This window comes from Microbacterium sp. STRO-2N (assembly GCF_057747775.1).
Map to the genome: position 1 here is coordinate 2598295 of NZ_CM173223.1, position 230686 is coordinate 2828980.

The 230686-nt window shown below is 70.8% G+C and carries 201 protein-coding genes, 1 tRNA gene and 2 riboswitches (2 of these 204 running past the window's edge); of the genes, 80 read left to right on the forward strand and 122 right to left on the reverse strand.

Features of this window, described 5'->3' with window-relative positions:
- The 7 genes from AC3ANN_RS12165 to AC3ANN_RS12195 form a co-directional block, all read left to right on the forward strand.
- A protein-coding gene (locus AC3ANN_RS12165) for a mannitol-1-phosphate 5-dehydrogenase (protein WP_488337657.1) crosses the window boundary here: on the forward strand, positions 1-546 show its 3' end. It extends 609 nt beyond the left edge of the window; only the last 546 of its 1155 coding nucleotides appear in the window; its start codon lies beyond the left edge, outside the window; its stop codon occupies positions 544-546.
- A gap of 27 nt (positions 547-573) precedes the next feature.
- Complete coding sequence (locus AC3ANN_RS12170; RefSeq protein ID WP_488337658.1) at positions 574-1296, forward strand: sulfite exporter TauE/SafE family protein; 723 nt, start codon at positions 574-576, stop codon at positions 1294-1296.
- A 103-nt stretch (positions 1297-1399) separates the two neighbouring features.
- Positions 1400-2782, forward strand: coding sequence for a flavin-containing monooxygenase (locus tag AC3ANN_RS12175; RefSeq protein ID WP_488337659.1), 1383 nt, complete (start codon positions 1400-1402; stop codon positions 2780-2782).
- The gene (locus AC3ANN_RS12180) at positions 2779-3762 is read left to right on the forward strand and encodes a bile acid:sodium symporter family protein (protein ID WP_488337660.1); all 984 of its coding nucleotides are present in this window, start codon (positions 2779-2781) and stop codon (positions 3760-3762) included. Before AC3ANN_RS12175 ends, AC3ANN_RS12180 begins: the two co-directional genes overlap by 4 nt.
- Positions 3759-4712 carry an SDR family oxidoreductase gene (locus AC3ANN_RS12185; RefSeq protein ID WP_488337661.1) on the forward strand — a complete coding sequence of 318 codons (954 nt, stop codon included), beginning with the start codon at positions 3759-3761 and terminating at the stop codon, positions 4710-4712. The genes AC3ANN_RS12180 and AC3ANN_RS12185 overlap by 4 nt, the downstream gene beginning before the upstream one ends.
- Positions 4713-4767: 55 nt before the next feature.
- Positions 4768-5967 (forward strand): sensor histidine kinase, encoded by a 1200-nt coding sequence (locus AC3ANN_RS12190; RefSeq protein ID WP_488337662.1) that lies wholly within the window; start codon positions 4768-4770, stop codon positions 5965-5967.
- A complete protein-coding gene (locus AC3ANN_RS12195) occupies positions 5964-6623 on the forward strand; it encodes a response regulator (protein WP_488337663.1) in 660 nt (219 codons plus the stop codon). The genes AC3ANN_RS12190 and AC3ANN_RS12195 overlap by 4 nt, the downstream gene beginning before the upstream one ends.
- Here the strand turns inward: AC3ANN_RS12195 and AC3ANN_RS12200 are convergent.
- The 9 genes from AC3ANN_RS12200 to AC3ANN_RS12240 all read right to left on the reverse strand — a co-directional run bounded on the left by AC3ANN_RS12200 (position 6604) and on the right by AC3ANN_RS12240 (position 17883).
- A complete protein-coding gene (locus tag AC3ANN_RS12200; RefSeq protein WP_488337664.1) occupies positions 6604-7956 on the reverse strand; it encodes an acyltransferase family protein in 1353 nt (450 codons plus the stop codon). The two genes, AC3ANN_RS12195 and AC3ANN_RS12200, sit on opposite strands and share 20 nt — an antisense overlap.
- A 247-nt stretch (positions 7957-8203) precedes the next feature.
- Positions 8204-9319, reverse strand: coding sequence for an adenosine deaminase (locus tag AC3ANN_RS12205; RefSeq protein WP_488337665.1), 1116 nt, complete (start codon positions 9317-9319; stop codon positions 8204-8206).
- Between the two features lie 59 nt (positions 9320-9378).
- Positions 9379-10689 (reverse strand): thymidine phosphorylase, encoded by a 1311-nt coding sequence (locus AC3ANN_RS12210; RefSeq protein WP_488337666.1) that lies wholly within the window; start codon positions 10687-10689, stop codon positions 9379-9381.
- Positions 10686-11087, reverse strand: a complete 402-nt coding sequence (locus tag AC3ANN_RS12215) for a cytidine deaminase (protein ID WP_488337667.1) — start codon at positions 11085-11087, stop codon at positions 10686-10688. The genes AC3ANN_RS12210 and AC3ANN_RS12215 overlap by 4 nt, the downstream gene beginning before the upstream one ends.
- A 132-nt stretch (positions 11088-11219) precedes the next feature.
- A complete protein-coding gene (locus tag AC3ANN_RS12220) occupies positions 11220-12500 on the reverse strand; it encodes an ABC transporter permease (protein ID WP_488337668.1) in 1281 nt (426 codons plus the stop codon).
- Positions 12497-13867: an ABC transporter permease gene (locus tag AC3ANN_RS12225; protein ID WP_488337669.1), complete on the reverse strand. Its 1371-nt coding sequence runs from the start codon at positions 13865-13867 to the stop codon at positions 12497-12499. Before AC3ANN_RS12225 ends, AC3ANN_RS12220 begins: the two co-directional genes overlap by 4 nt.
- On the reverse strand, positions 13864-15378 hold the full coding sequence (locus AC3ANN_RS12230; protein ID WP_488337670.1) for an ABC transporter ATP-binding protein: 1515 nt from the start codon (positions 15376-15378) through the stop codon (positions 13864-13866). The genes AC3ANN_RS12225 and AC3ANN_RS12230 overlap by 4 nt, the downstream gene beginning before the upstream one ends.
- A gap of 107 nt (positions 15379-15485) precedes the next feature.
- Positions 15486-16601 (reverse strand): BMP family lipoprotein, encoded by a 1116-nt coding sequence (locus tag AC3ANN_RS12235; RefSeq protein ID WP_488337671.1) that lies wholly within the window; start codon positions 16599-16601, stop codon positions 15486-15488.
- A gap of 166 nt (positions 16602-16767) precedes the next feature.
- Positions 16768-17883: a mannose-1-phosphate guanylyltransferase gene (locus AC3ANN_RS12240; protein ID WP_488337672.1), complete on the reverse strand. Its 1116-nt coding sequence runs from the start codon at positions 17881-17883 to the stop codon at positions 16768-16770.
- 236 nt (positions 17884-18119) lie between these two features.
- On the opposite strand from AC3ANN_RS12240, the gene sdhC reads away from it, so the two are divergent.
- The 9 genes from sdhC to trpS all read left to right on the forward strand — a co-directional run bounded on the left by sdhC (position 18120) and on the right by trpS (position 28140).
- Complete coding sequence (sdhC, locus tag AC3ANN_RS12245; protein WP_194409169.1) at positions 18120-18557, forward strand: succinate dehydrogenase, cytochrome b556 subunit; 438 nt, start codon at positions 18120-18122, stop codon at positions 18555-18557.
- Positions 18557-19009, forward strand: a complete 453-nt coding sequence (locus AC3ANN_RS12250) for a succinate dehydrogenase hydrophobic membrane anchor subunit (protein ID WP_488337673.1) — start codon at positions 18557-18559, stop codon at positions 19007-19009. Before sdhC ends, AC3ANN_RS12250 begins: the two co-directional genes overlap by 1 nt.
- A 40-nt stretch (positions 19010-19049) precedes the next feature.
- A complete protein-coding gene (gene sdhA / locus AC3ANN_RS12255; protein WP_488337674.1) occupies positions 19050-20855 on the forward strand; it encodes a succinate dehydrogenase flavoprotein subunit in 1806 nt (601 codons plus the stop codon).
- Positions 20855-21655 carry a succinate dehydrogenase iron-sulfur subunit gene (locus AC3ANN_RS12260; protein WP_488337675.1) on the forward strand — a complete coding sequence of 267 codons (801 nt, stop codon included), beginning with the start codon at positions 20855-20857 and terminating at the stop codon, positions 21653-21655. Before sdhA ends, AC3ANN_RS12260 begins: the two co-directional genes overlap by 1 nt.
- 10 nt (positions 21656-21665) lie before the next feature.
- The gene (locus AC3ANN_RS12265; RefSeq protein ID WP_488337676.1) at positions 21666-22895 is read left to right on the forward strand and encodes an MFS transporter; all 1230 of its coding nucleotides are present in this window, start codon (positions 21666-21668) and stop codon (positions 22893-22895) included.
- Positions 22896-22905: 10 nt separating this feature from the next.
- Positions 22906-24171: a YihY/virulence factor BrkB family protein gene (locus AC3ANN_RS12270; RefSeq protein ID WP_488337677.1), complete on the forward strand. Its 1266-nt coding sequence runs from the start codon at positions 22906-22908 to the stop codon at positions 24169-24171.
- A 30-nt stretch (positions 24172-24201) separates the two neighbouring features.
- On the forward strand, positions 24202-25050 hold the full coding sequence (locus AC3ANN_RS12275; protein WP_488337678.1) for an exodeoxyribonuclease III: 849 nt from the start codon (positions 24202-24204) through the stop codon (positions 25048-25050).
- Between the two features lie 91 nt (positions 25051-25141).
- Complete coding sequence (locus AC3ANN_RS12280; protein ID WP_488337679.1) at positions 25142-27028, forward strand: NHL repeat-containing protein; 1887 nt, start codon at positions 25142-25144, stop codon at positions 27026-27028.
- Positions 27029-27135: 107 nt separating this feature from the next.
- Positions 27136-28140 carry a tryptophan--tRNA ligase gene (gene trpS / locus AC3ANN_RS12285; protein ID WP_488337680.1) on the forward strand — a complete coding sequence of 335 codons (1005 nt, stop codon included), beginning with the start codon at positions 27136-27138 and terminating at the stop codon, positions 28138-28140.
- Between the two features lie 156 nt (positions 28141-28296).
- On the opposite strand, the gene AC3ANN_RS12290 is transcribed toward trpS, so the two are convergent.
- Complete coding sequence (locus AC3ANN_RS12290; RefSeq protein WP_488337681.1) at positions 28297-29157, reverse strand: endonuclease domain-containing protein; 861 nt, start codon at positions 29155-29157, stop codon at positions 28297-28299.
- 209 nt (positions 29158-29366) lie between these two features.
- Here AC3ANN_RS12290 and AC3ANN_RS12295 point away from each other — a divergent pair, with 209 nt between their 5' ends.
- Both AC3ANN_RS12295 and AC3ANN_RS12300 read left to right on the forward strand, forming a co-directional pair.
- Positions 29367-29930, forward strand: coding sequence for a GNAT family N-acetyltransferase (locus AC3ANN_RS12295; protein WP_488337682.1), 564 nt, complete (start codon positions 29367-29369; stop codon positions 29928-29930).
- A gap of 49 nt (positions 29931-29979) precedes the next feature.
- Positions 29980-30840 (forward strand): Fpg/Nei family DNA glycosylase, encoded by an 861-nt coding sequence (locus AC3ANN_RS12300; RefSeq protein WP_488337683.1) that lies wholly within the window; start codon positions 29980-29982, stop codon positions 30838-30840.
- Between the two features lie 7 nt (positions 30841-30847).
- Here AC3ANN_RS12300 and glpK read toward each other — a convergent pair whose 3' ends face one another.
- Together glpK and AC3ANN_RS12310 are read right to left on the reverse strand one after the other, a co-directional pair.
- Positions 30848-32383 (reverse strand): glycerol kinase GlpK, encoded by a 1536-nt coding sequence (gene glpK, locus AC3ANN_RS12305; protein WP_488337684.1) that lies wholly within the window; start codon positions 32381-32383, stop codon positions 30848-30850.
- Between the two features lie 80 nt (positions 32384-32463).
- On the reverse strand, positions 32464-34242 hold the full coding sequence (locus tag AC3ANN_RS12310; protein WP_488337685.1) for a glycerol-3-phosphate dehydrogenase/oxidase: 1779 nt from the start codon (positions 34240-34242) through the stop codon (positions 32464-32466).
- Between the two features lie 144 nt (positions 34243-34386).
- A riboswitch (FMN riboswitch) is annotated at positions 34387-34562 on the forward strand.
- 63 nt (positions 34563-34625) lie between these two features.
- Between AC3ANN_RS12310 and ribD the strand changes: the two genes are divergently transcribed.
- The 6 genes from ribD to AC3ANN_RS12340 all read left to right on the forward strand — a co-directional run bounded on the left by ribD (position 34626) and on the right by AC3ANN_RS12340 (position 40274).
- Positions 34626-35702: a bifunctional diaminohydroxyphosphoribosylaminopyrimidine deaminase/5-amino-6-(5-phosphoribosylamino)uracil reductase RibD gene (gene ribD / locus AC3ANN_RS12315; protein ID WP_488337686.1), complete on the forward strand. Its 1077-nt coding sequence runs from the start codon at positions 34626-34628 to the stop codon at positions 35700-35702.
- Positions 35702-36394 carry a riboflavin synthase gene (locus AC3ANN_RS12320; RefSeq protein WP_488337687.1) on the forward strand — a complete coding sequence of 231 codons (693 nt, stop codon included), beginning with the start codon at positions 35702-35704 and terminating at the stop codon, positions 36392-36394. Before ribD ends, AC3ANN_RS12320 begins: the two co-directional genes overlap by 1 nt.
- Positions 36391-37665, forward strand: coding sequence for a GTP cyclohydrolase II (ribA, locus tag AC3ANN_RS12325; RefSeq protein ID WP_488337688.1), 1275 nt, complete (start codon positions 36391-36393; stop codon positions 37663-37665). The genes AC3ANN_RS12320 and ribA overlap by 4 nt, the downstream gene beginning before the upstream one ends.
- The gene (gene ribH, locus AC3ANN_RS12330; RefSeq protein WP_488337689.1) at positions 37662-38138 is read left to right on the forward strand and encodes a 6,7-dimethyl-8-ribityllumazine synthase; all 477 of its coding nucleotides are present in this window, start codon (positions 37662-37664) and stop codon (positions 38136-38138) included. Before ribA ends, ribH begins: the two co-directional genes overlap by 4 nt.
- 77 nt (positions 38139-38215) lie before the next feature.
- The gene (locus AC3ANN_RS12335; protein ID WP_488337690.1) at positions 38216-38569 is read left to right on the forward strand and encodes a Fe-S protein; all 354 of its coding nucleotides are present in this window, start codon (positions 38216-38218) and stop codon (positions 38567-38569) included.
- Between the two features lie 229 nt (positions 38570-38798).
- Entirely contained in the window at positions 38799-40274 is a 1476-nt protein-coding gene (locus AC3ANN_RS12340) for an MFS transporter (protein ID WP_488337691.1), read from the forward strand.
- A 66-nt stretch (positions 40275-40340) separates the two neighbouring features.
- Here the strand turns inward: AC3ANN_RS12340 and AC3ANN_RS12345 are convergent, their stop codons facing one another.
- The 3 genes from AC3ANN_RS12345 to AC3ANN_RS12355 are packed head-to-tail and all read right to left on the reverse strand — an operon-like array spanning position 40341 to position 43014.
- Positions 40341-41147 (reverse strand): ABC transporter permease, encoded by an 807-nt coding sequence (locus AC3ANN_RS12345; protein WP_488340834.1) that lies wholly within the window; start codon positions 41145-41147, stop codon positions 40341-40343.
- 8 nt (positions 41148-41155) lie between these two features.
- Complete coding sequence (locus AC3ANN_RS12350) at positions 41156-42037, reverse strand: ABC transporter permease (RefSeq protein WP_488337692.1); 882 nt, start codon at positions 42035-42037, stop codon at positions 41156-41158.
- Positions 42038-42072: 35 nt separating this feature from the next.
- Positions 42073-43014: an ABC transporter ATP-binding protein gene (locus tag AC3ANN_RS12355; protein ID WP_488337693.1), complete on the reverse strand. Its 942-nt coding sequence runs from the start codon at positions 43012-43014 to the stop codon at positions 42073-42075.
- Positions 43015-43158: 144 nt separating this feature from the next.
- On the opposite strand from AC3ANN_RS12355, the gene AC3ANN_RS12360 reads away from it, so the two are divergent.
- Together AC3ANN_RS12360 and AC3ANN_RS12365 are read left to right on the forward strand one after the other, a co-directional pair.
- The gene (locus AC3ANN_RS12360) at positions 43159-43374 is read left to right on the forward strand and encodes an AsnC family protein (protein WP_488337694.1); all 216 of its coding nucleotides are present in this window, start codon (positions 43159-43161) and stop codon (positions 43372-43374) included.
- Between the two features lie 26 nt (positions 43375-43400).
- The gene (locus AC3ANN_RS12365) at positions 43401-45398 is read left to right on the forward strand and encodes an ABC transporter ATP-binding protein (protein WP_488337695.1); all 1998 of its coding nucleotides are present in this window, start codon (positions 43401-43403) and stop codon (positions 45396-45398) included.
- A 144-nt stretch (positions 45399-45542) separates the two neighbouring features.
- Here the strand turns inward: AC3ANN_RS12365 and AC3ANN_RS12370 are convergent, their stop codons facing one another.
- Complete coding sequence (locus AC3ANN_RS12370; protein ID WP_488337696.1) at positions 45543-47423, reverse strand: phosphoenolpyruvate carboxykinase (GTP); 1881 nt, start codon at positions 47421-47423, stop codon at positions 45543-45545.
- A 122-nt stretch (positions 47424-47545) separates the two neighbouring features.
- Here AC3ANN_RS12370 and AC3ANN_RS12375 point away from each other — a divergent pair, with 122 nt between their 5' ends.
- A complete protein-coding gene (locus tag AC3ANN_RS12375; RefSeq protein ID WP_488337697.1) occupies positions 47546-48982 on the forward strand; it encodes a helix-turn-helix domain-containing protein in 1437 nt (478 codons plus the stop codon).
- Between the two features lie 98 nt (positions 48983-49080).
- Here AC3ANN_RS12375 and AC3ANN_RS12380 read toward each other — a convergent pair whose 3' ends face one another.
- The 3 genes from AC3ANN_RS12380 to AC3ANN_RS12390 form a co-directional block, all read right to left on the reverse strand.
- On the reverse strand, positions 49081-50157 hold the full coding sequence (locus AC3ANN_RS12380) for a winged helix DNA-binding domain-containing protein (protein WP_488337698.1): 1077 nt from the start codon (positions 50155-50157) through the stop codon (positions 49081-49083).
- A 101-nt stretch (positions 50158-50258) separates the two neighbouring features.
- Positions 50259-50429, reverse strand: coding sequence for a hypothetical protein (locus AC3ANN_RS12385; RefSeq protein ID WP_488337699.1), 171 nt, complete (start codon positions 50427-50429; stop codon positions 50259-50261).
- 28 nt (positions 50430-50457) lie between these two features.
- Positions 50458-50619, reverse strand: a complete 162-nt coding sequence (locus AC3ANN_RS12390; RefSeq protein WP_488337700.1) for a hypothetical protein — start codon at positions 50617-50619, stop codon at positions 50458-50460.
- Positions 50620-50761: 142 nt separating this feature from the next.
- Here AC3ANN_RS12390 and AC3ANN_RS12395 point away from each other — a divergent pair, with 142 nt between their 5' ends.
- A complete protein-coding gene (locus AC3ANN_RS12395; protein ID WP_488337701.1) occupies positions 50762-51235 on the forward strand; it encodes a VOC family protein in 474 nt (157 codons plus the stop codon).
- A gap of 113 nt (positions 51236-51348) precedes the next feature.
- Here the strand turns inward: AC3ANN_RS12395 and AC3ANN_RS12400 are convergent, their stop codons facing one another.
- Both AC3ANN_RS12400 and AC3ANN_RS12405 read right to left on the reverse strand, forming a co-directional pair.
- Entirely contained in the window at positions 51349-52818 is a 1470-nt protein-coding gene (locus AC3ANN_RS12400; protein WP_488340835.1) for an NAD-dependent succinate-semialdehyde dehydrogenase, read from the reverse strand.
- Positions 52819-52975: 157 nt separating this feature from the next.
- On the reverse strand, positions 52976-54901 hold the full coding sequence (locus tag AC3ANN_RS12405; RefSeq protein ID WP_488337702.1) for an FAD-binding monooxygenase: 1926 nt from the start codon (positions 54899-54901) through the stop codon (positions 52976-52978).
- A gap of 197 nt (positions 54902-55098) precedes the next feature.
- Here AC3ANN_RS12405 and AC3ANN_RS12410 point away from each other — a divergent pair, with 197 nt between their 5' ends.
- Complete coding sequence (locus tag AC3ANN_RS12410) at positions 55099-55788, forward strand: IclR family transcriptional regulator (protein WP_488337703.1); 690 nt, start codon at positions 55099-55101, stop codon at positions 55786-55788.
- 104 nt (positions 55789-55892) lie between these two features.
- Here the strand turns inward: AC3ANN_RS12410 and AC3ANN_RS12415 are convergent, their stop codons facing one another.
- Positions 55893-56213, reverse strand: a complete 321-nt coding sequence (locus AC3ANN_RS12415; protein ID WP_488337704.1) for a hypothetical protein — start codon at positions 56211-56213, stop codon at positions 55893-55895.
- A 133-nt stretch (positions 56214-56346) separates the two neighbouring features.
- On the opposite strand from AC3ANN_RS12415, the gene AC3ANN_RS12420 reads away from it, so the two are divergent.
- Positions 56347-58008, forward strand: coding sequence for a thiamine pyrophosphate-binding protein (locus AC3ANN_RS12420; RefSeq protein ID WP_488337705.1), 1662 nt, complete (start codon positions 56347-56349; stop codon positions 58006-58008).
- A gap of 239 nt (positions 58009-58247) precedes the next feature.
- Positions 58248-58664 carry a hydroxyphenylacetyl-CoA thioesterase PaaI gene (paaI, locus tag AC3ANN_RS12425; protein ID WP_488337706.1) on the forward strand — a complete coding sequence of 139 codons (417 nt, stop codon included), beginning with the start codon at positions 58248-58250 and terminating at the stop codon, positions 58662-58664.
- Between the two features lie 159 nt (positions 58665-58823).
- Here paaI and AC3ANN_RS12430 read toward each other — a convergent pair whose 3' ends face one another.
- A complete protein-coding gene (locus AC3ANN_RS12430) occupies positions 58824-60200 on the reverse strand; it encodes an MFS transporter (protein WP_488337707.1) in 1377 nt (458 codons plus the stop codon).
- 116 nt (positions 60201-60316) lie between these two features.
- Here AC3ANN_RS12430 and AC3ANN_RS12435 point away from each other — a divergent pair, with 116 nt between their 5' ends.
- The 7 genes from AC3ANN_RS12435 (at position 60317) to AC3ANN_RS12465 (ending at position 67633) form a co-directional block, all read left to right on the forward strand.
- Entirely contained in the window at positions 60317-61849 is a 1533-nt protein-coding gene (locus AC3ANN_RS12435) for a fumarylacetoacetate hydrolase family protein (RefSeq protein ID WP_488337708.1), read from the forward strand.
- A complete protein-coding gene (locus AC3ANN_RS12440; RefSeq protein ID WP_488337709.1) occupies positions 61846-62547 on the forward strand; it encodes a GntR family transcriptional regulator in 702 nt (233 codons plus the stop codon). Before AC3ANN_RS12435 ends, AC3ANN_RS12440 begins: the two co-directional genes overlap by 4 nt.
- A gap of 62 nt (positions 62548-62609) precedes the next feature.
- Positions 62610-64133 carry a 5-carboxymethyl-2-hydroxymuconate semialdehyde dehydrogenase gene (gene hpaE / locus AC3ANN_RS12445; RefSeq protein ID WP_488337710.1) on the forward strand — a complete coding sequence of 508 codons (1524 nt, stop codon included), beginning with the start codon at positions 62610-62612 and terminating at the stop codon, positions 64131-64133.
- On the forward strand, positions 64130-65296 hold the full coding sequence (hpaD, locus tag AC3ANN_RS12450) for a 3,4-dihydroxyphenylacetate 2,3-dioxygenase (RefSeq protein WP_488337711.1): 1167 nt from the start codon (positions 64130-64132) through the stop codon (positions 65294-65296). The genes hpaE and hpaD overlap by 4 nt, the downstream gene beginning before the upstream one ends.
- Before the next feature lie 28 nt (positions 65297-65324).
- Positions 65325-66110 carry a 2-keto-4-pentenoate hydratase gene (locus AC3ANN_RS12455; RefSeq protein WP_488337712.1) on the forward strand — a complete coding sequence of 262 codons (786 nt, stop codon included), beginning with the start codon at positions 65325-65327 and terminating at the stop codon, positions 66108-66110.
- Positions 66095-66898 carry an HpcH/HpaI aldolase family protein gene (locus AC3ANN_RS12460; RefSeq protein ID WP_488337713.1) on the forward strand — a complete coding sequence of 268 codons (804 nt, stop codon included), beginning with the start codon at positions 66095-66097 and terminating at the stop codon, positions 66896-66898. Before AC3ANN_RS12455 ends, AC3ANN_RS12460 begins: the two co-directional genes overlap by 16 nt.
- A 177-nt stretch (positions 66899-67075) precedes the next feature.
- Positions 67076-67633 (forward strand): hypothetical protein, encoded by a 558-nt coding sequence (locus AC3ANN_RS12465; RefSeq protein WP_488337714.1) that lies wholly within the window; start codon positions 67076-67078, stop codon positions 67631-67633.
- Positions 67634-67921: 288 nt separating this feature from the next.
- Here the strand turns inward: AC3ANN_RS12465 and AC3ANN_RS12470 are convergent, their stop codons facing one another.
- The 4 genes from AC3ANN_RS12470 to glyA form a co-directional block, all read right to left on the reverse strand.
- Positions 67922-68767, reverse strand: a complete 846-nt coding sequence (locus tag AC3ANN_RS12470) for a class I SAM-dependent methyltransferase (RefSeq protein ID WP_488337715.1) — start codon at positions 68765-68767, stop codon at positions 67922-67924.
- A gap of 126 nt (positions 68768-68893) precedes the next feature.
- Positions 68894-69982, reverse strand: coding sequence for an alpha/beta fold hydrolase (locus AC3ANN_RS12475; protein WP_488337716.1), 1089 nt, complete (start codon positions 69980-69982; stop codon positions 68894-68896).
- A gap of 52 nt (positions 69983-70034) precedes the next feature.
- Complete coding sequence (locus AC3ANN_RS12480; protein WP_488337717.1) at positions 70035-70916, reverse strand: bifunctional methylenetetrahydrofolate dehydrogenase/methenyltetrahydrofolate cyclohydrolase; 882 nt, start codon at positions 70914-70916, stop codon at positions 70035-70037.
- Positions 70917-71055: 139 nt separating this feature from the next.
- Positions 71056-72330 carry a serine hydroxymethyltransferase gene (gene glyA / locus AC3ANN_RS12485; protein ID WP_488337718.1) on the reverse strand — a complete coding sequence of 425 codons (1275 nt, stop codon included), beginning with the start codon at positions 72328-72330 and terminating at the stop codon, positions 71056-71058.
- A 36-nt stretch (positions 72331-72366) separates the two neighbouring features.
- Positions 72367-72451: riboswitch (ZMP/ZTP riboswitch) on the reverse strand.
- A gap of 84 nt (positions 72452-72535) precedes the next feature.
- On the opposite strand from glyA, the gene AC3ANN_RS12490 reads away from it, so the two are divergent.
- From AC3ANN_RS12490 to AC3ANN_RS12515, 6 genes are all read left to right on the forward strand, one after another.
- Positions 72536-74143 (forward strand): beta-N-acetylhexosaminidase, encoded by a 1608-nt coding sequence (locus tag AC3ANN_RS12490; protein WP_488337719.1) that lies wholly within the window; start codon positions 72536-72538, stop codon positions 74141-74143.
- Positions 74140-75273, forward strand: a complete 1134-nt coding sequence (gene nagA, locus AC3ANN_RS12495) for an N-acetylglucosamine-6-phosphate deacetylase (protein ID WP_488337720.1) — start codon at positions 74140-74142, stop codon at positions 75271-75273. Before AC3ANN_RS12490 ends, nagA begins: the two co-directional genes overlap by 4 nt.
- 328 nt (positions 75274-75601) lie before the next feature.
- Complete coding sequence (locus AC3ANN_RS12500; protein ID WP_488337721.1) at positions 75602-77500, forward strand: sigma-70 family RNA polymerase sigma factor; 1899 nt, start codon at positions 75602-75604, stop codon at positions 77498-77500.
- 79 nt (positions 77501-77579) lie between these two features.
- Positions 77580-78017, forward strand: coding sequence for a YrdB family protein (locus AC3ANN_RS12505; protein ID WP_488337722.1), 438 nt, complete (start codon positions 77580-77582; stop codon positions 78015-78017).
- The gene (locus tag AC3ANN_RS12510; RefSeq protein ID WP_488337723.1) at positions 78014-79402 is read left to right on the forward strand and encodes an FAD-binding oxidoreductase; all 1389 of its coding nucleotides are present in this window, start codon (positions 78014-78016) and stop codon (positions 79400-79402) included. The genes AC3ANN_RS12505 and AC3ANN_RS12510 overlap by 4 nt, the downstream gene beginning before the upstream one ends.
- 26 nt (positions 79403-79428) lie before the next feature.
- On the forward strand, positions 79429-79809 hold the full coding sequence (locus tag AC3ANN_RS12515; RefSeq protein WP_488337724.1) for an NUDIX hydrolase: 381 nt from the start codon (positions 79429-79431) through the stop codon (positions 79807-79809).
- 15 nt (positions 79810-79824) lie between these two features.
- On the opposite strand, the gene AC3ANN_RS12520 is transcribed toward AC3ANN_RS12515, so the two are convergent.
- From AC3ANN_RS12520 to AC3ANN_RS12550, 7 genes are all read right to left on the reverse strand, one after another.
- Entirely contained in the window at positions 79825-80538 is a 714-nt protein-coding gene (locus tag AC3ANN_RS12520; protein WP_488337725.1) for a hypothetical protein, read from the reverse strand.
- Positions 80539-80554: 16 nt separating this feature from the next.
- Positions 80555-81334: a glucosamine-6-phosphate deaminase gene (locus tag AC3ANN_RS12525; RefSeq protein WP_488337726.1), complete on the reverse strand. Its 780-nt coding sequence runs from the start codon at positions 81332-81334 to the stop codon at positions 80555-80557.
- Positions 81327-82277 (reverse strand): ROK family protein, encoded by a 951-nt coding sequence (locus AC3ANN_RS12530; RefSeq protein WP_488337727.1) that lies wholly within the window; start codon positions 82275-82277, stop codon positions 81327-81329. The genes AC3ANN_RS12525 and AC3ANN_RS12530 overlap by 8 nt, the downstream gene beginning before the upstream one ends.
- 43 nt (positions 82278-82320) lie before the next feature.
- A complete protein-coding gene (locus tag AC3ANN_RS12535) occupies positions 82321-83160 on the reverse strand; it encodes a carbohydrate ABC transporter permease (RefSeq protein WP_488337728.1) in 840 nt (279 codons plus the stop codon).
- A complete protein-coding gene (locus AC3ANN_RS12540) occupies positions 83157-84125 on the reverse strand; it encodes a carbohydrate ABC transporter permease (protein WP_488337729.1) in 969 nt (322 codons plus the stop codon). Before AC3ANN_RS12540 ends, AC3ANN_RS12535 begins: the two co-directional genes overlap by 4 nt.
- An 88-nt stretch (positions 84126-84213) precedes the next feature.
- Positions 84214-85485 carry an extracellular solute-binding protein gene (locus AC3ANN_RS12545; protein WP_488337730.1) on the reverse strand — a complete coding sequence of 424 codons (1272 nt, stop codon included), beginning with the start codon at positions 85483-85485 and terminating at the stop codon, positions 84214-84216.
- A gap of 86 nt (positions 85486-85571) precedes the next feature.
- Positions 85572-86771: an ROK family transcriptional regulator gene (locus tag AC3ANN_RS12550; protein ID WP_488337731.1), complete on the reverse strand. Its 1200-nt coding sequence runs from the start codon at positions 86769-86771 to the stop codon at positions 85572-85574.
- Between the two features lie 225 nt (positions 86772-86996).
- On the opposite strand from AC3ANN_RS12550, the gene AC3ANN_RS12555 reads away from it, so the two are divergent.
- The gene (locus tag AC3ANN_RS12555; RefSeq protein ID WP_488337732.1) at positions 86997-89159 is read left to right on the forward strand and encodes a L,D-transpeptidase; all 2163 of its coding nucleotides are present in this window, start codon (positions 86997-86999) and stop codon (positions 89157-89159) included.
- 70 nt (positions 89160-89229) lie between these two features.
- Here AC3ANN_RS12555 and AC3ANN_RS12560 read toward each other — a convergent pair whose 3' ends face one another.
- A complete protein-coding gene (locus tag AC3ANN_RS12560; protein ID WP_488337733.1) occupies positions 89230-91446 on the reverse strand; it encodes an NADP-dependent isocitrate dehydrogenase in 2217 nt (738 codons plus the stop codon).
- A gap of 172 nt (positions 91447-91618) precedes the next feature.
- Here AC3ANN_RS12560 and AC3ANN_RS12565 point away from each other — a divergent pair, with 172 nt between their 5' ends.
- A complete protein-coding gene (locus AC3ANN_RS12565) occupies positions 91619-92071 on the forward strand; it encodes a GNAT family N-acetyltransferase (protein ID WP_488337734.1) in 453 nt (150 codons plus the stop codon).
- Positions 92072-92265: 194 nt separating this feature from the next.
- On the opposite strand, the gene AC3ANN_RS12570 is transcribed toward AC3ANN_RS12565, so the two are convergent.
- The 13 genes from AC3ANN_RS12570 to AC3ANN_RS12630 form a co-directional block, all read right to left on the reverse strand.
- Complete coding sequence (locus tag AC3ANN_RS12570) at positions 92266-94080, reverse strand: ABC transporter ATP-binding protein (RefSeq protein WP_488337735.1); 1815 nt, start codon at positions 94078-94080, stop codon at positions 92266-92268.
- Positions 94077-95900 carry an ABC transporter ATP-binding protein gene (locus tag AC3ANN_RS12575; RefSeq protein WP_488337736.1) on the reverse strand — a complete coding sequence of 608 codons (1824 nt, stop codon included), beginning with the start codon at positions 95898-95900 and terminating at the stop codon, positions 94077-94079. Before AC3ANN_RS12575 ends, AC3ANN_RS12570 begins: the two co-directional genes overlap by 4 nt.
- A 394-nt stretch (positions 95901-96294) precedes the next feature.
- Complete coding sequence (locus AC3ANN_RS12580) at positions 96295-98217, reverse strand: clostripain-related cysteine peptidase (RefSeq protein ID WP_488337737.1); 1923 nt, start codon at positions 98215-98217, stop codon at positions 96295-96297.
- A gap of 62 nt (positions 98218-98279) precedes the next feature.
- Positions 98280-98810, reverse strand: coding sequence for a methylated-DNA--[protein]-cysteine S-methyltransferase (locus AC3ANN_RS12585; protein WP_488337738.1), 531 nt, complete (start codon positions 98808-98810; stop codon positions 98280-98282).
- Positions 98807-100360, reverse strand: coding sequence for an AlkA N-terminal domain-containing protein (locus tag AC3ANN_RS12590; protein ID WP_488337739.1), 1554 nt, complete (start codon positions 100358-100360; stop codon positions 98807-98809). Before AC3ANN_RS12590 ends, AC3ANN_RS12585 begins: the two co-directional genes overlap by 4 nt.
- Before the next feature lie 259 nt (positions 100361-100619).
- On the reverse strand, positions 100620-101459 hold the full coding sequence (locus AC3ANN_RS12595) for an ADP-ribosyltransferase family protein (RefSeq protein ID WP_488337740.1): 840 nt from the start codon (positions 101457-101459) through the stop codon (positions 100620-100622).
- Entirely contained in the window at positions 101459-104137 is a 2679-nt protein-coding gene (locus AC3ANN_RS12600; protein ID WP_488337741.1) for an ADP-ribosyltransferase, read from the reverse strand. The genes AC3ANN_RS12595 and AC3ANN_RS12600 overlap by 1 nt, the downstream gene beginning before the upstream one ends.
- Before the next feature lie 13 nt (positions 104138-104150).
- A complete protein-coding gene (locus tag AC3ANN_RS12605) occupies positions 104151-104462 on the reverse strand; it encodes a hypothetical protein (RefSeq protein WP_488337742.1) in 312 nt (103 codons plus the stop codon).
- Positions 104455-104946, reverse strand: a complete 492-nt coding sequence (locus AC3ANN_RS12610; RefSeq protein ID WP_488337743.1) for a WXG100 family type VII secretion target — start codon at positions 104944-104946, stop codon at positions 104455-104457. Before AC3ANN_RS12610 ends, AC3ANN_RS12605 begins: the two co-directional genes overlap by 8 nt.
- A 52-nt stretch (positions 104947-104998) precedes the next feature.
- Positions 104999-105292 (reverse strand): WXG100 family type VII secretion target, encoded by a 294-nt coding sequence (locus AC3ANN_RS12615; protein ID WP_488337744.1) that lies wholly within the window; start codon positions 105290-105292, stop codon positions 104999-105001.
- Between the two features lie 138 nt (positions 105293-105430).
- On the reverse strand, positions 105431-105763 hold the full coding sequence (locus AC3ANN_RS12620) for a hypothetical protein (protein WP_488337745.1): 333 nt from the start codon (positions 105761-105763) through the stop codon (positions 105431-105433).
- Between the two features lie 9 nt (positions 105764-105772).
- Positions 105773-106531 (reverse strand): hypothetical protein, encoded by a 759-nt coding sequence (locus AC3ANN_RS12625; RefSeq protein ID WP_488337746.1) that lies wholly within the window; start codon positions 106529-106531, stop codon positions 105773-105775.
- A complete protein-coding gene (locus AC3ANN_RS12630) occupies positions 106528-107055 on the reverse strand; it encodes a hypothetical protein (protein WP_488337747.1) in 528 nt (175 codons plus the stop codon). Before AC3ANN_RS12630 ends, AC3ANN_RS12625 begins: the two co-directional genes overlap by 4 nt.
- 79 nt (positions 107056-107134) lie before the next feature.
- Between AC3ANN_RS12630 and AC3ANN_RS12635 the strand changes: the two genes are divergently transcribed.
- Genes AC3ANN_RS12635 through AC3ANN_RS12655 form a run of 5 tightly spaced genes read left to right on the forward strand, consistent with a single transcriptional unit; the run spans position 107135 to position 114582 of the window.
- The gene (locus AC3ANN_RS12635) at positions 107135-108226 is read left to right on the forward strand and encodes an Ig-like domain-containing protein (protein WP_488337748.1); all 1092 of its coding nucleotides are present in this window, start codon (positions 107135-107137) and stop codon (positions 108224-108226) included.
- Positions 108227-108254: 28 nt separating this feature from the next.
- Entirely contained in the window at positions 108255-112583 is a 4329-nt protein-coding gene (locus AC3ANN_RS12640; protein ID WP_488337749.1) for a type VII secretion EssC family protein, read from the forward strand.
- Between the two features lie 8 nt (positions 112584-112591).
- Positions 112592-113227: a double zinc ribbon and FHA domain-containing protein gene (locus AC3ANN_RS12645; RefSeq protein ID WP_488337750.1), complete on the forward strand. Its 636-nt coding sequence runs from the start codon at positions 112592-112594 to the stop codon at positions 113225-113227.
- 9 nt (positions 113228-113236) lie between these two features.
- A complete protein-coding gene (locus tag AC3ANN_RS12650; protein ID WP_488337751.1) occupies positions 113237-113836 on the forward strand; it encodes a hypothetical protein in 600 nt (199 codons plus the stop codon).
- Entirely contained in the window at positions 113833-114582 is a 750-nt protein-coding gene (locus AC3ANN_RS12655; protein WP_488337752.1) for a hypothetical protein, read from the forward strand. Before AC3ANN_RS12650 ends, AC3ANN_RS12655 begins: the two co-directional genes overlap by 4 nt.
- 45 nt (positions 114583-114627) lie before the next feature.
- Here the strand turns inward: AC3ANN_RS12655 and purH are convergent, their stop codons facing one another.
- From purH to AC3ANN_RS12670, 3 genes are all read right to left on the reverse strand, one after another.
- The gene (gene purH, locus AC3ANN_RS12660) at positions 114628-116232 is read right to left on the reverse strand and encodes a bifunctional phosphoribosylaminoimidazolecarboxamide formyltransferase/IMP cyclohydrolase (RefSeq protein WP_488337753.1); all 1605 of its coding nucleotides are present in this window, start codon (positions 116230-116232) and stop codon (positions 114628-114630) included.
- Positions 116233-116263: 31 nt separating this feature from the next.
- Positions 116264-116866, reverse strand: a complete 603-nt coding sequence (gene purN / locus AC3ANN_RS12665) for a phosphoribosylglycinamide formyltransferase (protein WP_488337754.1) — start codon at positions 116864-116866, stop codon at positions 116264-116266.
- 83 nt (positions 116867-116949) lie between these two features.
- A complete protein-coding gene (locus AC3ANN_RS12670) occupies positions 116950-118563 on the reverse strand; it encodes a cell division protein PerM (protein ID WP_488337755.1) in 1614 nt (537 codons plus the stop codon).
- 136 nt (positions 118564-118699) lie between these two features.
- On the opposite strand from AC3ANN_RS12670, the gene AC3ANN_RS12675 reads away from it, so the two are divergent.
- On the forward strand, positions 118700-120187 hold the full coding sequence (locus tag AC3ANN_RS12675; protein ID WP_488337756.1) for an NCS2 family permease: 1488 nt from the start codon (positions 118700-118702) through the stop codon (positions 120185-120187).
- A gap of 304 nt (positions 120188-120491) precedes the next feature.
- Here the strand turns inward: AC3ANN_RS12675 and AC3ANN_RS12680 are convergent, their stop codons facing one another.
- The 4 genes from AC3ANN_RS12680 to AC3ANN_RS12695 form a co-directional block, all read right to left on the reverse strand.
- A complete protein-coding gene (locus tag AC3ANN_RS12680) occupies positions 120492-121235 on the reverse strand; it encodes a formylglycine-generating enzyme family protein (protein WP_488337757.1) in 744 nt (247 codons plus the stop codon).
- A 30-nt stretch (positions 121236-121265) separates the two neighbouring features.
- Entirely contained in the window at positions 121266-122837 is a 1572-nt protein-coding gene (locus tag AC3ANN_RS12685) for a polysaccharide deacetylase family protein (RefSeq protein WP_488337758.1), read from the reverse strand.
- Complete coding sequence (locus tag AC3ANN_RS12690; protein ID WP_488337759.1) at positions 122834-123352, reverse strand: hypothetical protein; 519 nt, start codon at positions 123350-123352, stop codon at positions 122834-122836. Before AC3ANN_RS12690 ends, AC3ANN_RS12685 begins: the two co-directional genes overlap by 4 nt.
- Positions 123353-123424: 72 nt before the next feature.
- Entirely contained in the window at positions 123425-123865 is a 441-nt protein-coding gene (locus tag AC3ANN_RS12695) for a nitroreductase family deazaflavin-dependent oxidoreductase (protein WP_488337760.1), read from the reverse strand.
- Positions 123866-123921: 56 nt separating this feature from the next.
- Here AC3ANN_RS12695 and AC3ANN_RS12700 point away from each other — a divergent pair, with 56 nt between their 5' ends.
- Positions 123922-124146 (forward strand): tautomerase family protein, encoded by a 225-nt coding sequence (locus tag AC3ANN_RS12700; protein ID WP_488337761.1) that lies wholly within the window; start codon positions 123922-123924, stop codon positions 124144-124146.
- 139 nt (positions 124147-124285) lie between these two features.
- Here the strand turns inward: AC3ANN_RS12700 and sucD are convergent, their stop codons facing one another.
- The 4 genes from sucD to AC3ANN_RS12720 form a co-directional block, all read right to left on the reverse strand.
- Positions 124286-125188, reverse strand: a complete 903-nt coding sequence (gene sucD / locus AC3ANN_RS12705) for a succinate--CoA ligase subunit alpha (protein ID WP_488337762.1) — start codon at positions 125186-125188, stop codon at positions 124286-124288.
- A gap of 28 nt (positions 125189-125216) precedes the next feature.
- Positions 125217-126383 carry an ADP-forming succinate--CoA ligase subunit beta gene (sucC, locus tag AC3ANN_RS12710; RefSeq protein WP_488337763.1) on the reverse strand — a complete coding sequence of 389 codons (1167 nt, stop codon included), beginning with the start codon at positions 126381-126383 and terminating at the stop codon, positions 125217-125219.
- A gap of 86 nt (positions 126384-126469) precedes the next feature.
- Entirely contained in the window at positions 126470-127219 is a 750-nt protein-coding gene (locus AC3ANN_RS12715; protein WP_488337764.1) for a glycosyltransferase family 2 protein, read from the reverse strand.
- Positions 127220-127393: 174 nt separating this feature from the next.
- Positions 127394-128116, reverse strand: a complete 723-nt coding sequence (locus AC3ANN_RS12720) for a hypothetical protein (RefSeq protein ID WP_488337765.1) — start codon at positions 128114-128116, stop codon at positions 127394-127396.
- Between AC3ANN_RS12720 and AC3ANN_RS12725 the strand changes: the two genes are divergently transcribed.
- The gene (locus AC3ANN_RS12725) at positions 128115-128282 is read left to right on the forward strand and encodes a hypothetical protein (protein WP_488337766.1); all 168 of its coding nucleotides are present in this window, start codon (positions 128115-128117) and stop codon (positions 128280-128282) included. The genes AC3ANN_RS12720 and AC3ANN_RS12725 overlap by 2 nt on opposite strands.
- Positions 128283-128308: 26 nt before the next feature.
- A complete protein-coding gene (locus AC3ANN_RS12730; protein ID WP_488337767.1) occupies positions 128309-128995 on the forward strand; it encodes a TetR family transcriptional regulator in 687 nt (228 codons plus the stop codon).
- A 243-nt stretch (positions 128996-129238) separates the two neighbouring features.
- Here the strand turns inward: AC3ANN_RS12730 and AC3ANN_RS12735 are convergent, their stop codons facing one another.
- Positions 129239-129409 carry a hypothetical protein gene (locus tag AC3ANN_RS12735; RefSeq protein WP_488337768.1) on the reverse strand — a complete coding sequence of 57 codons (171 nt, stop codon included), beginning with the start codon at positions 129407-129409 and terminating at the stop codon, positions 129239-129241.
- A 132-nt stretch (positions 129410-129541) separates the two neighbouring features.
- Here AC3ANN_RS12735 and AC3ANN_RS12740 point away from each other — a divergent pair, with 132 nt between their 5' ends.
- From AC3ANN_RS12740 to AC3ANN_RS12755, 4 genes are all read left to right on the forward strand, one after another.
- Positions 129542-130807 carry an acyl-CoA dehydrogenase family protein gene (locus AC3ANN_RS12740; protein ID WP_488337769.1) on the forward strand — a complete coding sequence of 422 codons (1266 nt, stop codon included), beginning with the start codon at positions 129542-129544 and terminating at the stop codon, positions 130805-130807.
- A 62-nt stretch (positions 130808-130869) separates the two neighbouring features.
- Positions 130870-132021: an AI-2E family transporter gene (locus AC3ANN_RS12745; protein WP_488337770.1), complete on the forward strand. Its 1152-nt coding sequence runs from the start codon at positions 130870-130872 to the stop codon at positions 132019-132021.
- A gap of 130 nt (positions 132022-132151) precedes the next feature.
- Entirely contained in the window at positions 132152-132352 is a 201-nt protein-coding gene (locus tag AC3ANN_RS12750) for a hypothetical protein (protein ID WP_488337771.1), read from the forward strand.
- 52 nt (positions 132353-132404) lie between these two features.
- Complete coding sequence (locus tag AC3ANN_RS12755) at positions 132405-135353, forward strand: helix-turn-helix transcriptional regulator (RefSeq protein ID WP_488337772.1); 2949 nt, start codon at positions 132405-132407, stop codon at positions 135351-135353.
- Between the two features lie 69 nt (positions 135354-135422).
- Here AC3ANN_RS12755 and AC3ANN_RS12760 read toward each other — a convergent pair whose 3' ends face one another.
- Together AC3ANN_RS12760 and AC3ANN_RS12765 are read right to left on the reverse strand one after the other, a co-directional pair.
- The gene (locus AC3ANN_RS12760) at positions 135423-135575 is read right to left on the reverse strand and encodes a hypothetical protein (protein ID WP_194409268.1); all 153 of its coding nucleotides are present in this window, start codon (positions 135573-135575) and stop codon (positions 135423-135425) included.
- Between the two features lies 1 nt (position 135576).
- Complete coding sequence (locus AC3ANN_RS12765; protein WP_488337773.1) at positions 135577-136101, reverse strand: DUF6325 family protein; 525 nt, start codon at positions 136099-136101, stop codon at positions 135577-135579.
- Positions 136102-136281: 180 nt separating this feature from the next.
- Here AC3ANN_RS12765 and AC3ANN_RS12770 point away from each other — a divergent pair, with 180 nt between their 5' ends.
- Both AC3ANN_RS12770 and AC3ANN_RS12775 read left to right on the forward strand, forming a co-directional pair.
- Entirely contained in the window at positions 136282-137328 is a 1047-nt protein-coding gene (locus tag AC3ANN_RS12770) for an ATP-dependent DNA ligase (protein WP_488337774.1), read from the forward strand.
- Positions 137329-137337: 9 nt separating this feature from the next.
- Positions 137338-138084, forward strand: a complete 747-nt coding sequence (locus AC3ANN_RS12775) for an SDR family NAD(P)-dependent oxidoreductase (protein WP_488337775.1) — start codon at positions 137338-137340, stop codon at positions 138082-138084.
- On the opposite strand, the gene AC3ANN_RS12780 is transcribed toward AC3ANN_RS12775, so the two are convergent.
- The 4 genes from AC3ANN_RS12780 to AC3ANN_RS12795 all read right to left on the reverse strand — a co-directional run bounded on the left by AC3ANN_RS12780 (position 138081) and on the right by AC3ANN_RS12795 (position 149037).
- Positions 138081-145922 (reverse strand): DUF7507 domain-containing protein, encoded by a 7842-nt coding sequence (locus tag AC3ANN_RS12780; protein ID WP_488337776.1) that lies wholly within the window; start codon positions 145920-145922, stop codon positions 138081-138083. The genes AC3ANN_RS12775 and AC3ANN_RS12780 overlap by 4 nt on opposite strands.
- Before the next feature lie 201 nt (positions 145923-146123).
- A complete protein-coding gene (ligD, locus tag AC3ANN_RS12785) occupies positions 146124-147167 on the reverse strand; it encodes a non-homologous end-joining DNA ligase (protein ID WP_488337777.1) in 1044 nt (347 codons plus the stop codon).
- Between the two features lie 179 nt (positions 147168-147346).
- Entirely contained in the window at positions 147347-148483 is a 1137-nt protein-coding gene (locus AC3ANN_RS12790) for an SseB family protein (RefSeq protein WP_488337778.1), read from the reverse strand.
- Between the two features lie 137 nt (positions 148484-148620).
- The gene (locus AC3ANN_RS12795) at positions 148621-149037 is read right to left on the reverse strand and encodes a hypothetical protein (protein ID WP_488337779.1); all 417 of its coding nucleotides are present in this window, start codon (positions 149035-149037) and stop codon (positions 148621-148623) included.
- Between the two features lie 75 nt (positions 149038-149112).
- Here AC3ANN_RS12795 and AC3ANN_RS12800 point away from each other — a divergent pair, with 75 nt between their 5' ends.
- Positions 149113-149730 carry a MerR family transcriptional regulator gene (locus tag AC3ANN_RS12800; RefSeq protein ID WP_488337780.1) on the forward strand — a complete coding sequence of 206 codons (618 nt, stop codon included), beginning with the start codon at positions 149113-149115 and terminating at the stop codon, positions 149728-149730.
- Here AC3ANN_RS12800 and AC3ANN_RS12805 read toward each other — a convergent pair.
- The 4 genes from AC3ANN_RS12805 to AC3ANN_RS12820 form a co-directional block, all read right to left on the reverse strand.
- A complete protein-coding gene (locus AC3ANN_RS12805) occupies positions 149727-152147 on the reverse strand; it encodes a sunset domain-containing protein (protein ID WP_488337781.1) in 2421 nt (806 codons plus the stop codon). The two genes, AC3ANN_RS12800 and AC3ANN_RS12805, sit on opposite strands and share 4 nt — an antisense overlap.
- A gap of 178 nt (positions 152148-152325) precedes the next feature.
- Complete coding sequence (locus tag AC3ANN_RS12810) at positions 152326-154818, reverse strand: ATP-dependent helicase (protein WP_488337782.1); 2493 nt, start codon at positions 154816-154818, stop codon at positions 152326-152328.
- Between the two features lie 49 nt (positions 154819-154867).
- Positions 154868-155569, reverse strand: coding sequence for a LuxR C-terminal-related transcriptional regulator (locus tag AC3ANN_RS12815; RefSeq protein WP_488337783.1), 702 nt, complete (start codon positions 155567-155569; stop codon positions 154868-154870).
- Positions 155538-156830 carry an ATP-binding protein gene (locus AC3ANN_RS12820; protein ID WP_488337784.1) on the reverse strand — a complete coding sequence of 431 codons (1293 nt, stop codon included), beginning with the start codon at positions 156828-156830 and terminating at the stop codon, positions 155538-155540. Before AC3ANN_RS12820 ends, AC3ANN_RS12815 begins: the two co-directional genes overlap by 32 nt.
- Before the next feature lie 115 nt (positions 156831-156945).
- Between AC3ANN_RS12820 and AC3ANN_RS12825 the strand changes: the two genes are divergently transcribed.
- Positions 156946-158649: a PspC domain-containing protein gene (locus AC3ANN_RS12825; RefSeq protein WP_488337785.1), complete on the forward strand. Its 1704-nt coding sequence runs from the start codon at positions 156946-156948 to the stop codon at positions 158647-158649.
- The gene (locus AC3ANN_RS12830; protein ID WP_488337786.1) at positions 158646-159047 is read left to right on the forward strand and encodes a hypothetical protein; all 402 of its coding nucleotides are present in this window, start codon (positions 158646-158648) and stop codon (positions 159045-159047) included. Before AC3ANN_RS12825 ends, AC3ANN_RS12830 begins: the two co-directional genes overlap by 4 nt.
- 206 nt (positions 159048-159253) lie before the next feature.
- Here the strand turns inward: AC3ANN_RS12830 and AC3ANN_RS12835 are convergent, their stop codons facing one another.
- From AC3ANN_RS12835 to AC3ANN_RS12890, 12 genes are all read right to left on the reverse strand, one after another.
- On the reverse strand, positions 159254-159769 hold the full coding sequence (locus tag AC3ANN_RS12835) for a hypothetical protein (protein WP_488337787.1): 516 nt from the start codon (positions 159767-159769) through the stop codon (positions 159254-159256).
- Between the two features lie 98 nt (positions 159770-159867).
- Complete coding sequence (locus tag AC3ANN_RS12840) at positions 159868-160740, reverse strand: MurR/RpiR family transcriptional regulator (RefSeq protein ID WP_488337788.1); 873 nt, start codon at positions 160738-160740, stop codon at positions 159868-159870.
- Positions 160740-161672, reverse strand: a complete 933-nt coding sequence (gene murQ / locus AC3ANN_RS12845) for an N-acetylmuramic acid 6-phosphate etherase (RefSeq protein WP_488337789.1) — start codon at positions 161670-161672, stop codon at positions 160740-160742. The genes AC3ANN_RS12840 and murQ overlap by 1 nt, the downstream gene beginning before the upstream one ends.
- Positions 161665-162561, reverse strand: coding sequence for an N-acetylglucosamine kinase (locus tag AC3ANN_RS12850; RefSeq protein WP_488337790.1), 897 nt, complete (start codon positions 162559-162561; stop codon positions 161665-161667). The genes murQ and AC3ANN_RS12850 overlap by 8 nt, the downstream gene beginning before the upstream one ends.
- Complete coding sequence (locus AC3ANN_RS12855; RefSeq protein WP_488337791.1) at positions 162558-163745, reverse strand: anhydro-N-acetylmuramic acid kinase; 1188 nt, start codon at positions 163743-163745, stop codon at positions 162558-162560. The genes AC3ANN_RS12850 and AC3ANN_RS12855 overlap by 4 nt, the downstream gene beginning before the upstream one ends.
- Complete coding sequence (locus AC3ANN_RS12860) at positions 163742-165220, reverse strand: glycoside hydrolase family 3 N-terminal domain-containing protein (protein ID WP_488337792.1); 1479 nt, start codon at positions 165218-165220, stop codon at positions 163742-163744. The genes AC3ANN_RS12855 and AC3ANN_RS12860 overlap by 4 nt, the downstream gene beginning before the upstream one ends.
- A 1-nt stretch (position 165221) precedes the next feature.
- Positions 165222-166049 (reverse strand): carbohydrate ABC transporter permease, encoded by an 828-nt coding sequence (locus AC3ANN_RS12865; protein ID WP_488337793.1) that lies wholly within the window; start codon positions 166047-166049, stop codon positions 165222-165224.
- Positions 166046-167020, reverse strand: coding sequence for a carbohydrate ABC transporter permease (locus AC3ANN_RS12870; protein WP_488337794.1), 975 nt, complete (start codon positions 167018-167020; stop codon positions 166046-166048). The genes AC3ANN_RS12865 and AC3ANN_RS12870 overlap by 4 nt, the downstream gene beginning before the upstream one ends.
- A gap of 12 nt (positions 167021-167032) precedes the next feature.
- Positions 167033-168322 carry a sugar ABC transporter substrate-binding protein gene (locus tag AC3ANN_RS12875; protein WP_488337795.1) on the reverse strand — a complete coding sequence of 430 codons (1290 nt, stop codon included), beginning with the start codon at positions 168320-168322 and terminating at the stop codon, positions 167033-167035.
- Between the two features lie 214 nt (positions 168323-168536).
- Entirely contained in the window at positions 168537-171563 is a 3027-nt protein-coding gene (locus AC3ANN_RS12880; RefSeq protein WP_488337796.1) for a hypothetical protein, read from the reverse strand.
- 180 nt (positions 171564-171743) lie between these two features.
- Positions 171744-172538, reverse strand: coding sequence for an ABC transporter permease (locus AC3ANN_RS12885; protein ID WP_488337797.1), 795 nt, complete (start codon positions 172536-172538; stop codon positions 171744-171746).
- Positions 172535-173641 (reverse strand): ATP-binding cassette domain-containing protein, encoded by a 1107-nt coding sequence (locus AC3ANN_RS12890; RefSeq protein ID WP_488337798.1) that lies wholly within the window; start codon positions 173639-173641, stop codon positions 172535-172537. The genes AC3ANN_RS12885 and AC3ANN_RS12890 overlap by 4 nt, the downstream gene beginning before the upstream one ends.
- Before the next feature lie 61 nt (positions 173642-173702).
- Here AC3ANN_RS12890 and AC3ANN_RS12895 point away from each other — a divergent pair, with 61 nt between their 5' ends.
- Positions 173703-174719 (forward strand): helix-turn-helix transcriptional regulator, encoded by a 1017-nt coding sequence (locus AC3ANN_RS12895; protein WP_488337799.1) that lies wholly within the window; start codon positions 173703-173705, stop codon positions 174717-174719.
- A gap of 82 nt (positions 174720-174801) precedes the next feature.
- Here the strand turns inward: AC3ANN_RS12895 and AC3ANN_RS12900 are convergent, their stop codons facing one another.
- Positions 174802-175788 (reverse strand): diacylglycerol/lipid kinase family protein, encoded by a 987-nt coding sequence (locus AC3ANN_RS12900; protein WP_488337800.1) that lies wholly within the window; start codon positions 175786-175788, stop codon positions 174802-174804.
- A gap of 104 nt (positions 175789-175892) precedes the next feature.
- A complete protein-coding gene (locus AC3ANN_RS12905) occupies positions 175893-176453 on the reverse strand; it encodes a hypothetical protein (RefSeq protein WP_488337801.1) in 561 nt (186 codons plus the stop codon).
- Between the two features lie 196 nt (positions 176454-176649).
- Here AC3ANN_RS12905 and AC3ANN_RS12910 point away from each other — a divergent pair, with 196 nt between their 5' ends.
- Both AC3ANN_RS12910 and AC3ANN_RS12915 read left to right on the forward strand, forming a co-directional pair.
- Positions 176650-177588, forward strand: coding sequence for an SDR family oxidoreductase (locus AC3ANN_RS12910; RefSeq protein WP_488337802.1), 939 nt, complete (start codon positions 176650-176652; stop codon positions 177586-177588).
- Between the two features lie 65 nt (positions 177589-177653).
- On the forward strand, positions 177654-178499 hold the full coding sequence (locus AC3ANN_RS12915) for a helix-turn-helix transcriptional regulator (RefSeq protein ID WP_488337803.1): 846 nt from the start codon (positions 177654-177656) through the stop codon (positions 178497-178499).
- Between the two features lie 36 nt (positions 178500-178535).
- On the opposite strand, the gene AC3ANN_RS12920 is transcribed toward AC3ANN_RS12915, so the two are convergent.
- The 3 genes from AC3ANN_RS12920 to AC3ANN_RS12930 all read right to left on the reverse strand — a co-directional run bounded on the left by AC3ANN_RS12920 (position 178536) and on the right by AC3ANN_RS12930 (position 182292).
- The gene (locus tag AC3ANN_RS12920) at positions 178536-178676 is read right to left on the reverse strand and encodes a hypothetical protein (protein ID WP_488337804.1); all 141 of its coding nucleotides are present in this window, start codon (positions 178674-178676) and stop codon (positions 178536-178538) included.
- Positions 178677-178833: 157 nt separating this feature from the next.
- The gene (locus tag AC3ANN_RS12925) at positions 178834-180876 is read right to left on the reverse strand and encodes a vWA domain-containing protein (protein ID WP_488337805.1); all 2043 of its coding nucleotides are present in this window, start codon (positions 180874-180876) and stop codon (positions 178834-178836) included.
- A 24-nt stretch (positions 180877-180900) separates the two neighbouring features.
- Positions 180901-182292 (reverse strand): AAA family ATPase, encoded by a 1392-nt coding sequence (locus AC3ANN_RS12930; protein WP_488337806.1) that lies wholly within the window; start codon positions 182290-182292, stop codon positions 180901-180903.
- A gap of 164 nt (positions 182293-182456) precedes the next feature.
- Between AC3ANN_RS12930 and AC3ANN_RS12935 the strand changes: the two genes are divergently transcribed.
- Complete coding sequence (locus tag AC3ANN_RS12935; protein ID WP_488337807.1) at positions 182457-182951, forward strand: heme-degrading domain-containing protein; 495 nt, start codon at positions 182457-182459, stop codon at positions 182949-182951.
- Positions 182952-183031: 80 nt separating this feature from the next.
- Positions 183032-183104 (forward strand) — tRNA-Met (locus AC3ANN_RS12940).
- Between the two features lie 53 nt (positions 183105-183157).
- Here the strand turns inward: AC3ANN_RS12940 and AC3ANN_RS12945 are convergent.
- From AC3ANN_RS12945 to AC3ANN_RS12970, 6 genes are all read right to left on the reverse strand, one after another.
- Positions 183158-184087, reverse strand: coding sequence for an alpha/beta fold hydrolase (locus AC3ANN_RS12945; protein WP_488337808.1), 930 nt, complete (start codon positions 184085-184087; stop codon positions 183158-183160).
- Between the two features lie 14 nt (positions 184088-184101).
- The gene (locus AC3ANN_RS12950; RefSeq protein ID WP_488337809.1) at positions 184102-185052 is read right to left on the reverse strand and encodes an alpha/beta hydrolase; all 951 of its coding nucleotides are present in this window, start codon (positions 185050-185052) and stop codon (positions 184102-184104) included.
- A 117-nt stretch (positions 185053-185169) separates the two neighbouring features.
- Positions 185170-185928 (reverse strand): SDR family oxidoreductase, encoded by a 759-nt coding sequence (locus AC3ANN_RS12955; RefSeq protein ID WP_488337810.1) that lies wholly within the window; start codon positions 185926-185928, stop codon positions 185170-185172.
- Positions 185929-186036: 108 nt separating this feature from the next.
- Positions 186037-186306 carry a hypothetical protein gene (locus AC3ANN_RS12960; RefSeq protein ID WP_488337811.1) on the reverse strand — a complete coding sequence of 90 codons (270 nt, stop codon included), beginning with the start codon at positions 186304-186306 and terminating at the stop codon, positions 186037-186039.
- A gap of 143 nt (positions 186307-186449) precedes the next feature.
- The gene (locus AC3ANN_RS12965) at positions 186450-187355 is read right to left on the reverse strand and encodes an RNA polymerase sigma-70 factor (RefSeq protein WP_488337812.1); all 906 of its coding nucleotides are present in this window, start codon (positions 187353-187355) and stop codon (positions 186450-186452) included.
- 26 nt (positions 187356-187381) lie between these two features.
- On the reverse strand, positions 187382-188176 hold the full coding sequence (locus AC3ANN_RS12970; protein ID WP_488337813.1) for an SDR family oxidoreductase: 795 nt from the start codon (positions 188174-188176) through the stop codon (positions 187382-187384).
- 214 nt (positions 188177-188390) lie between these two features.
- Here AC3ANN_RS12970 and AC3ANN_RS12975 point away from each other — a divergent pair, with 214 nt between their 5' ends.
- Positions 188391-189131: an alpha/beta fold hydrolase gene (locus AC3ANN_RS12975; RefSeq protein WP_488337814.1), complete on the forward strand. Its 741-nt coding sequence runs from the start codon at positions 188391-188393 to the stop codon at positions 189129-189131.
- Positions 189132-189239: 108 nt separating this feature from the next.
- The gene (locus AC3ANN_RS12980) at positions 189240-189452 is read left to right on the forward strand and encodes a hypothetical protein (protein WP_488337815.1); all 213 of its coding nucleotides are present in this window, start codon (positions 189240-189242) and stop codon (positions 189450-189452) included.
- Positions 189453-189467: 15 nt separating this feature from the next.
- On the opposite strand, the gene AC3ANN_RS12985 is transcribed toward AC3ANN_RS12980, so the two are convergent.
- The 9 genes from AC3ANN_RS12985 to AC3ANN_RS13025 all read right to left on the reverse strand — a co-directional run bounded on the left by AC3ANN_RS12985 (position 189468) and on the right by AC3ANN_RS13025 (position 199361).
- Positions 189468-189947 carry a flavin reductase family protein gene (locus tag AC3ANN_RS12985; protein ID WP_488340836.1) on the reverse strand — a complete coding sequence of 160 codons (480 nt, stop codon included), beginning with the start codon at positions 189945-189947 and terminating at the stop codon, positions 189468-189470.
- Between the two features lie 143 nt (positions 189948-190090).
- Complete coding sequence (locus AC3ANN_RS12990) at positions 190091-190849, reverse strand: DUF1684 domain-containing protein (RefSeq protein WP_488337816.1); 759 nt, start codon at positions 190847-190849, stop codon at positions 190091-190093.
- A 28-nt stretch (positions 190850-190877) separates the two neighbouring features.
- The gene (locus AC3ANN_RS12995; protein WP_488337817.1) at positions 190878-192008 is read right to left on the reverse strand and encodes an LLM class flavin-dependent oxidoreductase; all 1131 of its coding nucleotides are present in this window, start codon (positions 192006-192008) and stop codon (positions 190878-190880) included.
- Positions 192009-192034: 26 nt separating this feature from the next.
- A complete protein-coding gene (locus AC3ANN_RS13000) occupies positions 192035-193069 on the reverse strand; it encodes an LLM class flavin-dependent oxidoreductase (protein WP_488337818.1) in 1035 nt (344 codons plus the stop codon).
- On the reverse strand, positions 193069-194826 hold the full coding sequence (locus AC3ANN_RS13005; RefSeq protein WP_488337819.1) for a dipeptide ABC transporter ATP-binding protein: 1758 nt from the start codon (positions 194824-194826) through the stop codon (positions 193069-193071). The genes AC3ANN_RS13000 and AC3ANN_RS13005 overlap by 1 nt, the downstream gene beginning before the upstream one ends.
- Complete coding sequence (locus tag AC3ANN_RS13010) at positions 194823-195689, reverse strand: ABC transporter permease (protein WP_488337820.1); 867 nt, start codon at positions 195687-195689, stop codon at positions 194823-194825. Before AC3ANN_RS13010 ends, AC3ANN_RS13005 begins: the two co-directional genes overlap by 4 nt.
- A gap of 1 nt (position 195690) precedes the next feature.
- A complete protein-coding gene (locus AC3ANN_RS13015; protein ID WP_488337821.1) occupies positions 195691-196713 on the reverse strand; it encodes an ABC transporter permease in 1023 nt (340 codons plus the stop codon).
- 53 nt (positions 196714-196766) lie between these two features.
- The gene (locus tag AC3ANN_RS13020; RefSeq protein ID WP_488337822.1) at positions 196767-198389 is read right to left on the reverse strand and encodes an ABC transporter substrate-binding protein; all 1623 of its coding nucleotides are present in this window, start codon (positions 198387-198389) and stop codon (positions 196767-196769) included.
- A 60-nt stretch (positions 198390-198449) separates the two neighbouring features.
- Complete coding sequence (locus tag AC3ANN_RS13025; protein WP_488337823.1) at positions 198450-199361, reverse strand: aldo/keto reductase; 912 nt, start codon at positions 199359-199361, stop codon at positions 198450-198452.
- 221 nt (positions 199362-199582) lie between these two features.
- Between AC3ANN_RS13025 and AC3ANN_RS13030 the strand changes: the two genes are divergently transcribed.
- The 3 genes from AC3ANN_RS13030 to AC3ANN_RS13040 are packed head-to-tail and all read left to right on the forward strand — an operon-like array spanning position 199583 to position 202081.
- Positions 199583-200440 (forward strand): ABC transporter substrate-binding protein, encoded by an 858-nt coding sequence (locus tag AC3ANN_RS13030; RefSeq protein WP_488337824.1) that lies wholly within the window; start codon positions 199583-199585, stop codon positions 200438-200440.
- 25 nt (positions 200441-200465) lie between these two features.
- Complete coding sequence (locus tag AC3ANN_RS13035) at positions 200466-201347, forward strand: amino acid ABC transporter permease (protein ID WP_488337825.1); 882 nt, start codon at positions 200466-200468, stop codon at positions 201345-201347.
- Positions 201344-202081, forward strand: a complete 738-nt coding sequence (locus AC3ANN_RS13040; protein ID WP_488337826.1) for an amino acid ABC transporter ATP-binding protein — start codon at positions 201344-201346, stop codon at positions 202079-202081. Before AC3ANN_RS13035 ends, AC3ANN_RS13040 begins: the two co-directional genes overlap by 4 nt.
- A gap of 38 nt (positions 202082-202119) precedes the next feature.
- On the opposite strand, the gene AC3ANN_RS13045 is transcribed toward AC3ANN_RS13040, so the two are convergent.
- The 8 genes from AC3ANN_RS13045 to AC3ANN_RS13080 all read right to left on the reverse strand — a co-directional run bounded on the left by AC3ANN_RS13045 (position 202120) and on the right by AC3ANN_RS13080 (position 209925).
- Positions 202120-202980 (reverse strand): sulfurtransferase, encoded by an 861-nt coding sequence (locus tag AC3ANN_RS13045; RefSeq protein WP_488337827.1) that lies wholly within the window; start codon positions 202978-202980, stop codon positions 202120-202122.
- 225 nt (positions 202981-203205) lie between these two features.
- Positions 203206-203454 carry an LPXTG cell wall anchor domain-containing protein gene (locus AC3ANN_RS13050; RefSeq protein ID WP_488337828.1) on the reverse strand — a complete coding sequence of 83 codons (249 nt, stop codon included), beginning with the start codon at positions 203452-203454 and terminating at the stop codon, positions 203206-203208.
- Between the two features lie 24 nt (positions 203455-203478).
- Positions 203479-204015, reverse strand: a complete 537-nt coding sequence (locus AC3ANN_RS13055; protein WP_488337829.1) for a hypothetical protein — start codon at positions 204013-204015, stop codon at positions 203479-203481.
- A 103-nt stretch (positions 204016-204118) separates the two neighbouring features.
- Positions 204119-205216 (reverse strand): ABC transporter permease, encoded by a 1098-nt coding sequence (locus AC3ANN_RS13060; RefSeq protein WP_488337830.1) that lies wholly within the window; start codon positions 205214-205216, stop codon positions 204119-204121.
- The gene (locus tag AC3ANN_RS13065) at positions 205213-206214 is read right to left on the reverse strand and encodes an ABC transporter ATP-binding protein (RefSeq protein WP_488337831.1); all 1002 of its coding nucleotides are present in this window, start codon (positions 206212-206214) and stop codon (positions 205213-205215) included. The genes AC3ANN_RS13060 and AC3ANN_RS13065 overlap by 4 nt, the downstream gene beginning before the upstream one ends.
- A gap of 104 nt (positions 206215-206318) precedes the next feature.
- Positions 206319-208079, reverse strand: a complete 1761-nt coding sequence (gene ctaD / locus AC3ANN_RS13070; protein WP_488337832.1) for an aa3-type cytochrome oxidase subunit I — start codon at positions 208077-208079, stop codon at positions 206319-206321.
- Positions 208080-208194: 115 nt separating this feature from the next.
- Positions 208195-208512 (reverse strand): hypothetical protein, encoded by a 318-nt coding sequence (locus AC3ANN_RS13075; protein WP_488337833.1) that lies wholly within the window; start codon positions 208510-208512, stop codon positions 208195-208197.
- Between the two features lie 144 nt (positions 208513-208656).
- Positions 208657-209925, reverse strand: a complete 1269-nt coding sequence (locus AC3ANN_RS13080) for a cytochrome P450 (RefSeq protein ID WP_488337834.1) — start codon at positions 209923-209925, stop codon at positions 208657-208659.
- 132 nt (positions 209926-210057) lie between these two features.
- On the opposite strand from AC3ANN_RS13080, the gene AC3ANN_RS13085 reads away from it, so the two are divergent.
- Positions 210058-210837, forward strand: a complete 780-nt coding sequence (locus AC3ANN_RS13085; protein ID WP_488337835.1) for an alpha/beta fold hydrolase — start codon at positions 210058-210060, stop codon at positions 210835-210837.
- Between the two features lies 1 nt (position 210838).
- Positions 210839-211258 (forward strand): VOC family protein, encoded by a 420-nt coding sequence (locus AC3ANN_RS13090; protein WP_488337836.1) that lies wholly within the window; start codon positions 210839-210841, stop codon positions 211256-211258.
- A 14-nt stretch (positions 211259-211272) separates the two neighbouring features.
- On the opposite strand, the gene AC3ANN_RS13095 is transcribed toward AC3ANN_RS13090, so the two are convergent.
- Positions 211273-212283, reverse strand: coding sequence for a glycerophosphodiester phosphodiesterase family protein (locus tag AC3ANN_RS13095; RefSeq protein WP_488337837.1), 1011 nt, complete (start codon positions 212281-212283; stop codon positions 211273-211275).
- A gap of 131 nt (positions 212284-212414) precedes the next feature.
- Between AC3ANN_RS13095 and AC3ANN_RS13100 the strand changes: the two genes are divergently transcribed.
- From AC3ANN_RS13100 to ligD (AC3ANN_RS13115), 4 genes are all read left to right on the forward strand, one after another.
- The gene (locus tag AC3ANN_RS13100; RefSeq protein ID WP_488340837.1) at positions 212415-213338 is read left to right on the forward strand and encodes a Bax inhibitor-1/YccA family protein; all 924 of its coding nucleotides are present in this window, start codon (positions 212415-212417) and stop codon (positions 213336-213338) included.
- Positions 213339-213423: 85 nt separating this feature from the next.
- On the forward strand, positions 213424-213822 hold the full coding sequence (locus tag AC3ANN_RS13105; RefSeq protein WP_488337838.1) for a hypothetical protein: 399 nt from the start codon (positions 213424-213426) through the stop codon (positions 213820-213822).
- Between the two features lie 65 nt (positions 213823-213887).
- Complete coding sequence (locus AC3ANN_RS13110) at positions 213888-214253, forward strand: helix-turn-helix domain-containing protein (protein WP_488337839.1); 366 nt, start codon at positions 213888-213890, stop codon at positions 214251-214253.
- A 49-nt stretch (positions 214254-214302) separates the two neighbouring features.
- On the forward strand, positions 214303-215547 hold the full coding sequence (gene ligD, locus AC3ANN_RS13115) for a non-homologous end-joining DNA ligase (protein ID WP_488337840.1): 1245 nt from the start codon (positions 214303-214305) through the stop codon (positions 215545-215547).
- A 408-nt stretch (positions 215548-215955) separates the two neighbouring features.
- Here the strand turns inward: ligD (AC3ANN_RS13115) and AC3ANN_RS13120 are convergent, their stop codons facing one another.
- The 11 genes from AC3ANN_RS13120 to AC3ANN_RS13170 all read right to left on the reverse strand — a co-directional run.
- Positions 215956-216546 (reverse strand): ClpP family protease, encoded by a 591-nt coding sequence (locus AC3ANN_RS13120; RefSeq protein ID WP_488337841.1) that lies wholly within the window; start codon positions 216544-216546, stop codon positions 215956-215958.
- Positions 216543-217181 carry a ClpP family protease gene (locus AC3ANN_RS13125; protein WP_488337842.1) on the reverse strand — a complete coding sequence of 213 codons (639 nt, stop codon included), beginning with the start codon at positions 217179-217181 and terminating at the stop codon, positions 216543-216545. The genes AC3ANN_RS13120 and AC3ANN_RS13125 overlap by 4 nt, the downstream gene beginning before the upstream one ends.
- A 249-nt stretch (positions 217182-217430) precedes the next feature.
- Positions 217431-218870, reverse strand: a complete 1440-nt coding sequence (locus tag AC3ANN_RS13130) for a glycosyltransferase (protein ID WP_488337843.1) — start codon at positions 218868-218870, stop codon at positions 217431-217433.
- A 133-nt stretch (positions 218871-219003) separates the two neighbouring features.
- Positions 219004-220587, reverse strand: coding sequence for a glutamine-hydrolyzing GMP synthase (gene guaA, locus AC3ANN_RS13135; protein WP_488337844.1), 1584 nt, complete (start codon positions 220585-220587; stop codon positions 219004-219006).
- Complete coding sequence (locus AC3ANN_RS13140; protein WP_488337845.1) at positions 220584-221129, reverse strand: DUF3817 domain-containing protein; 546 nt, start codon at positions 221127-221129, stop codon at positions 220584-220586. Before AC3ANN_RS13140 ends, guaA begins: the two co-directional genes overlap by 4 nt.
- A 98-nt stretch (positions 221130-221227) precedes the next feature.
- Positions 221228-224536 (reverse strand): metallophosphoesterase, encoded by a 3309-nt coding sequence (locus AC3ANN_RS13145; protein ID WP_488337846.1) that lies wholly within the window; start codon positions 224534-224536, stop codon positions 221228-221230.
- Between the two features lie 2 nt (positions 224537-224538).
- Positions 224539-226473 carry a purple acid phosphatase family protein gene (locus AC3ANN_RS13150; protein ID WP_488337847.1) on the reverse strand — a complete coding sequence of 645 codons (1935 nt, stop codon included), beginning with the start codon at positions 226471-226473 and terminating at the stop codon, positions 224539-224541.
- Positions 226474-226769: 296 nt separating this feature from the next.
- Positions 226770-227552: an SURF1 family protein gene (locus AC3ANN_RS13155; RefSeq protein ID WP_488340838.1), complete on the reverse strand. Its 783-nt coding sequence runs from the start codon at positions 227550-227552 to the stop codon at positions 226770-226772.
- Positions 227553-227626: 74 nt separating this feature from the next.
- Positions 227627-228745, reverse strand: coding sequence for a GuaB3 family IMP dehydrogenase-related protein (locus AC3ANN_RS13160; RefSeq protein ID WP_488340839.1), 1119 nt, complete (start codon positions 228743-228745; stop codon positions 227627-227629).
- A 47-nt stretch (positions 228746-228792) separates the two neighbouring features.
- Complete coding sequence (locus AC3ANN_RS13165; protein ID WP_488337848.1) at positions 228793-230481, reverse strand: ABC-F family ATP-binding cassette domain-containing protein; 1689 nt, start codon at positions 230479-230481, stop codon at positions 228793-228795.
- 104 nt (positions 230482-230585) lie between these two features.
- Positions 230586-230686: the end of a DUF2277 domain-containing protein gene (locus AC3ANN_RS13170; protein WP_488337849.1), read on the reverse strand. The gene runs 184 nt beyond the window's last position; the window shows 101 of its 285 coding nt (coding positions 185-285); its start codon lies beyond the right edge, outside the window; it ends in the stop codon at positions 230586-230588.

Here is a 230686-nt window from a genome sequence, read left to right on the forward strand (position 1 = left end):
CCCTACATCGAGCGCAAGCTCTTCACCGTCAACACCGGGCACGCGGCGACCGCGTACTTCGGCGCCAGGGCGGGCGTCGAGACGATCGCCGCAGCGCTGGCCGACCCGGAGCTCGCGGCACGCGTCGAAGCGGCGCTCGAAGAGACCTCCGCGCTCCTCGAGGCCAAGCACGGGCTCGATGCGGGCGACCTCGCGGTGTACCGCGCGACGATCCTGAACCGGTTCCAGAACGACGCGCTCCCCGACACGGTGTGGCGGGTCGGACGGCAGCCGCTGCGCAAGCTCTCGCGACACGAGCGGTTCGTCGGACCCGCTGCCGAGGCGGCAGGGCTCGGGCTCGGCGTCGACGGGCTCGTCGACGCGATGGGCGCGGCGCTGGAGTTCGACGACTCCGAGGACCCGCAGTCGGTCGACCTGCAGCGCATGCTGCGCGAGCAGGACGCGGCCTCGTTCACGGCGTCCGTCACCGGCCTGGAACCCGACCACCCGCTCTTCGCGCGCGTGGAGGCGGTGGTCGCCGCGCGGCAGGCGGACCTCCGGCCGTGACCCGCCTGGCCGTTAGGCTGGAGACCCGTGACGGTCATCCTCGCGGGCGCCGCGGCGTTCGTCGCCGCGATCATCCAGCGCATCACCGGCCTCGGGTTCGTCCTCGTTCTGGTCGGCCCCATCGTGCTGCTGTACGGTCCCGTCGACGGCATCACGATCGCGGTGATCCTCGCCCTCATCGCCTCGCTCGTCGCGATCCCCCTGGTGTGGCGGCGCATCGACTGGCGACGCACGTGGTGGCTCGTCTGGCCGGGCCTGCTGGCAGCGCCGCTCGGTGTGCTCGTGGTGCGCCTGCTCCCCGAAGCGGCCCTGCTCATCCTCATCGCCGCGATGGCGTACTTCGCACTGGTCGCCGGCCACGTGCCCGCACTCTCCGCCTCGCTCACCGGCCGGACGGGCGCCGTCGTCGCAGGCTCCGCTGCGGGCTTCATGAATGCCGCGAGCGGCCTGGGCGGTCCGCCGCTCGCGGCGTACGCGGTCGGCGACAGATGGGCGCAGGTGCGGTTCGCCGCGAGCGCCCAGGTCATCTTCGTCGCACTCGACCTCGCCTCGATCGCCCTCCGCGGGCTGCCCGTCATGCCCCTCGAAGACCTCGGCGCGCTCGCGCTCGCCACCGTCGCGGGAATCGCGATCGGCTCGATCCTGGCGCGCAACCTGGCGCCGCGCATCGCCCGCATCGCGATGCTCGCGATCGCGTGGGCCGGGGCGACGGTCGTCCTCGCGCGCGGGATCCTGGCCCTGTTCGCCTGACGGGCGCCGAAGCGATCGGCCCGATTTCGGTTCGCGCCCGCGCACGCCTAGGGTCTTGGCTGGGGCCAGCACGAGGATGTGTGGAAACGGACATGAGGGACGCATGAGCGAGCGGCGGTACGCCATCATCGGCGCCGGGCCGTCGGGACTGTCGGCGGCGCGCGCGCTGCAGAAGGCGGGCATCGAGTTCGACGGGTTCGAGGCCTCGCGGGGCGTCGGCGGCCTCTGGGACATCGAGAATCCGCGCTCGACGATGTACGAGTCGGCCCACCTCATCTCGTCGCGCACGACGACCGAGTTCGCCGAGTTCCCGATGCGGTCCGCCGCCGACTATCCGAGCCATCGCGAGCTCATCGCGTACTTCCGCGAGTTCGCCGATCGCTTCGGCCTGACCGAGCGGTTCCGCTTCGACACGACCGTCACCTCGCTCGAGCGCGACGGCGAGGGATGGATGCTGCGCGCCGAGGGCCCCGCCGAGGCCGGTGCGATCGCACAACGGTACGACGGTGTGATCCTGGCCAACGGCACGCTCGCCGAGCCGAACGTGCCGGCCTTCCGCGGCGAGTTCACGGGCGAGCTGCTGCACACGAGCGCCTACAAGTCCGCTTCACAGCTGGCGGGCAGGCGCGTGCTCATCATCGGGGCGGGCAACTCCGGCTGCGACATCGCCGTCGATGCCGTCCACCACGCCGAGTCGGTCGAGATGAGCGTGCGGCGCGGGTACTACTTCGTGCCGCGGTACCTGTTCGGCAGGCCCTCCGACACGCTCAACCAGGGCCGCCCCCTTCCTGCGCCCGTCAAGCAGTTCGTCGACAAGCGCGTGCTGCGCGCGTTCACCGGCGACCCGGTGCGGTTCGGCTTCCCGAAGCCCGACTACAAGCTGTACGAGTCGCACCCGATCGTGAACACCATGGTGCTGAACCACCTCGGCCAGGGCGATTTGCGCATCCGCCCCGACATCGACCGGTTCGACGGCCGCACCGTGCGCTTCCGCGACGGCTCGTCCGGCGAGTATGACCTGGTGCTCCTCGCGACCGGCTACACGCTGGACTACCCGTTCGTGGCGCGCGACGACCTCAACTGGACGGGCTGGTCGCCGCGCCTGTATCTCAACGTCTTCCCTCCGTCGTTCAACGGGCTGTTCGTCTCGGGCATGATCGAGGCGTCGGGCATCGGCTGGCAGGGCCGTTACGAGCAGGCCGAGCTCGTCGCCGCCTACCTCGCGGCGCTCGAGCGGCACCCCGGCCGCGCCGCCGCCTTCCGCGCCAAGGTGGCGGACGAGCCGTGGCCCGATCTCACCGGCGGGTACAGGTACCTCGGCCTCGAGCGCATGTCGTACTACGTCAACAAGGACGCCTATCGCCGGGCGGTCCGCGCGGCGACCGAGAGTCTGCGGACGGATGCCTCGGCGCGGACGCCGCGCCGAGGCATCCGTTCTCTCGTGCCGACGCCGGCGCGGCGTCGCACCAGAAAGGCCTCCGCGTGAATCCCGACGACGTCGTGCTGAACTTCACCCCGGGCACGCTGGTGATCCTCAACGTCGTGCTCGGACTCATCATGTTCGGCATCGCGCTCGACACCACCGTCGAGGACTTCAAGGTGGTCGCGCGCAAGCCGAAGCCGTTCGTCATCGCGATCCTCGCGCAGCTGGTCGTGCTCCCCGCCGTGACGTTCGGGCTCACCTTGATCCTGCCGGTCACGCCGTCCATGGCCCTGGGCATGATCCTCGTGGCGTGCTGCCCACCGGGCAACATCTCGCAGGTGCTCACGCACCGCTCTGGCGGCAACGTCGCGCTGTCGGTGTCGATGACGGCGGTCTCGAACCTGATCTACATCGTGGTGCTGCCGCTGTCCGTCGCGTTCTGGGGCTCCCTGCACCCGACCGCGCGGACGCTGCTGGAGGCTGTGAGGCTCGACGCCTGGGCGATGCTGCTCGACATCCTCCTCATCATCGGCCTGCCGTTCGTCCTCGGCCTGTTCATCCGGCACCGCTTCGCAGCGTTCGCCGCGAAGGTGCAGCCGTACGTCAAGTGGTTCTCGCTGCTCGCCCTCGTCGGGTTCATCGTCGCGGCGCTCGCCGGCAACTGGGAGTACTTCGTCGCGTTCCTCGGCGTCATCGTGCTCGTAGTGACCGTCCACGACGCCGTCGCGCTCACGATCGGGTACGGCACGGCGGTCGTCGGAGGCCTCGGCACGCGCGAGCGCAAGGCGATGACCTTCGAGGTGGGCATCCGCAACGCCGGCCTCGGGCTCGGGCTCGTCTTCACGTTCTTCGGCGGGCTCGGGGGCATGGCGATCGTGGCCGGCTGGTGGGGCATCTGGGACATCATCGCGGGGCTCATCGTCGCCGCGCTGTGGGCCCGCCACACGCGCCGGCGCACCGGGTCGATCAAGGGCGACGCCTCGCGGCACGCGGCACGGCCGGCGGGCGACGCGGTCTCGGGCGCCCCGGAGCCGAGCCCGTGACCCGCGTCCTCGTGACGGGCGGCGCAGGCTTCCTCGGCTCGCACGTCACCGCGGCGCTCGTCGCCCACCCCGACGTCCGTCTCGTGGTCTCCGGTGACGTGCGCCCGCCGGAGCATCCCCTCGAGGGGGTCGTGTACGACGAGTGCGACGTCACCCGCCCTTCGGGACTCGTGCCCCTCCTCCAGCGCCACGAGATCGACGTCGTCGTGCACCTCGCGGCGATCGTGAACCCCGGCCGCGACCACGAGCTCGAGTACCGCGTCGACGTCGACGGCTCGCACCACGTGCTCGAGGCGTGCGTGGCGGCGGGCGTGCGTCGCATCGTGGTGTCGTCGTCCGGCGCCGCCTACGGCTACCATGCCGACAGCCCGGAGTGGCTGCGCGAGTCCGACCCGCTGCGCGGGAACGAGGAGTTCCCGTACGCCAAGCACAAGCGCCTCGTCGAAGAGCTGCTCGCCGAGTACCGGACCGAGCACCCCGGGCTCGAGCAGGTGGTCTTCCGCATCGGCACGATCCTCGGCCCGACCGTGCGCAACCAGATCACCGCGCTGTGGGACGGCCCGGCGATCCTCGGCGTCCGCGGCTCGGACTCCCCGTTCGTGTTCGTGTGGGTCGACGATGTCGCCGCGGCGATGGTCCGCGCGGCGACCGACGGCCCAGCCGGCGTCTACAACGTCGCCGGCGACGGCCGCGTGACCGTCCGCGAGATCGCCCGGCGCCTCGGCAAGCCGGTCATCGCCGTGCCCGCGGGCCTGCTCGCCCTCGGCCTGCGGGTGGGACGGATGCTGCGCCTCACCGTCCACGGACCGGAACAGGTCGGCTTCCTCCGCCATCGACCGGTGCTCGCGAACGACGCACTCAAGCGAGACTTCGGCTACACGCCGGCGAAGACTTCGCTGGAGGCGTTCGAGGCCTACCTCGCAACGCATCCGGGGATCGCGCGGCGCTGACGCCGGGCCCCGGCCGACCTGGAAGACTGGTGCGCGGAGAAGGGGGCGACACGTGATGACCAGCCAGCCCTCCGACACGACCGGACGCGCCGAGACCTGGCTGTGGATCGTGGTGTCGGCGATCGCCGTCGCGATGGTCGCGGTGCAGACCCCCATCGCCACGGCGCTGTACGGTGTGCCGATCGCCCCGGCGTTCACGCTGGCCGTGCTGCATGCCGGCGCACTCCCCCTGGCCCTGCGCTGGCCGGTCGCCGCCGCCGTGCTCTCGGTGGCTGCCTCGTTCGGCCTGCAATGGCTGACCGCGCCGATTCCGAGTGCCCCGTGGCCGTGGATGGTGCCGGCCGAGATCACGCAGTTCATCGTCGTGCTGCTGCTGGCCCTGCGGACCGTGTGGCAGGTCGCGACCGCCACGCTCCTCGCCGCCGTCGCAGGTTCGACGATCGTCGCCTTCGCGCACGGCGCCGGCCTGGCGGATGCGGCGGCGGTCGACAACATCGTCTTCGTGTCGATCGGCGCCGGCGTGCTCGGCATCGGCATCACTCTGCGTCAATGGCGCCGGATCCGCGCCCAGCTCGTGCGGGAGCAGCGGATCAGCGCCGACGAGCTCTCTCGGCGCGTCGTGGCGGAGGAGCGCACGCGCCTCGCTCGGGACCTCCACGACGTCATCGCCCACAGCATGTCGGTGATCAGCGTGCAGGCCGCGAGCGCTCCCGCCCGCCTCGGCGGCGTGGATGCCCGCACCGCCGAGGAGTTCGACGACATCGCGGCACAGGCGCGGACGGCGCTGCGCGAGATGCGGGTGCTGCTGGGCGCGTTGCGCGACGACGAAGCGGCGCCCGTCGAGCCGCAGCGCGGCATCGCCGACATCGCGGTGCTCGTGCGCCAGACCGCGCAGGCGGGGGCCGACGTCCGCCTGGACTGGCAGGGTCCTCGCTCGCCGCGGCTCTCGGCCGTGGCCGACCTCGCCGCCTACCGCGTGGTGCAGGAAGCCGTGAGCAACGCGCTCCGCCATGCCCCCGGCGCGCCGATCACGGTCGGCGTGGACGTCGGCGAACGTGGCCTCGGCATCCGCGTCAGGAATGCGCCGGGGTCGTCGCCCGCGACCGAAGTGCCCGGCGGCGGGCACGGGCTCGTCGCGATGGGCGAGCGCGTCCGCAGCGCGGGCGGCGTGGTGCACGCGCACCCCACCCCCGACGGCGGCTTCGAGGTCGCCGTGGAGTTCGAGTTCACCGGCGAAGAGGAGCCCCCCGCATGATCCGCGTCGTGATCGCCGACGACCAGGCGATGGTGCGCGCCGGATTCTCGGCGCTCCTGAACGCGCAGCCCGACATCGAGGTGGTGGGACTGGCCGCGGACGGCGAGGAGTGCCTGCGCGTGGTCGCCGAGCTCCTGCCGGACGTCGTGCTGATGGACGTGCGGATGCCGGTGCTCGACGGCATCTCGGCCACCCGTGAGCTGTCCGCGTCAGCGCCCGCGACGCGGATCCTGATGCTCACCACCTTCGATGTGGACGACTACGTCTTCGACGCGCTGTCGGCCGGAGCCGCCGGGTTCCTGCTGAAGGATGCCTCACCCGAGGAGCTCGCGCGCGCCGTGCGCGTCGTGGCGGAGGGCGAGTCCCTCCTCGCCCCGAGCGCCACGCGAGCGCTCATCGAGCGGTTCGCGGCGACCCGTGGACCCCGGCGCACCGATCGCGTCGTGCTGGGCGAGCTGACCGAGCGGGAGCGCGAGATCCTCGTGGGGGTCGCTCAGGGCGAATCGAACACCGAGATCGCCGCACGCCTGTTCATCGCCGAGCAGACCGTGAAGACGCACGTCTCGCGGATCCTGTCGAAGCTCGGCGCCCGCGATCGCGCGCAGCTCGTGATCGCGGCCTACGAGGCCGGGCTCGTCACACCGGGAGCCGGGTAGCACGGCGCAGCGCGGGACGCCCGCGGCTCAAGCGGAGCGACACGACGAGGCATGCCACCGCGATCGCCGCCGTGAGCGGCGTGAACCCGCCGACCAGCACCGCGACGACTCCGGCCATCCCGAGCACCACCGCGAGAGCGGTGCGGCGGCCGCTGACGGGCACCGGGGCCGAAGCGGCCTTCGCCGCGGCGCGAGCTGCGCCTGCCCCGGTCGACGCGGACGCGCCGGGTGCCGGCATCCGTCGCCGTTCGAAACGGTCGGTGAGGAGCACCAGGAGCGCCGTCGCGACGCCGACGCCGATGAGCCATGCCGGTCGTGTGAGCCACCAGCCGAGGCTCAGCGGATCGGCGAAGGGAACGCCCACCCCAACCAGGATCGCCGCGAACAGCACGAGCGCGGGCATGTGCCACAGGTAGATCGTCATGGACCGCGAGCCGACGGCATCGACGGCCGCCGCCACGCGCGGCCGAGCGGCCACGCGCCGCAGGCGGGGCGCCGCAAGCGCGAACGCGAACAGCTGCGCGGCACCGAGCACCACGAGGCACACGGTGGGAGGGTTCAAGTTCTCGTACATGTCGGGCGAGTACGCACCTGACGCGAAAAGCCCGGCGAGCGTCACGAGCGAGGCCACGAGGCCGGCGACGAGGCGTCCGCGAGGCAGCGCGCCGACGCGCCCATCCGCCCACCAGAATCCGAGCTGCTGCACCGCGAGCCACACGAACGCGAGGTTGAGATAGCCGAGCGCCTCGATGCCGGTGCTGAGCCGCATCGCGTCGACCGCGACCACCCCGAGCACCATCGCACTCAGGGTCGCCCACGGCGCCCGCTCATGCGCCCAGGTGAGCAGGGGCACGAGGGCGGTCGCACCGACGTACACGCCGAGGAACCACATCGGCTGCGCCATGCGGAAGCCGAGCTCCGCCACGAGATCGGGCGACACGCCGGCGACGAGCGCGATGGCGAGGCCTGCGCCGATGACGCCGAAGGCGGCGATCGCGGGGACCGCGAGCCGCTGCAGCCGTCCGGTCACGAACGTCACCGGGGAGTCCCCGCGCGAGCGCATGCGGCGCCACTGCGTGATGCCTGCGAACCCGCCGACGATGAAGAACAGCGGCATCATCTGCACGATCCACGACATCGGCGCGAACCACGCCTGCCCGATCACGACGTTCGTGACGCCGATCTCGCCGCCGGTGACCGTGATGCCGGCCATGAACGCGTGCAGCGCGACCACGACGACGAGGCACGCGGCGCGCACGAGGTCCATCGCCGCGTCCCGCGGTGCGGGCGCGGAGCGGACGGGGTCCAGGCGAGGACGGTCCAGAAGCGTCACAACGGCTCCTTCGTTTCGGTGGTCCCCCCACCGTACGAATCCGCCTCCGTCGTGCGCGTCCCCCTCCAGAGCCGACCTCGCACCCCCTACCCCGGTATGGGGTCAGGTGCGTGCCGCAGCCCGGCCGCAGTTCCGTGCGATCACGGCTCCCCAGCACGGATTCTCAGAAGTTGTGTCCCGCGAGGCGCCGAACAGGGAGACGACGGATGCCGCAGGCCAGGGCATCCGTCGTGTCGAGGCGTCGCGGCTAGCTGCCGAAGCCGTCCGAGATCAGGTCGATGAGCTCCTCGCGCTCCTCGATCGCGAGGAAGGCGCCCGCGGCGGCGTTGAGCTGGAACACCTCCAGGTCGTCGAGGCCGTAGTCGAAGGTCTCGACGAGGAGGGCCAGCTCGCGCGTGAGCGACGTGCGGCTCATGGTGCGGTTGTCGACGTTCACGGTCACCGAGAAGCCCAGCTGGTACAGCAGATCGAACGGGTGGTCCTCCATCGTCGTGCCCCACCGCTCGATCGCGCCGGTCTGCAGGTTCGACGACGGCGAGAGCTCGAGCGGGATCTCACGGTCGCGCACCCAGCGCGCGAGATCGCCGAACTGCACGAGCACCTCTTCGCCGGCGCGCGAGACGACCTCGAGGTCCTCCGCGATGCGCACCCCGTGCCCGAGCCGCAGCGCGCGCCCGTCGATGAGCGCCGAGCGGATCGAGTCGAGACCGGCCGCTTCGCCGGCGTGCACAGTCGCGGGGAAGAACTCCGAGGCGAGGTAGTCGAACGCCTCACGGTGGTTCGAGGGCGGGAAGCCGTCCTCGGGTCCGGCGATGTCGAAGCCCGCCGCGCCGCGCCCGCGCCAGTCGACCGCGAGCTTCGCGATCTCGAGCGATCGGTCGGTGTGACGCATCGCGGTGATGAGCTGGCCGACGCGGATGTCGTGGCCGCGGCGCTCGGCCGCGTCCTCGCCCTCCTCGATGCCCTCCTGCACCGCGGCGACGGCCTCGTCGAGCGACAGGCCGCGCGCCAGGTGCTGCTCGGGCGCCCACCGCACCTCGCCGTAGATCACACCGTCCGCGGCGAGGTCCTCGACGAACTCGCGCGCGACGCGCGTGAGCCCCTCGCGGGTCTGCATGACGGCCGTCGTCAAGTCGAACGTCTTCAGGTACTCGACGAGCGAGCCGGAGTCGCTCTTCTCTGCGAACCAGTCCGCGAGCGCGTCGGCGTCGGTCTCGGGCACTTCGAGGTCGATCGCGTCGGCGAGCTCGATGATCGTCGCCGGGCGCACGCCACCGTCGAGATGGTCGTGCAGCGACACCTTCGGCAGGCCGCGGATCGACACGCCGTCGAGGATCGCGTCACCGTGCTGGTCGATGGGCATGGGTTCTCCTGAGCGTTGCGGGTCGTGGATCCGAGATGAGGGCGGACGAATGCCTCAGCCTAGGCGCTGATGCGTTCGAGGACGAGCGGGACGGCGGCCGGGGCTTCAGCCCCGATCGACCACGAACCCTCCAGGGCTTCGAGCGCGCGGTCGAACCTCGACGCATCCTCGCCGAGCAGGGTGAACAGCGGCTGACCGGGCGAGACCGCGTCACCGGGCTTGACGTGCAGGTCGATGCCGGCGGCGTGCAGCACGGGGTCCTGCGCTCGGGCGCGCCCCGCCCCCAGACGCCATGCCGCGATGCCGAACGGCAGCGCTTCCAGGCGGGTGACGTACCCGGCCTCGGTTGCGGTCACGGTGTGGGTCTCGCGTGGCGCCGGGAGTGCGGCATCCGGATCCCCGTCCTGCGCGCGGATCATGGCGCGCCATGCGTCCATCGCGCGGCCGTCCTTCAGCGCCGCCTCGACGTCGGCGTCGGGCCGACCCGCGAGCGCGAGCATCTCGCGCGCGAGCGCGACGGTCAGCTCGACCACGTCGGCTGGGCCGCCGCCGGCGAGCACCTCGACCGACTCGCGGACCTCGTTGGCGTTGCCGATCGCGAGGCCGAGCGGCGTGTTCATGTCGGTCAGGAGCGCCGTCGTCGAGACGCCCGAGTCGGTGCCGAGCTCCACCATGGTGCGGGCGAGCTCGCGCGCGCGGTCGACGTCGCGCATGAACGCGCCCGATCCGAACTTCACGTCGAGGACGAGCGAGTCGGTGCCTTCGGCGATCTTCTTCGACATGATGCTCGAGGCGATGAGCGGGATCGCCTCGACCGTGCCGGTGACGTCGCGCAGCGCGTAGAGCTTCTTGTCGGCCGGGGCGAGACCCGAGCCCGCCGCGCAGATGACGGCGCCGACGTCGCGCAGCTGCGCGAACATCTCGTCATTCGACAGTGCGGCCCGCCAGCCCGGGATCGACTCCAGCTTGTCGAGCGTGCCACCGGTGTGGCCCAGACCACGACCCGACAGCTGAGGCACCGCGACTCCGAATGAGGCCACGAGCGGCGCGAGGGGAAGCGTGATCTTGTCGCCGACGCCCCCGGTGGAGTGCTTGTCGACGGTCGGCTTGCCGAGGCCCGCGAAGCCCATGCGCTCACCGGACGCGATCATCGCATCCGTCATGACGCGGATCTCGTCGCGCGTCATGCCGTTCAGGAGCACCGCCATCGCGAACGCCGCCATCTGCGAGTCGGCCACGTAGCCGCGCGTGTACGCGTCGACCATCCAGCGGAGCGCGTCCTCGGGGACCGCTCCCCCGTCGCGCTTCGCGCGGATCACGTCGACGGCGTCGAACGGCTCCACCGCGGCATCCGTGTTGTGCTCGGTCATCGCGCCGCCTCCTCGAGATCGCGGGGGCCGAAGGCGTCGGGCAGAACCTCGTCGATCGTGCGGATGCCGGACACCGTCTCGAGCAGCATGCCGGGGATAGCGAATTCGTAGAGCAACTGCCGGCAGCGCCCGCACGGCATGATCGTGTCGCCGTGGCCGTTGACGCACACGAAGGCGACGAGACCGCCGCCGCCCGACATCTGCAGCTCGCTGACGAGTCCGCACTCGGCGCACAGCCCGACGCCGTACGAGGCGTTCTCGACGTTGCAGCCCGTGACGATCCGCCCGTCGGTCACCAGCGCCGCGGCGCCCACCTTGTAACGCGAGTACGGCGCGTACGCGCGCTGCATGGCCTCCGTCGCGGCCGCTCGCAGCTCATCCCAGTCGATATCGGTCACGAACGCACTCCATTCGCGTCAGTCAGGGTCCGAGCCCGCTGACGCGTGCTGGGACTGCAGGGTTCGGGAGATGCCGATCCGGATGACTCGGTAGGGCACCTGTCGGTCGTCACAGGCGTGTCGGGCACGGCGTCATCCCTTGATATACGGCTTGCCGGCTGCTGCCGGCCCGCGGATCTGGCCGGCGAAGCCGGCCACGGCGATGATCGTCACCAGGTACGGCAGCATCAGCATGAACTCGCTGGGGATCGGCGTACCCAGCACGGTGAGCAGGTTCTGCAGGTTCGTGGCGAAGCCGAACAGCAGCGCCGCGAGCGTCGCGCGGATCGGATCCCAGCGCCCGAAGATGACGGCGGCGAGGGCGATGAAGCCCAGGCCCGCGGTCATCTCCTTCGTGAACTGGCCGACCGAGACGAGCGTGAAGTACGCACCGCCGATTCCAGCGATCGCGCCGGCGAGCGAGACGTTCCAGAACCGGCTCGTGTTGACCTTGATGCCGACGGTGTCGGCCGCCTGCGGGTGCTCGCCGACCGCGCGCAGGCGCAGGCCCCAGCGGGTGCGGTACAGGCCCCAGGCGACGAGTGCGACGGTCGCGTACATGAGGTAGACGATGAACGTCTGGTTGAACAGCACCGGGCCGATGATCGGGATGTCGCCGAGGAGCGGGATCTCCCAGCGCGTGAAGCGGACCGGGCGGTTCAGCTCGGTCTCGTTCGGCACCAGCAGCGCGCCGTAGAGGAACCCGGTCAGGCCCGTCACGAGCACGTTGAGCACGACACCGACGATCACCTGGTCGACGAGGTACTTGATCGAGAACGCCGCCAGGACGAACGCGACCAGCACGCCGCCGATCATCGCTCCCACGAGACCGACGAACGGGTTGTGGGTGATGCTCGCGAGCAGCGCCGCGCTGAACGCGCCGAACAGGAACTGGCCCTCGATCGCGACGTTCACGACGCCGACCCGCTCGCCGATCACGCCGCCGAGGGCACCGAAGATGAGCGGCACCGACAGCGACAGCGCGCCGAAGAGGAGTCCGGTCACGGGCACCAGTCCACCCGCCGACGCCCACACGAGGAACGCGAAGACCCCGAGGACGCCGAACACGATCGACAGCCAGACTCCGGTGCGGCGGTACGCATAGGCGTCGAAGAACGCCCACGCCGTGAGCAGCACCATCAGCGCGAGGACGATCCAGCAGGTGGCCGCCGTCCGCACGCCGACGTTCGGCAGCGCGATCGACGCGGCGGGGTCGCCGAGGCGGAACGTGCTGACGCCGTCTCGCGGCACCAGGAGGAACAAGAGCCCAAGGAGGACGGTCGCGATGGCGAGCGTGATCGGCAGTTTCCAGTGACGGACCTTCACCGTCGCGAGCTGGATCACGTCGGCGGGCGCCGGAGCGAGCGCGGTCATGCGGCCACCGCCTTCTTCGCGGCCTTGGCTCTCGCCTTCGCGGCCTTCTCGGCATCCGTCTTCGGGAGGAAGAAGATGGTGCGGATGAGGGGCGGCGCCGCGATGAAGAGAACGATGAGCGACTGCACCACGAGGACGATGTCGACCGGGATGTCCTGCGACGCCTGCATCGTGAACGAGCCCGCCTTGAGCGCGCCGAACAGGATGCCCGCCGCGAACACGCCCCATGCGCGGCTGCGGCCGAGCAGCGCGACCGTGATGGCGTCGAACCCGATGCCCGCGTCGATCAGTCCGTCGAAGCCGCTCGTGACGGACCCCTGGATCTGGTTCATGCCCGCGAGGCCTGCGAGGCCGCCGGCGAACAGCATCGCGTAGATGTACATGCGCTGCACCGAGATGCCCGCGGCGCGCGCGGCGTGCGGGTTCTCTCCGACCGCCCGCAGGCGGAAGCCGAGGCTCGAGCGCTCGACCAGCCACCACACGAAGACCGTCGCCGCGATGACGATGATGAATCCCCAGTCCAGCAGCGGGAACCGCGGGCCCAGCAGCTCGGGGAACTGCGCGTTCGCCGGCGTGGGCGCCGAGATCGGCTGGTCCTCGGCGGGACGCTGCAGGATTCCCGGGGTGCGCACCATCCACGTCACGAGGTAGAACGCGACGTAGTTCAGCATGATCGTAAGGATCACCTCGTGCGCACCGGTGCGGGCCTTCAGGAGTCCGACGATGCCGCCCCAGATCGCACCGCCCGCGATGCCTGCCGCGAGGGTGAGCGGAATCTGCAGGAACATCGGAAGGTTCAGGTTGAACGTGAGCAGCGCCGCGACCGCGCAGGCGATCAGGATCTGACCGCGACCGCCGATGTTGAACAGGCCCACCCGGAACGCCAGTGCGACGCCGAGGCCGGCCGCGATGAGCGGCGCGGCGAACCCGAGCGTGTTGGTCAGGGGGCGGATCTGCGTCATGAAGTCGTTCGCGCGCGGGTTGAAGACCGCGCCGCGGAACATGGCCTCGTAGCCGCCGTACACGGCGCTCCAGATCGCCGCGAAGGTGTCACCGGGCCGGGCGAAGAAGTACCCCGCGGCCTCCTGCACGTCCTCGTTCGTGATCGCCATGAGGATGCCGCCGACGACCATCGCGACGACGATCGCGAGGATGGTGGTCACCCAGTTGCTGCGCAGCAGCTCTCTGATGAAGACGTTCTGCCGCGGCGGCGGCAGAACCTCGCCGGAGGGTCCCTCCGCGGACGGCGTGAGCACCGGCGCGGTGGCGTCGGGCGAGCCCGTGAGGGGCCCGGAGACCTGGGGCAGCTGCTCGGGCGGAAGGCCCTTGAGCGGCTCGCCGCCTCCGATGGGGGTCTGACCGCTCACGCGACGGCCTCCTCTGGCTTCTCGCCGGCCATCATGAGGCCGAGCACGTCACGGGGGGTGTCTCCGGGCACGATGCCCACGATCGCACCGCGGTACATGACGGCGATGCGGTCGGCGAGCGCGGCGACCTCGTCGAGCTCGGTCGAGACGACGACGACGGGGATGCCCGCGTCCCGGGTCTCGACGATGCGCTTGTGGATGAACTCGATCGATCCGACGTCGACGCCGCGCGTGGGCTGCGCCGCGACGAGGAGCTTGAGCTCGCGACTCATCTCGCGCGCGATGACGACCTTCTGCTGGTTTCCGCCCGACAGGGTGCCTGCGGGGATGCCTGGGCCCTGCGTGCGGATGTCGTACTCCGCGATGCGCTCCTTCGCGAAATCCTCGAGGACACCGCGACGGATCGTGCCGGCGGAGATGAATGCCGCGTCGGCGGACCGGTCGAGGATGAGGTTCTCGGCGACGGTGAATCCGCCGACCAGGCCATCCTCGGTGCGGTCCTCGGGCACGAAGCCGACGCCCTCGTCGAGGATGCCGCGGACGCTCTTGCCGACGAGCTCGACGCCGTCGAGCCGGATGGAGCCGCGGACGCCCGTCGCGAGCCCCACGATCGCCTCGACGAGCTCGGTCTGCCCGTTCCCCTGCACCCCGGCGACCGCGACGATCTCGCCGGGACGGACGTCGAGGCTGACGTCGTCGACCACCACGGCGCCCGTCGGCGTCACGACCTTCAGGTCGCGGATCTCGAGTCCGCCCTCCCGCACGCGGGGCTCGTCCTTGTGGACGGTGAGCTCGACGGCGCGGCCGACCATGAGCGACGCGAGCTCGGCGTTGGACGCGGTCGGCGATGCCTCGCCGACGACCTTGCCGAGACGGATGACGGTGATGCGGTCGGCGACTTCGCGCACCTCGCGCAGCTTGTGGGTGATGAAGACGATCGAGGTGCCCTCGTCGCGCAGCTGGCGCATGATCGCCATGAGCTCGTCGGTCTCCTGCGGGGTGAGAACCGCGGTGGGCTCGTCGAACACGAGGACCTTTGCGTCGCGCGAGAGGGCCTTGATGATCTCGACGCGCTGCTGCACGCCGACGGGGAGATCGCCGACGATCGCGTCGGGGTCGACCTCGAAGCCGAAGCGCTGCGCGACGTCGCGGACGTGCTGGCGCGCCTTCGGCAGATCGAGCGCGCCGAGCGCCTTGGTGTCCTCGTGGCCGAGCATGACGTTCTCGGCGACGGTGAAGACGGGGATGAGCATGAAGTGCTGGTGCACCATGCCGATGCCGGCGGCCATGGCGTCGCCCGGGCCGCGGAAGTGCTGGACGACGTCGTCCAGGAGGATCTCGCCCTCGTCGGCCTGGTACAGGCCGTAGAGCACGTTCATGAGCGTGGACTTGCCGGCGCCGTTCTCCCCCAGGAGAGCGTGGATCTCACCCGGCTCGACCACGAGATCGATGTGGTCGTTCGCGACGAGGGACCCGAACCGCTTCGTGATTCCACGGAGCTCGAGCTTCATATGTGCACCTTATATATCTCTCTGGCCGCGGCGCCATCGCAGCGGCCCCGGAAGAACGCGGCCGGGTGGAGAACCACCCGGCCGCGTCGCGAGCTTTCGCCTTCGCCTTACGGCGAGCTGGGCGAGGTCACCTCGAGCTCACCCGAGATGATCTGCTCCTGCAGGGCGGCGAGCTCCTCGGTCAGGCCCTCGGGCAGCTGCGACTCGAAGGCACCGAAGCCCGACAGTCCGACGCCCTCGTTCTCGAGCGTGCCGACGTACGGCGTCACGTCGAACTCACCCGTGGACGCCTCCATCGTGGCCTGGTACACGGCCTCGTCGATGCGCTTCATGATCGACACCAGCACGAGGTCGGCGACCGAGTCGTCGGCCACGGCCAGGTCGGAGTCGACACCGAGCATGACGGCGTTCGAGCCGCCGTCGACGATGGCGTCGCGCGCGCTCTGGTAGATCGGTCCGCCGACGGGGAGGATGACGTCGGCACCCTGGTCGAGGATGCCCTGCATCGCCTGCTTGGCGGTGTCGTTGGCCTGGAAGCCACCCGTCATCGAGCCCTGCTGCGACGCGACGTCCCAGCCGAAGGTCTCGACGGCGGCGCCCTTGTCCTCGTTGTACTTGGCGACGCCGTCGACGAAGCCGTCCATGAAGATGGTCACCGGCGGGATCGGGATGCCGCCCACCGTGCCGACCTTGTTGACGCCCGACTGCGCCGACCACGCGGCGGCGGCGTAGCCGCCGAGGTACGCGGCCTGGACCGTGTCGAACATGAGCGGCTTGATGTTGGGCGCGTCGGTCTCGCCGTCGGCCTCCGCATCGGCCCAGTCGTCGATGATCGCGTAGTTCACCTCGGGGTTCGCGGTCGCCGAGGCGATCGTGTCGGCCGACAGCTTGAAGCCGACCGAGACGATGAACGTGCAGCCCTCGGCGATGAGGTTCTCCAGGTTCGGCGCGTAGTCGTTCGCGGACGCGGACTCGACCTCGATCATCTCGACGCCGAGCTCGTCGGCGGCGCGCTCCATGCCTTCGAGCGCCGACTGGTTGAACGACTTGTCGTTGAAGCCGCCGTCGTCCGAGACGAGGCAGGGCTGGAAGCCTTCGACGACGTCCCCGGCGTCGCCGGTCGGGTCGGTCTCCTCCGGGGCGGAGCCGCAGCCCGCGAGGGCCAGAGCGATGCTCGCCGCGGCGGCGACGCCGGCGAGCTTCTTGGTGCGTGAGATGGTCAACTCAGCCTCCACTAGATCGCCCCGCGTCCTTCACGGGGACTGCACAAAGTTACACACTGTGACGAAGCAGTTGCATACCCGCAGAACGCGTCGAGCCGAAAGGTTACAAAGACGCAATACAGCCGTCATCGGGCGGACGGATGCCTCGGCACCCGGCATCCGTCTCTCAGAGGACTTCGCCGCGCCCGCTGAGCTTGAGCGCGTCGACGACGCCCTTCACCCGCTGAGCGTGCTCGCTGGTGGTCACCAGCAGCGCGTCCTCGGTGTCGACGACCACGATGTCGCGCACGCCGATGAGGCTGATCACGCGGCGCGTCTGGCTCACGACGATGCCGCTCGCGGCGTCGGAGAGGATGCGCGCGTTCTCTCCGAGGATCGCGAGCTCGTTCTTGCGCCCGCCCGAGTTGAGCTTGGCGAGGCTCGCGAAGTCGCCGACGTCGTCCCAGTCGAAGTGGCCGGGGATCACGGCGAGCCTGCCCTTCGCGGCGGCGGGCTCCGCGACGGCGTAGTCGATGGCGATCTTCGTGAGTGTGGGCCACACCCGGTCCACGACGGGGCCGCGCGCGTCGCGGTCGTCCCATACCTCCGCGAGATCCATGAGCCCCGCGTACAGCTGCGGCTCGTTCTCGGCGATCTCGCCGAGCAGCACGTCGGCGCGCGAGATGAACATGCTCGCGTTCCACAGGTAGTTGCGGTCGGCGACGTACGCCTTGGCGGTGTCGAGGTCGGGCTTCTCGACGAAGCTCTCGACGCGAGCCGCCTCGGGCGCCCCTTCGACGGTGAGCGCGTCGCCCTTGCGGATGTAGCCGAATCCGACGGACGGCTCGGACGGCTGGATGCCGATCGTGCAGATGTACCCGTCGCGCGCGGTCGCCACCGCCTGGCGCACCGCCCAGTCGAACAGCTGGGGCACGCGGATGACGTGGTCCGCGGCGAACGACCCGATGATGACATCGGGCTCGCGGCGGACGAGGATCGCGGCGGCCAGGCCGATCGCGGCGGTCGAGTCGCGCGGCTCGGACTCGAGGAAGACGTTCTTGTCGGCGATGCCGGGAAGCTCCTTCTCGACGGCGGCACGGTGCGCGCGGCCCGTCACGACCGAGATCCGGTCGGGGCCGGCGAGCGGCTCGAGCCGATCCCACGTGTCGCGCAGCAGCGTCCGTCCCGAACCGGTGAGGTCGTGGAGGAACTTCGGCGCATCGGCGCGCGAGAGCGGCCACAGCCGGCTCCCGATCCCGCCGGCGGGGATGACCGCGTAGAAGTCCTCGATAGGTCCTGACATGCCGACAGGCTATCCCGGCCGCGAAACAAACGCGGTTCTTGCCGGGTGCGAAGATCCCTCCGGAAGGTGATGGGGTAAGGGTGGCCTACGTCGCCGCCCCCCGAGAAGCGGGAATAGGATGGTCGCAGCGCCCGCGTGACGCCGATGGCTCGAGATCTCGGTCCCGGGCCACCTTCAGGGGCCCTGTCTCTCAGGCAGCGATCCGCCCCGCCATGTTCGATCCAGGGAGGACGGCCGTGTCTGCACCAGCACGCGTCACACCGTCGGTATCCGAGACCACTTCCCGAGTTCCCCGCGGCACCCTGTACCGCGGGAACGAGGGCATGTGGTCGTGGGTGCTGCACCGCATCACCGGCATCGCGATCTTCTTCTTCCTGCTGGTCCACGTGCTCGACACGGCGCTGATCCGGGTCGCGCCCGAGGCGTACGACGCGGTCATGAGCACGTACAAGAACCCGATCATGGGTCTCGGCGAGGTGGTCCTCGTCGGCGCGATCGCGTACCACGCGTACAACGGGCTGCGCATCATCCTGGTCGACTTCTGGCCGTGGGCCACGCGCCACCAGCGTCAGTTGTGGTGGGGCGTCATCGGCCTCTTCCTCGTGACGATGATCCCGTTCACCGTCCGCCACCTCTCGAACGTCTTCGCGTACGGCTGGGGAGGGGAGCACTGATGGCCACCATCGCCGATCCGCGAGCTCCGCGCACCGCCGTCCGCCGCAAGGGACCCAACCTCGAGAAGTGGGGCTGGATCTACATGCGTGCCTCGGGCGTGCTGCTGGTGGTCCTGATCTTCGGCCACCTCTTCGTCAACCTCATGGTCGGCGACGGCATCCACGCCCTCGACTTCGCGTTCGTCGCGGGCAAGTTCGCGTCGCCGTTCTGGCAGTGGTGGGACGTGCTGATGCTGTGGCTCGCACTGATCCACGGCGCCAACGGCATGCGCACGATCGTCAACGACTACGTGACGCACGAGGGCACCCGCCGCGTGCTGGTGTGGGCGCTCTGGCTCGCCGCCGGGTTCCTCATCCTGCTCGGCACGCTCGTGGTCTTCACGTTCGACCCGTGCATCCCCAACCTGAGCGACGGCAGCGTGCTCTCCGAGTTCTGCAGCGCGCAGGGCTGAGCGCACCGACGAGGCAAGAGACAACCGAGGCATTCCACACGTGACCACTCAGACCGCGGACTCCTACGTCAAGGACGGCGTCCACTACCACCAGTTCGACATCGTCATCGTGGGCGCCGGCGGCGCCGGCATGCGGGCGGCCATCGAGGCGGGCCCGGGCGCGAAGACGGCCGTCATCTCGAAGCTCTACCCCACCCGCTCGCACACCGGTGCGGCGCAGGGCGGCATGGCGGCGGCACTGGCCAACGTCGAAGAGGACTCGTGGGAGTGGCACACGTTCGACACCGTCAAGGGCGGCGACTACCTCGTCGACCAGGACGCGGCCGAGATCCTCGCCAAGGAGGCCATCGACGCGGTCATCGACCTCGAGAACATGGGCCTGCCGTTCAACCGCACGCCCGAGGGCAAGATCGACCAGCGCCGCTTCGGCGGCCACACCGCCGACCACGGCAAGACGCCCGTGCGCCGCGCGTGCTACGCCGCGGACCGCACCGGGCACATGATCCTGCAGACGCTGTTCCAGAACTGCGTCAAGCTCGGCATCAACTTCTTCAACGAGTTCTACGTCCTCGACCTCATCACGGTGAAGGACGACGCCGGCAAGACCGAGATCGCGGGGGTCGTCGCGTACGAGCTCGCCACCGGCGACCTGCACGTCTTCCACTCCAAGGCCGTCATCTTCGCCACCGGCGGCTTCGGCAAGATCTTCAAGACGACCTCGAACGCGCACACCCTCACCGGTGACGGCGTCGGCATCATCTGGCGCAAGGGCCTGCCGCTGGAGGACATGGAGTTCTTCCAGTTCCACCCGACCGGCCTCGCCGGGCTCGGCATCCTGCTCACCGAAGGCGCGCGCGGTGAGGGCGCGATCCTCCGCAACGCGTCGGGCGAGCGGTTCATGGAGCGCTACGCGCCGACGATCAAAGACCTGGCGCCTCGCGACATCGTGAGCCGCTGCATGGTCCAGGAGGTCGCAGAGGGGCGGGGTGCCGGCCCCCACCGCGACTACGTGCTGCTGGACTGCACGCACCTTGGCGCCGAGGTGCTCGAGACGAAGCTCCCCGACATCACCGAGTTCGCGCGCACCTACCTCGGCGTCGACCCCGTTGTCGAGCCGGTGCCGGTCATGCCGACGGCGCACTACGCGATGGGCGGCATCCCGACCAACAACGACGCGCAGGTGCTCAGCGACAACACCACGGTCGTCCCCGGCCTCTACGCCGCCGGCGAGTGCGCGTGCGTGTCGGTGCACGGCTCGAACCGCCTCGGCACCAACTCGCTGCTCGACATCAACGTGTTCGGCAAGCGCGCCGGCCGCAACGCCGTGGAGTACGTGAAGACCGCCGACTTCGTGCCGCTGCCGGAGGACCCGGCCGCCGAGGTCCGGAACCTCATCGAGGGTCTGCGCAGCAACCAGGGCACCGAGCGCATCGCCGTGCTCCGCAAGACGCTGCAGGACGAGATGGACCGCAAGGCCCAGGTCTTCCGCACCGAGGAGTCGCTCGGCGAGGTGCTCGACGTCATCGAGGAGCTGCGCGAGCGCTACAAGAACGTCCACGTCGACGACAAGGGCAAGCGCTACAACACCGACCTGCTCGAGGCGGTCGAGCTCGGCTTCCTCCTCGACATCGCGGAGGTCGTCGTCGTCACCGCCCGCAATCGCAAGGAGAGCCGCGGCGGCCACATGCGCGACGACTTCCCGAAGCGAGACGACGAGAACTACATGCAGCACACGATGGCGTACCTCTCCGGCGACGCCGGATCGTCGAAGTCCGACGACCACATCCGACTCGACTGGAAACCGGTCGTCATCACCCGCTACCAGCCGATGGAGAGGAAGTACTGATGGCGGCTTCAGTCACCGACGTCATCGAGCGCACCGACGCCGACGCCCCCGAGCGCGCCGCGGAGGCCGCGAACGACAGCGGCATCCAGTCGTTCCTCGTGACGTTCATCATCCGCCGCTTCGACCCCGAGGTCGACGAGGAGCCGCGCTGGGTCGACTACGACGTCGAGCTCTACTCGACCGACCGTGTGCTCGACGCGCTCCACAAGATCAAGTGGGAGGTCGACGGGTCGCTGACGTTCCGCCGCTCGTGCGCCCACGGCATCTGCGGGTCCGACGCGATGCGCATCAACGGCCGCAACCGGCTCGCGTGCAAGACGCTCATCAAGGATCTCGACATCTCGCAGCCGATCTACGTCGAGGCGATCAAGGGACTCCCCCTCGAGAAGGACCTCGTCGTCGACATGGAGCCGTTCTTCGCGTCGTACCGCGAGGTGCAGCCGTTCCTCATCGCGAACTCGAAGCCCGAGCCCGGCAAGGAGCGCATCCAGTCGATCGTCGACCGCGAGGTCTTCGACGACACCACGAAGTGCATCCTCTGCGCGGCGTGCACCTCGTCGTGCCCGGTGTTCTGGACCGACGGCCAATACTTCGGCCCCGCCGCGATCGTCAACGCGCACCGGTTCATCTTCGACTCCCGCGACGACGCCGGCGATGTGCGCCTCGACATCCTCAACGACAAGGAGGGCGTGTGGCGCTGCCGCACGACCTTCAACTGCACCGAGGCATGCCCCCGCGGCATCGAGGTGACCAAGGCGATCGCCGAGGTCAAGCAGGCCGTTCTGCGCGGACGCCCGTAGGGCACCGCGGGTGAGCGAGTCGCAACGGAGCGATGAGCGGATGCCGCAGCCCGCGCCCCTCGACGGCGCGCGCGCCGCGCGCCTCGCCGTCACCGGCGCCTATGTCGCGCAGGGACTCGGCTACGCCGTCATCGTCACGTCGCTGCCCGCACTCAAAGCCCGCCAGGACGTGGACGACACCGTCGTGTCGCTGCTCGTGCTCGGCGTCGCGCTCATGGCCGCGGTCGGCTCGGTCGTGGCGAACGCGGTCGCCGTCCGCTTCGGCAGCCGTGCGGCGCTGACCCTCGGGCTCGTCGTCCAGGCGGCAGCCCTTCCGCTGATCGCCGTGCCGACGCCGCTCCCGATGTTCGCCGCCGCGTTCGGGCTGTTCGGCATCGGCCTCGGCTGCGTCGACGCGGCGGCCGCGATGCAGGGCGTCGCGGTCCAGCGCGCGTACGGACGGCACCTGCTGGGCGGGCTGTTCGCCGCGGCGACGGCAGCCGCGATCGCCGGAGCCCTCCTCGTGTCGCTGGTCGCGGCATCCGCCCTCGCCGCCGGCGTCGCGCTCGTCTGCGCGGCGGCGATCGCGCTGGCGGCGGGAGTCGTCGTCGCCCGGCTGGGGGCACGCGAGGTTCCCGTGGACGAGGCGCTTCCGCCTGCCGAGCGGACGCGACTGCCCCGCGCCGGCATCTGGGTGTTCGGTCTGGTGATCCTCGCCGTATTCGTCGCGGACTCGGCGGTGAGCACGTGGGGCACGGTGTATCTGCAGGACGACCTCCACGCGCTGGCGTGGGTCGCGCCGCTCGGCTACGCCGTGTACCAGGGCGTGGTGCTGGTGACACGGCTCGTGACCGACCGCCTCATCCCCGCGATCGGCCGGCGCCGGCTCGTCGCGATCGCGGCCGTCGCGTCGGCCATCGGGTGCGGCGTCGTCGCACTCGTGCCCCATCCCGCCGCGGCCATCGCCGGCTTCGCGCTCGCCGGCGTGTCGGCCGGCGCGCTGATCCCGGTGACGTTCGGTGCGGCGGGCGAGCTCGACCCGCCGCACAGCGACCAGGTGATCGCGCGTGTCAATCTCTTCAACTACGCCGGAGCGATCCTCGGCGCCGTCGTCATCGGGCTCCTCGCCGACGGCCCCGGGCTCGGCCCGGCGTTCCTGCTGCCGGCGGTCGCGCTCGCGGCGGTGCTGTTCGCGGTGCCCCGGTTCCGGAGACGGCCGGATGCCGCGCCCACGCGCGAGCCGATCGCCGAAGGTCGCTAGTCTTTCTCCCGTGACCGACGAGCGCCGCCCGCATGCTCGCGATCGCGCGTATGCCGCGGAACGCGAGGAGCAGAAGCTCCGCGCCAAGTGGGAGGCCGAGGAGGAGCACCTTCACGAGCGGTTCGAGGCGCCCCTCAGCGCGGCCACGGCCCTGACGCGGCGGACCCTCGCCTGGTTCCCCGTGCGCGTGTGGCGTCACTTCCTGCGGCACAACGGCTTCCTCCTCGCCGCCGGCGTCAGCTACCAGGCGCTGTTCGCGACGTTCGCGGGCATCTACGTGGCCTTCGCGATCGCGGGCCTCTGGCTCGGCGGCAGTCAGCAGGCCATCGAGGGGATGATCGAGCTCATCAACAGCTACATCCCCGGCCTCATCAGCGACAACGGGCTCTTCACACCCGCGCAGGTCACTGAGATCGCCACGAGCAACGCCGGTGTGCTCGGGATCACCGGCATCGTCGCCCTCGGAACCCTCGTCTGGACTGCGATCGGCTTCGTCACGTACACCCGCCGCGCGGTGCGCGACATCTTCGGACTGCCGCCCGACCTGCGCAGCTACTTCTATCTGAAGGCCCGTGACTTCGTCGGCGCCGTCCTCTTCGCCGCAGGACTGCTCCTCGGGTTCGTCGCGACCTCGATCGGCACGTGGGCGCTCACGCTGGTCTTCTCGCTGTTCGGATGGACCGACACCTCCGGCGCGTACGCGATCGCGACCCGCATCGGCACGATCATCATCTCGTTCGTCATCTTCTCCGGGGCACTCGGCGCCCTCATCCGCTTCCTCACCGGCACGCGACTGCCGTGGCGGCGCATCTGGCCGGGCGCCCTCCTCGGCGGCGGCGCGATCACGGTGCTGCAGCTGTTCACCGGCTGGCTCTTCGTGTACACGCCGTCCAATGTGCTGCTCGCGACCTTCGCGATCTTCGTGGGGCTGCTGCTGTGGTTCCGCATCATCGGCATCATCATGCTCGTGGCGGCCGCGTGGATCGCCGTCGCAGCCAACGACGACGACATCCCGCTCCTCCCTCAGACGGAGGCCGAGCGGCTCGCGAAGGAGCACGAGGCACTCCTGATCGCCGCGCGCGTCCGTCTGCGCACCGCGCAGCAGGTTCGCGCCGAAGCGCCCTGGTATCGCACCTGGAACGCCGACCGGGCCGTGCGGGCAGCGCAGCAGGAGCTGGCACAGGTCGAGGCATCCGCCCCGCCACCGGCCGCTCCTGCGCTCGTGCCGCCGGCGGCGAAGGCGAAGGTCCACACGAACGGTTTCCGGCGCCGCTGAGTGTCGGCGGCGCCGGATAGTCTGACGGGCGTGTCTCGTCGTGTTCGCATCGCCTCTGTCAACGTCAACGGAATCCGCGCGGCGACGCGCAAGGGCATGCTCGAATGGCTCGACGCGGCAGACATCGACGTGATGGCGCTGCAGGAGGTGCGCGCGACCGAGGAGGAGCTGCGCACCGCCCTGCCCGGGTGGGATGTCGTCAACGACGAGGCCCTGTCGAAGGGTCGCGCCGGTGTGGCGGTCGCCAGCCGCCTGCCGTTCGTCGACGTGCGGCGGGTGCTGGGGCCCGAACCGCTCGATTCCGCAGGTCGCTGGATCGAGGCCGACTTCGACATCGACGGCGAGCGGCTGATCGTGGTGAGCGCCTACGTGCACACCGGCGAGGCCGACACTCCGAAACAGGACGCCAAGTGGGCCTTCCTCGACGCGATGGAGAGACGGATGCCGCAGCTCGCGGCCGCGTCGCCGCTCGCGCTCGTGATGGGCGACCTCAACGTCGGCCACCGCGAGCTCGACATCCGCAATTGGAAGGGCAACGTCAAGAAGGCCGGGTTCCTCCCCCGCGAGCGCGCGTACTTCGACCGGTTCTTCGGCGAGGCGGGCGCCCAGGTCACGGGAGTCGACGGCTCGGTGGGGATGGGACTCGGGTGGGTCGACGTCGGCCGGCGGTTCCACGGCGACGTCGACGGCCCGTACACGTGGTGGTCGATGCGCGGGCGCGCGTTCGACAACGACGCCGGGTGGCGCATCGACTACCACCTGGCCACGCCCGCTCTCGGAGAACGCGTCACCGACTACCGCGTCGTCCGCGCCCCCTCGTGGGACACCCGCTGGAGCGACCACTCCCCCGTCGTCGCGGACTACACGATCGGCCGCTGACGGTCGCCCTCGTCGAGCTGCGCGCCGAGTCGACGCGACGCCACCCGCTGTGGCTAGACTCCGCGAGGGGGTCGGCGATGAGGGGGACGACGTGGCAGGCGCAAGAAGGACGATCACGAGCGGACTCGCTGCGGCGACGGCGGCATTGACCCTCGCGCTGAGCGGCTGCGGAGGCGGTGCCGACGCGCAGCCGACTCTCGCCGGGTCGATCGACATAGTCGCGAAGGGCGTCGACCCGGGCGGATGGACGGTCACCGCGTGGGACGTCGGCCCCGACGGTCCGACACCCGGCGCCACGGCGTCGACCGACGACGACGGCGCGTTCGAGATCGACGCCGACGGTAATGCGGTGGTGTACCTCGACGCGCGGCCGCCCTCTTCCGACACAGCCCTTCTGGCCGCAGTGGCGAGCACGAACACGTCGATCATCACGCTCAACGAGCGGACCACCGTGGCCGCCGGGTACGGCCTCGCGCAGTTCTACGACGGTGCGGCGCCCTCAGGTGATGCACGCTGGCTGAGCAACGCCGCCGGAATGGCCGCGAACCTGGCGGATCCCGAGACCGGTGACTACGGCGACGTGCTCACGACGTCGCCGAACGGGTCCGAGACCAGCACCCTGGCGACCTTCACGTCGCTGTCCGATGTCCTGAGCGTGTGCCTCGCCGACGGGGCCGCGTGCGACGTGCTGTTCGACGCCGCGGCGAGCACCGACCGTCCCGAGTCCGCGGCGGCTGCCTTCGCGGCTATCGCACGCGACCCCTCCGCCGGTGCGGAGGCGCTGTTCGCGGTGGCCTCCGAGGCGAACGGCGAGCAGCCGGGGTTGTCCGACGCTCCCGCCGCCTGGACCCTCGCGCTCCGATTCGACGGAGACGGCCAGTCGCTCGCGGGACCGGGCAACTTCGCCATCGACCCCGAGGGCAACATCTGGATCAACAACAACTACCAGTACAACGCCGACCCTTCGGTTCCGGTGTGCGGGAGCGACCAGGCGTTCGGATTCGCGCCGAACGGCGAGCTGATCGCCACGCTGCAGGGCGGCGGTCTGAGCGGTTCGGGCTTCGGCATCGAGTTCGACCGGACCGGGCGCCTGTGGTTCAGCAACTTCGGGTTCGCCGCCGCCGCTCCGGGCTGTCCTGAGGCGGATCAGCCACCGCACAACAGCATGTCGCTCTTCGACGGCGACGAGGCGGTCTCGCCGTCCACGGGGTACACCCAGGGCGAGCTGAGCTGGCCGCAGGGCATCGAGTTCGACACGGATGGCAACCTCTGGATCGCGAACTGCGGCAACGACACGGTGGCCGTGTACCCCGATGGCGACCCCGACCAGGCGCGCAACCTGGGATCCTTCGGGCTCGAGCAGCCGTTCGCGATTGTCGACAACGGCCAGAGCGTGTTCGTCACCGGCACCGTGAACAGTGCCGTCGCGGTGCTCGAACGCGACGGATCCGCCGCGCCGTTCTCACCCCTCACACAGGGGTTCGACCGGCCGATGGGAATCGCGGCCGACGCGGCGGGCAACGTCTGGGTCGCGAACTCGGGCGGCATCACGCTGCCGTGCCCCGACCGGGTCGCCGAGGGGAAGGGCACGCCGTCTGTGACGATGATCTCACCCGACGGCACCGTCTCGACGCCGTACACCGGTGGCGGGGTCACCCTGCCGTGGGGCATCGCGACGGACGGCGACGGAAACGTGTGGGTGGCCGACTTCACCGGTCAGCGCGTGGCGGCGTTCTGCGGCGCCTATGCCGCGACGTGCCCGCGCGGCCTGACCACCGGACAGGCCATCTCGCCCGACGACACCGGCTACGGCTTCGACGGTCTCACCCGGAGCACCGGCATCGCCGTCGACCCGTCGGGCAACGTGTGGGTCACGAACAACTGGCTCACTGTCTCGGAGCAGACCAATCCCGGTGGCCACCAGATCGTCGCCTTCGTCGGCGCCGCGGAGCCCGTGACGGTGGAGCCGTTCGAGTAGCGGCGCGCACGGCCGCCTCAGCGGTGTCGCGGGCCGAGTGATCGAGCCGGACGGCTGCGGGCGGGCGCCGGGCCGAGGCATCCGTCGTTCCCGAATAGGATCGTCGGGTGAGCAAATCGCGTCTCTACTCCGGCATGCAGCCCTCGGCCGACTCGCTTCAGATCGGCAACTACATCGGGGCCCTCATGCAGTGGCGCGATCTGCAGGAGGCGTACGACGCGTTCTTCTCGGTCGTCGACCTCCACGCCCTGACGCAACCGAACGACCCCGCCGAGCTGCGGGAGAAGACCCGGCGCACCGCCGCGCAGTACATCGCCGCGGGGATCGAGCCGGCGAAGTCGACCCTTTATGTGCAGTCGCACGTGCCCGCGCACGCCGAGCTCGCGTGGATCCTCTCGACCGTCACGGGTTTCGGCGAGGCCGGTCGCATGACGCAGTTCAAGGACAAGTCGCAGCGCTACGGCACCGAAGCGACATCGGTGGGCCTGTTCACCTACCCGGTGCTGATGGCCGCCGACATCCTGCTCTACCAGACCGACATCGTGCCCGTCGGCGACGACCAGAAGCAGCACGTCGAGCTGACCCGTGACCTCGCCGAGCGCTTCAACAGCCGGTACGGCCAGACGTTCACGGTGCCGACGCCGGTCATCCAGAAGGAGACCGCGCGCATCTACGACCTGCAGAACCCGACGGCCAAGATGTCGAAGTCGGCGGAGTCGGATGCCGGTGTGCTGTGGCTGCTCGACGACCCGGCGGTCTCGGCGAAGAAGATCATGCGAGCGGTGACCGACTCCGAGGGCTCGGTGCGCTACGACCGCGAGGCGAAGCCCGGCGTCTCGAACCTCCTCGTGATCTACGCCGCGCTGAGCGGACGCCAGATCCCGGCGATCGAGGACGAGTACGCGGGCCGCGGCTACGGCGACTTCAAGAAGGGCCTCGCCGAGGTCGTGGTGAACGAGTTCGGTCCGGTGCGCGAGCGCGTCCTCGAGCTGCTCTCCGACCCGGCCGAGCTCGACCGCGTGCTCGCCGCGAACGCCGCGCGCGCCGAGACGGTCGCGAACCGCACGCTCGCCGACGTCTACGACAAGGTCGGCCTCCTCCGCCGCGTCTGACCCGGCGCGTCAAGCCGGCCCGCCGTCCGGCAGGGCCACCTCGACCCGTCCACGTCGCATAACTCAGGCAGATCCGCCCGCTCGAGCGAGGGCAGCGCCCGTGCACACCGTTCTGCCTGAGTTACGCGCACGTCGTCCGCGGCGAGGCCCCACCGGTCAGCGGCGGGGCCGCCGTCCCGCCAGCAGCCCACGGATCGCATCCCTGACGAGATGCGGACGGAACATGATGTCTTCGGCCAGCGGTCGCAGTGTCGTATAACCCAGCGCGGCGGCCATCAAGTCGCGACGCCGGTCGCGTTGCTGCTTCTCCCAGCCCTCGTGGTGCGCGCGACTATCGCATTCGATGATGAGCCAACCGTTGACGACGAAGTCCACGCGTCCGACGCCCGCGATCTCGACTTGCGCTTCGATGCGGACACCCAGCTGCCGAAGAATGAGGCGCATGAGGCTCTCGGGTCCGGACTCGGCAATGCCGTCGACGAGCCGCAGAACGATCTGGTATCGCGCAGGGAGGCTCGCGAAGACCTCTCGCACTTGCGCCCACGAGAGAATGCCGAGGTGGAGCACACTGTCGATCGTCGCCACCGCGGCCCGCGGCGCCTGACAGCGCACGGCCTGCGCGACCGCATCGATGAGCCCGACGACGCCGAGTGTCGCATCCGTCTCGTCCTGCAACGGCCACCAGTGCATCGACAGGGACCGCCTGCCTCGCGTATCCAGCGGCACACCCCGGTTCCCCGGATCCCGGAGGCGCGACATGGTCCTCGGCAAGTGAACGTGGAGGGTCGACGACTCCAGCACGAACACGCCGAGCAGAGCGAGTAGCGAGACGCAGGCCAGGCGCCCGCCGACCCGAACCGCTCGCTCGACGCGATTGTCCGGCATCCGCATGTATCGGTCGCGGCGCACGCGGATGAGGCGACCGTGTCGGACCTCCCGGGTGATCTGCCGAGGGCGCAATCCCACTGCCAAGAGGTCGGCACGCGTGAGGACCTCGCCGATGTCGGCATCGAGCACAGTCACCGTGCCACTCTCAACCACCCCGCCGCGGACAGCCCCGGCATATGTGGAAGCTGTGGACGGCCACCGCTGGGCGCCGTCCTGTGGAGGAATCGAAGGTGCGCATAACTCAGGCCGAACCGGGTGCGGGGTGAGATCTCGCATGCCTGCAGTCGATTCAGCCTGAGTTGCGCGCGCGAGCGGGAGGCGCCGGTAGCGTGGGCGACGTGGAACCGGTCACGCTGCACACCGAGCGCCTCGAGCTGTCGCTCCCGATGGACAGCGATGTCGACGCGATCTACGAGGCGTGCCAGGATGCCGAGACCCAGCGATACACGACGGTTCCGTCGCCCTACGAGCGCAAGCACGCCGAGGAGTTCGTGCCGAAGGTCGCCGCCGATTGGGAGAGCGGCGCGCACCTCACGTGGGCCATGCGCGAGGGCGACGTGCTGGCGGGGATGATCGGGCTGTACCGCCTCGACGGCCGCGGCGGCGGAGAGCTCGGATACTGGGTCTCTCCGTGGTCGCGCCGCCGGGGACTCCTGGTCGAGGCCGCCGGTGCCGTGATCGACTGGGGCTTCGCCGCCGAGGGGCTCGGGCTCGAGCGCGTCGAGTGGCGCGCCGTGGTCGGCAACACCGGGTCGGCTCGCGCGGCGCGCGCGCTCGGCTTCCGATACGAGGGCACCCTGCGTAGGGCGCTCGTCGGCTCGCACGGCCGCGATGACGGCTGGATCGCAGCGCTCCTCTCGACGGATGACCGCTCCCCGCAGCCCTGGCCCGTCCTCGACTGACCGCGCGGGCGGCTGTCGCGGCGTCGGCGGCGCATGCGAGGATGAGCGCATGCCAGAGATGCCCGAGGTGCAGGGGCTCGTCGACTTCCTGGGCGGCCGCATCACCGGACTCCGCATCGTTCGCGCGACGGTGGCGAACATCGCGGCGCTGAAGACGTACGACCCGCCGATCGACGCGTTGAAGGACGCCGAGATCACGGGCGCCGCGCGCCACGGCAAGTTCATCGATCTCGCGACGACGGGCCCGCACCTGGTGTTCCATCTCGCGAAGGCCGGCTGGCTGCGGTGGTACGACGAGCTGCCGCAGACGGTCATCCGCCCCGGCAAGACGCCGATCGCGCTGCGCGTGGCACTCAGCGACGGCTCCGGGTTCGACCTCACGGAGGCCGGCACGAAGAAGTCCCTCGCGGTGTACGTGGTCCGCGATCCCGCCGACGTCCCGGGCGTCGCGCGGCTCGGCCCGGACCCGCTCGATCCTGCCTTCTCTCAGGAGACCTTCGCCGAGCTCCTCGCGGGCCGCCGCACGCAGATCAAGGGTGTGCTGCGCGATCAGATGATCATCGCGGGGGTCGGCAACGCGTACTCCGACGAGATCCTGCACGCCGCGAAGATGTCGCCCTACGCTCTCGCGTCGTCGCTCTCGCCCGACGATGTCGGCCGCCTGTACGACGCCATGACCGAGACGTTGACGGATGCCGTCGCCGAGGCATCCGGCAAGCCACCGGCCGAGTTGAAAGACGCCAAGCGGCGCGGCATGCAGGTGCACGGCCGCCGCGGCGAGAAATGCCCGGTGTGCGGCGACGAGGTGCACAGCGTGTTCTTCGCCGACAACTCGCTGGAGTACTGCCCCACGTGCCAGACCGGCGGGAAGATCCTCGCCGACCGCCGGCTCTCGCGGCTGCTGAAGTAGCCGCGGATCAGCCCGGCGTATCCATGAGGATGCGGGCGTCCTCGTCGACCCAGTCGAGGGACTTCGACACGGCCTTGCGCCACATGCGGCACCGGCGTTCGCGCTCCTCCTGTGGCATGCGCGGCTCGAACCGCACGTCCTCCCGCCAGTGCGAACGCAGCTCGTCGCAGTCGCGCCACACGCCGGTCGCGAGCCCGGCGGCGTACGCGGCGCCGAGCGCGGTCGTCTCGACGACCTTCGGCCGCACCACCGGGATGCCGAGGATGTCGGCCTGGAACTGCATGAGGAGGTCGTCGCGCGTCATGCCGCCGTCGACGCGCAGCTCGGCGAGCGCGCGGCCGGTGTCGGCGACGACGGCGTCGATGACGTCGCGCGTCTGGAATGCGGTCGACTCGAGGGCCGCGCGGGCGATGTGCGCCTTGTTGACGTAGCGCGTGAGCCCGACGAGCGCGCCGCGCGCGTCGGGACGCCAGTACGGGGCGAACAGCCCCGAGAAGGCGGGCACGAAGTACGCACCGCCGTTGTCGTCGACGGAGGCGGCGAGGGTCTCGACGTCTTCGGAGCGCTGGATGATCCCGAGGTTGTCGCGCAGCCACTGCACGAGAGATCCGGTCACGGCGATCGAGCCCTCGAGAGCGTACCGCGCCGGCTCGTCGCCGATCCGGTACGCGAGCGTCGTGATGAGGCCGCTCCCCGAGCGCACGATCTCGGTGCCCGTGTTGACCAGCAGGAAGTTGCCGGTGCCGTAGGTGTTCTTCGACTCGCCGGCGTCGAACGCCGCCTGCCCGAAGGTCGCGGCCTGCTGGTCGCCGAGGATCCCGGCGATGGGCACGCCGTCGAGCACCGACGGCAGCTGCGAACGCCCGACGACCTCCGACGAGGATCGGATCTCGGGCATCATCGCGCGCGGGATGCCCCACACCGCGAGCAGTTCGTCGGACCAGTCGAGGGTCCGCAGGTCCATCAGCAGCGTGCGCGACGCGTTCGTGACGTCCGTGACGTGGATGCCGCCACGGGCGCCACCGGTGAGGTTCCACACGACCCAGGTGTCAGGCGTGCCGAAGAGCAGCTCGCCGGCCTCGGCCGCTGCGCGCGCCCCCGGGACGTTGTCGAGGATCCACGCGATCTTCGACGCCGAGAAGTACGTCGCAAGCGGCAGGCCGGTGGTCTCCGCGAAGCGGTCCGTTCCTCCCTCGGCACCGAGCTCGTCGATGCGTGGCTGCGTGCGGGTGTCCTGCCACACGAGGGCGTTGTGCACCGGTCGTCCCGTGCGCTTCTCCCACACGATCGCGGTTTCGCGCTGGTTCGTCACGCCGATCGCGGCGACGTCGGATGCCGTGACCCTGGCCCGCGTGAGGCACGACGCGATGACCCATTCGGTGTTGGTCCAGATCTCGACCGGATCGTGCTCGACCCACCCGGCGCGGGGGAAGATCTGCTCGTGCTCGCGCTGCGAGACGGCGACCACCGCGCCGTCGGCGTCGAACACGATCGCCCGCGTCGAGGTCGTCCCCTGGTCGATGGCCAGCACGTGGTCGGGCATCGGCGTCTCCTTCCTCGGCGGGCGACATCGCCCGCGCGTTTCACCGCGCGACCCTCTCGCGCCGGGCGCGTGGGGTCAGGCTACCGTGCGGACGCTTCGTCCCGTTGGTCGTCCCGCACGCCCGAACCTGCCCGCGCCGGGTCCGCCGCGTGCACGGCGGCGAGCCCGCGCTCGACCTCGGCCGTCACGCGCGCCGCGTCCCAGCCGAGCACCGGAGCGATCGCCTCGGCGACCTCGGTGGCGGCATCCGTCGTCGCCCCGCCTGTGAACGCGATGCTCGTGCGCCGCATCAGCACATCGTCGAGGTGCACGACGTCTTCGGTGGCCGCGAGGTGGCGCAGCTCGCCGCTGCTGTACGTGGGCGCGTGGTCGAGCGCGGCGTCGGCGTCGTCGTCGGCGATCGCGTCGATGACGGATGCCGCGACCGTGCCGTAGCGGTCGAGCAGGGTCGCGACACGCGACGCCGGCAGGTCGATCGCGTGGGCGGCGACCCATTGCTGCCGCGCGCGCTCCGTCGTCGGAAAGCCCCTGCCGCCGCCGATCGGCACTCCCCGCGTCGACCTCCGCCGCGGCTGCGCCAGCGACGCCAGCGCGCGATCGGCGAGATGCTCTGCCGACGCCCGGAAGGTCGTCCACTTGCCTCCGACGAGGCTCAGCACCTCGGCATCCCCGCCGACGAGCGGTGCTGATTCGATGCGGTAGTCCCGTGAGACGAAACCCGGCGCGAGGTCGCCGTGGCCCGGCAGCGGACGCACGCCGGAGAAGCGATAGACGATCTGGCTGCGATCGACGGGGATCGACGGCAGCACCTGTGCGACGAGGTCGACGAAGTAGTCGACCTCGTCCTCGGTGCACACGATCGGGTCGCGCATGTCGTGCTCGAGGTCGGTGGTGCCCACCAGCACGCGCCCCTTGAGCGGGTAGATGAGGACGATGCGGCCGTCCTCGTTCTCGAAGAACAGCTCGCGTCCGCCGGTCGCCGCCAGCAGCTCGGGGTGGTCGAGCACGATGTGCGAGCCCTTCGTGCCGCCCATGTAGCCGGTGGGGTCTCCGAGCGCGAGGTTGGTCAGGTCGGTCCACGGGCCGCTCGCGTTGACGACGACGGATGCCGCGAACGGCATCTCGTCGCCGGTGACGGCATCCCGGATCACGACACGGCCGTCCTGCACGCCGACCGCCGCCGTGTAGTTCGCGGCACGCGCCCTGTCGCCTCCCGCGGCCACCCCATCGCGCAGCACGTCGAGCGCGAGGCGCTCGGGGTCGTGCAGCGACGCGTCCCAGTAGGTGGCGGTGTATTTCACCTCGGGGTTGAGCCGCGGCAGCTGCGCGAGGGACCGCTTGCGGCCGTGGAACGCGTGGCGAGGCACCGTGCCCTTGCCGAACAGGCCGCCGCCCCGCGAGAACGAGTCGTAGATGACGAGCCCGATCTTGATGAGCACCGCTCCCCGCTCGCGAGGCTTACCCGCGCCGTGGCGGAGGAACCGCAGCGGCGCCGAGAGCACGCCCGAGAACGTCGCGAAGATCGGGATCGTCGTCTGCAGGGGGCGGACGTAGTGAGGTGCCATGCGCAGCAGCGCGTTGCGCTCGGTCACGGCCTCATGGACGAGCCGGAACTCGCCGTTCTCGAGGTAGCGGATGCCGCCGTGGATCATGTGCGACGACGCGGCCGACGCGCCGCTCACGAAGTCGCCGCGCTCGACGAGCGCCACATCGACACCCTGCATCGCCAGGTCGCGGAACGTCGCGAGCCCGTTGATGCCGCCGCCGACGATCAGCACGTCGGCGTACGGCCGTTCCGTCAGTCGATCGAACCCGCGCCTCGGCTGGGCCGATCCGCGTTGTGCGCGTGCCGTGGTCATCGCCTCACCGTCCCCTCCTCCAGGCTACGTGGCCACGCCGACATCCGGACGCGCGCCGCGCGTTCGCGGGCACCTCGGCGGTGATTTCATGCGACGACATGGAATGAATCGGCGGACACTGTGTTGATTAGACTCGTGAGCATCAACGTGCTCCGGGGTCGGTGAGAATCCGAACCGGCGGTGACAGTCCGCGAGCCAAGGCATCAGCATCCGTTTCGGATGCCGCCGCGGCCGATCCGGTGGAATTCCGGAACCGACGGTGATGCGACAGAGGTCCGAACAGGAGCTCTGCCGCTAGTCCGGATGGGAGGCAGCACGGGCGGCGTCGATCGCGCCGCCTGCTTCCCCTGCCCCGGAGCGTCGAGACGAGACGAGGGGCAGGAATGGCGAGCACGGCCGAGCACGACGCGATGCGTCGCGCGCTGGCGATCGCCCGCAAGGGTCCGCGCGGGGTCAACCCGCAGGTCGGCGCGGTGCTGATCGCGCCGGACGGTCGCGTGCTCGCCGAGGGCTGGCACCGCGGGGCCGGCACGCCACACGCCGAAGTCGACGCGCTGTCGAAGATCGCCCCCGCCGATGCACGCGGTGCGACCGCGGTCGTGACGCTCGAGCCGTGCAACCACACCGGACGCACCGGGCCCTGCTCCGAAGCCCTCATCGCGGCGGGCGTCGCCCGCGTCGTGTACTCCATCTCCGATCCCGGCGACCGCTCGTCCGGCGGCGGAGAACGTCTGCGCGCCGCCGGGGTTCAGGTCGAGGCCGGCCTGCTCGCCGAGGAGGCGGAAGACCTCCTGGAGTCGTGGCTGACCGTGCAGCGACTCGGCCGCCCGCACGTGACCGTCAAGTGGGCGCAGAGTCTCGATGGCCGCGCAGCCGCAGCTGACGGGACCAGCCAGTGGATCACCGGGCCCGCCGCGCGAGCCGACGTGCACCGCCGCCGCGCCGCGTCCGACGCGATCGTCGCGGGCATCGGCACGGTGCTCGCCGACGACCCCGCCCTCACGGCTCGCGCCGCCGACGGGTCGCTGCTGCCGGGCCAGCCGATTCCCGTCGTGCTCGGAGCGCGCAACGTGCCCGGCACCGCCGCGCTGCGACGTCACCCTCACCCGTTCCTGCAGTATTCGGGCGACGACCTGCGCGCGGTGCTGGAGGACCTCAAGGGACGCGGCGTGCAGCGCGTCTTCGTCGAGGGCGGACCGGCCGTCGCGGCCTCGTTCGTGCGCGAGGAGCTCGCCGATGAGCTGCTGGTCTACATCGCGCCGATGCTGCTCGGCGGCGATCTGCTCGCGCTGCGCGACATCGGCGTCGAGACGATCGCCCAGGCGCGACGACTGTCGGTCTCGCGCACCGAGACCCTCGGAGACGACCTGCTCGTCATCGCCACGCCCGTGGCAGCGGAGGCGACCGCGGTCGATCGTCGATCCTCCGCCGCGCACGGACTTCGAGAAGGAGAGAGCTGATGTTCACCGGAATCGTGGAAGAGATCGGCGAGATCACCGCGGTCGAGCCATCGGGCGACGGCGTGCGGGTGACCGTGCGCGGGCCGAAGGCGGTGGCGGATGCCGCGCACGGCGACTCCATCTCGGTGAGCGGCGTGTGCCTCACGGTCGTCGACCAGGGCACGGACTGGTTCACCGCTGACGTGATGAAGCAGACGCTCGACATGTCCACCCTCGCGGGCGTGACGCCGGGTCGCCTGATCAACCTCGAGCGCGCCACCGCCGCGCACGGACGCCTCGGCGGGCACATCGTCCAGGGGCACATCGACGGCACCGGCGAAGTGGTCGAGGTCCGCCCGGGCGCGCAGTGGCGCGTGCTGCGCATCTCGCTGCCCGCTGAGCTCGCCCCGCTCGTCGTCGACAAGGGCTCGATCGCCGTCGACGGTGTCTCCCTCACCGTGAGTGCGGCGAGCCCGGCACCGTCGACCGGCTCGGGGGCCGAGAGCGAGGCGTGGTTCGAGGTGTCGCTCATCCCCGAGACGCTCACCGCCACGACCCTCGGCGAGCGGTCCCCCGGCGACCGCGTCAACCTCGAGACCGACATCCTCGCCCGCCACGTGCAGCGACTGCTGGCCTTCGCACCCTCGGCCGCGACGGCAGCCCCGAGACTCCCCGCGGCTGCGGCCGCTCCGACGGAAGGAGGCTCCGAATGAGCCTTGCCACGATTCCCGAGGCCCTCGACGCCCTGCGCGCCGGCCGGCCCGTCATCGTCGCCGACGATGAGAACCGCGAGAACGAAGGCGACGTCGTGCTGTCGGCACAGCTGGCCACCCCCGAGTGGATCGCGTGGACGGTGCGCTGGACGAGCGGGTTCCTGTGCGCGCCGATGCCCGCCGACTGGGCGGACCGTCTCGACCTCCCGCCGATGGTGGAGAACAACGAAGACGCCCGCGGCACCGCCTACACGGTGAGCGTCGACGCGGCCGACCGGATGTCGACGGGCATCAGCGCGGTCGATCGCGCGCACACGCTCAACGTGCTCGCCGACCCGGCCTCGACGCCCGCTTCGGTGATCCGCCCCGGACACGTGCTGCCTCTGCGCGCGGTCGACGGCGGCGTGCGGGAGCGGGCCGGCCACACCGAGGCCGCCGTCGAGCTCATGCGGCTCGCCGAGCTCGCGCCGGTCGGCGTCATCGGCGAGGTCGTCGCCGAGGACGGCAGCATGATGCGCCTTCCCGGGCTCCAGGAGCTCGGCGCCGAGTACGAGATCCCGGTCATCACGATCGAGCAGCTGATCGCATACCTCGACGAGCACCAGCCCTGCGACCCTGCGGTGCGCAGCGGTCACAAGCGTCGCGTGAGCCTCCGGGCCGAGTCGCGCGTGCCCACGTCGCACGGCGAGTTCCGCTTCCTGGCGTACAAGGACCGCGTCACGGGCACCGACCACATCGCGGTCGTCTCGGGCGAGCTCAGCTCGGCGCCGCTCGTGCGCGTCCACTCGGAGTGCCTGACGGGCGAGGCGTTCGGCTCGCTCAAGTGCGAGTGCGGGCCGCAGCTGGATGCCGCTCTCGACGCGATCGAGCAGGACGGCGGCGTCGTGATCTACATGCGCGGTCACGAGGGCCGCGGCATCGGTCTCATCAACAAGCTGCGCGCGTACTCGCTGCAGGAGCGCGGCCTCGACACCGTCGACGCCAACCTGGCGCTGGGTCTGCCCGCCGATGCTCGTGACTACGCGGCGGCCGCCGGCATCCTCGCCGACCTCGGCATCGAGAAGGTGCGCCTGCTGACGAACAACTCCGACAAGGTCAACCAGCTCCGCGAACTCGGCCTCGACATCGTCGAGCAGGTTCCGCTCCTGGTGGGCGTGGGCCCGAACAACCACCAGTACCTGGCGACCAAGCGCGACCGCATGGGCCACATCATCGCCGAGGAAGACCTCGCCGACGCGCTCGCCCAGATGCACGAAGGAGCCGAGCGATGAGCGGCAAGGGAGCACCCCAGGTCACCGGTCCTGTCGACGGCAGCGGGCTCGACATCGTCGTGATCGCGGGCGAATGGCACGAGCAGATCACCGACGGGCTCATCGCGGGTGCGCAGCGCGCGCTCGACGCGGCCGGTGCGACATGGCGGCTCGTCCGGGTGCCAGGGTCGTTCGAGCTGCCCGTCACGGCGAAGGCGGCGCTCGACGCGGGCGCTGATGCGGTGGTGGCGCTCGGCGTGATCATCCGCGGCGGCACACCGCACTTCGAGTTCGTGTCGTCGGCCGCGACGGACGGACTCACGCGCGTCGCGCTCGACACCGGAAAGCCCATCGGGTTCGGCGTGCTGACGCTGGACGACGAAGCGCAGGGCATCGCGCGTGCCGGCCTGCCCGGGTCCGAGGAGGACAAGGGCCACGAGGCGGCGGATGCCGCGATCCGCACGGCTCTCGTGCTGCGGGCGCTCCGCGCCTGACGCGAGGGCGGGAGCATCACGTCGGGTGAGGCCCGCCTTCCTGGCGCCCCGACACTGATGGGCCTAGCGTGACGGCTATGGAAATCCTCCGCCACATCGTCGTGCTCATTCACCTCGTCGGGTTCGCGGTGCTCTTCGGAGCCTGGGTGGTCGAAGCAGTGAACGGAAAGCGCCAGATCACGCGTCTCATGAACTGGGGACTCGCGATCGCCGGTCTCGCCGGCCTCATCCTCGCAGCCCCGTGGGGCATCGAAGGCGAACTCAACTACGTCAAGATCGGTGTGAAGCTCGTCATCCTCGTCATCATCGGCGCTCTGCTCGGCATCGGCGCCGGCCGCCAGCGCAAGACCGGCGCCGTCCCCCCGGCGATCTTCTGGTCGATCGGCGTGCTCACGCTCGCGAACGCGGCGATCGCCGTGCTCTGGCGCTGACGCACGGAACATCGACAAACGGATGCCGCGGCCCGAAGGCCGCGGCATCCGTCGTCTCCGGCCGTCAGCGTGCCCGCTCGGACTAGACTCGATACTCGTGCCCGGGCGACTCCGCCCGGAGCCACGGTGACCCAGCGCAGTGCCGCCTGACGCGTCACCCCCGCGCCGAGCGGATGCGCCACCTCGCCATCCCACGAGGGTGCCCCGCTCCGCTCCACACAGGTTTTCTATGACTTCCCCCACTGCCGTGACCACCGCGGCCCCCGCGAATCCCCGGTCCCGCGTCATCACCGCGAGCCTCGTCGGCACCACGATCGAGTTCTACGACTTCTACGTCTATGCGACCGCCGCGGTGCTCGTGTTTCCCATCCTCTTCTTCCCCACCGGCAACGACACCACGGCACTGCTCGCCTCGTTCGGCGTCTTCGGCGCAGCGATGGTCGCGCGCCCGCTCGGCGCGATCGTGTTCGGCCATTTCGGCGACCGCTTCGGCCGCAAGGCCACCCTCGTGGGTTCGCTCCTCACGATGGGCATCGCGACCTTCCTCATCGGCTGCCTTCCCACGTTCAACGAGATCGGATGGTGGGCGGCCCTGCTGCTGCTGATCCTGCGCCTCGCGCAAGGCTTCGCGCTCGGCGGCGAATGGTCGGGCGCGGCGCTGGTCGCGACCGAGAACGCACCGACCGGCAAGCGGGCCTGGTACGGGACCTTCCCGCAGCTCGGTGCGCCGCTGGGCTTCATCATCGCGAACTCGGTGTTCCTCGGGATCAACTACCTGCTCCCCCACCCCGACGGTGCCGCGCAGCGCTCGGCGGACTTCCTCGCGTGGGGCTGGCGCGTGCCGTTCCTCTTCTCCGCCGTCATGGTGATCATCGGCCTCTGGGTGCGTCTGCGACTGGTCGAGTCCGAGACGTTCGTCAAAGCCGAGGAGAAGGGCGCGATCCGGAAGTTCCCGCTCGGGACCGTCATCCGACATCACTGGTGGCACCTCATCCTCGGCACGTTCATCATGCTGGCGACGTACGTGCTGTTCTACCTGATGACGAATTTCACGCTGTCGTACGGCACCAAGGCGGCCGACCTCGAGACCGCGTCGGCGGCGGCGCAGAAGGCGGCCGAAGCCGCCGGCACGCCGTTCGATCCGGCGGCGTTCGCCGCGCAGTTCTATCCGGGCCTCGGCTTCGGCTACACCGATTTCGTGCTGATGCAGATCATCGGCGTGGTGTTCTTCGGCATCTTCACGCTGCTGTCGGGTCCCATCGCCGACGCGATCGGCCGTCGCCGGCTGCTGCTGTGGGTGACGGGACTCATCGTCGTCTTCGGTCTCACCTTCAACCTGTTCCTGTCGCCGCAGCTCGACCCGAAGTTCACGGGGGCTCTCACGCAGGCGTTCCTGATCTTCGGGTTCATGCTCATGGGGTCGACGTTCGGACCGATGGGTGCCGTGCTCCCCGAGCTCTTCCCGACGAACGTGCGGTACTCGGGCTCGGCCATCTCCTACAACGTGTCGTCGATCCTGGGTGCCGCGCTGGCCCCCATCGTCGCGGTCGCCCTCTGGGCTGCCGCCGACGGAAGCCCGTGGCTCGTGGGCGTCTACCTCTCGGCGATGAGCGTCCTGACCTTCATCGCGCTGCTGCTGTCGCCCGAGACGAAGGACATCGACTACAACGCCGACCTCGGCGTCGGAGCGACCGGCTCGCTCTGACGGACCGCAGAATCGCGGATGTCGCAGCCCGCGTGGGCTGCGGCGTCCGCGATTCCGTGAACATGCTCAGTCGAGGAAGAGCGCGCGCAGCCGCTTCGTCGTGAATACGAGGCCGATCGCGATCATCACGGCGAAGTACAGCACGTGCAGCCACATCGCGGGCGTGAGGATGCCGGTCGTGAGGCCCCGCACGAGCTCGACGCCGTGCCACAGCGGGAACGCCATGATGATGCTCTGCACCCACTCGGGGTAGATCGAGATCGGGTACAGCGTGGCCGAGAACAGGAACATCGGCAACAGGACGAAGTTGATCCAGTCCATGTGCTGGAAGGTCTTCATGTAGCTCGTGACCGCCATGCCGAGGCTCGCGAAGCCGAAGGCGATCAGCAGCACCGCCGGGATCGCGAGGATCGCCGTCCACGCGAGGTTCAGCCCGAGGATCTGCATGATGACCATGAACCCGGTCGCATACAGCAGGCCGCGCAGCAGCGCGTAGAGGATCTCGCCGAGCGCGACGTCGAGCGGCCCGAGCGAGGTGGCGAGCATGCCCTCGTAGAGCTTGCCGTAGTTGAGCTTGAAGAACACGTTCCACGTCGAGTCGTAGATCGCGCCGTTCATGGCCGAGACAGCGAGGAGTGCGGGCGCGATGAACGCCGCGTACGGCACCTCGACGCCCGCCGAGGTCTCGACGTCGCCGATGATGGAGCCGAGGCCGATGCCCATCGAGGCGAGGTAGAACACCGGTTCGAAGAATCCGGAGAGCACGACGACCCAGCTCGACGAGCGCGCCGCGATGAGGCCGCGCTGCACGACCGCCTGCGGGTTGCCCGCCCACAGGGCCCGCACGCCGCCGGTGCGCGTCGGCATGTCCATCGTGGTGGTCACTTCGCGAGCCTCCGCTCGAACAGACGACGCGCGACGATGAGGCCGCCGATCGTGAGGACGAGCAGGTAGACGAGGTGCACCGCGATCATGAGCGGGGCGACGTCCTTGCCGTAGGTGACGACGCGGCCGAGCTCGGTGGCGTGCCACAGCGGCGAGATCCAGCCGATCCACTCGAGCCAGATCGGAAGGCTGGACAGCGGATAGAAGGTGCCGGAGAACAGGAACATCGGCATGAAGACGAACCGCTGCACCAGCGCGAACTGGCCCTTGTCGTCCTCGATCGTCGCGGCGTATGCCATGAGTGGAATGCCGAACGACAACCCCGCCAGGAGGCCGATGGGCATCGAGAGCCACGCGGTCGCCGGCGTGAGCGCCTCGGGCTGGAGCCACGCGAAGAACAGCGCGATGAAGACGAAGTACAGCGCGACGGTGAGACCCATGCGGGCGCCGGCACCGGCGACGACGCCGTTCGCGATCTGGCTCGACGACAGCGGAGACGCATTGAAGCCGTAGAAGTAGCGCCGCCATTTGAAGCCCGACATCACGGGATACGTGAACTCCTCCGACGCGACCGCGATCGCCGAGGTCATGAGCAGCGCCGGAGCGACGAACACGAGGTACGGCACGGTCTGCCCGCCGTCGTCGATGGGCTGGCCGATGAGCGCGGCGAGCCCGACGGCGAGTCCGAGGAGGTAGAGCACCGGCTGGCCGAGCGCACCGATGATGATCGTCCATCCGTACGCGCGCATGGCGCGCACCATGTGCTCGGTGACGTACCACGAGCCGCGGGCGCGCGGCTTGCGCCCCCACTCCATCGCCTCGGCGCGCAGCTCGTCCAGCGCGGCGTCGGTCGTGGCGGATGCCGCGGGCCGCGGCATCCGTGATCCGACAGGCTCTTCCATGGGAGAGTCGCTCATTCGATCAGCGACCTTCCGGTCAGACGCAGGAACACGTCTTCGAGGCTCGAGCGACGCACCAGGCTCGTGAGCGGGTGCAGGCCGCGGTGCGTCAGTTCTTCGAGCGCCGCCTCGCCGTTGTGCGCGTACACCAGGACGCGGTCGGGCAGCACCTCGACGCGATCGCCGATGCCCTGCAGCTGCGCGGCGACGGCGGCGTTGCGGTCGGAGCCGAACCGCACCTCGAGCACCTCACGGCTGGAGTGCTCCCGGATGAGCGACGCCGGAGTGCCTTCGGCCATGATCCTGCCCTTGTCGACCACGATGAGCCGGTCGCACAGCTGCTCGGCCTCGTCCATGTAGTGGGTCGTCAGCACGAGCGTCGTGCCGCGCTCCTTGAGGCGGAAGAGGCGGTCCCACAGCACGTGGCGGGCCTGCGGGTCGAGGCCAGTGGTCGGCTCGTCGAGCAACAGGATGCGGGGGTCGTTGATCAGGCCGCGCGCGATCGTCAGGCGCCGCTTCATGCCGCCGGAGAGCTGATCGACCTTGCTCTTGGCCTTGTCTTCGAGCTGAGCGAACGCGAGCAGCTCGTCCGCCTTCTCAGCGCACACCTTGCCGGGCAGGCCGAAGTACCGGCCGTAGATGTAGAGGTTCTCGCGCGCGTTGAGCTCGCCGTCCAGGTTGTCCTGCTGCGGCACGACGCCCAGCCGCGAACGGATCTCGGGTCCGTACCGATCGGGGTCGAGGCCGAGGATCGAGAGGTCTCCCCCGGTGCGCGTCGAGACCGCGCCGATCATCTTCATGGTCGTGGACTTGCCGGCGCCGTTGGGTCCGAGCAGGCCGAACGACTCGCCCGGTGCGACCTCGAACGAGAGTCCGTCGACCGCGACGAAGTCGGGCTTCCCCTTCACCTGGTAGGCCTTGATGAGGTTCTTGGCATCGATCACGGGGGCGGGCACCGGACTACCCTAACGCCCGCCCGCGACACCCGGAGTCCGCCGAACATGCGTCAACACAAGTTGACAGCATCGGGCCGTGTCAACTATGGTTGACGGCGACGGATGCCGAGACCGCGGCATCCGGATCCAGCCCAGGAGCGAGCCATGAGCGGGGACGAGATCCTCACCCTGATCGGCGCGGCGGGCGAGCGCGAGCCGCTCGCCGAGCTGCATCGTCTCGCCGACGTCCGGCGCGAGCTCGCCCGTGCCGAAGAGGTGCAGGTGCGCAGGGCGCGCAACCTCGGATTCTCATGGCAGGCCATCGCGAGCGCCCTGGGCGTGAGCAAGCAGGCCGTCCACAAGAAGTACGGTCGAAGGTAAGCCCCTTTCACGAACGAGGTACACCCATGCCCTCCGCCGAACTCGACCAGGCCGCCGCCACCGGGCCCGGCACCGAGCCGTCCACGACCGAGGCGCCGGCACGCGCCAGGGGCCGCGGCGTCCGGAACCGCGCCGACAAGACCGACGGACCCCGTGCGACCTTCGGGCAGCTGCTGCCCTACCTTTTCGAGCACAAGCGCACGCTCGTCGTGGTCTCGGGACTGAGCGTCCTGGGTGCGATCGCGACGCTGGTGCAGCCGCTGCTGGTCGGCCAGGTCATCGAACGCGTTCAGCAGGAGCTGCCGCTCGGGTGGCTGCTGTGGGCGCTGGTCGGCTTCGTCATCGCGTCGTCCCTCATCACGGCGTGGCAGCACTATCTGCTGCAGCGCACCGGCACCGCGGTCGTGTACTCGAGCCGACGGCGGCTGATCGCCCGGATCCTGCACCTGCCGATCAGCGAGTTCGACGCGCGCCGCACCGGCGACCTCGTCTCGCGGGTCGGGAGCGACACGACGCTGCTCTACGCCGCGCTCACCCAGGGCCTCGCCGACGCGATCGGCAACGCGCTGCTCTTCGCCGGCGCGCTCATCGCGATGGCGCTCATCGACTGGGTCCTGCTGGCAATCATCGTCGTGGTGATCGGCGTCTCGGTGCTCGGCGTCACGGCCCTCAGCGGTCGCATCCGCACCGCCTCCACCGAGCAGCAGGAGAAGGTGGGGGAGCTCGCGTCGGGCGTCGAACGCGCGGTCGGCTCGATCCGCACCGTCCGCGCCGCGGGTGCCACCGAGCGGGAGGTGGCGTCCGTGACCGAACGCGCGAGCGACGCGTATCGCGTCGGCGTGCGCATCGCCAAGGTCTCGGCGCTCGTCGTGCCGATCGCCGGCGTCGCACTCCAGGTGTCGCTGCTCGTCGTGATCGGGTTCGGCGGCTTCCGCGTCGCGACGGGCGCGATCACGATCGCGAGCCTCGTGATGTTCATCATGTTCCTCTTCATGCTCATCGCGCCGCTCGGCTCGTTCTTCGGCGCGATCACCTCCGTCAATCAGGCGCTCGGCGCGCTCGGACGGATCCAGGAGGTCCTCGACCTCCCCACCGAGTCGCACGACGACGCCGCGATCGCCGCGAGCCTTCGCGAGGCTCGGGAACCGGCCGCGGAAGGCGTCGAGGCGCCGGCGATCGAGTTCCGAGACGTGCGCTTCCGCTATCCCGAGAACGTGGTCGCCGCGCGCCGCAAGGCCGAGGTCGAAGCTCGCGCCGTGCTCGAGAGCGCGCACGTCGACACCTCGGCGATCGCCCTCGACGCCGACGGCGAGACGGATGCCGCGACCGCCGCCTCCCCGGACGGCGAGGTGCTGCGCGGCGTGTCGTTCGAGGTGCCGCGGGGTGCGCGCGTCGCGCTCGTCGGGCCGTCGGGCGCCGGCAAGAGCACGACGCTCGCGCTCATCGAGCGCTTCTACGACCCGACCGGCGGCTCGATCCTCCTCGACGGCGCCGATGTGCGCACGCTCGACCGCGCCGGGCTGCGCGCTCAGCTCGGGTACGTCGAGCAGGATGCGCCCACCTTGGCCGGCACGCTCGGCGACAATCTGCGACTCGCCTCCCCCGAGGCATCCGACGCCGAATGCGAAGCCGTGCTGCGCGCGGTCAACCTGGGAGAGGTGCTCGACCGCAATCCGCTGGGGCTCGACGCGCCCGTCGGCGAGAGCGGCGTCATGCTGTCGGGCGGTGAGCGCCAGCGGCTCGCGATCGCCCGGGCGCTGCTCGCCGCTCCCCCGATCCTGCTGCTCGACGAGTCGACGTCGTCGCTCGACGGATTGAACGAGCAGCGCATGCGCGACGCGATCGACGCCGTCGCCGCGGGCCGCACCCTCATCGTGATCGCGCACCGGCTCTCGACCGTCGTCGACAGCGACCACATCGTCGTGATGGACCACGGCCGGGTCGTCGGCCAGGGCACGCACTCCGAGCTCGTCGAGTCGACGCCCCTGTACCGCGACCTCGCGAGGCACCAGCTGCTGGTGTGACCCGGCCCCTCACGGCCCGCCCGTCCACGACGTGCCGGCCCCGGCGGCGCGTCGTGACAGGCGGGTCGCCCAAGAGCAGGCGCCCGGCCCCTCTGCCAAGAAGAGGGCCGGGCGCCGGTCGGGGGGCTCGCAGAGCGAGCCGGGTCAGGAGCGCTGCAGGCGGTAGCGCAGCGCGGCGAGCTCGGCCCACAGCGGAGCGGGCACGCGGCCCTCGAACGTGCGGTAGAACTCCTCGGTGAGGTCGGCCTCGCGCAGCCACGAGTCGCGGTCGATCGCGAACAGCTCGTCGAGGTCGTCCGGGGTGACGTCCAGGCCCGTGAGGTCGAGGTCCTCGGTGCGGGGCAGGCGTCCGATGGGGCTGTCGACCGCGGGCACCTCGCCCTCGATGCGGCGGATGATCCAGTCGATGACGCGCGAGTTGTCGCCGAAGCCGGGCCACAGGAAGCGCCCGTCGGCGCCCTTGCGGAACCAATTCACCTGGAACACGCGCGGCGCGCGGTCGAAGCGCAGCTTCTGCCCGACCTTGAGCCAGTGCGCGAAGTAGTCGGCCATGTTGTAGCCGCAGAAGGGCAGCATCGCGAACGGGTCGCGGCGCAGCTCACCCACCGTGCCCTCCTGCGCGGCGGTCTTCTCGGACGAGATGTTCGAGCCCATGAAGACCCCGTGCGTCCAGTCGGTCGCCTCGACCACGAGCGGCACGTTCGTGGCGCGGCGCCCGCCGAACAGGATCGCGTCGAGCGGCACGCCCTGCGGGGCGTCCCAGTCCTCCGCGATCTGCGGGCACTGGGCGGCCGCAACGGTGAAGCGCGAGTTCGGGTGGGCGGCGGGGCGACCGGATGCCGGGGTCCACGGCTTGCCCTCCCAGTCGGTGAGCTCTGCCGGGGGCTCCTCGGTGAGACCCTCCCACCAGACGTCACCGTCGGGGCGCAGCGCGACGTTCGTGAAGATCGTGTTGCCCCACAGCGTCTCGACGGCCGTGACGTTGGTCGACTGCCCGGTGCCCGGGGCCACCCCGAAGAAGCCGGCCTCGGGGTTGATCGCCCACAGGCGGCCGTCCTCGCCGGGCCGCAGCCACGCGATGTCGTCGCCGAGGGTCTCGACTCGCCAGCCCGGGATCGTCGGCCGCAGCATCGCGAGGTTCGTCTTGCCGCACGCCGACGGGAACGCCGCAGCGAGGTGGTAGGCCCGGCCCGCCGGATCGATCACGCGGATCAGCAGCATGTGCTCGGCGAGCCACCCCTCGTTGCGGCCGATGACCGAGGCGATGCGCAGTGCGAAGCACTTCTTGGCGAGGATGGCGTTGCCGCCGTAGCCCGAGCCGAACGACCAGACCTCGAGGGTCTCGGGGAAGTGCACGATGTACTTCTCGTCGTTGCACGGCCACGGCACATCCTGCTGGCCGGGCTCGAGGGGCGCGCCGACCGAGTGGACCGTCTTCACCCACGGAGCGCCGGCCGCGATCTCACGCACCACCTCGGTGCCGACGCGCGTCATGATGCCGATCGACGCGACGGCGTAGGCGCTGTCGGTGACCTGCACGCCGATGTGCGACAGCGGGCCGCCGACCGCACCCATCGAGAACGGCACGACGTACATCGTGCGCCCCTTCATCGATCCTTCGAAGAGCGGCGTGATGGTGGCGCGGATCTCATCGGGGGCGATCCAGTTGTTCGTGGGTCCCGCGTCCTCCTCGCGCTCCGAGGCGATGAACGTGCGCGCCTCGGTGCGCGCGACGTCGCTCGGGTGCGAGCGGGCCAGGTACGAGCCGGGGCGCCACTCCGGGTTGAGCTTGATGAGCTTGCCCTCGTCGACCATCTCGCGCAGCAGCGCGTCGTTCTCGGCGCGCGTGCCGTCCACCCAGTGGATGCGGGCGGGCTTGGTGAGTGCAGCGATCTCGCCGACCCACGCCATGAGATCGGCCATGCCCTCGCCCTGGATCGTCGGCACGTCTCCATACGTCCGCGTCGAGGCGGGGCGGGCGGGTGCGGAACCCTCGGTCCGGGTGAAGATGTCGGCAAGAGCCATGTGTCGCTCCCCTTCGATTCGACGTGCAGATTCGTGCTCTGAATCCACTTTCGCGCGATTCGGACGCCTCTTCCCGACATACTCGGCGTCAAGAGTTGCGATTCTTTCGCTACCATCAAAGAATGCCGCCCACATCGCTCGAACTGTCGACCCTCGGTCACCGCATCCGTCATCAGCGTCTGGCGCACGGGTACACGCTCGACGAGCTCGGGGCCCTGGTCGGCGTGGCGGGAAGCCAGCTGAGCCTCATCGAGAACGGCAAGCGCGAGCCCAAGCTGTCGCTGCTGCAGGCCATCGCATCGGCGACCGGCGTCGAGGTGACCGAGCTGCTCTCGGCCGAGCCGCCGAACCGGCGCGCCGCGCTCGAGATCGAACTCGAGAGGGCGCAGTCGAGCTCGATCTTCCGTCAGCTGGGCATCGCCCCGGTCAAGGTCACCAAGGGCATGAGCGACGAGACCATCGAATCGATCCTGGGCCTTCACCGCGAGCTTCAGCGCCGCGAGCGCGAGGCGATCGCGACGCCCGAGGAGGCGCGCCGCGCCAACACCGAGCTGCGGCTGAAGATGCGCGAGCTCGACAACTACCTGCCCGACATCGAGAAGCTCGCCGAGAAGCAGCTGAAGGCCGCGGGCCACGTCTCAGGAGCCCTGACGCACCGCACCGTCAGCATCATGGCCGAGAAGCTGGGGTTCGAGCTGATCTACGTCAACGACCTGCCGCATTCGACGCGGTCGGTCACCGACCTCGAGCACGGCCGGATCTATCTGCCCCCGGCATCCATCCCCGGCGGTCACGGCCTGCGGTCGATGGCTCTGCAGGCCATGGCGCACCGGCTGCTGGGGCACAAGCGTCCCACCGATTACGCCGACTTCCTGCAGCAGCGGCTCGAGATCAACTACTACGCCGCGTGCTGCCTGATGCCCGAGACGGCGTCGGTGGCGTTCCTGCAGCAGGCGAAGAAGGATCGCAACCTCGCCGTCGAGGACTTCCGCGATGCGTTCGGCGTCACCCACGAAGCGGCGGGGATGCGCCTGACCAACCTCGCGACCAGGCATCTCGGCATCCGTCTGCACTTCCTGCGGGTCGACGGGTCGGGCGCCATCACGCGCGTCTACGAGAACGACGACCTACCTCTGCCGATGGATGTCACCGGGGCGGTGGACGGCCAGATCGCGTGCCGCAAGTTCTCGGCGCGCGCCGCGTTCTCGGAGCAGAACCGCACCACCGAGCACTACCAGTACACCGACACCCCCGCCGGCACGTACTGGTGCTCGACGCAGACGGGGTCGACATCGGCGGGTGAGTTCTCGATCACGGTCGGGGTGCCCTTCGACGACGCGCGATGGTTCCGCGGGCGCGAGACCCAGGAGCGCGCGACCTCGACGTGCCCCGACGAGTCGTGCTGCCGCCGGCCTCCCGCCGACGTGGCCGAGCGCTGGTCCGGCAAGGCCTGGCCGAGCGCCCGCGTGCATATGCAGATGTTCTCACCGCTCCCTCGCGGCGCGTTCCCCGGCGTCGACGACAACGAGGTCTACGACTTCCTCGACCGCCACGCCTGACGCCGTTCGCTCCGCAGGAGAAGTGCTCTTCGACAGGAGGGATCCGGCGCGGACGTCCTGTGCAACGACGTTCCTGCAGCCGAGCTGCGGCCGCGGGGCTAGGCCGTGATGAAGTCGCGGTAGCGGTCGAGGGCGGCGCCGATCTCGGCATCCGTCGCCGCTTCCGGCGAGAACAGCTCGGGCACCGGGTCGTCGGCGTGGCGGCCGACCGCGACGGAGTGCGTCCACACGCCGACCACCACACCGCGCGCGACGAGGATGGGTCGCACGATGCCGTTCATGCTCGGCCCGATCGCCTTCAGGAACTCCGGCGCGCACGGCACCGTCCGGTCGATGTACGAGAGGTAGTACTCCTCGAACGGCGGCAGCGCGACGACCTCGGGAGCGGCGGCATCGAACGCCGGCACGGACTCCGCGATGTACTGCGGCTCGGGTTCCTCGGACACGAGGGTGAGGCGATCGGATGCCGCTTCCGCCGCGGTGCGCGCGACCCCGAGTGGCAGAGCCGACCACCACGCGAAGTCCCGCGGTCCGGCGGGCCCATGCGAGGCGATGTAGCGGACGAACATCTCGGCGTGCGGATCGGCCGGGGTCGCCGCATCCGTGATCCACTCCTCCGTCAGCACGAGGTACTGCTCGCGCGTAGGACCGTTGTCGCGCGGGACCACCGGCCCCTGGCACACGAGACCTCGCAGCGACAGGTGCACGAGCACGTGATAGCCGCGCTGGCCGGCCGTCGAGACGCCGCCCGCCTCGAGCACCTCGAACAGCTCTTTGCGGGTCAGCCGGTTGCCACCGCTGAGCGCCGCGCGCACCGCCGAGGCCGCGCGCGCGACCTCGTCGGCGTCGATGCCTTCGCGTCGGTGGATGCTCGCCGCCTGCCGCTGCTGCCGCTCGCCGGTGATCGACAGGACCCACGCGAGGTCTCGCGCGGGGATGGCGTGGATGGTTCCGCGCATGGTCCACGAGCGCACGACCTCGCCGCGGTCGAACGCGGCATCGACGTCGCGGATCGTCGCGCGGCCGCGCGTGCGCGCGGCGAGCGCCCAGCGTCCGCCCCAGAACTCCTGCGCCTGCGTGGCGAGCATGTGCGACGCGGCGTCGGCCACGGTGGATGCGGGGGCGCTCAGCCGGTGGGACCGGAGCCGCGTGGCGCGCAGGGTGGCGGGAACCATGCGCCCATCATGGCCCACGACCGCGACACCTCAGGCTCTGGGCGCGTGCGCCGCATCGTATGCGTCGCGTGCCCGACCCGCGGCATCCGTCATGCGTGGAATCAGGACTCGTCGTCCTCCGCCGAATCGTCAGGCATCTCGTCGCTGCGGGGACCGACGAAATCGCCGGTGATCGTGTGCTCGCGTTCGACGTCCTTGATCACGTCGGTCTTGAGGTCGCTGGCAGGGTTGGTGTCCTCCGGCGACAGGCGTGGAATGGGTGTGTCGGTCATGATGCTCCCCTTCTGCTCGTCTGCGGGCTCATGCCTGCTCGTCCTCCTCCGGCTCGAACGTCGACGCCTCCCCGGTGTACCCGGCCGCCACCCCGTCCGGCTCGTCGGGGATCGTCTCGTCCGGCCCGAGTCCGCCCGGCTTCGCGGTGCCTTCGTCGCCCGATTGCCGCTGATTCGCGTCGCGATCCATGTGCGCCTCCGTTCGTCGGGCTCGAACGTACGTGGCGCCTTCGCGTGCGCGCATCCCGCTTGACAAGCGGTCGTCGCTTGTTCTCGAGCGCGCCGCCGGCGCGCTTGACCTTGACGTAGCGTCAACACCGAGACTTGGGCACATGACTGCTTCACCTGAACTCGAGACGGGAATCACCCGCGACATCTACGGCATGCCGGCCTTCGTCTCGCTGGAGGTCTCCGACGTGCGGGCCGCCGCCGCATGGTTCACCGGCGCCCTGGACTTCATCGAGCTGTTCGCGATGCCGCCGGGCGATCAGCCGATGCTGCTCCACCTGCGGCGGTGGCGCTACCAGGACATCCTGCTGCGCCGGAGCGAGGCCGATGCCGCCGTGGGTCGGGGACTGCAGCTCTCGTTCGCCGCGACGTACGAAGAGCTCGACGGGCTGGCCGATCGAGCGCGCAGCTTCGGCGGCACCGACGTCGAGGGCCCGTTCGACACCCACTGGAACACGCGCGATCTCGTGCTGACGAGTCCGCAGGGACTCCGCATCGTCCTGACCGCGCGGCGGCCCGAGCCCCTGCGCGACGCCGCGTTCACCGCCGACATGCAGCGCTGGTCACGCGAGCAGTGAGATGAGCGGATGCTCCCCACGCCCCCTCCACGCATCGCTTCGCGCTGCGCGGAGCCTCGGGGCGCGTGGGCCCACGATCCGAGGCATCCGCTCATTCCATCCGTTCGCGCCGATCAGAACGGGTTCGGCGTGAGGGTGTACTTCGTCTGCAGGTACTCGTGGATGCCCTCGGCGCCGCCCTCGCGACCGAGCCCTGACATCTTCCAGCCGCCGAACGGGGCCGCGGCGTTGGAGACGACGCCGACGTTGAGGCCCATCATGCCGGTCTCGAGCCGCTCGATCATGCGCTGGCCGCGCGCGAGGTTCTCGGTGAAGACGTACGAGACGAGGCCGTACTCGGTGTCGTTGGCGAGGCGCACGGCGTCGTCCTCGGTGTCGAACGGGATGATCGCGAGCACCGGGCCGAAGATCTCCTCGCGCAGGATGTCGCTGCCGGGCTGCACGTCGGTGACGACCGTGGGCTCGTAGAACGTGCCGGGGCCGTCGATCGCGTTGCCGCCGGTGGCGACGGACGCGCCACGGGCGACGGCATCCTGAACCAGGGACGACGCCTTGTCGACCGCACGGTCGTCGATGAGCGGGCCGATCGCGACGCCCTCCTCGGTGCCGCGGCCGATCTTCATGCCCTGCACGCGCTCGGTGACCCGGCGTGCGAACTCGTCGGCCACGGAGCGCTGCACGATGAAGCGGTTCGCCGCGGTGCAGGCCTGGCCGATGTTGCGGAACTTCGCGAGCATCGCACCGTCGACCGCCTTGTCGAGGTCGGCGTCGTCGAAGACCACGAACGGCGCGTTGCCGCCGAGCTCCATCGACGTGCGCAGCACGCCCTGCGCCGCCTGCTCGAGGAGGCGCTGGCCGACTTGCGTCGACCCGGTGAACGAGAGCTTGCGCAGCCGCGGGTCGCGGATGATCGGCTCCGAGACGGCGCCCGACGTCGAGGTCGTGAAGACGTTGACGACCCCGGCGGGCAGGCCCGCGTCCTCGAGCAGCTTCGCGAAGAACAGCGTGGTGAGCGGCGTGAGCTCGGCGGGCTTGATGACCACGGTGCAGCCCGCGGCGAGCGCCGGCGCGATCTTGCGGGTGGCCATGGCGAGCGGGAAGTTCCACGGCGTGATGAGGAAGCACGGCCCGACGGGGTGCTGCGACACGATCATGCGGCCGGTGCCCTCGGGGTTGGGTCCGTACCGGCCCTGGATCCGCGCGGTCTCCTCGCTGAACCACCGGATGAACTCGCCGCCGTACGCGACCTCGCCGCGGGCCTCGGCGAGCGGCTTGCCCATCTCGATCGTCATCAGCAGCGCGAACTCCTCCTTGCGCTCCTGCAGCAGGTCGAACGCGCGACGCAGGATCTCGGCGCGCTCGCGTGCCGGGGTCGCCGCCCAGGCCGGGAAGGCATCGACGGCGGCGTCGAGGGCGGCCTTGCCGTCCTCGGGCGACGCATTCGCGATCTCCTTGACGACCTGCCCGTTCGACGGGTCGTACACCTTCAGCGTCTTCCCGCCGGATGCCGCACGCCACTGTCCGCCGATGAACAGGCCGTCCGGGACGGACTCCAGCAGCTGGGTCTCACGGGTGTGGGTGATCGTCGTGGTCACGGGGACTCCCTCGTCGGTTCCGGATGCCACGCCTCGCGGCATCCCGTCGATCGCTGTCTTTCGGCCAATTCTGCCGTTCGGTGCGGCACTGTCACATGTACGTCGCGTACACCGAAGGGCTCTGCTTCGCCCGGATGTATCTGCCTCAGCCCGCCACCGTGGCGGGTGCGTGCTGAGGCAGGAACGTCTGGGCGAGGAAGGCCGACAGCTCGTCGGTCGCGTCGAGCGGGAAGATCCCCGCGACGTACTGGTCGGGGCGCACCACGACCACGACGCCGTCGCGCGACAGGCCGCGCTCGGCGAAGATGTCGGCGTCGCTCCAGGCGCTGGGTGCCGCGGCGTAGACCTTCTCCCAGTCGGTCAGCCCCAACGGGCCGGTCTTCGGCAGGAACAGCTCGGGGACGCGCGAGAGGTCGACCTCCTCGAATCGCTGCTGGTACACGACCTTCACGTCGAACACCGCGTCGACGTCCGCGCCGGCCGGCGTGAACGTCGCCACCGGCGACTCGGGCGACGCCATGAACCCGGCCCACGAGGCGAGAGCGGATGCCTCACCCGCCGCGGGCGCGTCGGCGAACGCGTAGATCCGCCAGCGGCCGTCGGCTCTGGCATGGTGACCGAGGTGCACGACGTTGCCGTCGCACACGCGCACGACCTCGACCGACTTGAAGCGCTTGCCGAGCGGGAAGCCCTCGGCGAGCGCCTGATGACCGGCGAGGTGGGCAGAATCCGTCACGATCATCGACGGGCCGTACTGGGTCATGAAGCCCGACGGGAACTCGGCCGTGGCCAGGTAGTAGGTGGCGAGATCCTGCGGGTCGGTGATCTCTTCGGGCTTGCGGGCCATCAGCGACGACCATTCGCGGTCGAAGTCGATGAGCTGCTGCGCGACCGGCTGCCGCTCGGCGGAGTACGTCGACAGCAGCGACGCGGGACTGAGGCCCGTGAGCACGTGCCCGAGCTTCCAGCCGAGGTTGAACCCGTCCTGCATCGACACGTTCATGCCCTGGCCGGCCTTCGCGCTGTGCGTGTGGCACGCGTCGCCGGCGAGGAACACGCGCGGGTCGTGGCCCTGGTCGACGTCGACGTCGTCGAACTTGTCGGTCACGCGGTGCCCGACCTCGTACACGCTGTGCCACGCGACCTGCTTCACGTCGATCGAGTACGGATGAAGGATCTCGTTCGCCCGGCGGATGATCTCTTCGACCGGTGTCTGGCGCACGCGGTGGTCGTCGTCCTTCGCGACCTCGCCCAGGTCGATGTACATGCGACTGAGGTATCCGCCTTCGCGGGGGATGTGCAGGATGTTGCCGGCGGCCGAATTGATGGCGCACTTGGTGCGCCAGTCCGGGAAGTCGGTGTTGACGAGCACGTCCATGACGCCCCACGCGTGCGACGCGAACTCGCCGACGTGCTTGCGCCCGATCGCCTCGCGCACGCCGCTGCGCGCGCCGTCGCAGCCGACGACGTACTTCGCGCGGACGGTTCGCTCCTCCCCCGCGCGCTCGCCCGCGGTGTACCGCACGCGGACCTCGACCGGATACCGGCCCTCCTCGTCGACGGTGAGTCCCGCGAACTCGATGCCGTAATCGGGCACGATGCGGCCAGGGCCGTGCGCGGCCGCCTCGGCGAAGTAGTCGAGCACGCGCGCCTGATTCACGATGAGGTGCGGGAACTCGCTGATCTTGAACGCGTAGTCCTCGGTGCGCGCGGTGCGCACGATGTTCCGCGGGTTCTCGGGATCGGGCGCCCAGAAGTTCATGTACGCGATGTTGTACGCCTCGGCCGTGATGCGCTCGGCGAACCCGAAGGCCTGGAACGTCTCGACGCTGCGCGGCTGGATGCCGTCGGCCTGGCCCAGCACGAGCCGGCCGTCGCGGCGCTCGATCAGGCGGGTCGCGACTCCGGGGAACTGAGACATCTGCGCCGCGAGCAGCATTCCGGCAGGACCCGAGCCCACGATGAGCACGTCCATCTCGTCGGGAAGCTCGGTCGGCCGGTCGATGCCGGTCCCGGCGGCCGGCTGCACGCGCGGCTCACCCGAGACGTATCCGTGGTGGTGGAACTGCATTTCTCTCCTCGCCGCGCCGATGCTTGCGATGGGACCGGACCCGTTCTATATTCGAACACGCCGTTCTACTAACGAACAGATCGTATACGACCCCCGTCGCCAGGGCAATGCTCCTCGTGCGCGAGACTTCGCCTTTGTCATCGAAAGGACGCCAGCACGTGACAGAAGTGACGTCTCGCGCAGATGCAGGGACGAGGGTGCCCGCATCGCAGACGCTGAGCCGCGGCATCCGGGTTCTCGAAGTGCTCGCCGATGCGCGGGAGCCGCTGACCATCGACGCTCTCTCGGGCCGCCTCGACCTGCACCGGTCGGTCGTCTACCGCCTGCTGCGGACTCTCGAGGACCACGGCCTCGTGACCCGCGACTCGATGGGACGGGCGCAGCTCGGTCCGCGGCTGGCGGCCCTCGCCGCCGGCGTCGCGCACGATCTGCAGGCTGAGGCGCTCCCCGAGCTCACCGCGGTCGCGAACGAGCTCGGCATGACGACGTTCCTGGCCGTGCTCGACCACGACGAGTGCGTCACGCTCGCCTCGATCGAGCCGCGGCACGCGGTGGCGTCGGTTGCGCAGCGGCCGGGAACGCGCCACCCCGTCACGCGCGGCGCGCCGGGCAAGGCGATCATGTCGCTCCTGCCTCCGGCATCCTGGCCGGCCGAGGTGTCGTCCGCCCTCGCGGCGGAGGTGACGGATGCCGCGACCCGCGGCTTCGCGACGAGCCACGACGAGGTCATCCCGACGCTGCGCGCGGTCGCGGTGCCCCTCGCCCTGCGGGGGCGCGAGCCGGCCTCGATCGCGGTCGTGTACGTCGCGAGCACGCACGACGACGCCGAGATCGCGGCGCGTCTGGCCCGCTCGGCCGCGGCGATCCGCGAAGCCCTCGGCGGCTGATCCTCGCCCCACCGGCGTGCGCGACGCCTGAGTTCCGGTCACGACGCGCTCAGTGAGGCGCCGGCGGCGGGGCGGCGACCCCGAAGCTCAGGAGTCGTGCACGATCACCCTGAGGCGGGGAACTCGTTCACGAAGCGGATGTTGTATTCGGCGACCCGCTGCGGGACGCCCGCGAAAGCCTCGGCCCGCGCATCAGACGCCATGTAGGTCTTCTCGGTCTCGAGGAAAGCCGCCTCGTCGCCGGACGCACTCACCGCCCACACGAACTCGTTCGTCTCGGGCAGGCCGTAGGCGAACTCGATCTCGAACCCCGCGGCCGGTCGCACCTTCGGCATCCACTGCTGCCACCAGGCGACGAACGCGTCGTATTCTCCGTCGACGAGGGTGTAGCGGCGCAGCTGGATCGTCTTCATACGCTCCATCATGGCGGAAGTCCTATACTCGACTCGTCCGGCGGGGACGATCCCGCCGGTGCTCGAAAAAGGGGCACGCAGCCCGGCAGCCGCCGTCGCGAGACACATACGGACTTCGAACCTCCGTCTCGCGAAAGGCTTCGCCATGCCCACCGTCTCCGCACACGTCGCCCTCACGCTCGCCCGCCACGTCGACCACGTGTTCGGCGTGATGGGCAACGGCAACGCGTACTTCCTCGACGCCCTCGAACGCTCGACGGAGGTCGAGTTCACTGCCGTGCGGCACGAGGCCGGCGCCGTCGTGGCCGCCGACGCGTTCCACCGCGCGTCCGGCCGACTGGCCGCCGCGACCACCACCTACGGCGCCGGGTTCACCAACACGATCACGGCGCTGGCCGAGGCGGTGCAGGCGCACGTGCCGCTCGTGCTCGTCGTCGGCGACGAGCCCACGTCGGGCCCCCGTCCGTGGGACGTGGATCAGATCGCCCTCGCGTCGGCCGTCGGTGCGCGCACCTATACCGTCGGGCGAACGGATGCCGCGGCCACGACTGTGATCGCGATCGAGCACGCGCTCACCTACCGCGTGCCCACCGTGCTGGCGATCCCGTACGACGTCGCGGCGCGCGGCGCCGGGCCGGTGCCGGAGGCTCCCGAGCCCCGGATCCCCGACCCGCTCGCCCTGCGCGAGGAGTTCGCGCAGGCGACAGTGCGCGAGATCGCTCGCGCGCTGGCCGACGCGCGCCGCCCGTTCCTCCTGGCGGGACGCGGGGCGTGGATCTCGCATGCGGGCGAGGCGCTCGGCGCGCTCGCCGACGCCACGGGCGCGCTCACCGCGTCGACTGCACTCGGCCGGGGGGTCTTCCCCCGCGCCGAGTTCGACCTCGGCGTCACCGGCGGCTTCGGCGCGGAGCGCGCGATGGAGCTGGTCCACGAGGCCGATGTCGCCGTCGTGTTCGGGGCGTCGCTCAATCAGTTCACGATGCGCTTCGGCGACCTCTTCGCTCCCGGCACGCGCGTGTTCCAGGTCGACGTCGCGCCGACCGCGACCCATCCGTACGTCAGCGGCTATGTGCGCGGCGATGCCCGCGTCGTAGCCGAGGCACTCACGCACGAGGTGCGCCGGACCGCCGCCGAGCCGAGCGACTGGCGCGAATCGGTCGACGTCGCCGCCGCGCGGCGGTATGACGCGGGCGAGGGCGTTTCCGCGGACGGAAGGCTCGATCCGCGATCGGTCGCCGCGCGACTCGGCGAGCTGCTTCCGCAGGACCGGGTCGTCGTCTCGGACGGCGGTCACTTCATCGGCTGGGCGAACATGTTCTGGCCCGTCGCATCGCCCGACCGCATGATGATGGTCGGCACCGCGTTCCAGTCCATCGGCCAGGGCTGGCCATCGGTCGCGGGGGCCGCGCTGGCGAAGCCGGCATCGGCGGTGGTGCTGACGACAGGCGACGGCGGCGGGCTCATGGCCCTCGCCGACCTCGAGACCGCGGTGCGGGTCGCCGGAGGCCGCGGCGTCGCGGTCGTCTGGAACGACGCCGCCTACGGCGCCGAGATCAACCTCTACGGGCTCAAGGGCCTCGCCAAGGAGCCCATGCTCATCCCCGAGGTCGACTTCGCCGCGCTCGGCGAGGGCGTCGGCGCAGAGGGCGTCGTGGTGCGGCGCCTGGAGGATCTCGAGCGCGTCGCATCGTGGACGACCGAGCCCGAGGCGTCCCGCCGCTTCCTCGTGCTCGACTGCCGCATCTCGGGCACGGTCGTCGCGCCGTACCAGCACGAGATCATCCGCGTGAACTCGCAGCCCGTGTGAAGCAGGCTCCGCAGTCGTCGCTGCGCCGTGACCGCTGCGACACGCGACGGCGGAGTCCCGCAGCGGCAAGACGCGGCCCGGTCATCGCTTCGCGACCAGCCACGACGGCCCAGCACCGTCGACGGACGCCTCGCGGGCGCACCGCGCCGACGCGCGAGCGCCGTGGATTACTGAACGCTCGGTCTGTACGATGGTCGCGCAGCGCGCGAGCGGCTCGCCGCCGAGCGGAAGGATCCGGCATGGATGACGTCTACGCGACCGGCCACACGCGCCGCATGATCGCGAACGACCCGGCCTCGGCGGCGCTCGGCATGCGCGTGATGCGCGCCGAGCCCGGGAGGGCCGTGGTGCGCATGACCGTGCGCGCCGACATGCTCAACGGGTTCGCGGTGGCGCACGGCGGGCTGGTGTTCGCCCTCGCCGACACCGCGCTCGCGCTGGCCTGCAACGAGACGGATGCCGTGACCCTGGTCGCGGGCGCCGACATCGCGTTCCTCTCCCCCGCGCGCGAAGGCGACGAGCTCGAGGCGGTGGCCGAGCGCCGCACGCTCGAGGGCCGCTCGGGCATCTACGACGTGCGGGTGTCCACCGGCGACGGACGGATCGTCGCCGAGCTTCGTGGCCGCACACGCGTCACCGGGATGCCGCAGCCCTGACTCCGCAATCAGGCCGCCAGGCCGTCGGTCCGTTCACGCCCCCGACCCGCGACCCCTCTCTGCGAAAACACCAGTCCGCGAGCCGACACGCCGGGGCGAGGCATCCGCCGCCGGCGTGTCGCCGTCACTCACTGGTGTTTCGCAACCGCGGACTGAGGCTCAGGCCTTCGACAAGCCGTAGATCGGGCTGACCGACTGCTCGGCCTCGTGCTCGGGACCGAGCGGGATGCCGCTGCGGTCGCGCAGCAGCAGCGTGCCGATGAGGCCGATCACGGTCATGCCGGCGAGGTACCACGTGACCGAGATCGTCGAGCCGGTCTGCTGCACGAGCCACGTCGCGATGGTGGGGGCGAACGCGCCGCCGAGGATCGCGCCGATCGCGTACGAGATCGACACACCCGAGAACCGGATCGACGCCGGGAACAGCTCGGAGTAGAGGGCGGCCTGCGGTCCGTACGTGAACCCGAGGCCGATCGTGAGGATCGCGAGGCCCAGGAACAGCAGCCAGATGTTGCCGGTGTTCACGAGCGGGAAGAGCGTGAAGACGCCGACGAGCTGCAGGATCCAGCCGAAGATGTAGGTCGTACGGCGCCCGATGCGGTCCGACACGAACCCCGCCGCAAGCGTCGAGAGCAGCCACGTCACGGCGGAGCCCGCGACGGCCCACAGCACGGGTCCGCGCTCGAGCGCGAGAGGGCCTTCGGGGTTGGTCGAATAGCCCTGGATGTAGCCGCCCGTGGTCATGTAGCCGACCGCGTTGTTGCCGGCGAACACCAGCGCGGCGATGAAGACGAGGAGGGAGTGCTTGCGGAAGAGCGTGATGATCGGCATCCGCGCCTTCTCCTTGCGCTCGGCGAGCTCGGCGAACACCGGGCTCTCCTCCACGCGACGTCGGACGTAGTAGCCGACGAGGATCAGCACGACGCTGAGGAGGAACGGGATGCGCCAGCCCCACGCGAGGAACGCATCGCCCGGCGCGATCATCGCCATGAGCGCCATGACCCCCGAGGCCAGCAGCAGGCCGAGCGGCACGCCGATCTGCGGCGAGGCGCCGAACGCGCCGCGGCGCTGCCTCGGCGCGTGCTCGACGGCCATGAGCACCGCGCCGCCCCACTCGCCGCCGGCCGAGATGCCCTGCAGGATGCGCAGCAGCACCAGGAGGATGGGCGCCGCGATGCCGATCGCCTCGTACGTGGGAAGCACTCCGATGAGCGCGGTGGCGGCACCCATCAGGATGAGCGTCCACATCAGCACGACCTTGCGGCCGTACTTGTCGCCGAAGTGCCCGGCGAGGAATGCGCCGAGCGGGCGGAACAGGAAGCTCACGCCGACCGTCGCGAACGCGATGAGCGCACTGTTGGCGCCGAGGGGGGCGAAGAACAGCTCGCCGAACACGAGGCCGACGGCCGTGGCGTAGATGAAGAAGTCGTACCACTCGACGGTCGTGCCGACGACCGTCGCGAAGACGACGCGGCGGCGGTCGACCGCCGATGCGATCGTGCCGGTGGGCGTGAAGCCGGGCTGGGAGGTGCTCATTTCGGGTGACTCCTGTGTCTGGGTGACGTCGTCGTCGCGGCATCTGCATGTGATGGTTGCCGCTGGTTCGACCGATGATATACGATTTCGGATACGACGCAAGAGTGAGGATGCTCATGGACGAGAAATCGGATGCCGCGGCCCCGGGCCGTGCGACCGATGCACGATTCGCCGCGCTGCCCGCACGGCCGGGCAAGGTCATCGCGATCCACCTCAGCTACGCGTCGCGTGCGGATCAGCGCGGACGCCGGCCGCAGCATCCGTCGTACTTCTTCAAGCCCTCGAGCTCGATCGCGGCCTCCGGCAGCACGATCGAGCGGCCCGCCGGCACCGAGCTGCTCGCGTTCGAAGGCGAGATCGCACTCGTCATCGGCGCTCCCGCCCGCCGCGTCACCCTCGACGACGCGTGGGCGCACGTCGCCGCGGTCACCGCCGCGAACGACTTCGGCCTCTACGACCTCCGCGCGAACGACAAGGGGTCGAATGTGCGGTCCAAGGGCGGCGACGGGTACACGCCGATCGGCCCGTCCCTCATCGAGGCGCGCGCCGTCGATCCGCGGATTCTGCGGATCCGCACGTGGCTCAACGGATCGCTCGTCCAGGACGACACGTCGGCCGGCATGATCTTCCCGCTCGAGCAGCTGGTCGCCGACCTGTCGCAGCACTTCACGCTCGAGCCGGGCGACGTGATCCTCACCGGGACCCCGGCGGGATCCTCCGTCGCGGCGCCCGGCGATGTCGTCGAGGTGGAGGTCGACGTGCCGGGCGGCCCGAGCACGGGGCGCCTCGTGACCACCGTGGTGCAAGGCGACGTCGCGTTCGATCCCGGGCTCGGCTCGCTGCCCGCTGCGGACGACCTGCAGCGCGCCGAGGCCTGGGGTTCGCGCGAGGCTGCGGGTCTGCCCGCGGAGGAATCGATCGCCCCGGGAGGGAGCGCGGCGACGGAGGCCTCCCTCTCCCCCGGCCTCCGTGCGAAGCTCGAGGCCGCGCCCGTCGCGGGCCTCTCGGCGCAGCTGCGCAAGCGCGGGCTGAACAACGTTCACATCGACGGCGTCAAGCCGCTGCATCCGGAATCCAAGCTCGTCGGCACCGCTCGCACGCTGCGCTTCGTACCCAACCGCGAGGACCTCTTCGCGTCGCACGGCGGCGGCTACAACGCGCAGAAGCGCGCGTTCGACGCTGTCGGCGAGGGCGACGTGATCGTGATCGAGGCGCGCGGCGAGGCCGGGTCGGGCACGCTCGGCGACATCCTCGCGATCCGTGCGCACGCGCGGGGCGCCGCGGGCATCGTGACCGACGGAGGCGTGCGGGATGCCGCGGCCGTCGCCGCGGTCGGCATCCCGGTGTACTCGTCGGGGGCACACCCCGCCGTCCTCGGACGCAAGCACGTGCCGTGGGACACCGACGTCGCGGTGGCGTGCGGCGGCGCGACGGTCGAGCCCGGCGACGTCATCGTGGGCGACGCCGACGGCGTCATCGTGATCCCCCGCGCGCTCGTCGAGGAGGTCGTCGACGCCACCCTCGCCCAGGAGGACGAGGACGCGTGGATCGCGCAGCGCGTCGCGGAGGGGCATCCCGTCGACGGGCTCTTCCCGATGGACGCCGAGTGGCGCGCCCGCTTCGAGGCTGCGAGGGAGGGCCACCGATGACCGATCTCGACACGGCGCACGAGGCGCCCAGCCAGAGCAAGTCGCAGCGCGCGTACCACTGGATCAAGGAGCGCATCGCGAACCAGGAGTTCACTCCCGGCTACCGCCTCGTGCTCGGCTCGATCGCCGGCGATCTCGACATGAGCGTCGTGCCGGTGCGCGAGGCGATCCGCCAGCTCGAGGCCGAGGGACTCGTGACCTTCGAGCGCAACGTCGGAGCTCGCGTGTCGATGGTCGACGACTCGCAGTACCGCTTCAGCATGCAGGCGCTGTCGATCCTCGAAGGCACGGCGACCGCGCTCGCGGCCCGCCGGCTCACGGCCGACGACCTCCGCAACGCCCGCCGCATCAACGAGCTCATGATCGAGACGCTCGAGCACTTCGACCCGCGGGCGTTCACCGCGCTCAACCAGGAGTTCCACGCCGCGCTGTTCTCGAAGTGCGCGAACCCCCGCATGCTCGAGCTCGTCAACGCCGAGTGGGCGCGCCTCGGGCACCTGCGCGACTCGACCTTCAGCTTCGTCCCCGGCCGCGCGGCCGAGTCCGTCCGCGAGCACGAGAACATCATCCAGCTCATCGAGACGGGCGCCCCGCTCGGCGAGATCGAGAAGGCGGCCCGGCGGCACCGGTCCGCGACGCTCGACGCGTACATGATCCACGAGCATCCCGACGAGGCCCTCGGCCTGCCGGCGTTCTGAACCTCCGCGGATGCCGGGGCACCGGCATCCGTCACCGTCCCCTCCCCACGAAGGAGCACCCCATGACCGACACCACCACCGCACTGGATGCCCGGCACGTGCCCGACGGGCTGCCCGAGCGCATCCAGCACTACATCGACGGCCAGTTCGTCGACTCGGTCGACGGCGACACGTTCGACGTGCTCGACCCGGTCACGAACGAGACCTACGTCCAGGCAGCCGCGGGCAAGAAGGCCGATGTCGACCGCGCCGTCGCCGCTGCGCGTCGTGCGTTCACCGAGGGGCCTTGGCCGCGCATGCTGCCTCGCGAGCGCTCGCGGGTGCTGCACCGCATCGCCGACATCGTCGAGTCCCGCGACGCCCGACTCGCCGAGCTGGAGTCGTTCGACTCGGGGCTGCCGATCACGCAGGCACTCGGCCAGGCGCGGCGGGCGGCCGAGAACTTCCGCTTCTTCGCCGATCTGATCGTGGCGCAGGCCGACGACGCCTACAAGGTTCCCGGACGCCAGATGAACTACGTCAACCGCAAGCCGATCGGCGTCGCGGGACTCATCACGCCATGGAACACGCCGTTCATGCTCGAGTCGTGGAAGCTCGGCCCCGCCCTCGCCACCGGCAACACCGTCGTGCTCAAGCCCGCGGAGTTCACGCCGCTGTCGGCCTCGCTGTGGGCGGGCATCTTCGAGGAGGCGGGGCTCCCCCAGGGTGTCTTCAACCTCGTCAACGGACTGGGTGAGGATGCCGGTGACGCTCTTGTGAAGCACCCCGAGGTGCCGCTCATCTCGTTCACCGGCGAGAGCCGCACCGGGCAGATCATCTTCGGCAACGCGGCGCCGTTCCTCAAGGGGCTGTCGATGGAGCTCGGCGGCAAGAGCCCGGCGGTCGTATTCGCCGACGCCGACCTCGAGTCGGCGATCGACGCGACGATCTTCGGCGTCTTCTCCCTCAACGGCGAGCGCTGCACCGCGGGATCCCGCATCCTCGTGGAGCGCTCGATCTACGACGAGTTCGTCGCGCGCTACGCCGCGCAGGCCGACCGTGTGATCGTGGGCTACCCGCACGACCCCAAGACCGAGGTCGGAGCGCTCGTGCACCCCGAGCACTACGACAAGGTCATGTCGTACATCGAGATCGGCAAGAGCGAGGCGCGGCTGGTCGCGGGCGGCGCACGGCCGGACGGCTTCGACGAGGGCAACTTCGTGCGTCCGACGGTGTTCGCGGACGTCGCGCCCGACGCCCGGATCTTCCAGGAGGAGATCTTCGGACCCGTGGTCGCGATCACCCCGTTCGACACCGACGAGGAGGCGCTCGAACTCGCCAACGGCGTCAAGTACGGCCTCGCCGCCTACGTCTGGACGAACGACCTCAAGCGCGCGCACAACTTCTCGCAGGCGATCGAGGCGGGCATGGTGTGGCTCAACTCCAACAACGTCCGCGACCTGCGCACCCCGTTCGGCGGCGTCAAGGCCTCGGGTCTCGGCCACGAGGGCGGCTACCGCTCGATCGACTTCTACACCGACCAGCAGGCCGTGCACATCACGCTCGGCCCGGCGCACAACCCCACTTTCGGCAAGGACGCGAAATGACCCACCGCGACGACATGACCCTCACCTCCTCCGGCTTCTACGTGAGCCAGGAGGCGCCGATCCACACCGACAACCCGATCCCGACGCCGACGAGCCCGGCGCCCGACATCCTGCGGTGCGCGTACATGGAGCTCGTCGTCACCGACCTGGCCGCGTCGCGCACGTTCTACGTCGACGTCCTCGGGCTGTACGTCACCGAGGAGGACGACGAGAGCATCTACCTGCGCTCGACGGAGGAGTTCATCCACCACAACCTCGTGCTGCGGCGCGGCGACGTCGCAGCGGTCGCCGCGTTCTCGTACCGGGTGCGCACCCCCGAGGACCTCGACAGGGCGGAGGCCTTCTACCGCGAGCTCGGCTGCGAGGTGCGGCGGCAGGCCTCGGGCTTCACGAAGGGCATCGGCGAGTCGGTGCGCGTGATCGACCCGCTCGGGTTCCCGTACGAGTTCTTCCACGACGTACAGCACGTCGAGCGGCTGTCGTGGCGCTACGACCTGCACACCCCCGGCGAGCTGGTGCGACTCGACCACTTCAACCAGGTCACGCCCGACGTGCCGCGGGCGGTCAACTTCATGCAGAGCCTCGGCTTCCGCGTCACGGAGGACATCCAGGACGAGCAGGGAACCGTCTACGCCGCGTGGATGCGCCGCAAGCCCACCGTCCACGACACCGCGATGACCGGCGGCGACGGTCCCCGCATGCATCACGTCGCGTTCTCGACGCACGAGAAGCACAACATCCTGGCGATCTGCGACAAGCTGGGCGCCCTGCGCCGTTCCGACGCGATCGAGCGCGGCCCCGGCCGCCACGGTGTGTCGAACGCGTTCTACCTGTACCTGCGCGACCCCGACGGCCACCGCGTCGAGATCTATACGCAGGACTACTACACCGGCGACCCCGACAACCCGGTCGTCACGTGGGACGTGCACGACAACCAGCGCCGCGACTGGTGGGGAAACCCCGTGGTCCCGTCGTGGTACACCGAGGCATCGCTCGTGCTCGACCTCGACGGCAACCCCCAGCCCGTCGTCGCGCGCACCGACGAGTCCGAGATGGCCGTGACGATCGGCGCCGACGGCTTCTCGTACACGCGCCCCGACGACAAGGACGAGGAGCTTCCCAGCTGGAAGCAGGGCGAGTACAAGCTCGGCCACCAGCTGTAGCCGAGGCATCCTCAGAAGGAGAGAACGGATGCTGCACCCCGAGGTCATCCAGCAGCTCGCGGAGGAGCTGGCCGAGGCCGACCGCACGCACGGCGTGATCCCCCGCATCACCGCACGGCACCCGGACGCGACGGTCGAGGACTCGTACGCGATCCAGGGCGTGTGGCGCGACCGCATGATCGCGGACGGCCGCCCGCTCGTCGGCCGCAAGATCGGGCTCACCTCCAAGGCGATGCAGCAGGCGACGGGTATCACCGAGCCGGACTACGGCGTGATGTTCGACGACACCGTGTACGAGTCCGGGGCCGAGATCCCCGTCGAGAGGTTCTCGAACGTGCGCATCGAGGTCGAGCTCGCGTTCGTGCTGAAGCAGCCGCTCGAGGGTCCGGACTGCACGCTCGACGACGCCCTCGCCGCGATCGACTACGCCGTGCCGGCGCTCGAGATCCTCAACTCGCACATCGAGCTGGAGGGCCGCACCATCGTCGACACGATCGCCGACAACGCCGCCTACGGCGCGATGGTGCTCGGCACGACCCGCAGGCGTCCCGGCGAGATAGACCTGCGCTGGGTTCCAGGGGTGCTCTCCCGCAACGGCGAGATCGAAGAGACCGGCGTGGCCGCGGGCGTGCTCGGACACCCCGCGACCGGCGTCGCCTGGCTCGCGAACAAGTTCCACCAGCACGGCGCACGGCTCGAGGCGGGCGAGATCATCCTCGCCGGGTCGTTCACGCGTCCCCTGTGGGTGTCGCGGGGCGATAGCGTCAGATGCGACTACGGACCCATGGGGGTGATCGAGTGTCGCTTCGTCTGACTCCGACCTTCCGCGATGCGCTGGCCGACGGCATCCGTCCTCTCGCGGGAATGTGGGTGTGCTCCGGCTCGCCGCTCGTCGCCGAGATCTGCGCGGGCTCCGGCCTGGACTGGCTGCTCATCGACATGGAGCATTCCCCGAACGGTCTCGAGTCAGTGCTGGCGCAGCTGCAGGCGGTCGCGGCGTACCCGGTGACCCCGGTGGTGCGCGTGCCGATCGGCGACGTCGTGACGATCAAGCAGGTGCTCGACCTCGGAGCGCAGAACCTGCTCGTGCCGATGGTCTCGTCGAGGACGGATGCCGAGGCCGCCGTCGCGGCCGTGCGCTATCCCCCGCGCGGCACGAGGGGCGTCGGTTCGGCGCTCGCGAGGTCTGCGCGGTGGAACCGCGTCGACGGCTACCTCCAGGACGCCGACGCGCACGTGTCGCTGTTCGTCCAGATCGAGACGGTCGCGGGCGTCGAGGCCGCGGCGGAGATCGCCGCGGTCGACGGCGTCGACGGCGTGTTCGTCGGGCCGAGCGACCTCGCGGCGTCGATGGGGCTCCTGGGTCAGCAGACGCACGCGGATGTCGTCGCGGCGGCCCTCCGCACGTTCGAGGCCGTGCGCGCGGCGGGCAAGCCCGTGGGCGTCAACGCCTTCGACCCGGCGGCTGCCGACGCGTACCTCGAGGCCGGCGCATCGTTCGTGCTCGTCGGCGCCGACACCGCGATGCTCGCCCGCGGCTCGGAGTCCCTCGCGGCCCGCTTCATCCCGGCCGGCCCGGGCCCCGATCGCGCCTCGTACTGACCCCGCGCATCACGACCGAGGCACCCGCTCGCGCCGGCGTCGTGTTCGCAATTCAGGAAGAACGCCGGCTGCTGCCGCGCTCTGCCGCGGGATTCCGCGGTCGGCCGATGCGCGCTCGCGGTTCTTCCTGAGTTATGCGCAGTCCCGACCGCCCGCGCGACATGGCACAGTGATTCCATGAAGAAGTGGGTCGTCCGGTTCGTGTCGCTGCTCGTGTTCAACGTCCTCGTGCTGCTCGTGGTCGGCTGGCTCACGCCCGCTCGCGTGGGATGGGCGGCATTGTGGGCGGGCATCGTCCTGACCGCGCTCGTGATCTGGATCAAGCCGCTCGTCGAGAAGTGGTTCCGCTCGATCGCCGCGAAGCGCGGGCGGGCGGGTGAGAAGCTCGTCGAGCTGCTGATCGCGTTCGCCGTCGCGCTCGTGGTCTGGATCGCGACGGTGCTGTTCACCGGCGTCTCGATCGGCGGAGGCTTGTTCGGGGCCTTCTGGGGCTACGTGCTGCCGCCGGTGATCCTCCTCATCGGCTGGGCGGTCTATGACGCGATCGACGACCGCGTCGAGTCGCACGCCGGCGCGCTGTACGACCGGGCGACGGGCGGCCGGGCGGCGGATGCCTCGGCAACCGGCTCCGCTGCACCCGCGGCTCCGCCGAGTTCGGAGACTGCGGCAGGCCGCCGCGAGCTGAACGACGGACTCACCGACGAGCAGCGCCGCATGCTCGACGAGCTCGGCTGAGCGCTCACGCGCCCACCGCGGGTGCGCTCGCCGGCGGGTGCGTTACCACTTCGGGTGCTGTCGCCGAGCCGAAGGTCGGGTGCGCGGATGACGCGTGCTCTCGGCAAGAGCGCACGGAGCGGACGGGATGCCTCGGCCCGCGGCGCGGTGCTCGATGCGACGCGCGTGCCGCGTGCCGCAGCACGCGAGAGCCCCGTCTCTCCGGAAGGGTCCGGAGAGACGGGGCGGGTGGCACGAGCGCCGAGCAGCCGGCGGCGACAGTCGGAGCACTCGGAGCCGAGGACGCCGCTACCGGCGCTTGGCGGTGACGATGAGGTACTCCCACGGCATGACGCCGTCCTGCGAGAACCGGTCGCCCAGCGCCGCCATCTCGGCATCGAGGGCCGCGACCTTCTCGTCGTCGTCGGCGATGAAGCGGTACACCGCGATCGTCGGGCCGTAGTGCGCCTTGAAGAAGTCGCGGAACTCCGCCCCGTCGGCGAATCGGTCGACCCGGAGCGCCTGCTGGTGCGCAGAGATCTCGTCGACGCGGTCGCCGAACAGCTCGCGGACATGCTCGACGCTCCCCCAGAGCGGAGCCGGCGAGGCGCCAGGAGGGGGCGGCGGTGCGAACGGCTTCATCGTTGCGAAGAGCTGCCCGATGAACCCGTCCGGGGTCCAGCTGAGGACGCCGATCGTCCCGCCCGGCCGGCACACCCGAAGGAGCTCGTCGGCGGCCAGCTGATGATGCGGGGCGAACATCACTCCGATGCTCGACATGACCACGTCGAAGTCGGCGTCGGCGAAGGGAAGGGCCTCCGCGTCGGCCGTCTGCCACGTCAGTTCGACGCCCTCCGCCTCCGCCGCGGCGCGCCCGACCGCGAGGAGCTCGGGGGTGAGGTCGGTCGCAACGACCTCGGCGCCACGCCGTGCCGACGGGATCGCCGAAGTGCCGGTGCCGGCGGCCACGTCGAGGACGCGCTGCCCTGCCCGGACATCGATCGCCTCGACGAGGATTCCGCCGAGGGCGTGGACGACCTCGTCGACGACGGTGGGGTAGCTACCGCTCGCCCACATCGCAGCGTGCTTCGCCTTGAGGGCGCGGTCCTCTTCTGTCGCGGTGACGACCCCGGTGGTGCTGGTGAATGATGACATCCGTTCCTCCCGTGGTGGTGGTTGTTGATGTCACCACGCTAGGAATCGGGCACCCCTGCTCACATCGGCGCCGACGCGCAATCGGGCGCACGCCATGGGCGCCCGATGACGGCTGACGCGTAGTCGTCAGCGGCCCGAGAGCAGCCGGGCGACAGCCGCCGTGCGCGCCGTCCGGCCGCTCAGCCCGAGCTTCGCATACGCATTCTGCAGGTGGCGCTCGACGGTGCGCACCGAGAGGAACAGGTGCGCCGCGATCGCGTCGTTGTCGTATCCCGCCGCAGCGAGCCGGAGGATGTCGAGCTCGCGGGGCGAGACCAAAGCGGCGACGTCCTCGGGGATCCCCGCTGCGGCGAGCTCTCGATCCGGTCGGAGGAACTCCGTGACCTCGTGCAGGAAGACCTGCCAGGCGGGTTCGTCAGCGAGGACGATGTGGTTGTTGCTGTCGAGTGCGATCAGGCGCGCGCCCTTGATGTTCGCGGCGAGGTGCCGCGCGTGGTGGAACTCGTTCATCTGATCGCCCCGGCTGTGGATGACGAGCGTCGGCAGGTCGAGCTCGGGCAGTCGCCACGTCGAGTCGGTGACCTGCCGCTGTGTGCGCGCGAGGACGGCCGTCTCGGTGTCGCACGCGCGCCGCTGCAGGTCATCCAGCCACTGCATCTGCTCTTCTGTGCCACCGGGGATCATCATGCTGCTGAACACCCGGCGGAACTCCGACGTCGGTCGCGCCCACCCCACCTTGATCAGCGCCTCGAACGCGGCGAGCAACTCGAGCTCTTCAGGGGTCGCGGCCGCCTGCGCGCCGGAGTAGCTTCCGTAGAACACGAGGCGCGTGAGGCGCTCGGGGTGCCGGGCTGCGAACTCGATGGCCACCGGCCCGCCCTGCGCCATCGCCAGGAGCGCGAAGCGGTCGAGACCTGCATCGGCCACGACCGCCTCCAGGTCGGCGACACGCGCCTCCAGGCTGTGGTCCGTGACGCCCCGATCAGAGAGCCCGTGGCCGCGCTCGTCGTACCGGATGACGGTCGCGATCCTGCCGAGCTCGACGAGGTAGTGGCGCCAGACCGGGCTCTCCCAGTCGAACTGCAGATGGCTGAGCCAGCAGGCGTCGATCAGCAGGGGCGGCCCGGACCCGTGCACGGCGTAGGCGATCCCGACCCCGTCGGCCGAGCGCGCGAAGTGGATGTCCTGCACCACGTCGGCTCTGATCGCCTCCACGGCGACATCATAGGAGCCCCGGGCCGCGCGCACACCCGGGTCGGCGGCACGATCAGCCCGCGGCGCGCTCGGCGGCCTCGACGACGTTCGTCATCAGCAGCGCCACCGTCATCGGGCCGACGCCTCCCGGGTTCGGTGACAGGTACCCGGCGACCTCGGCCACATCGGGGTGCACATCGCCGTGGACCTTCGACTTGCCGGTCTCGGGATCGCTCTCTCGCGTGACTCCGACGTCGAGCACCGCTGCGCCGGGCTTGACGTCCTCGGCGCGCACGATGTGCTTGACCCCTGCTGCCGCCACGATGACGTCGGCCTGGCGCAGGTGATGCGGCAGGTCCGCGGTGCCGGTGTGGGTGAGGGTCACGGTCGCGTTGATCTCGCGGCGCGTCAGCAGCAGCCCGATCGAGCGGCCGATGGTGACGCCGCGGCCCACGACGACGACATCCTTGCCCTTCAGGTCGTAGTCGTTGCGCAGCAGCAGCTCGATGACGCCTCGGGGCGTGCACGGAAGCGGCGTCGTGATCGGCGCGTTGACGTTCAGCACGAGGCGGCCCAGGTTGGTCGGGTGCAGGCCGTCCGCGTCCTTCGCGGGGTCGATGCGCTCGAGGATCGCATCGGTGTCGAGGTGCTTCGGCAGCGGCAGCTGCACGATGTACCCGTGGCACGCGGGGTCGGCGTTGAGCTCGTCGATCAGCGCCTCCACCTCGGCCTGGGTGGCGTCGGCCGGCAGCTCGCGCTGGATCGAGTTCATGCCGATGGCCTCGGATTCGCGGTGCTTCATTCCGACGTACAGCTGGGACGCCGGGTCGGCGCCGACGAGCACCGTCGCGATACCGGGCACGATCCCCTTTTCGCGGAGGGCGGCGACGCGCTCCCGCAGCTCCTCCTTGATCTCGGCTGCCGCGGCGCGTCCGTCGAGCGTGTGTGCGGTCATGCGTGTCTCCTCTTCACTGACTCGATGCGCCTCATCGGCGAGACATCGTCCGGGGGCCCAGACGGCAGTCGCGGACGGCGGACTCGACGTCCCGTTGCAGTCTCGCGGATATGCCGCTGCGGTGGGGCGGGGTTTCCGCTCAGTGGCGGAGCCCGGGGTACAGCGGGAACGCGGCGGTCAGCGCGGCCACGCGCGTGCGCAGTGCCGCCACGTCGGCGCCGGGCTGCAGCGCGAGCGCGATGACGTCGGCGACCTCCGTGAACTCGGCGTCGCCGAAGCCGCGCGTTGCGAGGGCGGGCGTGCCGATGCGCAGGCCGGAGGTCACCATCGGCGGACGCGGGTCGTTCGGCACCGCGTTGCGGTTGACCGTGATGTGGATCTCGTGCAGGAGGTCTTCGGCCTGCTTGCCGTCGATCTCGGCGTTGCGGAGGTCGACCAGCACGAGGTGCACATCGGTGCCGCCCGAGCGGACCGAGATTCCGGCATCCGTCACGTCCTGCTGCGACAGCCGCTCGGCGATGATGTGCGCGCCGCGGAGCACGCGCTCCTGGCGCTCCTTGAACTCGGGCGTGCCGGCGAGCTTGAAGGCGGTCGCCTTCGCGGCGATCACGTGCATGAGCGGACCGCCCTGCTGGCCGGGGAACACCGCGGTGTTGATCTTCTTGGCGATGTCGGCGTCGTTGGTGAGGATGAAGCCCGAGCGCGGACCGCCGATCGTCTTGTGCACGGTCGACGAGACGACGTGCGCGTGCGGGACCGGGTTCGGGTGCAGGCCGGCCGCCACGAGCCCGGCGAAGTGGGCCATGTCGACCCACAGGTATGCGCCCACCTCGTCGGCGATCGCGCGGAAGCGCGCGAAGTCGAGCTGGCGCGGGTAGGCCGACCAGCCGGCGATGATGACCTTCGGCTGGTGCTCGCGCGCGAGCCGCGCCACTTCGTCCATGTCGATCGTCGAGGTCTCGGGGTCGACCCCGTACGCCACGATGTCGTAAAGGCGGCCCGAGAAGTTGATCTTCATGCCGTGGGTGAGGTGGCCGCCCTGGTCGAGGGACAGGCCGAGCAGCGTGTCGCCCGGGCGCGCGATCGCGTGCAGCACCGCCGCGTTCGCGGTGGCGCCGGAGTGCGGCTGCACGTTCGCGAACTCGGCGCCGAACAGCGCCTTGGCGCGCAGGATGGCGAGCTCCTCGGCGACGTCGACCTCTTCGCACCCGCCGTAGTAGCGACGGCCGGGGTAGCCCTCGGCGTACTTGTTGGTGAGGACCGAGCCCTGCGACTGCAGCACCGAGACGGGCACGAAGTTCTCGGAGGCGATCATCTCGAGATAGCCGCGCTGGCGCTCGAGCTCACGGTCGAGGACCTGGGCGATCTCGGGATCGACCTCGGAGAGAGGGGCATTGAAGTACTGATCGGTCATGGCGATCTCCTTGACGACGGCTTCGGTTGGTTGTCCCGCATCGGCCCAGGCGCGCGGTCGAATGCCGTTGTCGGTCGCTCCCCGGTGGTGACCCACCTCAACGCCAGTCGCGACATTCCCGAGCATAACCGATGCCGCGGCCCTCTCGCAGCGCGCGATCGCGCCCTGCTAGGCTGAGCCGAACCCTTTTGTTAGGACTCTTTACATGATCCGTCGCCGAGGACGGGCTGCTGCGACAGCCATCGTCATCGCCGCGCTGCTCGCCGGCTGCACTCCGACGGCCCAGAATGGAGACACTGTGTCGCTCCCCGCCATCGTCCCCGCCCCCGCCTCGATCGAGTACGGGCAGGGCGAGCCGTTCCGACTGAGCGGCGACATCGCCGTGACGGGTGAACCGGATGCCGCCGCCGCGCTCGTCGCGCTGCTCGAGGCACGCACCGGCCTGAGTCCGGCCGAGGGCGACGCCGCGGCGATCCGGCTGCGTCTCGACCCGGCTGCGGGCGGAGCGGAGTCGTATCGCGTCGCGGTGGACGCGGCATCCGTCGTCGTCACCGGCGCCGACGAAGCGGGCCTGTTCTACGGCGTGCACACGCTGGGTCAGCTCGTCACCCGCGACGGCGGCGAGTGGATCGTCCCCGCTGTCACCGTCGCCGACGCCCCGAGGTTCGCGTACCGCGGCGTGATGCTCGACGTCGCGCGCCACTTCCATTCCGTCGACACCGTCAAGGGCTACATCGACCGCGCAGCGACATTGAAGCTCAATGCGCTGCACCTGCACCTCACCGACGACCAGGGATGGCGCATCCAGCTCGATTCGCGACCGGAACTCACGGAGCTCGCGAGCGGCACTTCGATCGGCGGCGATCCCGGCGGGTTCTACACGAAGGAGGACTACCGCGAGATCGTCGCGTACGCGGCGGCGCACCACATGATCGTCGTGCCCGAGATCGACATGCCCGGACACACGCACGCCGTCGGGCTGGCCTACCCGGAGCTGGCCGAGCCGCCGAGCATCGACGACCACATGCGCGAGATCATCCGCGCCTACGGCGGCGGTGAACCGGCGCCCGGAGTGCCGTACCAGGGGCTCGCCGTGGGGTTCTCGTCGCTGAAGATCGACGATGAGGCGACCTACGACTTCATCGCCGACGTGTTCGGCGAGCTCGCGGCGATGACCCCCGGCCCGTACCTGCACCTCGGCGGCGACGAGTCGCTCAGCACGACCGACGAGGACTTCGCGGCGTTCATCGCCCGCGCGAGCGCCATCATCGCCGATCTCGGCAAGACGCCGGTGGCCTGGCACGAGGCGGGCGCGGCGCCGGACATCGCCGACACCACCGTCGGGCAGTACTGGGGCTTCGTCACTCCCACCGGCGGCATGGACGACCGGGCCCGCGCGTTCGTCGCCAACGGCTCGCAACTGATCCTCTCCCCCGCGGACGCGGTCTACCTCGACATGCAGTATCCGTCGGGTCCTGAGCTCGGTCTCACGTGGGCGAACGGCCCGACGAGCGTCGAGCGCGCGTACTCGTGGGAGCCGTCGGACGTGATCGGCGGCATCGACGACAGCGACATCCTCGGCGTCGAAGCGCCGCTGTGGACCGAGACGGTCCGCACCGCGGCCGACATCGACCTCATGGCGTTCCCGCGCATCGCCGCGGCCGCCGAGGCGGCCTGGTCGCCGGCGACGGGCGCGAGCGAGCTGCGCACGTGGGACTCGTTCCGCTCGCGCGTCGGCGCGCTCGGCCCGCTGTGGACGAGTCTCGGCATCGGCTTCCACCCTTCCGACGAGATCCCGTGGGCCACCGAGTGAGCACGCTCGTCCACTCCGTCCGCGTCATCGGCGCTCCGGTCCCTCCGGACCGCTCCGATGCGTGGGTGCTGTTCGACGCCGGACGAGTGGCCGCAGCAGGCGCGGGTGCCGACCGCCCGGCGGCCGACGACCTCGTCGACGGCGGCGGCGGATGCCTCGTCCCCGGCTTCGTCGACATCCACGGGCACGGCGGAGGTGGCGCCAGCTTCGACGACGGCCCTGATGCCGTGCGGGCCGGCCGGGCTCTGCATCTCGCCCACGGCACGACGCGCGCCGTCATCTCGCTCGTGACGGCGTCGCTGGACGCCATGGCGGCACGGGCGGCGATGGTTGCGGAGGCCTGCGCGTCGGACCCGACCATCCTCGGCTCGCACCTCGAGGGGCCGTTCCTCGACCCGGGCCACAAGGGTGCGCACACCGCGGGCCTCCTGCGCGCGCCGGACGCGGCATCGGTCGACCGCCTGCTCGAAGCCGGGCGCGGCACGATCCGCCAAGTGACCCTCGCCCCCGAACTGCCAGGGGCGGACGACGCGATCCGCCGCTTCATCGACGCCGGAGTGGTCGTCGCGGTCGGCCATACCGACGCCGATGCGGCGGTCGCGCGCCGGGCGTTCGACGCCGGCGCGACCGTCCTCACGCACGCGTTCAACGGGATGCGCGGCATCCATCACCGCGCCCCCGGGCCCGTGGTCGCCGCGCTCCGCGACGAGCGCGTCACCCTCGAGGTGATCGCCGACGGCGTCCACGTCGACATGGGGCTCATCGCGACGCTGTTCGCCGCCGCCGGCGGGCGCATCGCCCTCATCACCGATGCGATGGCCGCCGCCGGTGCACCCGACGGCCGGTACGAGCTCGGCGGGCTGGCGGTCACCGTGTCGGACGGCGTCGCGCGCCTCGATGACGGCGGCTCGATCGCGGGGTCCACTCTCACGCAGGACGCCGCCGTGCGAAGTGTCGTCTCGGCCGGGGTGCCGCTCACGGCCGCGATCGCCGCAGCGACGTCGATTCCGGCCGCCGCGATCGGTCGCCCCGGTCTCGGCCGGCTCGACGTGGGCGGCGTCGCCGACGCCGTGCTGCTGAACGAGAGGCTCGAGGTGCGCCGCGTGTGGGTCGCCGGCACGCCGGCCTGACACGCCGGAAACAAGAGAAGGCGGGGCCGGAGATCCCTCCCCCGAGATACCTCCGGGCCCCGCCATGACCCGCGGATCGGGACCGCGGGCGGCTGTCGATCGCCCGTGCCCCAAACGAGAGCGACATGCCTTTCTGACTGAGAGACCACGATCTGCTCCAACTATTACGCGAGTTCGCGAAACGGATTCGCCGGCGGCCCGGCGCTCGTCACGAGACCCCTGGTCAAACCGCGCTCCGGCGACGACAATGGACGCGTGCGACGCTGGGACGTCGTGCCAGGGGGCGGTCACCAGCCGCCCGAGCCCACCGCCGACACCTGGGGGCGCGATGGACCACGACGAGGCGTGCGAGCCGATCGGACTCGGCGATGCCGATCTGGTCCTGCGGTCGAGATCCGGCGATCGCGGCGCGTTCGGGGAGCTGTGGCGGCGCCACTATCGCGCAGGCGTGACCGTCGCGCGCAACGTCACCTCGAGTCTCGACGCCGAAGACCTGGTGCAGGAGGCCTACACCCGCATCTACCAGTCGATCCTCACCGGCCGCGGGCCGACCGGGTCGTTCCGCGCCTACCTGTTCGCGAGCATCCGCAACACCGCCGCGACCTGGGGCCGCGCGCAGCGCGATGCCGCGTACGACGAACTCGAAGACGTGGCGGACCCGGCCGCACAGGAGCACGCGAGTGAGGCGGCCCTCGACCGCGGGCTCACCCACCAGGCGTTCCGCAGCTTGCCGACGCGCTGGCAGGAGGTGCTCTGGTACTCCGAGATCGAGCACATGAAGCCGGCAGAGATCGCTCCCCTGCTCGGCATGAAGGCCACCGCGGTCGCCCAGCTCACCTTCCGCGCGCGAGAAGGGCTGCGCGAGGCCTGGATCCAGGCGCATCTGCGCACGGTGGCCGACGGCTCGGACTGCCAGTGGACCATCGAGCGGCTCGGAGCCCACACACGCCGCAACCTCGGCCGCCGCGACCATGCCAAGGTCGACCGCCATCTCGCCGAGTGCGTGCGCTGCGCGATCGTCGCCAGTGAGGCCAAGGAGGTCTCGAGCCGGCTCGCGCTGGTGCTGCTCCCCCTCGCGCTCGGCGCGACCGGCGCCGCCGGGTACCTCGCGACCGTGCAGGGCGGGAGCGCGCCGCTCGTGGCTCTCGCGGCGATGCCGTCGGGCGTCGTGCAGGGAGCCGTCACCGTGCTCCCGACCGTCACCGAGGGCGCTGCCGGCGGTGCGAGCGCGGGCGCGACCGGCGCCGGTGCGGCCGGCGCCGCGACCACGACCTCTGGAGCCGTCGGAGCCGCGTCCAGCGCCGGAGGGGCGAGCCTGGGCGCTGCCGGAGCCTCGGCGGCCACCGCGTCGGCCGGCGCCGCAACCGGTACGCTTGCGACCTCTGCCGCGACCATCGCTGCCCTGGGCGGCTCGGCTATCGCCAGCGCGGGCGCCGCCTCGGGCATCGCCGCGAGTCTCGTCGTCGTGGGCGGCGTCGTGGCGGCGGCCGTCGTCCTGCCCGAAACCGCACCGGGGCCCGTGCAACTCGAGCGCACGAGCGTGTCCCATACGGTCCCCGCGACCCCGGGACCGCTGTCACCCGCAGAAGACTCCGCCGGCGTGCTGCCGGATGTCGGGCCCGGCCCGGCCGACATCCCCGCGATACCGGCCGCGGTCGACGGCACGACGGGCGGCGGGAGAGGCCCGGAGGCGGGCGGCGAGGGCATCACGACGGGCGGTGCCGAAGGGGGCGCCGAGACAACGACCGGCAGCGGCGCAGCAAGTCCCGCGGCGGGCGCCGTCGCCGGGAACGGCGGCACCGACAACAGCGGCACCGGCAACCGCGGCACCGAGAACGGAATCACCGGGAACGGGAACGGGCGCGGGACCGACGGCACGCCGGGCAACGGCGGCGTGACCGGAAACGGCAGTCCGACCAACGGCACCGCGAACGGCAACGGCGGCGGCACCGCCGACGGCGGCGCGAACGGCAACGGCACGCCGGGCAACGGCACGGGGAACGGGAACGGCGGCGTTCACGGCAACGGCAACGAGAACAACGGCAAGGGCACGGGCGCAGCGCCCGGCGACGCGGGCGAGGCTCCGACGAGCCCCGGCCCCCGCGGGGTTCCGGCCGCCGAAGCCGCTGCCGCCGGCGCGGCCGGGATCAGGCACGGCCACCCGCACGGCGTCCCGTCCGGGGCGGGCGGCGCTCCCGTCGAAGGCTCCGACGGCGACGGCACCTGACACCTCCGCGCGCGCCCGCCGGCGGCCGACCCCCGCGCAGGCCCCGACTCCACGGGAGGTCCCGCCGTAGACTTGGGGTATGTCCGACACGCCGAACGTCACGCCCTCGCAGTCGAGCAGCACCTCGTCCGGCGCGACGGGCGGGGCCTCGTCGCAGGCTGCGGCACCGGTCCCCGGCACCCGCGCACCGCTGACCGCGATCGACGTCCTCGCGTTCCTGTGTGAGATCTTCGCGTTCGCCACGCTCGCCCTGTGGGGGTTCACGATGTGGCCGTTCCCGTGGAACATCGCGGCCGGCATCGCCGCGCCGGTCGCGGCGATCCTCGCGTGGGCCCTGTTCGTCTCGCCGCGCGCGGTGTTCGCGGTGCACCCCTTCGTCCGCGCGATCGTCGAGCTCCTCGTGTACGCGTCGGCGAGCGTGGCGTGGTGGAACATGGGCAACGTCTGGATCGGACTCGCCTTCGGTGTGGTCGCGGTCACGGTGGGGGCGGTCGCCGGTCGCCGGCGCCTCTCGTGAGAGAGGACGACGTCCTCGCGCGCCTGCGCGCGATCCTCGGCGACCGGGTCGACACCACACCGGAGTCACTCGCGGCGGCACGAGCCGACAAGTCGGGGCACGCTGCGGCCGGAGCGCCGATCGTCGTGGTGCATGCCCGCTCCGTCGAAGACGTGCAGCAGACGCTCCGGATCGCGAGCGAGACCGGCACGCCCGTCGTGACCCGGGGCGCCGGCACCGGGCTCGCGGGTGGAGCCAACGCCGGTCGCGGAGAGATCGCCCTCTCGCTGCGCGCGATGGACCGCGTCCTCGAGGTGAGCCCGGAAGACCTGACGGCCGTCGTCGAGCCCGGCATCCTGAACGCCGACCTCAACGCGGCGCTCGCCCCCCACGGGCTGTGGTGGGCCCCCGACCCCGCGAGCCGTGCGATCTCGACCGTCGGCGGCAACATCGCCACCGGCGCCGGCGGATTGCTGTGCGCGAAGTACGGGGTCGTGCGCGACGCCGTGCTGGGCGTCGATCTCGTGCTCGCCGACGGCAGGCTCCTTCGGCTCGGCCACCGCACCGTCAAGGGCGTCACCGGGCTCGACCTGACGTCGCTCGTGATCGGGTCGGAGGGGACACTCGGGGTGATCGTCGGAGCGACGCTGAAGCTGCGCCGGCTGGTCCCCGGCGAGGTGTGCACGATCGCCGCGACCTTCCGCGACGTGCGCGCAGCGGCCGAAGCATCCGCCGCCGTCACCGCGTCGGGGGCGCAGCCTGCGATCATGGAGCTGATGGATGCCGCGTCCCTCGCGGCCGTCCACGTGCTTCTGGCCCTGGAGCCGCCGACGCCGGGTGCCGCACAGCTGACGATCCAGACCGACGGTCCGGCCGCGGCCGACGAGGCGGACGCGATCGCTGCGGTGCTGCGCGCCGCCGGCGGCACCGTCGCCGTATCGCGCGACCGCGAAGAGGGCGAGCGCCTGCTGGCGATCCGGCGTTCGATGCATCCCGCGATGGAGTCGCTCGGCACGGCACTCATCGAGGATGTCTCGGTGCCGCGCAGCGCGCTTCCGGCGATGTTCGACGAGATCGCCCGCGTCGAACGAGAGCACGGCATCGTGATCCCGACGGTGGCTCACGCCGGCGACGGCAACCTGCACCCGAATTTCATCTTCCACGCCGAGCCGGACGAGTTCGGCGTGATCGAGGCCCCGGACGAGGTGTGGGCAGCCGCCGACGACCTCTTCCGCGCGGCGCTGCGCCTGGGCGGAACCCTCACCGGCGAACACGGCGTCGGCGTGCTCAAGCGCCGCTGGCTCGTCGACGAGCTCGGTGAGGACCAGTGGGAGCTGCAGCGGCAGATCACGCGGGTCTTCGACCCGCAGGGCATCCTCAACCCTGGCAAGGTCTTCGCGCGATGAGCGAGGCCGGGGTGAAGGAGGTGCGGGTGAGTGCGGCAGTCGTGGTCGACGGATCCGGCCGCGCGCTCGTGGTGCGCAAGCACGGCGCCGAGGTGTTCCAGCAGCCCGGCGGCAAGCCGGATCCCGGTGAGACGCCCCTCGACGCCGTGGTGCGCGAGGTCGCCGAAGAGACCGGCATCGTCGCGGCCCCGTCGGACTTCGAACCGCTGGGGCGATTCACGGATGCGGCCGCGAACGAGCCGGGCCACGTCGTAGTCGCCGACGCCTACCTGCTGCGCGTCGCGATGGGCGCGGCATCAGCGGCCGCTGAGATCGCCGAGCTCCGGTGGATCGGCCAGGACGACGTCGACAGCACTCCCCTCGCGCCGCTCAGCCGCAATCACCTCATCCGGCACGCCTGGCGCTGACCCCGCGGTCGGCGATCAGGCGGCCGGCGGATAGACCTGAACCGTCTCGTCGGCCCTGGGCTGTTCGCGAGGGGCGAGGACTATCGCGAGGATGCCGAGCAGCAGGACCAGGAACGTGCCGAGCTGCCTGAACCACTGGCCGGCGAGCACCCAGCCCATCTGGCCGTAGGGATCGGTGGCCGAGACCGCGATGGCCAGCACGAGAATCTGCGGCACGGCCCCGACGGCGACCACGATGAGCGGAACCCACCGCCAGCGGTGCGGGACGGCGCCCGCACGGCCGATGACGAGTGCCCCCACCACGAGCGCCGCCAGCGACACGACCGCGAGCGTCTGCCCGAGCATGACGGACGGGACCGGGTCGGACGTGTCGAAGGGAAGGACGGCGAACAGGACCTGCGTGAGCAGGGGAACCGCAGCGGCGACGAGGAGCGCGACGACTCCGAGCGGATGCCTCGCCACCACGCTCCCCGAGCGGCGGAACCCCACCGCGAAGACGACGAGCGCCACAGCCCAGATCGCGTCGAGCACCAGGTCGCTGCCGACGGGCGCGGATCCGGGGAGGCCGTTGAGCGTGAGGATGAGCACGGCGTAGGCGGTCAGCAGCGATCCGCCGATGATCCACGCCAGCCGGGCGTCACGGGCAGCGGTGGACGAGACGGGGCCCACGCCTCCGGAGGCTCCCGGCGATGAGCCGGCGGCGTCTGGAAGGGGCGTGGGGACCGTCATGGCGTCAGCCTACGGCTCAGATGCCCTGCCAGTCCGGCTTGTTCTCGTACGCATAGCGGTAGTAGTCGGCGCGGGCGAGCTTCGACGCGGCGGCCTCGTCGACGACCACCGTGGCGCGCACGTGGAGCTGGATCGCCGATCCCGGCAGAGACGCTGTCACCGGGCCTTCGACCGCGCCGGCGACCGCCGCCGCCTTGCCCTCGCCGAACGCGAGCAGCACGAGATGGCGGGCGCGCAGGATCGTGCCGAGACCCTGCGTGATGCAGTGCATCGGCACGTCGTCGATCGAGTCGAAGAACCGGGCGTTGTCGCGGCGGGTCTGCTCGGTCAGCGTCTTCACGCGAGTCTGCGACGCGAACGACGAGCCCGGCTCGTTGAAGCCGATGTGACCGTCGGTGCCGATCCCGAGGATCTGCAGGTCGATGCCGCCGGCGTCGAGGATCGCCGCCTCGTACTCCTCGCCGTGGTGCTCGATGCCCTCGGCCGAGCCGTCCGGCGTGCGGATGAGCTCGGGGTTCAGCCCGAGCGGCTCGACCACCTCGCGCGTGATCACCGAACGGTAGCTCTCGGGGTGCGCCGGGTCGATGCCGACGTACTCGTCGAGCGCGAAGCCGCGGACGCGCGACACGTCGACACCCTCGAGACGCGGGCGCAGCGCCTCGTACACCGGCAGCGGCGTGGACCCGGTCGCCAGGCCGAGCACCGTCTCGGGGTTCTCGCGCACGAGTGCCGCGATGTGATCGGCGACGAGTGCGCCCGCAGCCTCCTTGTCACGGACGATGACGATCTCAGCCATGAATGAGGGCCTCCTCGGTGTCGTGCCTGGCATCGCCCGCCGCACCGACGAGGGCGGCGCCGAGAGCCGCCGCCGGCGAACCCGGCGGCAACAGCTCGACCCGCTCGCGCAGGCGCAGCGAGCGCATGAACGGGGATGCCTCGGCACTGGCCGTCAGCTCGGCGGCGACATCCGTCATCAGCCGATCTCCCAGAGCCGTCACACCCCCTCCGAGCACCACGATATCGACGTCGGCGGTGAGCACCAGCACCCGGACCGCCGCGGCCACGCCCCGGGCGAGACCCACGCGCAGCTGGATCGCCGAGGCGTCGCCCGCATCGGCGGCATCGAACACGTCACGCACCGGCAGCGCGCTGCGGCGCGCCCAGCGCTCGGCGATCGCGCCGCCGCCCGCGAAGGCCTCGATGCAGCCCCGCTGACCGCAGCGGCACAGCGGACCGTTCGGGTCGACCGAGATGTGCCCAACCTCGCCCGCCGTACCGCGTGCGCCGCGCCACAGCACACCCTCCGACACGATGCCGGCTGCGATGCCCGTGCCGAGGTTGAGGAACGCCATCGAGCGGGGGCGGCGGGTCGCGTCGCTCAGCAGAGCGTAAGCACCGAGGGCCGCCGCCTTGACGTCGTTCTCGATCCGCACCGGCACGCCGAGTCGCGGCTCGACCGCGGCGACGAGGTCGAGTTCCTCGACCCCGAGGTTCACCGCGTGCACGACCCGGCCGCTGCCGGCCTCGATCTGACCCGGGATGCCGACTCCGACCGAGCGGACGGTGGCCAGATCGATGCCCGCGTCTGTGCCGAGCGCACGGACCGCCTCGACGATGGTGCGAGTCACGGCATCCGGCCCCCACCCGGTGGGGATGCGCACGCGACCGCGCACGCGCAGGTCGCCGTCGATCGCGACGGCCTCGATCTTCGTACCGCCGACGTCGAGCCCGACCTTCATCGGCCGACCTCCCTACGAGAGGCGGCATCGTGGGACGCGCGCATCAGCCCTTGACCGCCCCGGCCACCATACCGCTCGTCATGCGGTGCTGGACGATCAGGAAGAACGCGATGACGGGGATCGCCATGATGGTCGACGCGGCCATCACGACGGCCCAGTCCGTGGCGCTCGTGGCCTGCACGAACGCGCGCAGCCAGATCGGCAGCGTGAGCGACTCCGGCCGCGTCATGATGACCAGGGCGAAGACGAACTCGTTCCACGCCTGGATGAACGCGAACACGCCTGTGGCAATGAGACCCGGCGCCAGCAGCGGGAAGGTGATGCGCCAGAAGGCCCCGGCCCGGCTGCATCCGTCGATCATCGCCGCTTCCTCGAGATCGGCCGGCACACCGTTGACGAAGCCGCGCAGCGACCACATCGCGAATGGCAGGACGAGTGCGATGTTCACGAAGCTCAGGCCGATGATCGTGTTGAGCAGGTGCCACCCGTCGAGCACGCGGAACACCGAGACGATCATCGCCTCGGCGGGGATCATCTGGAGCACGAGGATCGCGACGATGAGAGCCTTGCGCGACCGGAAGCGGTAGCGCGAGACCGCCACCGCACCCAGGAACCCGAAGCAGAGCCCGGCCACCAGAGTGATCCCGGTGACGGCCAGCGAGTTGAGCAGCGCGGTCGCCAGCCCGTCGTTGAGGGCGTCGCCGTAGTTGCTCAGCGTGAACTCGTCGGGCCACCAGTGCGGCGTGGGCGTCTGCACCGCCGACGCGGGAAGCAGCGACGTGTTCACCATCCAGTAGACGGGGAAGAGGGATGCCACGATCACGATGAGCGCGGCGACGTTGAGGAGGATCCTCGAGACAAGGCGGCGAGGACGCGCGTTCATGATTCCTCCTGCTTGAGCATGGCGCGGATCCAGTACCCCGACACGGCGAGGAGGATCACCACGAGGATGACCGAGATCGCGCCACCGGCGCCCAGATCACCCGACGCCATCGAGACGGAGTAGATGTAGACGCCGATCGTGTTCGTGTCGGCGCGGATCCCGCCGATCGACTGCAGCGCGAAGATCTGCGCGAAGACCTTGAGATCCCAGATGACCTGGAGGATGAGCAGCACCAGCAGGATCGAACGGAGATAGGGCATGACGATGAGCCGGAAGCGCGCGAACCCGCCGGCGCCGTCGAGCGACGCCGCCTCCAGCACCTCGTCGGGCACCTGGGTGAGCGCCGCGTACGTGCTGAACGCCACGAACGGCACGGCGCCCCACGTGATGATGATCGCGGCGACCGCGTAGAAGCTCACCGGGTCGATGAGCCAGCTCTTGCCCATCCAGTTCTCGCCCGTGAGCTGGGTGAGCACCCAGTTGACCAGGCCGTAGTCGGAGTCGAAGATCCAGCCCCACACGATCGTCGCGGTCAGGGCGGGCATCGCCCACGCCAGCAGCAGGGCGCTGGACAGTGCGGTGCGCATGACCTTGCCGAGCTTGGTCATCATGACGGCGATCGCGACACCCAGGAGCATCGTGGCGATGACGCTCACGACGCACAGCGCGATGCTGCGCACCAGGACAGCCCAGAACTCGGGGTCGGTGAGCACGTCGATGTAGTTGCCGAGTCCGATGAACTCTGGCGGTGCTCCGAAGATCTGCGCGCGGCCGAACTCCTGGAACGACATGATCACCAGCTGCACGAGCGGCCAGCCGATGAAGACCACGAGCATGATGAGCGCGGGCGCGAGGAGCGCCAGCGGCGCCCACGAGAAGCGGCGCTTGGCGCGCGGGCCCTCCGGCGCGGGCTCGGGGGCCGGTGGCGAGGGTGTCGCGGACGCCTGGGCGGGAATCGTCGTCATCGCACGCCTCCTTACAAGATTGTGTGTCGAATGCGGTCGGGCATGGAACGGGGTGCCCCGCGGTCGCGAGGCACCCCGTCGTACGGCATCAGCCGTTGAGGATCGACTCGATCTGCTCGTCCGCAGCCGCGGCGAGCTCGGCGATGTCGCCGCCGTTCGCGATGTTGACGAACAGGTCCTGCATGATGCCCTGCGCCTCGACGTCGGCCCAGTTGGGTGACGCGGGGGTCAGCTTGGCGTTGGCAGCCGCCTCAGCGATGACGGTCGCGAGCTCGGGCGTCGCCGCGGCCACCTCGCCGCCGAGCGACACGAGTGCGGGCACGAGGCCGTTCTCGGCGAGGATCGTCTGGTACTCGTCGCTCAGCATGATCTCGAGAGCGCTCTTGGCGAGGTCGGGGTTCGCCGACTTCGCCGCGATGCCGATGTTCGAGCCCCCGGCGAACACCTGGGCGGCGCCGCCGTCCATGCCCGGGAGGGCGAAGTAGCCGGTCGTCTCGGCGACGGCCGTCGGCTGCTGGTCCTCATCGGCCACGATCGACCAGTAGGCCCAGCTCGGCGCCGAATACGTCGCGGACTGCTCGGTGCGGAAGGGCACCCAGCCGTCGGCCTCGTCGCCGTCCTTCGCGGCGAGGGACGCCTTGGTCATGAGCTCCTGCACCTGCGCGAGGCCCGCGAGCGACTCGTCGCTCGACAGCTGCGCGTCCCACTCCTCGCCGTCCTGGACGGCGATCTCGCCGCCGTTCTCCCAGATGAAGGGGAGGGCGTTGTACCAGTCCTTGCCCGGGAAGTACACGCCCGAGACACCCGGCAGCGCACCCGCGAGCGCGACGCCGTTCGAGACGTATTCGTCGAGCGTCGTCGGCACCGAGACGCCGGCCTGCTCGTACATCGCGGTGTTGTAGAACACGACACGCGCGCCCGAGTAGTACGGCGCGGCGTACAGGGTGTCATCCCACGTGCCCGCCTGCACGAAGCCCGGAAGCAGGTCGTCGCCGCCGAGGTCCTCGTAGATGTCCTGAAGGCTCAGCAGCGCGCCGCTCGACGTGAACGCCGGGGCCTGCGTGTTGCCCATCTCGACGATGTCGGGGCTGTCGTTGGACGACAGGCTCGTCGTGAGCTTGTCGACGAGGCCGGTCCACTGCTGCTCCTCGATGACGAGGGTCGAGCCGGGGTTCTCCTCCTCGAACGTCTCCTTGAGATACGTGCGGGCATCCTCGGGCGTGTCGGTGCCGACCAGCCAGACGCGGATCTCCGCGCCCTCGGCGTCGGTCGAGCCCGAGCCTTCGCCGCTGCCGCCGCAGCCGGCGAGGAGAAGCGCCGATGCGCCCAGGAGCGCCACAGCTCCAAGCGTCTTCTTCATTTGTCTTCCTCTGTGTTCTCTCGGTGTCGGGTGGACCGGGTGGCCCATCCGGGGGGTGGTGATTGAGGTGCGCGCCGCCGGAGACGTCACGACACCCCGAGTTGTCCCGACAGGACCATGACGGCCGCGCCGCGCAGGACGATGTCCTGGCCTTGCGCCGTCATCCGCACGCGCACGCCGTCGTCATGGGACGGGGCGAGTGTGCGTGCGCGGAGCGTCTCGACGGTCTGATCCGCGAGGGAGCCGCCGAGAAGTTCGGTGGGGCCGGAGAGCACGATCTCCGACACGTCGAGGGCGCCTACGACGGGCGCGAGGGCGATGCCGAGGCGCTCCCCCGCGTCCCGTAGCACGCCTTCGCGTGCGGCGGGATCGGATGCCTCGGCGAGGCGCGACGTCAGCGAGGGCACCGACAGCCAGGCCTCGAGGCATCCCACCTTCCCGCAGGCGCAGCGCGGGCCGCCATCGGTGCCGACGGTGACGTGGCCGATCTCGCCCGCGGCGAACCGGCTGCCGCGCATCGGCTGGCCCGCCAGGAGGAGGCCCGAGCCGACGCCGCGGCCGACTTTGACGAGCAGGACGTCGTCGGCGGCACGGCCGAACGTGTACTCGGCGAGGACGGCCGCGTTGGCGTCGTTGGCGACGAGGACGGGAAGGTCCAGCGCGCGGCGGAGCGCCGTCTCGAGGTCGAAGCCGGCCCACCCGAAGTTCGGTGCGGTGACGATGACGCCGTGGTCGTCGACGACGCCGGGCGTGCCGACGCCGATGCCGAGCACGGGTGCGTGCGAGTCGGCCACGAGGGCGCGCGCCAGTTCGACGACCGTCTCGACGAGCTCGTCGGCACCGGGCACCACGACTTCGCGTCGCGCGACGATGTCGCCGTCGAGGGTCAGCACGGCGCCGATGAACGTGTCGCTGCCCGACAGGTCGAGTCCGACGATGCGATGGCCACCGCGATCGAGGTCGACGAGGATCGCGGGCTTGCCCGGCCCCGACGACTCGCGCATGCCGATCTCGGCGACGAATCCGTCGGCCATGAGCTCCGCGACGAGGTCCGAGATCGTGACGCGGGTCAGCCCGGTCTCGCGTGAGAGATCGGCTCGGCTCATCGCGCCCTGGTGGAACAGGGTCTGCAGCACGAGCGCGCGGTTGTGCCCTCGAGCATGCTCGGGCAGAACCTTGGCGCCTTGACGCAGCGCGCGGCCGGGGGCGAACGCTCGAACGTTCGCCGTGGGTCGCTGCGTCACGTCGACGGCGGAGGTGCCTCGTCGCGCTTCCGGGGTGGTCATGTTTGTTAGTAGACCTTACGAACAAACAATTCGCAACCCGTTCGCCGCCCATCGCGCCAGAAGTTTACGAACCCGTGATAAATCCCCCGCGCCGGCGTCGGGCAGCGGGAATGCGTGGAATCCGTCCGTGACCGGCGCTTCATCGTGTGATGAGCCTGTGACCCAACCCTCAGCGAGTGTCCTCTACCATGGTCTGAGCGTTGATTCACAGTCGGGGGTGAAGGCGTGACGGATCTGGCGATCGAGCCACAGGCCGGCAAGGGTTCTGATGACGAGCCGGCCGAGTCTGTCCTTGTCGACGATTCCGTCGACCCCATCGAGGTCGACGCCGCGGCGGAAGCCGACGCCGAACCCGCAGGCACGGGCCCGGCGGAAGACGCCGAACCGGCGGATGCAGGCGACGTCCCCACCGACGAAGACGCCGACGTCGAGGATCAGCCCGAGCCGGAGCCGACCGACGTCGTCCTCGACGAAGACGCGGTGTCCGAGTCCGCCGCCGCGGACGTCGAGGGCGCCGAGGATCAGCCCGACGGCGCCGCTGACGACTCCGAGACCGCCGGGATCGATGACCTCGCCGAGATCGAGGACGCCGACGACGAGGAGGCCGAGGCCGAAGAGCCGGAGCCGACCGAGCCCGAAGACGCCGAGCCCGCAGCCGCCGACGACGAGGACGTCGAGAACCAGTCGGAAGCTTCTGCCGGCACGGAGCCCGCTGAGGCCGAGGCACTCACCGTCATCGAGGACGAGGTCGTCGAAGACGAGCCGTCCGATGATCTCGCCGCCGAGGATGACGCGGAATCTGCCGTCGCGCCGGACGCGCAGCCCGAGGACGCCGAAGCGGTCGACGCCGACGCCCCCGCCGCGATCGTCACTTCGGTCGACGGCGCGACGACGGCCCTCCTCGCCTCCACCGGTGGCGCCGCACCGACGTCCGTCGTCGCCACGACCGCGACCGCGACGCTCGCCCCCGACACGGAGACGACTCCGGGGACGGATGCCGTCCCCCCGGTCTACGCGTGGGCCCCTGCCGAACCTGAGCCGAAGAAGAAGCGCACCGCCTTGTGGATCAGCGCCGCGGCCGCCGTCGCGGTGGTCGGCCTCGTCGCGACGTCGCTCGTCCTGATCGCGCCCGGGACGTCGGTCGCCGGCGTGCCGGTCGGGTGGCTCACCCCGGGCGCTGCCGCCGACGCGATCGAACAGCGCCTCGCCGAGACGACGGTCGTCATCGTCGGCGAGGAGGGCGAGGTCACAGTCACGGGCGCCGACCTCGGTGCGACGGTCGACGCCCGCGCGCTCGCCGACGCGGCTTTCGCCGAGCACCCGATGTGGAACCCGACGGCGTGGTTCGCTCCGCCCGTGGACGCGGAGGTCGAACTCGACCCCGCCGCTGCAACCGAGGCGCTGCGCGCCGCGATGCCCGAGGTGTACACGGATCCCGTCGACGCCGAGGTCACGTTCGACGCCGCGTCGGCCTCGTACGTCACGACCCCCGCGACGCTCGGCACCGGCATCGACGTGGCGACCGTCCAGTCCGCACTCCAGGACGCCTTCGAAGCGGGGCAGACCAGCGTCGAGATCGATCCTGTCGTCGCCGACGTTCCGGCGGACATCCCGACCGAGGTCGCGGACGCGACCGTCGCGCAGCTGAACGGCATGCTCGAAACCGTCGGCTTCTACGTCGGCGAAGAGCGGACCGTTCCGGTGGACCGCGCGGTCGCGGCATCCTGGCTCACCGTCACCCCGGGCGACGGCGAGTTCGTGATCGCCGCCGACGCCGCCGCCATCCAGCCGGTCGTCGACACACTCGCCGCTGCGGTCAACCGCGCTCCCGAGAACGCACTCGTGATCACCGACAGCGCAGGAAAGGTGCTGCGCGAGGAATCCGCGGGCCAGAGCGGGCGCGAGGTGGGCGACACGTCGGACGTCGCGTCCGACTTCGCAGCCCAGCTCGCCGATGGCAACGCGGCGTACACGCTGCCGGTCACCGAGGTGCCCGTGACGACCGTCTCGATCGCGCGCCGCATCGAGGTCGACCTCGGCGCCCAGCGCACGTACCTGTTCGAGAACGGCAACGTCGTGCAGTCGTACGCGATCTCGTCAGGGCTTCCGGGCACGCCGACGCCCACGGGGAGCTTCCGCGTGTACGCACACACTGCCGAGCAGGACCTGGGTGCGCTCTGCTACGACCCCACTCGCACTGACAGCTACTGCACCAAGGACGTGAAGTGGCTCACGTGGTTCGCCCCCGACATCGCTTTCCACGGCACGTACTGGCACAACAACTTCGGCAACCGCATGAGCCACGGCTGCGTCAACATGCCCACCGACATCGCCGAGTTCGTCTACCGCTGGGCCCCCGTCGGAACCGAGGTGTGGGTCCACGGCTGACGCGTGTCGCGCAGACGAAGAGCGGATGCCCCGGCCTGGGGCATCCGCTCTTCTCGTTCTTGCGGGCTGATCAGCCGATCGCGTCGACGATCTCGTTGAACGTCGCCGAGGGGCGCATGACGTTCGTCACGAGCTCGGCGTCGGGACGGTAGTAGCCGCCGATGTCGACCGGCGAGCCCTGCACCGCGATCAGTTCGTCGACGATCCGCTGCTCGTTCGCCGCGAGCGCCTCCGCCACGGGCGCGAACGCCGCTGCGAGCTCAGGGTCGGCCTCCTGCTTCGCGAGTTCCTGCGTCCAGTACAGCGCGAGGTAGAAGTGGCTGCCGCGGTTGTCGATCGTGCCGAGCGCGCGCCCCGGGGACTTGTCGTTCTCGAGGAACGTGCCGGTCGCGGCATCCAGCGTGTCGGCCAGCACCTGCGCCTTGACGTTGCCGGTGAAGTCGGCGAGGTGCTCGAGCGACGCGGCGAGCGCGAAGAACTCGCCGAGCGAGTCCCAGCGCAGGTAGTCCTCGGCGAGGAGCTGCTGCACGTGCTTGGGGGCCGAGCCGCCCGCGCCGGTCTCGAAGAGGCCGCCGCCGGCCAGCAGCGGCACGATCGAGAGCATCTTCGCCGACGTTCCGACCTCGAGGATCGGGAACAGGTCGGTGAGGTAGTCGCGCAGCACGTTCCCGGTGACCGAGATCGTGTCTTCACCCTTGCGCAGACGGTCGAGCGAGTACTGGGTCGCTGCGGCCGGCGCGAGGATCTCGATGGTGAGGCCGTCGGTGTCGTGGTCGGCGAGGTACGTCTTGACCTTCGCGATGAGGGCGGCATCGTGCGAGCGGTTCTCGTCGAGCCAGAAGACCGCGGGGGCACCGGTCGCGCGGGCGCGCGTGACGGCGAGCTTCACCCAGTCGCGGATCGCGATGTCCTTCGTCTGGGTCGCGCGCCAGATGTCGCCCGGCTGCACCGCGTGCTCGAGCAGCACGTCGCCGGCCGAGTTCAGCACCTGAACGGTGCCGGGCGCGGCGATCTCGAAGGTCTTGTCATGGCTGCCGTACTCCTCGGCGGCCTGTGCCATGAGTCCGACGTTCGGGACGGTTCCGATGGTCGCCGGGTCGAGCGGACCATGCGCGATCACGTCGTCGATGACCGTCTGGTAGACCCCGGCATACGAGGAGTCCGGGATGACCGCGAGCGTGTCGGCCTCGCCGCCGTCGGCGCCCCACAGCTTGCCGCCGTTGCGGATGAGCGCCGGCATCGACGCGTCGACGATGACGTCGGAGGGCACATGCAGGTTGGTGATGCCCTTGTCGGAGTTGACGTACGACAGGCGCGGGGTGTCGGTCGCAGCGGCGAAGGCCGCGGCGATCTCGGCGCCGCCCTCGATCTCGGCCAGGCCCGCGAGGATCGCGCCCAGCCCGTCGTTCGGAGTCAGGCCGGCCTCGGCGATCTTGTCGCCGTACCGGTCGAACACGTCCGCGTAGTACGCCTTCACGACGTGGCCGAAGATGATCGGGTCGCTGACCTTCATCATCGTGGCCTTGAGGTGCACCGAGTACAGCACGTCCTCGGCCCGGGCCTGCTCGATGGTGTCGGCGAGGAACGCGTCGAGCGCCTGCGCCGACAGGAAGGTGCCGTCGACGATCTCGCCGGGAAGCACCTTGACGCCGGTCTTGAGCTGCGTCGTGGTGCCGTCCGCGGCGACGTGCTGGATGGAGAGCACGTCGTCCCCGTCGATGACAGTGGTCTGCTCGTTCGACTTGAAGTCGTCGTGACCGAGCGTCGCGACCCGCGTCTTCGAACCCTCGGCGAACGGCTTGTTGCGGTGCGGGTGCTTGCGCGCGTAGTTCTTGACCGACAGCGGAGCACGGCGGTCGCTGTTGCCCTCGCGCAGGACGGGGTTGACGGCCGAGCCCTTGATGCGGTCGTAGCGCGCGCGCACGTCCTTCTCTTCGAGGGTCTCGGCCTCGTCCGGGTAGTCGGGGATGTCGTAGCCCTGCGACTGCAGCTCGGCGATCGCGGCCTTCAGCTGCGGGATCGAGGCCGAGATGTTCGGCAGCTTGATGATGTTGGCCTCGGGCAGCGTCGCGAGGCCGCCGAGCTCGGCGAGGGCGTCCGACACCTGCTGCTCGGGCGTCAGCTTCTGCGGGAACGCCGCGAGGATGCGGCCGGCGAGCGAGATGTCGCGGGTCTCCACGTCCACACCCGCCTGTCGGGTCACAGCCTGCACGATCGGCAGGAACGATGCGGTCGCGAGAGCCGGAGCCTCGTCGGTGTAGGTGTAGATGATGGTCGAGTCGGTCACCAGTTGCGTCCTTCGTACGGGTCGGCCCTCAGCCTATCGCACCGGCGTCCCGAGATATCTCGACGTCAAGATAACTTCCGCCCCCGCTGCGCGCGGTGGCGCGTGTGAACGCGGTGTTAATCCCGCAGACCGAACGATGCCCGATGCCGTCATCCCGGCTAGCCTGGGGCGTATGGCCGACCTGCGACTTGTCGAACTGTCCGCCGCGACGATCGTGGCGGTCAACAATCTGTCGCTCAAACCGGGGCAGGAGGAGTACCTCTCCCCGGTGAGCTACGGAATCGCCGCGACGGTGGTGAATCCCCAGACGACCTGGCAGCGCGTCGTCCTCGACGGCGAGGAGGTCGTCGGATTCGTGAGCGGCAACTTCGACCCGGACGCCCCCCAGGAGCACTTCCGCTCCGTCCTGTGGCGCATCAACGTCGACGCCGACGACCAGGGACGCGGCATCGGCCGGTTCGCCGTCGCCGGCCTCCTCGAAGAGGCCCGCAACCGCGGCATGGACCACGTCAACGTCCTCTACGAAGCAGGCGAAGGAGGTCCGCAGGCATTCTTCGAGCGCGTGGGCTTCACGCCGGTCGGTGAGACCGAGTACGGTGAAGTCATTGCGGAGATCCGCCTGTAGTCCCTGACACACGCGACCCCCCACCATCCACTCCGCGAGACGCTCCTGCCGGGATTTCCGAGACCGGCGGCGGGGCCTCGAATACCCCTCCCCCATCGAGGCCTCGTCGCCCTGCTGCGCGCCGCCCTCGCCGGGAATGACGGATGCCCCGGCCACCGCGCGAACGCGGGGCCGGGGCATCCGTCGGTCCAGTGTCAGACGAGGGACTCGCGCCAGGCCGCATGGAGCTGGGCGAACTTGCCGTCACCGCCGATGAGCGCCTCGGGGGCGTCGTCCTCGATGATGCGGCCGTGCTCCATGACCAGCACGCGGTCGGCGATCGCGACCGTCGACAGACGGTGGGCGATGATGATCGCGGTGCGATCGGCGAGCAGCGTCTGCAGGGCATCCTGGATCTGACGCTCGCTCGGGATGTCGAGCGACGCCGTCGCCTCGTCGAGGATCAGCACCGCCGGGTCGGCGAGGAAGGCCCGCGCGAACGAGATCAGCTGACGCTGCCCCGCCGACACGCGTCCACCGCGCTTGTTGACGTCGGTGTGATAGCCGTCGGGGAGCGCCTCGATGAAGGCATCCGCCCCCACCGCGCGAGCAGCCGCCTTGATCTCGTCGAGCGTCGCGTCCGGCTTGCCCAGCGCGATGTTATCCGCGACGGTCCCGCTGAACAGGTACGCCTCCTGCGTGACCATGACGATCGCGCGCCGCAGGTCCTTCGGGTGCAGGCGCCGCAGGTCGACACCGTCGAGGGTCACCGCGCCGCGCGTCGGGTCGTAGAACCGCGACACGAGCTTGGCGAGCGTCGACTTGCCGGCACCCGTCGTTCCCACGAGCGCGATCGTCTGACCGGCGGGGATGTCGAGCGAGAAGTCCGGCAGGATGACGCGGTCCTTCGAGTACCCGAAGAGCACGTCGTCGAACCGGATGTGACCTTTCGCGCTCCACAGGTCGACCGGATCGATCGGGTCTGGAACCGTCGGCTCCTCTTCCAGCACGCCCGACACCTTCTCGAGCGCGGCCGTCGCGGACTGGTACGAGTTCAGGAAGAACGCGACCTCCTGCAGCGGCGAGAAGAAGTTGCGCACGTACAGCACGGCCGCCAGCAGCACGCCGATCTCGAGCACGCCGTCGGAGACGCGGATGCCGCCCCACGCGATCACCAGCGCGAGAGTGACGGAGGCCACGGCCATGAGTCCGGGCTCGAACGTGCCGAACAGGCGGATCGAGCGCATGTTGACGTCGCGATAGTCGAGCGCGAGCCCGCCGAACTCGTCGTCGTTGCGCTGCTCCTTGCGGAACGCCTTGACGGCCCGAATGCCGGTCATCGTCTCGACGAACTTGACGATCACCTTCGCGCTGACCACGCGCGACTCGCGGTACACCAGCTGCGACCGGGTGTAGAACCAGCGCATCAGCAGGAACAGCGGGAGCCCCATCACGATGAGGATCACACCCGACTGCCAATCCACGATCAGCAGCGCGACGAGCGTGAACCCGCCGTAGAGGATGCCCGAGACGAGCTCGTTGAGCCCGCCGTCGAGGAGCTCGCGAATCGTGTCGAGGTCGCTCGTCTGGCGCGAGATGATGCGGCCCGATGTGTACGACTCGTGGAACTCCAGGCTCAGCCGCTGCGTGTGCACGAAGATGCGCTTGCGGAGATCGAGCATGATCGCCTGCGTGAGGCGCGCGGCCACGACGACATACCACCCGATCAGGGCGGCACCGCCGATCGCGGTCACCAGGTACACGGCGACGACGCCGATCGTCGGCATCCAGTCCATGCGATCCACCACTGCAGGCAGGGCATTGTCGATGCCGTACGCGATCAGCGCGGGTCCTGCGACTCGCAGGATGGTCGACACGATCAGCACGACCCCCGCGAGGATCAGCTGGCCGCGCACCGGCGAGACGAGCGAGCCCAGCAGGCGCAACGAGCGCTGGCGGATCGCCTTGCTCTCGGCGCGCGTGTAGTCGGAGCGGTCTTCGCCGCTGGTTCCGGTGACGGTCGTGGTCACAGGTTCACCTCCCTCTCCCGCAGGCGGGCTTCTTCGACCTCGAGGCTCGAGATCACGTGGCGGTAGTGCTCGCTCTGTCGGAGGAGCTCGGAATGCGTGCCGACCGCCGTGACGCGCCCGGCCTCGAGCAGCGCGACGCGGTCGGCGAGCATGACCGTCGACGGGCGGTGCGCGACGACGAGGGCCGTGGTCTCGTGCAGCACCTCGCGCAGCGCGTCCTCGACGAGGGCCTCGGTGTCGACGTCGAGGGCCGACAGCGGGTCGTCCAGCACGAGCACGGCGGGGCGCGCCGCGACCGCGCGCGCGAGCGCGAGACGCTGGCGCTGCCCGCCCGACAGCGACAGGCCCTCTTCGCCGATGACCGTGTCGACGCCATCGGGCAGGTCGTCGACGAACCCGGCCTGGGCGACCGACAGCGCTTCGCGCAGCACGGCCTCGGCCTCGGGGCTGCCGGGCACCAGGTCCTCGCGGCCGAGCAGCACGTTGTCGCGGACGCTCTGCGAGAACAGCGTCGCGTCCTCGAACGCCATGCCGATGTGGCGGCGCAGCTCGGTGAGCGTCAGGTCGCGCACATCGACGCCGTCGAGCGTCACGCGGCCGCCGGTCACGTCGTACAGGCGCGTCGGCAGGGTCGTGAGCGTCGTCTTGCCCGACCCCGTGAGTCCCACGAGCGCCATGGTCTCGCCCGGGCGAAGCACGAGATCCACACCGTCCAGCAGGTCGCGCTCCCGGGTCGCGGCATCCTGATACCGGAAGTGCACGCCCTCGAACGCCAGCTCGCCGCGTGCGCGCTCGATCGTCTTCGGCTGGGCCGGATCCACGATGGTGTTCTCCTCGTCGAACACCTCGAAGATGCGGTCGGTCGCGGTGCGCGCGTCCAGCATGAACGAGAACAGGAACCCGATCGACTCCATCGGCCAGCGCAGGACGGTCGCCATCGCGAAGAACGCGAGAAGCTCGGCGCTGTCCACCTGACCGAGGGCGGCGAGGTAGATGCCGGCGCCGAGGCACAGCGCGAACGCGATGTCGGGAAGCAGCACGAGCCAGAACCAGATCCAGCCCACGGCGCGGGCCTTGCTCAGCTCGGTCTCACGCAGAGTCTCGGCCTGGCGCGTGAACTTCTGCAGCGCGTGCTTGCCGCGGCCGAACGCCTTCAGCACGCGGATGCCGTGGACGCTCTCTTCGACGGCGGTGGCGAGGTCGCCCGCCTGGTCCTGCGACTGCCGTGCGAGCGTGCCGTAGGTCTTCTCGAACCGGTAGCCCGCGTACCACAGCGGTGCGGACGTGACGAGGAAGATGGCGCCGAGCAGCCAGTGCCAGCGGAACAGCAGCACGGTACCGACGGCGATCGTGATCACGTTGACCACCAGCAGCACCAGACCGAAGGCGAGCCAGCGGCGCAGCATGCTGATGTCCTGCATCATGCGACTCAGCAGCTGACCGGACTGCCAGCGGTCGTGGAACGCGACCGGCAGACGCTGGAGCCGCGAGTAGAAGCCCTGACGCAGGTCGTACTCGACCATCGTCGCGGGTCCGAGCACGAACCAGCGGCGCAGCCACACCATGGTGGCCTCCGCGAGACCGAGCGCCAGGATGGCGGCGGCGCCCCATCCGATCAGTGCGATGTCGCCCGTTGCGATCGGGCCGCGGACGACGGCCTCGAGGACGAGCGGGATGGAGAGCGCCAGCAGGCTGGCCGCGAGCGCGCTGACGGCGCCGAGGGTGAGCCGCGGCAGCACCGGCTTCGCGAAGGGGAGGAGCCTCGCGAGGGCTCTGAAAGTGGACAGTTCGGACCGTGGCGAGTCGGCAGTGGTGGTCATGATCCTTGTGGGGAGGTGATGCGGATGACCCGGCACGGGTCGTGTTCGGACGAGCCGGCGGCCGGGTCGAGCGGGGCGGGACGAGAGCGTGGCGGCGAAGCGGCCTCAGAGAGAGGAACGCTCCGCGCGATGGCGGTATGCCGATGCCGGCGAATGCCGGCGCGGGAGGAAGGCGGTTATCCCTGAATGCACGGACGCGGCAGCCCCGTGATGGGGAGCGGCGCAGCGGCGCGGAGGACGAATGCGGTCTTCGCGGCGACGGCGGCCTGATACATTGCTTCCTCCTTGGGCTGAGCGGATAGGGCTGCACGCGCCGCCTGCGTGATGCGGCGCGACAGCCCTCCAGCCTATACCTGGGAGTTCGCTGAGCGCAACAGAGAGTTCAGGACCCCGCTCAGGGGATCACGACCTCGACGCTCACGGTGTCGGTCTGCTGCCCGTAATCCTGGATGTCGGCGTCGAGCACGAGCGTCGTTCCCGGCTCGAGGTACTCGATCGCGAACTGGATCGCCGGCAGGTCGGCGGCGATCCCGTCGTCGTCGGTGCGCTCGTACTGCCAGCCGTCCTCGTCGTCGAAGACCAGGACGACGGGGTACAGCATCGCATCCGCGTCGGGGGTCATCGCGCCGTACGTGCCGGACTCGTCGTCGAGGAGGTAGAAGTCCTCCTCCACGATGCTGCCCTCGGCATCGACAACGATCGACAGCAGCGCGTCCTGGTACTCGTCGTCATCGGCATCGGGTGCGACGTACTCCAGGGGCACGTCGATCGTCCGGTAGCCGGTGTCGGGGTCGGTGGTGATGTCCTGGTGCGCGAGCACCTCGCGCTCGCCGTCGCTCAGCATCAGATACGACAGGTCGTACCAGCCCGACACCGAGGCGCTGTCCGCGCCGACCGTCAGATCTGCCGGCAGCTCGGCGATGTAGATCGTCTCGTCGCCGTCCCGGTATGCCGCCGACACCGTCGCGTCGACGATCGCGGAAGCCGCGGCCGGCGGCAGCGCGGCGGTGAGCGTGACGCCTTCGCCGTCGAAGACGACCTCCGTGGTGTTCTCGCCGCTTTCGAAGCGCGCCCGGAGCTCCTCGGAGAGCTGGTCTCCGCTCGAGAAGAACGCCGAGAGCGCAGCCGGCCACGCGGGCACGTCGTCGAGGGAGAGGTAGTCCTGCAGGAAGTACTCCTCCACCTCGGGGAAGTAGATCGACACCCCGGAGGCCGCGTCGGTCGCGGGCCCGGCCGTCTGGTCGAGGACGAGAGCCTGCAGGGCGGAGATCACCTGCTCCGCGGCGGCCGCGACATCCTCACCACCGGTCTCGGCGAGATTCTCGACGTAGCCGCCGAGATCGATCTGGTTCGTGGCGAGTTCGGGATCGGGACTGCGGCCGAACTCGAGCACATCCGCCTGAGCGGTGGCCATCTCGGGTCCGAGCGCATGGGGATCGGCTCCGTAGACCTCGGCGAGGGCGGTCACGGCCTCCTGCAGTCCTGCGACCTGGGCGAGGTCCAGCATCGCGAGCGTGATGTCGGCCTCCGTCCCCCACTCCTCGGCCTGCTCGGCGTACCCCTCGATGAACGCCGAGCCGAGGTCGGTGGGACCCGCTGCCGGGTCCTCGGCGATCGTGGCGAGCTCGGCGTAGTTCCATCCGTGGCCGGGCTCGACCTCCTGCGAGGCGATCAGATAGTCCGCGTGGGCCGACATCACGCTCGCCACCTCGTACGTGCCCATCAGGCACGCGTCGAACCCCATGAAGTCGAGCTTCTCGATGCCGGCGCGGTCCAGCCCCTCGGTGAGCGCCTGGTCGATCTCGGCGAGCTCGAGCACGTCGTAGTCGTCCGTCTCGTCGGGACCGACGCCAGGCCAGCCCGCGCCGTGATCCCACAGCACCAGGCCGTAGTTGTCGGCCGGATACGCCGTCGCCGTCTCGGCGACGAAGTCGGCGAGCGTCTCGGGTGCGCCCATGTTGAGCTCGCCCGGCTCGCCGATCACCTCGAGGTGGTCCTGCTGCACCTCGACGGCGACGGTGTCCTCCCAGTCGGCGAGGTCGACCGCGGGGTCGGTCGAGTAGTCCGGGCTGCGGTCCACGAGCGCGACGATGTTGACCTCGTCGTCCGACCCCACCGACGCCATCTCGGCGATGTCGTCGAGCGCGTACGGCTCGAGGTTCGTGTCGCCGATCATATAGACCATGAACGTCCACGACGCGGGATCGGCGTCCTCGCCGCCGGCTGTGGACGACGACCGCGTGGTGAAAAGCGCGCCGACGAGCACGATCGCGACGAACACACCTGCGAGGATCCACCAGGACGGCTTCGGCTTCATGCGCTCATGGTGGCGGTCAGCCTGTCCCGCACGCCAGAGCGGCGCCCCTCAAGGGGCGGATTTCACGCGAACTGCATGACGCCGGCCTCGCGGGCGAGCAGACTCTGCTTGACCTCGAGTCCCCACGCGAACCCGCCCAGCGCTCCCCCTGTGCGCAGCACCCGATGGCACGGGACGAAAAGTGCCGGCGCGTTGCGGGCGCAGATCGATGCCGCGGCGCGCACTGCGTTCGGAGAGCCGAGCTCGGCTGCGAACTCCGCGTAGGTGAGCGGGCGTCCCGGGGGGATCCGCCGCAGCGCGTCCCATCCGGCCCGCTGCATCGCCGTGCCGTGCTGAACCACCGGGATCTCGTCGATGGCCGCCGACTCGCCTTGGTAGTACGCGATGACCGCGGCCGCGGCATCCGTGGTCGTGCCGGCGGGAACGCGACGCACCGTCGCCGGCCGGTCGGCCGCGCGCAGCCGGTCCAGGATGCGATCGGCGTCGTCGGTCCAGCCCGACGCGAGCACGCGGCCGGCGTCGTCGGCGAGGAGTGTGAACGCGCCGTCCGGTGTGTCGACGGTCTGGATGGTGGCAGTGGTGGTGGTCATCATGAGGTCTCTCCTCCATCGGTTCGAGAGCGGCGACGGGATGCCGGCTGCTTGGGTGGCACCGCACGCCACAGGTGTGCGGTGAGATAGCTGCGCCACGGCGCGGTGCGTGCGGCCCAGTCGGTGAGGGGCCGAGGCTCGGACGGCATGCCGACCGCGGCCGCACCCGCCCGCACGGCGACATCGCCGGGGAGGAACACATCGGGGTCGGCGAGCACGCGCATGCGGACGTAGTCGGCGGTCCATGGGCCGATGCCGGGCATCGCGAGAAGCGCGTCGCGCTGCTCGGCGGCGTCGTCGCCGGTTGTGAGTGTCAGCGCGCCGTCGGCGAGTGCGGCCGCGGCGCCGGTGATCGCACGGATGCGCGCGGCCGGGCCTCGGAGGACCTCGTGGCCGCGTTCCGCGATCGCCGCCATCGTCGGGAAGAGCAGGGGCGGAGCGGATGCCGGGTCCCCGAGCTCGGGCACCGGTTCACCGAGCGCCGCCGTCAGGGACGTGAGCGCGGTACGCGCGGCGACGACGGTGATCTGCTGGCCGACCATGGCGCGGATGAGCATCTCGTGGGGGTCGGCTGCGCCCGGCACGCGGATGCCGGGGATCAGGACCACGCGCGGCGCGAGTTCCGGATGCCGCGACAGCGCCTCGTCGATCGCGTACGGGTCGGCGTCGAGGTCGAACAACCGACGCGCACGCGTCACGAGAGTGGACAGGTCTGCGAGGTGCGTCAGCCGCGCGCGCAGGCGCACGCGCCCCGCCCCATCGACGCGCAGTTCGAACCACGCCGGGCCGTGCGGCAGTTGAAGCGTGCGGGCGAATGTCGACGCCGTCGCTTCTTCGGCGCCGGCGACCGCGCGGGCCGCCATCCACGCGAACAGTCCCTCCGCGTCGAGCGGACCCCGGTGCGGAAGCACCAGGTCGATCGAGGTGCCCGGCCCGGCCATGGCCTCGATCGGCGAAACGCTCGAACCGGCGAGTTGCCGGATGACCCTGCGGCGCGCGCGGAGCTCGAGCGGCGGCATCCCGAACACCTCGCGAATGGTGTCGTTGAACTGGCGGACGCTCGCGAACCCCGCCGAGAACGCGACGTCGGCGGCGGGCAGGTCGGTGCCCACGAGCAGCATTCGTGCGGTCTGCGCACGGTGCGCACGGCTCAGTGCGAGGGGCCCGGCGCCGAGCTCCGCGGTGAGCAGCCGAGTGAGATGGCGCGGCGAGTAACCGAGGCGTCGTGCCAGCCCGGGCACGCCCTCGCGCTCGATCACGCCATCCGCGATGAGCCGCATCGCGCGGCCGGCGGTGTCGCCGCGGAGGTTCCACTGCGGCGACCCGGGAGCGGCCTCGGGCAGGCACCGCTTGCAGGCCCGGTAGCCCGCTTCGTGCGCCGCCGCGCTCGTCGGGTAGAAGGTGACGTTCGATGGCTTGGGAGTGCGAGCGGGACAGCTCGGGCGGCAGTAGATGCCGGTGGAGCGCACCGCGGTGACGAACTGCCCGTCGAAGCGGGTGTCGCGCGAGTCGATTGCGCGATACCGCTCATCGAACGTCATGGCCAGGCTCATGCCCCTAGCCTGACATGCTCCTCCGACATCGGCTCGCGGAAATCGGACATGGCGATGGTGGCGCGCCTATCCCCCGCTGACATCGCGCGCCCGCAGGTAGGGGCGCCACTTCGAAAGATCGCCGAGGGCGAGATCACGCGAGACTCGGACGCTGAAAGCGGCTACGCACCGGGCGGCGTCAGACATCTCGCGTCTCCTCTCGCTCCGCCAGCCAGGTCAGCCACGAGCGCACGGTCGGGTCGCCGGTCGGTCGGCCGTGTCAGGGCTGCGCGGGGCGCCGGTCCACGACGTGCGCGGTGACGACCTTCTGGCCCTCCATGTCCACCACGCGGTCGACCTGCCACTCCAGCCCACGGCCGAGTATCAACAGCCCCGGGTCGCCGGCGACCGACGGCTCGCGGAAGAGCGCCGGTGTGCCCGCGGGCACCCGGAGCCACACGACGAGATCCACGCCCGGAAACCGCTGACCCGTCTTTGCCAGGTACGAGGTCAGGAAGCTCGGTTCGAAAACCCGCGACCCGGTCGCCAGATCGTCTGGGATGAGCGCCGATGCGCGCGTGAGCGCGACCACGACCGCCTCGGGAGTCGGCTTGGCAGACAGCGCGGTGTCAAGTTTCGCTACTCGAGCCCAGATCTCGGGCGTCACCGGACGTTCGCCACGCAGTGCCGCATCGATGACCTGTCGCGACGAGGCAGGTGCATCGCGGCGGGTGCCTCTGGTGGCCTTGTGCGGATTCAGCTCGACATCGAGGACGGACTTGCCGTCGTACCGGCGCAATTCGGTGCCCACCGCGCCCGCGCCTTCAGGGCCGACGGTACCCAACAGCGAACGTACCGCCTCCGCTGCCGGAACGTCGGCCTCACGCAGCCGCTGAAGCGCAGCGGACCAATGACCCGACCCCTTGGGCTGGAAATCACCCGACGTCGTGGCGATCAGGCCCGCGGCGTCAGGCTCGTTCTCGGCACCGTGGAAAAGGTAGCCGACAGTCTCCCCACCTCGGACGACTGGGACCGCATACACCGGACCCTGCGCGCCGAAATTGTAATGAGGGCGACCGCTCACCACCCGCGGATGCAGGTCCTCATCGAATCGCGACATCACCTGACGACCTCTCCGAATACGTGCCACTGGCTGTCGATGAACACGGACCGGGTGGCCTCCCACTGCAACCCGCGCCCGAGCAGGAGCTCACGCTCGCCCGCTCCGAACGCCGAGACCTCTTCCACCCACATTGCAGGCGTGCCCTCCGGCACACGGAGGTGGAGAATGACGTCCTTGCCGTCGAACGCGTCCGCTGGTCCGCCGAGGGATGTCGACAGGTAGGAGGCCTCGTCGAAAACGACACCGGGTGCCTGGTCGGCGGTGACCGACCAATGCCCGATGTTGGTGCCGCGCGTGATGATGACGTCTTCCGACAGTGGGTGCGCCGCCATTGCCCGATCGATGCGGTCGATGTGCGGGGCGACATCTGTCGGATACGGCGGACCCGCGCGCAGCGCCCCGTTGATCTCGCGGTACGTGATCCCGCTCGGCCCCGGCAGCTCACGCGTGTAATCGAGTGTGGCGTCGCGAACGTCGGGCGAGAGCCCGCCCGCCACGCCACCCCATTCGTCGCGTCCGTACTGAATCGCGTCGGCATTGTCGCTGAACGTCGTCGCCCCGCCCGAGATCTCCGACATCGCCTGGTCGTATTGCTCCGCGGCAGTAAGCTGTGCGAAGTCGTCGTCGCTCATCCGGTCCGGCCCATCAGCGGCCTCGGCCGCATCAGCGTCGCCCTCGGCAACGCCCCCGTCCCCGGCGGCATCGGACGCGATGTCGTCGACGTGCTGGTCGATGTCGGTCTCCGGCTCATCGAGCTGACGATCGATGTCCGACTCCAGCTCGTCGAACTGACGATCGATGTCCGACTCCAGCTCGTCGAACTGACGATCGATGTCCGACTCCAGCTCGTCGAACTGACGATCGATATCGGCCTCCAGCTCGTCGAACTGACGATCGATGTCGGCCTCCAGCTCGTCGAACTGGCGGTCGATGTCGGCAGCGGACGGTGCGTCGGTGTCGGGAGTGATCGGCGGCACGTCTGCGTCGCTGGACGGGGTGCTGTCGGCCGTGGGGGTCGTCGATCCACCCCCGGGGGTGGTCGAGGGCTCGTCGATGTCGAGGCTCGCGGGGACGTCGACGCTGGAATCGACGATCGGCACCGGGCTCGCGGTGCTGGTCGATCCGGACCCGCCCGAGGCGCCACCGACGCCGGCTGGGGCCGTGCTCGACGGTGCACCCGATCCGCCGGGACCGCCGGCGCCACCCGTACCGGGCGTCGCCGCGCCGCCGCCGCTCGTGGCCACCGGGGTCGGGGCTCCACTGGACGGACCATCCGAAGACGTCGTGGTCGTGTTCGACGCGGCCGATGTACCGCCCGCGCCCACGTTCGCCGTCGCCGGAGTGGTGTTCGGAGCGCTCACCTCGACGCCCGGCGCGGTGCTCGAGCCCGGCCTCGCGATGTTGCCCAACGAGCCGCCCGCCGCACCGCCTCCGGCACCCACCAGCGCCGACACGAGCAGGTTGAACTCCTGGCCGGTCACCTGCGAGGCCGCCCATTCGCCGGCGATACCGCCGCCGGCGCCTGTGACGGCTCCGACCGAGCCTGTCACCACCATCCGCGGTCCGCGCGACGTGATCGTCGAGCCGATGTGGGAGAACGGGCCGGACACGACGCCGCCGATGCCCGACGAGAGCGCGGCACCGCCGAGCCCCGACCACGAGAAGTTGCCGAACGCCAGCGACGCGCCCGCGTTGGCGATCGTGCCCGACACGGTCGACTCGATGGCCTCGATCGCCGCCCGACGCATGAGCGCCATGAGCCGCTTCGACGACTGGATCAGGGTCTTGAGCCGGTTGATCACCGAGAGCAGCTTGGGGATCCAGCGGGCGACCGTCGCGGCGGCCTTCGCGATGCCGGCGAGCGCGCCGGCGCCGAACGAGAAGAACGACAGGGCGACCCCGATGCCGATGTCGATGGCGACCTCGAGGGCGAGCTGACCGAGCATCGCCCTCAGCTCACCGCGGATCGTCTCGACGTTGGTGGCGTAGTCCGTGCATCCCTGCGAGATCGCATCCGCATCGGCCGAGAACCCGTCGAGCAGCTCCACGAGCTTGCTCTTGACGGCCGAGACGTCGCCGCTCTGCGGGAACTCCGACGCGAGCGTCGCCGGGAGCGCCGCGGAAAGTGTCGAAGAGGCCGAGGTGATGTCGCCGGAGAACGTCGACCACGCGCTCGCGGCGTTCGAGACCTTGCCCGTGTCCGCCGTCGGGATGACGATCCCGGCGGTGTCCTTCAGGAAGTTCTCGATCCACTCCATGATCTCGCCCTGAGGCGTGCCGCGCTGCTCGTCGCCGAGCGCCGACGCGGCGTGGGGCACGGAACCGCTGATCGTGGTGGCCGACATGCCCAGGTACGGATTCGCACCGCCGTCGGCACCGGCGAGCTCCATCGCGCGGTACGCGGCCGCCAGGCCGATCACCTGCGCCTCCAAGGAAGCCACGGCCTGCGCGAGGGTCTTCCCGCCCTTGAGCATCGCGGTCGTCGACGCGTCGTATCCGCCCTGCTCGGGGGTTCCGTTGGCGAACTCCTCGGCCATCGGATCGATGCCGGCCATGCCGGAACAGCCGTTCAGGGAGCTCGCGAGAGACGTCGTGGCCTGCGAGACCTTCCGTGCCGCCGCGCCCACCTGCGACGCCTCGGAGGCGAAGGTCGCGGCATCCATCCGCACCAGCATCAGATCTTCCCCCTCATGCGCCCAGCTGGCCTCGGTACGACGACCAGATCGAGTCGAGCTCGCCGATGCCCGTCTCGTACGAGGCGAGCACGTGCGCGGCGTGCGCCTGGAGCTGCGCCGTCTCCTCGGTCAAGGCGGCCGCAGAAGCGGCCCAGGTCTCGAATGCGACCAGGAAGCGCGAAAACGCCGGCCCCTGCCACTCGGCGGGAAGCATGTACGCGAACGCCGCGGAACCCGCGCGCAGCGCGTCGCAGTATCCGATCATGCTCGTCAGCGACTCGTTCAGGCTCCGCAGTGCGTCGGTGTCGGCCACCTGCTCAGTCATCGTCGTCTCCTGCCTGCGCCGCGCGACCGGGACCCGACTGCGACTCGCCGCGACCCGTCCGCACCGTCATGGCTCCCGCCATCTGCACCGTGGGCGCGTCCTCGCGGGCGGTGCGAGCACGGTCGAGGCCGGTGTCGACGGACTCGTCGACCTCTTCCACCTGCTCGACGACGGCTTCGTTCGCCTGCCGGCGCTGCACGAGACCCGACTGCACGCCCGACTCCGTCGTCGTGTACGCGCCCTCGGCGGCGACCAGCTGCGCCGCGAGCGTGGTCAGCGACATCCGCACGAGGTCGGCCGTCTGCTGCCAGTGCTCCCACTTGGCCTGGAACGCCGTCTGGTCGTCACCGACCCAGGTCGCACCCGCGACGGATGCCACGTTGGACGTGACCGACGAGACGTGCCCGTCGAAGACGGCGACCGCGCTGTTCAACTGCGCGGCGACCTCGCCGAGGCTCGACGCGCGTACCCGGAACGTGGACATGGATCGCACTCCCTCCTGACGAGGCGGCGCTGTGCGCCGGCCTCACCGAACCTCAGCCCTGGAAGGTCGACGCGATCTGGTTCTCGGAGTCCTCGTACGACAGCGATGCCTGGTTCAGCAGGTCGCTGATGCCCTGGAGGGATTCCTTCAGCTGGAGAGCCGCCTGGTCCCACTGGGAGTAAAGCTCGCTGAACGACTGCGAGGCGCTGCCCGACCAGTCGCCGCCGACGAGGCCGTCGACGAGCGCCTTGAGGTTCGACAGCTGGGACTCGATCGACTGCGAGCCGCTCGAGAGCTGGCCGGCGACGCCGGAGAGGGACTCGGAAGTGACGCGGATCTCTGCCATGAGAGTGACTCCTGTTCAGCGATGTCTCGTTGATCGGCGGATGATCGACCGCCGGTTCGAGCGTCGAATCCCCCGAGGACAGAATGCCATGGCTCCCGGCTGTGCCCTAATCCCGCACCGCGGGCACCCTGGACGGCGTCACCAGCCTCGGCAGCCCGCGCACCCGGTGGTCAGCAGGTGCATGCCTTCGGCGGGGTCGCGGAACGCCGTGAACGCGGCGTCCGCATCCCCCGCGATGAGCGCGGACTCGAGGCGCGTGAGATTGCCCGGCGCCGCCTCGAGCCACGCGCGGAACGCGGGATCGGAGATGCCGTCGGACCCCGCGTCGGCGACGCGCCGGATGCGCCTGGTCGCCGCGAGCGCGTCCTGCAGGCGTCCCGGATCCGACCGGCCTTCGAGGATCGCGGGCATGAGCTCGAGCAGTGCGGCCGCGATCTCGGCGCAGCGCTCCTCGCGGATGTCATCGTTCACGGGGCGATCCTAACGGCACGACTCCGGCGCACCCTCGGGCGCCTCGACGGCGGGCGTCTCGCCCCAGGCGAACTCCGCCCGGACCGTGCCGGTCGGGTCCGCGCTCATGAGCGTCGACGGCAGCGGAGCGCCCTGCGCCGCGACGACGAGCTCGCCGACCGGCGCACCACCGGTGCCGATCGCCAGGGAGAGGTCGGTGTCGCCCTCTTCGGGCGGAAGCACGCCGATCTCCATGCCGATGAGCGCCGAGCGCACGACGTCGGCCGGGTTCACGAGCTTCTCGAGCTCGGCGAACCCCGCCGACTGGCGCGAGACGCACGCGAACCCGTCGCCCTCGAGGGCGAAGCGCGCACGGAGGGCCTCGTTGCCGCGCATCCACGCATCGGCCCCGATGACGACGAGCTCTCCGGTCTGGTCGCCCACCGTGAACGAGGCTCGATAGCGATCGGGCGACCCGGACCGGTCCACGCTGATGGCGCGGCCGTCGACGATGTCGCCGCCCTCGACGGGGATCGTCTCGTGGACGGCGAGCGTCATCGTGACGTCGCCGCCGGCCCGCGTCGCGTTGACCACCTCGCCCGCCGCGGTCGGCCCGTCGAGCAGCCACAGCCCGTTGCCGCTGTCGCGCACGCCGGCCGCGGCATCCAGGTCGACCCAGGTCGGTGAGAGCGTCGGCGCCGGCGTCGGCGCGGCGCCCGCCTGCGCGGCGCACCCGGCCAGGAGGACGACCGCGGCGACGGCAGCCGGTGCGGCGAGCAGGCGCCTCATCCGCCGGCCGCGTCGCGGACGCACGCGCTGGCGCCGCGCTGGGCGGCGAGCGCATCGCTGTCGAGGGTGACGTCCTGAGCCGACTCCGACGCGGGACGGATGACGAAGCACGAGGTCGACTCGTAGAATCCGAGGGCTGCAGGCACCCAGGCCTCGTCCCCGACGATCAGCTGCGACACGTCGAGGACGTCGTCGCCGGTCACGACGTAGAGGTCGACCGGTCCGTCCGCCGCCCAGGACACGTGCGCGTTCCCGCCCTCGACCGAGATCTCGGGGTTCGAGACGGCGCCGCCACCGCCCGCGAGCAGGGACCAGACGATGAGCACGCCCGCTGCGATCAGCGCCAGCACCGTGAGGATCATCGAGACGAGGAACGCGGGGTGCCGCCAGATGGAGCGGGGCTTCTCGGCGGATGCCTCCAGCTCGGGGATCGCGTTGCTCGCCGGCGCGAGGGCGACGCCGGGACCGGAGGCTCGCAGCTGCGGCTGACCCGGCGCGCCGCCGAGGACGTTCCGCTGGCTCATCGGGCCCTCCGCTCGCTTCCGTGTTGCATGCGCCTACCATTATGAGCGACCGGGACGACGACATCGGCGAGGGGGACCGTTGCGAGATACGACGCGCGCCGCCCTGCTCGCCGCCCTTCTCCTCACCGGTGCCGTGGGGGCGCTGGGCGCTCCATCCGCCGCAGGAGCTGCTCCCGACCCCTCCCCGGCTCCCCCGTCGCCGGGCGCGGCGGTGATCGGCCCGACCGTCGTCGAGGTGCCGTTCGAGGGCCCGCTGGACGTGAAGCCCGCTCCGGGCTGGTCGTTCGCGGACTGCGGCGCCCTCCGCGCGGCGACGCCCCTCGTGACCGCGTGCGCGCCGGACGGGTTCACCGTCCTCTCGCCCGGATTCGACCCCGAACTCGAACCCGTGCGGGTGGCGGTTCCGCTGACCAGCGACGCCGCGTCGCTCACGATCGACTACATCATCCGGCTCGCCGCGCCCGAACCGCCGGACGCGCCCGACACCGACGTCGCTATCCCCGTTCCCGCCGGAGCACGTCTGGTCATCCCGCTGTCCGATCTCGGCCTGACGTGCGGCCGGTGCACGCCCGGCACAGCGCGCATCGAGGTGACCGGGGTCGACCCGGCCTCCGCCGGCTCCGCCCGCGTCACGGGTGCGCATCTGACATTCGCGGCGGCGCCCGACGCGCGGGGACCGGCCGAGATCGGCGTGCGGGTGACCGACGACATCGGCGACTCGTCCAACATCTTCCTCGTCACCGTCCACATCGTCGAGTCCACCCCCGACGCACTCGTCGGCCTTCATCTGCTCCGGCCGATGGAGGCGACGACGATCGAGATCGCCGACCTGGCCTTCGCCGTCGGGACGGACGACGAGCCGCGGGTGGTCGGCTGCGGAAGCGCGTTCGCCGGCACCGTCACATGCAATCCCGACGCCGCGGTGACGTACACGCCCGCCGCCGGCGCGACGAGCGATCAATTCTCGGTTCGCCTGGCGACCGCGAGCGGACGCCAGGCGCTCGCGAGTGTGACACTCGGGACGACGGATGCCGCGGCCCTCGCGCCCGCGGCGGGAGAGGCATCCGCTCGACTCGACGTGGCGCTGCCGCGCGGCGCCGAGACCGCCGAGGAACAGGCCGGCGCGACGACCGGCTTCACCCGACTGATGGACGGGCTCGGCGCCCGATGACCCTGCCCCACCGCCCTGAGGAGGCCTCGTGCGATTGACCGTCCAGACACCAGGTGCCGAGCGTTCGGTGCTGGTGCCGGTCGACGACGACACCACCGTCGACCAGCTGGCGACCGCGCTGCAGGTCGACCCGGCGGCGCTCTCGGGACAGTCGCGCGAGCTCTCTCGCGTCGCCCCGCTGTCGAGCGCCGGTGTGTTCAGCGGCATGGTCGTGCCGCCTCGCCGTCGCGCCGACCGCCCCGCCGGCAGCCCTCGCCTGGAGGTGGTGGGAGGACCGTTCGCGGGACGCTCGTACGATCTCGCCGACGGCGCGGATCACGTCATCGGCTCGGGACCCGAGGCGACGCTCGCGATGGCGGATCCGCATGTCGCCTCCGCTCACGCGCGTCTGACCTTCCACCTCGGCGGGGCCAGCGCGCCCGGGCGGCCGCAGCCGCTGCTCGCGCGGCTGGAGGCCGCGCACGGCACCGAAGTGCTCGTCAACGGCGAGGTGATCACGGAGCCCGTCGAGATCGCCCCGATCGACATCGTGCAGATCGGCTCGAGCCTGCTGCGGATCGGACTGGAGCCCGGTCCGGATGCCGACATCTCCCCCGATCCCAAGGGCATGCGCGCGTTCAATCGCCCGTCGCGCATCCGCCCGAGCGCGGCGGCGCCCACCGTGACGCTGCCCGGCTCGAAGCCCGACGACAGCGACAAGTCGCCGCTGCCGTGGCTGTCGGCCGTCATCCCGGTGATCCTCGGCATCACGATGGCCTCGGTGTTCAACCGGCCGATCATGCTGCTCATGGCCGCCGCGTCGCCGGTCATGGTGCTCGGCTCGTACTTCGTGAACCGTCGTCTCGCGCAGCGCAAGGGCGAGCGCACGGAGTCGCAGTGGATCGAGGAGGTGAAGACGGCCAAGCGCCGCATCGCCGAGCTCGTGCGTCTGCAGCGCGTGGAGGGGTGGCACGACAACCCGGACCCGCTGCGGATCCGCGACATCGCCGTGCGTCCGCTCGCGCGGCTGTGGGAGCGGCGGATGAGCGATCCCGACGCGCTCACGTTCCGCGTGGGCGCGGGTGAGGTGCCGCTGAACGCCCAGCTGCAGGGCGGCGAGCGCAGCGACGAGGCGCACCGCGTCGGCGTGTCGCCCGCCCCGATCACGGTCGATCTCGCGGCGGGGCCGGTCGGCATCGCCGGAGAGGGCGCGGCGGCGCGCTCGGTCGCACGAGCCCTCCTCGCGTCGATCGCGACCCTCCGTTCCCCGCGCGACCTGCAGCTGGTGGTCGTGTGCGGCGACGAGACGGAATCCGAGTGGGGCTGGACGCAGTGGCTGCCCCACAACGACCCCGCGACCGGCCCGATCTCGCTCATCGGCAACACCGACGACACGCGGCGCGACCGCATCCGCGAGCTCTCGACGCTCGTCGAGCACCGCCGTCGCCTCAACGCGCCGCCGCCGAGCCAGATCGTGCTGCTCGTCGACGGCGCGCGCGACGTCCGCCGTCTCCCGGGCATGGTCGACATCCTCGAAGCCGGCCGCGCCGTCGGCGTCCACGTCATCGCGCTCGACACCGATCGCACGCGCCTGCCCGAGGAGTGCACGAGCGTGCTCGTGCTCGACGACGCCGATCCCTCCATGGCGCGACTCGAGTCCGCGGCATCCTTCGTGCCGCACGTGCTGGTCGATGGCCTCGCACTCGACGACGCCACCGAGATCGCGCGCTCCCTCTGCTCGATCGAACACGTGTCGGGCGCCGGCGACGAGGGGATGCTGCCCACGTCGGTGCGCTTCGTCGATGTGACGGGCACCGACCTCGACGCGCCGGGCGAGCTGCTCCAGCGCTGGACGAACCAGCCCCGCCGCTCGTTCGTCACGATCGGCGCGACGGCCGAGAGCGAATTCGCGGTCGACATCGCCGCCGACGGCCCCCACGCGCTCGTGGCGGGCACGACAGGCTCGGGCAAGTCCGAGTTCCTGCAGACGCTCGTCGTGTCGCTCGCACTGGCGAACCGCCCGGACGCCGTCAACTTCGTGCTCATCGACTACAAGGGCGGATCGGCGTTCGCCGATTGCGAGCGCCTGCCGCACACGGTCGGCATGGTGACCAACCTCGATGCACGTGAGACCGAGCGGGCGCTCGTGAGTCTCGACGCCGAGCTCAAGCGCCGCGAGCGCGTGCTCGGCGACATGGGCGCGAAGGACCTCGATGCCGCGTGGGCACGCGATGCCGACGCCGCCTCGCGCAACCGCCTGGCGCGGCTCATCATCGTCATCGACGAGTTCGCCGAGCTGAAGACAGAGCTTCCGGAGTTCATCAACGGCATCGTGCGGATCGCGCGCGTCGGCCGCTCGCTGGGCGTGCATCTCGTGCTCGCGACGCAGCGCCCGTCCGGCGTGGTGACCCCCGAGATGCAGTCGAACATCAACATGCGCGTGGCGTTGCGCGTCACCGACAAGTCGGACTCGACCGACGTCCTCGGCACCGCAGATGCCGCGCTCATCCCACCGTCGCTCCCCGGCCGCGGGTTCCTGCGGTCGAGTTCCGGCGGCATTCCGACGGCGTTCCAGACGGCCCGCGTCGCGGGTCACCGCCGTGGCGTCCAGCGCGGCAGCCGCAGCGCGCCGCCGGTGGCCGAGATCACGTGGGACGGCGTCGGGAACCCGCCGTCGTTCCCGCGCAAGCGCGTCGACTCCTCGCCGCTCGACCACGACGACACCGATCTGCGGGCGCTGGTGAATCTCGCGGTCGACGCGGCCCGGGCCGGCGGGATCGAGCGCAACCCGTCGCCGTGGCTCCTGCCGCTGCCCCCGGTGCTCACCATCGACCGCTTCGCGTCCGAGCCCATCGAACAGGGCGACCTCGTCCTGGGCCTGCAGGACCTGCCGTCGCTGCAGACCCAGCGTCCGCTGCTGTGGAACCCCGAGAAGGACGGGCACCTGCTGTTCATCGGCGGGGCGCGCTCCGGCCGCACGACCGCCCTGCGCACGACCCTCGCGCAGGCGATCATCCGCTACACGCCCGCCGACCTGCACCTGTACGTCGTCGACTACGGCAACGGCGCGCTGCTCCCCCTCGCCGACGCCCCGCACACCGGCGCCGTCATCACCCAGATGGACGGCGAGCGGCTGCCGCGTCTCCTCAACCGTCTGCTCGAGGACCTCGAGAGGCGGCAGGCCGCACTGTCGGCCGCGGGCGTCGGCTCCATCGTCGAGCAGCGCCGCAAGGTCGACCCGCGCCAGGCCCTTCCCTTCGCGATCGTGGCGATCGACGGGTGGGAGCGCCTGGTGGCCACCCTCGGCGCCGATCAGCTGCTCGGCTTCCGCGAGCAGATCATGCGGATCCTGCGGGAGGGACCGGCCGCCGGCATCCGTCTGGTCATGAGCGCCGACCGCACGTTCACGGGCGACAAGATCGCGAGCGCGATCGACACCGTCTACCTGCTGCCGATGCGCGACCCCAACGACTACCGGGCCGCGGGGGTGATGGTGCGGGAGCTGCCGGCCCACATGACCGCCGGACGCGCCCTGTTCGGCGCCGACATCCACGAAGCGCAGCTCGCCGTGCTCGGTCGCGACACGAGCGGCGAGGGGCAGGCGGCATCGCTGCGTGCGATGGTCGAGCAGTCGCGCGACCACTACAGCCGCTTCCCGCAGCTGGCCCACCTGCCCACGCCGTTCCGCGTCGACCCGCTGCCGAGCTACATCGGGCTGCGCTCGGCCGTCGAGCTCCCCACCTACGCGGGTCTGCCCGAGGACGGCCTGGTGTACGCCGTCGGCGGCGACGACCTCGCCCGCTTCACGACCGCGTGGCGCGACCAGAGCGGCTTCGTGGTCGCGGGCGGACGCGGCAGCGGGCGCTCCACCGTGCTCGCCTCGCTGCTGCACCAGCTGCACGCGGCGGGGCGCCGCGCCGTCGTGGTCGCACCGCGCGAGTCCGTGCTCACCGAGGTCGCGCGCGGCCAAGGCGTGCCGATCGTCTCGGATACGGCGACGGATGCCGCGACCTTCACCGCGACCGTCGACGCCGTCGCCGCCTCGGACGGGCAGCACCCGGTCACGCTGGTCGTGGACGACGCCGACCTCATGAAGCAGTCCCCCGTCGAGTTCGGGATCACCGGCGTCGCCCCGCGCGTCTCGATCGCCGTGGCGGTCGAGACCGAGGCCGCGTCGGGCCTCTTCGGCGGCGCGCTCGCGGCGGCGAAGCGGCACCGCGCCGGTGTGGTGCTCTCCCCCTCGAACCCGATGGCGGGAACGACGCTGTTCGGGGCGCAGATCCCCAAGTCGATGCTCGGCGGCCGGTCGGGCGGAATCGGAGTGGCGTTCGTCGACGGGGCCTGGATCCCCGTCCGCGCCGCGGATGTGAGGCAATGATGGATGCCGTGCTCAGCCGGGCCGCGTGCCCCTACTGCGGCGCGAACACGCGTCCGAACTCGCTGTACTGCCTGGAGTGCGGCCAGGTCGCGGCGATCGCGGCGCCGAAGACGGCCCCCGCTCGTTCGACCCTGTGGGATCCTCCCCCGCTCCTGATGCCGGCTGCGGCCGCCGCTGCTCCGAGCATCGGCAGCGGAAACGGATTCGCAATCCCCGCCTCGGTCGAGGCATCCGCACCGCCCCCGGTCCGGCGACGCCGGTCCGCGGCCGCCGCGCCCGCCCTGCCCGAGCTGAGTCTCGCCGACGGCGACCGGCCCGTCGTCCTGGTGTTCAGCACCGGCGACACCGCCCGCGTGCGCGGGGCCGCGGTGATCGGCCGCAACCCCGACGACGTCGCGCGCAACTCCGGACGCCAGCCGGTCGCGGTCGACGACCAGACCCGCTCGATGTCGCGGGCCCACGCCATGATCGACCTCGCAACCGACGGCGCGTACGTGTACGACGCGGGATCGGCGAACGGCAGCCAGCTGGAACGAGCCGGAGTCCGCCGCGCGCTGACGAGCGAACCGCGACGCCTGGCGCACGGCGACCGGCTCTGGTTCGGCGACATCTACGCGGACGTCGCCCTGAGCGTGGCTCGGTAGGCTCGAGGGATGGCCAAAGCCCCCGGCATTCCCGACCGCCTCCGCGCTCATCCCGACATCGTGACGCGCCGGAGCGCGCCGCTCGTGTGGACGGGAGTCGCGATCGCGGCGGCCCTCCTCCTCGGCTGGGTGCTGCTGCTCGTGAACTCGGCTGCGATCGGTGCGGAGTTCACGGAGCTGCAGGACTCCGCGGTGACGATCAACCAGCGCATCGGCTCGAACTTCGGCGTCCTCATCGGCGCCGTCGCGCTCCCGATCCTCGCGCTGATGGCCTTCGGCTCGTTCTTCTTCTTCTCGCGGCGGTACGCGCGTCGTGCGACGGGCACGCCGGTGCGCCGCACGTACCGCGCCGTGTTCGCGTCCCCCGTCGGCGCGGGCGCGGTGTTCCACGAGCAGCTCAGCACGCGCGACCCGCACGTCATCGGGACGATGAAGGAGGGGACCGACCGCGGGAACCTCGTCATCGAGGGATGGTCGGCCGACGAGGACCGCGTCGCGTACGTCGGCGTCTTCGAGTTCTCGCACCGGGGGCCCGGCTGGGACTTCGTGGAGTTCGCCGGTGACGACTTCGACGCCTACCAGCAGATCTTCCGCGCGGGGCGTGCATGACCCTCGGCGACGACCCGGCCGACCCGGGCGCCCTCGTGCGCTTCGTCGTGTCGCCGGAGCGCCGAGCCGATGCGCGGCGCGCGCGCCGCACGGTGTACCTGGTCGCCGCGGTGCTCGCGCTGCTGGCCGTTGCGGGCCTGGTCGTCTTCCCGCCCGGGGCGGGGACGCGCCTGACCCTGACCGGCGCCGCGATGGTGCTGCTGATCCTCGCCGCGCTCCTCGCCGTGCGCGTGCTGCGCGTGGCGGCCAAGGCCGACCGGCTCGTCGCCGCGGACGGCAGCATGCTCACCATCGCCCCGACCGAGGTCACCGTCGCCGGCGACACGCGGATCCCCTGGGCCGCCGTCAGCGGCGTGTGGGCGATCGACCGCGCCGCCGAACTCCGGCGGCGCGCCGGGCGCAGCGTCTTCGGCCTGCCGGGGCGCCTCATGCTCCGCGCCGGCGTCGACACCGCGGACATCACCATCGGCATCGCCGACACCGCCGTCATCCACGATCCGGCCTCACGCGTCCGCCGCTTCCGCGCGCTGCCCTCGGGACTCGCCCCCGGCCGGATCGAGGTGGCCTTCGGCTCCCAGTTCGGCACCGAGGAGCTGTCGCAGGCCCTCGCCGCCTTCCGCCGCGCACTGCCCGCCGACGTCCCCGTGCGTCTCGCGTCGGGCGAGTTCGACTACGCCGGGGCCTGGGCCGCCACCGCCGACGACGTCACGACGATCCGGGCGAACGAGGCCTCCCGCACCGACTGAGCCTGGCCGCTGCGACGACCTGCTCGGCTGCCCGGGGCAGCCGGATCAGTGGAAGAAGTGGCGCTCGCCGGTGAAGAACATCGTGACGCCTGCCTCCGTGGCCGCCGCGATCACCTCGTCGTCGCGCACGGAGCCGCCGGGCTGGATGATCGCCCGGATGCCCGCGTCGATCAGGATCTGCGGTCCGTCGGCGAACGGGAAGAACGCGTCGGATGCCGCGACCGAGCCTGCGGCGCGGTCTCCGGCGCGCTCGACCGCGAGCCGGCATGAGTCGACGCGGTTGACCTGGCCCATGCCGATGCCGACGGTGGCGGAGTTCTTCGCGAGCACGATGGCGTTCGACTTGACGGCGCGGCACGCCTTCCACGCGAAGATGAGGTTCGTCATGTCCTCGTCGGCCGGACGCTCGCCCGACACGAGCTGCCAGTCGCGCGCGACCGATTCGATGTCGTCGGGGAACCGGTCGGCATCCTGCAGCAGCAGCCCGCCCGACACCAGGCGCACGTCCATGCGCTCCTGCTGCCAGTCGGCGGGAAGCTGCAGGAGGCGCAGGTTCTTCTTGGCCTTGAACACCTCGAGCGCGGCGGGCTCGAAGTCGGGCGCGACGATCACCTCGGTGAAGATGTCCTTGAGGTTCTCGGCCATCTTCAGCGTCACGGTGCCGTTCGCGGCGATGACTCCTCCGTACGCCGACACCGGGTCGCACTCGTGCGCGCGCAGGTGCGCGCTGGCGATCGGGTCGAGGGCGTTCGGCGCGGTGACGGCGATGCCGCAGGGGTTGGCGTGCTTGATGATCGCGACAGCGGGCTTGACCATGTCGAACGCAGCCCGCAGCGCCGCGTCGGCGTCGACGTAGTTGTTGTACGACATCTCCTTGCCCTGCAGCTGGGTCGCCTGGGCGATGCCGTGGCCGCCGCTGCGGGTGTAGATCGCGGCGCGCTGGTGCGAGTTCTCGCCGTAGCGGAGGGTCGCGAGGCGCTCCGCCTTGATCGTGAGGTGCGCCGGAAGGTCCTCCTCGGTGAGCGTGCCCTCCGAGAACCACGTCGCCACCGCACGGTCGTACTCGGCGGTGTGCGCGAATGCGCGCGCCGCGAGCTCGCGCCGCTGGACGAGGCTCGTGCCACCGTTCTCGAGCGCCTCGATGACGGCGGGGTAGGACGACGGCGACACCACGATCGCGACGTTGGCGTAGTTCTTCGCGGACGCCCGCACCATGGCGGGCCCGCCGATGTCGATCTGCTCGACGACGTCGTCGCCCTCGGCCCCCGAGCGCACGGTCTCGACGAACGGGTACAGGTTCACCACCACGAGCTCGAACGGAGCGATGTCGAGCTCGCTGAGCTGGCGCTCGTGGTCGGCGAGGCGGAGGTCGGCCAGGAGCCCGGCGTGCACGCTCGGGTGCAGGGTCTTCACGCGGCCGTCGAGCGACTCGGGGAACCCGGTCACGCTCGCGACGTCGGTGACCTCGTACCCGGCGTCGCGCAGCATGCTCGCCGACCCGCCCGTCGACACGATCTCGACGCCCGCCGCCGTGAGAGCCTCGGCGAGGCGGAGGAGGTCGGTCTTGTCGCTGACCGACACCAGGGCACGGCGGATGGGCACGACGTCGCGGGGACGGTACAGGGCGGGGTCGTGGCTCGGGCCGGCCATGGCGGATCTCCTCGGGTGGGATGGGTGACGGTCAGGGGGTCGCGGGGGCGGCGACCTCGGCGAGGTCGAGCTCGCCGGTCGCGACCCGGCGCACCACGTCGATCAGCAGACGGCGCTCGACGGGCTTGATGCGTTCGTGGAGGGTGTGCTCGTCGTCGCCCGGAAGCACCGGCACGCGCTCCTGCGCGAGGATCGGCCCCGAGTCCACGCCGTTGTCGACGATGATGACGCTCGCACCGGTCTGCGCGACGCCGGCGGCGAGCGCGTCGCGCACGCCGTGCGCACCCGGGAACTCGGGCAGGTACGCCGGGTGCGTGTTGACGATCCGCGGCGACCACTCGTCGACGAGATTCGCGGGCAGCAGCCGCATCAGCCCGCTCAGCACGACGAGGTCGGGCCGCCAGACGCTCAGCTGCGCGCCGAGCTCGGCGCCCCACTCCTCGCGACTGTCGAACTGCGCGAAGGGGACCATGAAGGTCGGGATGCCGAACTCCTCGGCGTGGGCGAAGCCCTCCGCCTCGCGATCGGCGCCGACGACGACGATGCGTGCCGGGAATCCAGGGTCGGACGCCGCCTCGAGCAGGGCGCGCAGGTTCGACCCTGTGCCCGAGATGAGAACGGCGACCGTGAGCACCCACTCAGCTTACTGATCTCGAGCGGGACCATCCCTCGCGCCGAGCGCGCGAACTCGGTCGCCGGGCGGTGTCGGCGCAGCGCTCAGTCGAGCCTTGGAAGGTCGATCGGCTCCGTGCGGGCCTCGCTCGCGGCCGTGATCGGCGGCTCGTCCCGCGGCGAGGCGGACGGCTCCGGAAGCCACGGCGCGCGGTCTTCGCCCGCTTCCGCGCGTGCCGGCTCGTGGTCGGTCACCGATGCTCCGGTCGTCGCGCTGCGCGTGGTGGCGCCGTCGGTCGATCCGGCGCCGGTCACGGATCGGCCGCGTCGGAGCTCCTCCTCCGCGTGTGCGCGCCGAGAGCGCGGCGACATCAGCAGGATCGCGGCCCCGAGCAGCACCTCGGCTCCGACGGCCAACGCCACCGGTCCGGGCTCCGGACCGACCGCCGCCAGGCGTCCGGGTCCGAGAGCTCCCGAAGCGACGACCGCGAGTAGGGCCGCGCCGGCCGCCGAGACCACGGCGATCCCCACTGCGATCACGAGCCGCGGCGCCACGGGGTCGTGGGCGGGCGAGACCGCGTCATCCTCCCCTGCGACCGCCGTCGCCGTGGATCCCGGTCCCGAACCCGCGAGCAGCCCTTCGAGGGCGGCGGTGTGCGACGAGTCGAGCCGGCCCGACTCGTCGCGAGCCGCGGGCCGCGGCATCCGGCCGCCGTCATCGCGTCGCGACGAGCGCACGCCGACCACCCGCGAGCGCGCGATCCAGCCCGCGAAGGCCCCGAGCGCGACCGGCGCGAGCGCCAGCAGCAGCAGCCACGGCGTCGTGGACTCCGGGACCGCGCCCAGCGCCGGAATGCCCGGGATGACGCCGACCTGCGTGGCCGCGGGCGACACCGATGCTCCCTCGCCGACCAGGAATCCGGGGCCGGCGGCGAAGGCCCCGCCCCATACCGCGAGCGTCGGCGCATACGCCAGCTGCGCCAACGTGAGCACGACGGCTCCGATCACGTCCACGTTGCCCGCCTGGTACAGCGCCACGATCTGGCCGGCACGGGCGAACACGGCGACGGCCGCGACCGCGGCGCCGACTCCCACGAGGCCTACAACGACGACCGCCGCGCCGCGCGCGACGAGCGCCGGAACCTCGGCCCAGCCGTTCCGGGCGGCTTCGACGCGGTCCCGCACGCCCGCGATCACGCCTCCGCCCGCTTCGCGCCACTCCGTGACCGCCGCGGCGACGAGCGCCGGGAGCGCGAAGACGAGGATCGGGAACAGGATGGCCTGCCACAGCACCGGTGCGACGATGTCGTTCCGGGACGTCAGCGCCGCACCCGCGGTGAGCGCCGCGAACACCACCGTCCCGGTCACGACGCCGGTGATCCACGCGTCCGCGCGCGAGGCGCGCACGCCGGAGCGCGCGGCGAAGATCGCCGTGAACGCCGCGAACGCGAGCGGCGCCAGCGAGAGGGTGAAGGATGCCGCGGCCGCGTCGATGCCCGCCGCGGCGAGGTAGTCCGCCGGGAGCGCCACCTCGAGCGGCACGAGATTGCCGAGCTGCCACACCGCGACGCCCGCGGGCCACAGGACGCCCCAGTCGGCGGTGCCGCCGAGCCCGAACACCCACAGGAGCGTCAGCGGCGCGAGGGTCGCGGCGAGGCCGACGGCGACCGCGATGGCGGCGTCGACGGCTGCGAGGAAGGCGACGATGAGGCGGTGCATGGCCTCATCGACCCTACTTCGCCCGACCGCGCTCCCCCGGCCGCCTCGCCCGCCCGCCGCGAAGGCGCGAGGCTTCCGTTCAGCGAATTCCCAGGTGGGCCGCGATGCGACTAACGTCGTCGTCGGAGGTCCCCACATGAGCACAGCCCCGTCCACCACGCCCGAAACCCCCGACGCCGCCGAGCCGAACGAGAACGCTCAGCCGAAGAACGGCTTCGACCGGTTCTTCGAGATCACACGGCGCGGTTCGACGGTCGGCACCGAAGTGCGCGGCGGTGTCGTGACGTTCGTGACGATGGCGTACATCGTCATCCTGAATCCGATCATCCTGTCGGGCGGGGTCGACGTCGACGGCAACAGCCTCGGCTTCACGCAGGTCGCGGCGGCCACGGCGCTCACTGCGGGCGTGATGACGGTGCTCTTCGGTCTCGTGACGCGCCTGCCGTTCGCGTTCGCGGCGGGCCTGGGCATCAACTCGTTCCTCGCGGTCGCCGTCGTCGGTCAGGTGACGTGGCCGGAGGCGATGGGCCTCGTCGTCATCAACGGCCTCATCATCGTGCTGCTCGCGGCGACGGGTCTGCGGCGCATGATCTTCGACGCCGTCCCGATCCAGCTGAAGCTCGCGATCACCGTCGGCATCGGCCTGTTCATCGCCTTCATCGGCTTCGTCGACGCCGGCTTCGTGACCGCGACCGACACGTCGTCGCCGCCGGTGGGACTCGGCGTGAACGGCTCGGTCGCGACCGTTCCGACGCTCATCTTCGTCTTCACGCTCCTGCTCACCGGCATCCTGGTCGCGCGCAAGGTCAAGGGCGGCATCCTCATCGGCCTGGTCTCTGGCACCGTCGTCGCGGTGGTCGTCGAGGCGATCTGGAACCTGGGACCGAAGTTCGCCGGCGACGAGTTCAATCCCGGCGGCTGGGGGCTGTCGGTGCCCGAGCTTCCGTCGTCTCTCGTGAGCGTTCCCGACCTGTCGCTCGTCGGCCAGATCTCGTTCGGCGCGTTCGAGCGGATCGGCATCCTCGCGGCGCTCATGCTCGTCTTCACTCTCGTGTTCACGAACTTCTTCGACGCGATGGGAACCATGACGGGCCTCTCGAAGGAAGCGGGCCTCGCCGACGCGAAGGGCGATTTCCCGCGCATCAAGTCGGCGCTGATCGTCGAGGGCGTCGGCGCGGTGGCCGGTGGTCTCACGTCGAGCTCGTCGAACACCGTGTTCATCGAGTCGGGCTCCGGCATCGGCGAAGGGGCGCGGACCGGCTTCGCCAACGTCGTCACCGGCGCGATGTTCCTCATCGCGATGTTCTTCACGCCGCTCGTGTCGATCGTGCCGAGCGAGGTGGCGGCCGCGGCCCTGGTCATCGTCGGCGCCCTGATGATGTCGCAGATCAAGTACATCGACTTCTCGGACTTCTCGATCCTGCTGCCGGTGTTCCTCGCGATCACCGTGATGCCGCTCACGTACTCGATCGCGAACGGCATCGGCGCGGGCTTCGTCGCGTGGGTCGTGGTGCGGTCGCTGTCGGGCAAGGCCCGTGAGATCAGCCCGCTGCTGTGGATCGTCGCGGCCGGTTTCGTGCTCTACTTCGCGCGCGGACCCATCGAGGCCCTGCTCGCCGGCTGAGCTTCGAGAGGGTGGCGGATGCCGCGGCTCGCGGCATCCGTCCCGCCCGCCCGTTCAGGTGGCACAACACGCGGGATCAGCGCCGCGACGCCGCGTGTCGCGACACCCCAACGGCCCCGACTTCGAAGCACCCGCGCTTCAAGTGGCACAACACGCGGGATCAGCGCCGCGATGCCGCGTGTCGTGACACCCCAACGGCCCCGACTTCCAAGCACCCGCGCTTCAAGTGGCACAACACGCGGGATCAGCGCCGCGATGCCGCGTGTCGTGACACCCGACGCGCGCGCTCGACGCGCGCTCTCGCTCAGCGCAGCGGCGTCCAGCCGGGCGGCGTCGGACCGTCGTGGGCGGCGCGCTCCTCGTCGGCCCTGCGCGACCAACCCTGCGCGGCGTCGACCGTATCGAACCCGCCGCGGGCCACGCGGAATCCGACGTCGTCATGATGCATGCGCGGACCTCCGCCCCGGCGCACCGAGGCCCGCACGCTCCAGGCGTCGTCGGCGAACCCGCCGCCGCGGAACACGCGATAGTCGCCGTAGCGCGCGGGGTCGAGCAGATCCCAGCACCACTCCCAGGCGTTTCCGAGGGTGTCGAAGAGCCCGTTGAGGTTCGGGAGCCTGCCACCCACGTCCTGCGGCGAGCCGACGCCGTCCGCGCTCGTCCATGCGATCTCGGCGAGAGGCCCGTAGTGCGGCCCCGTCGACCCCGCACGGCACGCGTGCTCCCACTCCGCCTCGGTGGGCAGCCGATAGCCGTCGGCATCGACGTGCCACGTGACGTCCTCGCCCTCGAACGTGTACGCGGGGTCGAGGCCCTCCCACTCCGACGCGGCGTTGCAGAACCGGATGGCGCGCAGCCAGGTCACGTCCGTCGCCGGCCGACGCGGGTGCCGGGCCGGCTCCCCCAGCAGCTCGGCGAGCTGCTCCTGCGTCACCGCGTACACGCCGATCTCGAAGGGCTGGAGTTCGACGGTCCAGGTCGCCTTGCGCCGCGCGTCGTGCAGGGCGACGACTCCGCCGTCGATGCGCTTCAGCTCGATATCGGTCACCCGGGGAAGTATGGCAGGTCGACAGGCGGCTCAGCGCGCGCTGCGCCAGGCGCCGGAGGCGGGCAGCTCACCCCCGAAGAGCTGCTTCACCGTGACCAGGGAGAACCCGCGGTCGCGCAGTCCGTCGATGACGGCGCCGGCCGTGCGCGCGGTGCCCGCGTGGATGTCGTGGAGCAGCACGATCGACCCCGGCTTCGGCGCCTCGACGGCGCGCGCGATGAGCGTTTCGTCGGCGGGCCGCTGCCAGTCGTGCGTGTCGACGTCCCACAGGATCGCCGGCATGCCGGCGGCCGCGAGCACCTGCGTGTTGAACTCGCCGTACGGCGGGCGGAACGCCGTGATCCGCTGACCGGAAGCGGATTCGAGCGCTCGCGTCGACTCGACGATCTGCGACCGCACCTCCGCGGCGGACAGGCCCGGAAGGCTCGGGTGGCTCCACGTGTGCCCTTCGACCTCGTGCCCCTCGCGCGTCATGCGTGCGAGGGTGTCGGCGTAGGCGCGGGCATTCGAGCCCAGGGCGAAGAAGGTGGCCGCGGAGTCCCGTTCGGCGAGTGCGTCGAGGATCGCGGGCGTATGCGAGGACGGACCGTCGTCGTAGGTGAGCGCCACGCACGGGACGAGGGCGCAGTCGACGGCGCGCGAGCCCGCGGCCGCGACCTCCGGCCCCGCGTACGGCTGTCCGATCGCCGCGAGCACCCTCGCCCCGAACGGGGTCACGAGGGCTGCCGCGACGCCCGACGGCACGGCGTACGAGACAGGCTCCGTGGTGGCCGGTACACCCAGCGCGGCGAGATCCGGCGCCACGAACCCGGCCGGCACGGTGATCACGAAGCCGTCCCGCGCCGGCACGGTCGTCGCCAGGGCCGCGCGGATCGCGGCCGTCTGGGCCTCGTCCGTCGTCGACGCGCTCCGCCGGCTGAGTGCGCCGGCATCGCGTCGGAGCGCCTCGACGATGTCGGCGCTGAGCGCCTCGGCCGCCCCCTCCGCCCAGAGCCCCTCGGCGGTGGCGATCTCTCCGGTGTTCAGGTCGGCGTAGACGATCGTGGTGACGTCCGACTCGACGGCCTCGGGCGTGCCGCTGACCGCCCGCACCCGCTGGCCGAAGATCGCGCCCGACGCCGCGACGATCCCGCACAGCACTGTCGTCCCGGCGCCCGAGCCGGGGTCGAACGACGGATCGGCGAGGATGTCGGCGGCGGCGAGGAGTGTGCTGTCGCGCACGCACGAGCGATCCGCCATGCCTGAGCGGAGCGCCGCCGCCAGCGGCGAATAGGGCGCTCCGGATGCCGCCACTCTCGCGTCGATCGCCGTGCGCACGACCTGCAAGACCGCCGCGTTGAACGCCGCGGTCGCCGCCCCGTCGGGCAGCTGCGCCACTCGCGCCTGGATGCCGACGACGTCGTTGCGGAGCCGCAGCGGCACCAGCCGGTCCGCCAGCGAGCCCGTGGCACGTGCGTCGAGCTCGGCTTCGGGTGAGACGGCGTGCACGCTGCCGTGCTCCCACGTCGGGGGCCTCCAGTCCGCGCGCGAGGCCGGCGCGCACGCGGTGAGCACCACCGCAACCGCCGCGAGCACGACGGCGAGCGAGCGGCGGCCCCTCACGGACGGATCCCTTCCAGCAGGTCGCCGATGGCAGCCCGGTATGCGTCGGCGTCGGCCCCCTCCACCTCCACGGTCACCCGCATGCCCGGGGCCGCCTCCCCCGACCCGATGCCCGCGATCAGGCCGCCCTCGATGTCGGCATGGACGGCGGTGAGACCCGATGCGAGGAGCTCGGTCCGCTGCGGACTCGCCGGGGCGGCGGTCGCCACGATCTCACCCGCCGACGCGTCGACCGCCTCGAGGCGTGCACGCAGCACTCCATCGGGGGTGCGGACGGTGACGGCATCCGACGACTCCCGCGTCACGATCCAGTCCGCCGGCGCCACCACGGCAGCCTCGCCCACCGGGGTTTCGGCGCGGCCGTCCGACACCTCGCTGGCGAGGTTCGCCATCGAAGGCGGCACGGCGACATACGCCGCGAAGGCGACCGCGGCCAGGGCGATCACCCCCGCGACGCTTGCGAGCGCGATCTCCCAGCGGCGCTGGGGGAGGTCGCCGCGTGAAACCCCCGTCACGCTGCCCTTGATGCGGCGAGTCTAGGGGCAGACCTGCCGCAGCCCCCTCAGCCTCGGTCGGGTTTCGTCCGATCAGCCGTCGAGCGGCTCGAGCACGAAGACCGCGATGCGGCGGTCGGTGCGGGTCTGATACCGGTCGTAGTCGGGCCAGACGGCGGTGGCACGCGCCCACCACTCGTCGCGCTCGGCTCCCGACAGCTCGCGCGCGGTGTAGTCCCGCTTGACGGCGCCGTCCTGCAGCTCGACGTGGGGATGCCTGCGCATGTTCTCGCCCCAGCGGGGCTCTTCGGGCGCTCCGCCGTTGGATGCGACCACCGCGTAACGGCCGTGGTGCTCGACGCGCATCAGCGCGGTCTTGCGCAGCGCGCCGCTCTTCGCACCGACGGTCGTCAGCACGATGATCGGCACTCCGCGCAGGGTGTTGTGCTTCTCCCCGTTCGACGCCTCGTACTTCTCGGCCTGGGTGCGAGCCCATTCGGACGTGGACGGCTTGTACTCTCCGGTCAGCGGCATGGCTCCACGATAGGGCGTGTGCGAGAGCCTCCAGCCGGGGGCCCTATCGTCGAGTCATGCCCAACATCAGAGTCGAGCTCCTGCCCGGACGCACCGTCGATCAGCGCCGTCGCTTCGCCGAGGAGGTGACGCGCGCCGCCGTCGAGGCGCTCGGCGCCCGGCAGCAGGACGTGCGCATCATGTTCGAGGAGGTCGCCGCCGACTTCGTGGCGAACGGCGGCGTCCTCGCCAGCGAGGACGCGGACCGCGCGGGCCAGGTGTCACGCTTCGGCGCCGCCTAGCTTCCCCGCGAGACTTCACGAATGTCATCGAATCCGGCCGAGACGAAGACATTCGTGAAGTCTCGCGCGCCGGTGTCCGTAAGACGATGAAGACGGATGCCGCAGCGCTGGGCTGCGGCATCCGTCTTGGTGTGAGTGCTTAGAGCGACTCGATGATCTCGCGCATCAGGGCGGCGGTCTCGGACGGCGTCTTGCCGACCTTCACGCCGGCGGCCTCGAGGGCCTCCTTCTTCGCCTGCGCGGTGCCCGCCGAGCCCGAGACGATGGCGCCGGCGTGGCCCATGGTCTTGCCCTCCGGAGCGGTGAACCCGGCCACGTAGCCGACGACCGGCTTCGTGACGTTCGCCTTGATGAAGTCGGCCGCGCGCTCCTCGGCGTCGCCGCCGATCTCGCCGATCATGACGATCGCCTTGGTCTCGGGGTCGGCCTCGAACGCGGCGAGGGCGTCGATGTGCGTCGTGCCGATGATGGGGTCGCCGCCGATGCCGATGGCGGTCGAGAACCCGATGTCGCGCAGTTCGAACATCATCTGGTACGTCAGAGTGCCCGACTTCGACACGAGGCCGATGGGGCCCTTGCCGGTGATGTTGGCCGGAGTGATGCCGACGAGCGACTCGTCGGGCGTGATGATCCCGGGGCAGTTCGGGCCGATGATGCGGGTCTTGTTCCCCTTGGCGGTGGCGTACGCCCACGCCTCGGCGGAGTCGCCGACAGGCACGCCCTCGGTGATCACGACGAGCAGCGGGATCTCGGCGTCGATGGCCTCGACCATCGCGGCCTTCGTGAAGGCTGCGGGGACGAACGCGATCGACACATCAGCCCCGGTCGCCGCGATGGCCCCGGCCACGGTGGCGAAGACGGGGAGCTCGACGTCGTTGCCGTCCTTGTCCTTGTGCAGCACGGTGGTGCCGGCCTTGCGCGCGTTCACGCCGCCGACGACATTCGTGCCCGCCTTGAGCATGAGCGCGGTGTGCTTGGTGCCCTCGCCGCCGGTGATGCCCTGGACGATGACCTTGGAGTCCTTGTTGAGGAAGATCGACATTTCTCTAGTCCTTGATTTCGGCGGGCGGTCAGGCGTTGGCGAGCTCGGCGGCCTTGTCGGCGCCCTCGTCCATCGTGGCGGCCAGGGTCACCAGCGGGTGGTTGGCGTCCTGGAGGATCTTGCGGCCCTCTTCGACGCGGTTGCCGTCGAGGCGCACGACAAGGGGCTTCGAAGCCGTCGCGCCGAGCTCGGCCAGCGCGCCGACGATGCCCTTGGCGACCGCGTCGCACGCGGTGATCCCGCCGAACACGTTGACGAACACGCTCTTGACCTGCGGGTCGCCGAGGATGACGTCGAGGCCGGCGGCCATGACCTCGGCCGACGCGCCGCCGCCGATGTCGAGGAAGTTCGCGGGCTTCACGCCGCCGTGGTTCTCGCCGGCGTACGCGACGACATCGAGGGTCGACATGACCAGGCCCGCGCCGTTGCCGATGATGCCGACTTCGCCGTCGAGCTTGACGTAGTTGAGGTCGTTCTCCTTGGCCTTCGCCTCGAGCGGGTCGGCCGCGGCCTTGTCTTCCAGCAGCGCGTGGGCGGCGTGGCGGAACTCGGCGTTGTCGTCGAGGGTGACCTTGCCGTCGAGCGCGATGATCTCGCCGTCCTCCGACAGGATGAGCGGGTTCACCTCGACGAGCGTGGCGTCCTCGCCCTTGTAGACGTTGTAGAGCTTGACGAACACGTCGCTGACCTTGTCGACGAGCTCGGCGTCGAAGCCGGCGGCCTCGGCGATCTCGACGGCCTTGGCCTTGTCGATGCCGGTGCCCGGGTTCACGTCGACGCGGGCGAGGGCCTCGGGCTTCTCGACGGCGAGCTGCTCGATCTCCATGCCGCCCTCGACGCTGGCGAGCGAGAGGTACGAGCGGTTGGCGCGGTCCAGCAGCACGGAGAAGTAGTACTCCTTCGCGATGCGGGCGCCGGCGGCGACCATCACGCGCTTGACGACGTGGCCCTTGATGTCGAGGCCGAGGATCGCCTTGGCGGCCTCGTAGGCCTCCTCGGGGCTCTTCGCGACCTTGACGCCGCCGGCCTTGCCGCGGCCGCCGGTCTTGACCTGAGCCTTGACGACGACGACTCCGCCGCCGAGCTTCTCGGCAGCCGCCTTCGCCTCCTCGGGCGTGTCGGCGACGATGCCGGCGAGCACCGGCACCTCGTACTTCTCGAAAAGGTCTCGTGCCTGGTACTCGTACAGATCCACAGTGCATTCCTTCGCAGGTGGCGAATGGGGGTGGTTCGACGCGAAAAGCGTCTTGACGTCGAGATATCGACCAGTCCCCCAGCCTACTACCGCTCGCTGAACGCTCCGGACCGCAGCGACGCGCCATGGGTTGGGCGCTCTCCGTACTTCGCCATCGTCAACCGGTTGGTTCGGTGGTACCCGGCGAGCTTACGAAGCCCCAGCGTGCGTTCCACGCCGATGGTGACGAGCATGCCCGGCTCGTACGCGATCCTCCGCCCCGTGTGCAGCAGAGCCAAGGTCACGTCGAGGTCCTCGCTGATCGCGCGATCCCCGTTCGTCACGAGATCCCGGATGCCGGACCACGCCGCGCGGGTCACCGCCATGTTGTGGCCGTACATCACAGGGCCACTGCCGATCATGACCTCGTGGACCGCTCGGAAGAGGCTGTACGCCCCTCGACCCACCACGCGGTGGCCCGACGAGAGTCGGGTGAAGCCTGCCGGACCGGCGAGGCCGGCAGGCTCGGGATCCTTCCCGAATGCGCCTCGGATCGCGCGCGCCCAGGTGGGGGTGACAAGCGTGTCCGCATCGATTCGGGCGATGACGGCGGACGTCGCCGCGTCCATGCCCGTGCCCCGCGCAAACGTGATGCCTGGTCGCGGCTCGGAGACGACCATCACGCCCGCCCGTGAGCGGGCGACGGCGGCAGTGCCGTCGGTCGAGCCGTTGTCGACCACGATGATCTCGTCCACGGGGTCCGTTTGAGCGCCCAAAGCGTCCAGGCACGCCCCGAGGAGTCTTGCTTCGTCGCGGGCCGGGATGACGACACTCAGACTCGTCCGCTCACCGATCACCCCTCTGACGCTACGCGCGGACTCCGTGGAGCCGAGCCCGTTGACATCGCCGGACTCGCCCGGTACCGCCCCGCGGAGCTTGGGGCGTTGCGATCGTCGGTCATCGCGCCGTACGAATCGGGCGTCGTGCGTGCCGAGTACACGCGGGGCTGAGGCGGCGGGGTCGTGTGAGGGTCAGCGCTGGACGAGGTCGTAGGAGGGTTGCCGCACGGCGTGGACCCATCCGGGCAGACGCGCCCCGGGGAGCAGGCGTCGGCCCGCATCGAAGCGCAGCGGACTGTCGCCCCCGCCGGGTGTCGCGCGCAGCACGACGTCAGCGAACGGATGCCACGGCCCCCGTGGTGTCGCGGCGTACAGCCGAAGGCGCCAGGAGTCACGTTGCAGACGCATCGCGAGGGCCGGCAGCGCAGTGGGCAGGTCCAGCGGCGCGATCGTTCGAGCGGCGAGGAGGATGGGCCCGCGGTCGCCGAGATAAGGAAGGAGCGTGCTCAGGTGCGCGCGCGAGGGCGATCCGTGCAGCAGCAGGCCGTAGCGGCCCGGAACACCCGTCCCCGTCGAGGCGAGCTCGAGGTCTCCCACGCGACCCTCGGCGTCGAAACGCATCGCGAGCCCGACGATGTCCGGCAACGGCGCGGGAAATCCGACCGATCGCGATGCCCGAGCGCGGACGGGAACCGGTCCGGCCGGAGGATCATCGATCCATCGGATGCCCGACTGCGACCTGCCGAGCCACGAGACCTCACCCTTCAGTTCGACGCCGCGCGGGTGAATCGGCCGAGGTCGACGCACGAGGAGGATCGCCGCGAAGATTCCACTCAGTGCTCGGCCCGCCAGGCTCGACAACTTCGTCTCGACCGCCGCGAGACGAGCTGCGAGATCACCGGACACTCGGTCCATGGCAGCAATCTATCCCGAGGTGAATCTCGCTGCAGCGTCCGACGCCGCGGATGCCGTCGCCCCGGCGCCGATCAGGGCTTCGGCATCGTTCACGCTCTCGACGGGCTCTGAGCCCTTCCCGTCACGCCGCCGGCTGATCACCCGATTCACGAGGCAACGGCCCTGAGGATCACAGATAGGCTCTCCTCCGAGATGTCCGACACCGCTGCCGCTCCCGCCTCGCAGGCTGCGCCCCGCGCGGCCGTGATCGCCGCCGCGCTCGAGCTGTTCGCCGAGCAGGGGTTCGACCAGACCTCGGTGGAGCAGATCGCCCACGCCGCCGGAGTCTCGCGGTCCACCTTCTTCCGCCAGTTCGGCGGCAAGGAGGACGTCGTGTTCGCCGATCACGAGGTGCAGCTCGAGCGGCTCCGCGACTTCCTCGCGCAGCCCCATGCCGACCCGTGGGCGGCCGTCTGCGAGGCATCCCTGCTCGTATACACGCACTTCGCCGCCGACCCGGAGCTCGCCCGCCGGCGCTACACCGTCGTGCGCGGTGTGCCCGCCCTGCGGGATCGCGAGATCGTGACGGTCTTCCGCTACGAGCGACTGTTCGACGAGTACCTCCGGGCGTCGCTGCCGGGTCTCGACCCGCTCGACGCGGTGGGCTTCGCGGCGCTGGTCACCGCGATCCACAATCACGTGCTGCGCAAGCTCCTGCGAGGGTCGAAGAAGGTGCCGGTGTCGGTGCTGCGATCGGCTCTCGACGATGCACGCCGCCGCTTCGGCGTGCTCCCCGAGGGAGCCGGCCGAGCCGAAGAAGAGGTCGTGGTGGCGGTCTTCCCGCGCGCGATGCCGACGGCCGAGGTCGCGCGTCGCCTGCGCGAGCGCCTCGACGACTGATACCCGTCGGCGCGGCGTCGCGCCGTGCGTGGATCGACAGTGGCCGCACCGTCGCGGCAGTCGAGAGAACGACGGATGACCCGAAACGCCATCGTCACGGGTGCCGCGCGCGGCTGTCTCTCCCGCCACGCTCGCGTGGTCTGCTGTCGGTGGGCGGCACTTCGATGGTCGTGAACGACGACTCGACCAGGTGCGGTCCCCAGCCCGTCGTCGTCGATTCGCGCGCGCGGGCGAAGGTGGTCGCTAGTTCTCCGCGATCCGCAGAGCCTTGCCTGTGAAGTAGCCCACCTCTCCGTCGCCGTCCTCGACTCCGAAGACCCACTTGCCCGAAGGCGTGGGCCGCACATCGATGACGGTGCCCCGTGCACGAGGTGTGAAGACGTCGTCTCCCAGCTTGAATGCGTTGTCGGTCATGCGTGAGAGCGTACGAGCGTCGGACCTGGTGCCGCCTCCCCCGTGCGGCGGAGATTCCGCAGCGCCGATCCCCTCTCGCGCGGATGAGACTGAGTCCTATGGAGCGCGGCATTGAGTTTCAGTAGACTCAGGATGCCGCATCCGCACCATCGTCAGGAGTCCATCGTGGCCGAGTTCCAGCCCCGCCCCGGTCAGAGCGTCGAAGGCTACGACGTCACGACACGTCTCGGCACCGACTACTACGCTGTGTTCGCCGACATCCCCGAGGCCGACCGCGACGCGTGGGAGCGCGCGCAGGCGTACATCGACGAGGTCGGCACGCGCATGCAGGACGCATGGGACAAGGCCGAGTACCCCCTCGACCTCGCTATGCGCGCGGGCGCGCTCGACCTCTTCAACGACGGCATCGACCACCCCTCGCTCACGCGCGTCTCACCGCTCGCCGCGGGCCTGGTGAACATGGAGATCTCGCGCGGCGACGGTTCGCTCGGCACCGTGCTCGCCGTCCAGGGTGGACTCGCCCTGCGCACGCTCGCGCTGTTCGGCAGCCCTGCGCAGCAGGAGGCGTGGCTGCAGCCCGTCGCCCGCGGCGAGGTTCCGGCATCCTTCGCCCTCACCGAGCCCGACCACGGCTCGGACTCGGTCTCGCTCGAGACGACGGCCCGCCGCGACGGCGGAGAGTGGGTGCTCGACGGTGCCAAGAAGTGGATCGGCAACGGCGCATCGGGCGGCATCACGTTCGTGTGGGCGCGCGTGGACTCCCCCGGCGACGAGCACCACGACTCGGTCCGCTGCTTCCTCGTCGAGCAGGACACCCCCGGCTACACCGGCACCGTGATCGCGGGCAAGGCCTCGCTGCGCGGCATCCACCAGGCCCACATCACCCTCGACGGCGTGCGCGTGCCCCTCGATGCCGTCCTGCCGGGGACGAAGAGCTTCAAGGATGCCTCGACCGTGCTGTATTCGACGCGCTCGGGCGTCGCATGGTCGGCGCTCGGCCACGCCACCGCCTGCTACGAGGCGGCGCTGGCGTACTCGCAGCAGCGCGTGCAGTTCGGCAAGCCGCTCGCGAAGTTCCAGATGGTGCAGGAGCGGCTCGCGCAGATGCTCGAGGAGCTGACAGCGATGCAGCTGTACTGCCGCCACATGGCCGACCTCGAGACCCGCGGAGAGCTGCGCCCGACGCAGGCGTCCCTCGCGAAGTACCACAACACGCGCGCCGCGCGCCGCATCGCGGGGATCGCCCGCGACCTGCTCGGCGGCAACGGCATCCTCCTCGAGAACGGCGTCATGCAGCACATGGCCGACATCGAGGCGATCCACACCTACGAGGGCACCGAAAGCGTGCAGGCCCTGCTGATCGGCCGCGACATCACCGGAATGAGCGCGTTCGCATAGCGGGTCGGCGGCGGCTCGGCAAGCCGCCGGGTCTCGCGCCGGCTCGTCGTTAGCCTCGAAGCATGGGACTGTTCCGCAAGGACCCGCAGACGGTGCGGCTGGAATCGCACGACGTCGAGCCGATGGCCACCCGGCCCCCGTGGAGCCTGTGGGCCGACGGATTCGGCCGGCTCGGCATCCGTTCGATCCAGATCATCGTCGTGGTCGCCGTCGCCGCGGGCATCATCTTCGCGATCCAGCAGCTCACGCTCGTCACGATCCCCCTCGTGATCGCGCTGATCCTGGCATGCGCGTTCGCGCCGGTGATGGGGTGGATGCGGCGCCGCGGGGTTCCCGCGCTGCTCGCGACCGTCCTGACGCTGCTCACGATCGTGCTGCTGCTGACGGGCATCGGCTGGCTCATCGTGTGGGCGGTGCGGGATCAGTGGGACGAGCTGTACGCGCAGGCGGTCGAGGGCATCGAGGCCGTCATCGCCTGGATGCAGACGCTGCCGTTCGCGCCCGACCAGGCGCAGCTCGACGAGTGGCTCGCGTCGGTGCTCGACTTCGTCACGAGCGCGCAGTTCGGGTCGGGGGCGCTGGCGGGGGTGGGCGCCGTCGCGAACTTCGTCACCGGCTTCGTGCTGATGGTGACGATCCTGTTCTTCTTCCTCAAGGACGGCCCGCAGATGTGGGAGTTCCTGCTGCGGCCATTCCGCGGCGAGCACTACGTGCGGGCGCGCCGCATCGGCGACAAGACGGTCGGCGTGCTCGGCTCGTACGTGCGCGGCACGGCGCTGGTCGCCCTCGTCGACGCCGTCGGCATCCTCATCGGGCTCCTGATCCTGCAGGTGCCGCTCGCCATCCCCCTCTCGGTGCTGGTGCTGCTGCTCGCCTTCATCCCGATCGTCGGTGCGGTGCTCGCCGGCGCCGTCGCGGCTCTCGTCGCCCTCGTCGCGAACGGCTGGGTCTCCGCGCTGCTCGTGGTGGGTGTCGTGGTGCTCGTGAACCAGCTCGAGGGCAACTTCCTGCAGCCGTACCTCATGGGCCGGTCGATGAAGCTGCACGCGTTCGTGATCCTCGTCGCGCTGACCGTCGGCACCGTGCTCGGCGGGATCGTCGGCGCGGTGCTCGCCGTTCCGATCGCGGCCGCCGCGTGGGGCGCGATCCAGGTGTGGGACGGCCCCGCGCTGCCGGCCCGGTGGGCGCGGCCGAAGCTCCCGATCGAGTCCTAGGGGCGGCGATCGCTGCGGAAATAGGGCGGTCGCGGCCACGACATAGGGCATTCGTCCGATGAGGCCGAGGGGCCTCAGCGACGAGAGTCGTAGCTGTCCGGAACACCGCGTTCCGGGTCAGGAGACTCCCATGGACGCCATGACCTTCGCCGCCCAGCGGCTCGCCGACCAGCGGTTCGCCGACCTCCAGCTCGAGAACCGGCGCCGCGTGCAGCGCGCCGAGCGCGTGGCCTCGGACGAACCTCGGACGGTCGACGCGGTATCCGCGACCCGCAGCCCCGAGCCGGCATGCGCCCCGGCGGGTCTCGCCCTCGCGGGCCCGTCGTCGTGACCCGTGCGATGAGCCCCTCGCCGACGTCGGGCGCGGGTGCGAGCATATGAGCATGCCCGCACTCGCGTCGACGCCCCGCATGGTCGGACGCCAGGACGAGCTCGCCACGCTCGTCGAGGCGTTCGGCGCGGGCGCCGACGGACACCCGCGCACGATAGTCGTGCGCGGAGAGGCGGGAATCGGCAAGACCCGGCTTGTCCAGGAGTTCCTCACCGAGGCCGCCGCGCGCCGCGGCGCCCTGCCGCTCGTGGTCGCGGTCGGCCAGTGCGTCGACCTCGGCCCGATCGGCGCGCCGTTCGGGCCGATCCGGCGTGTGCTGCGCGACCTGCACGCAGTCGTCGGCGCCGATGCGCTGCGCACCGCGGCCGGATCGACGGCCGTCATCGCGAGTCTCGCGGCGCTCGTCCCCGGCATCTCCCCCGAGGCCCACGACACCGAGGATCCGGCAGGAGAGTTCGCCGAGGCGATCGAGGTGCTCCTCGAGCGGCTCTCGCAGGACCGGCACGTCGTCGTCGTGATCGAAGACCTGCAGTGGGCGGATGCCTCGACCATGGCTCTCCTGAAGACCCTCGCCAGCACGCTTCGGGGCCGGCACCTGACGATCGTCGCGACCTATCGCTCCGACGACATCGACCGGTTCCACCCCCTGCGCCCCGTGCTCGCGGAGCTCGATCGCACGCGCGCGATCGTCCGCGTCGACGTCGAACGGCTGAGCCCCGAAGAGGTGGCCGAGCAGGTGGCGCAGCTCGCTGACGGCCTCGACCCGCGCGTCGTGGACGCGCTCGCGGAGCGCAGCGGCGGCATCCCGTTCCTCGTCGAAGAGCTCGTCGACCTCGGCGACCGCGGACTGCCCGACACGCTGCGCGAACTGGTGCTGGCACGGTACACGCGCCTCGGCGACGGCGCGCAGCAGACGGTCCGCACGATGGCGGCGGGCGGGATGCAGGTCGACCACGACGTGCTGGCGGCGATCTCGCCGCTCGACGACCGCGCGCTCGACCAGGCGCTGCGCGAGGCGATCGACGCCCGAGTGATCCTCGCGGACGGCGCCGGTTACTCGTTCCGCCATGCGCTGACGCGCGAGGCCGTCGAGGGCGAGATGCTGCCGAGCGAGCGCGTGCGCGTGCACCGGCGGTACGCGGAGTGCCTGCGCGAACGCGGGGACGCGCCGGATGCGGCATCCGCCATCGCAGAGCACTGGCTCGCGGCCCGCGACCTTCCTGCGGCGTTCGACGCCACCGTCCAGGCGCTGCGCCAGTCCCGCGCGCGCTACTCGCCGGCGACGTCCGCGAAGCTCGGCGAACGGCTCACCGAGCTGTGGGATCAGGTTCCGGATGCCCCAGCCCGGTCGGGCACGACACTCCCCGAACTGCACCTCGAGGCCGCGCAGGCCTGGCACGACCTCGGCGACGCGGAGCGGGCGCTGCGGTCGGCGAACGAGGGCCTCGCCGTCTGCCCCGACGACCCCGTCACGCAGGCGGCGCTGCTGCGCCAGCGGTTCGTCGAGGTGTTCAACCTCGGACACCGCGACCGTCGCGAAGACCTGCACGCCGCGATCCAGCTGCTGGAGGGCCAGGACGACCAGCGAGCGCAGGCGCTGCTGTCGCGCGTGCTCACGAATGTCGCGATCACCGAGCACGGCGACGACGCGCGCGCGCATGCGCAGCGGGCGATCGCGCTGGCCGAGGAGGTGGGCGACGACGCGGCGCTCGGCGTCGCGCTGACTGTCGAGTCCTGGCGCATCTCCGACGACGAAGACGACGAGCCCAGCGCACTCGCGCCGTTGGAGCGAGCGGCCGCTCTGCGGCTCGACCCGGCTCTTCGCGCCTACGCGGGCGCGGCGCAGATCGACCTGCTCGTTCGACTCGGGCACTTCGACGAGGCCGTCGTGGTCGGCGAGCAGCACTACGCGGAGGTCGTCCGCGCGGGCATCGAGCGCGGCTCGGGCTCGTCGATCGCGTACTCGCTCGCGCGGGCCCTGTTCGACATCGGGCGCGCCGAGGAGGGCGTGCGGTTCGCCCGCCGCGCTCGGCGGCTCAGCGACCAGGCGGCACGCGGCTCGGTCACGCGCCTCATCGCCACTCACCTCACCTGGAACGACGAGCCCGCTGCGCGTGCGCAGCTGCTGTCGTCCGAGAAGTCCGCGATCGACGAACAGCTGCGCACCCACCCCAACAAGCGCGGCGCGTGGGTGGTCGATCGGGCCGATGCGCTCGTGACCCTGCGCGGACTCGGCGACCCGGCTGGGGCCCCACGCCCGGAGGCTCCGCGCGGCGCGCCGGCGCTGCGCGGAGGGGGCGTAGGGACCGTCACCGTCGACGAGACAGTCCGCGATGCGCTCGAGGTGGCCGAAGGGGATTCGCCGCCGACGCTTCGGCGCCACGCCGCGCTGAGTGCGGCCCTCGTGCTCGCAGGAACCGGTGCACCGCCCGGCGAGGCGCACGCGCGCCTCGCCACGATCTCGGACTCGTGGCCAGACCGCGGCGTCGCCCCCGTCTTCGCTCGATTCGTGCGCGCCCTGCTCGCCGACGCGGGCGCCGCGCCGGTGACGCAGCGGGCCGAGCTGTGGCGAGAGCTGGTGGACGAGCTGGAGCCCGGCGTGGCGCTGCCGGTCTGGCACCGGCACATCGCCCGATGCCTCCTCGCCTCGACGCTGCTCGAGCTCGGTGAGCGCGAGCGGGCGGGTGCGCTGCTGCGGAGCGTCGCGATCGAGGCTCCCGAGCACGGAGTCCGACGGGTCGGCCGGTGGGCCGACGAGCTCGCCGCACGCGCGGGCATCGGCGCAGACCCCGACGCCGACACCCGCTCGACGCTCGTCGCGCTCACCCCGCGCGAGCTGCAGGTGCTCGAGCTCGTGGCCGAGGGCCTGACCAACGCCCAGATCGGACGACGGCTGTTCATCAGCCCAAAGACGGCGTCCGTGCACGTGTCGGCGATCCTCGCCAAGATCGGAGCCGCGAACCGCGCCGAAGCGGCCGCACTGTACGCGGCGGCCACCTGACCCGGATGCGAAGACGGATGCCGCGGCCTGGGGCCGCGGCATCCGTTCACACGCGTGAAGCGTCTGTGCTCAGAAGCGGCGCTCGCGCCGATCCTGACGCCGGTCCTGCCGACGGTCGATGCCGTTCGAGACGACCTTCGCGGTGCCGACGACCGCCGCCGTGCGGGCGACGGGCCGGCCGATCATTCCGACGCGTCCGACGCGTCCGATTCCGATCGGCATGTCATTCTCCTTCGTTCGACATGGACGCGATGAGCGCCTGGGTCGGGATGCGGCCCGAGGCGATGAGCTGCCCGCCGTTGCGGCGCACGGCGACGGCGAACGGCGCTGCCCACGTGTTCTCCCACACCAGCACGCCGGCGGTGCTGCCCGGCTCCATGGCCGCCGCGATGTGGACGAGGTCCTCCTCGGCCAGCACCTCGGCGAGCGTCGCCTCGATCGTGCCCAGCAGGCCCAGGTCACCGAGGTCCTCGAACTCGTCGACCTCGATCGAGCCGTCCTCGTTCTTGTGCACGATCACGAGGTCGAGCACGCGCACGGTGCCGCCCGCGGCCAGCAGGGCGAGCTCCTCGGCGGCTTCGCCGGTGAAGGTGCTCTGGCCCGCGGGGAACTCGACCACCATGTAGTCGATCGGTCCCAGCTCCTCGTCGGCCTCGATCATCTCGGCCACCGCCAGGTCGGCGGCGAGCTCGAGCTCGTCCACCTCGGCGTCGAGAGCCTCGCCGCCGTCGTTCTCAGTCTCTGCCATGGGTGTCCCTCTCGTTTCGGTGCGGGCAGCATCAGTCTCATGCGACGGATGCCGGGGGGCAATGCTCTGCGGGCGTCTCCGGCAGAGTTCACGCGATCTGTGTGAAGTCGGCGCGGATCGGCGGGGGCTCGCCGGTCCCGCCCCTCGCGGGCGTCGGCGGGGCGCGGCAGGATGGACCCCATGCCGTACGACATCCCCGCGCCGATGCTCGCGAAGTCCGTGCCGGACGTGCCCGATCCGGCCAAGGTGCCGGGAGGCCTCAGCTACGAGCCGAAATGGGACGGCTTCCGAGCCCTCATCTCGTGGGACGGCGAGACCGTCGAGATCGGATCGCGCGGCGCGAAGCCGCTGACCCGCTACTTCCCGGAGCTCGTCGAGGCGTTCGCGAGGCTTCTTCCCGAGCCGTGCCTGATCGACGGCGAGATCGTCGTCCCGATCGACCGTGACGGCCGGCGCCGGCTCGACTGGGAGTCGCTGTCGCAGCGCATCCACCCCGCGGCATCCCGCGTCGACATGCTCGCGGAGCAGACGCCGGCGATGTTCATCGCGTTCGATCTGCTCGCCGTCGGCGACCGCGACCTGCAGGGCGAGCCGTTCGCGGTGCGGCGCGAGACCCTGGTCGATCTGCTGCACGATGTGCCCCACCCCGTCCACGTCACCCGCACCACCGACGACCCCGACCTCGCCCGCCGCTGGCTCGCCGAGTTCGAGGGCGCGGGTCTCGACGGCGTCGTCGCGAAGCCGCTCGATCAGCCCTACGCACCGGGCAAGCGCACCATGTTCAAGATCAAGCACGCGCGGACGGCGGATGTCGTGGCCCTCGGCTACCGGATCCACAAGTCGGGCGAGGGTGTGGGCTCGCTGCTCGTCGGCCTGTACGGCGAAGACGGCACGCTGTACCCGGTGGGCGGCGTCGCGGCGTGGAGCAACGCCCGCAGGCTCGAGCTCATCGACGAGCTGGCACCACTGGTGGAACGGGATGCCTCGGGCGAGGCGCTCCGCGGGGAGGGAGAGAAGTCCCGGTTCCAGGCCGGCCGGGCGGACTCGTCGTTCGTCAGGCTGCGGCCCGAGCGCGTGCTCGAGGTGCGCTACGACCAGCTCGAGGGGTGGCGGTTCCGCCACACCGTGCAGTTCGAGCGCTGGCGCCCCGACCGCGACCCGCGCTCATGCACGTACGAGCAGCTCGAGGTCGTCGCCGCCTACGACCTCGCCGACGTCCTGGTCTGAGGCCGGACCATGGACGGCGTGGTCGGGCCATCGTTCGTCGTGACCGGCGCCAGCGGCGGCGTCGGTGCGGCGATCGCCGAGCATCTCTCGGCGATCGGTCACGTCGTCAACCTCGATCTCGCACCCGCGTCGGGTGCGAGTGAGCGGGTGAAACACCTCCAGGCCGATGCGGGTGACCCGGTGGCCGCCGCAGCCGCGGCAGAGCTCGCCGAGACGCACGGCGAGCTGCGCGGCTGGGTCAACAACGCCGCGATCTTCCGCGACGCCGGCCTCGCGACCACGACCGCCGCGCAGATCGGCGAGCTGATCTCCTTGAACCTCAATCTGGCGCTGGTCGGATGCCACACCGCGGTGCGGCACTTCCTGTCGCACTCGCGGCCCGGCGCCATCGTGAACGTCTCATCGCATCAGGCTCAGCGCCCCGTGCGCGGCGCGTTGCCGTACGCCACCGCGAAGGCCGCGATCGAAGGGCTCACGCGAGCGGCCGCCGTCGACCACGCCCCGCAGGGCATCCGGGTCAACGCGGTCGCGCTGGGCTCGATCGCGACGGCCCGCTACGAGGACTACCGCCGCGATCACCCCGAGGCCGACGCGCAGATGGCCGCCCTGCATCCGCTCGGCCGCATCGGCGACCCCGCCGACGTCGCCCGGGTCGTCGCCTTCCTGCTGTCGTCCGAGTCCGGCTTCGTCACCGGTGCGATCCTGCCCGTCGACGGCGGGCGGGCAGCCCTCGGTCCCGACCCCGAGAGCGCCTAGCCGGCGGCACGGGACCGGCGGCGGCGGGCGACGCCGAACAGCACCCCGCCCGTCAGTAGAAGACTGAGACCGAACAGCCAGACAGCGGCGTTCAACTGACCGCCCGTGATCGGAAGATCTCCCGTGACGGCGGGAGGCGGCGCGCCGATGTAGTGCGACCGATCCGCGTCGGTCACCGTGCCCGACGGCGCCACCGGGTTACCTTCGATGTCCACGGTCGCGGGCGGCGTCGCGACCACGGTGCCGAGATTCGAGTACTGGCCGACCACCGCGACCCCGCGAGCCACGCACTCGATCGACTCGCCCGCCGCGAGCGGCCCAGCGACGACGTTCGCACCTGCGCCACAGTCGATCTCTGCGGCGGCGACCTGATCGTCGGTCACGGTCACGTCGAACAGGTCGGAGTTGCCGGTGTTCGTCACGACATAGGTCCAGGTGACGCCACCCCCGACCGGAACGGACGGTCCGGTGGGCTCGTCGGCATCCTCGCCGTTCGTGTGCTTCTCGATGTCGACCGCAGGGACCGGACCGAAGTAGTGCGACCAGTCCTCGTCATCGACCTCTGCGGGCGGCACGGGTTCACCCTCGACATCCGTTGTCGGAGGCCCCAGGGCCGTCACAGTGCCGAGGTTCGCGTACTGGCCCGGCGTGGCGACACCCGAGGCGACGCACTCGAAGCTTCCTCCGGGCGCGAGCGGACCGGCGACGAGGTTCGTGCCGTCGCCGCAGTCGATCTCGGACGCGGCGACCTGGTCGTCCGTCACGATGACGTCAGTGAGCTCGACGTTGCCGGTGTTGGTCACGACGTAGGTCCAGCGAACCGCGCCGCCCACGGCCACGAACGGCCCCGTGGGGTCATCGGCGTCGTGCCCGTTCGTGTGCTTCTCGACGTCGACCTGGGGATTCGCGCCGAAGTAGTGAGACCAGTCCTCATCGGCGACGGTCACGGGTGGGACCGGCTCGCCGGACGCGTCGAAGGTCTGCGGCGCGACCGCGGTGACCGAGCCGAGGTTGGCGTACTGCCCCGCCGCCGCGACGCCGGCCGCGACGCAGGTCACGGAGGCGCCCGGCGCCAGCGGTCCGATGATCACGTTCGACCCGCTTCGATCGCAGTCGATCTCGCCGGGGGCCACCCGGTCGTCGCGCACGACGATGTCGAAGAGCGACACGTTGCCGGTGTTCTCGACGACGTACGTCCACTCCACCGGGCCTCCGACAGCGACCACCGGGCCCGTGGGCACGTCGGCATCGTCCCCGTTCGTCGCCTTCTCGATGTCGACCGCGGGCTCCGCGCCGAGATAGTGCGACGGGTCGCCGTCCTCCACCTCGGCGCCCGGCACCGGGGCACCGTCGACGCCGGTCGTCTCGGGTCCTACGGCGGTGACCTCGCCGCGGTTCACATACTGGCCCCCGATCGCGATGCCGGTCGCGATGCACTCGTAGCTCTCGCCCGGCGCGAGCGGCCCGTCGATCACGTTGCCACCCGTGCCGTCGCAGTCGATGTCGGCCGGGTCGACGCGATCGTCGGTGACGGTCACGTCGAAGAGTTCGAGCGGCCCGGTATTGGTCACGACATACGTCCATCTGACCTCACTGCCGATGGTCACGAGCGGCCCCGGCGCGGCATCCGCGTCCTGACCGTTCGTCGACTTCTCGATGTCGACCTCCGGAGACGACGTCCAGTAGTGCGACCAGTCCTCGTCGCCGACCTCGACGGGCGGCAGCGGCTCGCCGTCGCCGTCGAGCACGACCGGTCCCTCGGCGGTGACCGTGCCGAGGTTCGCGTAACGTCCGCCCTGGTCCGTGCCCTCGCCCGCGGTCCCGGTGGCATGGCACCGGAACGACTCTCCCGGCGCGAGCGGGACCGTCACGATGTTCGTCCCGTCGCCGCAGTCGATATCGAGGGCGTCGACGCGGTCATCGGTCACCGTGAGGTTGTGCAGGTCCGCCGCGCCGGTGTTCGTCACGAGGTACTCCCAGTGGACCGGATCGCCGGGGGCGATGAGCGGACCGCGCGGGTCGTCGGCGTCCACCGTGTTGGTCGACTTCTCGATGTCGACGGCGACCCCGACATAGTGCGACGGGTCGCTGTCGCTCACCGGAGCGGCGACCTCGGGCGGAACAGTCGTGGGATCGAAGGGCGGGTTGGCCACCACCAGACCGGTGTTGGCATAGAGCATCGCCTCGGCGACGCCGCGCGCTTCGCACGTCACCGACTCGCCAGGCGCGAGCGGTCCTCCGACGGTGTTGTCGCCGTCGCCGCAGTCGATCTCGCTCGCGTCGAGCATGTCGTCGGTCACCACGAGGTCCTCGAGATCCACGTTGCCGGTGTTGGTCACGACATACGTCCAGACAACCTCGCCGCCGACGGCGATGGGTGTCGCGTCGACCGGCAGATCGGCATCCCGTCCGTTCGTCGCCTTCTCGATGACGACGGATGCCTCGGCCCCGAAGTAGTGCGACCGGTCTTCGTCGGTCACCTCTTCGCGTGGGAGCGGGTCCCCGTTTTCGTCGACCGCCGGCGGCCCGAGCGCGTCGACCGTGCCGAGGTTGGCGTACTGCCCCGGCTCGGCGGTTCCCGTCGCGACGCAGAGGACAGTGCCGAGCGAAGGCAGTGGACCGGGGATGACGTTGCTGCCGGTGCCGTCGCAGTCGATGTCGACCGGGTCTACCTGGTCATCGGTCACGGTGATGTCGTATAGGTCGGACAAGCCGGTGTTGGTGACGAGGTACGTCCACGTCACGGTGCTGCCCGGGGCGATGTATGGGCCGGTCGCGACATCCGCATCCTCCGTGGGGATCGGATCGCGCGGGTTGACCGCGTTCGTGGCCTTCTCGATGTCGATGGACGGATCCTCGTTCACCATGAGGTCGATCGTGAAGTTCGTGAAGTCCGGCGTCACGAGGGGTGGTGCGAGCTGCGCGACATCCTCGTTGAGCGGGCCGTTGCCGCCCGTCAGCCGGGGATCAGCGCCGGTCGAGTACCGGTACGCGAGCGTGATCGGAGAGCTGGTGAGCCCGGTCGACGCCGGGTCGGGTGTTTCGGTGTTGCTGTTCGAGCGGTTCTCGTTCTGATCGTTGGCCGGATTCGATCCCACCGTCGAGACGACGTACTCGGCGAGCGGACCACCGTCCTGGAACATCTCGCCAGGGATGCGCGCGCGGTACTCCCCGGGAGGAAGCTCGTCCACCGACCAGCGCCCGTTCGAGTCGGTCACGCGCGTGGCGACGACGTCACCGGCAGCGTTCAGCAGCTGCACCGTGATGCCCGGCAGCACGCGGTCCTCGTTCGCGTTGTAGCGTCCGTCGGGGATCCGGTCGAGCCACACCAGGTCGCCGACCGAGAAGCCGGGGATCTGCACGTACGGCTCGTTCGACAGAAGCGGCTGCAGGCGGAACGTCTCGGAATAGATCTGCGCGCGGTTGACGTAGAGCATGCCGACGTCGGTCGTCGTCGACACCGACGGGATCGAGGCCCGCACCCGCGACTGTGACGGGAGCGGACCCGCCGAGACGAATCGCACCGCGGTGACTGCCGCGAACCCGCCGCCCGCCTCGATCTCGGCGGCGGTGAGCCAGAGCCCGCCCGGATCGTCGGGATCGTCGTTCGCCTCCGGGCCGCCGTGGATCGACGGCTGCGGATTGTGGTCGATCGTCGACGGGTCGGCCGTGGCGTAGTACCACGTGCCTGGGACGGCGCCTTGACCGCCGCGCTGGTAGACGGGCGCGGCGAGCGGACCCTCGATGCGGACGGTGCCGGTGTAGTCGCTGCCGAACTGGATGCGCTCCGAGAGCGCGCCGTCCTCGCCGTCACCGACCCACGGCAGCACGTCGATCACGTCCACCGGGAGAAACGAGATGTTCTGCGACGTGTTCGCCCAGTCGATCGACCACGCGTACCGTTCGCCGCTCGCGACGTACGGCTTGTCGACGTCCTTGTCGACACCGAGCTGGCCCGCGCCGGTCGCGCGGATCGACGCCTGTGCGGTCGGCGCGTTGGCGGAGTTCTCAGCGGTGGCCTGCACCCCGTTCACGAAGGTGTCGCCGGGCTGCGCGAGCTGCGACACCGTCGTGCACAGCTGCAGCGGAACGGCAGCCGTGTAAACGCTTTGTGTCGGCGATTGCGTCACCACGATGTCGCCGACATCGAAGGTGATCTGCCTCGTGATCGGGTCGTACGTCGCCACCACGCCCGCGGGGAGTCGGGCAGTCGTGCACGCGGCGTCGTAGGTGAGCCCGGCCGGGATGGTGTCGATGAGCCGAACGCCATCCATCACGGCGCCGACGCCCGCCTCGCCATTGAGGATGCTGAGCGAGAAGTTCCAGATCGCGGTCTCGCCCGGCAGGTACTGCGCGCGCTCGACCGTCTTGCCGACCTGGAGCGACATCGCGTTGAAGTTCATCTCCCGCTCGATGATGTTCCAGCCGCTTCCGTCACCGGTCGACCACCCTCCGGTGTTCGACAGCCGCGTCCCCTGCGGGATCACCTCACCGGCGTTCGGGCCGCCGTTGTAGACGCCGCGCGGACGCAGGAACGAACGCATGCTCAGCTGGAAGTTGCCGTACTCGATGTGCCCCTCGACGACGGGGCGCACCCGGATCATGTTGACCTGGTTCGCCCAGTCGGGGCCGAAGTCGGCGGGGTCGGTGACCCACGGCCCGGGATGGTCGCGGCATCCCGTCACGTCGGCGACGATCGATGACCGGTCGACCGCGTTCGTTCCACCCACCTGCGTATCGACCGCGTTCGAGCCGATCGCGTACTCGATCACATAGTCCGCGGTGTTGAGGCCGTTCGCTATCAGGATGAACGAGCTCTCGAGACGGAATACCGAGACGTCGAACACGTCGCAAACCGTGGGCTCGACCATCGCCGGCCCGTCGTCGTCGATGGGCGCGTTGCCGACATCGAGGCTTCTCAGTGCAACGTCCGACCGGACGAGCTGCCCCGCGAAGGTCCACCCGCCGTTCCACGGCATGCCGTTGTCGTTCGTGTAGTTCTTCCATCCGTCGGTGCGGACGTTGATGGGCCGTCGCTCGGAGCCCGTTACCCACGTCGCGCCGGTGCGGTCGGTCCAACCACCGCCATTGTGCAATTGGATGCCGCTCGGGGGGATCTCGCCCGCGTTGGGTCCGCCGTTGTAGAAGTGGCGAACCTGCAGCGGGATCTGCAGCCGGTGGGTGAACGGCCCGGTCTCCATCGTGCCGGCGGCGACCGGGCGCGCGCGCACCATGTTGACCTGGTCGCGCCAGTCGGGGCCGAACGCGGCCTCGGGGTCCGTCGTCCACACGCGCACGGGATCGTCCTTGCAGCTCGCGACATCGGCCGCGTTCTGCGTGGAGTCGACGCCGCGCTGATCAGCGCCCGCCTGCGTGTCGACGACATTGGAGCCGATGGCGTACTCGATCACGTAGTCCGCCGCGTCGAGGTCGGTGGAGAGGTGCGGGTCGTAGCTCGGGCGCACAGGCGAAGCGACCGGGTTGCCGTAGATCTGCATCGTCGACACATCGAACACGTCGCACAGCACGATGTCGGTCGCCGTGACCGCATCGGTCGAGGCCGTCACCTGCACGCGCGAGCCGATCACGTCGCCCGGGTTGATGAAGTTGAAGTTGCCCTCGCCCCCGGCGACGACGTAGTACTGCTTGACACCGGTCCACGTTCCGCAGTCGGGCGCGGGGCGCACGCCGCTCAGGTTCTCGAGTGCGAGGTTGTTCCCTGACGCCAGATCGGCGGCGATCTCTTCGGGTCCCCATCCCGGCTCGTATCCCGGCTGCGCTCCGTTGCCGTTGATCGGTGCGCCGTTGACCGTCCACGACTCGGTGCCACGGATCTCGTTGCGGACCTCGAAGAAGTCGCGCGTGCCCACGCACGTCCCCGGTGGCACCTCGTCCATCGGGATGAAGTACGACATCGCCCACGAGCCGAGGCCCTGGTTCAGTCCGTTGGCGTTCACCGAGTAGGTGACGTCCCATCCGCCATCGGGCTGCTCCCCGAGGGCCGGGCAGCTCACCGTGCCCCGCTGATACAGCGAGCCCGGAGAGATATTCGACGTGCAGCCGATCAGGTGGGCGTCTTCTCGCCACTCGGTGTCACCGTCGCGCTGATACGACAGCACGTCGGTGATCGACACCGGCGCGTCCACCCACCGAGCGAGCAGGTTCGGGTTGTTGACCGAGATGTAGTACCGGTAGCGCACGACGTAGCCCGGGACGGCGACGCCGTCGATGACGCGTGTCGCGTACGAGGGCCCTTGATCGCGCCACTTGGAGACATCGACCGTCGGTGTCGTCAGCGGCAGTGAGTGGTTGACGACGTTGTTGCCGCTCGCCTCCTCGCCGTTCCAGCCCGGCTCGAAGCCGTCGCCGTTGTTGAGCTGTCCGCCGTTCATCGCCCAGCCGTCACTGTCGGCGAGCTGGTTCTGCCAGTCGATGACGCCCTCCGGCAGGGGATCGCCGGCCTCCCAGTCCGGATCGAGGGTGCGGTAGGCGTCCTCCCGCGGCACGAACACCCGGACGACCACGACACCGGCACCCTGCTCGATCCCCGTCTGGTTTCGAGGCGCGAGGGTCATGTCCCAGCCGTCGGCACCCTGCGGAACATGGTCACCGGGCGTACTCAGCTCGGGGCACGAGACGTCCCAGTTGCTGTTCACCACCTCGGTCCTACGCCGGCACGTGATCATCAACGCGTTCGGGAATGCGGAGAGTCGGTCGACGAACTCCACCGGCCATTCCAGCTCGGCACCGCCGAGCCCATCCGAGATGTCGGCGATCTGAATGTCGTAGTCGACGAGGAATCCGGGGATGCCGTCCCACGTCGTGGCGGTCGGCGCCGTCATGAGCGTCTTGCTGATGTCCCACTGCGGCAGCGCCGTCACCTCGACGAGCGGACCGCTCACCTCGCCCGAAGCGACCGCGTGCCCCTGCGCGGCGTACGCGCGTGCCGTGATCTCGGCGTGTGCGGGGACGGGGGTGGACTCGGTGAACCGGTAGAACACCTCGACGATCGCGTTCTGATTCGTCATGGTGCCGACGTTGCACGTGATGCGGAAGCCGCCGCCCGGCAGCGGCGTCGCGCTCGACGGAGGGTCCACACCGAGATCGGCCGAGAGGCAGCCTGTCGGCAGTCCCCCGGGCTCGGGTCCGGTCAGCTCGAGGTCAGCACCGTCGGGGGTGGTGATATCGAACTCGACCACGACGTTCGGGACCTGAGCATCTGTCGGAAGGTTGTTCGCACCCACCGTGAACTGCTGGCGGACGTCATCACCGGTACGCACGACGCAGTTGCCTGGGCCGGAGTCGAGCCCCGGACCGTCTTGGGGGTCCCAGGGCGCGTCGCCCGTTTCGGCAAACCCGTCGCACGCGTCGCCCAGCACCGCCTTCTCGATTGTGAGCCGCGGCATCGGCTGCATGCCCGCGTCGAGCACGACGGCGGTTCCGCCCTGGATCGTGAAGGGGAAACTCCTGCCGACCTCGGGCTGCCCCGATGCGGGTTGCCCTTCTCGCACGAAGGCGTTGTCACCCGCGATCGCAGTGGGGAAGATCATGCCGCTGGGGGCGACGACGCGGGCCCGGTAGCCGCCGTCCGCCATGTTCGCGAACTCGTAGGCGCCCGCGCTGTCGGTCGTCGTGGTGGCGACGACGGCGCCGGTCGTGGCGTTGACCAGCTGGACGGTGGTGTTGGCTGCAGCGAACTCCCCGGCATCCCGCACGCCGTCGAGGTTCGCGTCGCGCCAGACGGTTCCCGTCGCCGAGCTTCCCGGGCCAGCCCACGCGGCGGGCGGCTGTGCAATGGGCGCGATCAGGCTGACGACCACGGCGGCCGACGTCAGCATCGCGGCAATGAGTCCGCCCGATTGCCGCTGCCCGCGTCTACGGGCCCGTGTGCCGCGCCACCTGTCTCGCATTCGGTTCCTCCCCCATGGAAGACCGTCGGCTCAGGTCGCCGCCCGGCATTCTTGCCCAAGATCCCACCGGACGACACCGGACGCATCACGCTGTTTGCGTGAACGCACCGCCCTGCGGGTCGGCTCGGGTCAGGCCTCGTCCTTCGGCCAGTTCTGGGGGTTGATGCGGCTCGGCTGCACGCGAGGCGGCTCGCCGGGCATCTTCGGGAAGTCCGGCGGGAACGGCAGCTCCCCCAGCCCGTCGTCGAGGTCGCGCTGCCACCACTCGAGCAGCGTGTCGATGCGGCCCGGCTTCGCCAGCAGGTCCGCCCACGGGTCGCCCATGTCGCCGAGCCGCTGCGGCACTGACCGCACCGTGAACTCCGCCGGGTCGACCCCCGCGGCCAGCTCGTCCCACGTGAGCGGGGTCGACACGGTGGCCGTCGGAAGCGCACGCGGACTGTACGCGCCTGCCATCGTCCGGTCGCGGTTGGCCTGGTTGAAGTCGATGAAGATGCGCTCGCCGCGCTCCTCCTTCCACCAGTTCATCGTGACCTTGTCGGGCATCCGGCGCTCGAGCTCGCGTCCGGCCGCGATCACCGCGTGCCGCACGTCGAGGAACTCCCACTCCGGCTCGATCGGACAGAACACGTGGATGCCGCGGTTGCCGCTCGTCTTGAGGAACGCCGTCAGCCCCGCCTCGGCCAGCACCTCTCGCAGCGCGGGGGCGACGGCCGCGGCATCCGCGAAATCGGTGCCGGGCTGCGGATCGAGGTCGATGCGCAGTTCGACCGGATTGTCGGTGTCCGCCGTGAGCGACGCCCACGGGTGGAACACGATCGTGTTCATCTGGACGGCCCACACCGCGGCGGCGATCTCGGTGAGGATGATCTGCGGATGCCGTCGCCCGCTGTTGTAGGTCACCGTCTGGGATTCCACGAACGACGGTGCGCCCTTCGGCGGGTTCTTGGAGTAGAAGCGCTCGCCTCCGACGCCCTCCGGGAAGCGCTCGAGCGACACCGGACGATCGCCGTTGGACGCGAGGAATGGCCCGCTCACGGCGATGAGGTACTCCGCCAGCTCGTGCTTGGTGATCCCGACTTCCGGCCAGATCACGCGGTTGGGGTTCGAGATCCCCACTTCGCGGTCTCCGTGCGGACCGGGGACGGTGAGGGTGATGCGCTCCGACGCCATGATCCGACGCTAGCGGGGTGCCACGACATCCGGCATCCCCCGGTTCGGTGCCGCCGGTTCTGTGTTGAGAAATCAGGAGACACGCCGGATCTACCGTCACGCGCGACGCGCGCGCCCGCGTGTCTCCTGATTTCTCAACAGCCGCGGCGGTGTTCCGCGCGCTTCGGCGCCCTGCGTCGTCAGTCGGCGAGGGCGAGGAGCGGTGCGAGATCCTCACGCGTGAGCCGGATCCACGGCCCGGCCGGGTCGACGACGACGCCGCTGAGTCCGGCATCCGTCCTCAGGGCCTTGGCCAACTGCGCACCGGTGAGCGGCGCGGCGTTGTCGCCCCGGCCCGTCACGGCGACCTCGAGCGGGTGCGAGTAGACCTCCAGGTAGCGCGACCCGTCCGGGAGGCGCCCTTCGGCGAGCCCCGGAACGCCACCCTCGGCCTGTCCCACCGCGACCCAGGTCTTGGCGTGGACGAGGGCTGCCGCGACCGCAGCAGCGGTCGCGGGGGTGCGCTCCTCCACGAGAAGGGTCTTGATGGTGAGCTGGGGATCGGCCTGATCGACGAGTCGCTGCAGCAGCTCGCGCGGAAGCACCGCGCGAGCCGGAGCCGACGCCGGGTCGACGATGATCCCGTCGTACGACGACGCCAGCACGTGCCGCAGCACGCTCATGACGGGCTGGGCCATGGCTGACGTGTCGACGTCGCCGTCCGCCCGCAGGCTCGCCTGCAGTGCGGCGCCGCCCGAGTACACGAGTCCGAAGGTTCGCTCGCCGACCGTCGCGACCGCGAGCGGCAGGTCCTTGCCCTCCGAGAGCAGCGTGCGCGCGTCGCCCTTGACCCGCAGGAACACATGCCCCTGCAGCAGCTGACGCGCGACGTCGAGCAGCGTCTGCGAGGGAGGTCCGTCGGGCACGCGCGCGAGCGCGTCGCGCAGCAGCACGTTGTCGCGCAGTCCCGGGATCGTCTCGCTCGGCGCGGGCGCGACCTCGTTGGCCGCGCGGGCTCCGGGTCGCGGGCGAGCGGGGGCGGGCGTCGGGCGAGCGGGCGAGGCGCCGAGTCCGCCGAACGACGAGACCGAGATCGAGACGGACGCGGCGTCGGCGTCGGGTGCGGTCGAGGCATCCGCCGCAGGTGCGGGTCCGGGCGTCGCGGCCCCGTCGACCGCCGTTTCGGTCTCGGATCCGCCGGGGGCTGCCGACGAGGTCGGGGCGTTCACGCGGGATGCCTCGGCCTCGGTCGTCGCGTCGGCTGCGATCGCGGCATCCGTCGCCGGCTCGGCCTCCGAGTCGGCGGGCTTCTTGGGTCGGCGCGAGAACAAGGCCATTGTGCGAGCCTAACCCCGCCTGAGATGCCTCACCGCGTGTGCGCAACTCCTGAACAATGCGCGACGCGTCGGTCACAGCCCCCGGCATCACGGGTCGGCCACTCGCGTCAGCCCGTTGTTCAGGAGTCGTGCACGCGCTACGCCAGGGCCGCGACTCCGGCGGCGATCACGCCGATGCCGACGGCGAGGAGGGATGCCGCGAGCACGACCACCCCGGCCCACAGCAGCGCGATCGCTCGACCCGGGCGCTGCGGGTCGCGGCCGAGCACCGATAGGAAGAACCCGGCGGGGATGAGGATCGCGGCGGCGAGCACGCCGACCGACGCCCACTGCCACGGCACGGCGACACCGGCGGCGGAGGTGAGCAGGAGGCTCACGAGCCCGAGGATCACGAGCACCCCGGCGTGGGCGTGCCCCGCGCGGAAGAACGTCTTCTGCAATCCGTTGAGCGGCAGACCGCCGGTCGCGATGCGCAGCAGGAACGTTCCGCCCGACATGATGCCGATGACGGTGAGGATCGTCGCTCCGGCGACGATGGTGAGGATCGGGTCCATAGTGCCCTCCGTTGGATAGTGTCGCTGTCCAATACTAGATAGCTATAGTATCCAACACAAGCGCGAGGAGGACCGATGAAGATCTCGGAGCTGTCGGAACGCAGCGGGGTCCCCGTCGCGACCGTGAAGTTCTACATCCGCGAGGGCATGCTCCCCCGCGGTGAGTCAGTGTCGGCGACGCGGGCCGAGTACGGCGACGAGCACCTCGCGCGCCTGCGGCTCATCGCGGCCCTGGCCGATGTGCGGGGCCTTCCGCTGTCGCGCGTGCACGACATCCTCGCTCTCGTCGATGCCCCCGCCGGCGACCCGATCGACACCCTCGGCCGCGCCGTCGGCGCGCTGCCCCCGTACGTCGACGGCGATCGCGACGACTACCCGCGCGCCCGCGCCGCCATTGCCGAGGTCGGACTCACGTACGACCCCGATTTCACCGCAGTACCGCAGCTCGACGAGGCGCTGCGGGCTCTCGAAGGAGCGGGACTGGATGCCTCACCCGCCGTCCTGCGCCGGTACGCCGAGGCGATGAAGCAGGTGGCCGCCGCCGAGATCGCACCCGTCTCGTCCATGACGCTCGACGAGGCGGTGCCCTACGCCGTGCTCGGCACGGCACTCTATGAGCCCGTCATGCTCGCGCTGCGGAGGCTGGCTCACCACCACCTCCTCGTCGAGCGCGGCGCACGAACCAGCTCCTAGACTTTCGACTTCCGATAGCCGGCGTTGACAGCAGCCGTCTCGGTCCGGAAGCACGCCTCCGGCTTCGTCGCGTTGTAGTAGCGCTGACCCGGCATGTGGTAGATCCCCGAGTCTGCGTTGCCCTTGATCGGTGCCCAGGACGGGCAGTTCCAAGCGTCGACCGGCGCCGTCGTGCTCGGATATCCGACCGTCGCGGTCGCGCTCGAGGACTTCGTGACGGTCGCGTATCCCGTGAGCCGGCCGGTCACCTTGACGACCACCGTCTTGCCTGCCTGCGCGGACGTCAAGGTGAGGGTGCTTGCCGTGGCACCGCTGATCGCCGTACCGTCGGCATACCATTGGTAGGAGAGCGAGGTCCCCGTCGTCCACGTGCCCGGCGACACCGTGAGCCGCTTCGTGACTTGCGCGGTTCCCGAGACGGCGGCGACTCCCGCGCGCATCACTTTCGCCGTCGCGGCGGACGCCTTCGCAACGGTGGCATACCCGGACTTGCGGCCGGTCACCGTGACTGTGATCCGCTTCGACTCTGTACCAGAAGACGGCACATACGTCGCGCCCGTCGCGCCTGAGATCGCCTTCCCGTCGGCATACCACTGATACGAGTACGCCGTCCCGGACGTCCACGTGCCGGTCTTGGCAGTCAGCGTCGATCCCACAGCCACCGTCCCGCTGATCGACGGCGTTGCGGCGGTGACCACTCTCGCCGTCAGCGCCGACGTCTTCGCGACAGTGGTGTACCCGGCCCTCGACCCGGTGACCTTGACCGAGATGCGCTTGTCCTTGAGACCGCTCGTCAACGTGAGCGAAGACGCGGTCGCACCCGGGATCGCTATTCCGTCCGCGTACCACTGGTAAGCGAAGGTTGCTCCCGCCGACCACGTTCCTCGGCTGACCGAGAGCGTCGAGTTATAGGCGACCGTGCCACTCACGGCGGGACTGCTCGAACGCATCACACGCGCCGTGGGCTTCGATGTCTTCGTAACGCTCGCCCAGCCGCTCTTCGTCCCCGTGACGCTGACGGTGATCGCCTTGCCGTCCTGAGCGGCCCCCGGCGTGAAAGTGGACCCCGTTGCACTGCTGATGGGCACGCCGTCGGCGTTCCATTGATAGGTCAACGTCGTGCCCGGCGTCCACGTGTTGGGCGCGGCTGCCAGCTTCACGCCCGTCGCTGCCGCGCCGGTGATGCTCGGGGTCGCCGCGGTGACGATCTTGGCCGTCGCCGCCGACGATTTCGTCAGCGTCGTGTATCCGCTGTTCCTGCCCGTCACCTTGACGGTGATCGCCTTGTCAGCGTGCGCCGTGCCGAGCTTGATCGTCGCGGCGGTGGCGCCGGCGATCGCCGCGCCGTTCGCGTACCACTGGTAGGTGATCGTCGTGCCCGTCGTCCAGGTCCCCACCTTCGCCGTCAGAGTGGAGCCGACGGCCTGCGTCCCCGAGATCGTCGGAGTTGGCGCGGTGAGTATCCCCGCGACGACCGCGGCCGTGGGGGCCGACGTCATGACGACTGGGTCGTAACCCGACTTCGTGCCCGTGACCTCAACGGCGATCGTCCTCCCGAGGTGGGCCGCAGTCAGGGTGATCACGGGGTCCGTTGCACCGGAGATCGCCGTCCCACCCGCGAACCACTGGTACGAATGCGCCACGCCCTCCGTCCACGTGCCCGCATTCGCCGTGAGCGTCTGCCCGACACGGGGGGTTCCAGAGATCTCCGGCGTCGCACCTGACAGGGCGGAGGGAGCAAGGGAGAAGTCCACTCCCCCTCGCACCTCTCCTACCCCGAGGCTGACAGGCGTCGCCGCAGTGACGTCGGCTGCATCGAGATAGAACTCGTCCAGGTACGGTCCGACGGTGGCGGCGCATTCGCAACCCCAGCGAGTCTGCACCGAGTACGCACCTGCGGGGAGGCGATCGATCGTGTAGGTACCGTCATGCGCGACGGGCGATCCCCAGGACGTGACAGTCGGGCCCCACGGCTCGCTGCCGCCGCCGACGGGAATCGCATAGACCCAGAAGGCACCGAGTCCACCGCTGACGGCGCCTCCGCCGTCCGCTGTCACACGACCCGAGATCGCACTTCCCGCTGCAAGCGTCGCATCGACACCGTCCCTTGCCTCCGCGGCAGTCAGCGTGAGAACGTCCGATGCAGCGAACTCCGTGGTGTCATCCCACCACTCGCTCGCGACATCGACACCTTCGCCGCGGAATGCCACCCGGTATTCGCCCGGGGCGAGACCACCGACCGTGTATGTGCCGTCAGCGCCGACCCGCGACGTCCCTGCCACGCTCAACGCGTCTCCGGCGGGATGCACCGCGACGAACACCGAAGCAGTCGCGAGATCGACTCCGGGCGGCGCCGTCACAATGCCCGAGATCGAGGCCTCGTCAGATGCGTGGGCGACCGATGGCGCGATGACCATCAGGAGCGATGCGACCAACACCGCGCTTGCAACCGTGCTCAGAGCGCGCAGGCGCGACGCAACTCTCCCCATGTGATCCCCCGGAATCGGCTCGTGACAGAAGCACCCGGGGCCTGTCGCCAGGTCGCCCAGTGGCTCCATGCCTACCACGGCAGGAGCGACGCGGTCCAGGATCGCGTCAGAGCTTCTCGATGGGCGCGATCTTGATCAGCAGCTTCTTCGGGCCCGCCGAGTCGAACCGCACGTGGGCGACGCGCTTCGCGCCTTCGCCGGTGACAGCGTCCACTCGTCCTTCGCCGAAGTCGTCGTGACGGATGCGGTCGCCCGGGGCGAGCTCGAGGTCGCCGTTGTCGCGCACCTTCGCGGGGATCCTGTTCGCGAAGCGCTCGAGGTTTCCGCTCGGCTCGCGGCGCGCGAGCGGCACGAGGTCGTCGCCGTACCGCCGGCCGCCGCCTGACCCCGATCCGCCGAAGCCCCCGCCGCGCCGCGCGTTGAGCGCGCGCGACTGGGTGCCGCCGCGCGAATTCACATCGCCAGGAGACTGGCGCCAGTGCAGCAGCTCGGGCGGGATCTCCTGCAGGAAGCGGCTGGGCATCGCGACCGAGACCTCGCCGAACTGCGCGCGGGTCATCGCGAGCGACAGGTACAGGCGCTTGCGGGCGCGCGTGATGCCGACGTAGAACAGGCGCCGCTCCTCCTGCGGACCGCCCGGCTCGCCTGCCGAGATGCGGTGCGGGATGAGGTCCTCCTCGACTCCCGTGACGAACACGGCGTCGTACTCGAGGCCCTTCGCCGTGTGCAGCGTCATGAGCGACACCGAGCCCGACGCGTCTTCCAGATCGTCGGCATCCGACACCAGCGCCACCTCGGTGAGGAAGTCGAGGATCGTGCCTTCGGGGTTGTTGCGCGCGAACTCGCGGGCCACGGCGACGAGCTCGTCGAGGTTCTCGATGCGGGCCTCGTCCTGGGCGTCCTTGCTCGCCCGCAGCGCGTCGTAGTACCCGCTCTTCGACAGGAGCAGCTGGAGCCCGTCGGCGACGGCGGTCGGCGGCGCGAGCTCGCCCGACGACGGGAGCATGATCTCGGATGCCTCGGCCAGCACCGCGTCGAGATGCGCGATGCCCGCCTGGATCTTGGGGCCGACCCCCAGCGCCGACGAGTTCGCGAGCGCGTCGCGGAACGTGATCTGCTCGTCGGCGGCGTAGCGCGAGATCGTCTCGATCGTCACGTCGCCGATGCCACGACGCGGCCTGTTGATGATGCGGCGCATCGCCATCTCGTCGGCCGGGTTCGCGACCGCGACGAGGTAGGCCAGGGCGTCCTTGATCTCGGCGCGCTCGTAGAACTTGGTGCCGCCCATGATCTTGTAGGGCAGCGCCGAGCGGATGAAGATCTCTTCGAGCGCACGCGACTGCGAGTTGGTGCGGTAGAACACGGCGATCTGCGAGTAGTCGACGCCATCCCGGTGCAGCGTCTCGATCTCGTCGGCGACGAACTGCGCCTCGTCGTGCTGCGAGTAGCCGGTGAAGCCGACGATCTTCTCACCCTCGCCGACGTCGGTCCACAGCCGCTTGTCCTTGCGGTCGAAGTTGTGGCTGATGACGGCGTTCGCGGCCGAGAGGATGTTCTGCGTCGAACGGTAGTTCTGCTCGAGCAGGATCACCTTCGCGCCCGGGAAGTCCTTCTCGAACTCGCTGATATTGCGGATGTCGGCGCCGCGGAACGCGTAGATCGACTGGTCGGAGTCACCCACGACGGTGAGGGACGCGCCCTCGAGCTCGGGCGCATCGGCGGCGTCGAAGATCATCATGCCGCCCGCGGCGTACGGCTCCGCGTTGCCGACCACGGGCCGCGTGAGCTCGTGGATGAGCGCGTACTGCGCGTGGTTCGTGTCCTGGTACTCGTCGACGAGCACGTGCCGGAACCGGCGCCGGTACACGTCGGCGACGTGCGGGAACGCCCGGAAGAGGAACACCGTCTGCGCGATGAGGTCGTCGAAGTCGAACGCGTTGGCCCGCTGCAGCTCGCGCTGATACGCCGCGAACAGCTCGACGAACACGCGCTCGGCGGGGTCGCTCATGTTCGCGGACCGGGCGTAGGACTCGGCATCCGCCAGCTCGTTCTTGAGCTTGGAGATCTTGCTCTGCGTGGCGGCGGGCGTGAGTCCGTAGGCGTCGGCCTCGTGCTCTTTCACGAGCCGCTTGATGAGGGCGCGCGAGTCGCCGGAGTCGTAGATCGTGAACGCCTTCGTGAACCCGAACTGCTCGGCCTCGCGCCGCAGGATGCGCACGCACGCCGAGTGGAAGGTCGAGATCCACATGCCGCGGGCCGCATCGCCGACGAGGTGCTCGACGCGCTCGCGCATCTCGCCGGCGGCCTTGTTGGTGAAGGTGATCGCGAGGATCTGGCTCGGCCACGCCTCGCGGCCTCTCAGCAGCGACGCGATGCGCCGTGTCAGCACGCTCGTCTTGCCCGACCCCGCGCCGGCGACGATGAGCAGCGCCTGACCACGGTAGGTGACAGCCTCGCGCTGCTGCGGGTTCAGTCCGGCGAGCAGGTCTTCGTCGAGGCGCGCACCGGCGGCTGCGTCGAGGCGCGGGCCGGCGCTTCCGTCCAAGACGATGGGACGAACGGCAGCCGCGCCCGGCGCGGTGGGAATGGCGTCGGTCATGTCCCATCAAGTGTAGGCGCGACGCCCGACACCCGCCCCGGACCCGGCGTCAGAGCAGCCGGCGCTCCGAGGCCCACGCCGTCAGCTCGTAGCGCGACGACAGCTGCAGCTTCCGCAGCACCGCCGACACATGCGACTCGACGGTCTTCATCGAGATGAACAGCTCGGCGGCGACCTCCTTGTACGCGTAGCCGCGCGCGATGAGCCGCATCACCTCCTGCTCGCGTGCCGACAGGCGGTCGAGCTCGTCGCTGGTGGCGGCGGTCTCGCCGACGGGCGCTCCGAACGCGTCGAGCACGAAACCCGCCAGGCGCGGCGAGAAGACGGCATCCCCCTCCGCGACCGCGTGGACCGCCCGGCTGACCTCGGCTCCCGACGACCCCTTCGTGATGTACCCGCGGGCGCCGGCGCGGATGACGCGCACGACGTCTTCGGCGGCATCCGACACGCTCAGCGCCAGGAAGCGGGCGGTCGGAACCGCCGGCGCAGAGGCCCGGATCACGGCCTCACCGCCGGACGCATCGGGAACCGAGGCCCCGGGGCCGGACGGCAGGTGCACGTCGAGCAGCACCACGTCGGGCCGCGTCGCCTGGATCACGGCGACCGCGGCCGAGACATCCGCGGCCTCGCCCACCACCTCGACCGATGCGTCGAGGTCGGCACGCAGGCCGGACCGGAAGATGGAGTGGTCGTCGACGATCACGACCCGCACCTGAGACTCAGCCACGACGCGCCTCCGCGGCCGAGGCATCCTTCGTCGCTGTCGCGTCCTTCGCGAACCGCAGGTGCACCTCGGTGCCACCGCCGGCACCCCGGCGGACCGTCGCCGATCCTCCCGCGCGCCGCATGCGCCCGACGATGGATTCGCGGATGCCGAGCCTGTCGGCGGGGACCGACTCGACGTCGAACCCCGCCCCGCGATCGCGCACGTACACGTCGACGGCCGTCGCGTTGCCCTCGATGTACACCGACACCTCGCCACCCGCGTGGCGTGCCGCGTTGAGCATCGCCTCGCGGGACGCCGCCGCCACCTCACCGCTCGCGCGCTCAGCGGGAAGCCCCGCCGACACCACGTCGATGCGCACCGGGTAGTCGAGCTCGAGCGCGGCGGCGTAGTCGCGCAGATCCGTGGGCAGGTCGCTGTCGGCGGGCGCGTCGCCGTCGTAGAGCCACGCGCGCAGTTCCCGCTCCTGCGCACGCGCGAGGCGCGCGACCTCGCTCGAGGCGCCGGAGCGGTTCTGGATGAGCGCGAGCGTCTGCAGCACCGAGTCGTGCAGATGCGCCGCCATCTCGGCGCGCTGCTCCTCGCGGATGCGTCGCACGCGCTCGCCGGCGAGCTCGCGCCACTTGGCGACGAGCGTCGACGAGTACACCAGCACCAGGCCCGCGATGAGCACGAACGCGAGCACGAACCCGGCGATCCCGGTCTGCCGCAGCGCCGCGAGCTGCGCGACCAGCACGACGGCGAGCACCGCCGTCACGGTGATCCGCACGGCCGTCTCGTGCCGCGGGCCCCGCGACGGGTCACGACGATCGGCGAGCGTCGCCCACACGCCTGCGGCCGCCGCGAACGCGGTGACGACGAGGACGCCGTCGACCCACAGCGGCATGGACTCCACCGAGACGCCATTGCCGGTGAAGAGAGCCATGCCCGACACCGTCACTATGGCGGCGACGATCGACAGGGCCGTGAGGACCCATGCCACCGGAACGCGGTGCGTGGGCACCTCGTCCGCAGAGCGAGCGTCGTCCCACGGCGTGAACACCCACAGCCACGCGTAGAGCAGCGCTCCCGCGCCCCACACGACGGTCAGCGCAACGAAGACGGCCCGCACCACCCACAGCGGCCAGCCGAGGTGTCGCGCGAGTCCCGCCGACACCCCCGAGACCGCGCACTCGCGCGGCCGCCGCAGCGGCAGGCGGACGGATGCCGCACGCGTGCGTGCGCGCTCGGCCCGGTCGTGTGCGCGGCCGAGAGCCGCAGCATCCGGGGTCATCGCGTGCGAGGCCATGCCGCCATCAAACCATCCGCCGGGCGAGGACCCCGGCGACCCGGGTCGCAGTTCAGGGTCCAGTCAGGGGATCACCCCATGGCACGCGCCGGCCCGCTGCCGCCAGGCTGGACGCATGATTGACACCGCGTCCGCCCCTCCCCCCGTCGATCCGGGACCGCCGCCCCCTGCTCCCCCAGGCCTCCCGACGGGTTCGGAGCGCTTCTTCTCGTGGGTGCGGGGCCTCGGCGTCGTGCGTGGCGATGCGTGGCTTGGCGGGGTCTGCGGCGGTCTCGCCGCGCGGCTGCGCATCGATCCGATCATCGCGCGCAGCATCTTCGCGGTCGTGGCGGTCCTCGGTTTCCCCGCGCTGCTGGTCTACGCGATCGCATGGGCCCTGCTGCCCGACACGACCGGACGCATCCACCTGCGCGAGCTCTTCCACGGGCGCTTCGACCCCGCCATGATCGGCATCCTCATCCTCACGGTCCTGAGCTTCGTCCCCGTCGTGCCGTGGCTGTGGAACGCCGCGTTCTGGCCGCTGTGGGCGCCGTTCGGCGGCGGCTACGGCCTGCCGATCTGGGACCTCGGCTCGCCCTTCGGCGGGATCGGCGTGATCCTCGCGCTCGCACTCATCGGAGGTGCGACGTTCTTCATCGTCCGGTCGGCTCGGTCCGACCGGCGCGCCAGGGCTTCGCGACAGGCTTCCGCGCAGTCCGACCCGGCGCAGGCCGCGTCTCATTCGGGTGACGACGCGGCGGTCGCCCTTGCGACGATGCGCGGGGGCGATGCGGACTCGGCCGGTCGGGCGCCGGCCGAGTCCGCGAACTCGGCGGTGACGACGACGGATGCCGCGAGCCTCGCGGCGCCGGAACCCGCGGTCGCGGTGCAACCGCCCGCCGAGCCGACAGCCACCGCATCGGCGGGGCCGGGCATCGAGCCCCCGCCGCCCATCGCCCCCGCGGACGATGCCGAGGTCGCGCAGTGGCGTGCGAGCCACGACGCGTGGCGCGAGCAGAGCGACGCATGGCGCCGCAGCCAGCAGGACGCCGAGCGCGCGGCCCGTGAGCAGGCTCGACGCGAGCGCGAGGCGGCAGGCGCGGCGTTCGCCGCCGAGGCCGAGGAGCGCCGGCGCATCCGCCGCGCGACGAAGCCGCGCACGAGCTTCGTCTTCGTCCTCACCGTGCTGGGTGCGGCGATCGTGACCGGTGCTGCGAGCGCGCTGATCGCATTGACGGATGCCGCGACCGCCCCGTACGCGGCAGGCATCGGCCTCCTCGCCGCAGCCCTCGTCACCGCGGTCTCGATGATCGTCGCGGGCGCCGTGCGTCGGCGCGGCGGCTTCCTCACCGCTGTCACGATCGTGCTGCTGGTCGCCGGCATCACGACGGCCGCAGCATCGGGGCCCCGCAGCTTCGCCCCCGGCAACGTCAGCCTCGGCACGAGCAGCGAGCCCGTGGCGATCACCCAGCCTTTCGGAAGCAGCAGCATCTCGGTGAGCTCGCTCTCTGAACGCGAGCCCGTGGAGGCCGGGACCATCACGTTGCGCAAGGGCACAGGCGAGACGTACATCGAGGTCTACCCCGGCACGATCCTCGATCTCGAGGCACGTCTCGGCGGCGGCGGCGTCAACTACAGCCGCATCGAGATGGAGTCCGGCGAGTTCATCGATCAGGGCGTGATCGATCCCCACGACGGGCCCGGTGACTCCGCCGAGTGGACGTGGTTCGTGCGCAACACCGACCCGGGCTCCGAGTCCGAGACCCGCCAGCGCATCGTGCTCGACCAGGCGGTCGGCTCGGTGTACGTGACCATCTACGAGCCGGAGGACGACCGATGAGCGAAAGCACCCCCACCACCGAGACCACGGCGCTCACGCCGCCGACGCCCGACGCGGAGTTCGCGACGAGCCCGACCGTCCCGTTCGAGCCGGCAGCGCTCACCGTCAGCAGTGCGACGACGGATGCTGCGACGCTGCGTCCGCGCACGCGCTGGGCCGCGATCATCTGGGGCGCCGTCCTCGCCGCGGTCGCCGCCCTCGCTCTGTGGATCACGGTGAGTCCCGACCGCCGCACCGCGCTCGCGGACTGGTCGCTGTCGCTGTCGCCCGCCGCCATCGGCGCCTACATCGCGCTCGCGATCGGCGCCATCGCGCTGGTCGCAGGTCTCGCGGGCATCCTGCGCCGCGCGCAGCGGGCCGTCGAGGACCGGCGATCCGTCGCCCTCTCTTCAGACTGAGCCGGCGGAGCGAACCTCACGAGGCCTCGGCCTGCGGCATCCGTCCGCTCCGCAGGAGAACCACCGGTCCGCAGGACGATCCTGCCCGATCTGTCCTGCGGAAGGTGTAATCGCTTGCCGAGAGCCTCCCCGAAACGCGTTCGCGCCGTGCCCCGAACGGGCACGGCGCGAACGCATGTGGCGGCGACGAGATGGCCGCCGCGGGATCACTTCGTCAGGACGCTGCAGCCCTCGTCACCGGTGTCGACGCAGAGCACGAGCGTCTCGGGGTCGACGAGCGCCTCGGGAACCGCGTAGCTCCACACGTACGTGTACGACCGGCCGGGCTTCATGACCACGTCGGCGTTCTGCTGCGGCACGGCGACGCCCTGGAAGGTCTCGTCGGCGGTGGAGCGCAGGACGGGTGCGAGCTCGGCCCCGGTGAGACCCTCGACCGAGACCCACTGGGCGACGTTCGCGGTCACCCACCGCGTGCCGGGCTCCGGCTCGCCGAGCGCGCCGGCCGCGGCGTCGTCCGGGACGATGCCGCTCCAGACCTCGAGCTGGGTGCCGTCCACGCCCACGCGCTCGCCCACCGCTGCGGGCTCGGTGATCGACGACTCCACGATGCTCACGGTGGGAGTCGCTTCGGGCGCCGCGGCGGGCTCGCCCGACGCGCAGCCGGCGAGGAGGAGGCCGGAGGCGGCGAGGATGGACAGGACGGCGGTACTGCGGGAACGCATGACGAACACCTCTCGAATCGTTTCGGGGACGCCTCTACGCTACCCCTTCGGAACATGTGGTCTGACCCACCCGCCGCGACCTCGGTCGGCCGGGGACGTCACCCCGCGTCGTGGTCGGGGCGGCGAGAGCTGACGGCATCGTAGGTGCGGCGCAGGCTCTCGGTCATGAGCGGGAAGTCCTGGCGCAGCACCAGGACGAACAGCATGTCGATGAGCGCCAGCTGCGCGATGCGGCTGGCCATGGCGCCGCTGCGGAAGCGGCTCTCGCGCACGCTCGTGCGCAGCACGATGTCGCACACGTCGTCGAGCGACGACTGCGCGGCGTTGGTGATGCCGACCGTGAGCGCCCCGGTGCGGCGCGCGACCGTGAGGAAGTCCAGGGTCTCGCGCGTCTCGCCGCGGAAGGAGACGCCGATCGCCACCGACGCGTCGTCGAGCAGCGCGGCCTGCACGAGCGCGAGGTGGATGTCGACCGACGCGCCCGCGGGCTTCCCGATGCGGCTGAGCTTCTGGGAGAGGTCCTGGGCGGTCAGCGACGATGCGCCGGCGCCGTAGAGCTCGATCCGCCGCGCCGAGCGGATCGCGTCGACCGCCTGGGCGATGGCATCCGTGTCGAGCAGCTGCGCGGTGTCCTGGATGGCCTGGACCTCCTGGAAGGCGATCTTGGCCACAGTCTCGGCGATCGAGTCGTCCGGGCCGATCTCACCCTCGGCGATGTCGAAGCGCACGCGCTGCGCCTGGTCGCGGCTGAGCGCGGCGATCACGTCGAGGCGGAACTCGCGGTACCCGGGGTAGCCCAGGCTCTGACAGAACCGCGCCACCGTCGACTGCGAGGCCTCGCTCACGTCGGCGAGGCGCATGATCGTGGAGGTGCGGACGAGCTCCGGGTCGGCGAGGACGGTGTCGGCGACGCGGCGCTCCGACGCGCTCAATCGGTCGCGCGACTGGCGCACCCTCAGCAGGACGTCCATCAGAGCGTTCCGCGGCTGCGGTCCAGTGCCTCGCGCAGCCGGCCCCGGGTGTCGCTCAGCGCGTGAGCCGCGGCATCCGCGGACAGTCCCCTCATACACATCAGTATCGCGGGCTTGACCTCCCACCCGGTGTCGGACAGCGCCCGACGCGCCGCGGTCGCGTCGACGTCGGCGACGCTCATGACGGTGCTGATCGCGCGTGCGCGGAGCTTGGTGTTGGTCGCGCGCAGATCGACCATGTGGTTGCCGAAGGTCTTGCCGATGCGCACCATGGCGAGGGTCGAGAGGGTGTTGAGCACGATCTTCTGCGCCGTGCCGGCCTTCAGCCGCGTGGATCCCGCGATGAGCTCGGGCCCGACGATGACCTCGATGCCGACGTCCGCGGCGGCCGACAGCTCCGAACCGGGGTTGCAGCTGACCCCCACGGTCGCGGCGCCTCGGCGACGCGCCTCGGCGATGGCGCCCAGCACGTAGGGCGTCCGGCCCGACGCCGTGATCCCCACGACGCAGTCGTCGGGGCCGATCCCGGCGGCGGCGACGTCGGCCTCGCCCGCGCCCGCGTCGTCCTCGGCGTTCTCGACCGCGGTGGTGATCGCGAGCGCCCCGCCCGCGATGATGCCCGCCACCCGCTCGGGAGCCTCGCCGAACGTCGGCGGGATCTCGCTGGCGTCGAGGATGCCGAGCCGGCCGGGCGTGCCCGCGCCGACGTAGACGAGCCGTCCGCCGCGCGCCATGCGCGCTGAGGCGAGGTCGACGGCCGCGGCGATCTCGTCCGCGGCCGCGGCGAGCGCGGCGCTCACCTGCCGGTTGTGTTCGATCATCGCGGCGACCAGCTCGGGGGTCGACATCAGGTCGAGGTCGCCGAAGTCAGGGTCGACGGCCTCCGTCGTGAGCGAGGCCAGCTGGTGGCGGAGGTCGTCGAACTCAGTCATGGCGCACCACGCTTCCCTCGTAGGCCGTCGCGCGCATGCGCGCGATGAACTCCGCTCCTGCCAGCGCGTCGCTGCGCGGTGGCACGACCTCGGCGCCGTCGGCACGCAGCCGCTCCGCGAGCCTCGTGCCGAAGCCGCGCGACTCGGCGATGCCGCCGACGAGGCAGAACGGGCCGGATGTCGCGGCACACGCGCGTGCGATGGCGTCGACGGCCCCCTCCACGATGCCGCGGGCGACGGCATCCCCCGCGTCCGCCGCCGCGATGACGCGGGGAGCGAACCGGGCGAGCTGGCGTGCCGGTGCGCCGGTGTCGGACACCCACCGCGGCAGGGTGCTCAGCGGCGTGTGCAGCTCGAGCGCGGCGGCGGTGAGTGCCGTGGCCGGTCCGCGACCGTCGTGCGCCGCCAGCACGGCGCGCAGTCCCTCCTGGCCGATCGCGCGCCCGCTGCCCTCGTCGCCGAGCCACGGACCCCAGCCGTCGACCTGGACGAGGTCGCCCGTCGGCGTGAGTGTCAGCAGCGCGGTGCCGGTGCCGACGATGACGATGGTTCCGGGCGATCCCTCGAACGCTCCGGCGTGCGCGGTGACGGCGTCGCTCGTCACGGCGGCCGGCGCTCCGAAGTACGCGCCGACGCGTGCCGCGAGCGCTTCGGCCGCAGCGGGCGCCGCCTCGGCGCCCGCGGCGCCCACTCCGATCGATGACACCGACTCGCGCACGTCCGCCGGCAGGTCGCCGAGCGTCGCCACGATCGCGTCGAACGCGCGCACGTCTCCGTCGCTGTCGGCGAGGCCGGGCACGCCGGCGCGCATCGCCGAAGAGACGGTGGTTCCGGATGTCGCGCGCACGCGGCATCCGGTCTTTCCCAGGTCGACGGCGACGATGCTCACGCGCGATCCTCTCGTGTGGTGACGTGCAGCCGGCGCACGCGCGTCTGCTGCGGGACGGTCGGGAGCGGCGCCAGGGACAGGTCCCATTGGCCCGCGACGGCGGCGCGTCCTGCGGGCGTTCCGGGAAGCTCGAGGGGCACGCGGGCGGCCGACAGGTACCCCAGGACCGCGAACATGACGGCCTCGCGCGCGTCGCCCGGGATCCCCCACGCGTCGCTGTGGTCGACCGGGACGCCGATCAGCTCGCGCAGCCGCGCCATGAGCACCGGGTTGCGGGCGCCGCCACCCGACGCCACGACACGGGCAGCGTCCGGGGCGGCGCTCGCGAGGGCGTCGGCGACCGTGGTCGCGGTGAGCTCGGTGAGCGTCGCGCAGACGTCGTCGAGCGAGGGCTTCGCACCGGTGATCGCGTCGTCGACCGTCGCCGTCGAGAACGTCTCGCGGCCGGTGGTCTTCGGTGCGGGCAGCGCGAAGTAGGGGTGGGCGCGCAGCCGCGCGAGCAGGTCGTCGTCGACGCGGCCCGCCGCGGCTCTGCGCCCGTCGCGATCGAACGTCTCGGCGCCCGCCGTCTCGCGGGCGAGCCAGGCGTCGAGGAGCGCGTTCGCGGGGCCGGTGTCGAATCCCTCGAGCGAGCCCTCGGGCCGCACGAGCTGCAGGTTCGCAATGCCGCCGAGGTTCAGCGACGCGATCGGCGCCCGCTCCGTCGCCACCGCGTCGGCGAGCCAGAGCGCGTCGAACGCGGCGATGAGCGGGGCGCCCATGCCGCCCGCGGCGACGTCCGCGACCCGCAGGTTGAACACCACCGGGCGCCGCGTCGCACGTGCGATCCACGCGGGCTCGCCGACCTGCAGGGTGCCCCACGCCGCTCCGCCCTCGACGCCGTGGAACACGGTCTGTCCGTGCGCGCACACGACGTCGGGCCACGTGAGATCTCCGATCGCGCGCACGGCCGCCCGCGCGAAGGCCTGACCGACCGTCGTCTCGAGCTCGCACCACTCCCGGGGATCGAGCGCTTCACCGGCGATCGCCCGCAGCACCAGGGCCCGTTCGTCGGCGAGCCACGACTCCGTGCTCGAGGCCTCGACCTCGACCGCGAGTTCTTCCACGCCGGCGGCGGTGACGCTCACGAGCGCGACGTCGATCCCGTCGGCGCTCGTGCCGGACTGCATCGCGAGGATCCTCATGCGCGTTCCCCCGTGCCCGCCCACCCGCGCAGCACCGCCGACGAGAACACCGAGTCCGCGCCGAGCTGCACCACCGCCGCGTCGAATCCGCCCGGGATCGCACCGACGTTCACGACGATGCACTCCCGGTCGGCGCGCGCCTGTGCGAGCACCGCCGTCTGCGCGGGGCTCGGCCGATCGGCGACGACCGCGGTGACTCCGGGTGCGCCGCTGCGGGCCGCGGCGAGCGTGCGCAGCGCGTCGGCCACCGGCACCGCCCGCGTCGCGGCGGCCTGGGTCGCACCGGCACGGGCGTCGACGACGCGGTCGACGCGCGTGAGCGCCGACAGCGCGGCGGGATCGGATGCCGCAGCCAGCGCGGCGGCGATGCTCGCGGCATCTGCGGGATCGACCGAGACGGCGGCCCCTGCGCCGCCGGGCTCGACGGCCGCGGCAACCGCCACGACACCGGCCGCGGCATCCGTCGCCACCGACGCAGCCACGCGCGCCGCCGCCGTCTGCGCGGCCAGCCGCGCCACGCGAGCGTGCGCCTCGCGCAGACGCTCGGGCGCGAGGCGTCCGTCACCGACCGCCGCGGCGATCGCGTCGACCACTTCGGTGTACTGCGCCCGGGCGTCGACGCCGCTGAGCTCCGGATTGCCGAGGCACACGAGGTCGGCTCCGGCAGCGAGTGCTCTCGCAGCCCCGCCCCCGATGCCGTAGGTGCCGGCGATCGCGGCCATGTCGACGGCATCCGTCACCACCACGCCGTCGAATCCCGCGCCCCGCAGCCGCGCGATGGCGCCGGGGTTCACGGTCACCGGCTCCGCGCCCCACTCGGGCACGACGATGTGCGCGGTCATCACGGCGGGCACGCCCGCTTCGATGGCGGCGGCGAACGGCGATGCGTGACGAGCCGCGGTCGCCGCGGGGATGGTCGGCACCCCTCGATGCGAGTCGATGTCGGTGTCGCCGTGACCCGGCCAGTGCTTGACGCACGCGGCGACGCCGCGACGGGAACGGATGCCGCGCACTACGCCCGCGACCCGCGCCGCGACCTCGTGCGGGTCGGCGCCGAACGAGCGCGCCCCGATCACCGGGTTGGCGGGGTTGTCGTTGACGTCCGCGCTCGGCGCGAGCACGAGGTCGATGCCGGCGCGGCGGACCCGCTCGGCGAGCACCGCGCCGATCCGCTCCGACACGTCGACGCCCACGAGACCCAGCTGCGCGGGCGAGGGCAGCGTGGAGCCGTCGCGGCCCTCGAGGCGCGTGACGACCCCGCCCTCCTCATCGGCGGCGATGAGCGTCTCGCCGCGCACGGCCCGGATGGCCGCCGCGAGGCGCGCCGTGCCGTCAGGGTCGGCGGCGTCCACGTTGCCGGCGAACAGGCACACGCCGCCGAGCCCCCGTCCGAGTTCGGCGCGCAGCCACTCAGGCAGCGTGGTCCCCGCGAAGCCCGGCAGCAGCACGCCCGGGATGAGTCCTTCGACGGTCATGTCAGCCCTTCACCGCTCCCGCGACCAGGCCGCTCGAGAGCCGCCGCTGCACGAGGATGAAGAAGATCATGACGGGGATGGTGATGATGGTCGACGCGGCCATCACCGAGCCCCAGTCGTTCGAGTGCACGCCGAAGAAGTGCCGCAGCCCGATCGAGACCGTGTAGTTCTCGGTCTCGCCGCCAAGGAGCGTCATCGCGAAGATGAACTCGTTCCACGCCGTGATGAAGGCGAAGACACTGGTCGCGACGAGGCCCGGGGCGACGAGCGGCAGCAGCACCGAGCGGAACATCCGCCACCACCCCGCGCCGTCGATGTACGCGGCCTCTTCGAGCTCGACCGGCACCGCGGCGACGAAGCCGCGCAGCATCCACACGCCGAACGGCAGTGCGAGAGCGGTGTACACGACGATGAGCCCGAGCAGCGTGCCGAGCAGCTGCAGGTCGCGCACCTGCACGAACAGGGGGATCACGAGGGCCTCGAGCGGCACCATCTGCACGACGAGGATCATCATGACGATCTGCGTGCGCAGCCGGAACCGGAAGCGCGCGACGGCGATCGAGGCGAGCAGGCCGAGGAGCCCCGACGCGACCACGACCACGAGAGCCACCACGAGCGAGTTGCGCAGGTAGGTCGCGAAGCCGCCGTCGGTCAGCACGAAGATGAAGTGGTCCCACGTGAACTGGCGCGGCACGAGCTGCGCGCTTCCCGACGGGTTCTCGTCGAACGCGCTCACGACCATCCAGTACGTCGGGAAGAGCGTGAAGACGAGCAGCAGCGCGACCAGCACGCCCTTGAGCACGCGTCGTCCGATCGAGGGGCGCGTCACAGCTGGTCCTCCTTGAGCAGTCGGCGCACGTAGACGACGGTGATGGCGAGCAGCAGCAGCGTGAGCAGCACGGCGATCGCCGAGCCGAAGCCGTACCTGTTCTGCCCGAACGACTCGACGTACGACCACACGCCGAGGTTGAGCACTTCACGGTTCGATCCGGCGCCGCCTGGCATCAGGTAGACCTGCGCGAACACCTTGAAGTCCCAGATCGTCGACAGGATGATCACGACGGCGAAGACCTGGTTGAGCTGGGGGAACGTGATGCTCCAGAAGCGGCGCCACGCGTTCGCGCCGTCGATGGATGCCGCTTCCAGCGTCTCCTTCGGAACCCCGAGCAGACCGGCCAGCACGGTGACCGCGACGAACGGGAAGCCGTGGTGGATGACGTTCAGCAGCACGATGGCGTAGAACGACCAGCGGTTGGTGAACCAGTTGACGGGCTCGTCCATGAGCCCCAGCTGCATCAGCAGCTCGTTGACGATGCCGCGATCGGCATCGAAGATCCAGACCCACACGTACGTGCCGGTGACGGCGGGCATCGCCCAGGCCGCCATGATGGCGCTCGCGACGACGGTGCGCCAGAAGGTGCCCAGAGACTGCAGCAGAAGCGCGACCAGTGTGCCGAAGGCGACCGTGCCGAAGACGGCGAGGGCGGCGAACCCGACCGTGTTGGGCAGCACCACCGTCCACAGGGTGGGGCTCGTCAGCACCTCGAGGTAGTTGGCGACGCCGATGAAGTTCGGCTCGCCGGAGACGATCTCGCGCAGTCCGTAGTCCTGGAACGAGAACAGCACCACGCGGATGAGGGGCCACAGCAGCAGCACCACGAGCACGATGAGTGCGGGCGCGATGAGCATCCAGGGCCGGAGGCGGTCGATGGGTCGCCGGCGCGATCCGCTCGCGACCGCCGCGCCGGCGGCGGAGGAGGTGCGCTCCTTCGCCACCGACGCCTGGGGCATGAAGGTCATGCGTCGTTCCTACTACTGGCCGTTGAGCGTCGCGGTCATCTCGGCCGCGGCGTCGGCCGCGGCGGTCGCCACGTCCTTCTGCCCCGACAGGATCGCCTGCATCATGGCGCTCGTGGTCTTCTTGGCCTGCACGGCGCCGAAGGTCGGCGTCACCGGCACGGACGCGCCGCCTTCGACCATCTGCGTGGCGAACGGCACCACGAGCGGGTCGGCGTTCTCGATCGAGGCCTCCAGCAGCGAGGTCTGACCCGGGAAGTAGCCGCTCTGGTCGCCCCACTTCTCGGCGAACTCACCCGTCGTCATCAGCTCGACGAACGCGAACGCGAGGTCCTTGTCGTCGGCCGTCTCGAAGACGCTGAGGTGCGACCCGCCGAGCACGGACGGCGAGATGCCGCCGTCCTGGCCGGGGATCGGGACCGCGGCGAACTTCCCCTCCATGTCGGGGTTCTTCTCCACGATCGCCGCAGGCGTCCACGAGCCCATGACGGCCATGCCGACGGTGCCGGCCGCGAACGCGTCGAGCACGTCGGTCTCACGCCAGGTGGTGGCACCCGCCGACGACAGGTTGTCCTGCGTGGCGAGGCCCGTCCAGAACTCCAGGCCCTCGATCGACTCCGGCGAGTCGAGCTGGCTCGTCCACTCGCCGCCGTCCTCGGTGGCGACCTCGCCGCCTGCGCCCCACACCCACGGGTACACGGTGAACTCCGCGTCGCCGGGAACGGCGACGGCGGTCATGTCGGGCTTGGCGGCCTTGATCGCCAGCGCCGCGTCGCGCAACTCGTCCCACGTCTTCGGCGCCTCGAGGCCGAGCTCGTCGAACACCGCGGTGTTGTATACGAGCGAACGGACGCCCGCGTACCAGGGCATGCCGTACAGCTCGCCGTCGTACGTGCCCGACTCGACGAGACCCTCGACGAGGTCGCCCTCGAGCCCGGCCTCGCTGACGTACTCGCCGATGGGTGCGAGCGCGCCCGCGTCGGCGAACTCGGGCGTCCACGTCGTGCCGGTCTCGGCCACGTCGGGGGTCGTGCCGCCGGCGATCGACGTCACGAAGCGGTCGTGGGCGTCGGCCCATTCCACGAACTCGACGTTGAGCGTCGCGCCCGTCTCCTCCTCGAACGCCGCCGCGACCTCTTCGAAGAACGGCTCCGCGTCGGGGTTGGTCCCCTGCATGATCCAGACGTCGAGCGTCTGACCTTCGCCCGAGTCGCCCCCGTCTGTGTCGCCCCCGCCGCCGCTGCAGGCGGTGATGCCGAGTACTGCTACACCCAACACGGCGATGGGCAAGATGCGCTTCCTCATGTGAACTCCCTTGTGCGTCGGCCTCCCGGCCGCGCATCAGTCTATGGAAGAAACACCCGAGTCTCCATCTCGGCCTGGAAGTTTCTCCCAAACGTTATGCGCCCGACACCGACTCCGGCCACGCGATCAGGAGATCTCACCGGCACAGGACGGTTCCGCGCCAGACGTCCTGCCTTCGTGAAATCACCTGATCTCCTCGCACGGCTCGGATGGTTCAGGATGCCGCGGCACCGCGCCGCCGCCACGGCAGGGCGAGCAGCACCCCGATGCCGAGCAGCACTGCCCCGACCGCTGCCGCCACCCACGGCGTCTCGGCGGGGATCTCGAGGTAGGTCGTGATGCCGAGGATGCGCGCGAGGCCCCACGGCAGCAGGCCCATCTCGTCGTTCCAGGCCGACAGCGCGGTCTCGAGGCCGATCGCGCCGACGACGAGCGCCGGCACCGCGAGCCCGGCACCCACGCCGGCGAGCACGTAGCCGGTCGCGCGACGAGCGCCGACCTGGGCGGCCACCGCCCATCCCCCGGCGACGAACACCCACACGAACAGCGCGAACGCCACAGCGATGTACACCGAGCGCAGCACGGGGTCGGTCCAGAACGCGAACCAGTAGCCGCCGGGCCCCGTGAACGACAGGGCGATGAGCGTCACGATGCACCGCAGCACCACGACCCCGCCGACGGCCGCGATGACGGGCCAGGGCGAGCGCCGGCCGACGCAGAGCCGCACGACGAGCGCGAACACGAGCCAGGCGCCGAGGACGACCGCGAGATGCGTCCACGAGAGGAACGAGGTCTGAACCGCACGCGTCGCGACGAGCAGCGCGGCGGGGATGACGAGCAGCAGCCAGCGGTCGAGGTCGAGCATGCCGAGCGTCGACTCGCGAGCGCGCCAGGGCCGCGTCGCGGCGATCCACGACGCCCGCGCCGCCGCCGCACCGGGCCGGCGCACAAGGCGTGTGCGTGCGGCGATCATGCCGATCACCATCCAGGCGACGGCGAGGGCGAGCAGCACGCGAGCGAGCCACGCCATGGTCAGGTCGCGCTCGGCGCGCTCGACGCCGAGCTGCGCGGCCGTCAGGTTGAACGCCGGGTGGTCGACGTCCCCCTCGTAGGCTTCGAGGTGCTCCGCGGCGAGCGCTTCGTACGCGGCGCGGTCCGCGTCCCACGCGGCGTGCGCCTCGGGCGAGAGCGTGTCGTGCCACTGTCCCTGGTGGAGGATCATCGCGCGGTACGCGTCGAGCAGCCGCAGCGTCTCGAGCTCGTAGTCGAGCGTCGCGAGGAACGCCTCGCGCATCTCGGGCGAGCGCCAGGTCGAGGCATCCGTCGCCGCCACCGTCTCGCGCATGCTCTCGGCCGCCGCGACCGCCTCGGCTCCGCCCGAGATCGCGCCTTCGACGCCGCCCTCGGCGTCGCGCGCGATCGCGTACATCACGTCGAGCACGGCCGAGTCGCCGGTGAGGATGTCCCACTCGAAGATCCACATCATGGGCGGCGGCTCGAGGCCGATCGCGAACACGCGCTGCTCTGCGAACGGCTGGATGTACATGCCCTGCGCGATCGCCTCGCGCGACCGGGCCATCGCCGACGCGATCGCCTCGACCGTCGCGGGGTCGTCCGAGAACCACTCCCGGGCCCACGCCGCCGTCACCTGGGCCACGTCGGTCTCGGGGTCGCGCGCGAGGGCCGAGGCGACCTGCGTGTTGAGCTCGTACAGCTGCCAGAACCCGGCCTTGAGGTAGAGCGTCATGGGTCCGGCGCGCCACGGGCCGCCGTCCTGGGTCCACACCCATACGCCCTCGATGCGGTCGTTCGCGGCGAGCAGCTGCTGAAGGGCCCACTGGTACTCGGCGCCGAGGTCGTTGGCGAACGCACCGTAGTTCTCGAACTCGCGGCGGCTCTGGAACTCCACGATCCGGCGCTGCTCGCCCTGCTCGAGCGTGTCGTTCAGCGGCAGCCACGTGTAGAAGTCGCCGAGCGTGTACTTCGTCGACACGATGAGGGCCGGCGAGTCGATGCCGCCGAGCACGGCCTCGTACGATTCCGCATCGGTGTGCATGTCGCCGACGGCTCCGACGCCCACCGACCACGTGCGGAAGATCACTTCGCGATCGGATGCCTCGGCCTGCCCCGTGAACGCCTCGAGCATCGCCCGCACGGCGTCGACGGTGGTCACCTCGAGCGCGGAGTAGTAGTCCCAGCCGCCGACGTCGTACACGGGCCCGGCCTCGCCGATCCGGATGAGCACGCCGTCGAGCGCGGGCACCGCGTCGTAGAGCTCGTCGAGGCCGGCGGTGTAGGTCTCCCAGAACTCCGGGCTCTCGGTGTCGAGCGATCCGTAGCGGTCGACGAGGTGCTGCTCGAGCGGACCGGTGAGCGCGAGCATGTCGGTGCGCAGGAACACCTTCATGCCGAGCTCGTCGGCGCGCTCCCAGAACGGCGCGAACGCCTCGCGCAGCGCGAGCGCCTTGTCGCGGTGGTCGTCGCCGTCGGCGTAGACGGGACCGCCAGGGGCGTCGTCGAAGGTCACGAACTCGACGAAACCGGGGAACGCGACGGCGTTGAACCCGTTCGCGAGCGAGTGCCGCAGGAACCCGTCGTAGTCCTCGTAGGCCCGGGCGAGCGCCGCCTCGTCGATGTAGGGGGCCTCCGGTTGGAACACCTCCGCGAACGCCTTCGACGCGTGCGAGTAGTCGGTGCCCGCCTCCCACTCGGCGGAGTCGGGCGTCACGCCGACCGCGCCGAGGTCGGTCATGCGCAGCGACAGCCGCGACGACTCATGCTCGCCGATCAGGTCGGTCAGCGGCAGCCCCGCGCGCACCTGCGCGGCGAGGTCGTAGATCGCACGGGTGGCGCCGTTCTCCGACAGCGCGGAGACGCGCAGCGCCGAGGCGTCCCCTTCGAGGGTGTAGCGGTCGCTCGTCTCGGGGCGGAGCGTCGGGAGCAGCGTCACGGTGAGCGACGCCTCGCCCTCGCGCTCCGGCGCATCCGCGACGGCGTCGAGCAGCTCGTCGACGGCTACTCCGACACGCTCGGTCGTCGGCACATCGAGCGCCACGATCTGCGGCGGGGCCGCGGCATCCGTCACCTCCGCGACGGTCGTCGCGACGGACTGCATCGGCGACGCAGGCTCGGTGCGGATGCCCAGCGCGTCGCCCACGACGACGCCGACACCGGCGCCCAGGGCGAGGAGGATCACTGCCGTGACGACGGCGAGGATGCCTCGCCGTGTCGCCGTCGTCATGGACCGATCCTAGGCGCCCTCCACTGCTGACGTTGACCGCCGGTGCGGCACCCTGCGCCGCCGCGAGCGCTCCGCAGGAGAGATCACGTTCCGCAGGACGGATGCCGAGGCATCCGTCCTGCGGAAGGCCGGACTTCCTGCGCGACGTCGCACGCGGGTCCGGGGGGTTTCGTCTCCGGCTCAGCTGCTCTTGCGCATCGCGCGGATGCCGGCCCACAGGCCGAGCAGCGCCAGCACGAGGGCGGCGATCCAGCCCCACAGCACCGCGATGTCACCGAGGTCGCCGGCGATGAGCGCCCGCTCGGCCTGGACGACCCAGTTGATCGGGTTCACCGTCGCGACCGCCTGCATCCACGCCGGACCCTCGTCGAGCGGCAGCAGCATGCCCGACAGGATCAGCAGCGGGAAGATCAGCGTCTGCTGCACGCCCCAGAACAGCCACTCGCGGTCCTTGGTCTTGAGCGCGAGCGTGTACGACAGCGATCCGAGGCCGACGCCGAACACGGCGAGCAGCGCGAGCCCCACCACGAGCCCGGGCACGTTGATCGAGAAGCCGAACGGCCACGCGATCAGCACGATGATGAGCGCCTGCACGACGATCGGCACGATCTCCTTCAGCGCGCGTCCGACCAGCAGCGACGAGCGGGCGAGCGGCGCGACGAGCGTGCGTTCGTGCGAGCCCGTCATCATCTCGTACTGCAGGTTCGACCCGGTCGCGCCGGTGCCGAAGAGCACGATCATCACGAGCACGCCCGGCACGAACCACTGCAGGGTCTCCCCCACCGGCTGACCCGACGAGCCGACCAGCAGCGGCGCGAACAGCCCGAGGAACACGAGCGGCTGCACGAGGCTGAAGATGAGCGTGAAGGGATCGCGCACGACCGGCTTCAGCTCGCGCGCGAGCACGTTCCACGTGTCGCGCGCCGGGTTCGCCCGCACCGCGGTGTCGGGACGGGTGTTCTGCACGGCGGTCATCGCTGGGCTCCTTCCATGACGGATGCCTCGGCCGAGGCATCCGTGTTCGTCTCTGTCTCCTCTTCGACCGGCTCGCCCTCGCCGGCCTCGCGCAGGGTGCGTCCGGTGAGCGCGAGGAACACGTCGTCGAGGGTGGGCGGCACGCCCGTGGCGGTGCGCACGTTCAGGCCCGCCGCGTCGAGCGCGCGCACGGCGGCGGGCAGCAGCGCGTCGCCCTCGGGGGCGGTGAGCACGACGGTCCCCATGCCCCCTCCAGGCGCCGCTGGCGCGTCGCCCGGAGCCTCCGGGCGCGTGGGCCCAGCCTCGCCCAGTCGCACCTCGCGATCCGTCAGCCGCTGGATCACGGCGACGGCGGCCTCGGCATCCGTCGTCGTGTCGAACCCGAAGGTGAGCAGGTCGCCCGCGAGGTTCGCCTTGAGCCGCGTCGCGGTGTCGTCGGCGATCACGCGTCCCTTGTCCATGACCATGACGCGCTCGGCGTAGCGGTCGGCCTCTTCGAGGTAGTGCGTCGTGAGGAACACCGTGGTGCCGTACTGCGTGCGCAGGTCGATGATGTGCTGCCACAGGTTGGCGCGGCTCTGCGGATCGAGGCCGGTCGACGGCTCGTCGAGGAAGATGAGCGGCGGCGCGTGCATGAGCCCGAGCGCCACGTCGAGCCGGCGCTTCTGCCCTCCCGACAGCTGCTGCACCGAGCGGTTCGCGAAGCCCGAGAGGTCGAGCGACTCGATCAGCTCATCCGCCCGCGTGCGCGAAGCCGCCTTCGACATGCCGTAGAACGCGCCCTGGCTGAGCAGCTCGTCGCGGGCACGCTGCGCGAAGCTGCCGCTCGTCAGCTGGCCGACGTATCCGATGCGGGCTCGCACGTCGGCGGGTCGCTTCAGAATGTCGAACCCGACGACCTTCGCCGTGCCCGATGTCGGCGGAATGAGGGTGGTGAGCATGCGCAGGCTGGTCGACTTGCCTGCGCCGTTGGGTCCCAGGAACGCGACGAGTTCGCCGCGTGCGACCTGGAACGTGAGGTCGGTGACCGCCTCGACGGTCTTCTTCTTGACGCTGAAGCGCTTGGTCAAGCCCTGCGCCTCGATGATCGGTTCGTTCGTCATGACTCGAGGCTAGAAAGCAATGCGGACACATTCGGTCCGCGATCTAGGGCAATCTTGAATCATGTCCGACACGACCACTCGAGCGCTGTCTCTGCTCAATCTGCTGCAGACCCATCGGCACTGGCCGGGGTCGGAGCTCGCCAGCCGCATGGGCGTCACCGAGCGCACCGTGCGCCGCGATGTGGAGCGTCTGCGCGACCTGGGCTACCGCATCGAGTCCACGCCCGGCGCCGCCGGCGGCTACCGCCTCGAGGCCGGCAGCGCCGTGCCTCCCCTGCTGCTCACCGACGAAGAGGCGGTGGCGATGGCGATCGGGCTGCGGGTCGCGGCATCCCAGCGCCTCGTCTCGGGACCCGAGACGACCATCACCGCGCTCGCGAAGCTCGAGCAGGTGCTGCCCGCGCCGCTGCGCCGCCGCGTCAAGGCGCTCGCCGAGACGGTGCAGCCCGCCGGGCTGAATGCGGGCGCGGCGGTGTCGAGCGACGTGCTCGGTGAGCTGGCGCTCGCGTGCCGCGACCACGAGCGCGTGCGGTTCGTGTACACGGCCGCCTCGGGCGAGGTGACGCGGCGGAGGGTCGAACCGCATGCGCTCGCCCCCGCCGACCGCCACTGGTACCTGCTGTGCTGGGACCTCGACAAGGACGACTGGCGCACCTTCCGCGTGGACCGGCTGGCCGATGTCGAGCACACGCGCGTGCTGTTCGAGCCGAAGCCGCTGACGCCGGAAGAGATCGAGGAGTTCATCTTCGTGGCGCGGTCGTGGGTGCGACAGGCTGTGGAAGCGGATGCCGTGATGGAGATGCCGTTCGACGCCATGCGCGACTACTTCGGCCAGTGGGGTCAGGGCGCGTCCGCCGAAGACGACACGCACACCCGGTGGGGCGTGGGCGGCGCGGACTTCCGCGAGACGATGTACGGGTTCTCGTGGATTCCCGCGGGCGTCGAGTACACGACCGACCTCGCGTCACCCGCTCGGGACGAGCTGCGCGAGGTGCTCGAGCGCATGCTGCGAGCGCTGGATGCCCCGCCGCCGCCCTCGCGGCCCGAGAGCACGCGGGGTCATCAGCTTCGGGACTGACGGATGCCGGGGACCGCGGCCGTTGCGGGTCACGTGGCCTGCGGCACGTGGCGACGCGCACTGCCGCGCGGAGCGATGCCCTCTAGCCCGCGGCGCTGCGGATCTGCAGCGCACCCGGGCTGACTCGGATTCGCACGCGAGTCACGTGACCGAAGCTGTCGCCGTCGAGTTGGACGACGTGGGGTGTATCGAAGCGCCCTTCGAAATGTCTTCCCTGCACGTACGCCAGCGACTGCGTGGCCGGGGAGCGGCGGAGGATCCGGCGACTGAGCCGAGACCGACGGGCGATGCCCTGCAGGGTGAGGCGTGTTCCGATGTGGGCCCAGCCGAAGCGCCCTCGCGGACGCATCATGACGACGTCGAGAAGGCCGTCGTCGACCACCGCGCCAGGCAACAGGAGCATGTTCCCCGTGAGGGTTCCGCAGTTGCCGACGATGACCGTATGTGCTCGCGCGGATCTGATCGGTCCGTCGTCGACCCGGTAGTTGAGATGGAAGAGTCGATTCGCGAGGATCGATCGAGCGATCGGCGTCACGTAGGCGAGCCAACCGACACGCTCCTTCGCGATGGCGCTCGTGTTCACCGCCATCTCAGCGTCCAGGCCGATGCCGGCCATCACCACGAAGACATGGGTGCGCCGCGCGCCGTCTTCGTCCTCGAGGTCGACGACGCCGACGTCGACCTGCCGAGTGGCCCCGGTGAACGCCGCCGCGATACAGGCGTCGGTGTCGTTCAGTGGTGTGCCGATGTCGCGGGCGAGGAGGTTGCCGGTGCCTGAGGGGAGCAGCGCGATCGGAATCCCGGTATCGCGCATCACCTCGGCCACAGCACGCACCGTGCCATCTCCGCCCGCGACGATCACCACCGCCGGCTGTTCGCGGCAGGCCTGCTGTGCGGCCGACCTGCCGAGATCATCGCTGCGCGTCTCGTACCACCGCGTCTGGCCCCACCCGTTGCGGCCTTCCTGTTCGGCGATGGCCGCGCGGACGCGGTCGGGCAGGGGCTTGACCGGGTTCCAGACAACGGCCGCGTGCACGGGCTGTCTGCTCTGTGGTTCGGGCGCGGTCATCTATCGATTGTGGCGACCCCGCCGAGGAGCCCGACCGCTGCGCGGAAGAACTCTGCAGGTCTCGCGAACCGCCCGCGCACGCTCACGACGCTCGCTTGCTGCCGTCACTGACGTCCTGCACCTCCGCGACCGCCTTCATCCGTCCAGTTGCTGATCTGAGCACGGTCGGACGTGACGCCGGCTGCCTGATCGGGCGAGTTTCCGGCCTCGGCACCCACTGAGGGGACCTGAAATGTCACCGACTCCGCCAGAGCCGCGACGGCCGCCGCCCGGACCTGCTCGCTCGCTGCGGCGTCCTCGAACACGCCGGCCGCTGCTTTCCGCCGGGCTCGGACTCCCGCGCTGATATCGGCCAGTCTCATCGCGAGCAGGTTCGCAAGTCCATCCCGCAGCTCTTCAAGATTCGTGTTCGCGATCTCGAGGCGACGATCCGAGACCGTCAGTTCGACGGTCGGGTAGCCCGCCCCCGCGACGACATCGCGGGTCTCATCCCCCACGATCTGTGTCACCTCATCCCGTTCGGGGCGACGGGTGAAGACCGCCTCCACCGTGTAGCGGTTCGGGTCATGGTCTGTCAGCAGCGCAGCAGGCAACGAACCCACCAGCACCGATCCAAGGCCCAGCGCAGCGGCATCCATGCCGCCCGTTCGTGTCTGTGTCTCCATGTCTGAACGCTACGCCGGCAAGATGTACGCCTCACAGGTTCAGACACGGCCTGCCCGAGGGATTCCGATCTCGCAGACCGGCCCTCTGCATCGGACCTCGACAGGGACCGCCGGTCCGCGGATAACCGCGCCCTGAATCCGCGTCGAGCCGCGGCCCAGCATGAGAAGCAGCAACCGACACAGGAGCCGCCCCCTCATGCCTAAGTCCCTCGACATCAATGTTCCCGACCTCTCCGGCAAGCTCGCCCTCGTCACCGGCGCGAGCGACGGCGTCGGCCTCGAGATCGCCGCGCGTCTCGCGCGCGCCGGCGCCGACATCCTCATGCCCGTCCGCAGTCCGCAGAAGGGCGAGGCCGCTGCCGCCCGGATCCGGCAGCGGACCCCGGCCGCCGGCATCCGCGTCCTCTCCCTCGACCTCGCGTCGCTCGATTCGGTCGCGGCCCTCGCCGCCGAGCTGCGCACCGAGGGCCGTCCGATCGACGTGCTCATCGCGAACGCCGGCGTGATGACCCCGCCGACCCGCCAGGTCACCCGAGACGGATTCGAGCTGCAGCTCGGGACGAATCATCTCGGCCACTTCGCACTCGTCGCGCAGGCTCTCCCTCTCCTCATCGAGGCGAAGGCACGCGTCACCAGCCAGGTGAGCGTGGCCGCCGATCAGGGCGCGGTCAATTGGGAGGACCCGAACTGGGCGCGCGGCTACGACGCGATGAAGGCGTACAGCTCGTCGAAGATCGCATTCGGACTGTTCGCGAGGGAGCTGCAGCGACGGTCGGATGCCGCGGGATGGGGCATCCGCAGCACCCTCTCCCATCCGGGCATCACGCCGACGAACCTGCTCGCCGCGCAGCCGGGAATGGGCAGGCCCACCGACACGACGGCGGTGAAGCTCATCCGGGCGATGTCGCGGCGCGGCATCCTCGTCGGCACTCCCTCGTCGGCGGCACTGTCGGCGGTGTACGCGGCCACGAGCCCCGATGCCCGCGGCGGCCGGCTGTACGGGCCGAAGGGCTTCCGCCACCTGAGCGGGCTCCCGGCAGAGCAGCCGGTGTACTCGCGACTGCGGAGCGAAGCGGATGCCCGACGCGTGTGGGAGCTCTCTGAGCGGCTCACCGGCGTGCGGGTCGACGCGTGAGCGCCGCTCCAACGGGGGATCTGCAGTCCCTGGTTGGGCAATGACGGATGCCGCAGACTCAGTGGATGGACAGAGCCCAGCTGGCCGACTTCCTCCGTCGCCGCCGCGAAGCGCTGCAGCCCGAAGACGTCGGACTCCGCCGCGGTCCCCGGCGCCGCGCGGCGGGCCTTCGGCGTGAGGAGGTGGCCGCGCTCTGCGACATGTCCACCGACTACTACAGCCGGCTCGAACAGGCCCGCGGCCCGCAGCCGTCGGAGCAGATGCTGGCCGCGATCGCGCGCGGTCTGCGACTGACGCTCGACGAGCGCGACCACCTGTTCCGGCTCGCCGGTCACTCGGCACCGACGCGCGCCCTGCGGAACGAGCACGTCTCGCCCGGCCTCATGCGCATTCTCGACCGCCTGGCCGACACGCCCGCGCAGGTGATGTCCGAGCTCGGCGAGACGCTCGCCCAGACCTCGGCCGCCCGTGCGCTGTTCGGCGACGAGACGCGTTTCGAGGGCTTCATGCGCAGCGTCGGCTACCGCTGGTTCGTCGATCCGGCGGCGCGCCACGTGTACCCGACCGAGGATCACTCGATGCACTCACGGGCGTTCGCCGCAGATATCCGCACCGTCTACGCGAAGTTCGGAGCGGACTCGCGCGCGGAGGCGATGGTGTCCGCACTGCTGCAGGAGAGCCCGGAGTTCGCCGAACTGTGGGCACACCATGAGGTGCGCTCGACGCATGAGCGCGAGAAACGCCTGCAGCACCCCGAGGTCGGTGTCATGGACATGCAGTGCCAGTTCCTCATCGACCCCGAACAGGGTCAGACCCTCCTCGTGCTCACCGCGACGCCGGGCACCCCGAGCTACGAGCGGCTGCAGCTGCTCTCGGTCATCGGCACGCAGGAGATCGCCGCCGGACGCTGAACACGGCCGGTGGCGTTCCCTCCGGTTCGGATCGCTTCAGGGCTGCGGGTACTGATGCCAGCGCCGACGTCGATCATCGGCGAGCGACGCCTTCCAGGTGCTGCGTCGGGGTCGCCTGCTCGTGCGGCCGAGCAGGGCGGCCGCGGCAGCGCGGATCTTCGAGATCAACATGCGCATCGGGGCCTCCCCAGGAGATCGAACTCCCTGACAGAGGGATACCCGCGGCACGGCCACGCCGTTCGGGGCTTGACAGATGCGCCTCGAGAAGTCCGCACGCGTGGGGGCGGCGGCATCCGATCGCTGCGATCGCGACGGAGGCGTCAACGCCGCTTCGCTACCACCACCAGCTCCGCCCGCGCAGCATGTCGCCGAAGTCCTCCGGCGAACCGCGCCCGGTGTGCCGCGCCCCGAGGTAGCTGTCGACCACGGCGCGGCCCAGGTCGTCGAGCTCCGGAGCCACCACATGCCCGCCCGCCCGTCGTGCGAGCGCGTCGATGAACCGCGCCAGCCCCGGGTCGTCCCCCAGCCGGAAGAACGTCGTCTGCGCGCCGAGCCGGTGCACCGTGTCGAGCTCGCGCACCGTGGCGGCGACCGTCCACGGATCCGGCGGGTACGCGAAGAACACGTGCCCGTCGGGGCGCAGGTGCGCCGTGGGCTCGCCGTCCGTGACGATCAGCAGCACCGGCTGGGCGGTGGGGTTGCGGCGGAAATGCCGCTGCGCGAGCAGCAGCGCGTGCTGCAGGTTCGTGCCCTTGTCCCACACCGCGTCCTTCGCGGTGAGCTGTTCGATGTCGACCACCTCGGCACGTCGGGCGAAGTCGATCAGCTGCAGGCTGTCACCGCGGAAACGCGTCGAGATGAGGTGGTGCAGGGCCAGCGCCGTGCGCTTCATGGGAACCCACCGGCCGTCCAACGCCATCGAGAACGACGTGTCGACGAGAAGCGCGACCGCGGCCCGCGTGCGCTGCTCGGTCTCGACCACCTCGACGTCGCGGGTGTCGAGGCGCACGCCGGCAGAGGCGTCACCCCCGTCGAGCACGGTCCGCAGCACAGCGTTCGAGACCGTGCGGGGGATGTCCCACGGCTCGGTGTCGCCGAACGCCCACTCCCGCGTCGCGCCGGTGCGGTCGCCGGCGGCCCCGACGTTGCGCGTGTCGCGACGGCCCGTGCGACCGGACTGCCGCGTCGCGATGTCTCGCAGGAGCGCCCGCCCGAGCTGTCGCATCGCCCGCGGGGTGAGCCGGAGCTGCCCGTCGGACGCCCGCTGCAGCATCCCGGTGTCGCGCAGCTGCTGCTCGAGCTCGCGCAGCGCGCGGGCGCTGACCGCGGCATCCTCGCCGATCAGCCGCTCGAGCGCGTCGAGGTCGATGTCGTCCATCCGCGCACCCGCGTACGTCTGGCTGAGCTGATCGGTCAGCGCGTCGAGGTCGGAGAGATCCTGCATGATGCCGGTCGCCTCGCCGAGACCCGCCGGCTCATCGCCGGAGAAGGATGCCGAACCCGTCCAGTCCTCGCCCGGCCGAAGTGAGCGCAGATTGTCGTCGAGGCGCGACAGCGACTGCATGAGGTCGGGCGAGCCGAACGCCTGCGCGGCCAGGCTCATGAGCTCATCGCGCTGTTCCGGCGTCATGGAGTTGAGCATGCGCTGAGCGGCCGCGGAACGCTGGGCCAAGGCATCCATCAGCTCATCGAGGTTCTGCGGGTTCTCGGGGAACTGATCCCCGTGCTTGCGCATGAACTCGTCGAAGTCCTCCTGCGTGTCGTCGCCGAGCCGGCGCTTCTCGAGCAGGTCGTTCAGATCGTCGAGCATGTCGCGGATCGCCTGGCGGTCGGCATCCGTCGCGTTCTCGAGTGCGTCCTTCATGCCCGCGAACCGCTGGTCGAGCAGCTCCCGCCCGAGCAGCTCGCGGATGCGGTCGTAGTCGGCCCGCGCGCTCGGACTCTGCCAGTCGTAGTCGGCGAGGTCGTTGACAGCCGCGGCGGTCGAGGCCGGCAGGTTCTCGAGGCGCATCTCTGCGAAGGCGCGCGTGTCGTCGTCGAGCTGGACGTCGCGCACCAGGTGCTTGCGCTCCTCGAGCACGGCGCGGTCGAGGAGCTTGCGCACCTCTTCGAGCGTGCCGTCGAGCCGGTGCCGGCTCACCAGCTCGGCGCGGCGCTCCCGCACCCGGCGGGCGAGATCGTCGAGCCCCTCGCGGTCGCGGTCGCCGCGGCGCAGATACTCGCGCATCGCGCGCTCGGCCGACGTTCCCGACATGACGTCGTGCCCGATGGCCTCGAGCGCGGACTGCACCTCGACAGGCGGCGCGAGCGGGTCACCGCCGGTGTACCGGCCATAGCGCGCGGTGTGCGCGGGGGTGCGATGGAAGGAGCGGGGCATTACAGGATGCCTCCTCCCGACAGGTCAGCCATAGACGGTCTCACCGCCGGCGCTGTCTTTGCCGATGCGCTTCTCGAGGTAGAGCGACTCCAGGAGCAGCTCGAGCGCGCCGGCACGCTCCCCCGGCGTCACGGCCTCGAGCCGGTCGGCGACCTGGTCGTAGAGCTCGGACTCGCCGAGCACCGGCATCGCCGCGAGCACGTCGGCCGCGGTCACCTGTTCGCCGGTCATGACGGTCGCGCCGTCGTGGAGCGCCTCGGCGAGCGCGCGCGAGTCGAGTCCGCGCAGGTGCGCGCGGGCGGTCTCGGCGACCGCTGTGCGCAGCAGGTGCTCCAGGATGGCGCGCTCTCGCCCCTCCTCCCCCGTCTCGAACTCGATCTTGCCGCCGAGCACGTCGACAGCGGTCTCGAGATCCACCGGGCGGGCGACGGCGACCTCCTCGTGCTGGCGCGTCGCGCGATGCAGGGCCGCGGCGGCGATGGTCTCGGCGCCGGCGATCGCGAACCTCGCCGAGACGCCCGCACGCTGGTCGACGGCATCCGATTCCCGAAGATTGCGGGTGAACCGCGCGAGGATCTCGAGCAGGTGCGCCGGAACCTCCGCGACCAGGTCGGCCTCCTGCCGGATGACGGCGATCTCTTCGTCGATCGTGTGGGGGTAATGCGTGCGGATCTCGGCGCCGAAGCGGTCCTGCAGCGGCGTGATGATGCGTCCGCGGTTGGTGTAGTCCTCGGGATTCGCGGTGGCGACGACGAGCACGTCGAGGTCGAGGCGCAGCACGTAGCCGCGGATCTGGATGTCGCGTTCCTCCATGACGTTCAGCAGCGACACCTGGATGCGCTCGGCGAGGTCGGGCAGCTCGTTGATCGCGACGATCCCGCCGTTGCTGCGCGGCACGAGCCCGTAGTGGATCGTCTCGGGATCGCCGAGCGAGCGACCCTCGGCGACCTTGATCGGGTCGACGTCGCCGATGAGGTCGGCCACCGACGTGTCGGGGGTTGCGAGTTTCTCCGCGTACCGTTCGCTGCGGTGTCGCCACACGATGGGCAGGTCGTCGCCCAGCTCGCCGGCACGGCGGATGGATGCCGGGGCGATCGGGTGGAACGGATGCTCGCCGAGCTCCGACCCCTCGATGACCGGCGACCACTCGTCGAGCAGTCCGCTGAGACTGCGGAGGAGACGCGTCTTGCCCTGCCCGCGCTCCCCGAGCAGCACGATGTCGTGGCCGGCGAGGATGGCCCGCTCGAGCTGCGGGATGACGGTCGTGTCGAAGCCGTGGATGCCGGGCCACGGGTCGCGCCCCTCGGCGAGCGCCGCGAGCAGGTTCTCGCGCAGCTCGACGCGCACCGGTCGGTAGGTGTGACCCGATGCGCGCAACTGACCGGTCGTCGTGATTCCGGAAGGCGATGGCGTCATGCCGGGAGGCTACGCCGCCTGCGCAGGGGCGAGGGCGGGATCCGGCAAATTCCCTCTGCGTGATGGCTGCGCGGAGATGGCTATCGGCCGAAAGCAGGACCTGAGAGCCGCACGCGTGATCCGCTGGCGCGTGTGCCTCGCGGCCCCGACTATCGTGAACTCTCGTGACCGACTCCGACGCCGACGCTCTCCTGGCCCGTGTCGAGGCCGAGGAGGCCGAGCTCGTCCTCCCCCGCTTCGACGTGACGGATGCCTGGACTCTCGGGACCCGCATGCGCGAGGCCGCGGCGGCCGCGGGTCTGCCGATCGTGATCGGCATCACGCTCGGCGAGGCGCGGGTGTTCCACACCGCGCTGCCCGGTTCGAGCGCCGACAATGACGGCTGGCTCGACCGCAAGACCCGCGTCGCCCGCCGCTACGGCCGGTCGTCGTTCGGGGTGGGCCTGTCGTTCCGCGCGGCCGGCAAGGACTTCGACACCAGCGCCCGCCTCGACCCGACGCTGTTCGCCGCGCACGGCGGCGTCTTCCCGATCACGATCGAGGGCGTCGGCGTCGTCGGCACCGTCGGCGTCTCGGGTCTGCCGCAGGCCGCCGACCACGCATTCGTCGTGGAGCACCTCCGCGCCTGGCGCGAGGACGCGACACGCGGGGTCTCATAGCGAAACGCGAGTTCACGCATATACCGCTCCTCGGATGACGGGGCTACGGTGGAGCCGTCCTCGAGTTCATCGAGACGCATCGCGGCGATCCGGGCGGTCCCGGGCACCGGCTCATACCCGGCTGCGTTGCGGGTTCGACTCCCGCCGTCGCGTCGACTTCTGGTGCAGTCAAAATGACTGATCAGAGTAGCTAGCCCTCTACTAGCTCAAGGAGTCCCCGCCCCATCCCCCGGCGGCTCGGCCACGTCGAAGATCGCCTGCGCGAACGCATGCGGCGCCTCAGCGGGCAGATGATGCCCCGCCCCTGCCACCTGCCGGTGCTCACGCGGCCCGGTGAACAGGTGCGCGTGCTGCGAACCATCCGTGGCCGGGAAGTTGCCGTCAGCCGTCCCGTCCAACGTGATCGTCGGCACCCTGATCTCAGGCCCCGCGGCGAGCCGCTGTTCGAGCTCCTCGTACCGGGGCGACCCCGGAGCAAGCCCCAGCCGGTGGCGGTAGGAGTGGATGACGACGTCCACGTAGTCGGGGTTGTCGAACGAGCGCGCGGCGCGGGCGAGGTCGTCGTCGCCGAACACCCACTCGGGCGAGTTGCGCCGCCAGATCACCTCGGCGATCTCGCGACGATTCAGCTCCAGGCCCTGCCGGCCCCGCTCGGTGGCGAAGTACCAGAAGTACCAGAAGCCGGCCTCGAGGTCGGGCCGGATCGGGTTCTGGGCTGCCGCGATGTCTTGGATGAGGTATCCGTTCACCGAGACGAGCCCCGAGACCCGATCCGGCCACAGTGCCGCGACCACGCACGCCGCCCGCCCGCCCCAGTCGTACCCTGCGAGCACCGGCTCGTCGAGGTCGAGCGCGTCGAGGAAGGCGAGCAGGTCGGCGCCGAGCGCCGCCTGCTGCCCCGACCGATCGCTGTGCTCGTCGAGGAAGCGGGTCGGTCCGTGGCCGCGCAGGTACGGGACGAGCACGCGGAATCCCGCCTCGACGAGCTGCGGGGCGACGTCCGTGTAGCTGTGGACGTCGTACGGAAAGCCGTGCAGCAGCACGACGGGCTCCCCCGTCGCGTCGCCCAGGTCGTAGTAGGCGACCGACAGCTCGCCGGCGTCGACGCGGCGAAGGGTCGGGTTGGTGGCGATCATGGTGAGGCCGCCGATCAGGCGGTGCCGAACGCCTTGCGCAGCACGTGCACGGCCTGCTCGATCGCGGCGGTCGTGGCCGCCGACGATGCCAGCGGGTTCAGCATCATGAAGTCGTGGATCGTGGCGTCGTAGCGCACCAGGGTCGTGCGCACGCCGGCCTGGATGAGCTTGCGGCCGTACTCTTCGCCCTCGTCGCGCAGCACGTCGTTCTCGTCCACGATCAGCAGCGTCTCGGGCAGCCCGACGAGCTCGTCGATCGGGGCCTGCAGCGGAGAGGCCGTGACGTCCTTGCGGGCGTGGAGGTCGGGCAGGTAGCAGTCCCAGAACCAGGCCATGGCGTCGGCGCGCAGGTGGAAGCCCTCCGCGAACTCGCGGTAGCTCGGGGTGTCCTGCCCAGCGTCGGTGACCGGGTAGAACAGCGACTGGTGGATGAACGACACATCGCCGCGCTTCTTGGCGAGGATCGCAAGCACCGCCGCCATGTTGCCGCCCACCGAGTCGCCGGCGACAGCGAGCCGCGAGGCGTCGAGGCCCTTCGACTCGCCGTCGTCCATGATCCAGCGGGCGGTCGCGTACGCCTGCTCGATGGCGACCGGATGCTTCGCCTCGGGCGAGCGGTCGTACTCGACGAAGACGAGCGCGGCGCCGGTTCCCGTGACGAGGTCGCGCACGAGCCGGTCGTGGGTGCCGGCGTTGCCGAGCACCCAGCCGCCGCCGTGCACGTAGAGGATCGTGGGCAGCGACCCCTCGGCCCCGACCGGCTTGACGATCCGCACGCGGACGTCGCCGACCTGGGCGGGGACGGTGATCCACTCGTCGTCGACGTCGGGCTTGTCGATCGGCGCCGCCTGCACGTCGTCGAGCAGCTTTCGCGCGCCCTCGACGCCCAGGTCGGCGAGGAACGGCGGCGTGGAGGTCGCATCGGCGAAGGCCTGCGCATCCGGTTCCAGAACGTGGTCGATCATGGCTCTTCCTTTCAGATGGTGGTGCAGTGGTGGTGGTGGTGCTGTGCGAACGGGCGGCCCTTCGACAGGCTCAAGGACCGGACACCGATCGCTGAGCCCGTCGAAGCGGAGCAACGGTCAGCCGCGCGGCGGGTTGGCGGGCAGCCACTCCTCGAGCTTGGTCTCGAAGACCTGCACGCCGTCGACCGGCATGAGGGTGCGCTCGTCGATGCGCGCGCCGAAGTAGGGCGCCTCGGGATCGGTGACGACCTCGCGCGGGTCGCCGCGGAACGCGAGACCACGGCGCACGAGCTCGTCGAGGCCCATGACCTCCGGGCCGGCGATCTCGATGTCGGCGTTCAGCGGCGCGCCGGCCGCGGTGCGCGCGACCGCGGTCGCGACATCCTCGGCGGCGATCGGCTGCATGAGGCCCGGCGAAAGGTGGATCGCCTCGTTCTTGGCCGACACCGCGGCGATGCTGGTGATGAACTCGAAGAACTGCGTGGCGTGCACGAGCGAGTAGGGGATGCCCGACTCGCGGATCAGCTTCTCCTGCGCGGCCTTGCCGTGGAAGTACGCGATGTCCTGCGGGCGGTTCGTGCCCACCACCGTCAGCGCGACGTGGTGGCCGACGCCGGCCTCGCGCTCGGCGGCGATGATGTTGCTGGTCGCGGTCGTGAAGAACTCCATGACGGCGTCCGGCTCGAACGAGGGCGAGTTCGACACGTCGACGACGACATCCGCACCCTGCAGCACGTCCTTCAGCCCCTCGCCGGTGACCGTGTTCACACCCGAGTTCGGCGACGCGGCGATCGCCTCGTGGCCGTGCGCGGTGAGCTTCGCGACGACCTTCGAGCCGATGAGGCCGGTGCCGCCGATGACGATGATCTTTGCCATGATGTGCCTTTCGTGTCACGAGCGTGGGAGGGACGCTCACCAGTTACGACAGGGCGCATCGCCTCGTTGTGACGGATCGGCGGATTCCGGATGCCGCGACCGCGCGTTTCAGCCCCGGTTCCAGCTCGAGAGCTTGTCGGGGTTGGAGATCATCCACGCCTCGCGCACCCGCGACGCCCGCACGTCCAGCACGAGCACCCCGACGACAGCGCCGTCGCGACGGAGCACGATGCCCGGCATCCCGTTCACCGACTCGACGACCGCGTCGATCTCGTCGTCGCCCAGCACTTCGAGCAGGTAGCGGCCGACGGCTCCGCAGCCGCGCAGCGGCGCGTCGGGGGCCGGCACCCGACCGCCGCCGTCGACGGTGGCGCTCACGTCTGGATGGAGCAGGCGACCGAGCTCTGCGGCATCTGCCGTCGCGGTCGCGACGATCAGCGCTCGGGCCGCGCGTTCATGGTCGGCGGCAAGGGAAGTCGTTCTGGTTCGCAGAAACTTCAGCCATGTCGCCCGACGGCGGCTCATGCCCCGGCCGGGGCGGCATGCCCCAGCTTGTCGGGGCTCATCGTCCAGAGCACTTGGCCGATCCCGTCCTCCGACATCGTGAGCGCGAGGGTCGTCGTCACCTCTCCGTCGGAGAGGATCGCCGCGGCGGGCCGCCCGTTGAGCTCGACCCATTCGATCGTCTTGCCGATCCAGAAGTGGCTCGCGAACGCGGCGATGAACTTCGCCACGCGGCTGCGGCCCGCGACCGGTATGCGCGCCGCGAGTTTGACCCCGTTGCCGTCGGTGTAGCTCACGACATCGTCGGCGAAGAGTTCCTCCAGCGCCGTCACGTCGCCCTTCTGCGCCGCGGTGAGGAACGCCTCGAGCAGACGACGATGCTCGGATGCCGCCACCTGGGCGCGCTTCGCCGACGCCAGGTGCTTACGGGCCCGGCTCACCAGCTGACGCGCGCTCGCGACCGTCGCGCCGATGACCTCGGCGATGCGCTCGTACGGGTAGTCGAGGGCTTCGCGCAGGATGTACGCCGCGCGCTCGGTGGGGGTGAGCTTCTCGAGCGTCAGCAGGATCGCGAACTGCAGGGCCTCACCGCGCTCCGCGCCCAGCGCGGGATCGGCATCCGTATTCACCGGCTCGGGAAGCCACGGCCCGATGTAGGTCTCGCGGCGAGCGCGCGCGGACTGCGTCGCGTTGATCGACAGCCGCGTCGCGATCGTCGCGAGAAAGGCGGCGGGTTCGATGATGTCGTCGCGGTCGGTGTTCTGCCACCGGATCCAGGTCTCCTGCACGATGTCTTCGGCATCCGAGACGGTGCCGAGCATGCGGTACGCGATACCGAAGATCCGCCGGCGATGCTGTTCGAAGACGTCGACGGCCGCGTCCAGGTCGCCCGCGTCGGCTGCGGATGCCGAACTCGATCCCATGCTGCCTCTCACGCCCGTCGCCGCGCTCAGCGTACGCCCGCGGAGGTCTGCGTGACCAGACCGGAGGTATCGGGGGCCTGCAGCCGCCACTCGTGGAATGTCGTGGAGGCGAGGATCGCGTCCGGGCCGGGCAGCAGCTCCCAGCGGTCGAGCCGCGCTCCGAAGTAGGTGGCGAGCGGGTCGGCGACCACCTCGCGTTCGTCGCTGGTCCACATCAGCTCCCGCCTGGCCAGCTCCCGCAGCTCGAAGATCTCGGGGCCGGCGTACTCGACGATCGAATTGGTCGGGCGCCCGAGCGCGGTGCGCGTGACCGCGGCCGCGACATCGTCGGCGGCGATCGGCTGCACGAGCGCGTCGGCGACGTGAGCCGTGCGGCTGCGCAGTGCGGCATCGGTGATGCTGCGGACGAACTCGAAGAACTGCGTGGCGTGCACGATCGAGTACTGCCGGCCGGAGCCGACGATCAAGCGCTCCTGGGCGGCCTTGGCCTGGAAATAGCCGCCCTCGGACTGCGCGAGGCGGTCGGTGCCGACGACCGAGAGCGCCACGTGGTGGCGGACGCCGGCCGCATCGCCGTAGGTGAGCAGGTTCATCGTCGAGCCGTAGAAGAACTCGCGCGCGGCCTCCTCGTCGAGGTACGACGAGTTCGACGTGTCGACCACGGTCTCGACGCCTTCGAGCGCCTGTTCGAGCCCTTCCCCGGTGTACGAGTTCACGCCGGTGGCCCGCGCGGCGACGACCACGTCATGGCCGGTCTCCCGCAGCCGCGCGACCACGCGCGTGCCGATGAGGCCGGTTCCTCCGATGACAGCGATTCTCATGTCGATCCCTCTCGTCGCCGTTTCCGCGCGCGGGCGCGCACGGGCTCATCAGTGATGACCGGATGCCGCGCCCAGATGTGACAGGTTCCCGAGAAGTCCTCGAATTCCGGGCCGGCGGTCACACCCGGGCCGGCTGCCCTGTCTTCCTGGCAAGGGAACGTCTCCCCCGCTCGACCGATCCCGGCCCTGCTCGACAGTCTCGGAAGGAACGATCATGACCACCCAGAAGCCCACCATCGTCCTCGTCCACGGCGCCTTCGCCGAGTCCTCCTCCTGGAACGGCGTGATCCTCCGCCTGCAGGAGCACGGTGTGCGCGCGATCGCCGCCGCCAACCCGCTGCGCAGCCTCCGCACCGACGCCGCCTACGTGCGCGACGTCATCGCGGCCGTCGACGGGCCCGTCATCCTCGTCGGCCACTCGTACGGCGGCCTGGTCATCACCGAGGCCGCGGCCGAGAACCCCGCCGTCGTCGGCCTGGTCTACGTGGCCGCCTTCACCCCCGACACCGGCGAGAGCGCCCTCAGCCTCTCGGCGAGCGCCCCCGGCAGCACGCTCGGCGCCGCGCTCGACGCGTACCCGCTCGCGACCGGCGGCAACGAGCTCGTCATCCGTCCCGAGGCGTTCCACGCCCAGTTCGCGGCGGACGTGCCCGAGGACGTCACGACCCTCATGGCCGCGACGCAGCGGCCGGTCACCGAGGCCGCGCTGTCGGAGGGCCTCTCGACGCAGCGCCCGGCGTGGAAGGACATCCCCTCCTTCCACGTCATCGCCGAGGAGGACCGCAACATCCCCGCGGCGGTCCAGCGCGCCGGGGCGGAGCGTGCTGGCTCGCGCGGCACGCACGAGATCGCCGGCGCCTCGCACGCCGTCGCCGTGTCTCAGCCCGACGCGGTCGCCGCCGTCATCGCCGAGGCCGGCAAGGCCTACCTCGCGAGCGTCGCCGACGCCGCGTGATCCGACCCGCGGCGCCCCCGATACGGTCCGGTCTCGGGGGCGCCGCGCCAGCTCCGCGCGCGACGCGCATCCCTTCCGCCACCCTCCGTCCGGCCCTAGAGTGTGGCCGTGGCGCGAATCTGGCTGTTGCTCGTCCCCGGGGTGCTCCTGATCCTCGTGGGGCTGGTGTGGACCCTCCAGGGCTTCAACGTCCTGCCGGGCTCGGTCATGAGCGGCTCCCCGACGTGGGCGACGATCGGCCCGATCGTCCTCGTGGTCGGCCTGGTGCTGACCGTCATCGGGATCGTCCTCGCCGTGCGCCGCAGCCGCGCCCGTGGATAGCCCGACGTCACGCCGCTATTCCAGCCTCGTCTCCTCGCCGAGGCGGTGCCAGCTGCGGCTGAGGTAGACCAGCGCGTCGCCCGATCCGTCCTCCCCGCCGCGTTCGATGTAGGACGTGAGCGCGTGAGCGGCGATCACGGTCGAGCCACCGGCATCCATGCGGCCGATCACCGCGCAGCGCACCCAGGCCCGTACGCCGCGGTAGACGGGCTCGCCGCTCACGAGGCGCCCCCAGCGGTCGGTGTCGGCGAACCGATCGACGCCGCTCGTCGCGCCGAGGCGGGCGAGGTCGAGGTCGCGCGCGTCGAGCAGATGCACGACGACGGTCTCCGCCTGCGACAGCGTGGGCGCCGCCGACGACTGCGCCGAGATCGAGAAGACGAGCAGCGGCGGATCGGCGCTCACCGACGACACCGAGGTCGCCGTGAGCGCGACGGGACCGTCGCCGGCGTCGGCCGTGATGACCGCGACACCGCCGGGGTGGCCACGGAACAGCGCTTTGAAGTCCTCCGGCGTGACCGAGCCGGTGAACCCGGGCCCGACCCCGGAGCTCGGCGACCGAAGGGACCCGGGCTCGGCAACCGCGTCGAAGCTCGTCAGGTCGCGCGCGAGCCCGAGCGTGCCATCGGATGCCGTCGTCACTCGACCAGCTCCGTGATCTGCTCCCCCGCCTCGATGCGCACTCCGAGACGGTTGCCCGCCGGCGGCAGCGGGCAGACGTATTGGTCGCTGAAGGCGCACGGCGGGAGGTAGGCGCGATTGAAGTCGACCGTGACCGTGCCGCTGTCGTCGGGAAGGTCGATCGGCAGGAACCGGAACCGGTAGGCGTCGACGCCGCTCGTGGCGTCGGCCACCACCGCGCTCAAGCCGCTGCCGCCGCGCGACACCGTCAGTTCCACGGGTGCTCCGTCGATCTCGATCGCGACCGTGCCCACGGCGGGCTCCTCGCGTTCGTAGCCGTCGACGCTGCGGACGATCCGCGTCTCGCCGTCGGCCGCCGGGCGGAACGCGCCGGTGAAGATCCACGAATCGCTCGGCGGGAAGGAACGGATGCCGCGCAGCCGGGTACGTCCGGGATTCTCGGGGTCGAACACGCGCAGGGCGAGCGCGCCGTCACGGTCGATCGCCTTCAGACGCAGGCGGCCGACGTCGACCTGCTCGCCGGGTGCGAGGGCGACCTCGTCGACGGGCGCGTCGGGCGCGTCGGCGCGGAGATCGCGGCCGACGACGCGTCCGCCTTCCGCGGCCCATGCGCCCGGCGCATCGTCGTAGCGCCGCGGTCGCGCATCGAGCCAGTGCGTGCGGCGGAGCGCGGCGATGCCGTGCTCGCCCGACACCAGGCGCCAGCGGGCCTCGCGGCGGGCGACGTCGGTGGCGGCGGTCTGCGTGGTGGTCATCGGGATTCCTCTCCGAGGGGTCGGCCGGTCAGGCGGTGACGGTGGCGCGCTGCGCGTCGTGCTCGGCGACACGTTCGGTCAACGTCGCGCGGGCACGGCGCCATTCCGCATCGAGCAGTGGATAGGCGTCCTCGATGAGGACGCGCGCCTTCTCGACCGCCTGCGGCAGCGTGTATCGGCCAGGATGCAGGCCGAGCACCAGCTCGTCCGACAGGCCGAACGACGGATCGGCGGTCAGGTCGGCGACGATGTCGTCGACCGTGCCCCACACGACGTTGTCGGAGATCAGCTCCTCGGCCGGCGAAAGCCCCTCGGGCAGACGCCCGACCTGGCGCGCGAGCGTGTTCCACACGCGCGTGGCGTCGGCGACCTCGGCGAGCGCGATCTCGGTCGTCTCGGCCGGCCACGCGCTGCGCGACAGCACGACGTGGGGCGTGCGCTGCGCGCCCCACGTCCGCGCGAACTCCGACCGGTATTCGAGGATCGAGTCGGCCTGCCGCTTGAGGAACACGCCGCGGTTCGCGGGTGTGCGCTCGTCACCGTGTCCGAAGCGCTCGAGGATGAAGCCGTCGCCCAGCTGCGCGGCGCGGCGGATCGTCGACCACGTCGACGTGCCATGGTAGATCCGGCCTCGGAGGTCGTGGTTCGGCGGGTGGATCGTCGCGTCCGAGTCCGGCACCTGCGAGCCCTGGAGCGCCCAGTGCAGCTGCTCGACCTTGCTCAGGTAGTCGTTGTCGCGCTCGTTCCCCCACCGCGCGAACACGTGGTACCCGGTCGACGGCACGCCCTTGCCGAGCCCGAGCTGCAGACGCCCGCGCGAGAGGTGATCGAGCACCGACACCTCCTCAGCGAGTCGCACCGGGTCATCGACGATGATCGGCACGACCGCGGTGCCGAGCGTGATCGTCGAGGTGAGCGCCGCGGCGGCGCCGTAGAACGCGAACGGACTCGGCAGGTTCGCCCATCCCGAGTGGAAGTGGCGCGTCGCGACCCACGCGCTGTCGTAGCCGAGGCCCTCGAGCGCCTGGATCAGCTCCAGGTTCTCGGCGTAGACGACGTCGAGATCGTCGGTGTGGTCGAGGTGGGTGAGGAATCCGAGGCGCAGCTGTCCGTTGCCGTCGGGGGCGGGCTGGTGCGTGCGCGGGAGCGGACGGGTCATGGCGAACTCCTTGTCGTGTGGCCGGCTCAGGCGGAGGCGGCGAGGTCGGTGGCGGGACGGATGCCGGAGGCGGAGGCATCCGTCTGCAATGCCGGAAGCTCGGCGGCGAACAGCTCGATCGCGCGCAGCACGGTGGGGTGCGCGACGCCCGGGCCCTGGAACTGGATGGCGGTCTGCTCGGTGCCGCCGAACTGCTCGGTCCAGTCCCAGATCTGCTGGGCGACGTCGCCGGCGGTGCCGATCGCGAAGCTCAGGCGCTCGGCGATCTCGTCGAACTGCGCGCTGTCGGGGCCGCCGATCCAGTCGAGCTTGAGGTAGATGCGCGCGTACTCGCGCAGGAACTCCACGCCGTCGCGCCGCGCCTGCTCACGGGTCTCGCCGACCAGTCCGCTGCGCAGATGGATGACCTCGCCGGCGTCGCCGGTGACCTCGCGATACTCGCGGTTGAAGCGCAGCCGCTCCTCGAGCGGCAAGGGCCGCGGGATCATCAGGCGGTACCCGTGGTCGCGGGCGAGCGGGATGGCGTTGCGGCCGGCCGCGGCCCAGATGAGGTCGCGGGCCGGACGCGACGCCGGCGGCGAGACGACGACATCGTCGAAGTCGTAGAACTCGCCGTGGAAGTCGACGCGGCCGATGTCGATCGCCTGGCGGAGGATCTCGTACACCTCCGCGGCGCGGGCCGAGGCATCCGTCCGCGTCACGCCCCACACCGACAGGAACCGGTCGTCTCCCACGCCCGACCCGACGCCCAGGTCGAGCCGCCCGCCCGACACGGCGTCGAGCAGGAGCGCCGACTCGGCCAGGCGGATCGGATGGTAGAACGGCGCGCACACGATCGACGTGCCCAGCCGGATGCGGCTCGTCGCGCCGCTCAGCCGCGCGAGGAGCAGCAGCGGATCGGGGATCTCACCGCGCATGTCGAGGTGGTGCTCGGTGACCCACACGCCGTTGTAGCCGAGCTGGTCGCCGAGCACGACCTGCTCCTCGATGTCGCGGTACAGCTCGGCCGCGGACTGACCGGGCGACGTGTCGCCGTAGTAGAAGAGGTCGATGCGGGGCATCAGCGGGTCCTTTCGGTGGGCCGCCGCGGCGGCAGGGTCGGGAGGGAGGCGAGCAGGCGCTGCGTGTACGGATGCCGCGGCCCGGTGAACACGTCGTGCACGTCGCCCTGCTCGACGACCTGTCCGTCCTTCATCACGAGCACGCGGTCGGCGACGTGGTGGATGACGCCGAGGTCGTGCGAGATGAACAGCAGCGCGACGCCGGTGCGGTCGCGCAGGTCGGCGAGGAGGTCGAGCACCTGTGCCTGGATCGACACGTCGAGCGCCGACACCGCCTCGTCGCACACGATGACGTCGGGCTCGGTCGCGAGGGCCCGGGCGATCGCGACGCGCTGACGCTGCCCGCCCGACAGCGACGACGGCCGGCGGGATGCCGCATCCGCCGGAAGCCCGACACTCGCCAGCAGGGCCGTCACCCGCGCCGCGCGCTCACGCGTCGGGACCGCGATCCGCTCGAGCGCCTCTGCGACGACGGCGCCGACGCGCTGACGCGGGTCGAACGAGCCGAGCGGGTCTTGCGACACCAGCTGGAGGCGCGGCCGGCGTGCGCGGCGACGGGCCTCCGGGACGCCGGTCCACGGTTCCCCCAGGAAGGTCACCTCGCCGGCGTCGGGCGCCGCGAGCCCGAGCGCGACGCGCGCCGCCGTGGACTTGCCGGAGCCGGATTCGCCCACCAGGCCCAGGATCTCGTGGCGGCGCAGCTCGAACGAGACATCTTCGAGCGCGACGGTCTGCCCGCCGCCCGGAGTTCGGTAGACCTTGCGCAGCCCGTTCGCGCGCAGCAGCACCTCGCCCGCCGGGCGCGGCTCGACCGCCTCGGCGCGCGCAGGCTCGGATAGCGCGGCGACGGCGGTGACGGCATCCGTCGATGAGAGCCGGCGGCCACGTGAATCCGGGCCGGGCACGGCATCGAGCAGCGTGCGCGTGTACGCGTGGCGCGGCGCGGTGAGCACCGCGGCGGTGTCACCCTCCTCGACCACGACGCCGTCCTTCAGCACCAGCACGCGGTCGGCGATCTGGGCCACCACGGCCAGGTCGTGACTGATGAGCAGCAGCGCCGTGCCGTCGCGCTTGAGATCGGCCAGCAGCGAGAGGATCTGCGCCTGCACTGTCACATCGAGAGCCGTCGTCGGCTCGTCGGCGATCATCAGCTCGGGCGCGGCTGCCAGAGCCGACGCGATGAGGGCGCGCTGGCGGAGGCCGCCCGACAGCTCGTGCGGGTACTGGCGCGCACGCACGTCGGGACGGGGCACGCCGACCGATGCCAGCAGCTCCCGCACGCGCAGCGCACGCCGGCCTCGCGGCAGCATGTCGTGCAGCTGCAGCGGCTCGGCCACCTCGGCGCCCACGCGGCGCAGCGGGTCGAGCGACGTCAGCGCATCCTGCAGCACGAGCGCGATGCGGCGGCCGCGGATCCCCCGCCACTGCCGCTCGCCGAGTCCGAGCAGGTCGGTGTCGCGCCACCGCAGCCGCGCCGCCCGCACCTGCGCGTCGTGGCCGGCGAGGCCCAGCAGCGAGCGGGCGGTGACGGACTTGCCCGAGCCCGACTCACCGACGATCGCGACGCATTCGCCGGGACGGATGTCGAACGACACGCCGCGCACGGCCTCGATCGGCCCGTCGCGATGCGGGAACGACACAGCGAGATCGCGGACCGAGACGAGGGCGTCGCGCTCATCGGGCAGCGACGGCTGAGGGATGCCGGTGCTCGGGGCCTCGTCGGCGACCGCGGCAGCACGGAACAGGGTGTCGGTCATCGGACGCCTCCGATCGGGCTCACGAACCGCCGCTGCAGCCAGCGGCCGATGACGGTCACCGACACCACGGCGGCGGCGAGGAAGATCCCGGGCCACAGCGCCAGCCACGGGGCGAGCGTGAGGTAGTTGCGGCTGTCCGACAGCATGAGACCCCATTCGGGCGTGGGCGGCTGCGCCCCGAGTCCGACGAAGCTCAGCGCCGAGCCGAAGATGATCGCGGTGCCGACGCCGATCGTCGCGAGGACCAGCGCCGGGCCGACCGAGTTCGGCAGCACGTGCCGCCACGCGATCAGCGCCGCCGGCTGGCCGAGTGCCACGGCCGACTCGGCGAACCCCGACGTGCGCACCTGGATCACCTGCGCGCGGAGCACGCGGGCGTAGCTCGGGATCGACCCGATGCCGATCGCGAGCAGCAGCGTCGAGAAGCCGGTGCCCAGCACCGCGACCGCGACGATCGCGAGCAGCATCTCGGGGAAGGCGTACAGCACATCGATGGCGCGCGACAGCACGCGGTCGGTCGCGCCGCGCGACAGCCCGGCGGCCAGCCCCAGGAGCAGGCCGGCGACGAGCCCGATCAGAGTCGCACCGAATCCCATGCCGAGGCTGAGCTGCGCGCCGTAGATCACGCGCGCGTACTGGTCGCGTCCGAGCTGGTCGGTGCCGAACCAGTGCTCGGCGCTGGGCGGCTGGAACGCCGCGAGCGGGTCGGTGCGCAGCGGGTCGGCCGCGGTGAACAGGGCCGGCGCGATCGCCATGACGACGAGGACGGCGAGCACGGCGCCCGCGGCGACGAGGCCCACCGGCACGGGCGTGCGCACGAGGCGCGTGGTGCGCACGGGAAGAGCGGCGTCGAGGGTGACCATGTCACACCGCCCCGTTCCCGCGCGTGCGCGGATCCACCACGAGGTACAGCAGGTCGACCACGGTGTTCACGACGAGGAACACGATCGCGGAGAAGACGACGACGCCCATGATCACCGGCGCGTCCTTCGACATCACGGCGTTCAGCAGCACCCGGCCGACGCCGGGGCGCGAGAACAGCGTCTCGATGACCGTCGTCCCCACCAGCAGCGACCCGACGATCGCACCCGACACGGTCAGCGCGGGGATGACCGAGTGCCGCAGCCCGTGCCGCACGCGTACCCGCGCCTCGCCGGCGCCTCGCGTGCGGGCGGTGAGGGTGTGCGGCTGCTCGAGCGACTCGTCGAGGCGCTCGCGCAGGATCTGGCCCAGCACTCCGGCGAGCGGGAGCGACAGGGTCAGGGCGGGGAGCACGAGCGACGAGAAGCCCTCGGCGCCCGTCGAGGGGAAGATCGGGATCGCGAACGCGAAGGCGGTGAGCAGCAGCAGTCCGATCCAGAACGACGGCACCGAGATCGCCAGCAGCTCCAGCGTCTGCGCCGCGAAGCGGGCCGGACTTCCCCGCCCCGCCGACACCAGCGCCCCCACCAGCGCGAAGACGATCGCGAGCAGCATCGCAAGGCCCGTCAGCGCGGCCGTCGCGGGAAGGGCGGCCGCGATGATCTCCGTCACCGGCTGGCGCTGCTGGTAGCTCACGCCGAGGTCGCCGACGAGCAGGCCGCCGACGTACTGCACGTACTGCACGACGATCGGCCGATCCAGCCCGTACGCCGCCGCGACATCGGCCCGCATCTCGGGCGTGATCTCGAACGTCCCCCGCAGCAGCGTGTCGACCGGGTTGCCGGGCATCAGCTGCAGTGTCGCGAACGACAGTGTCGCCGCCGCCAGCAGCACGAGCACGATGTCGATCGCGCGCCCGCGCGCGTAGCGGATCGCGAACGCGGACCCACGTGTGCGCCGAGCGACGGATGCCTCAGCCGCGGCGTGCTCGGCGGGCAGCGGCTGCGCGATCGCCGTGTCTGTCATGTCGTTCCCCTCGGGGTGGGTGCGGGCGGGGGCGTCGCCCCGCCCGCACGGCGTCAGCCGCCGACCTTCACGTCGTAGAAGGTCGTCGGGTATCCGACCGGGTCGAACGCGATGCCCGACACCGAGTCCTTGGCGGCGACGAGGAACGACTGGATGTAGATCGGGATGATCGACACCTGTTCGTTCACGCGCTCCTGGATCGCCCGGTACAGCTCGACGCGGCGCTCCGGGTCGGGCGACGCGGCGGCCTCGGGCACCCACGCGGCCAGCTCGTCGTCGGCGTACCGCGAGTAGTTGATGCCGTTCGGGGCGATGCCGTTGGGGTTCGTCGCCGAGCCGAACACCGCGGCATCCGACTGGCCCCACGACTCGGCGACGATCTCGTAGTCGCTCGCCGCGACGCGCTCGAGATATGCCGACGTGTCGAGCTGCTCGAGCGTGATGTCGATCCCCGCCTCGCGGGCCTGGGCCTGCACCGCCTCGGCCACGACGTCCCGCTGGTCTCGGATGTCGCCGGCGTCGGTGATCCAGCGCAGCGTGAGCCGCTGGCCGTTCTTCGTGAGGAAGCCTTCGGCGTCGGTCTCGGTGTATCCGGCCTCGGCGAGCAGCTCGGCCGCAGCATCCGGATCGAAGGCGAAGCTGCCCTCGATGTCGGCGTTGTACGAGCCCGCCGGCGCCGTGGTGGGAGCCAGCGGCGTCCAGGCGCGGTCGTACCTGCCCTGGTACACCGTCTCGACGACGGCGTCCCAGTCGATCGCCGCACGCAGCGCCTCGCGCACCCGGCGGTCGGCCGTGGGCCCGTCGGTCGTGTTCAGCGGCGCCACGAAGGGCACGCCCGTGGCGGGCGCGCTCGCGAGCACGAAGCCGGCGTCCTCGACCGCGTCCGCGTTGAGCGGCGGCAGGCTCGCGATCGCGTCGGCGGCGCCGCTCGTCAGCGCGCCGATGCGTACCTGCGCCTCGGGCACGAACTGGATCTCGACCTCGCTGAGGTACGCCGGGCCGGTGTGGTCGGCGAACTCGGGGCCCCAGTCGTAGTCCTCGTTGCGCTCGAGCACGAGCTTCGCGCCCTTGTCGTACTCGACAGGGATGAACGGCCCCGTCCCGACCAGAGCGGCCGGGTCGGCGCAGCGGTCGCCGTCGTCGAACTCCTCGAGCGATGCCAGCGAAAGGATCGGGTAGTCGGGGTTCGACAGCTGCTGCAGGATGTTCGCCGTCGGCTGCGCCAGGGTGAGCTCCCACGTGTGCTCATCGACCGCTCGTGAGGATTCGTACCAGCGCGGCGCGCTCAGGGTCGAGCCCTCGGCGACGAAGCGCGCGAAGCTCGCCTGCACGGCGTCCGCGGTGAGCGGCTCGCCGTCGTGGAACGTCACGTCGTCGCGAAGGGTGAAGGTCCACACCGTGCCGGCGTCGTCGGACTCCCACTCGGCGGCGAGACCCGGATAGAAGGCGCCCTCGGTGTCCTGGAACACGAGCGGGTCGACGATCTGGCGGATCACGTTGTAGTTGGCGAGGTTCTTGTACGACGCGGTGTCGAAGCACGACGGCTCGAGGTCGCTGAGGTAGACGAATCGGCTGGACTCGTCCGGCGTGGGTGACGCGCCGGTGCCGCCGCTCGCGCACGAGGCGAGCAGCAGCGCGGCCGGGATCACGGCGGCGATGGCGAGGCGGTGTCTCATGGTTCTCCTGGTGGGTGCTGTGGGTGGGGTCGGGTCTGGTGTGTGGGTGGGGTCGGGCGGTCAGCGGGTGGCGAAGGCGGGGATCGGGCCGGTGCGGGCCGCGAGATCGTCGAGGCGCACGAGCGCGTCGTCGGGAAGCGTGACCGCGAGCGCGGCCAGGTTGGCGCGCAGGTGGTCGGGATTCGCGGTGCCGACGAGGGGAAGCGTCCACGGCGAGCGCCCGGCGATCCACGCCACGAGCAGCGCCGCCGGCGCGATCCCGAGGTCGCAGGCAGTGCCCCGCACCTCGGGCAGATCGAGCAGCTCGCGGCCCCGGCCGAGGCTCCAGAACGTCACGAACGGGATGCCGCGGTCCTCCGCCAGGCCGAGAACGTCGTCGGACGCCCGGCTGACGACGTTGTAGTGGTTCTGCACCGCGGCGATCGGCACGATCGTCTCGGCCTCTGCGAGCTGGGCCGCGGTGACCGCGCTGAGGCCGACGTGCTCGATGACGCCCTCGCGCCGCAGCTCGGCGAGCGCGCCCACCTGGTCGGCGAGCGGGAAGGCGGGGTCGACGCGATGCAGGTAGAAGAGCGGGACGGCGTCGAACCCCAGCCGCAGCGCCGACGCGTGCGCCTGCTGACGCAGGTAGTCGGGATGCCCGAGCACTCCCCACCCGCGCGGCCCGGTGCGCGTCATCCCTGCTTTCGTCGCGATCACCAGGTCATCGCGGTACGGGCGCAGCGCCTCTGCGATCACGGCTTCGCTGACGTCGGGGCCGAGGCTGTCGGCGGTGTCGACATAGCGGATGCCGAGCTCGACCGCGCCGCGCACCAGCGCGTGCGCCGCCGCACGGTCGGCGGGCTGTCCCCACCCCCCAGGTCCTGCCAGGTGCAGCGCGCCGAAGCCGAGTCGCGGCACGGCGCGGCCGGCGAGCGACACGGTCGGCGCGGTGGCGGCGACGGTCGCCGTGCGGGGTGAGAGGTCTGGCATGAGGGACTCCATATCGGGTGCACACAGCGTGGACGCGGCCTCCCGGGCGGGGCATGGTCGCCCCGTCACGGCCGTTCACCGGGCGTCGCCGGCCGTCACCCGCCGTCACGCAGCGTCACATTCGGCACGTCGAAGACGCGTGCCGTCGGCGGCACTGGTCAAGATGGACGAAGCAGCGCGCGACAGCACGCGCGCGGCATCCCCGGATCCTGGAGGCACCGATGTCGCGTTCCCGTTCGTTCCGCACCGCCGTCGTCGGCATCGCCGTCGCCGCGCTCGCCCTGACAGGATGCGCGAGCACCTCGCCCGACCCCGGCGCCTCGGACGCCGACGCCGCCGCGGGCGACTGGATCATCGAGGGCAAGTTCACCGTCGCCACGGGCGAGCCCGCGTACTACCCCTGGGTCATCGACGACGCTCCCGAGAGCGGCGAAGGGTTCGAGGCGGCGGTCGCCTACGCCGTCGCGGAGGAGCTCGGGTTCGCCGCCGAGGACGTCGTCTGGGTGCGCACCGGATTCGAGGAGGCCATCGCCCCCGGTCCGAAGGACTTCGACGTCAATCTGCAGCAGTTCTCGATCACCGAGGAGCGCGAGGAGTCGGTCGACTTCAGCACGCCGTACTACGAGACGACGCAGGTGGTCGTGACGACCGGCGCGTCGCCCGCCGCGGAGGCGACGTCGATCGCCGACCTCAAGGACCTCCTCATCGGAGCACAGACGGGGACGACGAGCTTCACCACCATCGAGAGCGTGATCCAGCCGACGCAGCCGGCGCAGGCCTTCAACACCAACGACGACGCCAAGCTCGCCCTCGAGAACGGTCTCGTCGACGCGATCGTGGTCGACCTGCCGACGGCGTTCTACATCTCGGGCGTCGAGCTGACCGACGGCGTGCTCGTCGGCCAGCTACCCAACCCCGAGGGAGCGTCGGGCGACCAGTTCGGGTTCGTGCTCGCCGAGGGTTCGCCGCTCACCGAGCAGGTTTCGGCCGCCGTCGACGCGCTGCGCGAAGACGGGACCCTCGACGCGCTCGCCGAGGAGTGGCTCGGCGGCGAGGGCCAGGCGCCCGTGCTGCAGTGACGCGCCGCTCCGCTAGCCTGGCGCGATGACGACGCCCGCACCCGGCCGGGTCGCCGATTCGCGCCGCGCCGTGAGCTCGGCGGAACTCGAGAGACAGGCATTCCGCAAGCGACAGGGCATGCGTTCGGTCGCGATCAGCCTCGTCTCGACCCTGGTCATCGCAGTGGCCGTCTGGATGCTCGTCGTCAACACGCCCGGCTGGGCGCGCGTGCAGCAGCAGTTCTTCGATCCCGAAGTGTTCGTCGCGTCGCTCCCCCGGGTGTGGGACGGCTTCCTGCTGAACCTCCGCGTGCTCGCGATGTCGTCGGTGCTCGTGCTGCTGTTCGGGCTGCTGCTCGCGACGCTGCGCACCCTCCGGGGTCCGGTGTGGCTCCCGATGCGCGCGATCGCCGCAGCGTACACCGACGTGTTCCGCGGCATCCCGCTCATCATCGTGCTGTATCTGGTCGGCTTCGGCATCCCCGGACTCGACTTCATCTCGGTTCGGCTGCCCACCGAGTTCTGGGGCACGATCGCCATCACGCTGACGTACTCGGCGTACGTGTCGGAGGTCTTCCGCGCCGGGATCGAGGCGGTGCACCCGTCGCAGCGGCACGCCGCTCGCGCACTCGGCCTCAGCCACGGCCAGTCGATGCGGCTCGTCGTGATCCCCCAGGCGGTGCGCAAGGTGACGCCCGCGCTCATGAACGACTTCGTCGCGATGCAGAAGGATGTCGGGCTCATCTCGATCATCGGAGCGGTCGACGCCGTCCGCGCGGCCCAGATCGAGACGGCCGCGTACTTCAACTTCACGCCGTACGTCGTGGCCGCGCTGCTGTTCGTCCTGCTCGCGATTCCGACCATCCGCCTGACGGACTGGTACACCGCGCGCGTGCGGGCCCGGGAGCAGATCGGAGGGATCGTATGACCGAATCCGTGCTGCGTGTGCAAGACGTCTGGAAGTCGTTCGGCGACCACGCCGTGCTGCAGGGGATCGACCTCGAGGTCGCGTCGGGCGAGGTCGTGGCGCTGATCGGGGCGAGCGGCTCGGGCAAGTCAACGCTCCTGCGTACGATCAACCTGCTCGAGCCGATCGACGACGGGCAGATCTGGCTCTCGGGTGCCGACATCAGCGACCCCCGCGTCGACGTCGACGCAGTGCGCGCGCGCATCGGCGTGGTGTTCCAGCAGTACAACCTCTTCCCGCATCTCACCGTGAAGGGCAACATCACGCTCGCCCTGCGACACGTCCACAGATACTCGAAGGCGAGGGCGGAGGCCGCGGCCGCCGCCCTGCTGGACCGCGTCGGACTGGCGGCCAAGGCCGGCGACCATCCCGACCGGCTCTCGGGCGGTCAGCAGCAGCGCGTGGCGATCGCGCGGGCCGTCGCGACCGCCCCCGATCTGCTGCTGCTCGACGAGATCACCTCCGCGCTCGACCCGGAGCTCGTGACCGATGTGCTCGACCTCGTGCGCTCACTGGCGGACGACGGCATGACGATCGTGATGGCCACGCACGAGATGGCCTTCGCGCGGGACGTGGCCGACCGCGTCGCGTTCCTCGACGCCGGCCGGATCCTCGAGTCCGGCACACCGGTGGAGGTGTTCGGCTCACCCCGCGAGGAGCGGACCCGCGCGTTCCTCGCCCGCTTCACGGACTGAGCCAGATCGGCCCGATCCCGACTGCGAGCCGCCCACCGTCACACCGGGACGACGTCCAGAGACGGCGCCGGACCGACGGCGGCCAGGCGGCCACGGGTGCGCGACCACTGGCTCCACGAGCCCGGATACACGACGATGTCGATGCCGGCGACGGAGCCTGCCAGCGCCGTGTGTGCGGATGCGATCCCCGAGCCGCAGTACGCGGCGACCGCGACCCCCTCGATGGCTCCGACGGCGGCGAACTCGGCACGGATCTCGTCGACGGGCCGGAATCGTCCTGCCGAGAGGTGCACGGTCGTCGGAAGATTCACCGCGCCGGGGATGTGGCCGCCGACCGGGTCGAGCGGCTCGGCGTCCCCGCGATAGCGCTCCGGGGCGCGGACGTCCAGCAGGAGGCCGTGATCGGGCCACTCCTCGATCGCATCGATGTCGGCGACGCCGTCCGTGATCTCGTGGAGGACGACGTCACCCGGCGGCCGCGGCAGCACGTCGCCGGTCTCGAGCGGCAGACGCTCGGCGAGCCATCCGCGCAGCCCGCCGTCGAGCACGCGCACATCCGGCACCCCCGAGCGCGTCAGCACCCACCACGCACGAGCGGCGGCGACGGAGTGCACGTCGTCGTAGGCGACGACGGTGTCGCCCTCACGAATGCCCCACCGTCGGGCGGCCGCCTGCAGCTGATCGCGGGACGGAAGCGGGTGGCGTCCTCGAAGCGGGTCGTCACGCAGGGCGAGTTCGCGATCGAGATCCACGTAGACCGCGCCCGGGAGGTGCCCGTCGAGGTATTCCGGGCGGCCCTCGGGTCGGTCGAGGCGCCATCGCACGTCGAGCAGACGCGGCGGGCGCGCACTCCGGATGACGTCGGCGAGTTCCTTCGGCGAGATGAGCGGCGAGGGCATGCGCTCATGGTCACGCGGCCGACGGCACGGCGGTCGCGTGTGACGACACACGCCGCGACGCGGCGAAACGCAGCGTCACACCAGGTCACACGGACGTAGCGGATGCGACTCGTGGCCCGATCCTCCCGCCACCGGCAGCGCCTGCCGGACCGCAAGCCCCGGAGCCCGACGTGAACAGAAAAGCCCCCGATCGCTCGGGAGCTCTTCTGCGCTGGAACTGGGGGGTCAGCTCAGCCGGCGCCGGCGCACCATCAGCATGACCGCTCCGACCGCGAGCAAGCCGGCTCCGAGCGCCGCTGCGCCCCATACGATCATTCCGCCGGTCACGGGCAGATCGTCGTCGGGTGCCGCGACCGTGACGACGTCGTCGATCCGGGCCCTCGACGGGTCGGACGCCACAGTGCCGCCGTCGGGGGCGACGCTCGTGGCCGTCGCGGTGTTGACGAGCGCGTTGCCGTCCAGATCGGCGGCCACCACCGAATAGGTGGCCGAACACACTCAGCCGTCACGCGAGCCGCGACGGATGCCGGCCCGGTGCAGTCCCGTTGCGATGAGCGCCGAGATCCACACGGCGCCGCACTGCCCGAGCACCCGGCAGGCGAGCACGGCGACCACCATCCAGACGGTGAGATGTTCGGGCGAGAACACCGGGAGCGACACGAAGAAGAGCACGATCGCGGGGGCGATCGCAGCAAGGAGATAGTGCCGAAGCCGCAGTGCCGGGGAAAACCGCGAGCAGACGTTGAGGGCCACGTCGAAAGGCACGGTCGCCGCGAGGAGCGAGACGAGGATCAGCGGCCCGAGAGGCGTCGAAGCGAACGAGAGCACTCCGACGATCCCGCCGACGAGCGACGCCGCGAATGGCAGAACCAGCAGCCGACGCGCCAGGTACGGCAGCACGCTATGGATGCCGGCCACCGCCGCGTACGCGGGAGGGGCGGTCGCGGCGAGCGCAGTCGTGACCGGGGCGACGAGCGTGAGGAGCACGGCGCCGACCGCCGCGAGAGCAGCCGCCACCATGAGGTCGCGGGTCACCGAGGATCCCGTCCTCAGGCGCGATGCTCGTCGTCCGTCTGCCGCCGTCCTCGCCTCCGGGCGCTTGGTCATCCTGTGCCTGTCTTCCCTCCGCCTCGACCCGCTACGCGATGCGCGTGCCCTTCGGCAGTCTTCCCGCAGGCGTCCGGGTGCGCGCCCATGCCCACCACAGCAGCCCCGCCGCCAGCAGCGCCTGCAGGCCCATGCCGACGAACCAGCTCGGCGCGGTCTGCGCCATCAGCTCTTCCGGGGTCTGCTGCTCCTCGGAGGGCATCCGGGCGCACTCGTCCCAGCGCTGCTCCAGCTCTGGCGGCTGCTGCGCCATGCGCACGCCGGTCTTTATCTGCCCGAACAGGTCCACCGGGTACCCGTGCCGGTCGAACGTCGTGGGCGTCGCGTCGGCGAGGATCACGAACGGATTCGCGGCCAGCAGCCACCACACGCGGTCGAACCGCGGCACCTCGTACGTCGTCACCTGCCATTCGCCGCACGTGATCTCGACATCGTCGTCGCACGGGTAGTCGCCCGTCGGCTCCTCCCCCGGCATGCACGGATACGTGTCGCCGGTGTACTCCTCGTAGTTGTAGCTGCGGTAGTGGTGCGTCGCCTCGGACCGCACGGTGTACCCGACGAGCGCGAACGCGATGAGCGTGCCGATCACGAGCGCCGCGACGACGAGATACGTCGTCGCGACCGAGAACAGCGGACGAGACAGGATGCCGCTCAGCGCGACTCCGATCGCCGCGATGATCCCCACCTCGAACAGGAGCACCAGCAGCGAGACCCCGATGGTGGCCGGGTTGCCGCCGCCCGCGAGCGTCGCGATGAGCAGGAACGGCACCGACACGGCGACGAATGCGAGCCCCGTCACCCACGCCGCGAGGAACTTGCCGAACAGGATCTCGGCGGTCGTCGCGAGCGTGATCTGCACCGGCGCGAGGGTCGCGGCATCCCGATCGCCGTTGATGGCGTTGCCGCTCAGGGTCGGCGAGACGAGCACCACCAGGAGGAGGGTGATGTACACGATCGTCGAGTAGATCGCTGCACCCGGGCGATCGACGAAGCCCCACGCGAAGAACGACAGCGCCGTGACGATCACGAGCAGCAGCGCGAAGACGCCGAGCAGCACGTACCAGGCGACGCTGCGGGTGCGCTGCGTCAGCTCGAGACTGATGATGGTGCCGAGTCGCTGCGCGTTCACGAGGTCGCCTCGCTTTCGTCGGCGTCGGAGTCCCTCGAGGCGGCCGCCTGCGGTGGAGCGCCTTCGCCGAGGTCGAGGAAAGTCCGCTCGAGCGTGCCCTGCGCCGCCGCGAACTCGACGACCTCGACGCTCGCGGCGACGAGGTCGCGGAGCGCTGCGGCTGCGGCATCCTCGGATGCGAACGAGACGATCACGTCGCGCCGGTCGGTCGCCACCGCGTCGAGCGGCAGCGACAGCGCCGTCGCGACGCGTTCGAGGGCGACGGATGCCTCGGTCCCCGCCACCCGCACGCGCCACGGGCGCGTGCGGCGCGAGGCCGCCTCAACCCGCGCCGGATCGACGGTCGCGCCCGACACGAGGAAGACGGCGTCGTCGACGACCTCCTCGAGCTCCGAGAGGATGTGGCTCGACACCAGGATCGTGCGGCCGTCGGCCGCGAGCCGCCGCAGCAGCACGCGCAGATCGATGCGCGCCTGCGGATCGAGACCCGACGCCGGCTCGTCGAGCAGCAGCACCCGGGGGTCGTGCACCAGCGCGCGGGCGAGGCCGAGTCGCTGCTTCTGCCCGCGTGAGAGCACGCGCGCGGGTGCGTCCGCGAGGTCGGCGAGGCCCACCTCGTTCAGCAGGGCGTCGGCGCGGACGGATGCCTCGGGCTTCGGCATCCCGTACAGCCGCGCCGTGAAGATCAGCGTCTCGCGAGAGGTGAGCGTCCCCCACGCGCCGAGCGCGTCGGGCATCCAGCCGATGCGGGCGCGGGCCTGCTGCGGTTCGGCGACCGGATCGATGCCGTCGATGCGGATCGAGCCGGCGTCGGGTGCGAGCAGCGACGCGAGCATCAGCAGCAGCGTCGTCTTGCCCGAGCCGTTGGGGCCGACGAGGCCGGTGACGCGGCCGGCATACGCCCGCAGCGTCACATGGCGCACCGCCTGCACCTCGCCGAACGCGCGGCGCACGCCGTCGACGGCGATGCCCGCGGTGATCGTGGTGTCCGTGGTCACCCGACTCACCCTAGGGGGCGCGGCACCCCAGGATCCACGGCGCGCCGGATGCGGCATCCGGTCAGCCCGGCGGTTCAGAGGTCGCGGCCCTCAGGCCACGGCTTTCATTTCTCTTCCCCGGTGGCGACATCCCGGACGGCGGCGTCGGGCGCGTCCTTGGCCGGTCCCACTCCCACCGGCACGCCGGCTTCGGGGTGGTTGAGATCGAACGCGGGCCGTTCGCTGCGGATGCGCGGGATCGACGTGAAGTTGTGCCGCGGCGGCGGGCACGACGTCGCCCACTCCAGCGACGCGCCATAGCCCCACGGGTCGTTCACCGTCACCTTCGGCGCCTTGCGCGAGGTGATCCACACGTTGAACAGGAACGGGATCATCGACGCGCCCAGCAGCATGGCTCCGACGGTGGAGACCTGGTTCTCCCACGTGAACCGGTCCTCGCTGGAGTAGTCGGCGTAGCGGCGTGGCATACCCGACACTCCCAGCCAGTGCTGGATGAGGAACGTCATGTGGAAGCCGATGAACAGCATCCAGAAGTGGAGGTAGCCGAGACGCTCGTTGAGCATCTTGCCTGTCCACTTCGGCCACCAGAAGTAGAAGCCCGCGAACATCGCGAACACGACCGTTCCGAACACCACGTAGTGGAAGTGCGCCACCACGAAGTAGGTGTCGTGGAGGTGGAAGTCCAATGGCGGGGAGGCGAGGATGACGCCGGTGAGACCGCCGAAGACGAACGACACCAGGAAGCCGAGCGCGAACACCATCGGCGTCTCGAAGGTCACCGACCCTCGCCACATCGTGCCGATCCAGTTGAAGATCTTCACGCCGGTGGGGACCGCGATGAGCATCGTCATGATCGCGAAGAACGGCAGCAGCACCGCCCCCGTGACGTACATGTGGTGGGCCCACACGGCGACCGACAGGGCCGCGATCGCGATCGTGGCGTAGACGAGGGTCTTGTACCCGAAGATCGGCTTGCGGCTGAACACCGGGAAGACCTCCGACACGATGCCGAAGAACGGCAGCGCGATCACGTACACCTCGGGGTGCCCGAAGAACCAGAACAGGTGCTGCCACAGCAGCACACCGCCGTTCTGCGGGTCGTAGATGTGGGCGCCGAGGATCCTGTCGGCGGCGGCGGCGAAGAGGGCTGCGGCGAGGATGGGGAAGGCGATCAGCACGAGGATGCTGGTGATCAGGGTGTTCCACGTGAAGATCGGCATCCGCCACATGCTCATGCCCGGTGCGCGCATCGTGATGATCGTCGTGATGAAGTTCACGGCGCCGAGGATGGTGCCGAAACCGCTCATCCCGAGGCCGACGAACCAGAGGTTTCCTCCTACCCCGGGCGTGAAGGTGTCGTTCGCGAGCGGCTGGTAGGCGGTCCAGCCGAACGAGGCCGAGCCCTGAGGGGTGAGAAACCCCGAAACCGCGATCGTCGAGCCGAAGAGGAACAGCCAGAACGACAGCGCGTTCAGCCTCGGGAACGCCACGTCGGGGGCGCCGATCTGCAGCGGCATGACGGCGTTGGCAAAGCCGGCGAACAGCGGCGTAGCGAACATCAGCAGCATGATCGTGCCGTGCATGGTGAACAGCTGGTTGTACTGTTCGCGCGTCGGCACCAGCTGCATGCCGGGCTCGAAGAGCTCCGCGCGGATGATGAGCGCCATCACTCCTCCGAGGAGGAAGAAGATGACGGATGCGATGAGGTACAGGTAGCCGATCGTCTTGTGGTCTGTCGACGTGATCCAACGGACCACGAGGTTGCCCTTCTGCTCGACGCGCGAAGCGCTGAGCAGTGCCGCCTGCCGCGGAGGCAGCGCAGTCGGACGACTCCGCGTCTGTGCGGGCGGTGCGCTCATCGACATGGCGGCCCCTCACCGCGCCGGTCGGTCGCCGGCGGATGCACGACCGTAAGAAGCGACCTGGCGATTCGGTACGGGCTTGACATCCCGGCCAGGAGTGTGAGCCGACCGCTCAGATTCATTGACCTTCGGTGGGGTCGAGCACCGGTTGCCCCGGCGGCGGCGTGAGGATCAGGCGCGTGCGCTCCTGCATGTAGCCGACCACCTCGTCGTTGCGCGGCGCCTCACCCGTGCTGCTGGCCGTCTCGGTCATGAGCTCGGTGCCCGCGTTCAGCAGGAACGTCACGCTCACCTCGTTGCCGTCGGCGCCGATCGCGCGAAGCGTCACTGTGTCGGTCATGTGCGCCGAGCCCAGCGCCCGCGCGTACTCCATGAGCCATTCCGCGGCGTCATCGTCTACGAGAAGCGGCTTGCCTCCGTAGGTCACATGCTTCATGCCCGACACACTGAGCGGTCGAATCAGCCCGCGCGTACGCCGTTGACACGCGACGCCATCCGTGCTTGCGCACTGATTCGACGGGGACGGGCGACGGATGCCGGTACCGCACGTGCGCCACCGCACGCCCTTCGCGGTCTCGTGTCATGCCGACGGCTGGATCAGCATCCCGTACCGTCCGGGGAGAGCCGGAAGCCGCCGGAGGTCGACGCGCAGGTCCTGTCGCGGGACGCTCCATTCGGCATGCGCGAGCGCGCGGACGAACACCGCCAACAGGTCGATCGTGGCGGGCTCGCCGGGGCAGCGGTGACCATCGGTCATCGGCCCCGCGCCTTGCGGGATGAGGCCCTGCACGGGGTGCGGCACGAAGCGGCCGGGATCGAACCGGTCGGGGTCGTTCCAGCGCCGCGCGTCGCGATGCGTGGCGAAGAAATCCACCAGGACCCAGTCGCCCGGCGCGAACGTCAGGCCGCGCCAGCTCTGCTCGCCGATGGCGCGTCCGCCGATCGCGGGGAAGAACGGCGCCGTGCGGCGCACCTCCTCGGTGAAGGGCAGCAGCAACCTGTCGTCGCCGGCCACGCGCTCGCGCCAGAAGGGATGCCGGTGCAGAGCGAGCCCTGCGAACCCGACGAACCGCGACACCGCCACGATCGGCCGGAGCAGATTGAGCAGCTCGATCGCGGCCGTCCGCTCGTCGAGCGGCCGGTCATCCTCGCGATGCTGCAGGATCCGATCGAACGGGGAGCCTGTCGTCTCCGACCCGTTCGTGCGGCGGAAGCGCACCAGTTCGCGTGCCCACCGCTCCGTGCGCAGTCGAAGCAGGCGGCCGCTCCAGTTGCGCGGGCCGAATGACCCTGCGCCGTCGATCATCGCGAGCAACTCGTCCGCGAGCCGCCGGCGCTCCTCGGGCGTGCATTCGATCCCGAGCCACCGCAGCGCGCCGTCGGTGAGCGCCTGGCCCGAGGCGTGGATGAGCGACAGCGGCTTCGAGGCGCGCTGCGACTCCTCCCACCGCGTCGTCCACTCCTCGCTCACCAGGCGCGCGAGCTCCTCGCGGCGCGTCTCGCCGAGCACATCGAGGAACATGCCGCGGCGCCGGCGGTGAGCGTCGCCGTCGAGGGTCTGCACGCTTCCCTCGTCCTGCAGCGAGTGCAGCACCGAGCGCGGCATCGCACCCACCCGCGTGAAGCGGTCGGCGCCGTAGAAGAACTCCGCGGCGCCGGCGCCGCGCAGGAACGTCACCGGGCGTCCGATCAGACGCGTGCGGAAGGCATCCGTCTGGAGTCTGTCGAAGCGATGCCTGCCGAACCCGTACCCCTCCATCAGGAACCGCAGGGACTCGTCGCCCGGGATCTCGGGCGCCTCGAGCGGTGGCGACCCGTCGCTGGTCGTGTCGAAGCTGGTCGAAGACACGCGCGCTCCTTTCGACGGCTGCGACGTTACGTGCGCGCGGCGGGTAGGCGTAGGGGGTTGTCGCGGTGGAGCGACCGAGGTAGGGCGGCCGGCCCCTTCCCCGTGTCGGGGGGCCGTGGTTACCTGAGGCGCATGGACGTCGCGACCTCAGCCGATGGAACTCCGATCGCCTACGAGCAGCGAGGAGACGGGCCCGCCGTGGTCATCGTCGGCGGCGCGCTCTCGGTCGCAGCCGACGCCGCCGGGCTCGCCGGCGCCCTCGCCGACCGCGGGTTCCGCGCCGTCGCGTGGGACCGGCGTGCCCGCGGATCGAGCGGAGACGCACGGGGTTCTACCCCCGACCGGGAGGTGGAGGACCTCGCGGCGGTGATCGACGCCGTCGGTGGCGACGCCGCCGTGCTCGGACACTCGTCGGGCGCCGTGCTGGCGCTGTTCGCCGCCTCGCGCGGCGTGCCGGTGCGCGCGCTGTTCCTGTCGGAGCCGCCGCTGCGCTTCGGCGAGGACGAGCCGGCGCCCGAGCTCGCGGACCGCCTGCAGCAGCTCGTCGACGAGGGGCATCCCGACGAGGCGGTCGTGACGTTCCAGCTCGAGAACATCGGACTGCCGCGAGAGATGGTCGAGGGCATGCGCCGGAGCGACGAGTTCGCGGCGCTCCTGCCGCTCGCGCAGTCGACGGTGTACGACACGCGGCTCGTCGCGCAGGCGTCGACGCCCGATCAGCGGATGCTGGGCGTCACGGTGCCGGTGACGATCATGCGGGGCGAGCAGACGTTCCCGGTGCTGCTGGCGGCAGCCGACCGGCTCGCCGCCGAGCTGGACGGGGCCGAACTCGTCATCGTGCCCGAGTCGGTGATGCACCGCCCCGACCCCGTGGCGACGGCGCGGGTCGTCGCAGAGCGCCTCGGGGCTTGACGTGGAGATCCAGTTCGTCGCGGGATTCGGCCCCATCAGCCGGGATCCGGGCGCGGCACTCGACTTCTGGTCGGGCACGCTGGGCATCCAGTTCGACGAGCCCGCCCCCGACTACCACCACGCCGACGACCTCGCCGGAACGAAGGCGTTCGCCATCTGGCCCCTCGCTCAGGCCGCCGAGTCGACGTTCGGCACGCCCGAGTGGCCCGCCGACCACGTGGTGCCGCAGGCGTGGATCGAGTTCGAGCTCGCGTCACCCGACGCAGTCGCGGCCGGCGCGGAAGAGCTCCGCGGGCGCGGCCTCGAGATCCTGTCGCGCCCGAAGACCGAGCCGTGGGGTCAGACGACCGCGCGGTTCCTCAGCCCCGAAGGGCTCCTCGTCGGCCTCTCGTACCTGCCGAGCTTCCACGACGAGGGCTGACCGCCGCACCCTCGTCAGGAGCGGAAGAACTCGACCCCGAGGTCGGGGTGGTCGACGAAGACGCCGTCGACTCCGGCATCCCGGATCACCGCCCACTCCGCCTCCCAGTCACCGAACGCGCCCGCGCCGCCGCGCCCCCGGAACTGCCCGATGAGGAACGCATTCTCGGGCCGGCACGTCCAGGTGTACACGCGCAGGCCGCGGTCGTGGGCGTCGTCGATGACCGTCGACGGACCGGTCAGACGCCCGAGCTTGTCGGGCGCGAGGATCACGCGCTTGTCGACGCTGATGCCGTCGACGCGGCCGACGAGCGTGTCGAGCCCGGCCGGCTTCGCGGTCTGCCGGTACGTCAGCGCGGCCTTGCCGTGCGCCGCGAGCTGATCGAACGGGCGGCCCGCCGCCTCGAGCAGATAGATGTACGCCGCACGGATGCCTCGTTCCTGCAGCGCGTACAGCACGCTCGACTCGAACGCCTCGATCGTGAGCGGCAGCGCGCCGTCGGCCCAGCCCGCGTCGCGCAGCTCGGCGTCGATCAGCTCCGCGATGTCCCACCCGATCGACCGGAAGTACGTCGCATGCTTGATCTCGAGCACGACCCCGATCTCACGACCCTGCTCGAGCGACGCCTCGCGCACCGCGTCGAGCACGTCGCGCAGTCGCAACACCGGCTGCCGGTCGTCGAAGCTCGCGCTCGCCGGCCGGATCTTCGGCAGCCGTTCGCGGCAGCGCACGGTCGACAGCTCGTCCCACGTGAAGTCCTCGGCGAACCAGCCGGTCAGCGCGGCGCCGTCGACCGTCTTCGTCGTCCGTCGGTCTGCGAACTCGGCCCGGTCTGCGACATCCGTCGTTCCCGAGATCTCGTTCTCGTGCCGCACGACCAGCACGCCGTCCTTCGACACGACGACGTCGGGCTCGACCGCGTCGACGCCCATCTCGAACGCGAGGTCGTACGACGACGCGGAGTGCTCGGGCCGATAGCCCGGCGCACCTCGATGCCCGATGACGAGCGGGTTGCGGCGCGGCACCGTCTCAGCGTAGCCACCGCGACCGTTCATAGCCTCCTCACAGCGCCTGTCTGCCCGTCACCTCGGCCATTCCGTTAGTGTGGATCAACAGCACAGTGCTGGGATTTCCTTGACTTTGGAGTGTGAGAGCAGTGGCCCTCAACAACCCCGCGTTCAGCAACCCGGCCTTCCAGGATCCGAAGGCCGTCCAGACCTACCCCGGTGGTCGTCAGGCAGCCGGGCTCACGCCGCCTGCGGCGCCGACGCAGTTCTCGACCGCGCAGGCCGCCGCGACGGATGCCGCAGCCCAGGCTCAGCTCGAGGGCATGTATGCGGCCCCCGCGGCCGGCGCCATCGAGACCGACCGCATGTCTGTCGAGGACACCGTCTGGAAGACCGTCGGACTCTTCGCGATCCTCCTCGTCACCGCAGCCGTCGGCTGGGTGTGGACGATGGCGGGCGTGTCCCCGACGCAGGACCCGTCGATCCTCCCCTGGATGATCGGCGCGCTCGGCGGATTCGTCCTGTCGATGGTCGTGATCTTCACGTCGCGCAAGAAGGTGCGCCCCGGGCTCATCTTCGCGTACGCCGCGTTCGAGGGCCTCTTCGTCGGCGCGATCTCGGCGTTCTTCGAGTTCATCTGGCCGGGCATCGTCGTGCAGGCGACGCTCGCCACCTTCTCGGTCGTCGGTGTGACCCTCGCCCTCTTCGCGAGCGGCAAGATCCGCGCATCCAAGAAGGCCACGAAGATCTTCCTCATCGCGATGGTCGGCTACCTGGTCTTCTCGCTCATCAACATCGTCCTGATGATGTTCAACGCCCCCATCGCCGGCGGCGCCTTCGGTCTCCTGAGCCAGACGTTCATGGGCATCCCGCTCGGCCTCATCATCGGCGTCCTCGTCGTGATCATGGCGGCATACTCGCTGGTGCTCGACTTCGACCAGATCCAGCAGGGCGTGCGAAACGGCGCTCCGCGCCAGTTCGGCTGGGTCGGCGCCTTCGGCATCATGGTCACGGTCGTGTGGCTGTACGTCGAGATCCTCCGCATCCTCGCGATACTCCGCGGCAGCGAGTAACCGCACGCTCGCACGCGAAGGCCGCCCGGTTCGCCGGGCGGCCTTTTCGCTTCCCGACGTCGGCGCTCCATGTCACCATCGGTCCATGACGCGATACGCGATCGACCTGCCCGTGGCGATGCGGCTCATCCAGGACGACGTCGCCATCGCCTCCGAGCACAGCCTCGTCGGGCCGAGCCTGCTGCGCTCGCACGCGCTGACCGAGCTGTATCGGAGCGTCCGCGCCGGCGAGCGCACCGGCGCCGAAGGGCGTGCGCTGCTCGATCGGCTCGCGGCCCTGAAGATCCGGCTCCTGGGTGATCGGGTGTCGCGGGCCGTCGCGTGGCAGATCGCCCAGGACCTCGACTGGGATGACACGGCGAGGGCCGAGTACCTCGCCGTCGCCAAACTGCAGTCCGACGCGTTCGTGTCCCTCGATCCCGTGCTGCGCGCGGCGGCGGACGGCATCGTGCCGCTCGCCGAGTTCGCCGACCTGACCCGGTGAGCCGCCGGTTCTGCTCTGAGCGGAACGCCTGGGCCGAGGCATCCGTCGCGTCCTACCCTGATGCCATGGCCGAGCTGATCCCGCTGCCGTCGCGCCCCGTCCGCGAGCCCGAGCCGCTGTGGCGCGATGCGCTCGGCGATGTGCTGCGACGCCTGCGGCATGAGCGGCGCGAGCGTCTCACCGACACCGCGCGCCGCGCCGGCGTGTCGCCGCAGTACCTGTCGGAGGTCGAGCGGGGCCTGAAAGAGCCGTCCAGCGAGATGATCGCCGCGATCGCCGGCGCGCTCGGCGTCACGCTCATCGACCTCACGATCGCCGTGGCCGAGGATCTGCGCTCGGTCACCGAGCTGACCTCCGTCTCGTCGCCCGCGCTGCCCATGCCCGCCGCCGCGCCGCGCGTCGAGACCGGGGTGTACGCGCTCGCCTCCTGATCCGGCAAGGCCTGGCCGCGGCATCCGTCGGCCGGATAGCCTCGGCGACATGAGCCCGTCGAAGTCCGAAGCAGAGATCCTCGACATCCAGGGCAACGAGGTGCGCATCTCGAGCCCCGGCAAGATCGTGTTCCCGCAGCCGGGGATCACCAAGCTCGATGTCGTGCGGTACTACCTTTCGGTCGCCGACGGCGCACTTCGCGGCGCGGGCGGAAGGCCCATGGTGCTCAAGCGGTTCCCGAAGGGCATCGACGCAGAGCCGTTCTTCCAGAAGCGCGTGCCCGAGAACCACCCCGACTTCATCGACACCGCGACCCTGCACTACGCCTCCGGCACGTCGGCCGAGGAGGCGGTGATCCGGGATGCCGCGGGCCTGGCGTGGGTCATCAACCTCGGCTGCCTCGACCTGAACCCGCACCCCGTCCGCGCCGAGGATCTCGACCGCCCCGACGAGCTGCGCATCGACCTCGACCCGATGCCCGGCGTGGACTGGACGCAGATCGTCGACGCGGCCTTCGTTGCACGCGAGGTGCTCGACGATGTCGGGCTCGTCGGCTGGCCGAAGACCAGCGGCTCCCGCGGCATGCACATCCTCGTGCGCATCGCACCGCAGTGGGATTACAAGCAGGTGCGCCTCGCGGCCGAGACCCTCGCACGCGAGGTCGAGAATCGGGCGCCCGGCCTCGCGACGGCGCGGTGGTGGAAGGAGGAGCGCGGCGAGAGCGTGTTCGTCGACTTCAACCAGAACGCGAAAGACCGCACCGTGGCATCCGCGTATTCGATCCGCCCGCTGCCCGATGCGCGCGTCTCGACGCCGCTCGACTGGGACGAGGTACGCGACCGGCGGCCCGAGGAGTTCACGGTGCTGACGGTGCCCCAGCGGTACGCCGAGGTCGGCGATCCGCACGCCGGCATCGACGACGCCGTCGGCACGCTCGACGGGTTGCTGCGCCTCGCCGAAGAGCTCGGCCCCGCCGAGAAGCCTCCCCGGGGCGGCGGTGCCGACGGACGACGGCAGTCGACGATGCCGCTCATCGAGGTGGCCCGCACCAAGACCAAGCCCGAAGCCCTCGAGGCTCTCGAGGAGTGGAAGTCGCGGCATCCGTCGGTCTCCGCCGCGCTGCATCCGGCGGACGTGCTCGTCGACGGCATGCGCGGCTCGAGCTCGCTCTGGTACCGCGTGCGCGTGAACCTGCAGCACGTGCCCGAGTCGGAGCGCCCGCCGCAGGAGGACCTCATTGCCGACTACGACCCCTGGGCCGGCAAGACCTGGCCCGGGCGTCCGGCCGGCTGAGTCCGCCCGTCGTCCCGCTCGGCCCCGGCTTCAGGTGTCACAACACGCGGAATCGTCACCGCCATCCCGCGTGTCGCGCCACCCGAACCGACCCGCGCGCCGCCCGACCCCGGCTTCAGGTGTCACAACACGCGGAATCATCACCGCCATCCCGCGTGTCGCGCCACCCGAACCGACCCGCGCGCCGCCCGAACCAACGCGCGCGCCGCCCCACCCCGGCTTCAAGTGTCACAACACGCGGAATCATCACCGCCATCCCGCGTGTCGCGCCACCCGAACCGACCCGCGCGCCGCCCGAACCAACGCGCGCGCGCCCCACCCCGGCTTCAAGTGTCACAACACGCGGAATCATCACCGCCATCCCGCGTGTCGCGCCACCTGAAGCAACGCTCGGCGCCCTGCCTGGGGCTAGCGCGGGCGGTCGAGCACGCGGTCGGCGAGGCCGTACGCCACCGCGTCGGCGGCGGTGAAGACGCGGTCGCGGTCGGTGTCAGCGCGGAGCTTCGCGGGGTCCTGGCCGGTGTGCCGCGCGAGGATCTGCTCGACCTCGCCGCGCACGCGCACGAGCTCGTCGGCCTGGAGGATCAGGTCGGGGATCGCGCCCCTCCCCTGCCCCGCGGGCTGATGCAGCACGACGCGTGCATGGGGCAGCACGGCGCGCTTGCCCGCCGCGCCCGCGGCGAGCATCACGGCGCCGACGCCGATGGCCTGCCCGACCACGGTGGTCGCGACATCCGGCCGCACGTGCATCATCGTGTCGTAGACCGCGAGCATCGCGGACGGGTCGCCGCCCTCGCAGTTGATGTACAGCTGGATGTCGCGGTCCTGACTCTCGGCATCCAGGTGCAGCAGCTGCGCGATGAGCGCGTTCGCCACTCCCGCGTCGATGCCGGTGCCGAGATACACCACGCGCTCCGCGAGCAGGTGCGAGTAGACGTCCATGACGCGGTCGCCGCGCGGATGCTGCGCCACGACGTTCGGGATCGTGTACGAGCTCATGCCGCCACCTCGTTCGTGCGCTCGGGCTGAACACCGAGACCCGCGGGCCGGCGCCGGCGCGGCACGATCTGCGCGAAGTCGTCGACGATGCCGTCGATGAATCCGTAGTCGAGCGCCTGGGCCGCGGTGTACCACCGGTCGTGCAGCGAGTCCTCGAAGATGCGGTCGATGCCCTGCCCGGTGTCTTCGGCGACCAGTGCGAGCACCGTGTCGCGCGTGTACCGGAGGTCGTCGGCCTGCACCTCGACCTCGACAGCCGACCCGCCGATGCCCGACGAGCCCTGGTGCATGAGGATGCGCGCATGCGGCAGCGCCCGCCGTTTGCCCTTCGTGCCGGCCGACAGCAGGAATTGGCCCGCGCTGCACGCGAGGCCCAGCGCGAGCGTCGCGACATCGTTCGGAATGAGCCGCATGATGTCGCGGATCGCCAGCATCGACGGCACCGAACCGCCCGGCGAGTGGATCCAGAGAGCGATATCGGATGCCTCGTCCTCGGCCGCGAGCGCGAGCAGCTGCGTCGCGATCAGGGTGCCGTTGTCGTCGTCGAGCGGACCGTCGAGCACGAGCACACGCTGGTGGAACAGCTCGCGCCGCGCCTCGGCCCCGAACTGCGGGATCTTGCCTTCTTCTGCCATGCCCCCAGCCTGCGCGGATGCCGCCGCCGAGGCATCCGTCTCCGCCGTCGGCGGTTCTGCCGCAGGCGGAGCACGGTGCCCGCCGTTCCCACCTCCTGACGAACGCCGCAGGCCGCGCAGGACGCCCGCGGAATCCCACGGCCGAGCGGGGGTCGCAGACGCCGAGTTCTCAGGAGTTGCGCACGGCCCGGGGCCGGGGCCGCGACGACGAGCGCCGCCGACGCGGGGCCGCGACGACGCGGGGGCGCGTCAGAGTGCGCGGCGCGACGGCGCCTCGACCGCGACGCGGAGGGCAGCCACGAGCGCCGGCTGCACCGACTCGGGGGTGAACGAGGCCGCGGCCGCTCGAGCCCGCGAAGCCAGTGCGGCCCGACGGGCGTCGTCGCGCAGTAGGCCGATCACGGCGTCGGCGAGCGCGTCGACGTCGCCCGGAGGCACCAGCACGCCGGCGCCGTCGATCGCCTCGCGCGGCCCGTACCGCGCATCGGTCGACACGACCGGCAGCCCCCGCGCGAGGGCCTCGGCGATCGACAGGCCCTGCCCCTCGAACGCCGTCGAGGTGAGGAACAGCGCCGCCTCGTCGAACACGGCGTCACGGTCGTCCGTCGAGCCATGCAGGGTGACGGCCCTCACGGCCCCTCCACTCGCCGCCGGCGCGTCGAACGGAGCCTCCGGCCGCGTGGGCCCAGTCCCGACCCCGAGCTCGTCGATCAGCTGCTGCAGCTCGTCGCGCAGCGGGCCGTCGCCGTAGATCTCGAGGCGCGCGTCCGGCACCGCCGCGATGACGCGCGGCCACGCGCGGATGGCGAGGTCGACGCGCTTCTGCGGGGCGAGCCGATTGAGCATCACGACGCGCCGTGGGTCCCGAACCGCCACCGGTTCGGGACCGAGCTCGATGGTGTTCGGCACGACGTGGAACGTGCCGGGGTCGCCGAACCGCGCGGCCACCTCGTCGCGCTGCGCCGCCGTGGGCCAGATGACGGCGTCGTAGCGGTCGAGCGTCCGCAGCCACCGCTCCCACAGCCCGGTCACGGGCGCGGAAGGGTCGTCGTACGGCGCGGGAAGGTGCGAATTGTGCACGGTGTGGACGAGTCGCACCCGCGGATCGTCCCACTCGACCAGCGCCTCGCCGATCTGCCGCGACTCGCAGATCACCACGAACGGCCGGTCGGGGTCGCCGCCGGCCGCCCGCCGCTCGTCGGCGATGTGCGAGAGCCACGCGATGTACAGACCGCGGAATCCCCGCAGCACCCGGTCGCCGGCGGGCGTGTGCACGACGACCGCCGCGTCGCGCAGATGCCACTCGGGATCGTTCTCGAAGACCGGGAGGGACACGATCGTGGTGCCCTCGGCATCCGCAACCGTCCGGTACTCGATGCCGGGCGTGCGCTCCCCCGGCTCGCCGGCCCGGTGCAGCCACTCACCGCCGTCCAGCAGCTCATCGAACAGGTTCCGCACGCGGTCGCCCGAGGGCACGTGGCCGCCGCCGACGAACGCCTGCCGCTGCGCGGCGTGTGCCTCGGGCGACTGCCCGTCCACGCTCAGCATGAGCGGTTCGCGAGCGCCGGATGCCTCGAGCAGGCGCAGCCGAGCCGGCACCGCCACCGCGAACCCGCCGTCGAGTCCCAGCGCGACACGGCTGCCGAGCAGCACGTAGTCCGCATCGGGCAGCGCTCCGGCGGCGGTCATCTCGTCGCCCCGAACGCTCTCCGGGACGGCATCGATGCGATCACCCCGGACCTCCATCCGGGCGTGTCCGCGCGGTCACCCCGAACCCCTTCCGGGGCCGTGCCCACGCGATTCACCCCGGACCCCGATCGGGTCACTCCCACTCGATGGTCCCCGGGGGCTTCGAGGTGACGTCGAGCACGACGCGGTTCACCTCGCGCACCTCGTTGGTGATGCGGTTCGAGATCCTCGACAGCACGTCGTAGGGCAGGCGGGTCCAGTCGGCCGTCATGGCGTCTTCGGACGACACCGGCCGCAGCACGATCGGATGCCCGTAGGTGCGACCGTCGCCCTGCACCCCCACCGAGCGCACATCGGCCAGCAGCACGACGGGGCACTGCCAGATCTCGCCGTCCAGGCCCGCCCTGGTCAGCTCTTCCCGCGCGATCGCGTCGGCATCACGCAGAATCTCGAGGCGGTCAGCGGTGACCTCACCCACGATCCGGATGCCGAGGCCGGGGCCCGGAAAGGGCTGGCGGGCGACGATCGCCTCAGGGAGGCCGAGCTCGCGTCCGATCGCGCGGACCTCGTCCTTGAAGAGCGTCCGCAGCGGCTCGACGAGCTCGAACTGCAGGTCTTCGGGGAGACCGCCGACGTTGTGGTGGCTCTTGATGTTGGCGGTGCCGGTGCCGCCACCCGACTCGACCACGTCGGGGTAGAGCGTGCCCTGCACGAGGAAGCGGATCGGCTCGCCCTCGGCTGCCGCTTCGGCGACCAGCTCGGCCTGCACCTGCTCGAACGCGCGGATGAACTCGCGGCCGATGATCTTGCGCTTCTGCTCGGGGTCGCTGACGCCGGCGAGGGCGTTCAGGAACCGCTCGCGCGCGTCGACGGTCACGAGGCGCACGCCGGTGGAGGCGACGTAGTCCTGCTCGACCTGCTCCCGCTCGCCCTTGCGCAGCAGGCCATGATCGACGAAGACGGCCACGAGCTGGTCTCCGACGGCCTCGTGCACGAGGGCCGTCGAGACCGCCGAGTCGACGCCGCCCGACAGGGCCGAGAGCACTCGCGCCGAGCCGACCTGCGCACGGATCTTCTCGACTTGCTCCGCGATGACGTTGCCGCTGTTCCAGTCGGCCGGGAGTCCTGCGGCCTTGTGGAGGAAGTTCTCGATGACGTTCTGCCCGTAGTCGGTGTGCTTGACCTCGGGATGCCACTGCACGCCGTACAGGCGACGCTCGTCGCTGGCGAACGCGGCGACCGGCGTGGCCGATGTCGACGCGAGCACCTCGAAGCCCTCCGGGGCGCGTGCCACCTGGTCGCCGTGGCTCATCCACACGTTCTGCTCGGCCGGCTGGCCGCCCAGCAGCACGCCGCCGTCACCCGTGACCGCGGCATCCGTCGCCCCGTACTCACGGAGTCCGGTGTGCGCGACCTCGCCGCCCAGCTGCTGCGCCATGACCTGGAATCCGTAGCAGATGCCGAGAGTCGGCACCCCGAGCTCGAGAACTCCGGTGTCGAGTGCGGGAGCGCCCTCCTCGTACACCGACGAGGGACCGCCCGAGAGGATGATGCCGACCGGGTTCTTCGCGGCGATGTCGGCGGCGGATGCGGTGTGCGGCACGATCTCGCTGTAGACGCCCGCCTCGCGCACGCGCCGGGCGATCAGCTGCGCATACTGCGCGCCGAAGTCGACGACGAGGACGGGGCGCTGCGAGGTCTCGGTCTGCTGGGTCAACGCTGGTTCTCCGTCGGGATGGTGTGAGTGAGGGTCGAGTGCTCGGCCTGGGAGTGGAGCTCCGCGTCCTCGCGGCGGTGCAGGTAGGTCTTCACCTCGCGGGCGACGCGCGCCTCCATGATGAACGACAGGAACGGCACGACGCCGCCGAGCGCGAGCATGATGAAGCGGCCGAACGGCCACCGCATGAGGCTCCATACGCGGAAGCACGAGAACAGGTACACGACGTAGAACCAGCCGTGCGCGACGAGGATGAACAGCGAGATGTTGAAGCCGTCGCCGACCGAGACCATCTCGCAGTCGTTCGTCATCGGCGCGAACAGCGACCACCACTGGCAGTCGGCCCCCGCGATGACCGGCGCGAACCACAGGGCGCCGCCCGACCCGCCCGCGAACAGCTCGACGTGGATCGGCGTGTACTTCAGGATCATCTCGGCGAGCAGCAGGAGCAGCATCGTGCCGGTGATGATCGAGCAGACCTGGTAGAACTTCAGGGCTCCGCGGATCGCTGGAAACGAAGCGAGCTTGGGTTCGCGGGGCATGGCGTCCAGTCTACCCGCGTGATTCCGCGGCGCCGCGCCGCGCGAATACGAACGACCGCCCTCCCCGAGCTCGAGGAGGGCGGTCGTTCAGGCGCCGGTCACTGCGCCGCGGGCAGCGTGACCTCGATCAGCCCGGAGGGGTGGCGCTCGCGCGCCGAGACGAACAGCAGATCGCGCTCGGTGTCGATCGAAACGCCGTAGACCTTGTTGCCGTACTCGTGTGCCGACAGCCGCTGGACGAGAGACAGGTCGGCGGCGGAGTACACCGTGACCCCCGACTGCTCGAACAGGTCGGTCTGGTTGCCGACGACCACGATGCCGGACTCGCCGTCGACCGCGATCGATCGGTAGTCGGCGGCATCGACCGCGAGCCGGCTGAGCAGGCTGTAGTCCTTGCCGTCGTAGACCCGGATGCCTTCGACCGACCCCTCGGCGTCGCTGTTGCTGACGTAGATGCGGTCGTGCACAGGGTCGTACGCGACGCCGTGCGTCCGCCACACGCCGCCGTCGGCAGGCCCGTCCACGGCGCGGATCAGCTCGCCCGTCGCGGTATCGCGAACCTCGAACCCGGCTCCGCGCAGGCCGCCGAACACCCGGCCGCCGGTGAAGTCGACGTCCATGCCGCGCACGCCGCCGCCGAAGGCGAAGGGACCCGCCACCAGACTTCCGGTCTCGGCATCCATCACCAGCCAGTTGCTGCCATACGCCACCGTCAGGTGTCCGGTCGCCGCATCGAAGGCGATGTCGCGCAGACCGTCCTCGGCCGGAGCAGCCGTGGGAGCAGTCAGCACGCGCACGACCGCGTCGGTCGCCGGGTCGATGACATGCACCCGCGCAGGGCGCATTTCGTCGGCGACGTACACCAGACCCGTCGCGGGGTCGACCGCGCTTCCCACAGGACGGATCTCGTCGGCACCCTCGGGAGTCGCAGTCGGGATCGCGGCGAGCGCGGTCGCCTGCCATGGCTCCGCCGGGTCCGTCGGGTCCGTGGGATCCGTCGGGTCGGTCGGGTCGGTCGGATCCGTCGGGTCGGTCGGATCCGTCGGGTCGGTCGGGTCGGTCGGGTCGGTCGGGTCCTCGTCGGCGACGCGGACACTGACCGTCACGGCCTTCTGCTCGAGCTCCTCACCCGGAGGGTTCAGGCGGAAGTCGCGATTCGACACGAACACGCGCTGCCGCTCCTCGTCGACGGCGATGCCGTAGCCGTCCTTGCCGTACTGCGGCCCGACCATGTCGACGTGCTCGGCTCCCGACGCGAGGTCGTGCACCGAGAAGCCGCCGCCGTCGGCGCCGGTTCCGGTGTACCCGACGTACAGCAGGCCCCGCTCGCTGTCGATGTCGACCTGGCGCGCGCCGGGGCGCACCGCCTTCTCCCACACCATTCCGAAGCCCGCCTCGGCATCGAACGCCTGGAGGCCGATGGCCCCCTCGACGCTGTAGAACTTCGTCGTGACGAGCATCCCGGTCGCGGGATCCGCTGCGACGTAGTACGCGTCGGCGGTGCCGTTCACGACGCCGAGGGACTCGCCCGTCGAGGCGCGGAACACCTCGACGCCACGCGCCGGCACCGCGACGTACACGTAGTCGTTGACCGGATCGACATCGAGCGAGCGGTTGGACTCGATGATCGCGTACGGGCCGCGCACGACCTCGCCGAACGTGTCATCGGCTGTCGACACGACGATCCAGTTTCGGTTCTGCTGCCCGACATAGAGCAGCTCACGCTCCTCGTCGACCCCGAGATCCCGGATGTTCTCGGGCAGCGTCATCGTCCGCAGCACCTCATCGGTGTCGGGATCGATCTCGAACACCGTCCGGCCGTTCTGGTCGCCGAGATACAGCACGTCGCGTGCCTGGTGGTACGCCACCCCCGCCGGCAGCGCGGCGCGGTGCGGGGCATCCGCGGAGCTGTTCGGCATCACGGCGTCCAGCAGCGCGGTCTGCTCGTAGTCGAACTCGCCGGCGGGCTCTTCGGGGTCTGTCGGGTCCTCGGGCCCCGGGTCGGGGTTGGGCTCGCACCCGAGACACGGTGCGGGCGTTCCCGGGTCGATCTCCTGAGGCTCCACGCCGTCCACGACGAGCTTCGAGTCGCCGTCCTTGGTGATCGTGAAGCCGTCGAAGAACGCGCCGTCGGCCGTGCGGGACTCGAACCGCAGTGTGCCCCCGTTCACATCGACGACCTGGTACGTCTGCAGACCGGTGGCGAGACGGCGCAGGTGCCCGCCGTTCTCGTTCCAGTGCCGGGGACCGGCCTCGTAGAACTTCGAGCCGACGCTCGACGACACGTACACGGGGCCCGTCGAGCTGAGCTCGGGATCAGCGCCTGCGGGGAGGTTCTGCTCGTTGGCAAGCAGGTTGCCGCGGCCGTACGCGTGGTCGTGGCCCGTCAACACGAGGTCGACGTTGTGCTCCTCGAGGATCGGTCCCCACGACTGACGGATGCCGAGGTTGTTGCGGCCTTCGTCGAGGGAGTACACCGGGTGGTGGAAGTACACGACGGTCCACGCCTGGTCGTTCTCGGTGAGCACCTCGTCGAGCCACTCGGCCTGCACCCGCAGGCCCTCGGTGTCGACGATGTTGCTGTTGAGCGAGACGAACCGGACGCCCTGGTGGTCGGTGTAGTACACCGTGCCCTCCAGCTCGTCGTAGACCTCGCCCTCGCCCTGCGGGCCGTTGCCGGGGAACGTGTAGAGATCGCGCCACTGCTCTGAGAGCCCGCCCTCGTACTCGTGGTTGCCCGGGGTGGTGAGAAGGTTCTGCGTGCCGAGCGTGTACGAGAACGCCTCGTACAGCTCGCCCCATTGCTCGTCGGACTCCGCGTCGTTCACGAGGTCGCCGATCTGCAGAACGAGATCCGCGTTCGGGCGGTCGCGGAAGGCATTGCGGATGACGCGCGAGGCGTCGCTCAGAATCCCGTTCTGGATGTCGCCGAGGTAGACGAACGAGAAGCGCTCTGCTCCGGCGGCGGCGGTCTCGAAGTCCTGCCACTCGCTGAAGTTCGTGCCGTCGCCCACGCGATACATGTACGCCACTCCGGGCTGGAGCCCCGAGAGCGTCGCGGTGTGGACGACGTTCGTGTAGCCGAGATCGGTCACCTGCTCGGCGCGTTCCTGCGCGACCACGCGCTGTGTGTCGTTCGGGTACGGAGCGGGAGTCATCGCACGGTACTCGACGATCCCCTCGGACACCGCGGTCGACGACCGCCACGAAACCGTCTGCTGCGTCGCCGGATCGTTCGCAGGAAGCAGGGTGAGGCGGTCGGGGACGCGCGACGGCGCGTACCGCTCGGCAGCGGGCACCGAAGCGGCGCCGGCCGGGGCGGCCGCCACGAGCACTCCGCTCGTGGCGATCACGCCGCAGACCAGACCGGCGGCGAGGGCGCGGCCGGCTCTGTGGAGACGAGCCATGATCAGGAAGCCTTTCGATTGCGAAGAGCGGAGCGGGCGACGACAGCGCCACCGCCGAGGGCGAGAGCCCCGCCGAGGATCATCAGGGAGATCGGAAGACCGGCGCCGGTCGTCGGAAGCTGGGCGGCGCCTGCCCCTGCGGGCGCGGCGGTCACCGTGAGTGCCGCGCTGACGGTGCGCCCCGACTGGGCGCCGGTCAGCACGATGGTGTGCTTCCCCGCAGTCGTGTCGGCCGGAATCGTGACGGTCGCGCTCAGCGCGCCGTCGGCGTTCGCAGTCACTCGGGCGAGGGTCACGGGCGTCGAGTGCAGCTCGATCACGACCGGCTCGCCGCCGCGGAAGCCGGCGGCCGTGAGCGAGACCGACTCTCCCGGTGCGACCGAAGTGGAGCCGAGGCTCACTGTCGGGTCACTCGCCCCGGGGTCCGTGCCCGGGTCCGTACCGGGGTCCGTGCCCGGGTCCGTACCGGGGTCGGTGCCCGGGTCCGTACCGGGGTCCGTGCCCGGGTCCGTACCCGGGTCGGTGCCGGGAAGCGCCGGCGGCGCAACGCCTTCGCGCGTCGATCCGGGCCCTCCCGCCCAGGCCTCGGCATCCGTCACGATCTTGCCGCCTTCGGCGTCCTTCGTGATCGTGAAGGAGTCGAACACGGCACCGTCGACCGTCCGGGCCACGACGTGCATGCGTCCGTCGTCGGTGACGTCGACCGTCTGGAACAGCTGCAGGTTCGCGCCCTTCACCCGCAGGTGTGCGCCGTTCTGCGTCCAGTTGTTCCGGTCGTCGGGCGACAGGCCGTAGTCCTTGGGGCCGGCGACCGAGACCATGTACACCGGTCCGGTGTGACCGCCCTCCGCACCCTCCGGGAGGTTCTGCTCGTTGACGGCGAGGTTGCCACGTCCGTAGGTGTGGTCGTGTCCCTGGAACACGAGATCCACATCGTGCTCCTCCAGGATCGGCAGCCACGTGTTGCGGATGTTGGCGTTGTCGCGATCACCGCTGGTGGAGAAGATCGGGTGGTGGAACGTGACGACGGTCCACTCGTTCGGGTTGTCGGTCAGGACGCCGTCGAGCCACTCCGTCTGTGCCGTCATGTTCGCCCCGGACTGGCGGTTGGTGTTCAGCGACACGAACCGCACGCCCTGGTAGTCGACGTAGTAGACCGTCTCCTCCAGTTCGGCGATCCCGGGGCCGTTCAGCGGGAACGCGAACTGCGCGGGCCAGTACTTCGACAGCGCCGGTCCCGGGTAGTACTCGTGATTGCCGGGGGTGGCGATGAAGTTGGCGTACTGGTTGAGCAGCGCACCAGCCTCGTTCCACTCGCCCCACTCGGCGTCACTGGTCTCGGTGTCGATCAGATCACCCGCGTGGAGGGCGAGCTTCGCGTAGGGCCGAGCCTCGAACGCCGCCCGCAGAGCGCGTGACGAGTAGGCCTTGTTGTCGTTCTGGGCGTCACCCAGCATCACGAAGCTGAAGTCGCCCGACTCCGCGCTCGCGGTACGGAACTCGAACCATTCGCTCCAGGTCTCGCCATCGCCCACTCGGTAGACGTACGTCGTGCCGGGCTCGAGCCCCTGCATCGTGGCGGTGTGGAACGAGACCTCGTAACCGAGCGTCGTGTCGAAGCCGATGGTCGACGTCACCGCCGCCGACTGAGCTGCCGAGACCACGCTCGGGCCGCTCAGCGCCCATTCCACACGCGGCGATGTCACTCCGGCGGAGGTGCGCCACGTCACCGCCTGACTCGTCTGGGGCGTCTCGGTCGGCGTCAGGATCACGCGGTCCGGCGCGGCCGTGGGCCGATGGACGGTGGCGGGGTCCACGGCGGGCGGCGCCAGGCCGCCGCCGGCCGCCACCGCCACACCTCCGCCGAAAGTGCTCAGGCCGACGGCCACGGCGATGACACCAGCCGTGATCGTTGCGGTGCGGGCGAGTCGGGGCACGCGAGATCACCTCTCCAGAGGGAGCCGCCGGATTCGGGTTGCGGCTCGGTCAGCGCACAAGGCGCGAGCCGCTCCCATGGCGGCTCAGGGAGAGTCTTTCGGCCCGCTCGCACGCGTTCTGCCGGATTCGCCCACTGTTTGCCGACCGTTCAGAAGACGCCCGGATGTTCCCCGATTCGTCCGACTCGGGGCACTGCGTGGATCACGTCTCGTTGAGCGTCCGGCCACTCGGCGTTCATCTCGCACTGAACCCGTGCTCGCCTCGCGGGTGTTGGACGCGGTGCAAGAATCGGGACTCAGGATGCCGCGGGCTCAGGCCCACCCGCCTCTTCGAAGTCCTCGAGCTCCTTCTCCCACGCGTCGCGCGCGAGGCGGTACCAGAGGTAGAAGGCGAAGCCCGCGAACACGGCCCATTCGGCGGCGTAGAAGATGTTCAGCCAGTTGACGGTGGACTGCTCGGCGGGTGCCGGCGACGAGATCGCGGTGAGCCCGCCGAACGGCGCCGACGAGGCGAGGTACGGCCGGTACACCGCGAGCTCCTCGACGTCGTGCCAGCGTCCGAGGAGCGCCGCCGGAGACATGCGCGTCATGGTCTGCGGGTCGGCGCCGCGCGGGGGCGGCAGCGGGCCCTCGTCCGAGATGAGCCGGCCGGTGACCTCGACGGCTGATTCCGAGTCGGATGCCTCGGCCTCGAGCCGCTCGACCGCCGCGGCGGCCTCGGCCTCGGTGGCGGCCCAGCCGAGGGCGACGGCGACGGACGTCGGCTCGTCGGTGCCGTCCAGCCGCAGCTGACCGGTCACCCAGTAGCCCTCGACGCCGTCGTTGAAGCGCGACTCGACGATCAGGAAGTCACCGGGCACCCACGTGCCGTTCGCCTCGACGCGCTGGCCCACGAGCGGCTCGGACAGGTACTCCCCCGGCTGCGCGACCTCGGCGAGCGGGCGCACGATCTCGGTCGCACCGGGCGGCGGCGGATCGGTGTCGATCGCCCGGCCCAGTTGCCACTGCCCGAGCCACGCGAACACCCCGGCGACGAGGAGGCACAGCAGCAGCATCCCGATCCACTGCGGCCGCAGCATCACCTCCCGCAGCGTCGGCGGGAACGCCTCCGGCTCGGCCGGAGCGGCCGGGTCGGGAACGGTCACGTCGGGTGTCATCCCGCGGCGTAGGGGGCGACGACGACCTCGACGCGCTGGAACTCCTTGAGGTCGGAGTATCCGGTGGTGGCCATCGACTTGCGGAGCGCGCCGATGAGGTTCGCGGTGCCGTCGGCGACGGGCGCCGGGCCGTAGAGGATCTCTTCGAGCGACGCGACCTGATCGACCTTGACGCGACGACCTCGCGGCAGCTTGGCGTGATGCGCCTCGGGTCCCCAGTGGAAGCCGCGGCCCGGGGCATCCGTCGCCCGCGCGAGCGCCACGCCGAGCATGACGGCGTCTGCGCCCATCGCGATCGCCTTGACGATGTCGCCCGAGGTGCCCACGCCGCCGTCGGCGATGACGTGCACGTAGCGCCCGCCCGACTCGTCGAGGTAGTCGCGGCGCGCGCCGGCGACATCGGCGACGGCCGTGGCCATCGGCGCGTGAAGACCGAGCGTCGCACGCGTGGTCGAGGCGGCGCCGCCGCCGAAGCCGACGAGCACGCCCGCGGCACCCGTGCGCATGAGGTGCAGCGCGGCGGTGTACGTCGCAGCCCCGCCCACGATCACGGGGACGTCGAGGTCGTAGATGAACTTCTTGAGGTTGAGCGGCTGATCGACGCTCGACACGTGCTCGGCCGACACCGTGGTGCCGCGGATCACGAACAGGTCGACACCCGCCGCGACGACGGTCTCGTACAGCTCCTGCGTGCGCTGCGGCGTGAGTGCGCCGGCGACGGTGACCCCGGCCGCGCGGATCTCGGCGAGCCGATCGCGAACCAGCTCGGGCTTTATCGGCTCGGAGTACAGCTCCTGCATGCGACGCGTCGCGGCCGTCTTCTCCAGGCCCGAGATCTCGGCGAGCAGCGGCTCGGGGTCGTCGTACCGCGTCCACAGGCCCTCGAGGTCGAGCACTCCGAGCCCGCCGAGCTGCCCCAGCATGATCGCGGTCCTCGGGCTGACGACGGAGTCCATCGGCGCGCCCAGCACCGGGATGTCGAAGCTGAACGCGTCGATCGACCACGTGGTCGAGACGTCCTCGGGGTTGCGCGTGCGCCGCGACGGGACGACCGCGATGTCGTCGAACGTGTACGCGCGACGCGCCCGCTTGGCCCGGCCGAGTTCGATGTCCATGCTCACGCCCCCAGCCTACCCGGCGGGGTTCCGGGGCCCGATGCCCGTCACCGCGCCCGCACGACGCGGGCCTCGTCCCACACCGGCTCGTCGGACTCGAACACGCGCCCGTCCGACCCGAAGACGAGGAAGCGGTCGAAGGACCTCGCCAGCCAGCGGTCGTGGGTCACCGCGAGCACAGTGCCCTCGAAGCGCGTGAGCGCGTCCTGCAGGGCTTCGGCCGAGACCAGGTCGAGGTTGTCGGTCGGCTCGTCCAGCAGCAGCAGCGTCGCTCCCGACAGCTCGAGCAGCAGGATCTGGAACCGCGCCTGCTGGCCGCCCGACAGACTGTCGAAGGTCTGCTCGGCCTGGCCGACGAGCCCATACCGGTCCAGTGCAGAGCTCGCCGCGTCACGGGGCAGCCCGGCGCGAGCGTCTTCGCCGCGGTGCAGGATGTCGAGCAGCGTGCGACCGGTGAACTCGGGGTGCTTGTGGGTCTGCGCGAACCACCCCGGCACGACGCGCGCGCCGAGCACCGCACGGCCCGTGTGCGCGACGGGCTCGAGGCCGGCCCCGGTGGTGGTGAGGTGCCCGAGCCTGCCGTCGGGGTCGGTGCCGCCACGGGCGAGCAGCCGCAGGAAGTGGGACTTGCCCGACCCGTTCGAACCGAGCACCGCGACCCGGTCGCCGAACCACACCTCGACGTCGAACGCCTTCATGAGCCCGGTGAGCTCGAGCTCCTCGGCGACCACGGCGCGCTTGCCGGTGCGGGCGCCGCGCAGCCGCACGTCGAGGTCCTGCTCCTTGGGCCGCTCCAGCGGCGGGCCGGCGTCCTCGAACATGCGCAGGCGCGTCTGAGCAGCCCGGTAGCGCGAGGCGAACCCGTCGTTGGCCGCCGCCTTGACCTTCAGGTCGGCCACGAGCGCCTTGAGCTTGGCATGCTGCTCGTCCCAGCGCCGGCGGAGTTCGTCCAGGCGCAGCATCCGCTCGTCACGTGCACGGTGATAGGTGCCGAAGCCGCCGCCGTGCACCCACGCCGTGCTGCCCGCGCCGCCGACCTCCAGCGTCGCGATGCGGTCGGCCGCGCGTGCCAGCAGCTCCCGGTCGTGCGACACCAGCAGGACGGTCTTCGGCGTCTCGCGCAGGCGCTCCTCGAGCCACCGCTTGCCTGGCACGTCGAGGTAGTTGTCGGGCTCGTCGAGCAGCAGCACCTGGTCGGGCCCGCGCAGCAGCGCCTCGAGCGCGAGCCGCTTCTGCTCGCCGCCCGACAGGGTCGTGAGCTCGCGGAACCGCGCGCGTGCGAACGGGATGCTGAGGGCTGCGGTCGTGCACGTGTCCCACACCGTCTCGTACTCGTAGCCGCCGGCCTCCGCGTAGTCGGCGAGCGCCGCGGCGTACCGCATCTGGGTGTCGAGGTCGTCGCGCTCGATGATCGCCGCCTCCGAGTCCTCGAGCTCGCGCGCGGCGCGGCGCACCCGGTCGGGCGCCACCGAGATGAGCAGATCGTGCACGGTCTGGCCCGCCTCGCCATGGCCGACGAACTGGTCCATGACACCCAGCCCGCCGTCGATCGAGACGACGCCGCCGTGCGGTGCGAGCTCGCCGCGGATGATGCGCAGCAGCGTCGTCTTGCCCGCGCCGTTCTGGCCGATGAGCGCGGTCGTCGAGCCCTCTCCGACGCGGAACGTGACCTCGTCCAGCAGCGGCCGTCCGTCCGGCAGCGCATACGAGACGGCGGCGATGTCTATGTACCCCACGATGAGTCCTGTCTGCTCCGCGCGGCATCCGTCGCCGATGGGGAGCCGACCAGACTATCCGCTGTCAGCGCGTGCGGAAAGTCCGGTCCGTCACCGCACGGCGTTCAGGCGGCCGGCGCCGCGTAGCGACCCGACTTGATCGCGCGCTCGCGCGCCTTCGCGGCCTCGACCTCGCGGTTCTTGGGCGGAGCGACCGCCACGAGGT

What these genes read in the sequence shown, in the direction of transcription:
- AC3ANN_RS12895 (WP_488337799.1), top strand. Translation starts at nt 173,703, where the DNA reads ATGTCCGACACGACCACTCGAGCGCTGTCTCTGCTCAATCTGCTGCAG.
- AC3ANN_RS12700 (WP_488337761.1), top strand. Translation starts at nt 123,922, where the DNA reads ATGCCCAACATCAGAGTCGAGCTCCTGCCCGGACGCACCGTCGATCAG.
- AC3ANN_RS12505 (WP_488337722.1), top strand. Translation starts at nt 77,580, where the DNA reads ATGTCCGACACGCCGAACGTCACGCCCTCGCAGTCGAGCAGCACCTCG.
- AC3ANN_RS12340 (WP_488337691.1), top strand. Translation starts at nt 38,799, where the DNA reads ATGACTTCCCCCACTGCCGTGACCACCGCGGCCCCCGCGAATCCCCGG.
- ribD (WP_488337686.1), top strand. Translation starts at nt 34,626, where the DNA reads ATGGCGAGCACGGCCGAGCACGACGCGATGCGTCGCGCGCTGGCGATC.
- AC3ANN_RS12540 (WP_488337729.1), bottom strand. Translation starts at nt 84,125, where the DNA reads ATGACGACGATTCCCGCCCAGGCGTCCGCGACACCCTCGCCACCGGCC.
- AC3ANN_RS13160 (WP_488340839.1), bottom strand. Translation starts at nt 228,745, where the DNA reads ATGGACATCGAACTCGGCCGGGCCAAGCGGGCGCGTCGCGCGTACACG.
- murQ (WP_488337789.1), bottom strand. Translation starts at nt 161,672, where the DNA reads ATGACTGAGTTCGACGACCTCCGCCACCAGCTGGCCTCGCTCACGACG.
- AC3ANN_RS12990 (WP_488337816.1), bottom strand. Translation starts at nt 190,849, where the DNA reads ATGACCACCACGCAGACCGCCGCCACCGACGTCGCCCGCCGCGAGGCC.
- AC3ANN_RS12835 (WP_488337787.1), bottom strand. Translation starts at nt 159,769, where the DNA reads ATGCGTTCCCGCAGTACCGCCGTCCTGTCCATCCTCGCCGCCTCCGGC.
- AC3ANN_RS12885 (WP_488337797.1), bottom strand. Translation starts at nt 172,538, where the DNA reads ATGACCGCCGTGCAGAACACCCGTCCCGACACCGCGGTGCGGGCGAAC.
- AC3ANN_RS12740 (WP_488337769.1), top strand. Translation starts at nt 129,542, where the DNA reads ATGCCGCATCCGCACCATCGTCAGGAGTCCATCGTGGCCGAGTTCCAG.
- AC3ANN_RS13155 (WP_488340838.1), bottom strand. Translation starts at nt 227,552, where the DNA reads ATGCTGCGGCCGCAGTGGATCGGGATGCTGCTGCTGTGCCTCCTCGTC.
- AC3ANN_RS12775 (WP_488337775.1), top strand. Translation starts at nt 137,338, where the DNA reads ATGGACGGCGTGGTCGGGCCATCGTTCGTCGTGACCGGCGCCAGCGGC.
- AC3ANN_RS12490 (WP_488337719.1), top strand. Translation starts at nt 72,536, where the DNA reads ATGATCCGTCGCCGAGGACGGGCTGCTGCGACAGCCATCGTCATCGCC.
- AC3ANN_RS12965 (WP_488337812.1), bottom strand. Translation starts at nt 187,355, where the DNA reads ATGGGATCGAGTTCGGCATCCGCAGCCGACGCGGGCGACCTGGACGCG.
- AC3ANN_RS12780 (WP_488337776.1), bottom strand. Translation starts at nt 145,922, where the DNA reads ATGCTGACGTCGGCCGCCGTGGTCGTCAGCCTGATCGCGCCCATTGCA.
- AC3ANN_RS13130 (WP_488337843.1), bottom strand. Translation starts at nt 218,870, where the DNA reads ATGACCGCCGCCGGAGCGCTGCCCGATGCGGACTACGTGCTGCTCGGC.
- AC3ANN_RS12610 (WP_488337743.1), bottom strand. Translation starts at nt 104,946, where the DNA reads ATGTCCACGTTCCGGGTACGCGCGTCGAGCCTCGGCGAGGTCGCCGCG.
- AC3ANN_RS12240 (WP_488337672.1), bottom strand. Translation starts at nt 17,883, where the DNA reads ATGTCAGGACCTATCGAGGACTTCTACGCGGTCATCCCCGCCGGCGGG.
- AC3ANN_RS13040 (WP_488337826.1), top strand. Translation starts at nt 201,344, where the DNA reads ATGACCGAATCCGTGCTGCGTGTGCAAGACGTCTGGAAGTCGTTCGGC.
- AC3ANN_RS12260 (WP_488337675.1), top strand. Translation starts at nt 20,855, where the DNA reads ATGGCGGCTTCAGTCACCGACGTCATCGAGCGCACCGACGCCGACGCC.
- AC3ANN_RS12440 (WP_488337709.1), top strand. Translation starts at nt 61,846, where the DNA reads ATGACCGATCTCGACACGGCGCACGAGGCGCCCAGCCAGAGCAAGTCG.
- AC3ANN_RS13120 (WP_488337841.1), bottom strand. Translation starts at nt 216,546, where the DNA reads ATGAGCTCGTACACGATCCCGAACGTCGTGGCGCAGCATCCGCGCGGC.
- purH (WP_488337753.1), bottom strand. Translation starts at nt 116,232, where the DNA reads ATGGCCGGCCCGAGCCACGACCCCGCCCTGTACCGTCCCCGCGACGTC.
- AC3ANN_RS12530 (WP_488337727.1), bottom strand. Translation starts at nt 82,277, where the DNA reads ATGAAGGTCGGGCTCGACGTCGGCGGTACGAAGATCGAGGCCGTCGCG.
- AC3ANN_RS13020 (WP_488337822.1), bottom strand. Translation starts at nt 198,389, where the DNA reads ATGAGACACCGCCTCGCCATCGCCGCCGTGATCCCGGCCGCGCTGCTG.
- AC3ANN_RS13005 (WP_488337819.1), bottom strand. Translation starts at nt 194,826, where the DNA reads ATGACCGACACCCTGTTCCGTGCTGCCGCGGTCGCCGACGAGGCCCCG.
- AC3ANN_RS12765 (WP_488337773.1), bottom strand. Translation starts at nt 136,101, where the DNA reads ATGGCAGAGACTGAGAACGACGGCGGCGAGGCTCTCGACGCCGAGGTG.
- AC3ANN_RS12800 (WP_488337780.1), top strand. Translation starts at nt 149,113, where the DNA reads ATGAAGATCTCGGAGCTGTCGGAACGCAGCGGGGTCCCCGTCGCGACC.
- glyA (WP_488337718.1), bottom strand. Translation starts at nt 72,330, where the DNA reads ATGACCGATCAGTACTTCAATGCCCCTCTCTCCGAGGTCGATCCCGAG.
- AC3ANN_RS12910 (WP_488337802.1), top strand. Translation starts at nt 176,650, where the DNA reads ATGCCTAAGTCCCTCGACATCAATGTTCCCGACCTCTCCGGCAAGCTC.
- AC3ANN_RS12810 (WP_488337782.1), bottom strand. Translation starts at nt 154,818, where the DNA reads ATGACCGACGCCATTCCCACCGCGCCGGGCGCGGCTGCCGTTCGTCCC.
- AC3ANN_RS12695 (WP_488337760.1), bottom strand. Translation starts at nt 123,865, where the DNA reads ATGCCGCTGACCGGAGAGTACAAGCCGTCCACGTCCGAATGGGCTCGC.
- AC3ANN_RS12760 (WP_194409268.1), bottom strand. Translation starts at nt 135,575, where the DNA reads ATGCCGATCGGAATCGGACGCGTCGGACGCGTCGGAATGATCGGCCGG.
- ligD (WP_488337840.1), top strand. Translation starts at nt 214,303, where the DNA reads ATGAGCCCGTCGAAGTCCGAAGCAGAGATCCTCGACATCCAGGGCAAC.
- AC3ANN_RS12375 (WP_488337697.1), top strand. Translation starts at nt 47,546, where the DNA reads ATGCCGCCCACATCGCTCGAACTGTCGACCCTCGGTCACCGCATCCGT.
- AC3ANN_RS12875 (WP_488337795.1), bottom strand. Translation starts at nt 168,322, where the DNA reads ATGAGGAAGCGCATCTTGCCCATCGCCGTGTTGGGTGTAGCAGTACTC.
- ctaD (WP_488337832.1), bottom strand. Translation starts at nt 208,079, where the DNA reads ATGTCGATGAGCGCACCGCCCGCACAGACGCGGAGTCGTCCGACTGCG.
- AC3ANN_RS13075 (WP_488337833.1), bottom strand. Translation starts at nt 208,512, where the DNA reads ATGAAGCATGTGACCTACGGAGGCAAGCCGCTTCTCGTAGACGATGAC.
- AC3ANN_RS12405 (WP_488337702.1), bottom strand. Translation starts at nt 54,901, where the DNA reads ATGCAGTTCCACCACCACGGATACGTCTCGGGTGAGCCGCGCGTGCAG.
- AC3ANN_RS12755 (WP_488337772.1), top strand. Translation starts at nt 132,405, where the DNA reads ATGCCCGCACTCGCGTCGACGCCCCGCATGGTCGGACGCCAGGACGAG.
- AC3ANN_RS12630 (WP_488337747.1), bottom strand. Translation starts at nt 107,055, where the DNA reads ATGAGCCAGCGGAACGTCCTCGGCGGCGCGCCGGGTCAGCCGCAGCTG.
- AC3ANN_RS12615 (WP_488337744.1), bottom strand. Translation starts at nt 105,292, where the DNA reads ATGGCAGAGATCCGCGTCACTTCCGAGTCCCTCTCCGGCGTCGCCGGC.
- AC3ANN_RS13085 (WP_488337835.1), top strand. Translation starts at nt 210,058, where the DNA reads ATGGACGTCGCGACCTCAGCCGATGGAACTCCGATCGCCTACGAGCAG.
- AC3ANN_RS12415 (WP_488337704.1), bottom strand. Translation starts at nt 56,213, where the DNA reads ATGATGGAGCGTATGAAGACGATCCAGCTGCGCCGCTACACCCTCGTC.
- AC3ANN_RS12190 (WP_488337662.1), top strand. Translation starts at nt 4,768, where the DNA reads ATGACCAGCCAGCCCTCCGACACGACCGGACGCGCCGAGACCTGGCTG.
- AC3ANN_RS12655 (WP_488337752.1), top strand. Translation starts at nt 113,833, where the DNA reads ATGACCCTCGGCGACGACCCGGCCGACCCGGGCGCCCTCGTGCGCTTC.
- AC3ANN_RS12590 (WP_488337739.1), bottom strand. Translation starts at nt 100,360, where the DNA reads ATGAGCCTGGCCATGACGTTCGATGAGCGGTATCGCGCAATCGACTCG.
- AC3ANN_RS12360 (WP_488337694.1), top strand. Translation starts at nt 43,159, where the DNA reads ATGAGCGGGGACGAGATCCTCACCCTGATCGGCGCGGCGGGCGAGCGC.
- AC3ANN_RS13125 (WP_488337842.1), bottom strand. Translation starts at nt 217,181, where the DNA reads ATGGCAGAAGAAGGCAAGATCCCGCAGTTCGGGGCCGAGGCGCGGCGC.
- AC3ANN_RS12975 (WP_488337814.1), top strand. Translation starts at nt 188,391, where the DNA reads ATGACCACCCAGAAGCCCACCATCGTCCTCGTCCACGGCGCCTTCGCC.
- AC3ANN_RS13030 (WP_488337824.1), top strand. Translation starts at nt 199,583, where the DNA reads ATGTCGCGTTCCCGTTCGTTCCGCACCGCCGTCGTCGGCATCGCCGTC.
- AC3ANN_RS12435 (WP_488337708.1), top strand. Translation starts at nt 60,317, where the DNA reads ATGGACGAGAAATCGGATGCCGCGGCCCCGGGCCGTGCGACCGATGCA.
- AC3ANN_RS12735 (WP_488337768.1), bottom strand. Translation starts at nt 129,409, where the DNA reads ATGACCGACAACGCATTCAAGCTGGGAGACGACGTCTTCACACCTCGT.
- AC3ANN_RS12905 (WP_488337801.1), bottom strand. Translation starts at nt 176,453, where the DNA reads ATGGAGACACAGACACGAACGGGCGGCATGGATGCCGCTGCGCTGGGC.
- AC3ANN_RS12805 (WP_488337781.1), bottom strand. Translation starts at nt 152,147, where the DNA reads ATGGTCATCGCGCCATCGGTCGCCCACGCATCTGACGAGGCCTCGATC.
- AC3ANN_RS12670 (WP_488337755.1), bottom strand. Translation starts at nt 118,563, where the DNA reads ATGCACCGCCTCATCGTCGCCTTCCTCGCAGCCGTCGACGCCGCCATC.
- AC3ANN_RS12365 (WP_488337695.1), top strand. Translation starts at nt 43,401, where the DNA reads ATGCCCTCCGCCGAACTCGACCAGGCCGCCGCCACCGGGCCCGGCACC.
- AC3ANN_RS12870 (WP_488337794.1), bottom strand. Translation starts at nt 167,020, where the DNA reads ATGACCTTCATGCCCCAGGCGTCGGTGGCGAAGGAGCGCACCTCCTCC.
- AC3ANN_RS12840 (WP_488337788.1), bottom strand. Translation starts at nt 160,740, where the DNA reads ATGGACGTCCTGCTGAGGGTGCGCCAGTCGCGCGACCGATTGAGCGCG.
- paaI (WP_488337706.1), top strand. Translation starts at nt 58,248, where the DNA reads ATGGATGACGTCTACGCGACCGGCCACACGCGCCGCATGATCGCGAAC.
- AC3ANN_RS12650 (WP_488337751.1), top strand. Translation starts at nt 113,237, where the DNA reads ATGGCCAAAGCCCCCGGCATTCCCGACCGCCTCCGCGCTCATCCCGAC.
- AC3ANN_RS12380 (WP_488337698.1), bottom strand. Translation starts at nt 50,157, where the DNA reads ATGGTTCCCGCCACCCTGCGCGCCACGCGGCTCCGGTCCCACCGGCTG.
- AC3ANN_RS12795 (WP_488337779.1), bottom strand. Translation starts at nt 149,037, where the DNA reads ATGGACCCGATCCTCACCATCGTCGCCGGAGCGACGATCCTCACCGTC.
- AC3ANN_RS12545 (WP_488337730.1), bottom strand. Translation starts at nt 85,485, where the DNA reads ATGAAGAAGACGCTTGGAGCTGTGGCGCTCCTGGGCGCATCGGCGCTT.
- AC3ANN_RS12720 (WP_488337765.1), bottom strand. Translation starts at nt 128,116, where the DNA reads ATGGACCGAGTGTCCGGTGATCTCGCAGCTCGTCTCGCGGCGGTCGAG.
- AC3ANN_RS12195 (WP_488337663.1), top strand. Translation starts at nt 5,964, where the DNA reads ATGATCCGCGTCGTGATCGCCGACGACCAGGCGATGGTGCGCGCCGGA.
- AC3ANN_RS12300 (WP_488337683.1), top strand. Translation starts at nt 29,980, where the DNA reads ATGCCAGAGATGCCCGAGGTGCAGGGGCTCGTCGACTTCCTGGGCGGC.
- AC3ANN_RS12520 (WP_488337725.1), bottom strand. Translation starts at nt 80,538, where the DNA reads ATGACGGTCCCCACGCCCCTTCCAGACGCCGCCGGCTCATCGCCGGGA.
- AC3ANN_RS12925 (WP_488337805.1), bottom strand. Translation starts at nt 180,876, where the DNA reads ATGCCCCGCTCCTTCCATCGCACCCCCGCGCACACCGCGCGCTATGGC.
- AC3ANN_RS12550 (WP_488337731.1), bottom strand. Translation starts at nt 86,771, where the DNA reads ATGACCACCCCGGAAGCGCGACGAGGCACCTCCGCCGTCGACGTGACG.
- AC3ANN_RS12205 (WP_488337665.1), bottom strand. Translation starts at nt 9,319, where the DNA reads ATGCCCATCGACCAGCACGGTGACGCGATCCTCGACGGCGTGTCGATC.
- AC3ANN_RS13110 (WP_488337839.1), top strand. Translation starts at nt 213,888, where the DNA reads ATGGCCGAGCTGATCCCGCTGCCGTCGCGCCCCGTCCGCGAGCCCGAG.
- AC3ANN_RS12480 (WP_488337717.1), bottom strand. Translation starts at nt 70,916, where the DNA reads ATGACCGCACACACGCTCGACGGACGCGCCGCGGCAGCCGAGATCAAG.
- AC3ANN_RS12790 (WP_488337778.1), bottom strand. Translation starts at nt 148,483, where the DNA reads ATGGCCTTGTTCTCGCGCCGACCCAAGAAGCCCGCCGACTCGGAGGCC.
- AC3ANN_RS12455 (WP_488337712.1), top strand. Translation starts at nt 65,325, where the DNA reads ATGCTGCACCCCGAGGTCATCCAGCAGCTCGCGGAGGAGCTGGCCGAG.
- AC3ANN_RS12525 (WP_488337726.1), bottom strand. Translation starts at nt 81,334, where the DNA reads ATGGCTGAGATCGTCATCGTCCGTGACAAGGAGGCTGCGGGCGCACTC.
- AC3ANN_RS12950 (WP_488337809.1), bottom strand. Translation starts at nt 185,052, where the DNA reads ATGATCGACCACGTTCTGGAACCGGATGCGCAGGCCTTCGCCGATGCG.
- AC3ANN_RS12220 (WP_488337668.1), bottom strand. Translation starts at nt 12,500, where the DNA reads ATGACCGCGCTCGCTCCGGCGCCCGCCGACGTGATCCAGCTCGCGACG.
- AC3ANN_RS12175 (WP_488337659.1), top strand. Translation starts at nt 1,400, where the DNA reads ATGAGCGAGCGGCGGTACGCCATCATCGGCGCCGGGCCGTCGGGACTG.
- AC3ANN_RS12880 (WP_488337796.1), bottom strand. Translation starts at nt 171,563, where the DNA reads ATGACGACGGCGACACGGCGAGGCATCCTCGCCGTCGTCACGGCAGTG.
- AC3ANN_RS12585 (WP_488337738.1), bottom strand. Translation starts at nt 98,810, where the DNA reads ATGATGACCACCACCACTGCCACCATCCAGACCGTCGACACACCGGAC.
- AC3ANN_RS12335 (WP_488337690.1), top strand. Translation starts at nt 38,216, where the DNA reads ATGGAAATCCTCCGCCACATCGTCGTGCTCATTCACCTCGTCGGGTTC.
- AC3ANN_RS13045 (WP_488337827.1), bottom strand. Translation starts at nt 202,980, where the DNA reads ATGCCCTCGCCGCTCATCTCGCCGAAGGAACTCGCCGACGTCATCCGG.
- AC3ANN_RS12390 (WP_488337700.1), bottom strand. Translation starts at nt 50,619, where the DNA reads ATGGATCGCGACGCGAATCAGCGGCAATCGGGCGACGAAGGCACCGCG.
- AC3ANN_RS12605 (WP_488337742.1), bottom strand. Translation starts at nt 104,462, where the DNA reads ATGACTGAGCAGGTGGCCGACACCGACGCACTGCGGAGCCTGAACGAG.
- AC3ANN_RS13035 (WP_488337825.1), top strand. Translation starts at nt 200,466, where the DNA reads ATGACGACGCCCGCACCCGGCCGGGTCGCCGATTCGCGCCGCGCCGTG.
- AC3ANN_RS12750 (WP_488337771.1), top strand. Translation starts at nt 132,152, where the DNA reads ATGGACGCCATGACCTTCGCCGCCCAGCGGCTCGCCGACCAGCGGTTC.
- AC3ANN_RS12420 (WP_488337705.1), top strand. Translation starts at nt 56,347, where the DNA reads ATGCCCACCGTCTCCGCACACGTCGCCCTCACGCTCGCCCGCCACGTC.
- AC3ANN_RS13025 (WP_488337823.1), bottom strand. Translation starts at nt 199,361, where the DNA reads ATGCCAGACCTCTCACCCCGCACGGCGACCGTCGCCGCCACCGCGCCG.
- AC3ANN_RS12625 (WP_488337746.1), bottom strand. Translation starts at nt 106,531, where the DNA reads ATGAGGCGCCTGCTCGCCGCACCGGCTGCCGTCGCCGCGGTCGTCCTC.
- AC3ANN_RS12470 (WP_488337715.1), bottom strand. Translation starts at nt 68,767, where the DNA reads ATGTCATCATTCACCAGCACCACCGGGGTCGTCACCGCGACAGAAGAG.
- AC3ANN_RS12310 (WP_488337685.1), bottom strand. Translation starts at nt 34,242, where the DNA reads ATGACCACGGCACGCGCACAACGCGGATCGGCCCAGCCGAGGCGCGGG.
- AC3ANN_RS12385 (WP_488337699.1), bottom strand. Translation starts at nt 50,429, where the DNA reads ATGACCGACACACCCATTCCACGCCTGTCGCCGGAGGACACCAACCCT.
- AC3ANN_RS12900 (WP_488337800.1), bottom strand. Translation starts at nt 175,788, where the DNA reads ATGACCGCGCCCGAACCACAGAGCAGACAGCCCGTGCACGCGGCCGTT.
- AC3ANN_RS12745 (WP_488337770.1), top strand. Translation starts at nt 130,870, where the DNA reads ATGGGACTGTTCCGCAAGGACCCGCAGACGGTGCGGCTGGAATCGCAC.
- AC3ANN_RS12395 (WP_488337701.1), top strand. Translation starts at nt 50,762, where the DNA reads ATGACTGCTTCACCTGAACTCGAGACGGGAATCACCCGCGACATCTAC.
- AC3ANN_RS12250 (WP_488337673.1), top strand. Translation starts at nt 18,557, where the DNA reads ATGGCCACCATCGCCGATCCGCGAGCTCCGCGCACCGCCGTCCGCCGC.
- AC3ANN_RS12565 (WP_488337734.1), top strand. Translation starts at nt 91,619, where the DNA reads ATGGCCGACCTGCGACTTGTCGAACTGTCCGCCGCGACGATCGTGGCG.
- AC3ANN_RS13140 (WP_488337845.1), bottom strand. Translation starts at nt 221,129, where the DNA reads ATGCCCCGCGAACCCAAGCTCGCTTCGTTTCCAGCGATCCGCGGAGCC.
- AC3ANN_RS12730 (WP_488337767.1), top strand. Translation starts at nt 128,309, where the DNA reads ATGTCCGACACCGCTGCCGCTCCCGCCTCGCAGGCTGCGCCCCGCGCG.
- AC3ANN_RS12820 (WP_488337784.1), bottom strand. Translation starts at nt 156,830, where the DNA reads ATGGCCTCGCACGCGATGACCCCGGATGCTGCGGCTCTCGGCCGCGCA.
- AC3ANN_RS12350 (WP_488337692.1), bottom strand. Translation starts at nt 42,037, where the DNA reads ATGCCGCGGCCCGCGGCATCCGCCACGACCGACGCCGCGCTGGACGAG.
- AC3ANN_RS12815 (WP_488337783.1), bottom strand. Translation starts at nt 155,569, where the DNA reads ATGCCTCGGCCGCGGAGGCGCGTCGTGGCTGAGTCTCAGGTGCGGGTC.
- AC3ANN_RS12600 (WP_488337741.1), bottom strand. Translation starts at nt 104,137, where the DNA reads ATGCTGGTGCGGATGGATGCCGCGACCTTCGCCTCCGAGGCGTCGCAG.
- AC3ANN_RS12920 (WP_488337804.1), bottom strand. Translation starts at nt 178,676, where the DNA reads ATGCGCATGTTGATCTCGAAGATCCGCGCTGCCGCGGCCGCCCTGCTC.
- ribH (WP_488337689.1), top strand. Translation starts at nt 37,662, where the DNA reads ATGAGCGGCAAGGGAGCACCCCAGGTCACCGGTCCTGTCGACGGCAGC.
- hpaE (WP_488337710.1), top strand. Translation starts at nt 62,610, where the DNA reads ATGACCGACACCACCACCGCACTGGATGCCCGGCACGTGCCCGACGGG.
- AC3ANN_RS12675 (WP_488337756.1), top strand. Translation starts at nt 118,700, where the DNA reads ATGAGCACAGCCCCGTCCACCACGCCCGAAACCCCCGACGCCGCCGAG.
- AC3ANN_RS12210 (WP_488337666.1), bottom strand. Translation starts at nt 10,689, where the DNA reads ATGACCGAGCACAACACGGATGCCGCGGTGGAGCCGTTCGACGCCGTC.
- AC3ANN_RS12725 (WP_488337766.1), top strand. Translation starts at nt 128,115, where the DNA reads ATGGCAGCAATCTATCCCGAGGTGAATCTCGCTGCAGCGTCCGACGCC.
- AC3ANN_RS13010 (WP_488337820.1), bottom strand. Translation starts at nt 195,689, where the DNA reads ATGGTCACCCTCGACGCCGCTCTTCCCGTGCGCACCACGCGCCTCGTG.
- AC3ANN_RS13145 (WP_488337846.1), bottom strand. Translation starts at nt 224,536, where the DNA reads ATGGCTCGTCTCCACAGAGCCGGCCGCGCCCTCGCCGCCGGTCTGGTC.
- AC3ANN_RS12930 (WP_488337806.1), bottom strand. Translation starts at nt 182,292, where the DNA reads ATGACGCCATCGCCTTCCGGAATCACGACGACCGGTCAGTTGCGCGCA.
- AC3ANN_RS12955 (WP_488337810.1), bottom strand. Translation starts at nt 185,928, where the DNA reads ATGGCAAAGATCATCGTCATCGGCGGCACCGGCCTCATCGGCTCGAAG.
- AC3ANN_RS12855 (WP_488337791.1), bottom strand. Translation starts at nt 163,745, where the DNA reads ATGAGGATCCTCGCGATGCAGTCCGGCACGAGCGCCGACGGGATCGAC.
- AC3ANN_RS12830 (WP_488337786.1), top strand. Translation starts at nt 158,646, where the DNA reads ATGAGCGAAAGCACCCCCACCACCGAGACCACGGCGCTCACGCCGCCG.
- AC3ANN_RS12945 (WP_488337808.1), bottom strand. Translation starts at nt 184,087, where the DNA reads ATGATCGCCACCAACCCGACCCTTCGCCGCGTCGACGCCGGCGAGCTG.
- AC3ANN_RS12370 (WP_488337696.1), bottom strand. Translation starts at nt 47,423, where the DNA reads ATGGCTCTTGCCGACATCTTCACCCGGACCGAGGGTTCCGCACCCGCC.
- AC3ANN_RS12995 (WP_488337817.1), bottom strand. Translation starts at nt 192,008, where the DNA reads ATGACCCGTCCGCTCCCGCGCACGCACCAGCCCGCCCCCGACGGCAAC.
- AC3ANN_RS13015 (WP_488337821.1), bottom strand. Translation starts at nt 196,713, where the DNA reads ATGACAGACACGGCGATCGCGCAGCCGCTGCCCGCCGAGCACGCCGCG.
- AC3ANN_RS12915 (WP_488337803.1), top strand. Translation starts at nt 177,654, where the DNA reads ATGGACAGAGCCCAGCTGGCCGACTTCCTCCGTCGCCGCCGCGAAGCG.
- sucD (WP_488337762.1), bottom strand. Translation starts at nt 125,188, where the DNA reads ATGTCGATCTTCCTCAACAAGGACTCCAAGGTCATCGTCCAGGGCATC.
- AC3ANN_RS12500 (WP_488337721.1), top strand. Translation starts at nt 75,602, where the DNA reads ATGGACCACGACGAGGCGTGCGAGCCGATCGGACTCGGCGATGCCGAT.
- AC3ANN_RS12320 (WP_488337687.1), top strand. Translation starts at nt 35,702, where the DNA reads ATGTTCACCGGAATCGTGGAAGAGATCGGCGAGATCACCGCGGTCGAG.
- AC3ANN_RS12575 (WP_488337736.1), bottom strand. Translation starts at nt 95,900, where the DNA reads ATGACCACCACTGCCGACTCGCCACGGTCCGAACTGTCCACTTTCAGA.
- AC3ANN_RS12825 (WP_488337785.1), top strand. Translation starts at nt 156,946, where the DNA reads ATGATTGACACCGCGTCCGCCCCTCCCCCCGTCGATCCGGGACCGCCG.
- AC3ANN_RS12535 (WP_488337728.1), bottom strand. Translation starts at nt 83,160, where the DNA reads ATGAACGCGCGTCCTCGCCGCCTTGTCTCGAGGATCCTCCTCAACGTC.
- AC3ANN_RS12465 (WP_488337714.1), top strand. Translation starts at nt 67,076, where the DNA reads ATGAAGAAGTGGGTCGTCCGGTTCGTGTCGCTGCTCGTGTTCAACGTC.
- AC3ANN_RS12890 (WP_488337798.1), bottom strand. Translation starts at nt 173,641, where the DNA reads ATGACGAACGAACCGATCATCGAGGCGCAGGGCTTGACCAAGCGCTTC.
- hpaD (WP_488337711.1), top strand. Translation starts at nt 64,130, where the DNA reads ATGACCCACCGCGACGACATGACCCTCACCTCCTCCGGCTTCTACGTG.
- ribA (WP_488337688.1), top strand. Translation starts at nt 36,391, where the DNA reads ATGAGCCTTGCCACGATTCCCGAGGCCCTCGACGCCCTGCGCGCCGGC.
- AC3ANN_RS12345 (WP_488340834.1), bottom strand. Translation starts at nt 41,147, where the DNA reads ATGGACATGCCGACGCGCACCGGCGGCGTGCGGGCCCTGTGGGCGGGC.
- glpK (WP_488337684.1), bottom strand. Translation starts at nt 32,383, where the DNA reads ATGCCCGACCACGTGCTGGCCATCGACCAGGGGACGACCTCGACGCGG.
- ligD (WP_488337777.1), bottom strand. Translation starts at nt 147,167, where the DNA reads ATGGCGTCGGAGCGCATCACCCTCACCGTCCCCGGTCCGCACGGAGAC.
- AC3ANN_RS13000 (WP_488337818.1), bottom strand. Translation starts at nt 193,069, where the DNA reads ATGCCCCGCATCGACCTCTTCTACTACGGCGACACGTCGCCCGGTCAG.
- AC3ANN_RS12430 (WP_488337707.1), bottom strand. Translation starts at nt 60,200, where the DNA reads ATGAGCACCTCCCAGCCCGGCTTCACGCCCACCGGCACGATCGCATCG.
- AC3ANN_RS12770 (WP_488337774.1), top strand. Translation starts at nt 136,282, where the DNA reads ATGCCGTACGACATCCCCGCGCCGATGCTCGCGAAGTCCGTGCCGGAC.
- AC3ANN_RS12230 (WP_488337670.1), bottom strand. Translation starts at nt 15,378, where the DNA reads ATGAAGCTCGAGCTCCGTGGAATCACGAAGCGGTTCGGGTCCCTCGTC.
- AC3ANN_RS13105 (WP_488337838.1), top strand. Translation starts at nt 213,424, where the DNA reads ATGACGCGATACGCGATCGACCTGCCCGTGGCGATGCGGCTCATCCAG.
- AC3ANN_RS12860 (WP_488337792.1), bottom strand. Translation starts at nt 165,220, where the DNA reads ATGACCGTCGAAGGACTCATCCCGGGCGTGCTGCTGCCGGGCTTCGCG.
- AC3ANN_RS12580 (WP_488337737.1), bottom strand. Translation starts at nt 98,217, where the DNA reads ATGAAGCCGAAGCCGTCCTGGTGGATCCTCGCAGGTGTGTTCGTCGCG.
- AC3ANN_RS12970 (WP_488337813.1), bottom strand. Translation starts at nt 188,176, where the DNA reads ATGAGAATCGCTGTCATCGGAGGAACCGGCCTCATCGGCACGCGCGTG.
- AC3ANN_RS12595 (WP_488337740.1), bottom strand. Translation starts at nt 101,459, where the DNA reads ATGTCGCGATTCGATGAGGACCTGCATCCGCGGGTGGTGAGCGGTCGC.